At 57.7% G+C, this 230686-nt stretch carries 165 protein-coding genes, 1 tRNA gene, 34 pseudogenes and 1 riboswitch (2 of these 201 only partly in view); of the genes and pseudogenes, 129 read left to right on the top strand and 71 right to left on the bottom strand.

Annotation, left to right across the window (positions count from 1 at the left end; all coding sequences use genetic code 11):
* The 12 genes and pseudogenes from AAHB66_RS16300 to hisP form a co-directional block, all read left to right on the top strand.
* Positions 1-74, top strand: partial view of a DedA family protein gene (locus AAHB66_RS16300; protein WP_347113612.1) — the 3' portion only. Its footprint begins 586 nt before the window's first position; 74 of the gene's 660 nt are visible here — the last part of the coding sequence; the start codon falls outside the window, past its left edge; the stop codon is at positions 72-74.
* A gap of 142 nt (positions 75-216) precedes the next feature.
* A complete protein-coding gene (gene accD / locus AAHB66_RS16295) occupies positions 217-1122 on the top strand; it encodes an acetyl-CoA carboxylase, carboxyltransferase subunit beta (protein ID WP_347113611.1) in 906 nt (301 codons plus the stop codon).
* A gap of 68 nt (positions 1123-1190) precedes the next feature.
* Positions 1191-2459: a bifunctional tetrahydrofolate synthase/dihydrofolate synthase gene (gene folC / locus AAHB66_RS16290; RefSeq protein ID WP_347113610.1), complete on the top strand. Its 1269-nt coding sequence runs from the start codon at positions 1191-1193 to the stop codon at positions 2457-2459.
* Entirely contained in the window at positions 2449-3150 is a 702-nt protein-coding gene (gene dedD, locus AAHB66_RS16285) for a cell division protein DedD (protein WP_347113609.1), read from the top strand. Before folC ends, dedD begins: the two co-directional genes overlap by 11 nt.
* A gap of 185 nt (positions 3151-3335) precedes the next feature.
* Positions 3336-3824 (top strand): colicin V production protein, encoded by a 489-nt coding sequence (cvpA, locus tag AAHB66_RS16280; RefSeq protein WP_333848754.1) that lies wholly within the window; start codon positions 3336-3338, stop codon positions 3822-3824.
* Between the two features lie 33 nt (positions 3825-3857).
* Positions 3858-5375 carry an amidophosphoribosyltransferase gene (purF, locus tag AAHB66_RS16275; protein ID WP_142486570.1) on the top strand — a complete coding sequence of 506 codons (1518 nt, stop codon included), beginning with the start codon at positions 3858-3860 and terminating at the stop codon, positions 5373-5375.
* A gap of 89 nt (positions 5376-5464) precedes the next feature.
* Complete coding sequence (locus AAHB66_RS16270) at positions 5465-6034, top strand: UbiX family flavin prenyltransferase (protein WP_347113608.1); 570 nt, start codon at positions 5465-5467, stop codon at positions 6032-6034.
* A gap of 297 nt (positions 6035-6331) precedes the next feature.
* Positions 6332-7114, top strand: a complete 783-nt coding sequence (gene argT, locus AAHB66_RS16265; RefSeq protein WP_347113607.1) for a lysine/arginine/ornithine ABC transporter substrate-binding protein ArgT — start codon at positions 6332-6334, stop codon at positions 7112-7114.
* A gap of 242 nt (positions 7115-7356) precedes the next feature.
* Positions 7357-8139 carry a histidine ABC transporter substrate-binding protein HisJ gene (hisJ, locus tag AAHB66_RS16260; RefSeq protein WP_142486567.1) on the top strand — a complete coding sequence of 261 codons (783 nt, stop codon included), beginning with the start codon at positions 7357-7359 and terminating at the stop codon, positions 8137-8139.
* Between the two features lie 88 nt (positions 8140-8227).
* Positions 8228-8914 (top strand): histidine ABC transporter permease HisQ, encoded by a 687-nt coding sequence (locus tag AAHB66_RS16255; RefSeq protein ID WP_333848759.1) that lies wholly within the window; start codon positions 8228-8230, stop codon positions 8912-8914.
* The gene (locus tag AAHB66_RS16250; protein WP_337014187.1) at positions 8911-9627 is read left to right on the top strand and encodes an ABC transporter permease; all 717 of its coding nucleotides are present in this window, start codon (positions 8911-8913) and stop codon (positions 9625-9627) included. Before AAHB66_RS16255 ends, AAHB66_RS16250 begins: the two co-directional genes overlap by 4 nt.
* 8 nt (positions 9628-9635) lie before the next feature.
* A pseudogene (hisP, locus tag AAHB66_RS16245) lies at positions 9636-10410 on the top strand (histidine ABC transporter ATP-binding protein HisP).
* A gap of 50 nt (positions 10411-10460) precedes the next feature.
* Here the strand turns inward: hisP and AAHB66_RS16240 are convergent.
* The 4 genes from AAHB66_RS16240 to yfcG are packed head-to-tail and all read right to left on the bottom strand — an operon-like array spanning position 10461 to position 12937.
* Positions 10461-10970: a GNAT family N-acetyltransferase gene (locus AAHB66_RS16240; RefSeq protein ID WP_347113606.1), complete on the bottom strand. Its 510-nt coding sequence runs from the start codon at positions 10968-10970 to the stop codon at positions 10461-10463.
* A 9-nt stretch (positions 10971-10979) separates the two neighbouring features.
* A complete protein-coding gene (locus AAHB66_RS16235) occupies positions 10980-11873 on the bottom strand; it encodes a TIGR01777 family oxidoreductase (RefSeq protein ID WP_347113605.1) in 894 nt (297 codons plus the stop codon).
* A gap of 20 nt (positions 11874-11893) precedes the next feature.
* Positions 11894-12256: a dihydroneopterin triphosphate 2'-epimerase gene (gene folX, locus AAHB66_RS16230; protein WP_142486563.1), complete on the bottom strand. Its 363-nt coding sequence runs from the start codon at positions 12254-12256 to the stop codon at positions 11894-11896.
* 51 nt (positions 12257-12307) lie between these two features.
* Complete coding sequence (yfcG, locus tag AAHB66_RS16225; RefSeq protein WP_347113604.1) at positions 12308-12937, bottom strand: GSH-dependent disulfide bond oxidoreductase; 630 nt, start codon at positions 12935-12937, stop codon at positions 12308-12310.
* Positions 12938-13081: 144 nt separating this feature from the next.
* Here yfcG and yfcF point away from each other — a divergent pair, with 144 nt between their 5' ends.
* The 3 genes from yfcF to yfcD are packed head-to-tail and all read left to right on the top strand — an operon-like array spanning position 13082 to position 14920.
* The gene (gene yfcF, locus AAHB66_RS16220; protein ID WP_347113603.1) at positions 13082-13726 is read left to right on the top strand and encodes a glutathione transferase; all 645 of its coding nucleotides are present in this window, start codon (positions 13082-13084) and stop codon (positions 13724-13726) included.
* A 44-nt stretch (positions 13727-13770) separates the two neighbouring features.
* Entirely contained in the window at positions 13771-14322 is a 552-nt protein-coding gene (gene yfcE, locus AAHB66_RS16215; RefSeq protein WP_347113602.1) for a phosphodiesterase, read from the top strand.
* A gap of 55 nt (positions 14323-14377) precedes the next feature.
* On the top strand, positions 14378-14920 hold the full coding sequence (gene yfcD / locus AAHB66_RS16210) for an NUDIX hydrolase YfcD (RefSeq protein WP_347113601.1): 543 nt from the start codon (positions 14378-14380) through the stop codon (positions 14918-14920).
* A 55-nt stretch (positions 14921-14975) separates the two neighbouring features.
* Here yfcD and pta read toward each other — a convergent pair whose 3' ends face one another.
* Positions 14976-17114: a phosphate acetyltransferase gene (gene pta / locus AAHB66_RS16205; RefSeq protein ID WP_347113600.1), complete on the bottom strand. Its 2139-nt coding sequence runs from the start codon at positions 17112-17114 to the stop codon at positions 14976-14978.
* 76 nt (positions 17115-17190) lie between these two features.
* A complete protein-coding gene (gene ackA / locus AAHB66_RS16200; RefSeq protein ID WP_312995273.1) occupies positions 17191-18393 on the bottom strand; it encodes an acetate kinase in 1203 nt (400 codons plus the stop codon).
* Positions 18394-18729: 336 nt separating this feature from the next.
* On the opposite strand from ackA, the gene yfbV reads away from it, so the two are divergent.
* The 4 genes from yfbV to AAHB66_RS16180 all read left to right on the top strand — a co-directional run bounded on the left by yfbV (position 18730) and on the right by AAHB66_RS16180 (position 22355).
* Positions 18730-19185 (top strand): terminus macrodomain insulation protein YfbV, encoded by a 456-nt coding sequence (gene yfbV, locus AAHB66_RS16195; RefSeq protein WP_032612804.1) that lies wholly within the window; start codon positions 18730-18732, stop codon positions 19183-19185.
* Between the two features lie 93 nt (positions 19186-19278).
* Positions 19279-19773, top strand: a complete 495-nt coding sequence (locus AAHB66_RS16190) for a YfbU family protein (protein WP_106996032.1) — start codon at positions 19279-19281, stop codon at positions 19771-19773.
* Positions 19774-19784: 11 nt separating this feature from the next.
* Positions 19785-20444 carry a sugar phosphatase gene (locus tag AAHB66_RS16185; protein ID WP_347113599.1) on the top strand — a complete coding sequence of 220 codons (660 nt, stop codon included), beginning with the start codon at positions 19785-19787 and terminating at the stop codon, positions 20442-20444.
* Between the two features lie 78 nt (positions 20445-20522).
* Positions 20523-22355, top strand: coding sequence for an SLC13 family permease (locus AAHB66_RS16180; protein WP_347113598.1), 1833 nt, complete (start codon positions 20523-20525; stop codon positions 22353-22355).
* Between the two features lie 57 nt (positions 22356-22412).
* On the opposite strand, the gene yfbR is transcribed toward AAHB66_RS16180, so the two are convergent.
* Both yfbR and AAHB66_RS16170 read right to left on the bottom strand, forming a co-directional pair.
* A complete protein-coding gene (gene yfbR, locus AAHB66_RS16175; RefSeq protein WP_347113597.1) occupies positions 22413-23012 on the bottom strand; it encodes a 5'-deoxynucleotidase in 600 nt (199 codons plus the stop codon).
* Positions 23013-23107: 95 nt separating this feature from the next.
* Positions 23108-24322, bottom strand: a complete 1215-nt coding sequence (locus tag AAHB66_RS16170) for a pyridoxal phosphate-dependent aminotransferase (protein WP_032612793.1) — start codon at positions 24320-24322, stop codon at positions 23108-23110.
* A gap of 948 nt (positions 24323-25270) precedes the next feature.
* Between AAHB66_RS16170 and lrhA the strand changes: the two genes are divergently transcribed.
* From lrhA to nuoN, 14 genes and pseudogenes are all read left to right on the top strand, one after another.
* Positions 25271-26209, top strand: a complete 939-nt coding sequence (lrhA, locus tag AAHB66_RS16165) for a transcriptional regulator LrhA (protein WP_347113596.1) — start codon at positions 25271-25273, stop codon at positions 26207-26209.
* A gap of 631 nt (positions 26210-26840) precedes the next feature.
* A complete protein-coding gene (gene nuoA, locus AAHB66_RS16160) occupies positions 26841-27281 on the top strand; it encodes an NADH-quinone oxidoreductase subunit NuoA (RefSeq protein ID WP_032612789.1) in 441 nt (146 codons plus the stop codon).
* A 15-nt stretch (positions 27282-27296) separates the two neighbouring features.
* Positions 27297-27972, top strand: a pseudogene (gene nuoB / locus AAHB66_RS16155) (NADH-quinone oxidoreductase subunit NuoB).
* A gap of 89 nt (positions 27973-28061) precedes the next feature.
* Complete coding sequence (gene nuoC / locus AAHB66_RS16150) at positions 28062-29864, top strand: NADH-quinone oxidoreductase subunit C/D (RefSeq protein WP_347113595.1); 1803 nt, start codon at positions 28062-28064, stop codon at positions 29862-29864.
* A 2-nt stretch (positions 29865-29866) separates the two neighbouring features.
* Positions 29867-30367, top strand: coding sequence for an NADH-quinone oxidoreductase subunit NuoE (nuoE, locus tag AAHB66_RS16145; protein ID WP_014071107.1), 501 nt, complete (start codon positions 29867-29869; stop codon positions 30365-30367).
* A complete protein-coding gene (gene nuoF, locus AAHB66_RS16140; RefSeq protein ID WP_014071106.1) occupies positions 30364-31701 on the top strand; it encodes an NADH-quinone oxidoreductase subunit NuoF in 1338 nt (445 codons plus the stop codon). Before nuoE ends, nuoF begins: the two co-directional genes overlap by 4 nt.
* Before the next feature lie 54 nt (positions 31702-31755).
* Positions 31756-34482, top strand: coding sequence for an NADH-quinone oxidoreductase subunit NuoG (nuoG, locus tag AAHB66_RS16135; RefSeq protein WP_347113594.1), 2727 nt, complete (start codon positions 31756-31758; stop codon positions 34480-34482).
* On the top strand, positions 34479-35456 hold the full coding sequence (nuoH, locus tag AAHB66_RS16130; protein ID WP_347113593.1) for an NADH-quinone oxidoreductase subunit NuoH: 978 nt from the start codon (positions 34479-34481) through the stop codon (positions 35454-35456). Before nuoG ends, nuoH begins: the two co-directional genes overlap by 4 nt.
* Before the next feature lie 13 nt (positions 35457-35469).
* Entirely contained in the window at positions 35470-36012 is a 543-nt protein-coding gene (nuoI, locus tag AAHB66_RS16125) for an NADH-quinone oxidoreductase subunit NuoI (RefSeq protein WP_003861491.1), read from the top strand.
* Between the two features lie 11 nt (positions 36013-36023).
* Complete coding sequence (gene nuoJ / locus AAHB66_RS16120; protein WP_347113592.1) at positions 36024-36578, top strand: NADH-quinone oxidoreductase subunit J; 555 nt, start codon at positions 36024-36026, stop codon at positions 36576-36578.
* Entirely contained in the window at positions 36575-36877 is a 303-nt protein-coding gene (gene nuoK / locus AAHB66_RS16115) for an NADH-quinone oxidoreductase subunit NuoK (protein ID WP_032612773.1), read from the top strand. Before nuoJ ends, nuoK begins: the two co-directional genes overlap by 4 nt.
* A complete protein-coding gene (gene nuoL / locus AAHB66_RS16110) occupies positions 36874-38715 on the top strand; it encodes an NADH-quinone oxidoreductase subunit L (RefSeq protein ID WP_347113591.1) in 1842 nt (613 codons plus the stop codon). The genes nuoK and nuoL overlap by 4 nt, the downstream gene beginning before the upstream one ends.
* A 76-nt stretch (positions 38716-38791) precedes the next feature.
* On the top strand, positions 38792-40321 hold the full coding sequence (gene nuoM, locus AAHB66_RS16105) for an NADH-quinone oxidoreductase subunit M (RefSeq protein ID WP_347113590.1): 1530 nt from the start codon (positions 38792-38794) through the stop codon (positions 40319-40321).
* Positions 40322-40327: 6 nt separating this feature from the next.
* Positions 40328-41785, top strand: coding sequence for an NADH-quinone oxidoreductase subunit NuoN (gene nuoN, locus AAHB66_RS16100; RefSeq protein WP_333848779.1), 1458 nt, complete (start codon positions 40328-40330; stop codon positions 41783-41785).
* Positions 41786-41901: 116 nt separating this feature from the next.
* Here nuoN and AAHB66_RS16095 read toward each other — a convergent pair whose 3' ends face one another.
* Entirely contained in the window at positions 41902-42906 is a 1005-nt protein-coding gene (locus AAHB66_RS16095; RefSeq protein WP_347113589.1) for a chemotaxis protein, read from the bottom strand.
* Positions 42907-42972: 66 nt separating this feature from the next.
* Positions 42973-43891, bottom strand: a pseudogene (rnz, locus tag AAHB66_RS16090) (ribonuclease Z).
* 73 nt (positions 43892-43964) lie between these two features.
* Between rnz and AAHB66_RS16085 the strand changes: the two are divergent.
* The 9 genes and pseudogenes from AAHB66_RS16085 (at position 43965) to AAHB66_RS16045 (ending at position 52301) form a co-directional block, all read left to right on the top strand.
* Positions 43965-44426, top strand: coding sequence for a GNAT family N-acetyltransferase (locus tag AAHB66_RS16085; protein ID WP_347113588.1), 462 nt, complete (start codon positions 43965-43967; stop codon positions 44424-44426).
* Positions 44427-44488: 62 nt separating this feature from the next.
* Positions 44489-44794, top strand: coding sequence for a stress response protein ElaB (elaB, locus tag AAHB66_RS16080; protein ID WP_142486542.1), 306 nt, complete (start codon positions 44489-44491; stop codon positions 44792-44794).
* A 99-nt stretch (positions 44795-44893) separates the two neighbouring features.
* The gene (menF, locus tag AAHB66_RS16075; RefSeq protein ID WP_347113587.1) at positions 44894-46189 is read left to right on the top strand and encodes an isochorismate synthase MenF; all 1296 of its coding nucleotides are present in this window, start codon (positions 44894-44896) and stop codon (positions 46187-46189) included.
* A gap of 88 nt (positions 46190-46277) precedes the next feature.
* Positions 46278-47949, top strand: a pseudogene (menD, locus tag AAHB66_RS16070) (2-succinyl-5-enolpyruvyl-6-hydroxy-3-cyclohexene-1-carboxylic-acid synthase).
* Positions 47946-48722 (top strand): 2-succinyl-6-hydroxy-2,4-cyclohexadiene-1-carboxylate synthase, encoded by a 777-nt coding sequence (gene menH, locus AAHB66_RS16065; RefSeq protein WP_347113586.1) that lies wholly within the window; start codon positions 47946-47948, stop codon positions 48720-48722. The pseudogene menD and the gene menH overlap by 4 nt, the downstream one beginning before the upstream one ends.
* A complete protein-coding gene (menB, locus tag AAHB66_RS16060; RefSeq protein WP_142486538.1) occupies positions 48719-49576 on the top strand; it encodes a 1,4-dihydroxy-2-naphthoyl-CoA synthase in 858 nt (285 codons plus the stop codon). Before menH ends, menB begins: the two co-directional genes overlap by 4 nt.
* Positions 49576-50542 (top strand): annotated as a pseudogene (gene menC / locus AAHB66_RS16055) (o-succinylbenzoate synthase). The gene menB and the pseudogene menC overlap by 1 nt, the downstream one beginning before the upstream one ends.
* Positions 50539-51906 carry an o-succinylbenzoate--CoA ligase gene (menE, locus tag AAHB66_RS16050; RefSeq protein ID WP_347113585.1) on the top strand — a complete coding sequence of 456 codons (1368 nt, stop codon included), beginning with the start codon at positions 50539-50541 and terminating at the stop codon, positions 51904-51906. The pseudogene menC and the gene menE overlap by 4 nt, the downstream one beginning before the upstream one ends.
* Before the next feature lie 23 nt (positions 51907-51929).
* A complete protein-coding gene (locus AAHB66_RS16045; protein WP_347113584.1) occupies positions 51930-52301 on the top strand; it encodes a hypothetical protein in 372 nt (123 codons plus the stop codon).
* Between the two features lie 43 nt (positions 52302-52344).
* Here AAHB66_RS16045 and AAHB66_RS16040 read toward each other — a convergent pair whose 3' ends face one another.
* Positions 52345-53793 (bottom strand): catalase, encoded by a 1449-nt coding sequence (locus AAHB66_RS16040; protein WP_347113583.1) that lies wholly within the window; start codon positions 53791-53793, stop codon positions 52345-52347.
* Positions 53794-54062: 269 nt separating this feature from the next.
* On the opposite strand from AAHB66_RS16040, the gene AAHB66_RS16035 reads away from it, so the two are divergent.
* Positions 54063-54605, top strand: coding sequence for a YfaZ family outer membrane protein (locus tag AAHB66_RS16035; RefSeq protein WP_347113582.1), 543 nt, complete (start codon positions 54063-54065; stop codon positions 54603-54605).
* A gap of 93 nt (positions 54606-54698) precedes the next feature.
* Positions 54699-55899 (top strand): annotated as a pseudogene (locus AAHB66_RS16030) (nicotinamide mononucleotide deamidase-related protein YfaY).
* Positions 55900-55930: 31 nt separating this feature from the next.
* Here AAHB66_RS16030 and glpC read toward each other — a convergent pair.
* The 3 genes from glpC to glpA are packed head-to-tail and all read right to left on the bottom strand — an operon-like array spanning position 55931 to position 59953.
* On the bottom strand, positions 55931-57121 hold the full coding sequence (glpC, locus tag AAHB66_RS16025; protein WP_347113581.1) for an anaerobic glycerol-3-phosphate dehydrogenase subunit GlpC: 1191 nt from the start codon (positions 57119-57121) through the stop codon (positions 55931-55933).
* Positions 57118-58335: a glycerol-3-phosphate dehydrogenase subunit GlpB gene (glpB, locus tag AAHB66_RS16020; RefSeq protein WP_347113580.1), complete on the bottom strand. Its 1218-nt coding sequence runs from the start codon at positions 58333-58335 to the stop codon at positions 57118-57120. Before glpB ends, glpC begins: the two co-directional genes overlap by 4 nt.
* Complete coding sequence (gene glpA / locus AAHB66_RS16015; protein ID WP_347116506.1) at positions 58325-59953, bottom strand: anaerobic glycerol-3-phosphate dehydrogenase subunit A; 1629 nt, start codon at positions 59951-59953, stop codon at positions 58325-58327. The genes glpB and glpA overlap by 11 nt, the downstream gene beginning before the upstream one ends.
* Positions 59954-60208: 255 nt before the next feature.
* On the opposite strand from glpA, the gene glpT reads away from it, so the two are divergent.
* Together glpT and glpQ are read left to right on the top strand one after the other, a co-directional pair.
* Positions 60209-61561 (top strand): glycerol-3-phosphate transporter, encoded by a 1353-nt coding sequence (glpT, locus tag AAHB66_RS16010; RefSeq protein WP_347113579.1) that lies wholly within the window; start codon positions 60209-60211, stop codon positions 61559-61561.
* Between the two features lie 11 nt (positions 61562-61572).
* Entirely contained in the window at positions 61573-62634 is a 1062-nt protein-coding gene (gene glpQ, locus AAHB66_RS16005) for a glycerophosphodiester phosphodiesterase (protein WP_347113578.1), read from the top strand.
* 82 nt (positions 62635-62716) lie between these two features.
* Here glpQ and yfaE read toward each other — a convergent pair whose 3' ends face one another.
* The 4 genes from yfaE to ubiG form a co-directional block, all read right to left on the bottom strand.
* The gene (gene yfaE / locus AAHB66_RS16000) at positions 62717-62971 is read right to left on the bottom strand and encodes a class I ribonucleotide reductase maintenance protein YfaE (RefSeq protein WP_347113577.1); all 255 of its coding nucleotides are present in this window, start codon (positions 62969-62971) and stop codon (positions 62717-62719) included.
* Positions 62971-64101 carry a class Ia ribonucleoside-diphosphate reductase subunit beta gene (gene nrdB, locus AAHB66_RS15995; RefSeq protein ID WP_347113576.1) on the bottom strand — a complete coding sequence of 377 codons (1131 nt, stop codon included), beginning with the start codon at positions 64099-64101 and terminating at the stop codon, positions 62971-62973. The genes yfaE and nrdB overlap by 1 nt, the downstream gene beginning before the upstream one ends.
* A gap of 81 nt (positions 64102-64182) precedes the next feature.
* Positions 64183-66468 carry a class 1a ribonucleoside-diphosphate reductase subunit alpha gene (gene nrdA, locus AAHB66_RS15990; protein WP_347113575.1) on the bottom strand — a complete coding sequence of 762 codons (2286 nt, stop codon included), beginning with the start codon at positions 66466-66468 and terminating at the stop codon, positions 64183-64185.
* Between the two features lie 333 nt (positions 66469-66801).
* On the bottom strand, positions 66802-67530 hold the full coding sequence (gene ubiG / locus AAHB66_RS15985) for a bifunctional 2-polyprenyl-6-hydroxyphenol methylase/3-demethylubiquinol 3-O-methyltransferase UbiG (protein ID WP_347113574.1): 729 nt from the start codon (positions 67528-67530) through the stop codon (positions 66802-66804).
* A 132-nt stretch (positions 67531-67662) separates the two neighbouring features.
* On the opposite strand from ubiG, the gene gyrA reads away from it, so the two are divergent.
* Together gyrA and rcsC are read left to right on the top strand one after the other, a co-directional pair.
* Positions 67663-70299: a DNA topoisomerase (ATP-hydrolyzing) subunit A gene (gene gyrA, locus AAHB66_RS15980; protein WP_337014279.1), complete on the top strand. Its 2637-nt coding sequence runs from the start codon at positions 67663-67665 to the stop codon at positions 70297-70299.
* Between the two features lie 143 nt (positions 70300-70442).
* Positions 70443-73289, top strand: a complete 2847-nt coding sequence (gene rcsC, locus AAHB66_RS15975) for a two-component system sensor histidine kinase RcsC (RefSeq protein WP_347113573.1) — start codon at positions 70443-70445, stop codon at positions 73287-73289.
* A gap of 117 nt (positions 73290-73406) precedes the next feature.
* Here rcsC and rcsB read toward each other — a convergent pair whose 3' ends face one another.
* Together rcsB and rcsD are read right to left on the bottom strand one after the other, a co-directional pair.
* On the bottom strand, positions 73407-74057 hold the full coding sequence (gene rcsB / locus AAHB66_RS15970; protein WP_106995396.1) for a response regulator transcription factor RcsB: 651 nt from the start codon (positions 74055-74057) through the stop codon (positions 73407-73409).
* Between the two features lie 16 nt (positions 74058-74073).
* Entirely contained in the window at positions 74074-76746 is a 2673-nt protein-coding gene (gene rcsD / locus AAHB66_RS15965; protein WP_347113572.1) for a phosphotransferase RcsD, read from the bottom strand.
* Between the two features lie 740 nt (positions 76747-77486).
* Here rcsD and AAHB66_RS15960 point away from each other — a divergent pair.
* The 6 genes and pseudogenes from AAHB66_RS15960 (at position 77487) to mgtE (ending at position 84867) form a co-directional block, all read left to right on the top strand.
* On the top strand, positions 77487-78602 hold the full coding sequence (locus AAHB66_RS15960) for a porin OmpC (protein ID WP_347113571.1): 1116 nt from the start codon (positions 77487-77489) through the stop codon (positions 78600-78602).
* A 120-nt stretch (positions 78603-78722) separates the two neighbouring features.
* The gene (apbE, locus tag AAHB66_RS15955) at positions 78723-79778 is read left to right on the top strand and encodes an FAD:protein FMN transferase ApbE (RefSeq protein ID WP_347113570.1); all 1056 of its coding nucleotides are present in this window, start codon (positions 78723-78725) and stop codon (positions 79776-79778) included.
* A 72-nt stretch (positions 79779-79850) separates the two neighbouring features.
* Positions 79851-80897, top strand: a pseudogene (gene ada, locus AAHB66_RS15950) (bifunctional DNA-binding transcriptional regulator/O6-methylguanine-DNA methyltransferase Ada); the annotation flags it as partial.
* A gap of 18 nt (positions 80898-80915) precedes the next feature.
* Positions 80916-81566 (top strand): DNA oxidative demethylase AlkB, encoded by a 651-nt coding sequence (gene alkB / locus AAHB66_RS15945; RefSeq protein ID WP_347116504.1) that lies wholly within the window; start codon positions 80916-80918, stop codon positions 81564-81566.
* A gap of 76 nt (positions 81567-81642) precedes the next feature.
* Positions 81643-83287, top strand: a pseudogene (locus tag AAHB66_RS15940) (multidrug ABC transporter permease/ATP-binding protein).
* 142 nt (positions 83288-83429) lie between these two features.
* Positions 83430-84867: pseudogene (gene mgtE, locus AAHB66_RS15935) on the top strand (magnesium transporter).
* Here mgtE and AAHB66_RS15930 read toward each other — a convergent pair.
* Positions 84830-86120: pseudogene (locus AAHB66_RS15930) on the bottom strand (SulP family inorganic anion transporter). The pseudogenes mgtE and AAHB66_RS15930 sit on opposite strands and share 38 nt — an antisense overlap.
* Positions 86121-86309: 189 nt before the next feature.
* Here AAHB66_RS15930 and mqo point away from each other — a divergent pair.
* The gene (gene mqo / locus AAHB66_RS15925; RefSeq protein ID WP_347113569.1) at positions 86310-87965 is read left to right on the top strand and encodes a malate dehydrogenase (quinone); all 1656 of its coding nucleotides are present in this window, start codon (positions 86310-86312) and stop codon (positions 87963-87965) included.
* A gap of 37 nt (positions 87966-88002) precedes the next feature.
* On the opposite strand, the gene eco is transcribed toward mqo, so the two are convergent.
* Positions 88003-88500, bottom strand: coding sequence for a serine protease inhibitor ecotin (eco, locus tag AAHB66_RS15920; protein WP_347113568.1), 498 nt, complete (start codon positions 88498-88500; stop codon positions 88003-88005).
* A 192-nt stretch (positions 88501-88692) separates the two neighbouring features.
* Between eco and AAHB66_RS15915 the strand changes: the two genes are divergently transcribed.
* The 3 genes and pseudogenes from AAHB66_RS15915 to AAHB66_RS15905 all read left to right on the top strand — a co-directional run bounded on the left by AAHB66_RS15915 (position 88693) and on the right by AAHB66_RS15905 (position 91728).
* Positions 88693-88953 (top strand): DUF2534 family protein, encoded by a 261-nt coding sequence (locus AAHB66_RS15915; RefSeq protein WP_347113567.1) that lies wholly within the window; start codon positions 88693-88695, stop codon positions 88951-88953.
* Positions 88954-89047: 94 nt separating this feature from the next.
* Complete coding sequence (locus tag AAHB66_RS15910; RefSeq protein ID WP_347113566.1) at positions 89048-90232, top strand: MFS transporter; 1185 nt, start codon at positions 89048-89050, stop codon at positions 90230-90232.
* Positions 90233-90323: 91 nt separating this feature from the next.
* Positions 90324-91728 (top strand): annotated as a pseudogene (locus AAHB66_RS15905) (DUF1996 domain-containing protein).
* 48 nt (positions 91729-91776) lie between these two features.
* Here AAHB66_RS15905 and AAHB66_RS15900 read toward each other — a convergent pair.
* The 3 genes from AAHB66_RS15900 to AAHB66_RS15890 form a co-directional block, all read right to left on the bottom strand.
* Positions 91777-91853 (bottom strand) — tRNA-Pro (locus AAHB66_RS15900).
* A 72-nt stretch (positions 91854-91925) separates the two neighbouring features.
* Positions 91926-93686, bottom strand: a complete 1761-nt coding sequence (yejM, locus tag AAHB66_RS15895) for an LPS biosynthesis-modulating metalloenzyme YejM (protein ID WP_347113565.1) — start codon at positions 93684-93686, stop codon at positions 91926-91928.
* 19 nt (positions 93687-93705) lie between these two features.
* Positions 93706-93933, bottom strand: coding sequence for a YejL family protein (locus AAHB66_RS15890; RefSeq protein ID WP_032612681.1), 228 nt, complete (start codon positions 93931-93933; stop codon positions 93706-93708).
* Between the two features lie 135 nt (positions 93934-94068).
* Here AAHB66_RS15890 and yejK point away from each other — a divergent pair, with 135 nt between their 5' ends.
* Positions 94069-95076 carry a nucleoid-associated protein YejK gene (gene yejK, locus AAHB66_RS15885; RefSeq protein WP_106995381.1) on the top strand — a complete coding sequence of 336 codons (1008 nt, stop codon included), beginning with the start codon at positions 94069-94071 and terminating at the stop codon, positions 95074-95076.
* Between the two features lie 51 nt (positions 95077-95127).
* On the opposite strand, the gene rplY is transcribed toward yejK, so the two are convergent.
* Positions 95128-95412 (bottom strand): 50S ribosomal protein L25, encoded by a 285-nt coding sequence (rplY, locus tag AAHB66_RS15880; protein ID WP_106995380.1) that lies wholly within the window; start codon positions 95410-95412, stop codon positions 95128-95130.
* Positions 95413-95538: 126 nt separating this feature from the next.
* A pseudogene (locus tag AAHB66_RS15875) lies at positions 95539-97300 on the bottom strand (DEAD/DEAH box helicase).
* Between the two features lie 151 nt (positions 97301-97451).
* Here AAHB66_RS15875 and rsuA point away from each other — a divergent pair.
* From rsuA to AAHB66_RS15860, 3 genes are all read left to right on the top strand, one after another.
* Positions 97452-98159: a 16S rRNA pseudouridine(516) synthase RsuA gene (rsuA, locus tag AAHB66_RS15870; protein WP_347113564.1), complete on the top strand. Its 708-nt coding sequence runs from the start codon at positions 97452-97454 to the stop codon at positions 98157-98159.
* 15 nt (positions 98160-98174) lie between these two features.
* The gene (locus AAHB66_RS15865) at positions 98175-99371 is read left to right on the top strand and encodes a Bcr/CflA family multidrug efflux MFS transporter (RefSeq protein ID WP_347113563.1); all 1197 of its coding nucleotides are present in this window, start codon (positions 98175-98177) and stop codon (positions 99369-99371) included.
* A 334-nt stretch (positions 99372-99705) separates the two neighbouring features.
* Positions 99706-100050, top strand: coding sequence for a YejG family protein (locus tag AAHB66_RS15860; RefSeq protein ID WP_347113562.1), 345 nt, complete (start codon positions 99706-99708; stop codon positions 100048-100050).
* 3 nt (positions 100051-100053) lie between these two features.
* On the opposite strand, the gene yejF is transcribed toward AAHB66_RS15860, so the two are convergent.
* From yejF to AAHB66_RS15815, 9 genes and pseudogenes are all read right to left on the bottom strand, one after another.
* Positions 100054-101643, bottom strand: a complete 1590-nt coding sequence (gene yejF / locus AAHB66_RS15855) for a microcin C ABC transporter ATP-binding protein YejF (RefSeq protein WP_347113561.1) — start codon at positions 101641-101643, stop codon at positions 100054-100056.
* Position 101644: 1 nt separating this feature from the next.
* Complete coding sequence (locus AAHB66_RS15850) at positions 101645-102670, bottom strand: ABC transporter permease (RefSeq protein WP_347113560.1); 1026 nt, start codon at positions 102668-102670, stop codon at positions 101645-101647.
* A pseudogene (locus AAHB66_RS15845) lies at positions 102670-103765 on the bottom strand (microcin C ABC transporter permease YejB). Before AAHB66_RS15845 ends, AAHB66_RS15850 begins: the two are co-directional and overlap by 1 nt.
* 9 nt (positions 103766-103774) lie before the next feature.
* Positions 103775-105583 (bottom strand): annotated as a pseudogene (locus tag AAHB66_RS15840) (extracellular solute-binding protein).
* A gap of 75 nt (positions 105584-105658) precedes the next feature.
* A pseudogene (locus AAHB66_RS15835) lies at positions 105659-107216 on the bottom strand (cyclic di-GMP phosphodiesterase).
* A 179-nt stretch (positions 107217-107395) separates the two neighbouring features.
* Positions 107396-107965, bottom strand: coding sequence for a bifunctional murein DD-endopeptidase/murein LD-carboxypeptidase (mepS, locus tag AAHB66_RS15830; RefSeq protein WP_077226278.1), 570 nt, complete (start codon positions 107963-107965; stop codon positions 107396-107398).
* Between the two features lie 426 nt (positions 107966-108391).
* Complete coding sequence (locus tag AAHB66_RS15825) at positions 108392-109102, bottom strand: phosphatase PAP2 family protein (protein ID WP_347113559.1); 711 nt, start codon at positions 109100-109102, stop codon at positions 108392-108394.
* 27 nt (positions 109103-109129) lie between these two features.
* Positions 109130-110117: pseudogene (locus tag AAHB66_RS15820) on the bottom strand (GTP-binding protein).
* Between the two features lie 121 nt (positions 110118-110238).
* Positions 110239-111705 (bottom strand): fructuronate reductase, encoded by a 1467-nt coding sequence (locus tag AAHB66_RS15815; RefSeq protein ID WP_347113558.1) that lies wholly within the window; start codon positions 111703-111705, stop codon positions 110239-110241.
* Between the two features lie 205 nt (positions 111706-111910).
* Here AAHB66_RS15815 and uxuA point away from each other — a divergent pair, with 205 nt between their 5' ends.
* Entirely contained in the window at positions 111911-113101 is a 1191-nt protein-coding gene (gene uxuA / locus AAHB66_RS15810; RefSeq protein WP_347113557.1) for a mannonate dehydratase, read from the top strand.
* A gap of 127 nt (positions 113102-113228) precedes the next feature.
* Here the strand turns inward: uxuA and yeiP are convergent, their stop codons facing one another.
* On the bottom strand, positions 113229-113801 hold the full coding sequence (gene yeiP / locus AAHB66_RS15805; RefSeq protein ID WP_014884579.1) for an elongation factor P-like protein YeiP: 573 nt from the start codon (positions 113799-113801) through the stop codon (positions 113229-113231).
* Between the two features lie 163 nt (positions 113802-113964).
* On the opposite strand from yeiP, the gene AAHB66_RS15800 reads away from it, so the two are divergent.
* Complete coding sequence (locus AAHB66_RS15800) at positions 113965-114219, top strand: YkgJ family cysteine cluster protein (protein WP_347113556.1); 255 nt, start codon at positions 113965-113967, stop codon at positions 114217-114219.
* Here AAHB66_RS15800 and setB read toward each other — a convergent pair.
* Positions 114216-115397, bottom strand: coding sequence for a sugar efflux transporter SetB (gene setB / locus AAHB66_RS15795; protein WP_347113555.1), 1182 nt, complete (start codon positions 115395-115397; stop codon positions 114216-114218). The genes AAHB66_RS15800 and setB overlap by 4 nt on opposite strands.
* A 358-nt stretch (positions 115398-115755) precedes the next feature.
* Here setB and fruB point away from each other — a divergent pair, with 358 nt between their 5' ends.
* The 6 genes from fruB to AAHB66_RS15765 all read left to right on the top strand — a co-directional run bounded on the left by fruB (position 115756) and on the right by AAHB66_RS15765 (position 123025).
* Complete coding sequence (gene fruB / locus AAHB66_RS15790; protein ID WP_347113554.1) at positions 115756-116886, top strand: fused PTS fructose transporter subunit IIA/HPr protein; 1131 nt, start codon at positions 115756-115758, stop codon at positions 116884-116886.
* A complete protein-coding gene (fruK, locus tag AAHB66_RS15785; RefSeq protein ID WP_347113553.1) occupies positions 116886-117824 on the top strand; it encodes a 1-phosphofructokinase in 939 nt (312 codons plus the stop codon). The genes fruB and fruK overlap by 1 nt, the downstream gene beginning before the upstream one ends.
* Positions 117825-117840: 16 nt before the next feature.
* Entirely contained in the window at positions 117841-119538 is a 1698-nt protein-coding gene (gene fruA, locus AAHB66_RS15780) for a PTS fructose transporter subunit IIBC (protein ID WP_347113552.1), read from the top strand.
* A 279-nt stretch (positions 119539-119817) separates the two neighbouring features.
* Positions 119818-120753 carry a pseudouridine kinase gene (locus tag AAHB66_RS15775; RefSeq protein ID WP_347113551.1) on the top strand — a complete coding sequence of 312 codons (936 nt, stop codon included), beginning with the start codon at positions 119818-119820 and terminating at the stop codon, positions 120751-120753.
* Positions 120746-121681, top strand: coding sequence for a pseudouridine-5'-phosphate glycosidase (locus tag AAHB66_RS15770; protein WP_347113550.1), 936 nt, complete (start codon positions 120746-120748; stop codon positions 121679-121681). The genes AAHB66_RS15775 and AAHB66_RS15770 overlap by 8 nt, the downstream gene beginning before the upstream one ends.
* A gap of 90 nt (positions 121682-121771) precedes the next feature.
* Complete coding sequence (locus tag AAHB66_RS15765; RefSeq protein ID WP_347113549.1) at positions 121772-123025, top strand: NupC/NupG family nucleoside CNT transporter; 1254 nt, start codon at positions 121772-121774, stop codon at positions 123023-123025.
* A gap of 35 nt (positions 123026-123060) precedes the next feature.
* On the opposite strand, the pseudogene AAHB66_RS15760 reads toward AAHB66_RS15765, so the two are convergent.
* From AAHB66_RS15760 to AAHB66_RS15750, 3 genes and pseudogenes are all read right to left on the bottom strand, one after another.
* Positions 123061-124138 (bottom strand): annotated as a pseudogene (locus AAHB66_RS15760) (sugar kinase).
* Between the two features lie 2 nt (positions 124139-124140).
* Positions 124141-124998, bottom strand: coding sequence for a deoxyribonuclease IV (nfo, locus tag AAHB66_RS15755; protein WP_347113548.1), 858 nt, complete (start codon positions 124996-124998; stop codon positions 124141-124143).
* 65 nt (positions 124999-125063) lie between these two features.
* Positions 125064-126111, bottom strand: a pseudogene (locus AAHB66_RS15750) (YeiH family protein).
* Between the two features lie 122 nt (positions 126112-126233).
* Between AAHB66_RS15750 and yieE the strand changes: the two are divergent.
* From yieE to cirA, 3 genes are all read left to right on the top strand, one after another.
* The gene (gene yieE, locus AAHB66_RS15745; RefSeq protein WP_106995356.1) at positions 126234-127103 is read left to right on the top strand and encodes a DNA-binding transcriptional regulator YeiE; all 870 of its coding nucleotides are present in this window, start codon (positions 126234-126236) and stop codon (positions 127101-127103) included.
* Positions 127104-127281: 178 nt separating this feature from the next.
* A complete protein-coding gene (locus AAHB66_RS15740; RefSeq protein ID WP_347113547.1) occupies positions 127282-128751 on the top strand; it encodes an amino acid permease in 1470 nt (489 codons plus the stop codon).
* Positions 128752-128943: 192 nt separating this feature from the next.
* On the top strand, positions 128944-130914 hold the full coding sequence (gene cirA, locus AAHB66_RS15735) for a catecholate siderophore receptor CirA (protein ID WP_347113546.1): 1971 nt from the start codon (positions 128944-128946) through the stop codon (positions 130912-130914).
* Between the two features lie 94 nt (positions 130915-131008).
* Here cirA and fghA read toward each other — a convergent pair whose 3' ends face one another.
* The gene (gene fghA / locus AAHB66_RS15730; protein WP_347113545.1) at positions 131009-131845 is read right to left on the bottom strand and encodes an S-formylglutathione hydrolase; all 837 of its coding nucleotides are present in this window, start codon (positions 131843-131845) and stop codon (positions 131009-131011) included.
* Positions 131846-131986: 141 nt separating this feature from the next.
* Between fghA and AAHB66_RS15725 the strand changes: the two genes are divergently transcribed.
* The 7 genes and pseudogenes from AAHB66_RS15725 to mglC all read left to right on the top strand — a co-directional run bounded on the left by AAHB66_RS15725 (position 131987) and on the right by mglC (position 140170).
* Positions 131987-133120 (top strand): YbfB/YjiJ family MFS transporter, encoded by a 1134-nt coding sequence (locus tag AAHB66_RS15725; protein ID WP_347113544.1) that lies wholly within the window; start codon positions 131987-131989, stop codon positions 133118-133120.
* 117 nt (positions 133121-133237) lie between these two features.
* Entirely contained in the window at positions 133238-133906 is a 669-nt protein-coding gene (folE, locus tag AAHB66_RS15720) for a GTP cyclohydrolase I FolE (protein WP_106995351.1), read from the top strand.
* A 17-nt stretch (positions 133907-133923) separates the two neighbouring features.
* Positions 133924-135081: a DUF418 domain-containing protein YeiB gene (gene yeiB, locus AAHB66_RS15715; protein WP_347113543.1), complete on the top strand. Its 1158-nt coding sequence runs from the start codon at positions 133924-133926 to the stop codon at positions 135079-135081.
* A 157-nt stretch (positions 135082-135238) separates the two neighbouring features.
* Positions 135239-136262, top strand: a pseudogene (gene galS, locus AAHB66_RS15710) (HTH-type transcriptional regulator GalS).
* Between the two features lie 291 nt (positions 136263-136553).
* Positions 136554-137552, top strand: coding sequence for a galactose/glucose ABC transporter substrate-binding protein MglB (mglB, locus tag AAHB66_RS15705; protein ID WP_142486480.1), 999 nt, complete (start codon positions 136554-136556; stop codon positions 137550-137552).
* 71 nt (positions 137553-137623) lie between these two features.
* Entirely contained in the window at positions 137624-139144 is a 1521-nt protein-coding gene (mglA, locus tag AAHB66_RS15700) for a galactose/methyl galactoside ABC transporter ATP-binding protein MglA (RefSeq protein ID WP_142486479.1), read from the top strand.
* A gap of 15 nt (positions 139145-139159) precedes the next feature.
* On the top strand, positions 139160-140170 hold the full coding sequence (gene mglC / locus AAHB66_RS15695) for a galactose/methyl galactoside ABC transporter permease MglC (protein WP_347113542.1): 1011 nt from the start codon (positions 139160-139162) through the stop codon (positions 140168-140170).
* Positions 140171-140799: 629 nt separating this feature from the next.
* Here mglC and sanA read toward each other — a convergent pair.
* From sanA to AAHB66_RS15675, 4 genes are all read right to left on the bottom strand, one after another.
* Positions 140800-141513 carry an outer membrane permeability protein SanA gene (gene sanA / locus AAHB66_RS15690; protein WP_142486477.1) on the bottom strand — a complete coding sequence of 238 codons (714 nt, stop codon included), beginning with the start codon at positions 141511-141513 and terminating at the stop codon, positions 140800-140802.
* A 129-nt stretch (positions 141514-141642) separates the two neighbouring features.
* Positions 141643-142527: a cytidine deaminase gene (cdd, locus tag AAHB66_RS15685; protein WP_347113541.1), complete on the bottom strand. Its 885-nt coding sequence runs from the start codon at positions 142525-142527 to the stop codon at positions 141643-141645.
* 128 nt (positions 142528-142655) lie between these two features.
* On the bottom strand, positions 142656-143351 hold the full coding sequence (locus AAHB66_RS15680; RefSeq protein ID WP_225758403.1) for a CidB/LrgB family autolysis modulator: 696 nt from the start codon (positions 143349-143351) through the stop codon (positions 142656-142658).
* Complete coding sequence (locus AAHB66_RS15675) at positions 143348-143746, bottom strand: CidA/LrgA family protein (protein ID WP_347113540.1); 399 nt, start codon at positions 143744-143746, stop codon at positions 143348-143350. Before AAHB66_RS15675 ends, AAHB66_RS15680 begins: the two co-directional genes overlap by 4 nt.
* Before the next feature lie 215 nt (positions 143747-143961).
* Here AAHB66_RS15675 and map point away from each other — a divergent pair, with 215 nt between their 5' ends.
* The 8 genes and pseudogenes from map to AAHB66_RS15635 all read left to right on the top strand — a co-directional run bounded on the left by map (position 143962) and on the right by AAHB66_RS15635 (position 152668).
* Positions 143962-144741, top strand: a complete 780-nt coding sequence (gene map, locus AAHB66_RS15670; RefSeq protein WP_347113539.1) for a type I methionyl aminopeptidase — start codon at positions 143962-143964, stop codon at positions 144739-144741.
* An 89-nt stretch (positions 144742-144830) separates the two neighbouring features.
* Positions 144831-145763: a tRNA dihydrouridine(16) synthase DusC gene (gene dusC / locus AAHB66_RS15665; RefSeq protein ID WP_347113538.1), complete on the top strand. Its 933-nt coding sequence runs from the start codon at positions 144831-144833 to the stop codon at positions 145761-145763.
* Positions 145764-145920: 157 nt separating this feature from the next.
* Positions 145921-146349: pseudogene (locus tag AAHB66_RS15660) on the top strand (CAT RNA binding domain-containing protein); the annotation flags it as partial.
* Positions 146350-146449: 100 nt separating this feature from the next.
* Positions 146450-146866 (top strand): annotated as a pseudogene (locus tag AAHB66_RS15655) (PRD domain-containing protein); the annotation flags it as partial.
* A gap of 137 nt (positions 146867-147003) precedes the next feature.
* Positions 147004-148869, top strand: a complete 1866-nt coding sequence (gene bglF / locus AAHB66_RS15650) for a PTS beta-glucoside transporter subunit IIABC (protein WP_347113537.1) — start codon at positions 147004-147006, stop codon at positions 148867-148869.
* 12 nt (positions 148870-148881) lie between these two features.
* Complete coding sequence (ascB, locus tag AAHB66_RS15645; RefSeq protein WP_347113536.1) at positions 148882-150276, top strand: 6-phospho-beta-glucosidase; 1395 nt, start codon at positions 148882-148884, stop codon at positions 150274-150276.
* A 142-nt stretch (positions 150277-150418) separates the two neighbouring features.
* Positions 150419-151837 carry a multidrug resistance outer membrane protein MdtQ gene (gene mdtQ / locus AAHB66_RS15640; protein WP_347113535.1) on the top strand — a complete coding sequence of 473 codons (1419 nt, stop codon included), beginning with the start codon at positions 150419-150421 and terminating at the stop codon, positions 151835-151837.
* 56 nt (positions 151838-151893) lie between these two features.
* Positions 151894-152668 (top strand): annotated as a pseudogene (locus tag AAHB66_RS15635) (SDR family oxidoreductase).
* A gap of 1 nt (position 152669) precedes the next feature.
* Here the strand turns inward: AAHB66_RS15635 and AAHB66_RS15630 are convergent.
* A complete protein-coding gene (locus AAHB66_RS15630) occupies positions 152670-153230 on the bottom strand; it encodes a DedA family protein (RefSeq protein ID WP_347113534.1) in 561 nt (186 codons plus the stop codon).
* Positions 153231-153254: 24 nt separating this feature from the next.
* Complete coding sequence (locus AAHB66_RS15625; protein WP_347113533.1) at positions 153255-153521, bottom strand: hypothetical protein; 267 nt, start codon at positions 153519-153521, stop codon at positions 153255-153257.
* Between the two features lie 151 nt (positions 153522-153672).
* Between AAHB66_RS15625 and AAHB66_RS15620 the strand changes: the two genes are divergently transcribed.
* Both AAHB66_RS15620 and pbpG read left to right on the top strand, forming a co-directional pair.
* Positions 153673-154260: a Yip1 family protein gene (locus tag AAHB66_RS15620; protein WP_347113532.1), complete on the top strand. Its 588-nt coding sequence runs from the start codon at positions 153673-153675 to the stop codon at positions 154258-154260.
* 167 nt (positions 154261-154427) lie between these two features.
* On the top strand, positions 154428-155348 hold the full coding sequence (gene pbpG / locus AAHB66_RS15615; protein ID WP_347113531.1) for a D-alanyl-D-alanine endopeptidase: 921 nt from the start codon (positions 154428-154430) through the stop codon (positions 155346-155348).
* A gap of 100 nt (positions 155349-155448) precedes the next feature.
* Here the strand turns inward: pbpG and AAHB66_RS15610 are convergent.
* Positions 155449-156004, bottom strand: a pseudogene (locus AAHB66_RS15610) (N-acetyltransferase family protein).
* Between the two features lie 105 nt (positions 156005-156109).
* Positions 156110-157867 carry a D-lactate dehydrogenase gene (dld, locus tag AAHB66_RS15605; RefSeq protein WP_347113530.1) on the bottom strand — a complete coding sequence of 586 codons (1758 nt, stop codon included), beginning with the start codon at positions 157865-157867 and terminating at the stop codon, positions 156110-156112.
* A gap of 189 nt (positions 157868-158056) precedes the next feature.
* Here dld and bglX point away from each other — a divergent pair, with 189 nt between their 5' ends.
* The 5 genes from bglX (at position 158057) to AAHB66_RS15580 (ending at position 164254) form a co-directional block, all read left to right on the top strand.
* Positions 158057-160354, top strand: coding sequence for a beta-glucosidase BglX (gene bglX, locus AAHB66_RS15600; RefSeq protein ID WP_347113529.1), 2298 nt, complete (start codon positions 158057-158059; stop codon positions 160352-160354).
* 147 nt (positions 160355-160501) lie between these two features.
* Positions 160502-161419: an ABC transporter substrate-binding protein gene (locus AAHB66_RS15595; protein ID WP_347113528.1), complete on the top strand. Its 918-nt coding sequence runs from the start codon at positions 160502-160504 to the stop codon at positions 161417-161419.
* A 15-nt stretch (positions 161420-161434) separates the two neighbouring features.
* Positions 161435-162592 carry an ABC transporter permease gene (locus AAHB66_RS15590; protein WP_347113527.1) on the top strand — a complete coding sequence of 386 codons (1158 nt, stop codon included), beginning with the start codon at positions 161435-161437 and terminating at the stop codon, positions 162590-162592.
* A complete protein-coding gene (locus AAHB66_RS15585) occupies positions 162585-163520 on the top strand; it encodes an ABC transporter ATP-binding protein (RefSeq protein ID WP_347113526.1) in 936 nt (311 codons plus the stop codon). Before AAHB66_RS15590 ends, AAHB66_RS15585 begins: the two co-directional genes overlap by 8 nt.
* On the top strand, positions 163517-164254 hold the full coding sequence (locus tag AAHB66_RS15580) for an ABC transporter permease (RefSeq protein WP_347113525.1): 738 nt from the start codon (positions 163517-163519) through the stop codon (positions 164252-164254). Before AAHB66_RS15585 ends, AAHB66_RS15580 begins: the two co-directional genes overlap by 4 nt.
* On the opposite strand, the gene AAHB66_RS15575 is transcribed toward AAHB66_RS15580, so the two are convergent.
* Together AAHB66_RS15575 and mlrA are read right to left on the bottom strand one after the other, a co-directional pair.
* The gene (locus AAHB66_RS15575) at positions 164229-164342 is read right to left on the bottom strand and encodes a protein YohO (protein WP_333848877.1); all 114 of its coding nucleotides are present in this window, start codon (positions 164340-164342) and stop codon (positions 164229-164231) included. The two genes, AAHB66_RS15580 and AAHB66_RS15575, sit on opposite strands and share 26 nt — an antisense overlap.
* A gap of 59 nt (positions 164343-164401) precedes the next feature.
* A complete protein-coding gene (gene mlrA, locus AAHB66_RS15570; RefSeq protein ID WP_347113524.1) occupies positions 164402-165136 on the bottom strand; it encodes an HTH-type transcriptional regulator MlrA in 735 nt (244 codons plus the stop codon).
* A 217-nt stretch (positions 165137-165353) separates the two neighbouring features.
* Between mlrA and AAHB66_RS15565 the strand changes: the two are divergent.
* From AAHB66_RS15565 to AAHB66_RS15555, 3 genes and pseudogenes are all read left to right on the top strand, one after another.
* Positions 165354-167040, top strand: a pseudogene (locus AAHB66_RS15565) (sensor histidine kinase).
* On the top strand, positions 167037-167756 hold the full coding sequence (btsR, locus tag AAHB66_RS15560) for a two-component system response regulator BtsR (RefSeq protein ID WP_106995315.1): 720 nt from the start codon (positions 167037-167039) through the stop codon (positions 167754-167756). The pseudogene AAHB66_RS15565 and the gene btsR overlap by 4 nt, the downstream one beginning before the upstream one ends.
* Positions 167757-167803: 47 nt before the next feature.
* Positions 167804-168274, top strand: coding sequence for a DUF1456 family protein (locus tag AAHB66_RS15555; protein WP_347113523.1), 471 nt, complete (start codon positions 167804-167806; stop codon positions 168272-168274).
* Positions 168275-168380: 106 nt separating this feature from the next.
* Here AAHB66_RS15555 and metG read toward each other — a convergent pair whose 3' ends face one another.
* Positions 168381-170414: a methionine--tRNA ligase gene (gene metG / locus AAHB66_RS15550; RefSeq protein ID WP_347113522.1), complete on the bottom strand. Its 2034-nt coding sequence runs from the start codon at positions 170412-170414 to the stop codon at positions 168381-168383.
* A gap of 136 nt (positions 170415-170550) precedes the next feature.
* Between metG and apbC the strand changes: the two are divergent.
* A pseudogene (gene apbC / locus AAHB66_RS15545) lies at positions 170551-171661 on the top strand (iron-sulfur cluster carrier protein ApbC).
* Positions 171662-171765: 104 nt separating this feature from the next.
* Here the strand turns inward: apbC and AAHB66_RS15540 are convergent.
* Positions 171766-172098: an RcnB family protein gene (locus AAHB66_RS15540; RefSeq protein WP_347113521.1), complete on the bottom strand. Its 333-nt coding sequence runs from the start codon at positions 172096-172098 to the stop codon at positions 171766-171768.
* A gap of 498 nt (positions 172099-172596) precedes the next feature.
* On the opposite strand from AAHB66_RS15540, the gene AAHB66_RS15535 reads away from it, so the two are divergent.
* Genes AAHB66_RS15535 through AAHB66_RS15525 form a run of 3 tightly spaced genes read left to right on the top strand, consistent with a single transcriptional unit; the run spans position 172597 to position 176377 of the window.
* Entirely contained in the window at positions 172597-173736 is a 1140-nt protein-coding gene (locus tag AAHB66_RS15535) for a polysaccharide export protein (protein WP_347113520.1), read from the top strand.
* Positions 173736-174200 carry a protein tyrosine phosphatase gene (locus AAHB66_RS15530; protein WP_347113519.1) on the top strand — a complete coding sequence of 155 codons (465 nt, stop codon included), beginning with the start codon at positions 173736-173738 and terminating at the stop codon, positions 174198-174200. The genes AAHB66_RS15535 and AAHB66_RS15530 overlap by 1 nt, the downstream gene beginning before the upstream one ends.
* On the top strand, positions 174182-176377 hold the full coding sequence (locus tag AAHB66_RS15525; RefSeq protein ID WP_347113518.1) for a polysaccharide biosynthesis tyrosine autokinase: 2196 nt from the start codon (positions 174182-174184) through the stop codon (positions 176375-176377). Before AAHB66_RS15530 ends, AAHB66_RS15525 begins: the two co-directional genes overlap by 19 nt.
* A gap of 45 nt (positions 176378-176422) precedes the next feature.
* Here AAHB66_RS15525 and AAHB66_RS15520 read toward each other — a convergent pair whose 3' ends face one another.
* From AAHB66_RS15520 to AAHB66_RS15510, 3 genes are all read right to left on the bottom strand, one after another.
* A complete protein-coding gene (locus AAHB66_RS15520; RefSeq protein ID WP_347113517.1) occupies positions 176423-177889 on the bottom strand; it encodes an aspartate aminotransferase family protein in 1467 nt (488 codons plus the stop codon).
* Positions 177890-177907: 18 nt separating this feature from the next.
* A complete protein-coding gene (locus tag AAHB66_RS15515) occupies positions 177908-179290 on the bottom strand; it encodes a diaminobutyrate--2-oxoglutarate transaminase (protein ID WP_347113516.1) in 1383 nt (460 codons plus the stop codon).
* A gap of 322 nt (positions 179291-179612) precedes the next feature.
* Entirely contained in the window at positions 179613-179996 is a 384-nt protein-coding gene (locus AAHB66_RS15510) for a hypothetical protein (RefSeq protein ID WP_347113515.1), read from the bottom strand.
* 264 nt (positions 179997-180260) lie between these two features.
* A riboswitch (TPP riboswitch) is annotated at positions 180261-180357 on the top strand.
* A 35-nt stretch (positions 180358-180392) separates the two neighbouring features.
* Between AAHB66_RS15510 and thiM the strand changes: the two are divergent.
* The 9 genes and pseudogenes from thiM to AAHB66_RS15465 form a co-directional block, all read left to right on the top strand.
* Positions 180393-181148: pseudogene (gene thiM, locus AAHB66_RS15505) on the top strand (hydroxyethylthiazole kinase); the annotation flags it as partial.
* Between the two features lie 12 nt (positions 181149-181160).
* Entirely contained in the window at positions 181161-181961 is an 801-nt protein-coding gene (thiD, locus tag AAHB66_RS15500) for a bifunctional hydroxymethylpyrimidine kinase/phosphomethylpyrimidine kinase (RefSeq protein ID WP_347116502.1), read from the top strand.
* A gap of 106 nt (positions 181962-182067) precedes the next feature.
* Positions 182068-183120 (top strand): class I fructose-bisphosphate aldolase, encoded by a 1053-nt coding sequence (fbaB, locus tag AAHB66_RS15495; RefSeq protein ID WP_333848908.1) that lies wholly within the window; start codon positions 182068-182070, stop codon positions 183118-183120.
* A gap of 285 nt (positions 183121-183405) precedes the next feature.
* The gene (locus AAHB66_RS15490) at positions 183406-184560 is read left to right on the top strand and encodes a mandelate racemase family protein (protein ID WP_347113514.1); all 1155 of its coding nucleotides are present in this window, start codon (positions 183406-183408) and stop codon (positions 184558-184560) included.
* Between the two features lie 33 nt (positions 184561-184593).
* The gene (locus AAHB66_RS15485; RefSeq protein WP_347113513.1) at positions 184594-186210 is read left to right on the top strand and encodes an ABC transporter substrate-binding protein; all 1617 of its coding nucleotides are present in this window, start codon (positions 184594-184596) and stop codon (positions 186208-186210) included.
* The gene (locus AAHB66_RS15480; protein WP_347113512.1) at positions 186207-187244 is read left to right on the top strand and encodes an ABC transporter permease; all 1038 of its coding nucleotides are present in this window, start codon (positions 186207-186209) and stop codon (positions 187242-187244) included. Before AAHB66_RS15485 ends, AAHB66_RS15480 begins: the two co-directional genes overlap by 4 nt.
* Positions 187241-188147 (top strand): annotated as a pseudogene (locus AAHB66_RS15475) (ABC transporter permease). Before AAHB66_RS15480 ends, AAHB66_RS15475 begins: the two are co-directional and overlap by 4 nt.
* A complete protein-coding gene (locus AAHB66_RS15470; protein WP_347116501.1) occupies positions 188119-188982 on the top strand; it encodes an ABC transporter ATP-binding protein in 864 nt (287 codons plus the stop codon). The pseudogene AAHB66_RS15475 and the gene AAHB66_RS15470 overlap by 29 nt, the downstream one beginning before the upstream one ends.
* A 10-nt stretch (positions 188983-188992) precedes the next feature.
* Complete coding sequence (locus AAHB66_RS15465; protein ID WP_347113511.1) at positions 188993-189766, top strand: ABC transporter ATP-binding protein; 774 nt, start codon at positions 188993-188995, stop codon at positions 189764-189766.
* Positions 189767-189881: 115 nt separating this feature from the next.
* On the opposite strand, the gene yegS is transcribed toward AAHB66_RS15465, so the two are convergent.
* The 5 genes from yegS to ycgZ form a co-directional block, all read right to left on the bottom strand.
* Positions 189882-190781, bottom strand: a complete 900-nt coding sequence (gene yegS / locus AAHB66_RS15460; RefSeq protein ID WP_347113510.1) for a lipid kinase YegS — start codon at positions 190779-190781, stop codon at positions 189882-189884.
* Positions 190782-191613: 832 nt separating this feature from the next.
* A complete protein-coding gene (gene yegQ / locus AAHB66_RS15455) occupies positions 191614-192975 on the bottom strand; it encodes a tRNA 5-hydroxyuridine modification protein YegQ (RefSeq protein WP_347113509.1) in 1362 nt (453 codons plus the stop codon).
* Between the two features lie 172 nt (positions 192976-193147).
* Positions 193148-193426, bottom strand: coding sequence for a biofilm development regulator YmgB/AriR family protein (locus tag AAHB66_RS15450; protein WP_347113508.1), 279 nt, complete (start codon positions 193424-193426; stop codon positions 193148-193150).
* A gap of 39 nt (positions 193427-193465) precedes the next feature.
* The gene (locus AAHB66_RS15445; RefSeq protein ID WP_347113507.1) at positions 193466-193780 is read right to left on the bottom strand and encodes a hypothetical protein; all 315 of its coding nucleotides are present in this window, start codon (positions 193778-193780) and stop codon (positions 193466-193468) included.
* Positions 193781-193915: 135 nt separating this feature from the next.
* On the bottom strand, positions 193916-194155 hold the full coding sequence (ycgZ, locus tag AAHB66_RS15440; protein WP_347113506.1) for a regulatory protein YcgZ: 240 nt from the start codon (positions 194153-194155) through the stop codon (positions 193916-193918).
* Between the two features lie 306 nt (positions 194156-194461).
* Here ycgZ and AAHB66_RS15435 point away from each other — a divergent pair, with 306 nt between their 5' ends.
* The gene (locus tag AAHB66_RS15435; RefSeq protein ID WP_347113505.1) at positions 194462-195682 is read left to right on the top strand and encodes a diguanylate phosphodiesterase; all 1221 of its coding nucleotides are present in this window, start codon (positions 194462-194464) and stop codon (positions 195680-195682) included.
* Positions 195683-195796: 114 nt separating this feature from the next.
* Positions 195797-196540, top strand: a complete 744-nt coding sequence (locus AAHB66_RS15430) for a MerR family transcriptional regulator (protein ID WP_347113504.1) — start codon at positions 195797-195799, stop codon at positions 196538-196540.
* A gap of 35 nt (positions 196541-196575) precedes the next feature.
* Here the strand turns inward: AAHB66_RS15430 and baeR are convergent, their stop codons facing one another.
* The 7 genes and pseudogenes from baeR to yegD all read right to left on the bottom strand — a co-directional run bounded on the left by baeR (position 196576) and on the right by yegD (position 209113).
* Positions 196576-197301 (bottom strand): two-component system response regulator BaeR, encoded by a 726-nt coding sequence (gene baeR / locus AAHB66_RS15425; RefSeq protein ID WP_347113503.1) that lies wholly within the window; start codon positions 197299-197301, stop codon positions 196576-196578.
* Positions 197298-198702 (bottom strand): annotated as a pseudogene (gene baeS, locus AAHB66_RS15420) (two-component system sensor histidine kinase BaeS). Before baeS ends, baeR begins: the two are co-directional and overlap by 4 nt.
* A pseudogene (locus AAHB66_RS15415) lies at positions 198699-200115 on the bottom strand (MFS transporter). The pseudogenes baeS and AAHB66_RS15415 overlap by 4 nt, the downstream one beginning before the upstream one ends.
* Positions 200115-203192 (bottom strand): multidrug efflux RND transporter permease subunit MdtC, encoded by a 3078-nt coding sequence (gene mdtC, locus AAHB66_RS15410; RefSeq protein WP_347113502.1) that lies wholly within the window; start codon positions 203190-203192, stop codon positions 200115-200117. Before mdtC ends, AAHB66_RS15415 begins: the two are co-directional and overlap by 1 nt.
* The gene (locus AAHB66_RS15405) at positions 203193-206318 is read right to left on the bottom strand and encodes an MdtB/MuxB family multidrug efflux RND transporter permease subunit (RefSeq protein WP_347113501.1); all 3126 of its coding nucleotides are present in this window, start codon (positions 206316-206318) and stop codon (positions 203193-203195) included.
* Positions 206318-207553 carry an MdtA/MuxA family multidrug efflux RND transporter periplasmic adaptor subunit gene (locus AAHB66_RS15400; protein ID WP_347113500.1) on the bottom strand — a complete coding sequence of 412 codons (1236 nt, stop codon included), beginning with the start codon at positions 207551-207553 and terminating at the stop codon, positions 206318-206320. The genes AAHB66_RS15405 and AAHB66_RS15400 overlap by 1 nt, the downstream gene beginning before the upstream one ends.
* A gap of 206 nt (positions 207554-207759) precedes the next feature.
* Positions 207760-209113, bottom strand: a pseudogene (yegD, locus tag AAHB66_RS15395) (molecular chaperone).
* 133 nt (positions 209114-209246) lie between these two features.
* Here yegD and alkA point away from each other — a divergent pair.
* Positions 209247-210111 (top strand): annotated as a pseudogene (gene alkA, locus AAHB66_RS15390) (DNA-3-methyladenine glycosylase 2).
* On the opposite strand, the pseudogene AAHB66_RS15385 reads toward alkA, so the two are convergent.
* Positions 210082-213412 (bottom strand): annotated as a pseudogene (locus tag AAHB66_RS15385) (diguanylate cyclase). The pseudogenes alkA and AAHB66_RS15385 overlap by 30 nt on opposite strands.
* A 342-nt stretch (positions 213413-213754) precedes the next feature.
* Between AAHB66_RS15385 and udk the strand changes: the two are divergent.
* The 3 genes from udk (at position 213755) to asmA (ending at position 216950) form a co-directional block, all read left to right on the top strand.
* Entirely contained in the window at positions 213755-214396 is a 642-nt protein-coding gene (gene udk / locus AAHB66_RS15380; RefSeq protein WP_032612454.1) for a uridine kinase, read from the top strand.
* A gap of 91 nt (positions 214397-214487) precedes the next feature.
* Positions 214488-215069, top strand: a complete 582-nt coding sequence (gene dcd / locus AAHB66_RS15375) for a dCTP deaminase (protein ID WP_106993508.1) — start codon at positions 214488-214490, stop codon at positions 215067-215069.
* Between the two features lie 27 nt (positions 215070-215096).
* The gene (asmA, locus tag AAHB66_RS15370) at positions 215097-216950 is read left to right on the top strand and encodes an outer membrane assembly protein AsmA (RefSeq protein ID WP_347113499.1); all 1854 of its coding nucleotides are present in this window, start codon (positions 215097-215099) and stop codon (positions 216948-216950) included.
* 94 nt (positions 216951-217044) lie between these two features.
* Here asmA and AAHB66_RS15365 read toward each other — a convergent pair whose 3' ends face one another.
* Positions 217045-218628 (bottom strand): TerC family protein, encoded by a 1584-nt coding sequence (locus AAHB66_RS15365; protein WP_347113498.1) that lies wholly within the window; start codon positions 218626-218628, stop codon positions 217045-217047.
* 692 nt (positions 218629-219320) lie between these two features.
* On the opposite strand from AAHB66_RS15365, the gene AAHB66_RS15360 reads away from it, so the two are divergent.
* From AAHB66_RS15360 to AAHB66_RS15305, 12 genes and pseudogenes are all read left to right on the top strand, one after another.
* Positions 219321-220457, top strand: a complete 1137-nt coding sequence (locus tag AAHB66_RS15360; protein ID WP_347113497.1) for a polysaccharide export protein — start codon at positions 219321-219323, stop codon at positions 220455-220457.
* A gap of 5 nt (positions 220458-220462) precedes the next feature.
* Positions 220463-220906, top strand: a complete 444-nt coding sequence (gene wzb / locus AAHB66_RS15355; RefSeq protein WP_142486387.1) for a low molecular weight protein-tyrosine-phosphatase Wzb — start codon at positions 220463-220465, stop codon at positions 220904-220906.
* A 2-nt stretch (positions 220907-220908) separates the two neighbouring features.
* Positions 220909-223071: a tyrosine-protein kinase Wzc gene (gene wzc / locus AAHB66_RS15350; protein WP_347113496.1), complete on the top strand. Its 2163-nt coding sequence runs from the start codon at positions 220909-220911 to the stop codon at positions 223069-223071.
* Positions 223072-223091: 20 nt separating this feature from the next.
* Positions 223092-223931: a colanic acid biosynthesis glycosyltransferase WcaA gene (gene wcaA / locus AAHB66_RS15345; protein ID WP_347113495.1), complete on the top strand. Its 840-nt coding sequence runs from the start codon at positions 223092-223094 to the stop codon at positions 223929-223931.
* Between the two features lie 2 nt (positions 223932-223933).
* On the top strand, positions 223934-224422 hold the full coding sequence (wcaB, locus tag AAHB66_RS15340) for a colanic acid biosynthesis acetyltransferase WcaB (protein ID WP_142490002.1): 489 nt from the start codon (positions 223934-223936) through the stop codon (positions 224420-224422).
* Positions 224419-225637, top strand: a pseudogene (wcaC, locus tag AAHB66_RS15335) (colanic acid biosynthesis glycosyltransferase WcaC). The gene wcaB and the pseudogene wcaC overlap by 4 nt, the downstream one beginning before the upstream one ends.
* Complete coding sequence (wcaD, locus tag AAHB66_RS15330; RefSeq protein WP_347116500.1) at positions 225612-226832, top strand: colanic acid polymerase WcaD; 1221 nt, start codon at positions 225612-225614, stop codon at positions 226830-226832. The pseudogene wcaC and the gene wcaD overlap by 26 nt, the downstream one beginning before the upstream one ends.
* Before the next feature lie 11 nt (positions 226833-226843).
* On the top strand, positions 226844-227590 hold the full coding sequence (wcaE, locus tag AAHB66_RS15325) for a colanic acid biosynthesis glycosyltransferase WcaE (RefSeq protein ID WP_347113494.1): 747 nt from the start codon (positions 226844-226846) through the stop codon (positions 227588-227590).
* Between the two features lie 15 nt (positions 227591-227605).
* Complete coding sequence (wcaF, locus tag AAHB66_RS15320) at positions 227606-228154, top strand: colanic acid biosynthesis acetyltransferase WcaF (RefSeq protein WP_347113493.1); 549 nt, start codon at positions 227606-227608, stop codon at positions 228152-228154.
* Positions 228155-228181: 27 nt separating this feature from the next.
* Entirely contained in the window at positions 228182-229303 is a 1122-nt protein-coding gene (gene gmd, locus AAHB66_RS15315; protein WP_106993498.1) for a GDP-mannose 4,6-dehydratase, read from the top strand.
* A gap of 2 nt (positions 229304-229305) precedes the next feature.
* Positions 229306-230268 (top strand): annotated as a pseudogene (locus AAHB66_RS15310) (GDP-L-fucose synthase); the annotation flags it as partial.
* Between the two features lie 6 nt (positions 230269-230274).
* On the top strand, positions 230275-230686 hold the 5' portion of the coding sequence (locus AAHB66_RS15305; RefSeq protein ID WP_347116499.1) for a GDP-mannose mannosyl hydrolase. Its footprint extends 62 nt past the window's final position; 412 of the gene's 474 nt are visible here — the first part of the coding sequence; the start codon lies at positions 230275-230277; its stop codon lies off the right edge, out of view.

The raw sequence follows: 230686 nt of genomic DNA, 5'->3' as shown, positions 1-230686 counted from the left end.
TTGTGGTCTCCATTCTGCCGGGTGTAATCGAAATTATTCGTCACCGGCGCGCGGCGGCAAAACAAGCAAAATAAAAGCACGACTGCGGTTCGACCACTTTTTTATCCAAAGTTTCGGGCTGTTATGTTTTAATGTGCAACATTCATGGTCTGTCGGGGGCAAAAATGGCATTATGCGCCCCTTGCAGCAAACCTGGTTCAGGCAGAAAGGTTATCAATGAGCTGGATTGAACGAATTAAAAGTAATATCACCCCAACCCGCAAAGCGAGTATTCCTGAAGGGGTGTGGACCAAATGTGACAGCTGTGGCCAGGTCCTGTACCGCGCCGAGCTGGAGCGTAATCTGGAAGTTTGTCCGAAGTGCGATCACCACATGCGTATGTCGGCGCGTAACCGCCTGCATAGCCTGCTGGATGAAGGTTCTCTGGTTGAACTGGGCAGCGAGCTTGAGCCGAAAGATGTGCTGAAGTTCCGCGACTCCAAGAAATACAAAGACCGTCTGGCCTCTGCACAGAAAGAGACCGGCGAGAAAGACGCCATGGTGGTGATGAAAGGCACCCTGCACGAGATGCCGGTTGTCGCAGCGGCGTTTGAGTTCTCCTTTATGGGCGGCTCAATGGGTTCCGTGGTTGGCGCGCGCTTTGTGCGTGCGGTTGAGCAGGCGCTGGAAGACAACTGTCCGCTGATCTGCTTCTCCGCCTCCGGTGGTGCCCGTATGCAGGAAGCGCTGATGTCGCTGATGCAGATGGCAAAAACCTCCGCAGCGTTGGCGAAAATGCAGGAGCGCGGTCTGCCGTACATCTCCGTACTGACCGACCCGACCATGGGCGGCGTATCGGCGAGCTTCGCGATGCTGGGCGATCTGAACATCGCTGAACCGAAAGCGCTGATCGGCTTTGCCGGCCCGCGCGTTATCGAACAAACGGTACGTGAGAAACTGCCGCCGGGCTTCCAGCGCAGTGAGTTCCTTATCGAGAAAGGCGCTATCGACATGATCGTTCGCCGTCCGGAGATGCGCCTGAAACTGGCCAGCATCCTGGCGAAGCTGATGAATCTGCCGTCGCCGAGCCCGGATGAGCCGCGCGAAGGCGTGGTGGTACCGGATCAGGAACCCGAGGCCTGATAACTGAAAAGGGCAGGGCCAATGGCGCTGCCCTTTTGCTTTCTAACCGTAACTGAAAAGCGCGCAACATGGAAAATATCACTCTTCCCCAAGCCACGTCGCCTCTGGCCGCGTGGCTTTCTTATCTGGAAAACCTGCACAGTAAAGCCATCGACATGGGACTTGAGCGCGTCAGCCAGGTAGCGGCGCGCCTTGACGTTCTGAAACCGGCTCCCTTTGTCTTCACCGTCGCGGGCACCAATGGCAAAGGCACCACCTGCCGCACGCTGGAGTCCATGCTGATGGCGGCGGGCTACAAAGTGGGCGTCTACAGCTCACCGCATCTGGTGCGCTACACCGAGCGCGTGCGGGTGCAAAACGCCGAGTTAGCCGAATCGGCACACACTGCCTCCTTCGCAGAAATCGAAGCCGCGCGCGGCGACACGTCGCTGACCTATTTTGAATATGGCACGCTGTCGGCGCTGTGGCTGTTTAAGCAGGCGCAGCTGGACGTGGTGATCCTCGAGGTCGGGTTAGGCGGGCGTCTGGACGCTACCAATATCGTGGATCCGGACGTGGCGGTGGTGACCAGCATCGCGCTGGATCATACCGACTGGCTGGGGCCCGATCGTGAAAGCATTGGCCGTGAAAAAGCCGGTATTTTCCGCGCGGGGAAACCGGCGATTGTCGGTGAGCCTGAGATGCCGCACACCATCGCTGACGTGGCCCAGGAGAAAGGGGCGCTGTTGCAGCGTCGCGACGTCGACTGGCGCTACAGCGTGACACAGAGCGACTGGCGTTTTGAAGATGCCAGAGGCGCGCTGGAAAACCTGCCGCTGCCGCAGGTGCCGCAGCCGAACGCCGCAACGGCATTGGCCGCACTGCGTGCCAGCGGTCTGGCGGTGAACGAGCAGGCCATCCGCGATGGCATTCAGCAGGCGATCCTCGCCGGGCGTTTCCAGATTGTGAGCGAATCGCCGCGTCTGATTCTGGATGTGGCGCACAACCCTCATGCCGCAGCCTGGCTCGCCGGACGTCTCAAAACATTGCCAAAAACCGGGCGCGTGCTGGCGGTTATCGGTATGCTTCATGATAAAGATATTGGCGGCACGCTGGCCTGCATGGAGAGTGTGGTCGATAGCTGGTATTGTGCACCTCTGGAAGGCCCGCGCGGGGCAACGGCCGAACAGCTGATGGAACACCTCGGGCAGGGCCAGACTTTTGCCAGCGTAGAGCAGGCGTGGCGCGCGGCAATGGCGGATGCCAGACCAGAAGATACCGTGCTGGTGTGTGGATCCTTCCACACGGTGGCACATGTCATGGACGTAATGGATGCGGGGAGAACCGGTGGCAAGTAAGTTTCAGAACCGTTTAGCAGGCACCATTGTGCTGGTGGCGCTGGGGGTGATTATCCTCCCCGGGCTGCTTGATGGACAGAAAAAGCATTATCAGGATGAGTTTGCGGCGATCCCGCTGGTACCGAAACCGGGCGACCGGGATGAGCCGGACATGCTGCCGGCGGCGACGCAGGCACTGCCTGCTCAACCGCCTGAAGGAGCGGCGGAAGAGGTGCGGGCGGGCGATGCCGCAGCACCATCCTTAGATCCGTCGCGTCTGGCGGCCGGTAACAATAACGAACTGGATTCGGCACCGGTCGAGCAGTATGCGCCGAAACCGGTGCAGAAACCGAAGCCGGTTGAGAAACCGCAGCCGAAACCGCAGCGCGATAACACCAGCCAGCAGCTGGCGGCGGCTACGGAAACCCCACCGGCCAAACCGGCAGCAGAAGAGAAACCGGTCCCGACCGGTAAAGCCTACGTTGTGCAGCTCGGCGCGTTGAAAAATGCCGACAAGGTCAACGAGGTGGTGGCCAAACTGCGGGGCGCGGGGTATCGCGTTTACACTTCACCTTCCACGCCAGTACAGGGTAAAATCACCCGTATTCTCGTCGGCCCGGATGCATCGAGAGATAAGCTGAAGGGGTCGCTTGGGGAGCTGAATCAACTCTCCGGTCTGAGCGGCGTGGTGATGAACTACAGCGTGAACTGAGTTTTTCTCTGATTAAAAAACAGGCGCAGCAGATTGCCTGAGAAGGTAACCCGCCTGGGGCGCTGAATATTTTTTCAGCGCTTTTTTTATTTACGCGCGGGAAGGAAATCCCTACGCAAACGTTTTCTTTTTCTGTTAGAATTCGCCCCGAACTGGATGACAGGGCGTTTAATCGTGGGACGTATATGGTCTGGATTGATTACGCCATCATTGCGGTGATAGGTTTTTCCTGTCTGGTTAGCCTGATCCGTGGCTTTGTTCGTGAAGCGTTATCGCTGGTAACCTGGGGCTGTGCCTTCTTTGTTGCCAGTCATTACTACACTTACCTGTCTGTCTGGTTCACGGGCTTTGAAGATGAACTGGTCCGAAACGGAATCGCCATCGCGGTGCTGTTTATCGCGACGCTGATAGTTGGCGCCATTGTTAACTTCGTGATTGGCCAGCTGGTTGAGAAAACCGGTTTGTCAGGAACGGACAGGGTGCTTGGGATCTGTTTCGGTGCCTTGCGAGGGGTATTGATTGTCGCCGCGATACTGTTCTTCCTTGATACCTTTACCGGGTTCTCAAAAAGTGAAGACTGGCAGAAATCGCAGCTGATCCCGCAGTTCAGCTTCATCATCAGATGGTTCTTTGACTATCTGCAAAGCTCGTCGAGTTTTTTGCCCAGGGCATAAACCCTGAGATGTGGCTTAACGAGGAAATGACGAATGTGCGGTATTGTCGGTATCGCCGGTTTCATGCCGGTAAACCAGTCTATTTATGACGCATTATCGGTGCTTCAGCACCGTGGGCAGGATGCTGCGGGTATCATCACCATTGATGCACACAACTGCTTCCGTTTACGTAAGGCCAACGGCCTGGTAAACGATGTGTTTGAAGCCCGCCATATGCAGCGTCTGCAGGGTAACATGGGTATTGGTCACGTTCGTTACCCTACCGCAGGCAGTTCCAGCGCCTCTGAAGCGCAGCCTTTCTACGTTAACTCCCCGTATGGCATCACGCTTGCCCACAACGGCAACCTGACCAACGCCCACGAGTTGCGTAAAAAGCTGTTTGAAGAGAAGCGTCGCCACATTAACACCACTTCAGACTCTGAAATTCTACTTAACATCTTTGCCAGCGAACTGGATAACTTCCGTCACTATCCGCTGGAAGCCGACAACATTTTTGCTGCCGTGGCGGCCACTAACCGTCTGATTCGCGGGGCTTATGCCTGCGTTGCGATGATTATCGGCCACGGTATGGTCGCGTTCCGCGATCCAAACGGGATCCGCCCGCTGGTGCTGGGTAAACGCGACATTGGCGATGGCCGCACCGAGTATATGGTGGCCTCCGAAAGCGTGGCTTTGGATACGCTGGGCTTTGAGTTCCTGCGTGACGTTGCCCCGGGCGAAGCGGTTTACATCACCGAAAAAGGCCAGCTGTTTACCCGTCAGTGTGCGGAAAACCCGGTCAGCAACCCGTGCCTGTTCGAATACGTCTACTTTGCCCGTCCGGACTCCTTCATCGACAAGATCTCCGTCTACAGCGCCCGTGTGAATATGGGCACCAAGCTCGGCGAGAAGATTGCCCGCGAGTGGGAAGATCTGGATATCGACGTGGTCATCCCGATCCCGGAAACCTCCTGCGATATCGCACTGGAGATGGCGCGCATCCTGGGTAAACCGTATCGCCAGGGCTTTGTGAAAAACCGCTACGTTGGCCGTACCTTTATCATGCCAGGCCAGCAGCTGCGCCGTAAATCGGTGCGCCGCAAGCTGAATGCCAACCGCGCTGAGTTCCGCGATAAGAACGTGCTGCTGGTGGATGACTCCATCGTGCGTGGCACCACTTCAGAGCAGATTATCGAGATGGCCCGTGAAGCGGGTGCGAAGAAGGTCTATCTGGCCTCTGCGGCACCGGAGATTCGCTTCCCGAACGTCTACGGTATCGACATGCCGACCGCCAACGAGCTGATCGCTCACGGTCGTGAAGTGGACGAGATCCGCCAGATCATCGGCGCCGACGGCCTGATTTTCCAGGATCTGAACGATCTGATCGACGCGGTGCGCGCTGAGAACCCGGATATCCAGCAGTTCGAGTGCTCGGTGTTCAACGGTATCTACGTCACCAAAGATGTGGACCAGAAGTATCTCGACTACCTCGACTCTCTGCGTAACGACGATGCGAAAGCCGTGCAGATGGCGAACGATCTCGAAAGCTTAGAGATGCACAACGAAGGTTAATCGTTATCACAGGCGAGGGCGTCCGCCCTCGCTTGCAACTCCCGCCAAAATCCTGCAAAGTCTGCCCAGTTACAGCAAGGGCGATAATCATGAAACGATTGATAGTAGGGATCTCAGGGGCCAGCGGCGCGATTTACGGTGTCCGTTTGCTGCAGGTATTACGCGACGTCGCTGACGTTGAAACCCATCTGGTGATGAGCCAGGCCGCGCGTCAGACCCTCTCTCTCGAAACCGATTACTCCTTGCGCGACGTTCAGGCGTTGGCCGATGTGGTGCATGATGCCCGCGATATCGCCGCCAGCATCTCCTCCGGGTCGTTTAAGACCGCGGGTATGGTGATCCTGCCCTGTTCCATCAAAACCCTCTCCGGCATCGTCAACAGCTATACCGATACCCTGGTGACCCGCGCCGCCGACGTGGTGCTGAAAGAGCGCCGCCCGCTGGTGCTTTGCGTGCGTGAAACTCCGCTCCATCTGGGCCACCTGCGGCTGATGACTCAGGCTGCGGAACTGGGGGCGGTGATCATGCCGCCGGTGCCGGCGTTTTATCACCGCCCGCAGAGTCTGGATGACGTCATAAATCAAACCGTGAACCGGGTTCTCGACCAGTTCGACATTGAACTGCCGGACGATCTCTTTGCCCGCTGGCAGGGCGTCTGACGGCAAAGGTGTCCTGCCCTGGGGCAGGTCAGCGCAACGTGCCCTGTTTCAGGGCAATTCTGCAACAGCGATCATATCCTCAACATTTAATTCCTTTTTTCCTTTCTTCCCACTGCGGTTCGTTTGGCAGACCTGCTATCTTTCACCATTAAGGCAATCTTGCAACCTTTCGTTAACATATTTAACGCCGTAATTTTGCACTAATCGCAAACTGGCATAAGACCTGCAAGGGATCGCCTGCAACAACACACAACACAACCTAATACATAATAAAATCACGACACTTGAGGGTAATGTATGAAGAAGACGGTTCTGGCTCTGTCTTTGCTGGTGGGATTAAGCGCAGCGGCAAGCAGCTATGCGGCGCTCCCACAGACCGTACGTATCGGTACCGACGCGACCTATGCGCCGTTCTCATCGAAAGATGCGAAGGGTGAATTTGTCGGGTTTGATATCGACCTGGGGAATGAGATGTGCAAACGCATGTCCGTGAAATGCACCTGGGTGGGCAGCGACTTTGATGCGCTGATCCCCTCCCTGAAAGCCAAGAAAATCGACGCGATTATCTCTTCGCTCTCGATCACCGAGAAACGCCAGCAGGAGATCGCCTTCTCTGAAAAACTGTACGCAGCGGACTCCCGCCTGATTGCGGCGAAAGGCTCGCCTGTGCAGCCGACCATTGACTCGCTGAAAGGCAAACACGTCGGCGTCCTGCAGGGCTCCACCCAGGAAGGCTTTGCCAATGCCAACTGGCGTGAGAAGGGCGTGGACGTGGTGGCTTACCAGAACCAGGATTTGATCTATTCCGATCTGGCTGCAGGGCGTCTGGATGCGGCTTTCCAGGATGAAGTCGCGGCAAGCGAAGGCTTCCTGAAGCAACCGGCAGGGAAAGAGTTTGCCTTTGCCGGCCCGTCTGTAAAAGACAAAAAGTACTTCGGTGACGGCACCGGTATCGGCCTGCGTAAGGACGATGCCGAGCTGAAAGCGGCGTTTGATAAAGCCTTTAACGAACTGCGTAAAGACGGCACCTACGACAAACTGGCGAAGAAATACTTCGACTTCAACGTGTACGGCGACTAACCGTTACTGACGGGTGCGCACCATAATGGTTCACTGTTATGGTGCGCCAGTGGTCATTGCGAACCATAACGGTGCAAATCCTGTGCCGGGTTGGTTATAAAGTGAATAGTTAAGCACTCGCAATGCACTTTTTCGCGCGTGCGGGGCATAATCTTTTGCCTTGCCGCGGCGATTAGTGGCACATTAAGAGCACCCCCGTCGGCGTTAAAATCCCGTAAGAAGACAGTCTGTTGAGGATAGATATGAAAAAACTGGTGTTGTCACTTTCTCTGGCTCTGGCATTTTCCAGCGCTACTGCGGCATTCGCAGCAATTCCGCAAAAAGTTCGTATTGGTACTGACCCGACTTATGCCCCCTTCGAATCGAAGAATGCGCAGGGTGAACTGGTAGGATTTGATATCGATTTGGCGAAAGAGCTGTGCAAACGTATCAAAACTGAGTGTACCTTCGTTGAAAACCCACTGGATGCGCTGATCCCATCGCTGAAAGCGAAAAAAATCGACGCCATCATGTCTTCTCTCTCCATCACTGAAAAACGCCAGCAGGAGATTGCCTTCACCGACAAACTTTATGCAGCGGATTCCCGTCTGGTGGTCGCAAAATCCTCTGATATCCAGCCAACCCTGGAGTCACTGAAAGGTAAACGCGTGGGCGTGCTGCAGGGTACTACCCAGGAGACCTTCGGTAACGAGCACTGGGCACCGAAAGGGATCGAGATCGTCTCTTATCAGGGCCAGGAGAATATCTACGCTGACCTGACCGCAGGCCGCATCGATGCCGCCTTCCAGGACGAAGTCGCTGCCAGCGAAGGCTTCCTGAAGCAGCCGGTAGGTAAAGATTACAAGTTCGGCGGTCCGTCCATCAAGGACGAGAAACTCTTCGGCGTGGGCACCGGTATGGGGCTGCGTAAAGAGGACAACGAACTGCGTGAAGCGCTGAACAAGGCCTTTGCCGAGATGCGCGCGGACGGTACTTACGAAAAAATGGCGAAGAAATACTTCGACTTTGATGTCTACGGTGGCTAAACGCCCCGCTGAATAACGTGCGGCCCCTCCCGCTGCGGGAGGGGAAAAGACACGGCGTCACCACTCACGACACGACAGGGCAGGCGGTATGCTGTACGGATTTTCTGGCGTAATTTTACAAGGCGCACTCGTCACCCTTGAACTGGCTCTCAGTTCGGTGGTGCTGGCGGTGTTAATAGGCCTGGCGGGCGCGGGCGCGAAGCTTTCGACCAACCGGGCCATGGTTCTGCTGTTTGAAGGCTATACCACCCTGATCCGTGGTGTGCCAGACCTGGTGCTGATGCTGCTGATTTTCTACGGTCTGCAAATCGCCCTTAACGGCATTACGGATGCCATTGGTATGGCGCAGATTGATATCGATCCTATGGTGGCCGGTATCATCACCCTGGGCTTTATCTACGGTGCCTACTTTACTGAAACCTTCCGCGGAGCCTATCTCGCCGTGCCGAAAGGGCATATCGAAGCGGCTACGGCGTTCGGTTTTACCTCCTCTCAAACCTTCCGCCGTATTATGTTTCCGGCCATGATGCGCTTTGCGCTGCCGGGCATCGGCAACAACTGGCAGGTTATCCTCAAAGCGACGGCGCTGGTCTCGTTACTGGGGCTGGAAGATGTGGTGAAAGCCACGCAGCTGGCGGGCAAAAGCACCTGGGAACCGTTCTACTTCGCCATCGTCTGCGGGGTGATTTATCTGGTGTTTACCACCGTCTCCAATGGTGTGCTGCTGCTGCTCGAGCGTCGCTACTCCGTGGGTGTGAAGAGGGCTGACCTGTGATCGAGATTATTCAGGAATACTGGAAATCGCTGCTATGGACCGACGGATACCGCTTTACCGGTGTGGCGATCACCCTCTGGCTGCTGATTTCTTCCGTGGTGATGGGCGGCATTCTGGCGATATTTCTCGCCATCGGCCGCGTGTCGAACAACAAATACATTCGCTTTCCCATCTGGCTGTTTACCTATATTTTCCGCGGTACACCGCTTTATGTGCAGCTGCTGGTCTTCTACTCCGGGATGTACACCCTCGAGATTGTGAAAGGCACCGAGATGCTGAACGCGTTCTTCCGTAGCGGGCTGAACTGTACCGTGCTGGCGTTGACGCTGAACACCTGCGCCTATACCACCGAGATTTTTGCCGGGGCGATTCGTTCCGTTCCCTATGGCGAGATTGAGGCGGCGCGGGCCTATGGCTTCTCCTCCGTGAAGCTCTACCGCTGCATTATTCTGCCGTCGGCGCTGCGCATTGCGCTGCCCGCCTACAGCAACGAAGTGATTTTAATGCTGCACTCCACCGCGCTGGCCTTTACCGCCACCGTGCCGGATCTGCTGAAGATTGCCCGCGACATTAACTCGGCAACCTATCAGCCGTTTACCGCCTTCGGGATCGCGGCGGTGCTCTATTTAATCATTTCTTACGTCCTGATTAGCCTGTTCCGCAAAGCGGAAAAACGCTGGTTGCAGCACATAAAACCTTCTTCGACGCACTGAGAATTAAGATGGCTGAGAACAAATTAAACGTTATCGATTTGCACAAACGCTACGGCGAACATGAAGTGCTGAAAGGGGTGTCGCTGCAGGCAAATGCGGGCGATGTGATCAGTATTATCGGCTCCTCAGGGTCGGGTAAGAGTACCTTCCTGCGCTGCATCAACTTCCTCGAAAAGCCGAGCGCCGGCAAGATTGTGGTCAGCGGTGAGAACATCAATCTGGTGCAGGATAAAGACGGTCAGCTGAAGGTGGCGGATAAGCACCAGCTGCGGATGTTGCGTACCCGTCTGACGATGGTGTTCCAGCACTTCAACCTCTGGAGCCACATGACGGTGCTGGAGAACGTGATGGAAGCGCCGGTGCAGGTGCTGGGCTTAAGCAAGCAGGAAGCCCGTGCCCGTGCGGAGAAATACCTGGCGAAAGTGGGTATCGACGAGCGCCAGCAGATTAAATATCCGGTGCATCTCTCCGGGGGGGCAGCAGCAGCGTGTCTCTATCGCCCGTGCATTGGCGATGGAGCCGGAAGTGCTGCTGTTTGACGAACCGACCTCTGCGCTCGATCCCGAGCTGGTGGGCGAAGTGCTGCGTATCATGCAGCAGCTGGCCGAAGAGGGGAAAACCATGGTGGTGGTGACCCACGAGATGGGCTTCGCCCGTAACGTCTCCAACCACGTCATTTTCCTGCATCAGGGCAAGATCGAAGAGCAGGGGCACCCGGATGAGGTGCTGGCGAATCCGAAGAGCCCGCGTTTACAGCAGTTCCTGAAAGGGTCGTTGAAGTAGTTTTTTATGTTTGTTCCCTCTCCCTTCGGGAGAGGGTCAGGGTGAGGGGATCAGGCCGCACCATTCTCCAGCCGGTATACCCAGTCGTCATACCGCACGCCGTTAATCTCATACGCCTGTTCCAGCACCTGGGTCCGCACAAAGCCCGCTTTTTCTAACACCCGCACCGAACCGCCGTTATCCGCCAGCACGTACGCGTTAACCGCCTTTACCCCTACCCGAATAAATGCATATTCACAGACGGCACGCAGCGCCTCGCTGGCAATGCCCCGGCCCTGCGCGGAAGGGATCACCGTATAGCCAATGTCGGCCTCGTCAGGATACTTAGCGCTGATTTGCAGCCCAATATCCCCCAGCGGGGTGTCATTATCGTGAGTGCGAATGACGAAGATGTGCGGGGTCGTCAGGCGGGCGGCAAACAGGCGTCGGGTCTCTTTCTCTGGAGCGATAGCGGCCATATAGCGCATGATCTCCGGAGATTCGCGCAGGGTATGGAAAAAGGGCCAGTCGGAGGGCTCAAAAGGGGAGAGCGTCAGCCGGGGAGTGGTAATTGTGGTCATCATTACGCCTTAACCTACCACATCTCCCAGGGCCTCTTCTAAATCGTACCACCGGAAGGCAAATCCGGAGGCCTCCAGACGTTTTGGCAGCGCGCGCTGACCGCCCAGCACCAGCACGGAGGATTCTCCCATCAGCAGGCGGATAGCGGTGGCCGGGGCGCGAACCACGGCAGGGCGATGCACCGCATGCCCCAGGGCATGGGCGAACTGTTCGTTGCGAACCGGGTAGGGGGAGACCATATTGAACGGACCGCGCCGATCGTTATCCAGCAGCCAGAGAATGCCATTCACCATATCGTCGATATGGATCCATGCCAGATACTGACGGCCATTGCCGACCGGACCGCCGAGACCCAGCTTAAACATCGGCAGCATCTTCGCCAGAATCCCGCCTTTCGGTGCCAGCACTACGCCGGTGCGCAGCAGGCAAACGCGGGTCTGCTCGCTCTGCGCCCCGCAGGCGATCTGCTCCCAGCGTGCGCACAGCTTATGGGTAAATTCGTTGTGCGGCGGCTCCTCTTCGGTGACCACCACTTCGCCTAAATCGCCGTAATAGCCCGATGCTGAACCGGAGATAAACACCGACGGCGGCGTGTCGCTGGCCTTGAACATATCAACCAGCCGCTGGGTGATAGTCCAGCGGCTGTTGCACAGCCGCTGCTTATGTTCTTCGGTCCAGCGCTTGTCAGCGATGGGTTCCCCCGCCAGATTGATGACGGCGTCAAAGCCGTTGAGATCCTGATGCTCGGTGAGCCCTTTCCAGATATCGATGCCCGAGCCGAGTGCCTGACGCGCCTTTTCGGGACTGCGCGTTACCACCGTAAGCTCATGGCCCAACGTCTGTAAGCGGGGGATCAGATGCCGGCCAATCAGGCCGGTACCGCCGGTTACCAGGATCTTCATACAACCTCCAGGGGTTGCGCTTAGCGTTGCCAGCTTAACGTCATTGAGACGGAGTCGGCATAGCGCAGCGCGTGAAGTTTATCGATCTCTACTTCAGCATAGGTGACCCAGTGATGTTCGCGTGCGATATCCAGCACATCCTGAGTTAATTTTTCCAGCAAAGAGAAGCGGTTACTCTCGACATGTTGAATGATGCTTTTGGTGACGGTGCGGTAGTTCAGGGCGTCATTGATATCCTCACTGTCCCGGGCCTTGTCGGCCGGGTAGTGGATCACCACATTAACCACGATATCCTGACGGTTAGCGCGCTCCTCCTCTTTGATGCCGATGTAGGTGCGCAGGCGTAAATTTTTAATACGAATAATCGCGTCTTGCTGGGACATTGCAGGCTTCCTCCGTGTCATTATCGCCACCATAATACATGAGGAAACCGTTTATATCTGCTGTGCTTTTTGCATTGCGCGTTCGGTTGCCGGACGGGTACGAATGCGCTCAAACCAGTTATTCACCGCAGGCCACGACGCCAGGTCGACGCGATGGTTTTCATGGGTATTGACCCACGGCCAGCAGGCGATATCCGCGATGCTGTAGCGATCGCCTCCCAGCCACGGCGATTTTTCCAGCCGCTTATTCAGCACGTTATAGAGCCGCTGCGTCTCAACCTGGAAGCGTTCGATGGCGTAGGGGATGGGTTGCGGCGCAAAGTGGTTAAAGTGGGTGTTCTGGCCGATCATCGGCCCCAGCCCGCCCACCTGCCAGAAGAGCCACTGCAGGGTAACGTGGCGTTCCCGTAACTCCCCGCTCATCATCTTGCCGGTTTTTTCCGCCAGATAGAGCAGGATCTCGCCGGACTCAAACAGGCTCAGCGGCTCACCACCGTCTTCCGGCTCATGATCAACAATGGCCGGGATTTTATTGTTGGGCGAAATGGCGAGAAACTCAGGGCGAAACTGTTCGCCTTTACTGATATCCACCGGCAGGATGCGGTAATCCAGCTGGGCCTCCTCCAGAAAAAGCGTGATCTTATGCCCGTTGGGGGTAGGGGCGTAGTAAAGGTCAATCATCGCAACTCCTGTCATAACGATTATCGCGGCATAGGATCGAGTATAGGTGGTGGTGATAAATCGTGAGTTTTCATCAAGTGACAGCCGGGGCAGGAGGTTATATTTTGGATAGATACCCATCACCCGACGCGTTACGAGGACTTTATGAGCCAACCTGCGATTACCCTGTGGTCAGATGCCGATTATTACTCCCCTTACGTCATGAGCGTGTATGTCGCGCTGGCCGAGAAAGGCCTGCCTTTTACCCTGAAGACCGTTGACCTCAGCCGGGGCGAGAACCGGCAGCCGCAGTGGCGAGGCTATGCCCTGACCCGACGCGTGCCGGTGCTGGAGATTGACGGCTTCGAACTCAGCGAGTCTTCTGCCATTACGGAATACCTGGAGGAGCATTTTGCGCCGCCGGAGTGGGAGCGGATCTACCCCCTCGATCTGCAAAAACGCGCCCGCGCGCGCCAGATCCAGGCGTGGCTGCGCAGCGACCTGGTGCCAATCCGCACGGAGCGTTCTACCGACGTGGTGTTTGCCGGGGTGAAAAAACCGGCCCTGAGCGAAACCGCGCAGCGGGCGGCACATCAGCTCTACGATACTGCCTCGTCACTGCTTGCCCACGGCCAGCAAAACCTGTTCGGGGAGTGGTGTATTGCCGATGCGGATCTGGCCCTGATGCTTAACCGTCTGGTGCTCAATGGCGATGACGTGCCGCAGCAGCTGGTGGATTACGCAAACTTCCAGTGGCAGCGTGCCTCCGTGCAGCGCTACGTGGCGCTGTCCGCGAAGCGGGCGGGCTGATATTCCGGTATGATGGGGCAGCTTTTCGACACAAGGAGTCTCTGATGAAGTTAATGTTTGCATCGGACATCCACGGCTCGCTGCCGGCGACCGAACGGGTGCTTTCGCTATTTGACCAGAGCGGGGCGCAATGGCTGGTGATCCTCGGGGATGTGCTGAACCATGGCCCGCGCAACCCGCTGCCCGAAGGCTATGCGCCTGCTGAGGTCGCCGATCGGCTCAACGCTTACGCGTCACGGATTATCGCCGTGCGCGGCAATTGCGACAGCGAAGTTGACCAGATGCTGCTGCATTTTCCCATTACCGCCCCCTGGCAGCAGATCCTGCTGGAGAACAGCCGCCTGTTTGTGACCCACGGTCATCTGTTTGGTCCGGATAACCTGCCCGCGCTGAATGCTGGCGATGTGCTGGTTTACGGTCATACTCATATTCCGGTAGCCGGTAAACAGGGCGACCTTATACATTTCAATCCTGGCTCGGTCAGCCTGCCCAAAGGCGGATTTTCCCCCAGTTACGGCATGCTGGAAGGAAACCATTTGTGCGTTATGACGCTGAATGACGGCCAGGTTATTGCGCAGTCAGAGATTAATCCGTAATTTACTCCTCAACAGTAAACGCGCCGCGAGAGCGCTTTAAAGAGAAGGTTTCCCGATGGTGGAGCACAGTCATTTGGCAAGTACGGAATGGGTGGATATTGTCAACGAAGACAATGAGGTAATCGCACAGGCGAGCCGCGAACAGATGCGGGCGCAGCGCCTTCGTCATCGCGCGACCTATATCGTGGTGCATGATGGGATGGGCAATATTCTGGTTCAGCGCCGTACCGAAACGAAAGACTTCATGCCCGGGATGCTTGATGCTACCGCCGGTGGCGTGGTACAGGCCGATGAGCTGTTACTTGATTCCGCCCGCCGCGAAGCGGAAGAGGAGCTGGGGATCGCCGGCGTGCCGTTCGCCGAGCATGGCCAGTTCTATTTCGAAGATCCGCACTGCCGCGTCTGGGGAGGCCTTTTCAGCTGCGTCTCTCACGGCCCGTTTGCGCTGCAGGAGGAAGAGGTGAGTGAAGTCTGCTGGATGACCCCGGCTGAGATCACCGCCCGCTGTGACGACTTCACGCCAGATTCGCTGAAAGCGCTGGCTCTGTGGATGAGCCGCAATGCCAGCAACGAGCCGGTGAAGCACGAAGAAGCGTAACGATGCGAATAAAAAAAGGCGGCCCTCGGGTCGCCTTTTTACGTTGGGATACTGCTTACTGCTGGGAAGACTGAATCGCGGTCAGCGCGATGGTGTAGACGATATCGTCTACCAGCGCGCCACGAGACAGGTCGTTCACCGGCTTGCGCATACCCTGCAGCATCGGCCCGATGGAGATCAGGTCGGCTGAACGCTGTACCGCTTTGTAGGTGGTGTTACCGGTGTTCAGATCCGGGAAGATGAACACGGTAGCGCGACCGGCAACCGGCGAGTTCGGCGCTTTAGATTTGGCAACGTCTGCCATCACTGCGGCGTCATACTGCAGCGGGCCATCGATAACCAGATCCGGGCGTTTCTCCTGCGCAATACGGGTCGCTTCACGCACTTTCTCTACGTCGCTACCTGCACCTGAGGTACCGGTGGAGTAGGAGAGCATCGCTACGCGCGGTTCGATACCGAAGGCAATCGCGGAGTCAGCGGACTGGATCGCAATCTCGGCCAGCTGTTCAGCGGTTGGATCCGGGTTGATCGCACAGTCACCGTAAACGTAAACCTGTTCCGGCAGCAGCATGAAGAACACGGAAGAGACCAGAGAGCTGCCTGGCGCGGTTTTGATCAGCTGCAGCGGCGGACGGATGGTGTTCGCGGTGGTGTGAACAGCACCGGAAACCAGACCGTCAACTTCGTCCTGCTCCAGCATCAGGGTACCGAGAACCACGTTGTCTTCCAGCTGTTCGCGGGCAACGGCTTCAGTCATACCCTTGCTCTTACGCAGCTCAACCAGACGGGCAACGTAGCTTTCACGCACCACTTCCGGGTCAACGATTTCGATACCAGAACCCAGCTCAACGCCCTGAGAGGCAGCAACGCGGGTGATCTCATCCGGGTTACCCAGCAGCACACAGGTGGCGATACCGCGCTCGGCACAGATAGCTGCGGCTTTAACGGTACGCGGTTCGTCGCCTTCTGGCAGCACAACGCGTTTGCCCGCTTTACGTGCCAGCTCGGTGAGCTGATAACGGAAGGCTGGTGGAGAGAGACGACGGCTGCGCTCGGAGGTCGCGGTCAGGGATTCAATCCACTCGGGATTGATGCAACCGGCAACGTATTCCTGCACTTTCTCGATACGCTGATGGTCGTCAACCGGCACTTCCAGGTTGAAGCTCTGCAGGCTCAGAGAGGTCTGCCAGGTGTTGGTGTTCACCATGAAGACCGGCAGGCCGGTCGCAAACGCACGTTCGCACAGCTTGCTGACGCGTGGGTCCATTTCATAGGCACCGGTCAGCAGGATCGCACCGATTTCCACGCCGTTCATCGCTGCCAGGCAGGCTGCAACCAGCACGTCTGGACGGTCGGCAGAGGTCACCAGCAGGGAACCTGCACGGAAGTGCTCCAGCATGTGCGGAATGCTACGCGCACAGAAGGTCACAGACTTCACGCGACGGGTGTTGATATCGCCTTCGTTGACGATGGTGGCGTTCAGGTGACGCGCCATATCGATCGCACGGGTCGCGATCAGGTCGAAGCTCCAGGTTACCGCGCCCAGCACTGGCAGAGAGCTGTATTCCTGCAGTTTAGCCGGATCGATTTTTACGACTTTCGCTTTGGAAGAGTCGTCGAATATTTCAGACAGGTCAGGACGGGTGCGGCCTTGCTCATCAACCGGGGCGTTCAGTTTGTTGACGATAACGCCGGTGATGTTGCTGTTTTTCGCGCCGCCGAAGCTGCTGCGGGTCAGCTCAATACGCTCTTTCAGCTGTTCCGGGGTATCGGTACCCTGGGACATCACGAACACGATTTCCGCGTTCAGCGTTTTGGCGATTTCGAAGTTCAGGGACTGGGCAAACTGATGCTTGCGCGTCGGAACCAGGCCTTCAACCAGCACCACTTCCGCATCCTGTGCGTTAGCGTGATAGTTAGCGATGATCTCTTCCATCAGCACGTCTTTCTGGTTGCTGGAGAGCAGAGACTCAACGTGGCTCATCTTCAGCGGTTCAGCGGCTGGCAGGTTTGAGTTTGCACGAACAATAGTGGTGGTCTGGTCTGGGGCATCGCCACCAGCACGTGGTTGAGCGATTGGCTTAAACACGCTCAGACGAACGCCTTTGCGTTCCATCGCACGGATCACACCGAGGCTGACGCTGGTCAGGCCTACGCTGGTTCCGGTCGGGATCAGCATAATAGTACGGGACACGATTTATCCTCTTTCGTTACCGCCGAAATCAGGCGGGCTACAAAACAGCACCGCCAGCATTGCTGGCGGTGTGGAATCAGGCAGTCAGACGGCTCGCGTCTTGCGCGATAACCAGCTCTTCGTTGGTTGGGATAACCATTGCCAGAGTGGTGCCTTCTTTGTTGATGAAGCCAGACTTACCGAAGCGCGCAGCCAGGTTACGTTCATGGTCAACGTCAAAGCCCAGCACGCCCAGTTTGCCCAGGGACAGCTCGCGTACCATTGCCGCGTTCTCACCGATACCACCGGTGAAGACCACGCCGTCCAGACGACCGTCCATCAGCGCAGTGTAAGAACCGATGTACTTCGCCAGACGGTGGCAGTAAACGTCCATTGCACGTTTAGCGTCTTCTTTCTCGGCGTAGTTGTCTTCAACGTAACGGCAGTCGCTGGTGACTTCGGTCAGACCCAGCAGGCCAGACTCTTTGGTCAGCATTTTGTTGATATCTTCAACGCTCATGCCCAGGGTATCGTGCAGGTGGAAGATGATCGCCGGGTCGATATCACCGGAGCGAGTACCCATCACCAGACCTTCCAGCGGGGTCAGACCCATGGAGGTATCAACGCATTTGCCGTTACGGATAGCAGAAACGGAACCGCCGTTGCCCAGGTGGCAAGTGATGATGTTCACTTCTTCAACCGGCTTGTTCAGCATTTTCGCCGCTTCTTGCGTCACGTAGAAGTGGCTGGTGCCGTGCGCGCCGTAGCGGCGAACGCCGTGTTCTTTGTACAGTTTGTACGGCAGGGCGTAGAGGTAAGACTCTTCCGGCATGGTCTGGTGGAACGCGGTATCAAACACGGCCACGTTTTTGTCTTTCAGATGCGGGAAGGATTTCAGCGCTTCAGCGATGCCGATCAGGTGAGCCGGGTTATGCAGCGGTGCAAAAGAAGCGGAGTCTTTAATGCCCTGAATAACAGAGTCATCGATGATCACAGACTTGGTGTACTTCTCGCCACCATGAACGATACGGTGACCGATAGCGGTCAGCTGAGCGGACAGTTCTGGTTTTTGTGCCAGAATAGTGTTAACGATAAAGTTCAGCGCTTCGCTGTGAGCGGCGCCTGCACCTAAAGCCGCTTCCTGTTTGCTGCCGTCCATTTTCCACTTAAGACGTGCTTCAGGAAGATGGAAACATTCGGCCAAACCAGAAAGGTACTCTTCACCGTTGATCGCATCGATGATAGCGAATTTAAGTGAGGAGCTACCGCAGTTCAGAACCAGTACTAACTTACTCGACATGGAAGTACCTATTATTGATACGTGGCTAAAAAAACGTCAGTGAGTCAAGGATCGTAGCGCAAGATATCGCTGACATTTATGATTAACATCATGCCCGAAGTACATTTCGGCATGACGAAAGGAATACATATGATTTTATGCCATTTTGCGCATTTTTCCGGCAATGGCATAATGTGCGATAATTTGACGAGTGAACATTCCTCGTCTAAGGCCTTTGCAGGCCGGCACAGGATACCTGATACTGGGTAGTGCTGACAAAAGTTTTTGAACGTTGTCATGACCAGTTGTGGTTTTGCACGAATTTTTTAATCTTTATATGTGAAGTTGAGGTAAGCCATGTCGACACCCGTGAACCCTTCCGTGAGCTTTTTTAGCCTGTTTCGCCGGGGACAGCATTATTCGAAGACGTGGCCACTGGAAAAGCGCCTGGCGCCCGTCTTTATTGAAAACCGCGTGATCCGCGCTACCCGGCACGCTATCCGCCTGATGCCGCCCATCGCGGTCTTCACCCTCTGCTGGCAGATTGCGCTGGGCGGACAACTCGGGCCCGCGGTGGCTACCGCGCTCTTTGCCCTGAGCCTGCCGATGCAGGGACTGTGGTGGCTGGGCAAACGCTCGGTCACGCCGCTGCCGCCGTCGGTGTTGTCCTGGTTCTATGAAGTTCGCGGCAAGCTGCAGGATGCCGGGCAGGCGCTGGCCCCGGTCGAGGGCAAACCCGACTACCAGGCGCTGGCAGATACCCTGAAGCGGGCATTCAAGCAACTTGATAAAACATTCCTCGATGACTTGTGATTGATCATCGAAACGATCTCTAAAAGAAGGCACAGTAACACCCCGTTACCGTGTCTTTTTTTTAATGCTGCCATGCGCAACAGGAGTCGAAAGATGGAAATGACCCACGCTCAACGTCTGATTTTGTCTAATCAGTACAAAATGATGACGATGCTTGATCCCGACAACGCCGAGCGCTATCGCCGCTTGCAGACTATCGTCGAACGTGGTTTCGGTTTACAGATGCGCGAGCTGGATCGCGAGTTTGGCGAACTTAAGGAAGAGACCTGTCGTACCGTTATCGACATCATGGAGATGTATCACGCCCTGCATGTCTCCTGGACCAACCTGAAAGATGCCCAGACCATCGACGAACGTCGTGTCACTTTCCTGGGCTTCGATGCGGCCACCGAATCCCGTTACCTGAGCTATGTCCGCTTTATGGTCAATGTGGAAGGGCGTTATACCCATTTCGATGCCGGTACCCACGGCTTTAACGCCCAGACCCCGATGTGGGAAAAGTATCAGCGCATGCTCAGCGTGTGGCACGCCTGCCCGCGTCAGTACCATCTGAGCAGCAATGAGATCCAACAAATTATTAACGCCTGACGGAGGTTGATGTGCAGTGTAAAGGTTTTCTGTTTGATCTGGACGGTACGCTGGTTGATTCGTTACCAATGGTGGAGCGCTCCTGGTGTCGCTGGGCCGACCGGCATGGCATCGACCATCAGGAGGTGCTTAATTTTATCCATGGCAAACAGGCCATAACCTCTTTACGGCACTTTCTCCAGGGAAGAAGCGAAGCAGATATCCAGGCGGAGTTTACCTGGCTTGAGCAGGTCGAAGCCACCGATACCGAGGGCATCACCGCGCTGCCGGGGGCACTAGAGCTGCTCAGGCACCTGAATGAAGCGGAGATCCCGTGGGCTATTGTTACCTCCGGCTCGGTTCCTGTGGCCCATGCGCGCCATAAAGCGGCAGGGTTACCGGTGCCGGAAGTGTTTATCACCGCCGAGCGGGTAACGCGCGGCAAGCCGGAGCCCGATGCCTTTTTACTGGGCGCGAAGCTGCTGGGGCTGGCACCGGAAGAATGCGTGGTGGTGGAAGATGCCGCCGCTGGCGTGCTGGCGGGCCTCAACGCGGGCTGCCACGTCATTGCCGTCAATGTTCCTGCCAACTCGCCGCGTCTGGACGAGGCGGACCTGGTGCTTAATACGCTGGAGGCGGTCGTTGTCAGCCGCACCGCCGACGGGAATGTAACAGTCTCACGAAAAATGTAATCCCATGATATAGCCCCACATTGTTGGGGCTTTTTTTATGGCACTATCGGCTTCACTCTCTTCTGACAAGGATCTGTTTTGAACGGTGAACTTATTTGGGTTTTAAGCCTGCTCCTTATCGCGATTATTCTGTTTGCGACCGGCAAAGTCCGCATGGATGCCGTGGCCCTGCTGGTGATTGTGGCTTTTGTCCTCAGCGGCACCTTAACCCTTCCGGAAGCCTTTTCAGGCTTTAGCGATCCCAACGTTATCCTGATTGCCGCCCTGTTTATCATCGGCGATGGCCTGGTGCGTACCGGTGTTGCGACCAGCATGGGCTCCTGGCTGGTCAGCGTGGCGGGTAACAGCGAAACCAAAATGCTGATCTTTCTGATGCTGACCGTCGCCGGGCTGGGAGCGTTTATGAGCTCCACCGGCGTGGTGGCAATCTTTATTCCGGTGGTCCTGAGCGTCTCCATGCGTATGCAGATCTCACCGTCGCGCCTGATGATGCCGCTCAGCTTCGCCGGGCTTATCAGCGGCATGATGACGCTGGTGGCCACGCCGCCGAACCTGGTGGTCAACAGTGAACTGCTGCGTGAAGGCCTGGAAGGTTTTAGCTTCTTTAGCGTCACGCCGCTGGGGCTGGTGATCCTGGTGCTGGGTATTATCTATATGCTGCTGACCCGCTTTGCCCTGAAGAGCGATAAGCAGGATAAGCCCCGGGACGGCTGGAAGCGCCGCACCTTCCGCGATCTGATCAAAGAGTATCGCCTCACCGGCAGGGCCCGCCGCCTGGCGATCCGCCCCGGCTCGCCGCTGATTGGTCAGCGCCTGGACGATCTGAAACTCCGCGAACGCTACGGAGCCAACGTCATTGGTGTGGAACGCTGGCGTCGTTTTCGCCGGGTCATCGTCAACGTTAACGGCGTATCGGAGTTTCGTGCCCGGGACGTGCTGCTGATTGATATGTCCTCGGCAGATGTCGACCTGCGCGACTTTTGCAGCGAGCAGCTGCTGGAGCCGATGGTCCTGCGCGGCGAGTACTTCTCCGATCAGGCGCTGGACGTGGGGATGGCGGAAGTGTCGCTGATACCCGAGTCGGAGCTGCTCGGAAAAACCATCCGCGAAATAGGTTTTCGTACCCGTTACGGTCTGAACGTGGTGGGGTTAAAACGCGACGGCGTGGCGATGGATGGCTCGGTAGTGGATGAGCCCCTGGAGCTGGGGGATATTTTCCTGGTGGTGGGCAACTGGAAGTTGATCACCCAGCTGGGCCAGCGAGGCCGTGACTTTGTGGTGCTGAACCTACCTATTGAGGTCAGCGATGCGTCACCCGCCCACAGCCAGGCACCGCACGCCATTTTCTGTCTGGTGCTGATGGTCGCCCTGATGCTGACCGACGAAATCCCGAACCCGGTGGCGGCGATCGTGGCCTGCCTGCTGATGGGCAAATTCCGCTGCATCGACGCTGAAAGCGCTTACAAGGCGATCCACTGGCCGAGCATCATTTTGATTGTCGGCATGATGCCTTTCGCGCTGGCGCTGCAAAAAACCGGTGGGGTCGATTTGGTGGTGAAAGGGCTGATGGAGCTGGGGGGCGGCTATGGCCCTTATATGATGCTGATGTGCCTGTTTATCATGTGCGCCACCATCGGGCTGTTTATCTCCAACACCGCGACCGCCGTGTTAATGGCACCCATTGCGCTGGCGATGGCGAAATCGATGGGGGTATCGCCTTATCCGTTTGCGATGATGGTGGCGATGGCTGCCTCTGCCGCCTTTATGACGCCGGTCTCGTCACCGGTGAATACCCTGGTGCTGGGGCCGGGCAAATATACCTTTAGCGACTTCGTGAAGCTTGGCGTGCCCTTCACGATCCTCGTGATGGTGGTGTGCGTGGTGATGATCCCGGTCTTGTTCCCGTTTTAATGAGTGGGATACGGTTTTGTAGGCCGGGTAAGGCGCAGCCGCCACCCGGCAATAAAACTACAACGGTGAATCCTGACTGATCTCATCCAGCGACAGCTGGAAGCTCGGGACAAACACCTCCATAAAATAGTCCATCTCCTCGCTGCGGCGCGCCTCGAGCGTTTTTTCCAGGCGGGTTTTCGCCAGTAAAAACTCGTGATTGCCGGCAGAGAGCTCCTCCAGACATTTCAGGTAGGCGCAGAGCGCGTCGGCCTGTTTGACGATCAAGCGATCCTCTTCGCTGTAGCTCTGCTCGTCAATCAGCGGCTCGAAGATATCCCGCAGCTCATCCGGCACCATATCGACCAGCTTTTGCTGGGCGATTTTCTCAATCGCTTTATACTCCTGGGCGATTTGCGAATTGAAGTACTTCACCGGGGTCGGCAGATCGCCCGTCAGCACCTCAGAGGCATCGTGGTACATCGCCAGCAGGGCGATACGTTCGGCATTGACCTGGCCGTTGAACTTGCGATTCTTGATGGCGGCCAGCGCGTGGGCGACCATGGCAACCTGCAGGCTGTGCTCGGAGACGTTCTCGGTACGCACGTTGCGCATCAGCGGCCAGCGGTTAATCAGTTTCAGACGGGAAAGATGGGCGAAGAAATGACTCTGACTCATAAGTTACCTTTTGTCTTGCACAGCGACAGGTTTCATTGTGAGGGGAGGGGCGGCGAGATGCAAATCGGGCTGCCAGTGGCAGCCCGAGGGGGGGATTACTGATGATATCCACCGAGGAAACGACCGAAGCGGCTGATGGCCATCTCCAGCTCATCCTCACGCGGCAGCGTAACGATGCGCACATGGTCCGGCCACGGCCAGTTAAATGCGGTACCCTGCACCAGCAGCACTTTTTCCTGCAGCAGGAAGTCGAGCACCATCTTCTGATCGTCGAAGATATTGAAGCGCTTGATATCGATTTTCGGGAACATATAGAGCGCACCGTTTGGCTTCACGCAGGAGACGCCCGGAATATCGTTAATCAGCTCCCATGCGCGTTGACGCTGCTCATACAGACGCCCGCCAGGCACGATAAATTCACTGATGCTCTGATAGCCGCCCAGTGCCGTCTGGATCGCGTGCTGGGCCGGTACGTTGGCGCACAGGCGCATCGAAGCCAGCATCTCCAGACCTTCGATATAGCCTTTGGCGTGTTTCTTCGGCCCGTTCAGCACCATCCAGCCCTGACGGAAGCCGGCGACACGGTAGGTTTTCGACAGGCCGTTAAAGGTGACGGTGAGCAGATCCGGTGCCAGTGCGGCAATGGAGTGGTGCTGCGCCGCGTCGTACAGAATTTTGTCGTAGATCTCGTCCGCGAAGATGATCAGGTTATGCTGGCGGGCCAGCTCAACAATCTCCAGCAGGAGCTCTTTGGAATAGACGGCGCCGGTCGGGTTGTTCGGGTTGATGATGACGATCCCGCGGGTGCGCGGCGTAATTTTGGCGCGAATATCATCCAGATCCGGGAACCAGTCAGCCGATTCATCACACAGGTAATGCACCGCTTTACCGCTGGAGAGCGATACCGCAGCGGTCCAGAGTGGGTAATCCGGGGCCGGAACCAGCATTTCGTCGCCGCTGTTCAACAGGGCCTGCATCGCCTGGACGATCAGCTCGGAAACACCGTTACCAATATAGATATCTTCCACAGTCACATCGCGCATGCCCTGCGCCTGATAGTGCTGCATGATGGCTTTACGGGCAGAGTAGAGACCTTTGGAGTCGCTGTAGCCTTGCGCCGTCGGCAGGTTGCGGATCACATCAACCAGAATTTCATCCGGTGCATCAAAACCAAATGGCGCCGGGTTGCCGATATTGAGCTTAAGTACTTTATTACCTTCTTCTTCGAGACGTTTTGCCTCTTTAAGAACCGGGCCACGAATGTCGTAACAAACGTTATCTAACTTGCTGGATTTTTCGATGGGTGACATGAATCTTTAACCTTTTCGCTGTTATTGCTACTTCCTGCCGTGGAAGTCAGCACGAAACAATGTACTCCTCGCTTGGCCGATTTTGAAGCGTCGACAGAAGAAGATTTCGTACACTGCCAGAAAACGAGATTGAAGTTTTTAACTGTTTTTTTAAGTTTGGTTACATTTTATAGGCCATATTTTTGTTGTTATTTGGTGATTTATTTTGGTTGTTGCGTATTAAAATGGATTTTACGCTGTAAAAAAGCCGCGTATTGAGCAACTTACGGTAGCAATGCTACTGTTTCCTTCAGGAACCTTTCGTAAAAGCTGAATGAAATGCAGTAGCGTTTACTTGCCTGCCTCTTTAAATAAAGGTTGCCCGTGTGAAATTACTGTTAAGTATAATTAATCATTAAGGTCTGGTTGAATTATTAGTTATTTCCAAATAAAGGCGAAATCGCAACTTTCGTTAATATAAATAAAATTAGTTTAGCGAGTTATCACTCAGGTTAAATCACTGAAAACGCAATAAGGCTTATAAATAAAAAGGTTTTAGGGTAAGATGTGTCCGGGTTTAGCGATGATAGAGACCAGGCCACTTAGGGCCTTGATACCTGGACCTTTAATAGTTTATTGTTATTGCTAGAATTATCTCTGCCTTGAGAAGTTAAGCGACACCATTGCTGCTTAACCTGTACTGCGATAAAGTTGACGTTGGGGATGCATCTTCTTTAATGGAATTTACATCATCCGGCAAACATCTATATATCTTGATCGCTTTTGAGAATAAAAATATCGTCAGATAAGCTGTTTCTGACCCCTGATATACCCAGCACAATTACATTATGCAGGCACACTGCCAGACCGGGACGTCAGAAGATTTTGTTCAGAAGGAACTGTATTACTTTTACGCACACAGCTTAAACCTGGGGCAGCTCCGTACGAGCAACCTGTAAGTGAAAAGATATGATTAATGCAAATCGTCCGATACTGAATCTCGACCTCGATCTGCTGAGAACCTTTGTGGCGGTCGCCGATCTGAACACCTTTGCTGCTGCCGCGGCCGCCGTTTGCCGTACCCAATCTGCGGTCAGTCAACAAATGCAACGACTGGAGCAACTGGTGGGTAAAGAGCTTTTTGCCCGTCATGGTCGCAATAAGCTGTTAACGGAACACGGTATTCAGCTGCTGGGTTACGCCAGAAAAATCCTGCGCTTCAATGATGAAGCATGTACATCTTTAATGTTTAGTAATCTGCAGGGTGTCTTAACCTTAGGCGCATCTGATGAGTCGGCCGATACCATTCTGCCGTTCCTGCTCAACCGTATCAGTTCGGTTTATCCGAAGCTTGCGCTGGACGTGCGGGTAAAACGCAATGCCTTTATGGTCGATATGCTGCAGGAGCAGGAGGTCGATCTGGTGGTCACTACCCATCGCACCGGCCAGTTTGAGAGCCTGACGCTGCGTACCTCTCCGACGCACTGGTACTGTGCCGCAGAATTTTCACTGCAGCGCGGCGAGCCGGTTCCGCTGGTGCTGCTGGACGATCCCAGCCCGTTCCGCGACATCGTGCTGGCCACGCTTAACGCTGCCAACGTGCCATGGCGACTCGCCTATGTAGCCTCAACGCTGCCTGCGGTTCGCGCAGCGGTGAAAGCGGGGCTTGGCGTCACGGCTCGCCCGGTGGAGATGATGAGCCCGGATCTACGGGTGCTGGGTAAAGCGGATGGTTTGCCTGCGCTGCCGGATACGGAATATATGCTGTGCCACAACCCGCTCAGCAACAACGAACTGGCGAAGACCATTTTTAACGCCATGGAAAACTACGACAACCCCTGGCAGTATAATAATGTTACCCCGGAAGGGGGGGACAACTCCCTGGTGATTGAGCGCGATTTCGAGTAAACGAATCCCTAATAATCTGATAACAATTATCCCAACGAAAAAGAACCACTGTGGCTGATGACCAGCAAAGTGGTTCTTTTTTTTGCATCTACAGCCATGTAGTTTACCTTAGGTGTTCAACAATCTTGTTGCTTATCAATTTGATACTGCTCAACTCCGTCTTGTATTTCCGTTCTCCCGCTTCTGTCCAATGTCAATGGGCATGTTAAAAAAGCAGCAAAGATGTTGCCGTTTTTTTGATTGAATTAACAAAAGCGTGTCACAGATCAAGAAAATACTCCTCTTTGGGGGGAGGAATCGGTGGCAAATCCTGTCAAAATAGGCGGGTAATCTTTGTGTTAGATCACTACGGACTCGATTCAACACCCATACGCCGGAACGCGCCTCACAGTTTTTGAGGGTAAAGGGCATTAAATGTTAATGAAGTTCGAACAATGTAATCTAATGTGAAGAAACTTTTGTTAAAGTTGACAAAAGGTTATAGAAAGGAGTAAAAAACCACATCATTTTGCTGTCTATGTCTCATTTTTCGACAGTTAGTGTACGGTTATTTGTTCCTCCCCATGAATCGATGTGATGCCCATCTGCCAGAAAGAGCAGGATTTTAGGTATCACTTTTGATGAGTAAGCAATGAGTATGTCAACATCCACAGAAGTCATCGCTCATCACTGGGCATTCGCAATCTTTCTTATCGTTGCCATTGGCCTGTGCTGCCTGATGCTTGTCGGCGGCTGGTTCCTCGGCGGTCGCGCCCGGGCAAGGCACAAAAACACGCCATTTGAATCGGGTATCGATTCGGTAGGGACCGCGCGTTTACGCCTGTCCGCCAAGTTCTATCTGGTGGCCATGTTCTTCGTCATCTTTGACGTGGAAGCGCTTTACCTGTTCGCATGGTCGACCTCCATTCGTGAGAGTGGCTGGGTAGGCTTTGTCGAGGCCGCAATTTTCATTTTAGTGTTACTGGCCGGTCTGGTTTATCTGGTGCGTATTGGCGCGCTGGACTGGACACCTGCACGTTCACGTCGTGAACGTATCAACCCGGAAAACAGTATCTCTAATCGTCAGCAGTAACAGCGAGGCAATAAGATGGATTATACGCTCACCCGCATAGATCCTAACGGTGAGAATGACCGTTACCCCCTGCAAAAGCAGGAGATCGTAACCGACCCCCCTGGAGCAAGAAGTCAATAAAAGCGTGTACATGGGCAAGCTCGAAAATGCCATGCACGATATGGTCAACTGGGGTCGTAAGAACTCCATCTGGCCATACAACTTTGGCCTTTCTTGCTGCTACGTTGAAATGGTGACGTCATTCACTGCGGTGCATGACGTTGCGCGTTTTGGTGCAGAAGTACTGCGTGCCTCTCCGCGTCAGGCTGACCTGATGGTGGTAGCGGGTACCTGCTTTACCAAAATGGCGCCGGTCATTCAGCGTCTGTACGACCAGATGCTCGAGCCAAAATGGGTTATCTCCATGGGTGCTTGTGCAAACTCTGGCGGCATGTACGACATTTATTCTGTCGTGCAAGGTGTAGATAAGTTCATCCCGGTGGACGTTTACATCCCGGGCTGCCCACCGCGTCCAGAAGCCTATATGCAGGCTCTGATGCTGTTGCAGGAGTCGATTGGCAAAGAACGCCGTCCGCTCTCCTGGGTCGTGGGCGACCAGGGCGTGTATCGCGCTAACATGCAGTCCGAGCGCGAGCGTAAACGCGGCGAACGTATTGCAGTGACCAATCTGCGTACACCAGACGAAATTTAATTTGCGCCTGTGGGCATGGAGATAACCTTCGCATATCACTATTCAAATAGCGCGAAGCCACGCCCGACAGTCACCACGGACCTTTTGCAATGGTGAACACTATGACCGACTTAACCGCGCAAGACGCCGCCTGGCAAACACGGGATCATCTGGATGACCCGGTCATTGGCGAACTGCGCAACCGTTTTGGGCCGGATGCCTTTACTGTTCAGGCCACCCGCACCGGGGTACCCGTTGTTTGGGTGAAGCGTGAGCAGTTACTGGAAGTGGTTGATTTCCTCAAGAAACTGCCTAAACCTTATGTCATGCTGTTTGACTTACACGGCATGGACGAACGTCTGCGAACTCACCGCCAGGGTCTCCCTGCTGCGGATTTTTCCGTTTTCTACCACCTGATCTCAATAGACCGCAACACGGATATCATGCTCAAGGTGGCATTGTCTGAAAACGACATGCATCTGCCAACGATCACCAAACTTTTCCCGAACGCCAACTGGTATGAGCGTGAGACCTGGGAAATGTTTGGCATGACCTTCGACGGCCACCCGCACCTGACGCGCATCATGATGCCGCCAACCTGGACCGGTCACCCGCTGCGTAAAGACTACCCGGCGCGCGCCACCGAATTCGACCCGTTTGAGCTGACCAAAGCCAAACAGGATCTGGAGATGGAAGCGCTGACCTTCAAGCCGGAAGACTGGGGCATGAAGCGCGGTACCGACAACGAGGACTTCATGTTCCTCAACCTCGGTCCGAACCACCCATCGGCGCACGGTGCATTCCGTATTATTCTTCAGCTTGATGGCGAAGAGATTGTCGACTGCGTTCCGGATATCGGTTACCACCACCGTGGTGCTGAGAAGATGGGCGAGCGTCAGTCCTGGCACAGCTACATTCCGTATACCGACCGTATCGAGTACCTCGGCGGCTGCGTAAACGAAATGCCATACGTGCTGGCCGTTGAGAAACTGGCGGGTATCACCACCCCGGATCGCGTTAATGTGATTCGCGTGATGCTGTCAGAACTGTTCCGTATTAACAGCCACCTGCTGTACATCTCCACCTTCATTCAGGACGTCGGCGCGATGACTCCGGTCTTCTTCGCCTTTACCGATCGTCAGAAAATCTACGATCTGGTGGAAGCGATTACCGGTTTCCGTATGCACCCGGCCTGGTTCCGTATCGGCGGTGTGGCACACGATCTGCCGCGCGGTTGGGACCGTCTGCTGCGTGAATTCCTCGACTGGATGCCGAAACGTCTGGCCTCCTACGAGAAAGCCGCACTGCGTAATACCATCCTGATTGGTCGTTCTAAAGGCGTTGCCGCCTATGGCGCGAAAGAAGCGCTGGAGTGGGGTACAACAGGTGCAGGTCTGCGTGCCACCGGTATTGATTTCGACGTGCGTAAAGCCCGTCCTTACTCTGGCTACGAGAACTTCGACTTTGAAGTCCCGGTGGGCGGCGGTGTTTCCGACTGCTACACCCGCGTGATGCTGAAAGTGGAAGAGCTGCGCCAGAGCCTGCGCATCCTTGAGCAGTGCCTCAACAACATGCCGGAAGGCCCGTTCAAGGCGGATCATCCGCTGACCACGCCGCCACCGAAAGAGCGCACGCTGCAGCATATCGAAACCCTGATCACGCACTTCCTGCAGGTTTCCTGGGGCCCGGTGATGCCGGCGCAAGAATCCTTCCAGATGATCGAAGCGACCAAGGGTATCAACAGTTACTACCTGACCAGCGACGGCAGCACCATGAGCTATCGTACCCGTGTACGTACGCCAAGCTTCCCGCACCTGCAGCAGATCCCGTCCGCCATTCGCGGCAGTCTGGTCTCCGACCTGATTGTGTATCTGGGTAGTATCGATTTTGTTATGTCAGATGTGGACCGCTAATTATGCACGAGAATCAACAACCACAAACCGAGGCTTTTGAGCTGAGTGAAGCAGAGCGTGCCGCCATTGAGCACGAGATGCACCACTACGAAGACCCGCGTGCGGCGTCCATTGAAGCGCTGAAAATCGTACAGAAACAGCGTGGTTGGGTGCCGGATGGGGCGATCTATGAGATCGCAAAAGTGCTGGGTATCCCGGCAAGTGACGTAGAAGGCGTAGCCACGTTCTACAGCCAGATCTTCCGTCAGCCGGTCGGCCGCCATGTGATCCGCTACTGTGACAGCGTTGTTTGTCACATCACCGGTTATCAGGGCATTCAGGCCGCTATCGAGAAAAAGCTCGATATCAAGCCAGGGCAGACCACCTTTGATGGTCGCTTTACCCTGCTGCCAACCTGCTGCCTGGGCAACTGCGACAAGGGGCCGACCATGATGATTGATGAGGACACTCACAGCCATCTGACGCCGGAAGCCATTCCTGACCTGCTGGAGCAGTACAAATGAAAACTGTAATTCGTACTGCTGAGACTCATCCGCTGACCTGGCGTCTGCGCGATGATAAACAGCCGGTATGGCTTGAAGAATACGAAAGCAAAAACGGCTATGCCGGTGCGCGTAAGGCACTGGGCGGTATGGCGCCGGATGAAATCGTTAATGCGGTTAAAGACGCTGGCCTGAAAGGGCGCGGCGGCGCGGGCTTTTCCACCGGTCTGAAGTGGAGCCTGATGCCGAAAGACGAATCCATGAACATCCGTTACCTGCTGTGTAACGCCGATGAAATGGAGCCGGGCACCTATAAAGACCGCCTGCTGATGGAGCAGCTGCCGCACCTGCTGGTGGAAGGCATGCTGATCTCCGCGTTTGCGCTGAAAGCCTACCGCGGCTACATCTTCCTGCGTGGCGAGTACATCGAAGCGGCAGAGAACCTGCGTCGCGCGATTGCCGAAGCCACCGAAGCGGGCCTGCTGGGCAAAAACATCCTCGGCACCGGTTTCGACTTCGAACTGTTCGTCCACACCGGGGCAGGGCGTTATATCTGTGGTGAAGAGACCGCACTGATTAACTCCCTCGAAGGCCGCCGTGCTAACCCGCGTTCCAAGCCACCGTTCCCGGCAAGCTCCGGCGTATGGGGTAAACCGACCTGCGTTAACAACGTCGAAACCCTGTGTAACGTCCCGGCGATCCTCGCTAACGGCGTGGAGTGGTATCAGGGCATCTCTTCAAGCAAAGATGCCGGTACCAAGCTGATGGGCTTCTCCGGTCGCGTGAAGAACCCGGGCGTCTGGGAACTGCCGTTTGGCACCACCGCACGTGAGATTCTTGAAGACTACGCCGGCGGTATGCGCGATGGTCTGAAATTCAAAGCCTGGCAGCCGGGTGGGGCAGGGACTGACTTCCTGACCGAAGCCCACCTTGACCTGCCAATGGAATTCGAAAGCATTGGTAAAGCAGGCAGCCGTCTGGGTACGGCGCTGGCGATGGCCGTCGACCACGAGATCGGCATGGTATCGCTGGTGCGTAACCTGGAAGAGTTCTTCGCCCGCGAGTCCTGCGGCTGGTGTACACCGTGCCGTGACGGTCTGCCGTGGAGCGTGAAGATCCTGCGTGCTATAGAGCGTGGTGAAGGCCAGCCTGGCGATATCGAGACACTTGAGCAACTGTGTCGATTCCTGGGCCCGGGTAAAACCTTCTGTGCGCATGCGCCAGGCGCGGTTGAGCCACTGCAGAGCGCGATTAAATATTTCCGCGACGAATTCGAAGCAGGCATCAAGCAGCCGTTCAGCAATACCCATTCAATCAATGGTATTCAGCCGAACCTGTTGAAAGCGCGCTGGTAAAAACAGAATTTTGATTAACGCTCGGTTTCGACCGAGCCAACTGGAAGCATGCTAATGGCTACGATTCATGTAGACGGCAAAGAATACGAGGTCAACGGTGCGGACAACCTGCTGGAAGCTTGTCTGTCCCTCGGCCTTGATATTCCGTATTTTTGCTGGCATCCGGCGCTGGGGAGCGTCGGTGCTTGCCGCCAGTGTGCGGTGAAGCAATATCAAAACGCGGAAGACACGCGTGGTCGCCTGGTGATGTCCTGTATGACGCCAGCCACCGAAGGTACCTTTATTTCTATCGACGACGCGGAAGCCAAACAGTTCCGCGAAAGCGTGGTGGAGTGGTTGATGACCAACCACCCGCACGATTGTCCGGTCTGTGAAGAGGGCGGTAACTGCCACCTTCAGGATATGACCGTGATGACCGGGCACAGCTTCCGTCGTTACCGTTTCACCAAACGTACCCACCGTAACCAGGATCTGGGGCCGTTCATCTCTCACGAAATGAACCGCTGCATCGCCTGCTACCGCTGCGTGCGTTACTACAAAGACTACGCCGATGGCGAAGATCTGGGCGTCTATGGCGCACATGACAACGTCTACTTCGGTCGTCCGGAAGATGGCACCCTGGAGAGCGAATTCTCCGGTAACCTGGTCGAAATCTGTCCGACCGGCGTCTTCACCGATAAAACGCACTCCGAGCGTTACAACCGTAAGTGGGACATGCAGTTTGCGCCAAGCATCTGCCAGCAGTGCTCCCTCGGCTGTAACACCAGCCCGGGTGAACGCTATGGCGAGCTGCGTCGTATCGAAAACCGTTACAACGGTACCGTTAACCACTACTTCCTCTGCGACCGTGGTCGTTTCGGCTATGGCTATGTGAACCTGAAAGACCGTCCGCGTCAGCCGGTTCAACGTCGTGGCGATGACCTGATCACTCTGAACGCTGAACAGGCGATGCAGGGCGCGGCAGATATTCTGCGCCAGTCGAAGAAAGTGATCGGTATCGGCTCTCCGCGCGCCAGCATCGAAAGCAACTTCGCGCTGCGTGAGCTGGTGGGTGCGGATAACTTCTACACCGGTATCGCTCAGGGCGAGCAGGAACGTCTGCAGCTGGTGCTGAAAGTGCTGCGCGAAGGCGGAGTCCATACTCCGGCGCTGCGCGAAATCGAATCTTACGATGCGGTGCTGATCCTGGGTGAAGATTTAACCCAGACCGGCGCTCGCGCTGCCCTGGCGGTTCGTCAGGCGGTGAAAGGTAAAGCACGTGAAATGGCAGCGGCGCAGAAAGTGGCTGACTGGCAGATCGCGGCGATCCTGAACATCGGTCAGCGCGCCAAGCATCCGCTGTTTGTCACTAACGTCGACAATACCCGTCTGGACGACATCGCGGCCTGGACCTACCGCGCCCCGGTTGAAGATCAGGCGCGCCTTGGCTTTGCTATCGCTCACGCGCTGGACAGCAGCTCCCCGGCCGTTGAAGGCCTGGATCGCGACCTGCAGAATAAGGTTGACGTGATCGTGCAGGCGCTGGCCGGTGCGAAGAAACCTCTAATCATTTCCGGGACTAACGCCGGTAGCGCTGAGATCATTGAAGCCGCAGCCAACGTGGCTAAAGCGCTGAAAGGTCGCGGTGCTGACGTTGGCGTGACCATGATTGCCCGTGCGGTAAACAGCATCGGTCTGGGCATGATTGGCGGCGGCTCTCTGGAAGCCGCGTTAAGCGAACTGGAATCCGGTGCTGCTGACGCCGTGGTGGTGCTGGAAAACGACCTGCATCGTCATGCTTCCGCTGCCCGCGTTGACGCAGCCCTGTCTAAAGCGCCGCTGGTGATGGTTATCGACCATCAGCGTACGGCGATCATGGACAAGGCGCATCTGGTGCTCTCTGCGGCAAGCTTCGCCGAAAGCGACGGTACCGTTGTTAACAACGAAGGCCGCGCCCAGCGCTTCTTCCAGGTTTATGACCCGGCCTACTACGACAACAGCATCGTGATGCTGGAAAGCTGGCGCTGGCTGCACTCCCTGCACAGCACCGTGCTGAGCCGTGAAGTGGACTGGACCCAGCTCGACCACGTCATCGACGCAGCCGTGGCACAACTGCCGCAGCTGGCAGGCATTAAAGATGCGGCGCCGGAAGCGAGCTTCCGTATTCGCGGCCAGAAACTGGCCCGTGAACCGCACCGCTACAGCGGCCGTACCGCAATGCGTGCCAACATCAGCGTGCATGAACCGCGTCAGCCGCAGGACAAAGACACCATGTTCGCCTTCTCAATGGAAGGGAACAACCAGCCGTCTGCGCCACGTTCGCAGATCCCGTTCGCATGGGCACCAGGCTGGAACTCCCCGCAGGCATGGAACAAGTTCCAGGCGGAAGTGGGCGGTTCCCTGCGCCACGGCGATCCGGGCGTGCGTCTGATTGAAGCAAGCGTTAACGGTCTGGAGTTCTTCTCCACCGTTCCGGCACGCTTCCAGGCGGAAGAGGGCAACTGGCGTATTGCGCCGTACTACCATCTGTTTGGTAGCGACGAAATGTCCCAGCGTTCCCCGGTCTTCCAGACCCGTATGCCGCAGCCGTACATCAAGCTCAACCCGGCGGATGCCGCGAAGCTTGGCGTGAACGCAGGCGCGCACATCAGCTTTAGCTACGAAGGCCAGACAATCAGCCTGCCGCTGATTATCTCTGAAGGTCTGACAGCAGGGCAGGTGGGTCTGCCGATGGGGCTGCCTGGCATCGCGCCAGTGCTGGCGGGTGCGCGTCTTGATAACCTGCAGGAGGCAAAAGCATGAGTTGGTTTACGCCCGATCTTATCGACATCCTGCTGAGCATCCTGAAAGCGGTTGTTATTCTGCTGGTGGTAGTCACCTGCGGCGCGTTCATGAGCTTCGGTGAACGTCGTCTGCTCGGTCTGTTCCAGAACCGTTACGGACCGAACCGCGTGGGCTGGGGTGGTTCACTCCAGCTGGTCGCGGACATGATCAAGATGTTCTTTAAAGAGGACTGGATCCCGCGCTTCTCGGATCGCGTGATCTTTACTCTGGCACCGATGATCGCCTTCACCTCGCTGCTGCTGGCGTTTGCTATCGTTCCGGTCAGCCCGACCTGGGTTGTGGCGGATCTGAATATCGGGATCCTGTTCTTCCTGATGATGGCAGGCCTCGCGGTTTACGCGGTGCTGTTCGCCGGCTGGTCCAGTAACAACAAATACTCCCTGCTGGGTGCGATGCGTGCGTCTGCGCAGACCCTGAGCTACGAAGTGTTCCTGGGTCTCTCCCTGATGGGTGTGGTGGCGCAGGCCGGTTCATTCAACATGACCGACATCGTCAACAACCAGGCCGACATCTGGAACGTGATCCCGCAGTTCTTCGGTTTTGTTACCTTTGCTATCGCGGGCGTGGCGGTGTGTCACCGTCACCCGTTTGACCAGCCAGAAGCCGAACAGGAACTGGCCGACGGTTACCACATTGAATATTCCGGTATGAAGTTCGGTCTGTTCTTCGTGGGCGAGTACATCGGTATCGTCACCATTTCCGCGTTGATGGTAACGCTGTTCTTTGGTGGCTGGCATGGCCCGTTCTTACCGCCGTTCATCTGGTTCGCGCTGAAAACCGCGTTCTTCATGATGATGTTCATTTTGATTCGCGCAGCGTTACCGCGTCCGCGTTATGACCAGGTAATGTCCTTCGGCTGGAAAGTGTGCCTGCCGCTGACGCTCGTCAACTTGTTGGTAACGGCGGCTGTCATTCTCTGGCAGCAGCCATAAGGGGCTTTAGACCATGACCTTGAAAGAATTATTGGTAGGTTTCGGCACCCAGGTACGCAGTATCTGGATGATCGGCCTGCACGCGTTTGCCAAACGCGAAACCCGGATGTACCCGGAAGAGCCGGTATATCTGCCGCCGCGCTACCGTGGCCGTATCGTGCTGACGCGCGATCCGGACGGTTCGGAGCGCTGCGTTGCCTGTAACCTGTGTGCGGTAGCCTGTCCGGTAGGCTGTATCTCTCTGCAGAAAGCCGAGACGGTAGACGGTCGCTGGTACCCGGAGTTCTTCCGCATCAACTTCTCACGCTGCATCTTCTGCGGTCTGTGTGAAGAAGCGTGCCCGACCACGGCGATTCAGTTGACCCCGGACTTCGAGCTGGGCGAATACAAGCGTCAGGACCTGGTGTACGAAAAAGAGGATCTGCTGATTTCCGGTCCGGGCAAATACCCGGAATATAACTTCTACCGGATGGCGGGTATGGCAATCGACGGCAAAGATAAGGGCGAAGCAGAGAACGAAGCCAAGCCTATCGACGTCAAGAGCCTGTTACCGTAAGGAGAGGGGCAATGGAATTCGCTTTTTATATCTGTGGCCTGATCGCCATCCTGGCTACGCTGCGAGTGATTACGCACACCAACCCGGTGCATGCGCTGCTCTATTTAATCATTTCGCTGCTGGCCATTTCCGGGGTGTTCTTTGCGCTGGGCGCACACTTTGCGGGTGCGCTTGAAATCATCGTCTACGCCGGGGCCATCATGGTTCTGTTCGTCTTCGTGGTGATGATGCTGAACCTGGGCGGCTCTGAAATTGAACAGGAACGTCAGTGGCTGAAGCCGCAGGTGTGGATTGGTCCGGCAATTTTGTCGGCCATCATGCTGGCGGTGATCGTTTACGCCATTCTGGGTGTGAACGACCAGGGTATCAACGGTACGCCAATCAGCGCCAAAGCGGTGGGTATCACCCTGTTCGGGCCATACGTACTGGCGGTTGAACTGGCCTCGATGCTGCTGCTGGCAGGCCTGGTGGTGGCATTCCACGTTGGTCGCGAAGAGCGTGCTGGCGAGGTGCTGAGCAACCGCAAGGACGACAGCGCGAAAAGAAAAACGGAGGAACGCGCATGATCCCTTTACAACACGGACTGATCCTCGCAGCGATTTTATTCGTGCTGGGCTTAACCGGTCTGGTTATCCGCCGCAATCTGCTGTTTATGCTGATTGGCCTGGAGATCATGATCAACGCTGCCGCGCTGGCCTTTGTGGTCGCCGGTAGCTACTGGGGCCAGACCGATGGTCAGGTGATGTACATTCTCGCCATCAGCCTTGCGGCTGCCGAAGCGAGTATTGGCCTGGCGCTGTTACTGCAGCTCCACCGTCGCCGCCAGAACCTGAACATCGATTCAGTAAGTGAGTTGCGTGGATGAACATGCTTGCCTTAACCATTATTTTTCCGCTGATTGGCTTCCTGCTGCTGGCATTTTCTCGCGGCCGCTGGTCTGAGAATCTGTCTGCCACCGTTGGCATCGGCTCTATTGGTCTGGCTGCGCTGGTCACAGCGTATGCGGGTATCGACTTCTTCAGTAATGGACGTCAGCCTCACAGCGTGCCGCTGTGGACCTGGATGTCGGTCGGTGATTTCAACATCGGTTTCAACCTGGTGCTGGATGGTCTGTCTCTGACCATGCTCTCCGTGGTGACCGGCGTGGGCTTCCTGATCCACATGTTCGCCTCCTGGTATATGCGCGGTGAAGAGGGTTACTCCCGCTTCTTCGCCTACACCAACCTGTTTATCGCCAGCATGGTGGTTCTGGTGCTGGCCGATAACCTGCTGCTGATGTATCTCGGCTGGGAAGGCGTGGGTCTCTGCTCTTACCTGCTGATCGGTTTCTACTACACCGATCCGAAGAATGGCGCAGCGGCCATGAAAGCGTTCGTCGTGACCCGTGTGGGTGACGTCTTCCTCGCCTTTGCGCTGTTCATTCTTTACAACGAACTGGGCACGCTGAACTTCCGCGAAATGGTAGAACTGGCGCCGGCGCACTTCGAAGCAGGGAACAACATGCTGTGGTGGGCAACCCTGATGCTGCTGGGTGGTGCTGTGGGTAAATCCGCACAGCTGCCGTTGCAGACCTGGCTTGCTGACGCGATGGCGGGTCCAACCCCTGTCTCCGCGCTGATCCACGCCGCGACCATGGTTACCGCCGGTGTTTACCTGATTGCGCGTACCCACGGTCTGTTCCTGATGACCCCGGAAATCCTGCACCTGGTCGGTATCGTTGGTGCGGTAACGCTGGTGCTGGCAGGCTTTGCCGCGCTGGTGCAAACCGACATCAAACGCGTTCTCGCTTACTCCACCATGAGCCAGATTGGCTACATGTTCCTGGCGCTGGGCGTACAGGCGTGGGACGCGGCGATTTTCCATCTGATGACGCATGCGTTCTTTAAAGCGCTGCTGTTCCTCTCGTCCGGTTCGGTGATCCTCGCCTGCCACCACGAGCAGAACATCTTCAAGATGGGCGGTCTGCGCAAATCCATTCCGCTGGTTTACGTCTGCTTCCTGGTGGGCGGCGCGGCGCTGGCGGCACTGCCGCTGATCACCGCGGGCTTCTTCAGTAAGGACGAAATCCTTGCGGGCGCCATGGCGAATGGTCATATCAATCTGATGGTTGCGGGTCTGGTCGGTGCATTCATGACCTCCCTGTATACCTTCCGTATGATTTTCATCGTCTTCCACGGTAAAGAACAAATTCACGCTCACGCAGGGAAGGGGATTACCCACCACCTGCCGCTGATTGTGCTGCTGGTACTCTCCACCTTCGTTGGCGCAATGATTGTGCCACCGCTGCAGGGCGTACTGCCGGCGACAACCGAGCTTGAGCACGGTCGCGTTCTGACGCTTGAAATCACCTCGGGTGTGGTCGCCATTGCGGGCATCCTGATCGCTGCCTGGCTGTGGCTCGGTAAACGTACGCTGGTCACTGCGGTGGCCAACAGTGCGCCGGGCCGTCTGCTGGGTACCTGGTGGTACAACGCCTGGGGCTTCGACTGGCTGTACGACATGATCTTCGTGAAACCCTTCCTCGGCATAGCGTGGCTGATTAAACGCGATCCGCTGAACTCACTGATGAACACCCCGGCAATCCTCTCCCGCTTTGCAGGTAAAGGCCTGCTGTTCAGCGAGAACGGGTATCTGCGCTGGTACGTGGCGTCCATGAGCATCGGTGCGGTTGTGGTGCTGGCGCTGCTGATGGTGTTGCGTTGATCGTTAAGTGAATTTAATTCGAATTCGTTGAAAATCAGGCCCCTGCTGGGGGCCTTAAAAAGGAATGCAAATCGCCATGTTACTACCCTGGCTAATATTAATTCCCTTTATCGGTGGGTTCCTGTGCTGGCAGACCGAACGCTTTGGCGTGAAGATGCCGCGCTGGATTGCGCTGATCACCATGGGATTGACGCTTGCGCTTGGCCTGCAACTCTGGTTGCAGGGCGGCTATTCTCTGACCCAGTCCGCGGGCATTCCGCAGTGGCAGTCTGAATTCATTCTGCCGTGGATCCCGCGTTTCGGTATCACTATTCACCTGGCGATTGATGGTCTGTCGCTACTGATGGTGGTGCTGACCGGTCTGCTCGGCGTTCTGGCGGTACTGTGCTCCTGGCGAGAAATCGAAAAATACCAGGGCTTCTTCCACCTGAACCTGATGTGGATCCTGGGCGGCGTTATCGGCGTGTTCCTTGCCATCGACATGTTCCTGTTCTTCTTCTTCTGGGAGATGATGCTGGTGCCGATGTACTTCCTGATCGCGCTGTGGGGCCATAAGGCGTCCGACGGTAAAACGCGTATCACGGCGGCAACCAAGTTCTTCATCTATACCCAGGCGAGTGGTCTGGTGATGTTGATTGCCATCCTGGCGCTGGTATTCGTGCACTACAACGCGACCGGTGTCTGGACCTTCAACTATCAGGATCTGCTGAAGACCCCGATGTCTCACGGTGTTGAATACCTGCTGATGCTGGGCTTCTTCATTGCGTTTGCGGTGAAAATGCCGGTGGTGCCACTGCACGGCTGGCTGCCGGATGCACACTCCCAGGCACCAACGGCGGGTTCCGTTGACCTGGCGGGCATCCTGCTGAAAACCGCAGCCTACGGTCTGCTGCGTTTTGCACTGCCGCTGTTCCCGAATGCCTCCGCAGAGTTCGCACCAATTGCCATGTGGCTGGGTGTGATCGGTATCTTCTACGGTGCCTGGATGGCCTTCACGCAGTACGACATCAAACGTCTGATTGCTTACACCTCCGTCTCCCACATGGGCTTCGTGCTGATTGCGATCTACACCGGCAGCCAGCTGGCGTACCAGGGCGCGGTAATCCAGATGATTGCGCACGGTCTGTCCGCAGCCGGCCTCTTCATTCTGTGTGGTCAGCTGTATGAACGTCTGCACACCCGCGACATGCGTCAGATGGGCGGTTTGTGGGGCAAAATGAAATGGCTGCCAGCGATGTCGATGTTCTTCGCGGTTGCCACCCTGGGGATGCCAGGCACCGGTAACTTCGTCGGCGAATTCATGATCCTGTTCGGCAGCTTCAAAGTGGTGCCGGTCATTACCGTGATCTCCACCTTTGGTCTGGTGTTCGCTTCCGTGTACTCGCTGGCGATGCTGCACCGCGCTTACTTCGGTAAAGCGAAGAGTGAAATCGCTGCCAAAGAGCTGCCGGGGATGTCGCTGCGCGAGCTGTTCATCATCCTGCTGCTGGTCGTACTGCTGGTGCTGCTGGGCTTCTATCCGCAGCCGATTCTGGATACCTCGCACTCCGCGATGGGTAACATCCAGCAGTGGTTTGTTAATTCTGCTTCTACTACAAGGCCGTAAATCGCCATGACAATAACTCCACAACAACTGATTGCGCTGCTACCGCTGCTGATCGTCGGATTGACGGTGGTGGTTGTGATGCTCTCCATTGCGTGGCGACGCAATCACTTCCTGAATGCCACGCTGGCGGTGCTGGGTCTGAACGCTGCGTTAGTCTCCCTCTGGTTTGTTGGCCAGGCGGGCGCGATGGATGTCACTCCGCTGATGCGCGTTGACGGCTTCGCCATGCTGTACACCGGGCTGGTGCTGTTAGCCAGCCTGGCGACCTGTACCTTTGCTTACCCGTGGCTGGAAGGCTACAACGACAACAGAGAAGAGTTTTACCTGCTGGTTCTGATTGCCGCCCTCGGTGGTATTCTGCTGGCGAATGCGAACCATCTGGCGGCGCTGTTCCTCGGTATTGAGCTGATCTCTCTGCCGCTGTTCGGCCTGATTGGTTATGCCTTCCGTCAGAAGCGCTCTCTGGAAGCGAGTATCAAGTATACGATCCTGTCTGCTGCTGCTTCGTCCTTCCTGCTGTTTGGTATTGCGCTGATCTACGCCCAGTCCGGTAACCTCTCCTTCATGGCGCTCGGCAAGAGCCTCGGCGACGGCATGCTGCACGAGCCGCTGCTGCTGGCGGGTCTGGGCATGATGATTGTTGGCCTTGGCTTTAAACTCTCTCTGGTGCCGTTCCACCTGTGGACGCCAGACGTTTACCAGGGTGCTCCGGCACCGGTCTCCACCTTCCTGGCGACGGCGAGCAAAATCGCTATCTTCGGCGTGGTGATGCGTCTGTTCCTGTACGCACCGGTAGGCGAGAGCGAAGCGGTTCGTGTAGTGCTGGGTATTATTGCCTTCGTCTCCATCATCTTCGGTAACCTGATGGCGCTGAGCCAGACCAACATCAAGCGTCTGCTCGGTTACTCCTCCATCTCGCACCTTGGCTACCTGATGGTGGCGCTGATTGCGCTGCAGAGCGGTCAGATGTCCATGGAGACCGTGGGTGTCTACCTGGCCGGTTACCTGTTCAGCAGCCTCGGCGCGTTCGGCGTGGTGAGCCTGATGTCCAGCCCGTACCGTGGCCCGGATGCCGATTCACTGTTCTCCTACCGTGGTCTGTTCTGGCACCGTCCGATCCTCTCCGCGGTCATGACCGTAATGATGCTGTCGCTGGCGGGTATCCCGATGACGCTTGGCTTTATCGGTAAGTTCTACGTGCTGGCTGTCGGTGTGCAGGCGGGTCTGTGGTGGCTGACGGCGGGTGTCGTTATCGGCTCCGCGATTGGTCTCTACTACTATCTGCGCGTTGCCGTGAGCCTGTACCTGAGCGCGCCTCAGCAGCTCAACCGCGATGCACCGACCAACTGGCAGTACAGCGCCGGTGGTATTGTGGTGCTGATCTCCGCGCTGCTGGTACTGATCTTCGGTATCTATCCGCAGCCGCTGATTACCATCGTGCAGCACGCGATGCCGCTGATGTAAACAAACAAAAAACCCGCCTCGGCGGGTTTTTTTATTGCCCAGCGGCGCTGCGCTTGCAGGGCCTACGGGTATTGTAGGCCGGGTAAGCGCAGCGCCACCCGGCAAAAGAGCGCAAATCAGGCCAACTGCTTACGGCTAATCAACGGCCCGTCAATCTTCTTCGTTGAGCGCTCCAGCACCTCTTCAATCACCGATGACAGCTCGTTCAGCTCGAACTTCGCCACGTAGCCATCGGCTTTCACCTTGCGGATATGATCTTCGTTGGCGTTGCCAGACAGGGAAGAGTGGATCACCACCGGAATGTCTTTCAGGATCGCGTCGGTTTTGATTTTGCGGGTCAGGGTAAAGCCGTCCATCTCCGGCATCTCAAGGTCGGTCAGCACCATGGCGATCTTATCGGTGATCGGCACGCCTTCCGCCTGTGCCTGTGCCGCCAGGACGCCAATTTTCTCCCACGCCTCTTTGCCGGTGATATGCATCAGCGCCGGGATCTGCATCGCCTGCAGCCCTTTCTCCAGCATCGAACGCGCCACTTTGGAGTCTTCTGCCACAATCGCCACGGCACCCGGCTTGATATTGAATTTGGTGGTCTTCAAATCGGTAGCATGCAGATCGTGGTTGGCCGGAGTGATGTCATACAGGATCTGCTCCACGTCCAGCACCATCGCCAGATCGTTGGTATCGGTCTTCTCGTCCAGGCAGGCAATACTGGTGATATAGCGTCCGCTGACGGCGGTTTCCGCCGCGTGCACCTGCTTCCAGTCCAGTCGCATAATGTTTTCGACCGACTCGACGGCAAAGGCCTGTACGCTGCGGGCATACTCGGTGATCAGCAAGATATTCAGCCCCGTCGTCGGCTTGCAGCCCGCCACGGCGGCGAGATCGATAACCGGGATCACCTGGTCACGAATATTGACCATCCCCATCAGGGGTGACTTCATCCCCGCGGGTTTGGTGAACGCTGGCATGGGCACAATCTCGCGAAGCTTAAAGACGTTGATGCCGAACAGCTCAGATTTGTTTTCATTCATTGATGTGCCGAGACGAAACAGCAGCAGCTCAAAACGGTTCGACAGGGTCAGATTTGCCCTGTCATCAATGTCTTTCTGGAAATTATCCATTCTACCCTCGAGTGAAAAATACCTGCCTGTTAGGGGTTATCGGCAGTCCCGGGGAAAAATAGAGCGTTAAACACGCATCGTGGCAAAATCTTCTGCCAGCTGGCTGTCGGCAAAGAGGGCACGGCACTCGGCCAGCAGCATGGCGCAGCCTTCGGCGTCATAGCGGGAGCTGACGTGGGTGACGATCAGCTTTTTCACCTGCGCGTCGCAGGCAAGCCTGGCCGCCTGATGCGTTGAGCTGTGGCCGCGGCTGTTGGCTTTCTCCTCCATCGCCGCCTCAAGCGTCGCCTCATGTACCAGTAGATCGACGCCCCGGGCCAGCGCGAGGGCGTTCTCGCAGGGGGGCGGTATCCCCGAAGATGGCCAGCTTCTTACCGGGACGGGGTGGGGAGAGATAGTCTGCGCCGTCGATCGTCCGGCCATCGTCCAGAGTAACGCGCTCCCCGCGCTTGAGCTGCTGGAACAGCGGGCCGAAGGGCACACCGGCGGCCACGAGCGCCGCACCGTCCAGAGCGCCGGGTTTATCCTGCTCCTCAATGCGATAGCCGTAACACTCCACGGGGTGATTCAGCGCGGCCGCGGTCACGGTATACGCATCATCGCTGAACACCACGCCGGCGCTAATCTCGACAATCTCAAGGGGATAGTCGGTCCAGGAGCCGCTGATGCGCAGGCTGGTTTCGACAAACTCACGGATCCCGGGCGGGCCGTAAATGGTCAGCGGGTGCATATTGCCCGCCATCGAGCGACTGCACAGCAGCCCCGGCAGGCCAAAAAGATGATCGCCGTGCAGATGGGTAATGAAAATTTTATCCAGTTTGCCGGGATGGCTGGCGGTGCGCAGCAGCTGGTGCTGCGTCCCTTCGCCGCAGTCAAACATCCACAAACCGCCGCGGGTCGGGTGCTGTAAATCCAGCAGAATTGAGGTGACGTTGCGCGTACGGGTCGGCACGCCAGCAGATGTTCCTAAAAAAAGCAGCTCCATAATGCACTCAGCCTCTGTGCCGGGGATGAAAAGTCATTAGTATAAGGGCTACCTACACGATAAGGAGACCCCAATGATCCAGTGGCAAGATCTGCACCATAGCGAACTGACCGTTCCCGCGCTTTATGCCTTACTTCAGCTGCGCTGCGAGGTCTTTGTCGTCGAACAAACCTGCCCTTACCAGGACATCGACGGCGACGACCTGGTGGGGGAGAACCGCCATATCCTCGGCTGGAAAGATAACCAGCTGGTGGCTTATGCGAGGATTCTGAAAAGCGACGACGATTTTTCCCCCGTTGTGATTGGTCGGGTCATTGTCAGCGGCCAGGCGCGGGGCGAAAAGCTCGGATACGCCCTGATGGAAAAAACGCTGCACGCCTGTGAAAAACAGTGGTCGAACAAAGCGTTATACCTGGGCGCGCAGGCGCATTTGCAGGCATTTTACGCCCATTTTGGCTTTGTGCCGGTGACCGACGTCTACGATGAAGATGGCATCCCGCATATCGGCATGGCGAAAGAGATACAACAAGCGTAGCAGGCAGAATCGGCAGGGATTGTCTATAGTTAGCGAACTGATGCAACCACAAGGAGAAAACTATGTCCTTCCAATCTTCGGAAACGCATGTTGATGACGATCTGACGCTGTTGAGTGAAACGCTGGAAGAGGTCCTCCGTTCTTCAGGCGATCCGGCCGATCAAAAATACATTGAGCTGAAGGCGCGCGCCGAACAGGCACTGCACGACGTGAAAACACGCGTCAGCCAGGCGTCGGACACTTACTATTATCGGGCTAAAAAAGCGGTCTATCGTGCAGACGATTATGTCCGTGAAAAACCCTGGCAGGGTATTGGGGTAGGTGCCGCCGCCGGTCTGGTGCTCGGTATTCTTCTCGCCCGCCGTTAACGCTACACACGCACGCTTCTCCCTGCTAAATAGGGGGGTACTGCTTTTTCAGGCAACTACCCCGTATAATGTGAGGTTTTTGAGCTGGGAGAAGTTCGCGTGCACTCGATTTCCACCGCGCTGGCAGGCCTTTGCCACCAGTTAGCCGCCGATTTTCCTGATGCACCTGGCCTGCATCACCTCGATGTCTCTTTTGCGCTCAACGATGCGTTTGACCCACTCGCCTGGCTGAATGCCCAGCAATGTTTTCCCCAGTTCTACTGGCAACAGCGGAACGGCGATGAAGAGTACGCCGCGCTGGGGGCAACCCAACACTTCGCCTCTCTCTCAACCGCCCGTCATTTTTTACAGCGTTATCCGCAATGTCCTGACCTTAAGGTCGTTGGCGTGAATGCGTTTGATCCGCAGCAGGGCGACCTGTTCCTGCCGCGTCTGCTGTGGCAACGCAACGGCGGAACCGCGACGCTGCGGCTGGTACTTTGCAGCGCTACCTCGCTGAAAAACGATGCGCAGCACGCGCGCGAATTTATCCGCTCCCTTGAAGAGAGCCAGCCTGTCGAGGCTGTTGTCCAGCCGGTGGTGAGCGAGACCCACCGGCCGGAGAAATCCGGCTGGCTGGCGTTAGTCCGCCGTGCAACCGACGCCATTGCTCAGGGGGCGTTCGATAAAGTAGTGCTGGCCCGGGCAACGGATCTGCAGTTCAGCCTGCCGGTTAACCCTGCCGCCCTGATGGCGGCCAGCCGTCGGGTGAATTTCCAGTGCTACCACTTTTTGATGCGTCCCGATGCGACTCATGCGTTTCTCGGTTCGTCGCCGGAGCGGCTGTGGCGGCGGCGCGGAACCCTGCTGCGCACCGAGGCGCTGGCCGGTACGGTCGCCAGCCATCCGGATGAGGTGCAGGCCGCTCACCTGGGCGACTGGCTGATGAATGATGATAAAAACCAGCGCGAAAATATGCTGGTGGTCGAGGATATCTGTCAGCGCCTGCAGCGCGAGGGTGGGGTGCTTGACGTCCTGCCGCCGCAAATCGTGCGCCTGCGTAAGGTCCAGCATTTACGCCGCTGCATCTGGACCGCGCTACAACAGCCGAACGATGAACAGTGCCAGATGCTGCTCCAGCCCACCGCGGCGGTCGCCGGTCTGCCGCGCCAGGCGGCATGGGAGTTTATCGCCCGCAATGAACCCTTCGACCGCGAGGGGTATGCCGGTTCTGCGGGCTATCTGTCGTTAGCGCAAAGCGAGTTCTGTGTAGCGTTGCGCTCGGCCAGAGTGCAGGGATCCTGCGTGCGCCTGTACGCCGGGGCGGGGATAGTCAGCGGTTCCGACCCGGAACAGGAGTGGCAGGAGATCGAAAATAAAGCCGCCGGGCTGCGCTCTCTCCTCCTAAAGGATTAATACTGAGTCGTACATACCCGATTCATATCAAAATTACATCTTTTCCTATTATTTATACTAAGTCGCAATATTGATACCGGACAATTCCATGTCAGTGAGTTCTTTTAACCGGCGCTGGGCGGCGGTGATCCTTGAAGCCCTGACCCGCCATGGCGTCAGGCACGTTTGCATCGCACCCGGCTCGCGTTCGACGCCGCTGACGCTGGCCGCTGCGGAAAACCGCGCCTTTATTCATCACACCCATTTTGATGAGCGCGGGCTCGGGCATCTGGCGCTGGGGCTGGCGAAAGCCAGTAACGCCCCGGTGGCGGTAATTGTCACCTCCGGTACCGCGGTGGCGAACCTCTATCCGGCGTTGATTGAAGCCGGGCTGACCGGCGAAAAACTGGTCCTGCTGACGGCGGATCGCCCCCCCGGAGCTGATCGACTGTGGCGCAAACCAGGCCATTCGCCAGCCGGGACTCTTTGCCTCTCACCCTACCGAAACGCTGTCGCTGCCGCGTCCGACCCGGGATATTCCCGCACGTTGGCTGGTCTCAACGGTGGATAACGCCCTGGGCGCGTTGCGCGCGGGCGCGCTGCATATTAATTGTCCGTTTGCCGAGCCGCTGTATGGCGAAATGGACGAGACCGATCTTGCCTGGCAGCAGGCGCTGGGTGACTGGTGGCAGAGCGATAAACCCTGGCTGAGCGCCCCGGCAGAGCTTGCCAGCCCCAAACAGCGCGACTGGTTCTTCTGGCGGCAAAAACGCGGCGTGGTGCTTGCGGGCAGAATGAGCGCTGCGGAAGGCAAAAAGGTGGCAGAGTGGGCGCAAACCTTAGGCTGGCCGTTGATTGGCGACGTGCTCTCCCAGACCGGGCAGCCGCTGCCGTGTGCCGATCTGTGGCTGGGCAATGCCAAAGCCGTCACCGAGCTGGAGCAGGCGCAGATTGTGGTCCAGCTGGGCGGCAGTCTGACGGGGAAACGGCTGCTGCAGTGGCAGGCTACCTGCACGCCGGAGGAGTACTGGCTGGTGGATCCGCGGGAAGGACGGCTGGATCCGGCGCACCATCGCGGTCGTCGGCTGGTCTCGAGCGTGGCCGACTGGCTGGAACTGCATCCGGCGGAAAAACGCGCCCCCTGGGCCGCGGCGATCCCGGAACTCTCCCGCCAGGCCTGGCAGCTGACGGCGCAACACAGCGAAGAATTTGGCGAGGCCCAGCTGGCGCACCGCATTCGTCACTATCTGCCCGAGCAGGGGCAGCTGTTTGTCGGCAACAGTCTGGTGGTGCGTCTGATTGATGCCTTTTCCCGCCTGCCGGCAGGCTATCCGGTGTTCAGCAACCGCGGCGCCAGCGGCATTGACGGGCTGATCTCCACCGCAGCCGGGGTCCAGCGCGCCAGCGCCCGCTCGACGCTGGCGATCGTGGGCGATCTCTCGGCGCTGTACGATCTCAACGCGCTGGCGCTGTTACGCCAGGCCTCTGCCCCCTTTGTGCTGCTGGTGATTAACAATAACGGCGGGCAGATTTTCTCCCTCCTGCCGACGCCGCAAAGCGAGCGCGAGCGCTTCTATCTGATGCCGCAAAACGTACAGTTTGAACATGCCGCGGCGATGTTCAGCCTCCGCTATCAGCGCCCGACCAACTGGGCCGAACTGGAGAGCGCCCTGAATACGGCGTGGAGTAAACCCCGCGCAACGCTGATCGAAGTGGTAGTTAACGACAGCGACGGCGCGCAGATGTTGCAGAACCTGCTGGCGCAGGTAAGCCATCTATGATCCTGCAGGGGACGCACTACGCCGGCGCGGCAGGAAAACCCTGGCTGGTTTTCCTGCACGGCTTTTCCGGCGATCGCCGTGAATGGCAGCTGCCCGAGGCGTGTCTGGACGATTATCCTCGGCTGTATCTCGATCTGCCTGGACACGGCGCATCAGCGTCCATTGCGGTGAATGATTTCAGCGATGTGAGTCGTCTGCTGAATCGCACCCTAATTAGTTACAACATACTCAATTACTGGCTGGTGGGGTACTCCCTCGGCGGCCGCATTGCGATGTATCACGCCTGCCAGCGTCCGGATGGGCTGCAGGGGCTGATCGTCGAGGGGGCGCATCCAGGGTTGCGTGACGATCAGGAACGCGCAAGCCGCCGCGCCTCCGATGCGCACTGGGCCGCACGTTTTCGCCATGAACCCTTAGAAGCGGTATTTGCAGACTGGTATCAACAGCCGGTATTTGCCTCGTTAACCGCCGCACAGCGTCAGGAGCTGGTAGCTCTGCGCAGCCGCAACAACGGCACATCCCTGGCCGCGATGTTGCAGGCAACGTCCCTGGCCGAACAACCCGATTTACGGGCCGCGCTCGCTGAGTGCGTGGTCCCTTTTTTCTACCTGTATGGCGAGCGGGATGAGAAGTTCAGGGCGATAGCCCGGGAACTTCCCGCGATCGGCCATGAAATTCCCTTTGCCGGACATAACGCCCATCGGGAAAACCCCGATGCGGTGGCTGAGCGTCTGGCTCAGATACTCCGTCTACCCATAAAGGACACTCTATGATCTACCCTGATGAAAACATGCTCTACGCACCGGTGGAATGGCAGGACTGCTCCGAAGGTTACACCGACATCCGTTACCACAAATCGGCGGACGGCATCGCTAAAATCACCATCAACCGTCCCGAAGTGCGTAACGCGTTTCGTCCGGTCACCGTCAAGGAGATGATCAATGCCCTGGCGGATGCCCGTTATGACGACAACATCGGCGTGATTGTCCTGACCGGGGAAGGCGAAAAAGCCTTCTGCGCCGGTGGCGATCAGAAAGTGCGCGGCGACTACGGTGGATACCAGGATGACTCTGGCGTGCACCACCTGAACGTGCTCGACTTCCAGCGCCAGATCCGCACCTGTCCAAAACCGGTGGTAGCGATGGTTGCTGGCTACTCCATCGGCGGGGGCCACGTGCTGCACATGATGTGCGACCTGACGATTGCCGCAGAGAATGCCATTTTCGGCCAGACCGGCCCGAAAGTCGGCTCCTTCGACGGCGGTTGGGGGGCGTCCTACATGGCCCGCATCGTCGGCCAGAAAAAAGCGCGTGAGATCTGGTTCCTGTGCCGTCAGTACAACGCCCAGGAAGCGCTGGATATGGGCCTGGTCAACACCGTGGTACCCATTGCCGATCTGGAAAAAGAGACAGTGCGCTGGTGTCGTGAAATGCTGCAAAACAGCCCGATGGCGCTGCGCTGCCTGAAGGCGGCGCTGAATGCCGACTGCGATGGTCAGGCTGGGCTGCAGGAGTTGGCGGGCAACGCCACCATGCTGTTCTACATGACCGAAGAGGGTCAGGAAGGACGTAACGCCTTCAACGAGAAGCGCCAGCCGGACTTCAGTAAATACAAACGGAATCCGTAATGCGCAGCGTACAGATCTACCGCTGGCAGGTACCGATGGACGCGGGTGTGGTACTGCGCGAACGGCGGTTAAAAACTCGCGACGGTCTGTTCGTTCATCTGCAGCAGGGCGATCGGCACGGGTGGGGAGAAATTTCCCCCCCTGCCGGGCTTCAGCCTCGAATCGCTGGAGGAGGCCGACGCTTCGCTGCGGGCGTGGAGTAACGCCTGGCGCGACGGCGAAGCGCCTCTGTTGCCCGGTCTGCCGTCGGTGGATTTTGGCATCAGCTGCGCGCTGGCGGAGCTGGACGGCTCCCTGCCGGAAGAGGCTGACTATCGCGCGGCGCCGCTCTGTACCGGCGATCCTGACGAACTTTTTGCCGTACTGGCCGCCATGCCGGGCGAGAAGGTGGCGAAGATCAAGGTGGGTCTGTATGAAGCGGTGCGCGACGGCATGGTAGCGAACCTGCTGCTGGAGGCTATTCCGGATCTGCGTCTGCGCCTTGATGCCAACCGAGCCTGGACCCCGCTGAAAGCGCAGCAGTTTGCGAAGTACGTTAACCCGGCGTACCGGGATCGTATTGCCTTCCTGGAAGAACCCTGTAAAACGCGCGCGGACTCGCTGGCGTTTGCCCGGGAGACGGGGATCGCCATCGCCTGGGATGAAAGCCTGCGCGAGGATGATTTCGAATGGACTGCCGAGCCGGGCGTCAGGGCGGTGGTGATCAAACCTACGCTCACCGGCAGCATCGCGAAGGTGCGCGAGCAGGTGGAAGCGGCCCACGCCCTCGGGCTGACGGCGGTGATCAGCTCGTCGATTGAGTCGAGCCTTGGCCTGACCCAGCTGGCGCGGATTGCCGCGCAGTTCACGCCGGACACCGTTCCCGGTCTGGATACTCTGAACCTGATGCAGGCGCAACTGCTGCGGCCCTGGCCGGGCAACGCCTTGCCCTGTCTGGATCGCGAGGCGCTGGAGCCGCTGCTATGACCTTTTCCGACTGGCCGTGGCGACACTGGTGTGCGCGTAAGGCTCAACAAACGGCGCTGCGGCTTAACGGCGAATGTCTGACCTGGCGCGAGCTCTGTCAGCGTACCGATGCGCTGGCGAGCGGCTTTGTGCAGCAGGGGGTAAGGGAAGGCGATGGGGTGATGCTGCAGGCGCATAATCACCCCGACACGCTGCTGGCATGGCTGGCGCTGTTGCAATGCGGGGCGCGGATCCTGCCGGTGAACCCGCAACTGCCGCGTTCCGTGCTGGAGATCCTGCTCCCGCCCCTGACGCTGCGCTTTGCGCTGGTACTCAACGGTGAGGGCGGCTATTCCGGCCTGTCTGCTCTTACGCTGGATTGGCAGAAGGGGAGTGCGGGTGCGGTCTGGCAGCCTGAGCGGCTGGCGACCATGACTTTAACCTCGGGCTCGACAGGCCTGCCGAAAGCGGCGGTGCACACCTGTGCCGCCCATCTGGCCAGCGCCGAAGGCGTACTGGCGCTTCTGCCCTATGCCGGTGAAGACGACTGGCTGCTCTCTCTGCCGCTGTTCCATGTCTCCGGACAGGGGATCCTGTGGCGCTGGTTGCTGGCGGGTGCCCGCCTGACCGTCTGTGAAAAACAGCCTCTGGAGCAGATGCTGCAGGGCTGTACCCACGCTTCGCTGGTGCCAACGCAGCTCTGGCGGCTGCTCAACGGCGAGGAAGAGGTGGCGCTAAAAGCGGTGCTGCTGGGCGGCGCGGCGATCCCCGGGGAATTAACCCTGAGGGCTGCCAGCCGGGGCATTCGTAGCTGGTGCGGCTACGGCCTGACGGAGTTCGCCTCCACGGTCTGCGCTAAAGAGGCGGATGGCCTGGCGGATGTCGGCTATCCGCTGCCGGGTCGGGAAGTGAAGCTGGTGGAGGGGGAAGTGTGGTTAAAGGCTGCCAGCATGGCCAGCGGCTACTGGTGTGATGGCCAGCTTGTGTCCGTCGCCAACGCGCAGGGCTGGTTCGCCACCCGCGATCGCGGTGAGATTGTGGACGGACGCCTGACGATCCTCGGCCGTATGGATAACCTCTTTTTCAGCGGCGGGGAGGGGATCCAGCCGGAAGAGCTGGAGCGGGTGATTGGCACCCATCCTCAGGTAAGCCAGGTGTACGTGGTTCCCCTCGATGACGTCGAGTTTGGTCAGCGGCCGGTGGCGGTCGTCGAGTGCGAAGCCGGAGCGGATATCGCCCAGCTGCCGCACTGGCTCAGCGATAAGCTGGCGCGTTTTCAGCAGCCGGTGCACTGGCTGGTCCTCCCGGCTGAACTGAAAAATGGCGGGATTAAGATCTCCCGTCGTGCCCTGCAACAGTGGGTTCATCAGTCGTTAAGAGGCTGATTTGCGAGCCTCGGCAGCGGGACATGCTGGAACTCCATGAGCAACTGGTCAGGCTACTTGCGCTGGGATACACTGGCAATGCCCAGCTAAAAACGTTGCTCAACTATCTCCTTCAGGCCGGTCATACCGCCGATCCCGCAGCGTTTTTGCAGGCATTAGCACACAGGACGAAGGATCATCAGCATAAGGAGACGTTAATGAATATTGCGCAATATCTCCGGGAAGAGGGCATGGCTCAGGGATTAAATCAGGGGCTAAGTCAGGGCAGAGCGGAAGGCATCGAACAGGAGGCGCTTCGCATTGCGAAGGCCATGCTGGAAAAGGGCCTGCCGCCTGAGACCGTCACCCAACTGACCGGGCTGGCGCCCGAGATTGTCGAGCAGGCCAGACATTAATCATGCAATAAAAAACGGGAGCCTGGGCTCCCGTTCTGTTTTTTTACTTCTCTTCTGCTAAGCGCATCAGCGCCGCCTGGACACCCGCCCCGTAGTGCGGATGGACTTCACTGAACAGGGCAATCTGGCGCGCCTGAATAAACGCCGGCACGTCCCGCATATCCCCGGCGATACGGTCAAACATCCGCTGATGTTCTTCCGGGCTCAGCAGTTCAAACAGCTTGCGCGGCTGGCTGAAGTAGTCGGTATCCTCACGATGATTCCAGTGATCGGCTGCACCTTCCAGCGACAACGGCGGCTCGCTGTAGTCCGGCTGTTCCTGGAAGACGCCAAAGCTGTTTGGCTCATAGGTGGCACCATTACCGCTGTTGCCATCCACACGCATTGCGCCGTCACGATGGTAGTTATGGAACGGACAGCGCGGGGCGTTCACCGGGATCTGATGATGGTTGACGCCTAAACGGTAGCGGTGAGCATCACCGTAGGAGAACAGGCGCCCCTGCAGCATGCGATCCGGCGAGAAGCCAATTCCCGGGACCACGTTAGCTGGCGACATCGCCACCTGCTCGACTTCTGCAAAGTAATTATCCGGGTTGCGGTTGAGCTCCAGCACACCCACTTCCTGCAGCGGATAGTCGCCGTGCGGCCAGACTTTGGTCAGATCGAAGGGATTGTAAGGCACCTTCGCGGCATCGCTCTCCGGCATGATCTGCACGTAAAACGTCCAGCGCGGGAAATCGCCTTTTTCGATGGAGTTAAACAGATCCCGCTGTGAGCTCTCGCGGTCTTCCGCGACCAGGCGTTTGGCTTCATCGTCCATCAGGTTATCAATACCCTGCTGGGATTTGAGGTGGAATTTCACCCAGAAGCGTTCATTGTTATGGTTAATAAAGCTGAATGCATGACTGCCAAAGCCGTGCATGGTGCGATAGGAGCGCGGCAGACCGCGATCGCTGAAGTCAATGGTGAGCTGGTGCAGGGTTTCCGGCAGCAGAGAGAAGAAATCCCATTTGTACGTCGGATTACGCAGGTTGGTACGCGGATCGCGTTTTACCACGTGGTTGAGATCCGGGAACTTCAGCGGATCGCGCAGGTAGAAGATAGGGGTGTTGTTGCCGACCAGGTCCCAGTTGCCTTCCTCGGTGTAGAACTTGATGGAGAAGCCACGGATATCGCGTTCCGCATCGGCGGCACCGCGTTCACCGGCTACGGTGGAGAAGCGCACAAAGAGATCGGTTTTTTTACCGACAGCGGAGAACAGCTTTGCACGGGTAAAGGCGGTGATGTCCTGGGTCACGGTAAAGGTACCGTAGGCGCCTGAGCCTTTGGCGTGCATCCGACGCTCCGGTATCACTTCCCTGTCGAAATGCGCCAGTTTTTCCAGGAACCAGACATCCTGCAGCAGCATCGGTCCGCGTGGGCCCGCCGTAGCAACATTATTGTTATGGACGACGGGGCAGCCGGATGACGTGGTTAAACCTTTCTTGCTCATATTTTCTCCCTGATGTGTGAGTATTAATCGGTAATTTCCGTTTTGAGCGAAAGTTAATCTAAATAAATTAGTCAGTGTCGTTATTGATCGGACGCAATTTAACCGGGCGTAATCTGTTTCTCCGGATTTAACATTGTTAAAACCTGTAAGTATCAACTCGTTACAATCTAATTTTTTTATTACATCACCTCAGCGTTGATCCCAGGCCGACTCACGTTAAAATCACGCGTTTTGGGAATTTATCTAAATAATTGTGCGGGATCACGACAATGAAAAAAGTGGCATTACTGGGCCTTGGCGGCCTGATGTTTGTTTCTGCGGCAGCTAACGCCATTACCATCAGCGGCCAGGCCGGTGAGGACTACACCAACGTTGGCGTCGGTTTTGGCACGGAAACGTCGGGCCTGGCGGCGACCGGCAACTGGACCAATAACGACGATGAGGGTGACGTCGCCAGCATCGGTCTGGGCCTGAACGTGCCTCTCGGTCCGTTCCTTGCTACCGTGGGCGGTAAAGGCATCTACACCCACCCGAAAGACAGCGATGAAGGCTATGCGGCAGCGGTAGGCGGTGGCCTGCAGTGGAAAATTGGCAACAGCTTTGGTCTGTTTGGCGAGTACTACTACTCTCCGGACTCCCTCTCCAGCGGTATCGATAGCTACGAAGAGGCCAACGCGGGTGCGCGCTGGACCATCATGCGCCCAATCACCATTGAGGCGGGCTACCGTTACCTGAACCTGGCGGGCAAAGACGGTAACCGTGACAACGCCATTGCCGATGGCCCGTACGTGGGCGTGAGCGCCGGCTTCTGATCCCCCGGCGCGGCGTTCTGCCGCGCCTGTTTCTCTCTTCCCCCCACAGCCGATTGCGCTATAGTGTTTTCACCACAAATGCGGGAGAACACAATGATAAACGTGGAGATGCTGTCCACTGGCGATGAAGTGCTGCATGGACAAATCACTGATACCAATGCGGCCTGGCTGGCAGATATTTTCTTTGAGCAGGGATTACCGTTAACGCGGCGTAACACGGTGGGCGACTCGCTGGAGTCGCTGGTCAACGTCCTGCGTGAACGTAGCGAACAGGCGGATGTGCTGATTGTGAACGGTGGCCTCGGCCCCACCAGCGATGACCTGAGCGCGCTGGCCGCTGCCACGGCGAAAGGCGAAGAGCTGGTGCTGCATACCGAATGGCTCAGTCATATGGAGCGTTTCTTCAGCGATCGCGGCAAGGTGATGGCCCCAAGCAACCGCAAGCAGGCAGAAATCCCGGCCAGCGCGGAGCTGGTCGATAACCCGGTCGGCACCGCCTGCGGCTTTGCCGTTCAGCTTAATCGCTGCCTGATGTTCTTCACCCCCGGCGTTCCGTCTGAATTTAAGGTGATGGTGGAAAAAGAGATCCTGCCGCGTCTGCGTCAGCGTTTTACCTTACCGGAACCCCCCTATCTGTTTACGTCTCACCACCTTTGGCCGCTCGGAGAGCGACCTGGCCCAGAGCCTCGATCACCTGAGCTTACCGCCAGGCGTGACCATGGGCTACCGCTCCTCGATGCCGATTATCGAACTGAAATTAACCGGCCCGGCGACCGAGAAGGCCGCAATGCTGGCCCTGTGGCCTGAAGTGCAGCGCGTGGCGGGTGAGAACCTGATCTTCGAAGGCACCGAAGGACTCCCGGCGCAAATCGCCCGCGATCTACAGGCCCGCCAGCTGAGCCTGACCCTGAGCGAGCAATTTACCGGTGGCCTGCTGGCGTTACAGCTCTCGCGGGTAAGCGCTCCACTGCTGGCAAGCGAGGTGGTGCCTTCCCAGGAGGAGACCCTGGCGCAAACAGCCCACTGGGTGGCCGAGCGGCGCGTGAAACATTTTGCCGGTCTGGCACTGGCGGTGTCGGGCGCGGAAGAGGATCATCTCAACTTTGCCCTGGCTACCCCGGAAGGCACCCACGCCCTGCGGGTGAAAATGAGCACAACGCGCTACAGCCTGGCAGTCCGTCAGGAGGTCTGCGCGATGATGGCGTTAAACATGCTGCGCCGCTGGTTGAATGGCAAAGAGGTTGCCAGCGAGCACGGCTGGATCAACGTCGTCGAATCGCTGTTCGTTGAGTAAAGCCTGTGCCGGGGCCTTTCCCCGGCACTGTTCAGCCCAGCGCCTTCGCCAGCAGGGTAATCGGATGTTCACAGCGCTTGCTGGTGGACATCTCAATCTGCCACTTGCAGGTTTCGCAGTCGGTCACCACGATATCCGCGCCGCTCTCTTCAATCTGGCGGAACAGCGGGGCGCCAATTGCCTGTGACGTTGCGTAGTTCTCACGTTTAAAGCCGTAGGTTCCCGCAATCCCGCAGCAGCGCGAATCCAGCACCGTTAGCTCAAGGCCCGGAATCAACCGCAGCAGTTCAAGCGTATAGAGCGACCAGCCCATTTTCTCCATATGACACGGCGTGTGGTACACCACTTTCAGGGGTAATTTCCCCAGCGGCAACGTCTGCCCGCTATCCAGTTTGCGCCACAGGAAACGCGTCGCCAGCTCGATATGCTCGCGCAACCCACTATTATCCACGTCCAGCAGATGCGGGTACTCGTCGCGCAGAGTGAAGGTGCAGGTGGACGAGGTCGCCAGCACCGGAATACCCTTGTCGACAATGGCTTCGCGCAGGGAGGTGACATTGCTTTTTGCCTGCCTGCGCGCTTTATCGGTAAAACCGTTGGCAATCAGCGGTACGCCGCAGCACTTCTCCTTGTGCAGTAACTGAACGCCGGTTCCCATGGCATTCAGCACCTTCAGCAGATCTTTACCCAGCTGCGGGTGGTTGTAATTCACATAGCAGCCGTGGAAAAAGGCCACCTGGTCGGTAAACTTCGCCTGCTCCGCCGCGACGGACTTGTACCAGCGGCGGAAAGTGCCGTGAGAATATTTTGGCAGGCTGCGGTGATGATCTATCTTCAGCGTGGCATCCAGCAGCTGGCGCACCGGTTTGAGAGAGGTCGCGGCATTCACCAGCGGGGCAAAGGGCGTCGACAGGCTGCCCATCAGATCGGTGTGGCTCAGAATGGCGTCCCGCAATGACGGCGTTTGCGTGCTGTAGCGCGCCCGGGCGCGCTGGATGATATCGCCGATTTTAACATCCGATGGACAGGCCACCTCGCAGCGTTTGCAGTTGATGCAGTATTTCAGCGCCTCGTCGTACAGCTTGCCGTCCTTCAGACGCAGACGCTCGCCGTCCGGCCCGGCCTGTTTCGGACCTGGATAGCGTGGATTTACGCCGCTGACCGGGCAAACGGTGGTACACACCGTACATTTGATGCAGCTTTCAAAACGGGTATCGTTCATCGTTCAGCCTCCGTGCGCTGGCTAATCTGCTCTGCCACATACAGCGCCGTGACGGCGCAGACGCCGCCCCCGCATCCCTGGGCGATAGGATCGTATCCGCCCAGCAGCGAGCCGATGGCAAAGAGATTACTGACGGGCTTACCGGAAATCTGCGGGTGTAGCTGGTTATCGACAATCACGCCGAACTGTTGCCAGGGCTGCGGCGAGAAGAAATCACTCTGATACCAGTCCGCGCGGGAGGCGCTTTGCCGGACATCCAGCCCCATAATGGCTTCCCGGATGCCCTCCCGGCTGCTCAGCAGTCCGTTACTGAAGAAACTGCCGCTTGCCAGCACGGTATAGCGGGCACGAAGTGGAATATCATCGTGGTTGCGTGTCCAGACTTCGCTCACCGCGCCGTCCGTCAGGGTAATTTTCTTCACCTCATCCCCCGCCATCCAGACGCCACCCTGGGCAACAAACTGGCGCTGGAGCTGGGTATGCAGGCGAATGCCGGGTACGGAAGGCGGCAGGGTTGGCAGCAGGCCGAGCGTGCAGGGCAGGCGATCCGAGAGCCAGCGCCAGAGTCGGTTGTCGCGTAAGCCAAAGCAGGCGGGCATCAACAGCACGTCGCAGGTTTCGCCGAGCGGCCTGAGCGCGTCATACAGCAGCGACCATTTCTCTTCGTTATCCAGGAAACGGGCGATATTCACCGCGCGAAACTCGCTCGGGTTGTCGCGCAGGACATCCAGCTCGGGCAGCTCTATTTCTGCCGTTTCGGCATTAACCCCCTGGCGACAGAGCGAGGCTGCCGCGAGATGAGGCTGAAAATCAAGAAAACCGCTAATACCCACTACCCGCACGCGCTCGGTACTGAACGGGGCAACGGGCACCTCCTCCGGACTGAGCCAGGCGGAACGCAGGGTGCCGAGCGGCGTGACGCGCTGATGATTTTGCCTGGCGCTCCCCTTAAGACGTGCACCGCAGTCCGCCAGTAGCGCTTCGGTTTCCAGTGCAAAGCGGTCAATATGATGCGCGCCGATCAGGTGATACGGATGCTCGGGCGGCAGTTTATCGCGGTACGTATCGTCCACCAGATCCAGCGATCCTGACGAGAAGTGCAGGGCACTCTGACCCCGGGTGATAATGGCGCAGCGCAGCCCCTTTTTTATGAGTTTGATGCCACAGAGCAGGCCCGCCAGCCCGCCGCCGACTATCACGGTATCAAATTTCATCCTGTTGCTCCTTCTCAAGACCACAAAGCCCCTGGTAGACCCAGCGGGTAAACTCGCTTTCACGCAGGGCATCACCCCAGGCGACAGGCTGAATACCTTTCCAGCGCTCGTTTAAAAAAGCGCTGAGCTGATCGAGCGACTGGGTGGCGGTGGTGGTATGGAATCGTTGCAACAGCCCGGCGGCACGGCAGGCGCACAGCTCGCCCTGGCAGGTCCCCATTCCGACGCGGGTGCGGCGGCGGAGATCGAGCAGGCTCTTGACCGTCAGGTTCTCCACCGCGTACTGCACTTCACCGGCGGTCACGGCTTCGCATTCGCATACCAGGCTGCGGCTCAGCCGGCCTTCGCCCAGCCAGGCCGGCGTCCTGTCGCCATGGCGATAGATGGCCGATCCGCGCAGAGGGGCGGGCAGGGAGATTATTTTTTGTAGCGTCTTCCCGGTGGACTGCCGCGATCCGGGCAGAGGTTGCTCTGCCGTTACGCACGGCTGGGTATTGCCCAGCTTGCGGCAGACGGCATCCGTTGCCCACTCCGCCATCAGACGATAGGTCATCAGCTTGCCGCCGGTGATGGTGATAAACCCGTCCAGACCGTCACGCGCGGTATGGTCGAGCAGCACAATGCCCCGGCTGACGCTACGCCCGCTCGGGTCGTTATCGCTGGCGACCAGCGGACGTACGCCCGCATAGGCGCGCAGGATCCGGGTCTGTGCCATCACCGGGGCCAGTTTTTCCCCTTCGCGCAGCAGGATATCCACCTCTTCGGCGGTCACGCGGTTGTAATCAATCTGGCTGTAGTCCACCTGCGTTGAGGTTGTACCGATTAACGAAATGGTATCGCCGGGGACGAGAATATCGGCATCGGACGGTTTGCGGCAGCGGTTGATCACGTGGTTATTAATGCGGTGGTCGAGGATCAGCAGGGAGCCTTTCGCCGGGAACATGCGAAGCGACAGATCGGCGTATTCCGCAATGCGCTGTCCCCAGATCCCTGCGGCATTGACGACGACGGAGGCAAACAGCTCGCTGTGTTCATTGTATTGCGTGTCAAACACCCGCACGCCGCAGATGCGATGGCCCTCGCGGATGAGTCCGGTTACCTCATGTCCGGTCAGAATGCGCGCCCCATGCTCGCGAGCGTCCAGCATGTTGGCGGCCGTCAGGCGAAAAGGATCAACCGTACCGTCAGGCACTTTTACCGCGCCCGTCAGGGCCGGGTTGACGGAGGGCTCAATGCGACGTGCGAGGGCCGGGTCGATAGCCTCGGCCTGAATCCCCGCCGCACGGCAGGCGGTAATAAAGGTTGACTGAAAGGCGAGATCGTCTTCGGGAAGCGTAATAAACAGACCGTCGGTCGGTTCAATGCAGTGGCGGGCAATACGTCGCAGGATCTGATTTTCGGCGATACATTCGCGCGCGGATTCGCCGTCAGTTACGGCGTAGCGGGCGCCACTGTGAAGCAATCCATGATTGCGGCCGGTAGCGCCTGTCGCGATGTCATGGCGCTCCAGAAGCGTGACGCTTAATCCCCGCAGGGCGCAATCGCGTGCGATGCCGGCACCGGTCGCGCCACCGCCAATGATTATCACATCGCTGTAACGAGGATCGTGAATTGCCATTGTCATCCCTCTGTGTTCGTTTTTTATCATTTAGCCATATAAAAACTGTGGTTTGTTTGATTTCGAACACAAACGAGCGAAATTCGAAAGTGAAACGTGATTTCATGCGCTTTTTTGCGCATTCTGTCATATTTCTGTAACAATCTGTGCGTTGATTCACAGTAACAATCACTGTGATTTCTTAACATCGCGGCCTCTCTGGAGTAGGGGGCAGTTAAACCCCTGTAAATTCAATACCTGGCCACGGAGGCTGTCATGCTCAGTATCTTCAAACCTGCGCCGCATCGGGCGCGTCTGCCAGAGGCAGAAATTGATCCGCTATACCGCCGTCTGCGTTGGCAAATTTTCCTGGGGATCTTCTTCGGGTACGCGGCGTACTACCTTGTGCGTAAAAACTTCGCGCTCGCCATGCCGTATCTGGTGGAGCAGGGCTTTTCGCGTGGCGATCTGGGGTTCGCGCTGTCGGGGATCTCCATCGCCTACGGTTTTTCCAAATTCATTATGGGTTCAGTCTCCGATCGCTCGAATCCGCGCGTGTTCCTGCCGGCCGGTCTGATCCTGGCGGCAGCGGTCATGCTGTTTATGGGCTTTGTACCCTGGGCAACCTCCAGCATTGCCGTCATGTTCGTGCTGCTGTTCCTCTGCGGCTGGTTCCAGGGAATGGGATGGCCGCCGTGCGGACGTACCATGGTGCACTGGTGGTCGCAGAAAGAGCGTGGCGGTATCGTGTCGGTGTGGAACTGCGCGCATAACGTGGGCGGCGGTATTCCGCCTCTGCTGTTCCTGCTGGGGATGGCCTGGTTCAACGACTGGCATGCGGCGCTCTATATGCCTGCCTTTGGTGCCATTGTGGTGGCGATTATTGCCTTCGCCCTGATGCGTGACACACCGCAATCCTGCGGCCTGCCGCCGATTGAAGAGTACAAAAACGACTATCCGGATGATTACAGTGAGAAGCACGAAGAAGAATTGACGGCAAAGCAGATCTTCATGAAGTACGTGCTGCCCAACAAACTGCTGTGGTACATCGCGGTGGCCAACGTGTTCGTGTATCTGCTGCGCTACGGCATTCTTGACTGGTCCCCGACTTACCTGAAAGAGGTGAAGCACTTCGCGCTGGATAAATCTTCCTGGGCCTACTTCCTGTATGAATACGCCGGGATCCCGGGCACCCTGATTTGCGGCTGGATGTCGGACAAGGTGTTTAAAGGTAACCGCGGTGCGACGGGCGTCTTCTTTATGACCCTGGTGACCATCGCGACCGTGGTGTACTGGCTCAACCCGCCGGGCAACCCGGGCGTGGATATGGCCTGCATGATCGTCATCGGCTTCCTGATTTATGGTCCGGTTATGCTGATCGGTCTGCATGCGCTGGAACTGGCACCGAAGAAAGCGGCAGGCACGGCGGCAGGCTTTACCGGTCTGTTCGGCTACCTGGGCGGTTCGGTCGCGGCAAGCGCCATCGTGGGCTATACCGTTGACTTCTTCGGCTGGGACGGCGGCTTTATGGTGATGATCGGCGGTAGCGTGCTGGCGGTACTGCTGCTGATTGTTGTGATGATTGGTGAGAAACGTCACCACGCGGAAGTGCTCGCACGTCGTCAATAAGGAGCATTGCCATGAAATTATCTGCCTTAACAACCGGCCTGCTGCTGGCAGGCCTGATGACCGGTTCCGCGCTGGCGGCCGATAAAATCGTCATCGCCCATCGCGGCGCGAGCGGCTATCTGCCGGAGCATACGCTGCCGGCGAAAGCGATGGCCTATGCGCAGGGTGCCGATTACCTGGAGCAGGATCTGGTAATGACCAGGGACGACCAGCTGGTGGTCCTGCATGACCATTATCTTGACCGCGTGACGGACGTGGCGGAGCGTTTCCCGGACCGCGCCCGCAAAGATGGCCGTTTCTACGCCATTGATTTTACCCTGGCGGAGATCCGCTCCCTGAAGTTTACCGAAGGCTTCGAGATTGAAAACGGCAAGAAGGTGCAGGTCTATCCGGGACGTTTCCCGATGGGCAAATCTGACTTCCGGATCCATACCTTCCAGGAAGAGATTGAGTTTGTTCAGGGGCTGAACCACTCAACCGGTAAAAATATCGGTATCTACCCGGAAATCAAAGCGCCGTGGTTCCACCACCAGGAAGGGAAAGACATTGCCGCGAAGACGCTGGAGGTGCTGAAGCAGTACGGCTACACCAGCAAGAAGGACAAGGTTTATCTGCAGTGTTTTGACGCCGCTGAGCTGAAGCGCATCAAAACCGAGCTGGAGCCGAAGATGGGGATGGATCTCAATCTGGTGCAGCTGATTGCCTTGACAGACTGGAATGAAACCCAGGAGAAGCAGCCGGACGGCAAGTGGGTGAACTACAGCTACGACTGGATGTTTAAGCCGGGTGCGATGAAGCAGATTGCACAGTATGCCGACGGCATCGGGCCGGATTACCACATGCTGGTGGCGGAGGGCTCCACGCCGGGCCACGTGAAGCTGACGGCGATGGTGAAAGAGGCGCATGCCAGCAAGATGCAGGTCCATCCTTATACGGTGCGTGCGGACCAGCTGCCGGAATATGCGACGGATGTGAATCAGCTTTATGAGGTGTTGTACAACCAGGCGGGCGTGGACGGGTTGTTTACCGATTTCCCGGATAAAGCGGTGAGCTTTTTGAAGGATAAACGCTGAAATTGCCGGGTGGCGGCTGCGCCTTACCCGGCCTACGGACTGCGGTTTTGTAGGCCGGTAAGCGAAGCGCCACCCGGCACAATCACATCTCGATCTCTATATCACCATTTGCCCGACAGCAGCAGGGCAAAATTTCCCCTTCGTTGATGAAGGCCAGCGGTTCGGTGATCCAGTCAACCTGGCCGGTCACCAGACGACAGCGGCAGGAACCGCAGTAGCCTTCACGGCACTGGTATTCAACTTCAATCTGGTGGGATTCGAGCGCGATGAGCAGGGAAGGGTGTTCTTCCTGGCACAGGAGTTCTGTGCCAGTAAGACGAAGCGTCACGCGGCTCATCAGAGCTGGAAGTCGCTCAGATCGTCGGTGTTGACTTCGGCGTCAATCTGACCGACCAGGTAGGAGCTCACTTCCACTTCCTGCGGCGCAACCTGCACGTTATCGGACACCAGCCAGGTGTTGATCCACGGGATCGGGTTGGAGCGGGTCTGGAACGGCAGATCCAGGCCAACCGCCTGCATGCGGATGTTGGTGATGTACTCCACGTACTGGCAGAGAATATCTTTGTTCAGGCCGATCATCGAGCCGCCCTGGAACAGGTATTCTGCCCACTCTTTCTCCTGCTGTGCCGCCTGGACAAACAGGTCATAGCTCTCCTGCTTGCACTCTTCAGCAATCTCAGCCATCTCCGGATCGTCCACGCCGCTGCGCAGCAGGTTCAGCATATGCTGGGTGCCGGTCAGGTGCAGCGCTTCATCACGGGCGATCAGACGGATGATTTTGGCGTTGCCTTCCATCAGCTCGCGTTCTGCGAAGGCGAAGGAGCAGGCAAAGCTGACGTAGAAGCGGATCGCTTCCAGGGCGTTGACGCTCATCAGGCACAGGTAGAGCTTCTTCTTCAGCTCACGCAGGTTCACGGTGACGGTTTTGCCGTTCACGCTGTGGGTGCCTTCACCCAGCAGATGCCAGTAGCTGGTCATCTCGATCAGATCGTCGTAGAAGTGGGCAATGCCCTGCGCGCGCTTCAGGATCTGATCGTTGGTGACGATATCATCGAACACAATCGCCGGATCGTTGACGATGTTACGAATGATATGGGTGTAAGAGCGGGAGTGGATCGTCTCAGAGAACGCCCATGTCTCGACCCAGGTTTCTAGCTCCGGAATGGAGATCAGCGGCAGCAGCGCCACGTTCGGGCTACGACCCTGGATAGAGTCCAGCAGCGTCTGGTACTTCAGGTTGCTGAGGAAGATGTGCTTTTCATGATCCGGCAGAGCCTGAAAGTCGATGCGGTCGCGGGAAACGTCAACTTCTTCCGGACGCCAGAAGAAGGAGAGTTGCTTTTCAATCAGCTTTTCGAAGATGTCATATTTTTGCTGATCGTAGCGTGCCACGTTGACCGGCTGGCCGAAGAACATCGGCTCTTTGAGCTGGTCGTTTTTCGTCTGTGAAAAGGTGGTGTATGCCATGAATGTGTCCTGTGAGAGATTTTGTAGATCGGGCAAACAAAATCGTAGGCCGGGTAAGCGTAGCGCCACCCGGCATTTACATTAAATCTTACAAGCGCCGCTTTCGCAGCCATCATCCTGAATGGACGGGGCCAGATCGTCCTGCGCATCTTCCGCACCGTCACGGGTGTTTTGATAGTACAGGGTCTTCACGCCAAATTTGTACGCGGTAAGCAGGTCTTTCAGCAGCTGCTGCATCGGCACTTTCCCGGACGGGAAGCGTGACGGATCGTAGTTGGTGTTCGCAGAGATCGACTGGTCGATAAACTTCTGCATGATGCCCACCAGCTGGAGGTAGCCGTCGTTATTTGGCATCTCCCACAGCAGCTCGTAGTTGTTTTTCAGCAGCTCGTAGTCCGGCACGACCTGACGCAGGATCCCGTCTTTCGACGCTTTGATGCTGACGTGGCCGCGCGGCGGCTCGATGCCGTTGGTGGCGTTAGAGATCTGCGAGGAGGTCTCGGACGGCATCAGGGCAGAGAGCGTGGAGTTACGCAGGCCGTGAGTCTTGATGGATTCACGCAAAGCTTCCCAGTCAAGATGCAGCGGCTCGTTGGCGATCGCGTCCAGGTCTTTCTTGTAGGTGTCGATCGGCAGAATGCCTTTGGCGTAGGTGGTTTCGTTGAACCACGGGCAGGCACCCTGTTCGATGGCCAGATCGTTAGAGGCTTTCAGCAGGTAATACTGAATGGCTTCGAAGGTCTGGTGCGTCAGGTTGTTGGCGCTGCCGTCGGAGTAACGCTTGCCGTTTTTCGCCAGCCAGTAGGCATAGTTGATCACGCCAATGCCGAGGGTACGACGACCCATTGCACCGCGTTTTGCCGCCGGGATTGGGTAATCCTGATAATCGAGCAGCGCATCCAGGGCACGTACCGCCAGCACCGCCAGCTCTTCCAGCTCGTCGAGGCTGTTAATCGCACCCAGGTTGAACGCGGAGAGCGTACAGAGGGCGATTTCGCCGTTTTCGTCGTTCACATCTTCCAGCGGTTTGGTCGGCAGGGCGATCTCCAGACACAGGTTGGACTGGCGCACTGGAGCAACGACCGGATCGAACGGGCTGTGGGTGTTGCAGTGGTCGACGTTCTGGATGTAGATACGGCCAGTAGAGGCGCGCTCCTGCATCATCAGGGAGAACAGTTCAACCGCCTTCACGCGCTGCTTACGGATGCTGTCGTCCTGCTCGTACTGAACGTACAGGCGCTCGAACTCATCCTGATCGGCAAAGAAGGCGTCGTACAGGCCCGGGACGTCGGACGGGCTGAACAGGGTGATGTCGCCGCCTTTCAGCAGACGGGTGTACATCAGCTTGTTAATCTGCACGCCGTAGTCCATGTGACGCACGCGGTTACCTTCCACGCCACGGTTGTTCTTCAGGACCAGCAGGCTTTCGACTTCCAGATGCCACATCGGGTAGAACAGGGTCGCTGCACCACCGCGCACGCCGCCCTGAGAGCAGGATTTCACTGCGGTCTGGAAGTGTTTGTAGAACGGAATACAGCCGGTATGGAATGCTTCACCGCCGCGGATCGGGCTGCCCAGCGCACGAATGCGACCGGCGTTGATGCCGATACCGGCGCGCTGGGAAACGTATTTCACAATGGCGCTGGAGGTGGCGTTAATGGAGTCCAGGCTGTCGCCGCACTCGATCAGCACGCAGGAGCTGAACTGGCGGGTTGGGGTGCGCACGCCGGACATGATCGGCGTTGGCAGAGAAATTTTGAACGTCGAAACCGCATCGTAGAAACGCTTCACGTATTCCAGACGGGTAGCACGCGGGTAGCCAGAGAACAGGCAGGCGGCGACCAGAATGTAGAGGAACTGGGCGCTCTCGTAGATTTCGCCGGTCACGCGGTTCTGAACCAGGTATTTACCTTCCAGCTGCTTCACCGCAGCGTAGGAGAAGTTCATATCACGCCAGTGATCGATAAACCCGTCCATCTGCTTGAACTCTTCTTCCGTGTAGTCTTCCAGCAGATGCGTGTCGTATTTGCCCAACTCAACCATCTTCACCACATGATCGAACAGCGCTGGCGGCTCAAACTGGCCGTAGGCTTTTTTACGCAGGTGGAAAATGGCCAGACGTGCAGCGAGGTACTGATAATCCGGTGCTTCGCGGGAGATCAGATCCGCCGCGGCTTTGATAATGGTTTCGTGGATATCAGAGGTTTTGATGCCGTCATAGAACTGGATGTGGGAGCGCAGTTCCACCTGAGAAATGGATACGTTGTTCAGTCCTTCTGCTGCCCAGTCGAGAACACGATGGATTTTGTCCAGATTGATACGCTCGGTAGCACCGTCGCGCTTTGTCACCAGCAGACTCTGATTCATGTGGGTTTTTACCTGTCCGTGAAAAAAGAAAATATCCCCCGCTTATCCACAGACCTCTGTGGATAAATACTACATGTAGGGGTTTTACGATAAGGATAACGCAAGATGGTGAGTATTCTAGTAAGGATTCTTTTCAGTACAAGAGTTGATTTTGAGGTTAAATTGAGGTTGTCAAAGAGTAAAAAAGCGTAAGTCCTCGTACCGTAAGGCCTGGACGTCATGTCAATAATCTAGAAAAAAAATGAAAATTTGATCGACTGCTGATTTCTTCAACGGGTGGTCAAAAATGCGCAACGGGGGGTTGCGCATTCGTTAGAAAAAGAGTGGATATTCTTAGTCTTTTTTTGCGGTGGTGTGGAGCATGTAGTTCACGTCCACCCCCGGCGCCAGTTTGAACTTGTCGGTCAGGGGATTGTAATGCAGGCCGGTTATGTGCTGCTCTTTCAGCCATGTGCCGTCCACCCAGCCAAGTAATTCGGCCGGTTTGATGAATTTTTTCACGTCGTGGGTGCCTTTTGGCACCATCCGCAGCACGTACTCCGCGCCGACCACCGCCATCAGCCACGCTTTGCCGTTGCGGTTAATGGTGGAGAAGAACACCTGGCCGCCCGGTTTTACCAGTGCCGCACAGGCTTTTACCACCGATTGCGGGTCGGGAACGTGCTCCAGCATCTCCATGCAGGTGACGACGTCATACTGATGGGCATGCTTTGCGGCGTGTTCCTCAACCGTTTCCTGCACGTACTCTACCTGCACGCCAGACTCCAGCGCATGAAGGCGGGCGACCTGCAGAGGTTCAAATCCCATATCCAGGCCCGTAACGGTTGCCCCTTCGCGCGCCATGCTCTCAGCGAGGATGCCACCGCCGCAGCCAACGTCCAGCACCTTCTTACCGAACAGACCGCCGGAGCGCTCTGCGATATAGCCCAGACGCAGGGGGTTAATGCGGTGCAGAGGTTTAAACTCACCTTCGAGATCCCACCATCGGGACGCCACCGCTTCAAATTTGGCGATCTCTTCATGGTCAACGTTGTGAGCCACCGGGGATTTTTCCGCATTCATGGACGCTTTTACTCCGTAATTTAAAGACGAGGAAGTATATCAGGATAACAAAGCAAATTAGTTTAAACCTAAGCGGGTGTGTTATAATTTCCGACCTTTGAATCCGGGATACAGTAGAGGGATAGCGGTTAGATGAGCGACCTTGCGAGAGAAATTACACCGGTTAACATCGAGGAAGAGCTGAAGAGCTCCTATCTGGATTATGCGATGTCGGTCATTGTTGGCCGTGCGCTGCCGGATGTCCGCGATGGACTTAAGCCGGTACACCGTCGCGTACTATACGCCATGAACGTATTGGGCAATGACTGGAATAAAGCCTACAAAAAATCTGCCCGTGTCGTTGGTGACGTAATCGGTAAATATCACCCGCATGGTGATACAGCAGTTTATGACACCATCGTCCGTATGGCGCAGCCATTCTCACTGCGTTACATGCTGGTTGATGGTCAGGGTAACTTCGGTTCAGTCGACGGCGACTCCGCCGCGGCGATGCGTTATACGGAAATCCGTATGTCGAAAATCGCCCATGAACTGATGGCCGATCTGGAAAAAGAGACCGTTGATTTCGTCGATAACTACGACGGCACCGAGCGCATTCCGGATGTGATGCCAACCAAGATCCCTAACCTGCTGGTAAACGGTGCATCCGGTATCGCCGTAGGTATGGCGACCAACATTCCGCCGCACAACATCACGGAAGTGATCAACGGCTGCCTGGCCTATATCGACGATGAAGAGATCAGCATTGAAGGGCTGATGGAACACATCCCGGGCCCGGACTTCCCGACCGCCGCCATCATTAATGGCCGTCGCGGTATTGAAGAAGCCTACCGTACCGGTCGCGGCAAGATCTATATTCGTGCCCGCGCTGAAGTGGAAGCCGACGCCAAAACCGGCCGTGAGACCATTATCGTCCACGAAATTCCGTATCAGGTGAACAAAGCGCGCCTGATCGAGAAGATTGCCGAGCTGGTTAAAGAGAAACGTATTGAAGGTATCAGCGCGCTGCGTGATGAGTCTGATAAAGACGGCATGCGCGTCGTGATTGAGATCAAACGTGACGCGGTAGGGGAAGTGGTTCTTAACAACCTGTACTCCCTGACGCAGCTTCAGGTCTCCTTCGGGATCAATATGGTTGCGCTGCACCATGGTCAGCCGAAGATCATGAACCTGAAAGACATCCTGAGCGCGTTCGTGCGTCACCGCCGCGAAGTGGTGACCCGTCGTACCATTTTCGAACTGCGTAAAGCCCGCGATCGTGCGCACATCCTTGAAGCCCTGGCGGTTGCGCTGGCGAACATCGATCCAATCATCGAGCTGATTCGTCGTGCACCAACCCCTGCTGAAGCGAAAGCGGCGTTAGTGGCTCAGCCATGGGCGCTGGGCAATGTCTCTGCGATGCTGGAGCGTGCGGGCGATGATGCTGCGCGTCCGGAGTGGCTGGAGCCCGAGTTCGGCGTGCGTGATGGTCAGTATTACCTGACCGAGCAGCAGGCCCAGGCGATTCTGGATCTGCGTCTGCAGAAACTGACCGGCCTTGAGCACGAAAAACTGCTCGACGAGTACAAAGAGCTGCTGGAACAGATTGCCGAGCTGCTGCATATCCTCGGCAGCGCCGATCGTCTGATGGAAGTGATCCGCGAAGAGCTGGAGCTGGTCCGCGATCAGTTCGGCGATGAGCGTCGCACCGAAATCACGGCGAACACCGCTGATATCAACATCGAAGACCTGATCAACCAGGAAGACGTTGTTGTGACCCTGTCTCACCAGGGCTACGTGAAGTACCAGCCGTTAACCGACTACGAAGCACAGCGTCGTGGCGGCAAAGGCAAGTCAGCGGCACGTATCAAAGAAGAAGACTTTATTGACCGCCTGCTGGTGGCCAACACCCACGACACTATCCTCTGCTTCTCCAGCCGGGGCCGTCTGTACTGGATGAAGGTTTATCAGCTGCCGGAAGCGAGCCGTGGCGCGCGTGGACGTCCAATCGTCAACCTGCTGCCGCTGGAGCAGAACGAGCGTATCACCGCTATCCTGCCGGTTCGCGAGTACGCAGAAGGCGTGAACGTCTTTATGGCGACCGCCAGCGGTACGGTGAAGAAGACCGCTCTGACCGAGTTCAGCCGTCCACGTTCTGCCGGCATTATCGCCGTCAATCTGAACGAAGGCGACGAACTGATTGGTGTGGATCTGACCTCCGGTTCCGACGAAGTGATGCTGTTCTCTGCCGCCGGTAAAGTGGTGCGCTTCAAAGAGAGCGCAGTGCGCGCCATGGGTCGTACCGCGACCGGCGTACGTGGCATCAAACTGGCGGGCGAAGACAGCGTCGTTTCCCTGATTGTTCCGCGCGGCGAGGGAGCGATCCTGACCGTCACGCAGAACGGCTACGGTAAACGTACCGCCCAGGACGAGTATCCAACCAAGTCCCGCGGCACGCAGGGCGTTATCTCGATCAAAGTGACCGAGCGCAACGGCTCCGTTGTTGGCGCGGTCCAGGTTGATGATGCCGACCAGATCATGATGATCACCGATGCCGGTACGCTGGTGCGTACTCGCGTGTCGGAAATCAGCGTGGTGGGCCGTAATACCCAGGGCGTGATCCTCATCCGTACCGCGGAAGATGAAAACGTGGTGGGTCTGCAGCGTGTTGCTGAGCCAGTGGATGACGAAGAGCTCGACTCTATCGACGGCAGCGTCGCAGAAGGTGACGATGAGATCGCACCGGAAGCGGACACCGACGACGATGCAGCAGATGATGCTGAAGAGTAACGTCTCCTGACGATAAAGGGCCGGTCTCCGGCCCTTTTCTTTTGCAGGTACACGCAATTGCAGACAACCGAACATTGCGACCGCGTGCGTTTACCGCTACCTTAAGCCATTCCTTTTGACCCTGATGGCGGAGCCTCGCCCCCTTGAAATACCTCGTCTCCTTTCGAACCACGCTGAAAGTTTCTCGCTATCTATTTCGGGCGCTGGCGCTCCTGATCTGGGTGTTAATCGCACTGTTTTCGGTGTTTTACATCGTTAACGCGCTGCACCAGAAGGAGTCGGAGATCCGTCAGGAGTTTAATCTCAGCTACGATCAGTCCCAGCGCTACATTCAGCGCACCGCCGACGTCATGAAGGAGCTCAAGTACATCGCGGAAAACCGTCTGACGGCAGAAAACGGCGTGCTGGCTACCCGCGGGCGCGACAGTAAAACTGAGATCCCCAACTTTGAGCCGCTGTTCCCCGATTCCGACTGCTCGGCGATGGGCCCGGCATGGCGGAGCTCGCTGGAGTCGCTGGCCTGGTTTATGCGCTACTGGCGCGATAACTTCTCGGCAGCCTACGATCTGAACCGGGTCTTTCTGATTGGCAGCGAAAACCTCTGTATGGCCAACTTTGGCCTGCGTGACGTGCCGGTAGATCGTGACAATGCCCTGAAAAGCCTGCACGAGCGGATCATGAAATACCGCAATGCGCCGCAGGATGAGCGCGGCAATAATCTGTTCTGGATCGGCCAGGGCCCGCGTCCCGGGGTAGGGTACTTCTACGCCATGACACCGGTCTATCTGGCTAACCGCCTGCAGGCGATGCTCGGCACCGAGCAGACTATCCGCATGGAGAACTTCTTCACCCCCGGTAACCTGCCGATGGGCGTGACCATTCTCGATGAAAATGGCCACTCTCTTATCTCGCTGGTGGGGCCGGAAACCCGCCTCAAGGTCGACCCCCGCTGGATGCAGGAGCGGTCGTGGTTTGGTTATACCTCCGGTTTCCGCGAGCTGGTGCTGAAAAAGAGCCTGCCGCCATCGTCCCTGAGCATCGTCTATTCCGTGCCGGTGGACATGGTGCTGGAGCGTATCCGCATGTTGATCCTCAACTCGGTGCTGCTCAACGTGCTGGTGGGGATTGCGCTCTTTACCCTTGCGCGAATGTACGAGCGCAAAATCTTTATCCCGGCGGAGATCGACGCCCAGCGCCTCGAAGAGCATGAGCAGTTCAACCGCAAGATTGTCGCCTCTGCGCCGGTGGGGATCTGTATTCTGCGCACCCTGGATGGCACCAACATCCTCAGTAACGAGCTGGCGCATAACTATCTGAATATGCTGACTCACGAGGACCGCCAGAGGCTGACGCAGATCATCTGCGGACAGCAGGTCAACTTCGTCGACGTGCTGACCAGCAACAACACCAACCTGCAGATCAGTTTTGTGCACTCGCGCTATCGCAATGAGAACGTCGCCATCTGCGTGCTGGTAGATGTCTCCGCGCGCGTCAAAATGGAAGAGTCGTTGCAGGATATGGCCCAGTCGGCCGAACAGGCCAGCCAGTCGAAATCGATGTTCCTCGCCACCGTCAGCCACGAGCTGCGCACCCCGCTGTACGGGATTATCGGTAACCTCGATCTGCTGCAGACCAAAGAGCTGCCCCGGGGTGTTGACCGTCTGGTGACGGCGATGAACAACTCCTCCAGCCTGCTGTTGAAAATCATCAGCGATATTCTCGACTTCTCCAAAATTGAGTCCGAGCAGCTGAAAATTGAACCGCGCGAATTCTCCCCGCGCGAGGTAATGAACCATATCAGCGCCAACTATCTGCCGCTGGTGGTGCGTAAACAGCTGGGGCTGTACTGCTTTATTGAGCCGGACGTGCCGGTCTCGCTGCAGGGCGATCCGATGCGCCTGCAGCAGGTGATCTCCAACCTGCTTAGCAACGCCATTAAGTTTACCGACATGGGCTGCATCGTGATGCATGTCGCCAAAGCAGGGGACTACCTGAGCATTCGCGTGCGCGACACCGGGGTGGGTATTCCGGCCAAAGAGGTGGTCAAACTTTTCGATCCGTTCTTCCAGGTGGGTACGGGGGTTCAGCGTAACTTCCAGGGGACCGGGCTGGGGCTGGCGATTTGTGAAAAACTGATCAGCATGATGGATGGCGATATCTCCGTGGATACCGAGCCGGGCATGGGCAGCCAGTTCACCATCCGCATTCCGCTCTATGCAGCGCAGTCTCCGGCCAACGGGCTGATAGAGGGATTAAGTGATAAACGCTGCTGGCTGGCGGTCAATAACGCCTCGCTGTATGCCTACCTGGAATCCCTGCTGACGCCGCACGGCATTCGCGTGGCGCGCTATGCCGGGCAAACGCCGGACGCGGAAGATATCCTCATCACCGACGATGAGCTGACGCATCCGTGGCAGGGCAAAGCGGCGGTGATCTTCTGCCGTCGCCATATCGGCATCGCCCAGGAGCGCGCCCATGGCGAGTGGGTGAACAGCGTGGCCGCGCCGCACGAGCTGATTGCGCTGCTGGCGCGGATCTACCGTATCGAGTTGGATGCAGGCGACGGCTCGGCGGCGCTGCCGTCACCGGAATCGGCGCAGTCCCTGAATGAAGACATGATGATCCTGGTGGTGGATGACCATCCGATTAACCGCCGTCTGCTGGCCGACCAGCTGGGCTCGCTGGGCTATCAGTGCAAAACCGCTAACGATGGCGTGGACGCGCTGAACGTGCTGAGTAAAAACCATATCGACATCGTCCTGAGCGACGTGAACATGCCGAACATGGACGGCTATCGCCTGACCCAGCGTATTCGCCAGCTGGGCCTGACGCTGCCGGTTGTGGGCGTCACCGCCAACGCGCTGGCAGAAGAGAAGCAGCGTTGTCTGGAGTCGGGGATGGACAGCTGTCTTTCCAAGCCGGTAACGCTGGACGTGCTGAAGCAGACGCTATCGGTGTACGCGGATCGGGTGAGGAAGACGAGAGGATAAGAGTGCGGCCTGCCGCCCTCACCCCAACCCTCTCCCGCAGGGAGAGGGCGCAAACATAAAAAAAGGCAACTTACGTTGCCTTTTTACATTTACCTTGCCACCCGGCGTTTCGCACAATCAATCTTTATCTGCCGGACTCAGCGTCACGGAAGAGAGATAGTTCAGCAGGGCGATATCGTTTTCCACGCCCAGTTTCATCATCGCCGATTTTTTCTGGCTACTGATGGTCTTGATGCTGCGGTTCAGCTTCTTGGCAATCTCGGTCACCAGGAAACCTTCTGCGAACAGACGCAACACTTCGCTCTCTTTCGGTGACAGACGCTTGTCGCCGTAACCGCCAGCGCTGATTTTTTCCAGCAGGCGGGAGACGCTTTCCGGGGTAAATTTCTTCCCTTTCTGCAGCGCGGCCAGCGCTTTAGGCAGATCGGTTGGTGCGCCCTGTTTCAGGACGATCCCTTCGATATCGAGATCCAGAACGGCGCTTAAAATGGCCGGGTTGTTGTTCATGGTCAGCACGATGATCGAAATGCTCGGGAAGTGACGCTTGATGTATTTGATCAGCGTAATCCCGTCACCGTATTTATCTCCAGGCATGGAAAGGTCGGTGATGAGCACGTGCGCATCAAGCTTTGGCAGGTTATTAATCAGTGCTGTGGAATCTTCAAATTCGCCGACTACATTCACCCACTCGATCTGTTCAAGTGATTTGCGAATACCGAACAGTACAATCGGATGGTCATCGGCAATAATTACGTTCATATTGTTCATGTATAGGGCTACCTTGCTACAGCAAGCTTTTGACATAGTCGTCAATGTCGCTGATGTATTTTTCTATGCTGGCGGCATCTTTCTCACGAATAAGATGTTCCAGCGTTTCACATAATTGCTTGCCTGGAACCAGATTAAGCATGGCAAACACCCCTTTGAGCCGGTGTGCTGTCTGAGCCAGCGCTGCGAAGTCGTTCGCGGCGGCTTCAGTATACAACCTCTTAACATCATCTGGTACTGTGTCTACGAAGAGAGAATAATAGCCGCTGGCCTGCAGTTCGGCATTTTCATTGCCGCCCAGTGGGGATTCCGGGATCGTTTCCTGCGCCAGTTGCTCCTCTATTAGTTGTAGTACAGCTTCCTGCATCGCATTGCTCATATTAAAGTTGACGCGCACCTGGCCGGGGCCAATTTTTCGCACGCCAGGCTCATCATCGCTTAAAAGCAAGCCCGAGGCAGTAAGATTAGACGGATTATCCGTTAAAAAGAGATCATATTCTTGACTTGCCAGCCTTTCGTCCGGGGAAATACAGGTCGCTCCCCAGTTTTCCAGCTGACGCACCACAATGCTGCGGATCTCATTCGACGTCACATCCACCATGATCACTACCTCATCCAGCAGGCCTTCATCGTCCTCGGTTTCCTGCGGGGTGGCCGGCATTTTGACGTGCAGGGAATAACGGGTACCCAGCGATTCGCGGGCTTTAATATTCAGGTGACCGCCAAGCTTACGCGCCAGCTGATCGCAGAGCCAGAAGGTGAGGGCGTTGGCTTTGCCGTAATTGTCCCCCTGGGTGTCATTCAGGAACGGGAAGTGCAGATTGTCGATTTCACTGGCCGTGACCCCTTCACCGGTATCGAGAATACGGAAGGTGAGACGATCCTCAGCCGATTCATCGCTGCTCACTTCAAGCGTAATTTTGCCGATCTGGGTGGTGGTCACCGCGTACTGGATCAGCATCAGCAGAATGCGACGCAGCGCGTCACGGTCGCCGTGACGCTCATCGTTGGCCCGCAGCGGGTTGTTAATCAGCAGCTGCAGCCCTTTACGCTTGATCACCGGCAGCACTTCCGGCACCACTTCATCGATCAGATCCTGAATCGAGAACAGCGTGGCGGTGCTCTTCCAGCTGTCGTTCTCCAGCATATTGGCGAGCTGGATCTCGTCCACCAGCCTCACCAGCGTATCGGCATGACCCGACAGCTGCAGGCTTTCCGGGCTGGTTAAGTGGGCCGCTTCGCTGGCCAGCGCCTTCAGCGGCAGTTTGAAGGCATCGCCGATATTCTGCATAAAGGCCGCGCGGCCCTGCTGGTTCTTCTCGTACAGTCTTTGCGCCTGTTTGAGCTTTTTATTCACCAGCACCTCGCGATCCTGATCGCGAATGATAAAGATCTGCGTGCGCGACGCTACCTGGCTGCGGAACTGGCGGATCTCGTACAGCTCATTATTAATGGTGGCCTGAATCACGCCCTGATGCTGATCGGCCATGCTGGTGATGTTCTGGAGATTGAGGTGCGGCAGCAGGTGATCGGCGATTTTGTTGCTGATCACCGTGCGGTTGGCCTCCTGATCGTGTACCAGCAGGCCGAGCGGCAGCACCGAGACAATCTCTTCATTGAGGGCGCGCAGGACGCGCAGCTCGTTGCTGGTACCGGCGGCAACCGGAACATCGCTCTGGCGGCCCGGCTGTGAGCGGAAGGTGCTGTAGCCAAACAGCGCCAGCGCCAGCAGGCCGATATTGAGCAGCAGCGGCAACAGGATATTTTGCAGGGTATCCAGCAGCAGCGTACCGAAAGGCACCTGCCAGACCAGACGCATGCCGGTCGTGTTCAGCGAGGAGGCAATCTCGATTTTAGAGCCGTTAAAGGAGATAGAGACGCTATCGGGGCTCTCTTTATCCGTCGGCGCGCGCAGGCTTTGCGCTGAAGTGTCCTGCTCCAGACGGAAGCTGTCGAGCGGCATATCCGGCGGGATCAGATCGTTAATCGGCAGATCGAAGGCTACCACCGTTGCCAGATGGCCTGGCTGATTGAAGGTGGTGCGCAGGGTAAAGTAGTGGCCATTTTGCCAGGCCAGTCGGCGCAGGGAAGAGAAGCTTTCGCGCTCGTCCAGAGCATTGGCCTGCTGCAGCATCTCCGCGCGGCGGGAATCGACAATCGTGCCGACCGAGGACTCTTTAAAACCGGAGGAGAGATCTTTCAGCGGCAGGGTGGAGATCAGGATCATGCTGTTGTCCTGACCGTTGAGATAGTACATCGACCAGGGAACGGTCTCCGCACCCCACAGCGTATCGAGATAGGTCGACATGCGCTGGGTCATCTCCAGCGTGGCGCTGTCGTGCGAACCGAAAATCAGGGCTTCGGTTTTGCGCCGCGTTTTCTCCAGATAGTAGACATCCTGCTTCAGGCGCGTCTCCTGCAACCCTTCGGCAGAAGCGGTGGTCGGCGTTGCCGCGATGTTGTCGTAAATCTGCCAGGTGGCGTAGCGCCAGGTGTCGATACGTTTATGCAGGGCGTGGCTGATATCGACAATCTGATAGCTTCTGTCTTTTAACCAGGTGTTCACCGCGCTCTGCACCATCACGCCCATGGTCACTAACAGCACAACGATCAATAGAAGAAAGAAACGGGTAATGCTGCCCGGAAGCAGAGAGAATTTGTTCGCGGCTGTGGTTTCAGACTGACTCATTGATGTGGTTAACCCGTTATGGCTGCGCTTCAGGCGAATAGGGCAGTATAAAGCGTAATAATCGAATTTCCAGCCTCACGCCACTTCCGGGGCTGACTTTTTCGTCCCGTTGCGCAAGTCGAAAAGGATTGTCTTAAATCTGTACGGTTAAACGGTTATTGTACAAATAACTTACAATATTACGAAAAAATAGCACGAATAAACAAGAAATTGAATTACCCATTCAATTTTCGTCACTAAAAATAGCACGCTAAGATTTAATTAATAGTCGTTATAGTTTCGGATGGGTAGCACAAATATTTCAAATTTGCGTAAAGAAGAGTAAAAAAAAACCGAATGCATTGCATTCGGTTCAATTCGGGATAAACAGACATTCAAATTTGAATGACGGTAATAAATAAAGTTAATGATGATAGCGAGAGATATTTTAGTAGCCGGACGCCTTTTTGTTTTGGCAATCAGTGCTATAATTATTTTTTTCTTAACTTATTGATTTATATAGTAAATTTTAAGTTTTTTATTTTTGGTGCTTTATTTTTTAACTTATTGTGCGGCAAAAAAAGTTCCCTCAAATTTACAAATTGAAACATCTATACGGCAATATGAAACATCTTAAAAGTTTTCGTATCATATTCTTGTTGGATTATTCTGTATTTTTGCGGAGAATGAACTTGCCGACTGGTTAAGAGGGTTAATCAGTAAGCAGTGGTAAAAAAAACATATAACAGAGGGTTAAAACAATGAAAGTCAAAGTACTGTCCCTCCTGGTACCAGCACTGCTGGTAGCAGGCGCAGCAAATGCGGCTGAAATTTACAACAAAGACGGCAACAAATTAGATCTCTACGGCAAAGTAGACGGTCTGCACTATTTCTCTGATGACGATGGCGCTGATGGCGATCAGACCTACATGCGTATCGGCTTCAAAGGCGAAACTCAGGTTAACGATCAGATCACTGGCTACGGTCAGTGGGAATACAACGTTCAGGCTAATGACACAGAAAGCAGCAGCAACCAGTCCTGGACGCGTGTGGCCTTCGCGGGTCTGAAATTCGCTGACGCAGGTTCTTTCGACTACGGTCGTAACTACGGCGTGATTTACGACGTAACTTCCTGGACCGACGTTCTGCCAGAATTCGGCGGCGACACCTACGGTTCTGACAACTTCCTGCAATCCCGTGGTAACGGCGTTGCGACCTACCGTAACCAGGACTTCTTCGGTCTGGTTGATGGCCTGAACTTTGCTCTGCAGTATCAGGGTAAAAACGGCAGCGTCAGCGGTGAAAACGTCGGCGGCCGTAGCCTGCTGAAACAGAACGGTGACGGCTTCGGCGGCTCCCTGACCTATGATCTGGGCGAAGGCTTCAGCGTAGGTGCGGCAGCATCCTCTTCCAAACGTACCGCAGACCAGAACGGCCCAGGCGTTTACGGCCGTGGCGACCACGCTGAAGTATACAGCGGTGGCCTGAAATACGACGCGAACAATATCTATCTGGCAGCGCAGTACACCCAGACTTACAACGCGACCCGTTTCGGTGATTCCAAGTCCACCGATACCAACGCGGTTTATGGCTTTGCTAACAAAGCACAGAACTTCGAAGTGGTTGCACAGTACCAGTTCGACTTCGGTCTGCGTCCATCCGTGGCTTACCTGCAGTCTAAAGGTAAGGACATCGAAGGTAACGGCGACCAGGATCTGCTGAAATATGTTGATGTTGGCGCGACTTACTACTTCAACAAAAACATGTCCACCTATGTTGATTACAAAATCAACCTGCTGGATGAAAACGCCTTCACCGACCGTGCAGGCATCAGCACTGACGACATCGTAGCCCTGGGTCTGGTTTACCAGTTCTAAGTCTTACGCAGTATTGCAAAAGGGGCCAACTGGCCCCTTTTTTTGGCCATCCTGTCAGCCCCTTACAAAGCCTGCTTTTTAGTGTACTCTTGCCGGTCTCAGGCTTGAGGATAATAACGAATGGAAATTACTTTTCTGCGCGCCGGCTTTCTGGCGACACTGTTTATGCTGTCTGCGTGCGATGCACCCACCCCTCCGGTAAAGAGCGAAACCGCCGCCGCGACGGTGCTGGAAGGCAAAACTATGGGTACCTTCTGGCGCGTCAGCGTCATCGATCTCTCGGCTGCCAGGGCTGAAGAGCTGCGCGGAAAGATCCAGTCCCAGCTGGATGGCGACGACCAGCTGATGTCCACCTATAAAAACGACTCGGCCCTGATGCGCTTTAACCAGTCCCAGAGCACCTCACCCTGGCCGGTGAGCGAAGCGATGGCGGACATTGTCACCGAGGCGCTGCGGGTGGGCTATAAAACCAACGGCGCGATGGACATCACCGTCGGCCCGCTGGTTAACCTGTGGGGCTTTGGCCCGAACAAGCAGCCGGTAAAAACTCCCGATCAGGTACAGATTGACGATGCCCGGGCGCAAACGGGCCTGCAGCATCTGACGGTCATCAATCAGTCCGGCAAGCAATACCTCGAAAAAGACATCCCCGATCTGTTTGTCGATCTCTCGACGGTCGGGGAGGGCTATGCCGCCGATCACCTGGCCCAGTTGATGGCCGAAGAGGGGATCTCGCGCTACCTGGTGTCGGTGGGCGGGGCACTGGTCAGCCGCGGCATGAACGCCAGCGATAAGCCCTGGCGCGTGGCGATCCAGAAACCTACCGATCGGCAAAACGCTGTCCAGGCCATTGTTGATATTAACGGCCACGGCATCAGCACCTCCGGCAGCTACCGTAACTATTATGAGCTGGACGGAAAACGTATCTCCCATGTGATCGATCCCCAGACCGGTCGCCCGATTACGCACAATCTGGTGTCGGTGACGGTCATCGCCCCTACGGCGCTGGAAGCCGATGCCTGGGATACCGGCCTGATGGTGCTGGGGGAGGAGAAAGCGAAAGAGATCGTGCGTCAGCAGGGTCTGGCGGTCTATATGATCGTCCGCGAAGGGGAGGGCTTTAAAACCTGGATGTCCCCGCAGTTCTCCAGCTTCCTCGTCAACGGGGCGAATTAAAAAGCAAGGTTGCAGGTTTTTGTCGGGTGGCGTTCGGGCAGGCTAGGCGTATGCTTAGATAAGGAGCCGATCATGAAAAAGCCGAACCTGATGAATGACGATCAACGCTGGCTGGCGGTGCTGGCCCGCGATGACCATGCCGATGGTCAGTTTGTGTTTGCCGTACAGACCACCGGCATCTTCTGCCGCCCTTCCTGCCGGGCGCGCCACGCCCTGCGTGAAAATGTTCGCTTTTACCCCGATGCCCGCCAGGCTGCACAGGCGGGTTTTCGTCCCTGCAAACGCTGTCGTCCGGACCAACAGGATCCCCAGGCGCAGCGCATCGCCACCATCGAAAAAGCCTGCCGGTTACTGGAGCAGGAGCAGCCTCTGACCCTGGAGAAGCTGGCGCAAGCGGTGGCGATGAGCCCGTATCACCTCCATCGCCTCTTTAAATCTTCTACCGGCATGACGCCGAAAGCCTGGCAGCAGGCAGCCCGGGCGAAACGTCTGCGCCACGCCCTGACGCAGGGGGAAAGCATTACCGACTCCGTGCTGGCGGCGGGTTTCCCCGACAGCAGCAGCTATTACCGCCACGCCGACGCTACGCTTGGGATGACCGCGAAGCAGTATCGCAGCGGCGGGGAGGAAACCACCGTGCGCTATGCCCTCAGCGACTGTGCGCTGGGGCGTTGCCTGGTGGCGGAGAGTGCGCGGGGCGTCTGCGCAATTTTGCCCGGGGATGACGATAGCGCCCTGATTGCCGAACTGGAAACGCTCTTTCCCCACGCCCGGCGAGAACAGGCGGACGCCGCCTTCGCCGCCCGCGTCGCCCAGGTCATTGCCAGCGTGGATAACCACGCCGTGGCGCTGGCCCTGCCGCTGGATATTCGCGGTACCGCCTTTCAGCGCCAGGTCTGGCAGGCTCTGCGCGCCATTCCAGGCGGCGAGACCGCCAGCTATCAGCAGGTGGCCAACACCATTGGTCAGCCCGGTGCGGTGCGGGCGGTAGCCCGGGCCTGTGCCGCCAACAAACTGGCGATTATTATCCCCTGTCATCGGGTGGTACGTAGCGACGGCGGGCTCTCTGGCTACCGCTGGGGCACGGCCCGCAAAGCGGCGCTCCTGCGTCGTGAAGCCAAAAAAAGAGGAGGTGTGATGCTCGATTTGTTTGCGGACGCTGAGCCCTGGCAGGAGCCGCTGGCACCGGGGGCGGTGATCCTGCGCCGCTTTGCGCTGGCGCGGGCCGCCGCCTTAATGCAGGGCATCGAACAGGTCGCCAGCGCCTCGCCGTTCCGCCAGATGGTCACCCCCGGGGGCTATACCATGTCGGTGGCGATGACCAACTGCGGCGGCCTTGGCTGGACCACCAATCAGCGCGGCTATCTCTATTCCCCGGTCGATCCCCTTACCAGCGCGCACTGGCCGCCGATGCCGGACGCTTTCGCTGCCCTGTGCCACGATGCCGCCTGCGAGGCCGGTTATCCCGATTTTCAGCCGGATGCCTGTCTGATCAACCGTTACGCCGTCGGGGCTAAACTGTCCCTGCATCAGGATAAGGATGAGGCAGACCTGCGGGCGCCCATTGTCTCAGTATCGCTCGGCCTGCCCGCCGTGTTCCAGTTCGGTGGATTACGGCGCAACGATCCGCTGCAACGCCTGCTGCTGGAGCACGGCGACGTAGTGGTGTGGGGCGGGCCATCCCGGCTGTTTTATCATGGTATTCAGCCGCTTAAGCCTGGAGAGCACCCCCTGGCCGGGGAGTATCGCTACAATCTGACCTTCCGCCAGGCGGCGAACAACGAATAAAAATAAGAATTATTCTTGATGTAAGTGGCGGGCAGTTTACACTGCTCGCTGATTTTTCTTGTCTGGATTGCTGTGTATGGAACTCCTGTTACTGGTCTGGCGCCAATACCGCTGGCCGTTTATCGCGGTGATGGCATTAAGCCTGCTTAGCGCCGCGCTGGGTATTGGGCTTATCGCCTTTATTAACCTGCGTTTAATTGAAACGGTCGACACGACTCTGATGGTGCTGCCGGAATTTCTCGGCCTGCTGGTGCTGCTGATGGCCGTTACCCTGGGTTCGCAGCTGGCGCTCACCACCCTCGGCCACCACTTCGTCTACCGTCTGCGCAGCGAGTTCATCAAGCGTATTCTGGATACCCAGGTTGAGCGCGTCGAGCAGCTGGGCAGCGCCTCGCTGCTGGCCGGATTGACCAGCGACGTCCGCTCCATCACCATCGCCTTTGTGCGTCTGCCGGAGCTGGTGCAGGGGATTATCCTGACCTTCGGTTCGGCCGCCTATCTGGCCTGGCTCTCCACCAAAATGCTGGCGATCACCGCCCTGTGGATTGCCATCACCATCTGGGGGGGGTTACATGCTGGTGTCGCGGGTATACAAGCACATGGCGGTGCTGCGCGAAACCGAAGACAAGCTCTATAACGACTATCAGACGGTGCTGGAAGGGCGCAAAGAGCTGACCCTTAACCGCGAGCGCGCCGAGCACATCTTCAATAACCTCTATATCCCGGATGCCCGCGAATACCGCCACCACATTGTGCGTGCCGATACCTTCCACCTGAGCGCGGTCAACTGGTCAAATATCATGATGCTGGGGGCGATTGGCCTGGTCTTCTGGATGGCGAACAGCCTTGGCTGGGCGGATACTAACGTCGCCGCTACCTACTCGCTGACCCTGCTGTTCCTGCGCACGCCGCTGCTCTCCGCCGTAGGCGCGCTGCCGACCCTGCTCAGCGCCCAGGTAGCCTTTAACAAGCTGCGCAAGTTTGCCCTCGCGCCCTACAAAGCCGAATTCCCGCGCCCACAGGCCTTCCCGGACTGGCAGACGCTGGAGCTGCGCAACGTTACCTTTAAGTATCAGGACAACGATTTCTCCGTCGGGCCGGTGAACTTAACCCTGAACCGCGGCGAGCTGCTGTTCCTGATTGGCGGCAACGGCAGCGGTAAATCGACGCTGGCGATGCTGCTCACCGGCCTCTATCAGCCTCAGTCGGGCGAGATCCTGCTGGACGGCAAACCGCTGAGTGCCGAAAAACCGGAAGATTACCGCAAGCTGTTCTCCGCGGTATTCACCGACGTCTGGCTGTTCGATCAGCTGCTGGGCCCGGAAGGCAAGCAGGCCGACCCGGCGCTGGTGGAGAAATGGCTGGCGCATCTGCAAATGTCGCACAAGCTTGAGCTGCAGGATGGCAAGATCCTCAACCTCAAGCTGTCGAAAGGACAGAAGAAGCGCGTGGCGCTGCTGCTGGCGCTGGCGGAAGAGCGCGACATCATTCTGCTGGATGAGTGGGCCGCCGATCAGGACCCGCATTTCCGCCGTGAGTTCTACCAGGTGCTGCTGCCGCTGATGCAGCAGATGGGCAAAACCATCTTCGCCATCAGCCATGACGATCACTACTTCATCCATGCCGACCGCCTGCTGGAGATGCGCAGCGGCCAGCTGACCGAGCTGACCGGTGCCGAGCGCGATGCCGCGTCGCGTGATGCGGTGGCGCGTACCGCCTGAGTGTCAATGTGCCGGGTGGCGGCTTTGTCGCCCCCCCGGTCTGCAACTGCCGCTTTTTTGCTCTTCCCGCCGATTCGTTTATTAAAATTTACACAACCCCGCGCTATGCTTAATGCCAACTCATTTAATGGATTTATGATTAATGTCTGCATTAAGCAAAAACAGCGCACGGCTGCGCGATGAAGAGCGTGCGCGCCTGATCTGGCTGATGACCACCGACAAAGCGCTCACCTCCACCCTGCTGGGTAAACTGACCCTGGCTGAGCAATATGATGTCGGGACCTTAGCCGACGATATTGCTGAGGTAGGGGCGCTGGTAGCCCATTTGCCACCGCCGGATCTGGCCGACACCCTCGAAGCCTTACCCTCGGAAGAGCGCCATGCCCTGTGGCGGCTGGTGCAGGATCACGAGCGCGGTCAGGTGCTGGTGGAGGCGTCCGAGAACGTCTGGGAAGATCTTATCGATGAGATGAGTGACGACGCGATCCTCGATGCGCTGCGTACCCTGGATATCGACGATCAGATCTACCTCGTACAGCACCTGCCGCGCAACCTGACCGGACGCCTGCTGGCGTCGTTGCCGCCGCAGGAACGCGCCCGCGTCCACCAGGTCATGCACTACGAGCAGGACCGCGTCGGGGCGATCATGGAGTTCAGCGTGATCACCGTGCGCCCGGACGTGACCCTGGGCACGGTACAGCGCTACCTGCGTCGGCTCGGTAAAATGCCGCAAAACACCGATAAGCTGTTTGTGACTTCCCGGGATAAAACCCTGCTTGGCGAGCTGGAGCTGCAGACCATTCTGCTTAACAGCGCCCAGAGCAAGGTCAGCGAGGTGATGGACTCCCAGCCGATGCTCTTCTCCCCTGAAGATGATGCTGAAAAAAGCCGCCCGTACCTTTGAGCGTGACAACCTGCTCAGCGCCGCGGTAGTGGACGCAGTGGGCAAGCTGTTAGGGCGACTGACCATCGATGAGATCGTCGACGTGGTCTATAAAGAGACCGACAACGATATGCGCGCCCTCGGGGGCCTCAGTGCGGAAGAGGATGTTTATGCCCCGGTGAGCAAGGCGGTGAAAACCCGCTGGGCGTGGCTGGCGATCAACCTCTGCACCGCCTTTATCGCCTCCAGGGTGATTGACGGGTTTGAACACACCATCTCCCAGCTGGTGGCGCTGGCCTCGCTGATGCCCATCGTGGCGGGCATCGGCGGCAATACCGGCAACCAGACCATCACCATGATTGTGCGCGCCCTGGCGCTGCAGCACATTCAGCCGGGCAACTTTACCTTCCTGATTTTGCGTGAGCTTGGCGTGGCGCTGATCAACGGCCTGGTGTGGGGCGGGATTATGGGCGGTGTTACCTGGTGGCTGTACGACGATATGGCGCTGGGCGGGGTGATGACCCTTGCGATGGTGCTGAATCTGCTGGTGGCGGCGATGATGGGGGTGATCATTCCGATGGTGATGACCCGCCTCGGGCGCGACCCCGCAGTGGGGTCGAGCGTGATGATCACCGCCATCACCGATACCGGCGGTTTCTTTATTTTTCTTGGCCTGGCGACGCTGTTTCTGCTGTAGCGGCGCTATGGCGTCGCAGGCGGGCAGGGAGGATCGCCATGACGACAATCCCGCCCAGTACGCCAATGGCCAGATTGCCGGTTGAAACGGTGGCCGCCACGGTCACCAGCATCACCAGCGTTTCCGCGACAGGTACGCCTTTCACCGCGGCAGGGCGGATGCTCTGCCAGTTGAAGGTTTTAATGGCGACAATCGCCATGACCCCCGCCAGCACCGCCATCGGAATTTTGGCCATCACCTCGCTCAGGGCGGTGACCAGCAACAGCAGCACCAGCCCGGCGGCGAAGGTAGAGACGCGGCTGCGCCCTTTACCCATTTCGACGTTAACGATGGTCTGACCGATCATCGCGCACCCGGCGATCCCGCCAAAGAAGCCCGCCATGATATTGGCTACGCCGAGCCCCATGCTCTCGCGGCGTTTGCTGGACGGGGTGGCCGTCAGCTCATCCACCAGTTTTGCCGTCAGCAGCGACTCCATCAGGCCGACGAAGGCAATGCTCAGCGCGCAGGGCCAGATAATGCTCAGGGTGTGCAGGTTAAGGGGGACCAGCATCTGGGTGATCCCCGGCAGGCCACCGCCGATAGCGCCTTCGTCGCCGACGGTCGGCAGCAGCTGGCCGCTGGTGACGGTAAACAGGGTCAGAACCACAATCGCAATCAGCGGGGAAGGAATACTTTTAATATAGCGGGGCGCCCAGAGCACAATCAGCAGGGTCAGCACAAACAGGCCGACAATCAGCGGGCTTTTGCTCCAGAAATGCGGTACCTGGGCAAAGAAAATCAAAATCCCCAGCGCGTTAACAAACCCGGTCATCACCGCCTGGGGAATGAAGCGCATCAGGCGCGCCATCCCCAGCGCGCCGAACAGGATCTGGATCAGCCCCGCCAGCAGCACCGCTGGCAGAATATACTGCGCGCCATGCTGATGCACCATCGGCCCAATCACTAACGCCACCGAGCCCGCAGCGGCGGTCACCATCGCCGGACGGCCACCCATTACCGACAGCGCCAGACACAGCACCACCGACGCGAACAGGCTCACTTTCGGATCGACCCCCGCCACCACCGAGAAGGAGATCACCTCCGGAATAAGCGCCAGGGCGGTGATCACACCGGCCAGGATTTCACGCGTCAACAGCGACGGAGAGCGCAGAACGGCAAGAGTATGGGGAGAAGCGTGTGTTGGAGACATAATTCTTCGCAGGTTAGTGGCGGTGGGCAGGATCTGTGCGGCCGATCACAAAGGGCAGCATAGTAGCGGGAAAACGCGCGCGTTTCCAGCGCAGCAGATGCCATATCCCTACAAACACCGCGACATTAATTATCATAATTACAATAATTATTTAACCTTTAAACAATATTTAAATATTGCTACCGTGGCGCCGCACTCGACTTCATCTGCATAAATAGCGAACAACACGCTTATTACGAAGGCATTAATTATGAAAAAAATGACTGCCCTGTTGCTGGCTGCGGCGGCAAGCCTTAGTGCTGCCCCGATGGCGGCGAAGGCTCAGGCATCGCAGGATCAGGAAACGGACGTTCTGTTAATTGGCGGCGGGATCATGAGCGCCACGCTCGGAACCTATCTGCAGGAGCTTCAGCCGGACTGGTCTATGACCATGGTGGAACGCCTTGACGGCGTGGCGCAGGAGAGCTCCAACGGCTGGAACAACGCCGGGACCGGCCACTCGGCCTTAATGGAGCTGAACTACACCCCGCAGAAGAAAGACGGCTCTATCAGCATTGAGAAAGCCGTGGAGATCAACGAAGCGTTCCAGATCTCCCGTCAGTTCTGGTCTCACCAGGTGAACAGCGGCGTGATGCACGATCCGCACAGCTTTATTAACACCGTGCCGCACATGAGCTTCGTCTGGGGCGACGACAACGTTAACTTCCTGCGCGGTCGTTATGCTGCCCTGCAGCAAAGCTCGCTGTTCCGCGGTATGAAGTACTCCGAAGATCACGCTCAGATCAAAGCGTGGGCGCCGCTGGTGATGGAAGGGCGTGACCCGAACCAGAAAGTGGCCGCAACCCGTACTGAAATTGGTACCGACGTTAACTACGGCGAAATTACCCGTCAGCTGGTGGGCTCTCTGCAGAAAAAAGAGAACTTCACGCTGTCGCTGAACAGCGAAGTGCGCGGCTTTAAGCGTAACGCGGACAACTCCTGGAGCGTGACCGTTGCCGATCTGAAGCACAATGAAGAAGAGCACGTCATCAAGGCGAAGTTCGTCTTTATTGGTGCGGGCGGCGCGGCGCTGAAGCTGCTGCAGGAGACCGGTATCCCGGAAGCGGATAACTATGCGGGCTTCCCGGTTGGCGGCCAGTTCCTGGTGTCGGAAAACCCGGAAGTGGTAAACCGTCATCTGGCGAAGGTGTATGGCCAGGCGTCCGTGGGCGCACCGCCGATGTCGGTGCCGCACATCGACACCCGTATCCTCGACGGCAAGCGCGTGGTGCTGTTCGGGCCGTTCGCAACTTTCTCAACCAAGTTCCTGAAGAACGGTTCGCTGTGGGATCTGCTGAGCGCCACCACCACCTCGAACGTAGGACCAATGATGAACGTTGGTCTTGATAACTTCGACCTGGTGAAATACCTGATTAGCCAGGTGCTGCTCTCCGATGACGATCGCTTTGAGGCGCTGAAAGAGTACTATCCGGAAGCGAAGAAAGCGGACTGGCGTCTGTGGCAGGCGGGTCAGCGCGTGCAGATCATCAAGCGTGATGAAGACAAAGGCGGCGTGCTGCGTCTGGGCACCGAAGTGGTCAGCGATAAAGAGGGCACCGTGGCTGCACTGCTGGGGGCATCCCCTGGCGCATCCACTGCGGCACCGATCATGCTGCACCTGATGGAAAAAGTGTTCAAAGATAAAGTCGCCAGCCCGGAATGGCAGGCGAAGCTGAAGACCATCATCCCGTCCTACGGTACGGCGCTGAACGGCAACGTTGACGCCACCGAGCAGGAGCTGGAGTACACCAGCCGCGTGCTGCAGCTGAAGTATGAAAAGCCGCAGGCACCGGATGCCGCGCCTCAGGCGCAGCCGCAGGCGACATCCCAGCCGGAAAGCAAACCGGTCGCGGATATCGCGCTCTGATACAAAAAAAGCCGGGTTATTTAACCCGGCTTTTTTATTAACGCGCGACGGCGTTTTCGATTTTCTCGTCTGCCTGCCAGACGCGGTATTTCACCTCAATGTTGTCCGGCGTATAGACCACAATCGGCAGCTTGCTGTTGTAGCGCAGCAGACTGTGCTCACCCAGACTGGCGGTGACAAATTTGGCGGTCTTTTTGCCTTCCGGGCAGGCCATCATGGTGGAGACCGGCGAGGTGACCTTATCAAAGACGTAATAGTCATAGCCCCAGCCTTCCAGCGTCTTGCTGGTTAACTGTCCGCCGAGGCGGTGCACGTTGCAGTCCACTTCCAGCGTCTGGCCGATCAGCAGCTCAACTTTATAATTCGCTTCATCTTTCTGCGCCGGCAGGTCGATAACCTGGCGCTTCATCCCGTGCTCCGCCTGCGGATACGGGGCCGTTTTCTCAAGCGGTTGAGCGGCAGGGGCGGCATAAGCGCTGGCGCAGGCCAACGCCAGCAGGGCGACGATGCTTTTAGGTGCGTTTTTCACAGTCATTCCTTTTTATGTCAAACGGTTCATGCCCAGACTATCATATCTGGTGTTTTTTGCCTTTATTTTATTTTTATCTGGTGTATATCACTGACAATTTGCCTTTGTTGTGGTTTTAAATTCTGAGTTGGTGCAAGGGTGGCGTTCGTGATAGGGTGAGCGGCAATCATTGTTATTCATCTGTGAAGGAATAAATGCATGGTACGCCAAAAACTTAACACCCCGGCGGGGAAAAAATTTCTGCTGGCACTGCTGACGGTGTTTCTGATCGCGGTGATTGGGGTGGGGCGTGTGACGATCGTCGGCGTGGTCGAACAGTACAACATTCCGCTGACGGAGTGGACCACCAGCATGTTCGTTCTGCAATCCGCGATGGTGTTGGTCTACAGCACGGTCTTTACCGTTCTGCTGGCCATTCCGCTGGGGATCTTTTTCCTCGGGGACAGCGATAAGCACTGAGTTTTCCCGCTTCGATATTAACGATATTTATTCGCATTCCCTCCTGCGCCGTTTTCGGGTTAAATAGCTGTTTTCCCGATAGCAGGAGTGGAACATGGCCTCCCGGTTTTCCACGCTGAGCCGGATCCCAAAAGGGGTCTGGGTGGTTGGCGGCGTCAGCATGTTGATGGATATCTCCTCGGAGATCATTCATAGCTTATTACCGCTGTTTATGGTGACCACGCTGGGTGCCAGCGTCATCTTTATTGGCCTGATTGAAGGGCTGGCGGAAGCCACGGCGCTGATTATCAAGGTCTTCTCTGGCGCCATCAGCGACTATCTGGGCAAACGCAAAGGGCTGGCGCTGCTGGGCTACGGGCTGGGTGCCGCCAGCAAGCCGCTGTTTGCCCTCGCCTCGTCGTCGGGGATGATCCTCGGGGCACGCTTAATTGACCGGGTAGGGAAGGGGATCCGCGGCGCACCCCGTGACGCACTGGTGGCCGACGTTACGCCGCCTGAACTGCGCGGGGCGGCATACGGGCTGCGGCAGTCGATGGATACCATCGGCGCGTTTCTTGGCCCGCTGCTGGCGGTCGGCATGATGCTGCTGTGGAACGACGATTTCCGCACCATCTTCTGGATCGCCGTCATCCCCGGCGTACTTGCCGTCGCGCTGCTCTTTTTTGGCCTGCATGAACCCGCCTCTCCCGTCACCCATAAACGCACCAATCCGATTAAAAAAGAGAACCTCAAACGTCTCGGTGCCAGCTGCTGGTGGGTGATTGGCCTGGGGGCGGTCTTTACCCTGGCCCGCTTCAGTGAAGCCTTTCTGGTGCTGCGGGCCCAGCAGTCCGGTATACCGCTGGCGCTGATCCCGCTGGTGATGGTCGCCATGAACCTGCTCTACGCCTTTTCCGCCTATCCGTTCGGCAAACTCTCTGATGCCATGAGCCATACCCGCCTGCTGCAGTGGGGGCTGGCGGTATTGATCGCGGCGGATATCGTGCTGGCCCTGACGACCCACTGGGCGGGGATCATCCTCGGCGTGGCGCTGTGGGGCATTCATATGGGGATGACCCAGGGGCTGCTGACCGCGATGATTGCGAAAACGGCACCCGCCGACCTGCGCGGTACCGCCTTTGGTCTGTTCAGTATGGTGAGCGGCGTGGCGCTGCTGATCGCCAGCCTGGGGGCGGGCATTATCTGGGAGACGTGGGGCGCGGAGTATACCTTCTATGCCGGGGCGGCGATCTGCCTCGTAACGCTGGCTTACCTGTTGAAGCGACCGGCGGCGTTGTAAAGCGCATGACAGCGGAAAAGTATTCAGTAAAAAATTCGGAGAGTTAGCGCCGTTTTGTTACCAATGTGGTCCTTTCTATCAGGAGATATTTATGAAAAGGACCACACTCTATACCGCGCTGGCGTCAGCTTTGTTGCTGCCGTCACTGTATGCCCATGCCGGCCCACAGGCGCACGTCGTCTGCGCTTACAACCACACCCTGGGCGATGACGCCGTGATGATGTTCGGCAAAGTCAATCAGGCGATGTGGCACGACTTTTTTGGCAATACCCGCACCGACGCTTACTCATCCTATGCCTCGCTGCGCAAGCAGGCAGAAACCACCTGCGATAACAAAGCCGACAGTTCGGCCTACTGGGCTCCTTCCCTGCGTCTGCCGGACGGCACGGTGGTGAAGCCTGCCTATCAGAAAACCTATTATCAGGCTTCAAACGTCGATCAGTACCCGCTCAGCCCGTTCCCGGCCGGGCTGGCGATGGTGGCGGGCGATCACCACGGTTCGAAACCCAACTCGCGGATCACCTTTTTATGCGCCAACGGCAAAGGCTACAGCAATAAAATCGGTGAAGTGTGCGGCCTGAGAAAGGCCAAAGATGCGGTGCAGTTTAATATCGGCATCCAGTTCCCCAACTGCTGGGACGGCATCAACCTGAAGCCGCACCACGGGATGGCTAACGCGGCCTACGATGTGAAAGGGCAGTGTCCTTCCGGCTTCCCGGTGAAGATCCCGACGGTGAACATGAACGTGGCTTACGTGCTGCACGGCATAAGCTCCCTGGATACCGCCAAAGCGCAGCTGTCGCTCGATCCCACCATGAATGGCGACGCGCGCGAGGAGCACTGGGGGGAGTCTGTACACCGCCCACGCCGACTTTATGAACGGCTGGACCGAAGAGGGCGCCCGCTTTATGACCGAGATGTGCATGAACCAGGGCATGGATTGCGGCACCAACGTGCCTTACGGCTATACGAAGGCGCTGGCCAACGTCTGGGTAAGCAGCGAAACGCCGACTACCCCGGTTCCGACAGCGCAGACCCTGCTAATCCAGGATAACTGGAAAAACGGCGGCCGTACCCGTAACGTCGAGACCATGAGCCTGGTGAAATTTAAAATCCCGGCGCTGCCGACCGGCCAGGATCCGTCCCTGTTCAAGTACAAGATCCGCATCTATGGCGGAAAAGTCGAAGCCAACGGCGCGGATCAGATCTTCTTCTACCCGGCCAGCAACGACTGGGATCCGGCTACCGTCACATGGAAAAAACGACCTTCCTGCAACTACAGCTCGGATGCTGTCCTGTATCTCAACAACAAGCGTGAATACCGGATGGTGGATGTCGACAAGGCGGTGCGTAAAGCGCTGGCCGCAGGGAAAACGGAAATCTCGTGGTACATCGGTGGCGACCGTCAGGGTAACCATTATCAGTTCAGCCCGGCGGACTCCAAAGAGAGCCTGATGCTGATGCTGAGCGGATATAAACATACCCCGGAAATCTGACTGGCATAAAAAAACCAACCGCTTGCGGTTGGTTTTATTGGGAATTTTTGGTCGGCACGGAGAGATTTGAACTCTCGACCCTCGCCACCCCATGACGATGCGCTACCAGGCTGCGCTACGTGCCGACACAGAAAATTTATACTACCCATTTCCGCGTTTAATGCAAGGCCAGTTCAGGCTAACTGATTAATTTTAAATCAGTTAGCAATGAACCGTTTTTCATCCGTCAACACCTGCAACAGCAGGCTGAGCTGTGGCGTCTGGTCGTTGAGCTTCTCGCCCTGCGGATTATAGGTTTTGTAGCTGCCGTTGCTGTTCAGGACCAGCGTCAGGGTTGGGGTCGTGACGGCCAGCGTATTATTGCTGGCGGCGGTCACCCAGTTATGACGACGTGTGGCGCTGAACAGATCCTGACCCTGGGAATACTCATTCGCTGGCGTGCTGACGTGAAGCAGACGCTGCATCAGGGTGGTCATTACATCTTTATGATCGGTCAGCATGTTGATGCGCTGCGATGGCGTGCCCGGCCAGTGGATCACCAGCGGAACGTGCAGGCGAGGGCGCGACCAGTCAACATCCTTGCTCTCGTTGTCCAGCGGTACGCCGTGACCGGCGGTGATCACCACTACCGTGTTCTCCAGCTTGCCGGATTCACGCAGGGCATTCAGCACCCGGGCGATCTGCGCATCCACATCACCTGCCGCCTTAGCGTAGCGGCGGGCAAAGGTTTTCTGGTTACTGTCATCCAGCGTGGTGCCGTTGAGGGCAATCCACGAGAACCAGCGGTTATCGTCCTGCGCATAGCGGTTCAGCCAGCTGATCCACTGTCCGGCGGTCTGTGCGTCGGACTGGCTCTGGGTGGCCGGCAGCGAGAAGTCGGACAACAAGGCCTGGCGATACAGCGGACTGCTGAAGCCATCAGACGAGAACAGTCCCAGCTGGTAACCCTGCTGGTTCAGGCCGGTGATCAGCGCTGCAGGGATACGCGACGACAGTACGCCGTCCATATAGCCCGGCGAAATGCCGTAGAACAGACCGAAGAGCCCGGTATCGGTGGCGTTACCGGAACTCATATGTTGGGTAAAGTTGATGTTCTTATCGGCAAACTCCGCCAGAGCCGGCATCTGCTTCTCAAAGCGGGAGTAGTTCAGCCCGTCCACGGTGATCAGCAGGACGTTCTGCCCCTGGCCCATGTCACGGTAGCGCAGATCGCTGAGCGGATACTGCACCGATACCGCTTCAGGATTACCTTGTTCGATCAGGCGACGCTGATACTCCTGCGCATCCAGCAGGCCGTGTTTCTCGAGGAAACGACGGGCGGTCATTGGATAGGAGAGTGGCAGGTTCGCGCGCTGCATGGTGATCGGCCGATAGAAGTTGGCGTCAGCCCAGATATACATGAAGTGCGAGCCGATAAAGGCCACAAAAAACAGGGCCGCGACCGGTTTAGCGTAGCGACGACGGCGCGTCAGGCTGCGCAGCTTTTGCCAGCTCCAGGTGGCAAACAGCATCTCAATCAGCAGGATAATCGGCACGCTGATAAACATCAGCTGCCAGTCACGTGCCGTTTCGTTCTGGTCGGGGTTAATCACCAGTTCCCAGACGACAGGATTAAGATGCAGGTGGAAACGGGTAAAGACTTCGCTGTCGATGAGCAGAAGCGTCATGCCGACGGTAGCGAGGATAGCGGAGACAAACCGCATCAGCCGCTGGGACATGACGACAAACGTCAGCGGGAACAGGATCAGGAGATAGGTCGAGAACACCAGAAAGCTGAAATGGCCAATGACGCTCATCCAGGAGTAGATACGCCCGGCAAGCGTTGTCGGCCAGTCGGCGACAAACAGATAACGACTGCCAAGCACCATCGCCAACAGAATGTTGAACAGGGCAAACCAGTGCCCCCAGCTAACCATCTGGGAGACTTTTTCACGGTAGCGCTGACGATTCGTCACCATAAACTGTCGTTCGTTTCCCTTAGTGCGCCTGGTCGTCGTTAACCGAGGACTGTAAGGCCTGAGCGAAAGATTTCGCGATCGCCTGGCGCTGGGCCGGCGCAACGCTGGTATTGATAAGGTTAGTCACCATATTTCCCAGAACCATCAGGGAAAGGTCGGTTGGCGCCTTATGTTTTTCCAGTACGTTGAGCAGCTCACTGAGCATTTGTTCAACGTGTTCATCACTATAGCGGGAGAGTTGTGGCATAAATCGAAATCTGTTTGTGGAGGAAAGGGCAACATATTACCGTAGCAACAGCTTTTTTTCCCCCTTTTTTATCTTCGGTTGCATACATGACTGGCGGGTGGTTGAATACGGCCCGGTCTAAAAGGAGAGTTTATCATGAGTCTGGATATCAACCAGATTGCCCTGCACCAGCTTATCAAGCGTGATGAGCAAACCCTTGAGCTGGTGCTGCGCGATTCGTTACTGGAACCTACACCTACCGCGGTCGACATGATCGCGGAGCTGCACCGGGTTTACAGCGCTAAAAACAAAGCCTATGGCCTGTTCAGCGAAGAGAGTGAACTGGCGCAGACGCTGCGCCTGCAGCGTCAGGGCGAAGAGGATTTCCTCGCCTTCAGCCGGGCCGCTACCGGTCGCCTGCGCGATGAGCTGGCGAAGTACCCATTTGCCGATGGCGGGATTGTCCTGTTCTGCCATTATCGTTACCTGGCGGTGGAGTATCTGCTGGTGGCGGTGCTGAACAACTTAAGCAGCATGCGCGTCAATGAGCAGTTGGATATCAGCTCCACTCACTATCTGGACATCAACCACGCGGATATCGTGGCGCGTATCGATTTAACCGAATGGGAAACCAATCCGGAATCGACCCGCTATCTGACCTTCCTGAAAGGGCGGGTAGGGCGCAAGGTTGCGGACTTCTTTATGGACTTCCTCGGCGCCAGCGAAGGGCTGAACGCCAAAGCGCAGAATAAAGGCCTGCTGCAGGCGGTGGATGACTTCACTGCGGAAGCCGAGCTCGACAAATCCGAGCGGCAGAACGTGCGTCAGCAGGTGTACGCCTACTGCAACGAGCAGCTGCAGGCGGGGGAAGAGATCGAGCTGGAGTCGCTGTCAAAAGAGCTGGCCGGCGTTAGCGAGGTGAGCTTCCAGGACTTTACGGCGGAGAAAGGCTACGAGCTGGAAGAGAGCTTTCCGGCGGATCGCAGCACCCTGCGTCAGCTCACCAAATTTGCCGGCAGCGGCGGCGGGTTAACCATTAACTTTGATGCCATGCTGCTGGGCGAGCGCATTTTCTGGGATCCGGCGACCGACACCCTGACCATTAAAGGTACTCCGCCGAACCTGCGCGATCAGCTGCAGCGTCGCACCTCCGGCGGTAAATAGCGGCCATAAAAAAACCCCGCAATGCGGGGTTTTTTCTCAACCTGTCAGCGATTACGCGCGAACGAAGTCGATGTGAGACAGTTTTGGCTTGAACGGGTGACGCTGAACAGCCTGAACCTTCACTTTTTCTTCTTTACCGTCAACAACCAGGGTCAGAACTTCGCCGTAAAAACCAGGCTTGTCCTGCAGGTTCCACACTTTGTCGTGGTCCAGTTCGATTGCGATCGGAGCAGCTTCGCCGCCATAGATGATGGCAGGGAATTTGTTTGCTACGCGCAGGCGGCGGCTCGCACCCTTGCCCTGCTCTTTACGTGCTTCTACATTGATAGTTAACATTGATTTCTCTCTGTACATATTATTCCTGCTACAGGCGACCCAGCAGCAGGTAAGTGTTCTGCCTCACGGATGTGAAGCGGGCGGCATTTTATACTCAAATGGCCCACACATCAATGAAAAGTCCCTTTATCCCCGTAATTCATTGGCCCGGCGATAGCGGCCCTCATAATCGAAAACCTTCTCGCGCACCTGCCAGAACTGCCCTTTTTTGCGCGCCACCACAAAGTCAGGGTGGCGCAGCAGCGGCTGCTGATGAACGATGTCCGCCGCATTGATCCAGCGCAGCGGCACCCCTGGCGTGCGGGTATGCGGGCGGATAAACAGCTGCTCAAAGGCGGTACGCTGGGCGGGCGTCTGCAGGCGGAAGCGCTCACTTACATCGGCACCGTCTTCGTCGTAATAGGTGATTTTCAGCCATTCGCCTTTCTCATCCGCGCCGTGGGCCAGCACCATTCCGCTGCAGCGCAGCACCAGCGCGTCTTTTAGCTTCAGGGCCGCTTTCAGCATATCGTCAGGATCCACCAGCACCGTATCGCAGACGCGGCAGCGGCGGGCGGCAATGTCGTTTTCGGCGTTACACTGCGGGCAGTTTTTAAAGCGGAAGCGGTAGTCGCACTGCTCGCGATGGCCCTCGTCATCTTCAAACCAGCCCTGACAGCGGCGGCCAAAGTGCTCAATCAGGGTGCCGTCGGCGGTGGTTTTGCCCCAGAAGGTGTTGGCAAACCCGCAGTCGGGGCAAAACACCTGCACGGGGACGTTGTCACTTTTTCCTTTTGGTGCCCCCACTTCCGGGGCGTACAGGTCGTGCGGGTTCCCGGCGTAATCCAGAATCAGGCAGTCGGTTTTGCCGGGGGCCAGGCGCAGGCCGCGGCCGACAATCTGCTGATAGAGGCTGACGGATTCGGTCGGGCGCAGAATGGCGATCAGGTCGACGTGCGGGGCGTCAAAGCCGGTAGTAAGCACTGACACATTGACCAGGTAGCGGAAATGCTGCGCCTTAAAATCTTCAATCAGCCGGTCGCGCTCGCTGCCCGGCGTTTCGCCGGTGATAAGCCGCGCTTCGCTGGGGGGGCAGCAGGCCGGTGATCTCCCGGGCGTGCTCCACGGTAGCGGCAAAAATCATCACCCCTTTGCGGTCAGCGGCAAATTCCATAATCTGGCTGATGATGTGCGGGGTAATACGATCCTGCTTTTTCAGCTCGCGGTTGAGATCCGCCTCGCTGAACAGGCCGTTGCTCTGCACCTGCAAACGGCTGAAATCGTACTGTACCACCGGCATATCCAGCCGCTCCGGCGGCGTCAGGTAGCCGTGTTTGATCATGTAGCGCAGCGGCAGCTCGTAAATGCAGTCGCGGAACAGCGCCTTCTCATTGCCGCGCACCATCCCGTGATAGTGAAAGCGGTAGATCCAGCCTTTGCCGAGGCGGAACGGGGTGGCGGTAAGCCCCAGCAGCCGGATCTGTGGGTTGACGCTCTTCAGGTGGGTCAGGATCTGCTGGTACTGGCTGTCATCGTCATCGCTGATGCGGTGGCACTCGTCCACGATCAGCAGCGAGAACTCGCTCTGAAACTTATCCAGATTGCGCGCCACCGACTGCACGCTGCCGAACACCACCTTGCCGTGGCTCTCCTTACGCTGTAAACCGGCGGCAAAAATATCGGCCTCCAGGCCCAGCGCCAGATACTTGGCATGGTTCTGCGCCACCAGCTCTTTGACGTGCGCCAGCACCAGCACGCGACCGCGCGCCAGGCGTGCCAGCTCAGCGATCACCAGGCTTTTGCCCGCGCCCGTAGGCAGGACGATGGCGGCCGGTTCTTTATGCTGACGAAAGTGGGCGAGGGTGGCGTCCACGGCTTCCTGTTGATAGGGGCGAAGTGTAAAGGTCATGGTTACTCAGCTTGGTTATCCCGCATATAGTATGCCACGAAACTTTTTCCCTTGAGTGGCGCACAGAGCCCGTTATACTGAGCTGTTGTTAACTGCTTCTTTTCCGGGCGCCCCGTCCGGCTCCTGGCACCTTTAAGGCTAAAATTATTTCATGCGACTTGATAAGTTTATCGCTCAGCAACTCGGCGTAAGCCGCGCTATTGCTGCGCGTCTGATTCGCGGCAGCCACGTTACCGTGGATGACGATATTGTGCGAGACAGCGCGTTCAAACTCCAGCCTGAGCATCAGGTGGAATATGAAGGCAATTCGCTGACCCAGCAGAACGGCCCGCGTTACTTCATGCTCAATAAGCCGCAAGGCTATGTCTGCTCGACCGACGACCCCGATCATCCGACCGTGCTCTATTTCCTGGATGAACCCGTGGCGCACAAGCTGCACGCCGCCGGTCGTCTGGATATCGACACCACCGGTCTGGTGCTGATGACCGACGACGGTCAGTGGTCGCATCGTATTACCTCCCCGCGTCACCATTGTGAGAAGACCTACCTGGTGACCCTGGAATCGCCGGTGAGCGACAGCACGGCAGAGCAATTCGCCCATGGCGTCCAGCTGCATAATGAAAAAGATCTGACCAAACCCGCCGTGCTGGAAGTGATCACCCCTACCGAAGTGCGTCTGACCATCAGCGAAGGGCGCTACCATCAGGTAAAACGCATGTTTGCGGCCGTGGGTAACCACGTTGTCGGTCTGCATCGCGAACGGATCGGAGAAATTGCTCTCGACCCGGAACTTGCGCCAGGCGAATACCGCCCGTTGACGGAAGAAGAAATTGCCAGCGTTGGCCTCTCTTCACGCTAATTTCAGGAGATCACTGTGACCACCAGGCCACACTCGTCGTTCAGCATTGTCTTTATTCTTGGCCTGCTGGCCATGCTGATGCCGCTGTCCATCGACATGTATCTGCCCGCGCTGCCGGTGATCGCTGAGCAATTTGGCGTACCTGCGGGTAGCGCACAAATGACCCTCAGCACCTATATCCTCGGCTTTGCCCTCGGCCAGCTGCTGTACGGACCGATGGCCGACAGCCTGGGCCGCAAACCGGTGATCCTGGGCGGGACGCTGGTGTTTGCGGCGGCAGCAGCGGCCTGCGCGATGTCGCAGTCCATCGATCACCTGATCGTGATGCGTTTCTTCCACGGCCTGGCGGCAGCGGCGGCCAGCGTGGTCATCAACGCCCTGATGCGTGATATCTACCCGAAAGAAGAGTTCTCCCGCATGATGTCCTTCGTCATGCTGGTCACCACCGTTGCGCCGCTGGTGGCACCGATGGTCGGGGGCGCGGTGCTGGTGTGGTTCAGCTGGCACGCGATTTTCTGGATCCTGGCACTGGCGGCCCTGCTGGCCTCGGCGATGATCTTCTTCTTTATTAAGGAAACCCTGCCCGCTGAGCATCGGCATAAGTTTCATATCCGTACTACCCTCGGTAACTTTGCCTCGCTGTTTCGTCATAAACGCGTGCTGAGCTATATGCTGGCCAGCGGCTTCAGCTTTGCCGGGATGTTCTCCTTCCTCAGCGCCGGGCCTTTTGTCTACATTGAGCTTAACCACGTCTCTCCGCAGCATTTTGGCTACTACTTTGCGCTGAACGTGGTGTTCATCTTTGTGCTGACGATGATCAACAGCCGCTTCGTCCGTCGGGTGGGGGCGCTGAACATGTTCCGCATCGGGCTGTGGATCCAGTTCGTGATGGCGATGTGGATGGTGGTGACTGCCTTCTTCGACGTCGGCTTCTGGACCCTGGTGGTGGGTATCGCGGCCTTTGTCGGCTGTATCTCGATGGTGTCGTCCAACGCGATGGCGGTGATCCTCGATGAGTTCCCGCATATGGCCGGAACGGCCTCCTCCCTGGCGGGGACCTTCCGCTTCGGGATTGGCGCCATTGTCGGGGCGCTGCTGTCGCTGGCGACCTTTACCAGCGCCTGGCCGATGCTCTGGTCCATTGCCCTGTGCGCCACCGGCTCCATTCTGTTCTGTCTTTACGCCAGTCGACCCCGAAAAGCGGTGAAATAAAGCACAAAAAAAGGGTCCCGACGGGGCCCTTTTTTGATGCCGGTCAATCAAAACAGGTTTCCCTGAGGTCATGTTTGTTTCTTTTATGTAAAATATATTTGTGTAAATAGTCACAGCTTTGTACCTAAAAAGGTTGTGTTAGATCACAGAAACGGGTACATATAGCGCCGCCATCGATCTGAAACACTGACTAAAAGCCCTGATAAATAAGACGCCAGAGCCCGTGGAGACTGGGTGTAAGCGTTTTCTTACTCAAAACAGAGCAAGTGTTTAATGATGTGTTACTATAAATGTAAATAGATTGTGAAGTATATTTTGCTTTCGGGGAACAAACGTGAATACATTACAGCTCTCCATTATCCATCGCTTGCCGCAGAGCTATCGCTGGTCGGCGGGTTTTGCAGGCTCGAAGGTTGAACCGATTCCGCAAAATGCCGCGAACGGTGATAACTGTCTGGTGGCGCTCAAGCTGCTGGGCCCGGAAGAGGGCAACTCATGGCCGGTGATGGAAAAGTTGAGCCAGGCGCTGACCGATATTGAGCTCTACAGCTCGGTCCTGGAGTGTGAGGGCGAGCCGTGCCTGTTCGTGAAAAGCCAGGACGAGTTCGCGGCGACTTGCCGCCTGAAAAACTTCGGTGTGGCGATTGCTGAATCCGTAGCAGGTCAGGATCCTTTCTGAGCGTCAGCGTAACGCCAGGAGCTGACGCGTATACTCCTGCGTCGGCGCGGCAAACACGCGCTGACACTCCCCTTGCTCGACCACCTCTCCCTGCCGTAGCACAATCACCTGGTGACACAGCGCCCTGACCACCTGTAAATCGTGGCTGATAAAGATATAGGCCAGCCGGTGTTTTTCCTGTAGGTCCTTCAGCAGCGCCAGAATCTGCGCCTGAACGGTTTTATCCAGCGATGAGGTCGGTTCATCCAGAATGATCAGCTCCGGGCGCAGGATCAGCGCACGGGCAATGGCGATGCGCTGGCGCTGGCCGCCGGAAAAGGCGGCGGGATAGCGATGCCGGGTCTGCGGATCCAGCCCCACTTCGCCCATCACCCGAATCACCTCCTCTTCGCGTGCCTGCAGGCTGAGACCGGGCTGGTGCACCCGCAACCCCTCCTCAATAATTTGCTGCACGTTGAGACGCGGATTCAGGGAGGAGTTGGGATCCTGAAACACCACCTGCATCCGGTGGCGGACGGGCAACATCTGTCGGCGATCCCAGCGGTGCAGCGGCTGGCCGTCAAACTCAATTTCCCCTTTCGAGGCGATCAGGCGCAGCAGCGCCAGCCCGGTGGTACTCTTCCCGGAGCCCGACTCGCCCACCAGCCCGAGGGTTTCACCCGGACTCAGCGTGAAGCTGACGTTGTTCAGCACCTGCTTGTTGTCCACCACCCGGCGCAGGAGACCTTTGCGCACCGGAAACGCCACGGACAGATCTTTCACACTCAGCAGCGGTTGTGCCGCCTCAGGCAGCGGAACGGGATCCCCGGCGGGCTCGCTGTCGAGCAACCGCTGGGTGTAAGGGTGCTGTGGGGAGGCGAGTAGCGTCGCGGCCCGGTTCTGTTCCACGCAGCGGCCGTTCTGCATCACCGCCACCCGGTCGGCCAGCTTTTTCACGATGCTGAGGTTGTGGGTGATAAACAGCAGGCTCATGTTCAGTTCGTCACGCAGCTCGCGTAACAGCTGCAGGATCTGCGCCTGCACCGTGACGTCCAGCGCGGTGGTTGGCTCATCGGCGATCAACAATTCCGGACGGGTCAGCAGCGCCATGGCGATCATTACCCGCTGGCGTTCACCGCCGGAGAGCTGATGGGGAAAATCGGCCAGCCGTTTTGCGGCGTTACGGATCCCGGTGCGCTCGAGGCAGTCGAGCATCTCCCCGCGCGCCGCCTCTTTACGCATCCCGCGGTGCAGGGAGAGCACCTCATAAAGCTGTTTTTCGAGGGTGTGTAGCGGGTTAAGCGACACCATCGGCTCCTGAAAAATCATGGCGATCTTGTTGCCCCGCACCCCGCGCAGGGTGCGCTCGTCGGCATGCAGCAGCGACTGGCCGTGAAACAGGATATCGCCCTGCGGGTAGACTACCGGCGGGGCAGGAAGCAGGCGCAGGACCGAGAGGGCGGTGACGCTCTTTCCGGAGCCCGATTCTCCCACCAGCGCCAGCGTCTCGCCGGCGTCAATCTGCAGAGAGATCTCGTTGACCACGGTGCGCAGCTCGCCCTGCTGGCGAAAAGCGATGGAGAGCGCGTCGATATGAAGCAGAGGCTGGGTCATCTTACACCGCCTTATTCGGGTCAAAGGCATCGCGCACCGCTTCGCCAATAAAAATCAGCAGCGAGAGCAGCACGGCGACGGAGAGAAAACCGGCAATCCCGAGCCACGGCGCCTGCAGATTGTTTTTGCCCTGCAACAGCAGCTCACCCAGGGATGGCGACCCCAGCGGCAGGCCGAAGCCGAGGAAATCGAGCGAGGTGAGGGTGGTAATGGAGCTGCACAGAATAAACGGCAGAAAGGTCAGGGTTGCCACCATGGCGTTCGGCAGCATGTGGCGGAATATGATCCCGCGATCGCTCACCCCCAGCGCCTGGGCGGCGCGAATGTAGTCAAAGTTGCGGGTGCGCAGGAATTCGGCCCGCACGACGCCCACCAGCGCCATCCAGCCAAAGAGCACCGTTATCGCCAGCAGCCACCAGAAGTTGGGCTGAACCACGCTGGAGAGCAGAATGATCAGGAACAGCGTCGGCATCCCGGACCAGACTTCAATAAAGCGCTGCCCCCAGAGGTCAATTTTGCCGCCGTAATAACCCTGAATCGCCCCGGCCAGCACGCCCATCACGCTGGAAAAGAGGGTCAGCATCAGGCCAAACAGAATGGAGATCCGCGTCCCGTACAGAATGCGCGCCAGCACATCTCCACCGTTGGCATCGGTGCCGAGCCAGTTTTGTGCCGAAGGGTGGGACGGGAACGGCGTGGTGGTGGCAAAGTTAATGCTGGTGGCACCGAAGCGGACCGGGGTCCAGAGCACCCAGCCGTGCTTGTCTAACTGGGTCTGTAACCACGGGTCCTGATAATCCGCTGCGGTGGCGAAGGGGCCGCCAAAATCGCTCTCGCTGTACTCTTTCACCACCGGGACGTACCAGCGATCGTTAAAGTGCACCAGCAGCGGCTTGTCGTTGGCAATCAGCTCCGAGCACAGGCTGAGGGCAAAAAACAGGGCGAAAATCCACAGCGACCAGTAGCCGCGGCGATTGTGACGAAAGCGAGCCCAACGGGCCTGATTGATAGGGCTTAAGCGCGGCATCAGCGACCCTCAAAATCAATGCGCGGATCGACCAGCGTATAGCAGATATCGCTGAGGATATTCAGCAGCAGGCCAATCAGGGTGAAAATATAGAGCGTGCCAAACATCACCGGATAATCCCGCGAGACGGTGGCCTCGTAGCCGAGCAGCCCCAGGCCGTTGAGAGAGAACATCACCTCAATGAGCAGGGAGCCGGTAAAGAACATGCTGATAAAGGTGGCGGGAAAACCGGCGATCACCAGCAGCATGGCGTTGCGAAAAATGTGTTTCCACAGGATGCGCCGCTCGCTCACCCCTTTGGCGCGGGCGGTGACCACGTACTGCTTGCGGATCTCGTCGAGGAAGGCGTTTTTGGTCAGCATGGTCAGGGCCGCAAAGCCGCCGATCACCGTCGCCAGCACCGGCAGGGTGATGTGCCACAGATAGTCGGTGATCTTCTTATACCACGGCAGGCTGCTGAAATCGGTCGACACCAGACCGCGCAGCGGGAAGAGGTCGAAGTAGCTCCCCCCCGGCAAAAAAGACGATCAGCAGCACCGCAAACAGAAACGCCGGGATCGCATAGCCAATAATAATGAAGGTGCTGCTCCAGATGTCGAACCGGCTGCCGTTATCCATCGCTTTGCGGATGCCGAGCGGGATCGAGACCAGATAGATAATCAGGGTCCCCCACAGCCCCAGAGTGATGGACACCGGCAGGCTCTCTTTGATCAGATGCAGCACCGAGGCGCTACGGAACAGGCTGTCGCCAAAATCAAAACGCAGATAGTCCCCCAGCATTTTGAAGTAGCGTTCGTGGATCGGCTTATCAAAACCGTAGCGTTGGGTGATCTCGGCGATCACCTCCGGATCCAGGCCGCGCCCGCCGCGATAGTGGCTCTCATTGATGTTGCCCACCCCGGTGCGGGCGTGGCTGGCGCGCATCCCTTCATCGCCCCCGCCGGGCATCGCCCCGCTGTTACCGAACTCAATGGCGGCAATCGCCTGATCCACCGGGCCACCCGGGGCGATCTGCACGATAAAAAAGTTGATGGTGATGATCGCCCACAGGGTGGGGATTATCAGCAGTAAACGACGAAGTAAATAAGCGCCCATTGCGTATCCTTAACGCCGCTCGGCGGGTAATTTCGCCGCTCTGTTAACGTCATACCACCAGTTTTCGAACCCGAGAGTGTAGACCGGGCGCTGGGCAGGAAGGGCGAACTTATCCCAACGGGCCACCCGGTCCTGGGCCATAAACCACATCGGCAGCATGTAATAGTTCCAGGTCAGGACCCGATCCAGCGCCCGCCCGAGGGGCAGCAGTTTCTCTTTGTCACCCTGGGCGGCAACGATCTGCGCGATCAGGGCGTCGATAGCCGGGTTTTTCACCCCCCGGTGCATTATAGGTAGAGTCAATGTACTGGGAGGCCCAGGAGATCTGCAGGTCAGTGCCGGGCCAGGGCATCGCCCGCCACAGGCGCGGCATCATATCGTAATCGCGGTTGCGCATTCGGTTGGTGGCTTGCGAATTATCCACCTGGCGGATGTTCATGGTAATGCCCAGCCGTTCAAGGTTGTGCTGGAAAGGCAGCACCCACTGGTTATTACCGCCCGAGGGCAGCAGCAGCTCAAAGCTGAGCGGTTTCCCGGTTTGCTTGCTGACCCGCTGCCTGTTTTTGATTTCCCACCCGGCCTCGTCCAGCAGCTGGCCGGCTTTCAGCAGGTTGTTACGATCGTAGCCGTCGCCTTTGGAGGCCGGCGGCTGGAAGACGCTGGTAAAGACGTCCGGGGGGAATATCGCTTTTCAGCGGCCCGAGGAGCGTCAGTTCCGCGGCGTCCGGGTAGCCTTTCGCCGCATACTCCGTGTTCTGGAAATAGCTGTTAACCCGGCTGTAGGCGCCGTAGAACAGCGCCTTGTTCATCCACTCAAAATCAAAGGCCAGGGTAATGGCCTGACGCACGCGGCGATCGCTGAATACCGGGCGCTGAATATTAAACGCCAGCCAGCGCGTATCCTGAGCGGAGTCGTTTTTCAGCGCCTCTTTCACGATAAAGCCGCGGTCAAAGTTTTTCCCGGTGTAGCGCGTGGCCCAGTTTTTGGCGCTGCTCTCCACCCGCATATCAAAGGCACCCGCTTTAAAGGCCTCGAAGGCCACGTTATCGTCCAGATAGTAGTCGTAGCGCAGGGTGTCAAAATTCCAGCGTCCCCGGTTCACCGGCAGGTTGGCCGCCCAGTAATCTTTCACCCGGGAGTAGATAAGATACTGTCCCATCCGCCAGCGGGTGATGCGATACGGCCCGCCGGCCAGCGGTGGGGTGGAGAGCGGATCGCTGAGCTTGTGATCTTTCCAGAACTTTTCGGGCATCACTGGCAGGGTCAGCAGGCTCAGCATGTCCTCTTTATTGGGATTAGCAAGCGTGATGCGCACCGTCAGCGGGGCGATGGCCGTTACCGTTGCCCCTTTATAGACCAGCCGGAACTGCGGTACCCCTTCGGTCATAAACTTATGGAAGGTGAAGGCCACGTCGCTGGCCTTCACCGGCGTGCCGTCATGAAAGCGCGCCTGCGGGTTGAGGGTCAGCTCCATCCACGAAAAATCGTCGGCGTAGCGCGCCATCTCGGCCACCAGCGGATAGTAGCTGCCCGGCTCATCGTCAGAGGTGGTAAAGAGGGTATCGTAGAGGGCGTCGGTGCGCTCGGCCGCGACGCCGCGCAGGGCGTAGCGGTTAAAGTTGTCGAAGGTGCCGTTGGCCGCAAGGGTGATGCTACCCCCCCTTTGGCGCGGCAGGATTCACGTAATCATAATGATCGAAATTGATGGCATATTTCGGCTCGCCAATCACCGCGAACGCGTAGCTCTCTTTGATGGTTTGCGCCTGGCTGAGTCCACTCATCATCGCCATCAGCAGCACTATCATGCGCACAATCATTCCGCTACGTTTTCCTCTTACAGTCTGGCCGGGCCGAATACCTGAATAATAAGTGACGTAGCGGTGGTTGGGAAATTATTCGCGGTCCTGGTGAACATCCGGTTTCCAGGTCATTAGCTGCTCCAGGCGCATCGGGCGGCTGATCCAGTAGCCCTGCAGCAGATTGACGCCGTGATCGCGCAGCCATTTCGCCTGCTCGGGGGTCTCGACGCCTTCGGCTATGGTCACCATATTGAGCCGTCGGGCGAGAGTCAGCACCGCGTCCAGCACCGGGGAGGTGACGGTCTCCATGCCGATGGCGTTGACGAAGCCCCGGTCGATTTTAAGATAGTCCATGGTAAAACGCTCAAGGTAGATCAGCGCGCTATGTCCGGTACCAAAATCATCCACCGCGATTTCAAATCCTTCCAGGTGCAGCCACTCAAACAGCTTTGTCGCTTCCCGTTGGTTCAGCATGTCGCGCTCGGTAATTTCGAGCACAATCTGGAAATGATCCGGCGGCAGCGAGGCGGCGAATTTGCGCATATCGTCCTTGAAGCTGTCGGCGTGCAGATGGCCCGGAGAGATGTTAATCCCCAGCTTGGAACCTGGCGGAAGGCATTTTTTCAACGCCGGGGCGTCGCGCAGGATCAGGTCGAAGAGGTGCAGCGTCAGCGGCACAATTAATTTCTGCGCTTCTGCGAAGCTAATAAAGGCATCCGGCGGGATCTCGCCTGCGCCGGGATGCTGCCAGCGCATCAGCACCTCAACACCGCCTGGCTGCAGAGTAGCCGCGTCCACGACCGGCTGATAGACCACGTGAAACTGATTCTGCTTAATACCGGTGAGGATCTCTTTACGCGGATTGGCGCGGGTCATCAGCCAGTAGAAGCAGAGCACACCGATGCTGGAGCCACACATCAGACCAAACAGCAGCGCAAATTGCAGATCTTCCAGGGTCCAGGTTTCGGCATACAGATGAATGGTCAGCGGCAGCCCTTCAATCTGGCTTGAGCGCGCAGGGTGTTGATCCAGATCCGAAACGTGAATTAAACGATTTGAATAGGTCGAAAAAGAGGTGTCACCGATGATAAGGGCAATACCGGCAAATTCATCCTGGCGGGCGGTATATAACAGATAGGGGGGTCAGGTTGAGATTAATTGAGGTAAATACCCCGCCGTTATTCATGAGCGGATTTCGGTGCCATAACACAATAGCCGGTTTTTGCGGCATCATCGGCGTACCGGGCAGCAGGGCCATATCGACCTCTTTATTGACGTCGATATCCGGCACCAGTTCGCTAAGCGGGACATTCATCGGCCCGGTTGCGGACGAGCAGAAGGCAATTTTATCTTTCACCAGCAGGAAGGCACGGACGTTAAGACTGAATGCGGCGCGGGAGGTCAATTCGGAACTGACCTCGTGGCACTGGCTTAAGGTCAGGGGCTGCAGTTCATCAATAGAGACGCGCAGCTCTTTGAAATAATCCGCCATGTAGTCATGAAGGTCGGTAATCAGGTTATCGTATTTCACTTCCCGTTTGTGATAACTGAAAAAAAACTGCATACCGCCGCAGAGCAGGGCGACAAGAAGACCAGCAAGCACGCTGAGCATCAGCACTCTTCGACGGGTTGATAAATGGCGGGTAAACATAAATGTTATCGGATCCTGATTTGCCGCCCGCGTTATCATGACGGCTAAACTCACGCAACTATCAGACTATAGCCTGGAACGGCCTGACCTGATTTCCATGTCGAGGTATAAAAAAAAGCACTGCCGTAGCAGTGCTTTTTACCATGCTGTCAGCCAAGGGAAACGGACAGCACAGGCGGTTAACTGCGAGTCAGTACACGACGCGCTTCATTGTAGCGCTTCTTCCAGTAGGGCTCGTTCATACTGGAGATCGTCACACCACTGCTGGTGGACGCGTGGACAAACTGGTCGTTACCAATATAGATGCCGACATGTCGGCCGGTAGAACCCGCACGGAACAGGACTAAATCGCCGGTGCGTAAGCTGCTACGCGAGATCGATTTGCCCATTTCCTGTTGTTCATAGGTTGAACGCGGAAGTTCTAAACCAAACTGTTCGCGGAAAGTACGTTGTACGAAACCGGAACAATCAATCCCTTTACGTGTGTCGCCGCCGAGGCGATAGCGCACGCCTTTCCAGCTAGCATACTGGTCCATTAATCGGGATTTAATATCCAGATTGCTGACCATCTTTTCAAATTCATCCTGAGAAGCTTGCAGTGAAGAGGCGTCTTCTGACCCCACAACACGCGTCTCAGGATGCATATTCTTTGCGGTATTCGATGCGCTACAAGCTGAAAGCAGAACCGCTACTGCAATCGCCGGGATCACCCGTGAGAAGTATCTCAAGATCGGTTGAGATTTGACCATGTTGTTTATTATCCCTTGAAGTCCTTAACGACAAATATCGTTATAAAAAATGCCAAGCGAGACGAGACTAAATACCTGCGCACTATCAGACAATTCTTTATGGTCAAATCTGTGGCGAATCGCACAAATTTATTTACAACGATAATAATTGCAGCGCTGAGGTAAAACGAGTCTGAGAGTACCCGATCGGGGCGGTCATTGCGAGCAAAAATATCCTTTTTTTTATAAGAAAATGTGATACCGAAAGTGAGCAACCGGCAAAGCAATATGGCGGCTTAATTTAGGTTAAGTATTGAACAACGCGTTAATTTCTAACGTTATTATTATTACAGGAAGATGACAGCGGGGAGGGATGCAGGAAGATAATCAATCAGGGATCGGTGATAATCCCCGACTGAAACTATTAATTTTCGTTAGTAATTTGTTTTAAGATTGTTGAATTACCCGGGGCAGGTAGCGATCGAAAAAGCCTATTAATCGCTCACTCAATGGGGTCATCAGACACCAGGGAAGCCCAATCAACGCCACTGAAAGGGATCCGACAGCAATATCGCTGAACCAGTGCGCGCCAATCATTACCCGTGGGAAAGAGAAAACCATAAAAATAATCAGGGCTAATGCGAAAGTCTTATGACCAAAATAGCGCCACATAAACGCGGTGAAAATAAGCAGCATCATCCCATGATCGCCCGGGAAACTGTCCTTTGAGGCGTCTTTGGTTGAAATATGCAGTAGTTCACTGACGCGGTAGATATCCGGGAAAAATAGCGTCGGACTGGCGCGTTTCACCGGAATAAGGGCCTGCGCCAGCTGGTTCAGCACCACGGCGGTCAGCAGCATCACCAGGCCGATCATCAGAATGCGACGCCGTCCGGCAGCACTCTCGTTGCGCCAGAAGGTCAGCATCAGATAGCCCATCGCCAGCAGGGAGCAGACGTCAAAGGCGCGGTTGTTGGTGATCGCCACTAGCCAGAGGAAGGCGCGGCTCTCAACCAGCTGGTGGTTGAAGAAGTGAAATATCCCGCTGTCCAGCGGGAACCAGAAACCGTGGTTGGCCGGCAGATACCAGGATAAAAACAGGGCCAGGCCAGCGAGGTTGAGCAATAAAATCGGTAATAGTCGGGTTTTCATCATCATGCCGTAAGCTGTTAAAACAGGGCAACGTTAGTTGCCCGAACTTAAACGAAGCTTCAACAAGCTGGACTGTAAGGCGTTCCAGTCGGTGTTAACCGCACTAATTAACTCTATTCGGCTATCCGGCGGCGTCACGCCCTGCGTCTCGATGTGAAAATCGGCCCCCTGGCGATTAACCTGCAGCAGCCCCTCGGGAATACGCATTACCCCTTTCACGCGGTCAACCGGTGCCAGCCGCACCCACTCCAGCAAACCGATGGTGTCGAAGCAGGTATCGGCGTCGAACACCCAGCCGCAGGCCTGATGTCCCTGGCCGCTGTTCAGGTTGCGACGCCAGCGCTGGTGAGCAGGCAGGCTCAGCGCAGCCAGACCCTGTTTTTCGCCGTGGCTGTGGGCGTGAGCGGCGCTGGCGGGCAGTTCAGCAACATTGCGACGCGGCAGGTCGAGCAGGGCATTATCTATATTTCCCTGCGTGGTGTAGGAGAGCTGACGTTCGCCGCCAAAGTGCTGCCACCAGATATCCAGCGCGGCGCGGCTTTCTGCGGTGGCGCGATCCTCTTTATTGGCAATAATGATGTCGGCGGCGGCGAGCTGATCGCGGAAATTCTCGTTCTGGACATATTTTTCGTCCAGAAGCTGGCGTGGATCGAGCAGGCACAGGGTGGCACGCAAATCGATCCACGGCTCATAGACCGGGGCGGTCAGCAGGTCGAGGATCTGCTTCGGATGGCCCAGTCCGGTGGGTTCAATCAGCAGCCGGTCGGGCTTGCCCTGACGCAGCAGAGTGTTCAGCCCCACCTGCATCGGCAGGCCGTTCACGCAGCACATGCAGCCCCCCCGGGATCTCCTTCACCAGCGCCCCGTTATCGGCCAGCAGCGCGCCATCAATGCCGATCTCGCCAAATTCATTGACCAGTACGGCCCATTTTTCAGCAGGATCTTTATTCGCCAGCAGGTGCAGTATCGACGTGGTTTTCCCGCTGCCGAGAAAGCCAGTAATGAGATTGGTTTTAGTCACAGGTGCTCCAGGGGTGATAAATGTAATGCTATAACAATTATCAGTAATCCTGCCGCAAAAGAACAGATCTGGAAAGGGGGAGGGCGAACGGGAGGCTTCCCGCTCGCCTGAAACGCACCGGTTAAAACTGGAGCGTATCGATAATGGCCTGGCGCGCGCCCGACTGGCGGATGCGCTGGTAAGCTGCGCTCACAGCCTCCACGAACTGCGGATCCTGCGGCAGGTCGGTGCCGAAAATTTCAGTGAGCGCCAGCAGGGCGACGACGCGCTCCTCTTCGCTGCTGGTTTCGACGATGGCGCGGATCTTATCACTCAGCGGATCGCGAACGTCGATGGCATGGCCCGCATCGTCCACGCCGCTGACGTAGCGCATCCAGCCCGCAACCCCGAGGGCCAGCAGCGGCCAGGCGGTGTCGCGCTGGCAGTGAAGACGAATACTCTCCAGCATCCGCTGAGGCAGCTTCTGGCTGCCGTCCATCGCAATCTGCCAGGTGCGGTGCTGCAGCGCCGGATTGGCGAAGCGGTCAATCAGGCTGTCGGCGTAGGCGGTGAGATCCACCCCGGTGATGCGCAGCGTCGGAGCCTGTTCTTCAAGCATCAGGCGACGTGCAGCGTCACGCAGGGCGCTGTCCGCCATGCAGTCGTTAATATGGGCAAAACCGGCCAGATAGCCGAGATATGCCAGGAATGAATGGCTGCCGTTGAGCATGCGCAGCTTCATCTGCTCCCACGGCAGGACGTCCTGCACCATCTGCACCCCGGCCACTTCCCACTCCGGGCGGCCGGCAACGAAGTTGTCCTCGATCACCCACTGGATAAAGGGTTCGCAGCTGATGGCGCACGGATCCTCAACCCCAACTTCACGGGCGATTTCCGCCAGGGAGTCCTCGGTGGCGGCGGGCACGATCCGGTCCACCATGGTGCCCGGGAAGCTGACGTTGGCGGCAATCCACTCCGCCAGCTCTGGCGAACGCGTGTGGGCCATCCCCAGCACCGCGTTTTTCACCACGTGGCCGTTATCGGGGATGTTATCGCAGGAGAGCACGCTGAACGGGGCCAGACCCCGCTCGCGGCGGCGATGCAGGGCTTCGACGAGGATCCCCGGCGCGGAGTGCGGCGTATCCGGATTTTCCAGATCGTGAATAATGCGTTCATTGCGGGTATCCAGCTTGCCGGTGGCCGGATCGATGCAGTAGCCCTTTTCGGTAATGGTCAGGGAGACGATGGCCACCTGCGGCTCGCAAAATTTTTCAATAATGGCCGCCAGCGAATCAAGCTTAGCGTTCAGGCATTCATGGACCGCGCCCACGATAATCGGCTGATTACCTTCGGCACCTTTTTCCAGCACCGTAAACAGATGATCCTGCGCGCGCAGCTGGCTCATCAGCGTATCGCCGCTAAACAGGCTAATCTCACATATCCCCCAGTCGCCGCCTTTGGCGTTCAACACCCGATCGGTCAGGAGCGCCTGATGCGCGCGATGAAAGGCACCAAAGCCGAAATGGACGATACGGGAGCGTAACGCCTGACGATCGTACTGCGGCTGTAACACATTAGCGGGTAGCGCGGTGGAGGCAATTGTCTTCATGAAATACACACCTGATTAACCATTAATTAACAATGCCAGTGTAAAGTTATATGACAACAAATTGAATTGGTGAGCCGTAAATATCCGGGATCTGTGAGATGGATCAATCAATATAGCGAGACACATTGACCTCTCTGGTCAGGCATGTATGGTAGTCGTCATCTCGATAGATAATATTGGTATAACAACTTAAGAGGGTGAATCAATGGAACAAACCTGGCGTTGGTACGGGCCGAAAGACCCGGTTTCTCTTGATGATGTGCGTCAGGCTGGCGCAACGGGCGTCGTCACCGCACTGCACCATATTCCTAACGGCCAGGTGTGGCCGTTAGAAGAGATCAAAGCGCGTCAGGCGCTGCTGGCCGAGAAAGGGCTGACCTGGTCGGTGGTCGAAAGTATTCCGGTTCACGAAGAGATCAAAACGCACTCCGGCGACTACCAGACCTGGATTGCTAACTACCAACAGAGCATCCGCAACCTGGCGGCCTGCGGCATTGATACCGTGTGCTACAACTTTATGCCGATCCTCGACTGGACGCGTACCGACCTGGAATACGAAATGCCGGACGGCTCTAAAGCGCTGCGCTTTGACCAGATCGCCTTTGCCGCCTTCGAGCTGCACATCCTGAAGCGCGACGGCGCGGCGGCAGACTACACCGCACAAGAGCAGCAGCAGGCCCAGGAATGGTTCAACAACGCCAGCGATGCCGAGATTGAAAAACTGACCCGCAACATTATTGCCGGCCTGCCGGGTGCGGAAGAGGGCTATACCCTTGACCAGTTCCGCGCGCGTCTGGCGGAGTATGGCAACATCGACAAAGCCCAGCTGCGGGAAAACATGGCCGTGTTCCTTCGCGCCATCGTGCCGGTGGCGGAAGAAGTGGGCGTGCGCCTGGCGGTTCATCCGGACGATCCACCGCGTCCTATCCTCGGTCTGCCGCGTATCGTCTCCACCATTGAAGATATGCAGTGGCTGAAAGAGACGGTCGACAGCATCAACAACGGCTTCACCATGTGTACCGGCTCTTATGGCGTGCGTGCTGATAACGATCTGGTGCAGATGATTGAAACCTTTGGCGACCGGATCCACTTTACCCACCTGCGGGCCACCTGCCGGGAAGATAACCCGAAAACCTTTCACGAAGCGGCGCATCTCGGCGGCGACGTGAACATGGTGGCGGTGGTTGATGCGATTCTGGGTGAAGAGCAGCGCCGCAAGCGGGCAGGCGATCTGCGTCCGATTCCGTTCCGTCCGGATCACGGGCACCAGATGCTGGACGATCTGCGTAAGAAAACCAACCCGGGTTATTCCGCGATTGGGCGTCTGAAAGGGATGGCGGAAGTGCGCGGCGTGGAGCTGGCGCTGAAGATGACCAAATATCCTGAGCTGCTGTAAGAGGTATTGCCGGGTAGCGCTGCGCTTACCCGGCCTACAAAAAAACCGGCCAATGAGCCGGTTTTTTTATGCGTGCTTTTGTAGGCCGGGTAAGGCGAAGCCGCCACCCGGCGCAAACAGCGCTCTATCAGTCAGCACGACCCATATAGCGTTTTTCTTCAATATGGATGCGGATCTTCTCACCAGCAGAGAGGTATTCCGGCACCTGCACCACCAGACCGGTGGTCAGGGTCGCAGGTTTGTTACGTGCGGAAGCGGAAGCACCTTTAATGCCCGGTGCCGTTTCCACGATCTCCAGATCAACGGTCTGCGGCAGCTCCAGCGCCAGCAGCACGCCATCCCAGGTCAGGACCTGCATATCCGGCATCCCGCCTTCCGGAATAAACAGCAGCTCTTCTTCAATCTGATCTTTGGTGAAGATGTACGGGGTGTAGTCTTCTTTATCCATAAACACGTATTCGTTGCCGTCAACGTAGGAGAAGTCGACATAGCGACGGGTCAGGGTAACGGTATCCACGATATCGTCGCCTTTGAAACGCTCTTCAACTTTCAGACCGGTACGCACATCAGCGAAACGCATTTTATACAGCGTTGCTGCGCCACGGGCGCTCGGTGCCTGAATATCGATGTCTTTCACAATCAGCAGCTTGCCGTTGTAATTCAGCACCATACCTTTCTTAATTTCGTTCGCTCTTGGCATTGCAGTAATCCTGTTCACGGGAAGGTCAAAAATATCGCGTCAAAGTACTCGCGCGCGGCATTTCAGGCAAGTGGATTTCGCGGCTTTTGCTATCAATACGCAAAAGGTGTTACTGTGCGCGTCACGCCCGCGGGAGCGGCTTTCTTTCAGGTAAAGTACGAATATGGATTGCCGTCCGGACTGCGGAGCATGTTGCACCGCGCCCTCCATCTCCAGCCCCATTCCCGGGATGCCCAACGGCAAGCCTGCCAATACGCCCTGCGTCCAGCTGGACGCACAGCAGCGCTGCAAAATCTTCGGCTCGCCTTTGCGGCCTAAAGTCTGTGCCGGTCTCCAGCCGTCGCCCGAGATGTGCAGCACCTCGCGCGGGCAGGCCATGACCTGGCTGCTCGAACTCGAGGCGCTCACCGCGCCCTAAATATCCTTGATGCGCGTCAGGCAGAGCGTGGTGAGGATGCACATCCCCAGCGCAATCCAGAATACCGCGTGATAGCTCCAGATCTCGGCCACAACCCCGGCCACTGAACCGGCGATAATCCAGCCCACGCGGGTCGTATTGGTGTACAGCGTCGTGGCGGCCCCCGCCTGGCCCGGCATCAGATCCTGGAAGTAGAGCATGCCGATCCCGGCGAGAATGCCATTATAGATGGCGTTCAGCAGCTGTAATCCTAACAGCAGCACCGGCGAATGGGCGGTGAGCATCCCGACATAAAACAGCAGGCCCGCAACGGCGGCAACGCGCATCAGGAAGCGTTTACCGAAGCGTTTTGCGTAGTAGCCTGCAATCAGCATCGTCGGGATCTCCAGCCCGGCGGCCGTCCCCATCATCACCCCCGCCAGCTTCTCGGACAGATGCAGCTCATTAATGATAAACAGCGGCATATTGATGATGTACAGACTATTGGTGCCCCACATTAAGGTGCAAACCGTAAACAGCAGCAGGGCGTCGCGCCGGTTGCGGCGGGGGGATTCCAGCACCCCGGTTGCCAGCTTCGGCTCTTTGCGCATCGTCGGCAGGAAAAACCACACCATCGCGCCACAGACCACAAACGCCACGGCGGCGCTGATATACATCGCCGTAAAGCCAAACCCCATTGCCAGGGCGTAGGCCAGCGGCGGCCCGACGACCCATGCCAGAGAGACCTGGGCGCGCAGGATCGAGCTGAACATTACCGCCTCGCGGCCGGTGTGATCGGCATGCTCACGGGCTAAGGCGAACAGCTGCGGGTTGGCGGTAGAGCCAAAGCTGCTGAGAAACACGCCGACAAACAGCAACACGAAATAGTTACGGTTCCAGGCGAACAGCAGGCAGGCAAAAACGCCCATCAGGCAGCAAAAGACGATCAGCGATTTGCGGTCGCCTTTCTTGTCCGAGCGCCCGGCCAGAAACTGGCTGGCCAGGATGCCGATGATGGCGCTACCGGTAAAGAAAAAGCCGACCATGGCCGGACGGACATGCACCTCATTGGTGAGGAACAGGCTCAGGGTAGGGGTTTGTAACGCCCCGGCAATCCCGGTGAGGAAAGCAACAATTAAAAACGCCGATGAGGTCAAATCAAATGACTTGGGGGAAGCGGCGGCGGGGGTCGTGTGCATGTTTCTGTATCAGTGATATGAAGAGAGGCGGAGTTTACGCCGCTTGTCAGAAAATAGACAGATATCCACACGCGTAATCCCACAAAAAATCAAAATGGCATTTCACCCTGTCGCTGCGCTTGCTGAAGTTGCTGAAGCCGAGCGGCTATACCTCTACCAGAAGCCTCTGCCTGAGGCAAAAATGTGCTGTAACTCTAAATTCTGCAAGCTGAAATGACGCATTACTTGCAAGCTGGTGCATAAAGCGCAAGACTTCTTGAAACGTTTCAGCGCTAATTGGTTTACCTAACCCAAACGGATTGGCGCCTTTTTTCACATTTAAGCTGAAACGATTCAATTTCAGCAGGAGTGGAGAACCATGTTCCAGTTATCCGTGCAGGACATTCATCCCGGCGAACAGGCCGGTACTAAAGAAGAGGCTATCCGGCAGATCGCCGCCGCGCTGGTACAGGCGGGCAACGTCGCCAACGGCTACGTTGACGGCATGCTGGCGCGCGAGCTGCAGACCTCAACCTTCCTTGGCAATGGCATTGCTATTCCGCATGGCACCACCGATACCCGCGATCAGGTGCTGAAAACCGGCGTTCAGGTCTATCAGTTCCCGCAGGGCGTGCTCTGGGGTGAAGGCCAGGTGGCCTATGTCGCCATCGGGATTGCCGCCAGCAGCGACGAACACCTCGGCCTGCTGCGTCAGCTGACGCACGTCCTGAGCGACGACGCCGTGGCTGAACAGCTGAAATCCGCCACCACCGCTGAAGAGCTGCGCGCACTGCTGATGGGTGAAAAGCAGAGCGAAGCCCTGAAGCTGGATAACGACACGCTAACCCTCGACGTAGTGGCTTCCGACCTGGTGACCCTGCAGGCGCTCAACGCTGGTCGCCTGAAAGAGGCCGGTGCAGTGGATACCGCCTTCGTGGCTCACGCCGTGAACGACAAACCGCTGAACCTTGGTCAGGGCGTCTGGCTGAACGACTGTGCTGAAGGCAACCTGCGCAGCGCTATCGCCGTCAGCCGTGCGGCCACCGCTTTTGACACCGCCGGGGAAACTACAGCCCTGCTGGTTACCGTCGCCATGGCGGATGAGCAACCGGTGGAGGTGCTGAAGCGCCTGAGCAACCTGCTGCTGAACAAAAAAGCTGAACAACTGCTGAAAGCCGATGCCGCAACCCTGCTGGCGCTGCTGACCAGCGATGATGTGAATACCGATGAACTGCTGAGCGCCGAGTTTGTGGTACGTAACGAACATGGCCTGCACGCCCGTCCGGGCACCATGCTGGTCAATACCATTAAGCAGTTCAACAGCGACGTGACCGTCACCAACCTCGACGGCAGCGGGAAACCGGCCAACGGTCGCAGCCTGATGAAGGTTGTGGCGCTGGGCGTGAAGAAAGGCCATCGCCTGCGGTTCACCGCGCAGGGTGCGGATGCTGAACAGGCGCTGCAAGCGATTGGCGAGGCCATCGCGGCCGGTCTGGGGGAGGGCGCATAATGAGCAGACGTGTTGCCACTATTACGCTGAACCCGGCTTACGACCTCGTGGGCTTTTGCCCGGAAATTGAACGCGGCGAAGTGAACCTCGTGCGTACCACTGGCCTGCACGCAGCAGGTAAAGGGATTAACGTTGCGAAAGTGCTGAAGGATCTTGGGATCGACGTCACCGTCGGCGGCTTCCTCGGCAAAGATAACCAGGATGGTTTCCAGCAGCTGTTCAGCGAGCTGGGGATCGCCAACCGTTTTCAGGTGGTGCAGGGCCGTACCCGCATCAACGTGAAAATGACCGAAAAAGATGGCGAAGTGACCGACCTGAACTTCTCCGGTTTTGAAGTCACCCAGGCCGACTGGGAGCGTTTCGTGAACGACTCCCTGACCTGGCTGGGTCAGTTCGACATGGTCTGCGTCAGCGGCAGCCTGCCGTCCGGCGTCAGTCCGGAAGCCTTTACCGACTGGATGACGCGCCTGCGCAGCCAGTGCCCTTGCATCATCTTTGACAGCAGCCGCGATGCGCTGGTGGCCGGTCTGAAAGCCGCGCCGTGGCTGGTGAAACCGAATCGTCGCGAACTTGAGATCTGGGCTGGCCGTAAGCTGCCAGAATTAAAGGATGTGATTGATGCTGCCCATGCCTTACGCGAGCAGGGTATCGCTCATGTGGTGATCTCCCTGGGGGCAGAGGGCGCGCTGTGGGTTAACGCGTCCGGCGAATGGATCGCCAAACCGCCGTCGATGGAAGTGGTCAGCACCGTGGGTGCCGGCGATTCGATGGTGGGCGGGCTGATTTACGGCCTGCTGATGCGTGAATCCAGTGAACACACTTTACGTCTTGCTACCGCCGTTGCTGCCCTGGCCGTCAGCCAGAGCAATGTCGGGATTACCGATCGTACCCAGTTAGCCGCGATGATGGCGCGCGTTGACTTGAAACCTTTTAACTGACAGCAGGAGAGGCATAATGAAAACGCTGCTGATTATTGACTCTGCACTCGGACAGGCGCGCGCCTATATGGCGAAAACCTTGCTGGGTTCGGCGGGACATAAAGCACACCTTGATTTCATCGACAACCCTGGCGATGCCGAACTGGTTATCGTCCTGGGCGACAAGATCCCGGCCGACAGCTCGCTGAACGGCAAAAAAGTGTGGCTGGGCGATATCAATCGCGCGGTCGCCCACCCGGAACTGTTCCTGAGCGAAGCGAAAGGCCATGCGGCGCTGTATACCGCGCCTGTTGCGGCAGCTGCGGCACCGGCGGTGACCAGCGGGCCGAAACGTGTGGTCGCCGTAACGGCCTGCCCGACCGGCGTAGCGCATACCTTTATGGCGGCAGAAGCCATTGAAACCGAAGCCAAAAAACGCGGCTGGTGGGTGAAGGTTGAAACCCGCGGCTCCGTGGGCGCAGGCAATGCCATCACCCCGGAAGAGGTGGCGGCAGCGGATCTGGTGATCGTGGCGGCGGATATCGAAGTGGATCTGGCGAAGTTTGCCGGTAAGCCGATGTACCGCACCTCAACCGGTCTGGCGCTGAAGAAAACGGCCCAGGAGCTGGATAAAGCCCAGGTCGAAGCGAAACCCTTCCAGCCTGCGGGCAACTCCGCGTCTGCGGCTTCCGAAGGCAAGAAAGAGTCTGCCGGGGCTTACCGTCACCTGCTGACGGGCGTCTCCTACATGCTGCCGATGGTGGTGGCGGGAGGTCTGTGTATCGCGCTCTCCTTCGCCTTTGGTATCGAGGCCTTTAAAGAGCCGGGCACCCTGGCGGCGGCGCTGATGCAGATTGGTGGCGGCTCGGCGTTCGCGCTGATGGTGCCGGTGCTGGCCGGTTACATTGCCTTCTCCATCGCTGACCGTCCGGGTCTGACCCCGGGTCTGATCGGCGGTATGCTGGCCGTGAGCACCGGCTCGGGCTTTATCGGCGGGATCATCGCCGGCTTCCTCGCCGGTTACGTGGCGAAGCTGATCAGCTCGAAGCTGAAACTGCCGCAGAGTATGGAAGCGCTGAAACCGATCCTGATCATTCCGCTGTTCTCCAGCCTGATTGTTGGCCTGGCCATGATCTACCTGATCGGTAAACCGGTTGCGGGTATCCTCGAAGGCCTGACCCACTGGCTGCAGACCATGGGCACCGCCAACGCGGTCCTGCTGGGTGCAATCCTCGGCGCGATGATGTGTACCGATATGGGTGGCCCGGTGAACAAAGCGGCATACGCGTTCGGCGTTGGCCTGCTGAGTACCCAGACCTACGCCCCAATGGCGGCCATCATGGCTGCGGGTATGGTGCCACCGCTGGCGCTGGGCCTGGCGACTATCGTTGCCCGTCGTAAGTTCGACAAGGCGCAGCAGGAAGGCGGTAAAGCGGCGCTGGTTCTGGGCCTGTGCTTTATCACCGAAGGGGCTATCCCGTTTGCCGCTCGTGACCCAATGCGCGTTCTGCCATGCTGTATCGTTGGCGGCGCGGTGACCGGTGCCATCTCCATGGCGATTGGCGCAAAACTGATGGCGCCGCACGGCGGTCTGTTTGTTCTGCTGATCCCGGGTGCGATTACCCCGGTGCTGGGTTACCTGTTCGCGATTATCGCCGGTACGCTGGTGGCAGGTCTCTCTTACGCGGTGGTGAAACGCCCGGAAGCTGAAGTGGTCGCCGCGAAAGCAGCATAATCTTTCTTCATCCGAAAAGGGCAGAGGCGACTCTGCCCTTTTTTTTTGCGTTTAAACGTGCTACGGGTCGCATTGTTTTGTAGAGCTGAAAACTGTCTCTACAAATAATTGTGAGTCTGTTCATATTCATTTGACGATCCTCTCTCCGCTCGCTTTACTTTCCCCTTCTTACGCATACTATGAACACGTGTTTAAACATAAACATGTGCTCTAATAACTTTAAATGTTACCACCTCGCTTAATTATCATTGCGATGGCCTGCGCGCCAGAGGATGTTCTATGCGTGAAAAGGATTATATTGTTGTTATTGGTTCTGCAAATATGGACGTGGCGGGATATTCACATGCTTCGCTCAATTATGCCGACTCTAATCCAGGGAAAATAAAATTCACCCCCGGCGGCGTAGGCCGCAATATTGCGCAAAATCTGGCGCTATTGGGTAAAAATGTCTGGCTGCTTTCTGCGGTAGGCGATGATTTTTACGGTCAGTCGCTGCTGTCTCAAACCCAGGCCGCCGGTGTGCAGGTTGATAAGTGTCAGGTTATTCCCGGAGAGGGAACATCCAGCTATCTATCGTTGCTCGACAATACCGGGGAGATGCTGGTTGCCATCAACGATATGGCGATTTCTGACCACATTAATCCGCACTATCTGGCCCATAACCTGGCTTTTATCCGCGCGGCAAAAGCGGTGGTGGTGGACTGCAACCTCAGTGAATCCGCTCTCGGCTGGATCTTTGAAAACGCAGGCCAGACGCCGGTTTTCGTTGATCCGGTTTCGGCCTGGAAATGCAGCAAGATTAGCGACTGGCTGGGCCGTATCCACACCCTGAAGCCCAACCGGCTGGAGGCCGAAACCCTGAGCGGCATCCCGCTCTCCTGCGCGGCGGATACGCCGAAAGTGGCGGCCTGGTTTCACCAGCATGGCCTGTTCCGGCTGGTGCTGAGCATGGGCGGCGACGGCGTTTATTACAGCGAAAACGCGGGAGAAAGCGGCTGGTCAGCGCCGTTTAAAACCCAGGTGGTCAACGTCACCGGCGCGGGGGACGCAATGATGGCGGGGCTCGCTTTCTGCTGGCTGGCAGGCGCCGCATTTAAAGATTCCGTTCGTTTTGCCCAGGGCTGTTCTTCGCTGGCGCTGGCTTCAGTATTTACCAATAACCCTGATTTATCGTCTGAAAACGTTAATGCATTAATGGAGAGAGAACATGTCTGAATTAAAATTGTCTGCTGAGTTCCTGCAAATTTCTCCTGAGGTTCAGGACGCTTTAAATAATAACAAACCGATTGTGGCGCTTGAGTCCACTATTATTTCTCACGGCATGCCTTTCCCGCAAAATGCCCAGACGGCGCTGGAAGTTGAAGATGCGATCCGCCAGCAGGGCGTTATTCCGGCCACCATTGCGATTATTCGCGGCGTAATGAAAGTCGGGCTCAGTAAAGAAGAGATTGAATTATTAGGCCGCGAAGGTCATGCGGTGACCAAAGTCAGCCGCCGGGATTTGCCTTTCGTGGTGGCGGCAGGCATCAACGGCGCAACGACGGTTGCCTCAACCATGATCATTGCGGCGATGGCCGGGATTAAGGTCTTTGCTACCGGTGGGATTGGCGGCGTTCACCGTGGCGCAGAGCACACCTTTGATATTTCCGCCGATTTACAGGAGCTGGCAAAAACCAACGTCGCCGTGGTCTGCGCAGGGGCAAAATCGATTCTCGACCTCGGCTTAACCACCGAATATTTAGAAACTAACGGCGTGCCGCTGATTGGCTATCAGACCCAGTCCCTGCCGGCCTTTTTCTGCCGCACCAGCCCGTTTGAGGTCAGCATCCGTCTCGACAGCGCCGAGGCTATCGCCCGGGCGATGGCGGTGAAATGGCAGACCGGTCTCAACGGCGGCCTGGTGGTGGCGAATCCCATTCCGGAACAGTTTGCGATGGCGGAAGAGTCCATCAACGCGGCTATCGACCAGGCGGTAAGGGAAGCGGAAGAGCAGGGCGTTACCGGCAAAGCCAGCACCCCGTTCCTGCTGGCCCGCGTGGCGGAACTGACCGGCGGCGACAGCCTGAAATCAAATATCCAGCTGGTCTTTAACAATGCCCGCCTCGCCTGCGATATCGCGAAGGCTTATCAACGCATCGCGTAACCCTCTCACAGGCAGTTTGCCGTCGCCTGTCTTCGCAGTGGAATCACGGATACCCGGCCTGTCGCCGGGTTTTCAGGTAAGGAAATCATTATGGACGTAATGAGAAGTCTGCTGGGTATGGCGGTACTGTTGGCGATAGCCTTCCTCCTGTCGGTCAATAAACGCCGTATCAGCCTGCGCACCGTCGGCGCCGCATTCGTATTGCAGGTGGCGATCGGCGGCATCATGCTCTATTTCCCACCCGGCAAATGGCTGGTCGAGCAGGCCGCGATCGGGGTGAGTAAAGTCATGTCCTACAGCGATGCCGGCAGCGCCTTTATCTTTGGGGCGCTGGTCGGGCCGAAGATGGACACCCTGTTTGACGGGGCCGGGTTCGTGTTTGCCTTCCGGGTGCTGCCCGCCATCATCTTTGTCACCGCGCTGATCAGCCTGCTGTACTACATCGGAGTGATGGGGCTGCTGATCCGCGTGCTGGGCGGCATTTTTCAGAAAGCGCTGCGCATCAGCAAAATCGAATCCTTTGTGGCGGTGACCACCATCTTCCTCGGGCAGAACGAGATCCCGGCGATCGTGAAACCCTTTGTCGACAAGCTGAACCGCAACGAGCTGTTTACCGCCATTTGTAGCGGGATGGCGTCGATTGCCGGTTCGATGCTGATTGGCTACGCGGGAATGGGGGTGCCGATTGATTACCTGCTGGCCGCCTCGCTGATGGCGATCCCGGGCGGGATCCTGTTTGCCCGCCTGCTGAGCCCGGCCACCGAGGAATCGCAGGTCACCTTTGATAATCTCTCCTTCAGCGAGACGCCGCCAAAAAGCATTATCGAAGCCGCGGCGACCGGGGCGATGACCGGGCTAAAAATCGCTGCCGGGGTGGCAACCGTGGTGATGGCGTTTGTGGCCATTATTGCCCTGCTGAACGGCATGCTGGGCGGCATCGGCAGCTGGTTTGGCATTGAAAGCCTGAGCCTGGAGGGGCTGTTTGGCTACGCCCTCGCGCCGCTGGCGTGGATCATGGGCGTCGAATGGCAGGATGCGACCCTGGCGGGCAGCCTGATTGGTCAGAAGCTGGCGATTAACGAGTTCGTCGCCTATCTCAGCTTCTCGCCGTATCTGCAAACCGCCGGTCAGCTGGATGTGAAAACTATCGCCATTATCTCGTTTGCGTTGTGCGGTTTCGCCAACTTCGGCTCGATTGGGGTCGTGGTCGGGGCCTTTTGCGCGGTCTCGCCCCAGCGTGCCCCGGAGATTGCCCAGCTTGGCGTGCGGGCGCTGGTGGCGGCGACGCTCTCTAACCTGATGAGCGCCACTATTGCCGGGTTCTTTATCGGTTTAGCGGGATAGAGAGACAGGCCGGGTAGCGACACTACCCGGCTTTTTTACTGGGCGGTCTCCAGCAGAGACCAGGCGTTATCCACCGACAGGGACGGGTTATTAATGCTTTCGCTGGCGCGGGAGAGCGCCGCGCAGGAGAGGGCAAACCGGGCCGCGTCAGCAAAATCGCTCCCGTCGAGGAAGCCATAGACGAGGCCCGCCATAAAGGCATCGTCGGCACCAAAACGGTCAACAACCGGGTGCGCAGGAGGCGTCAGCAGGAACGGCTCCGCGCCATGTTCACTGCACAAGACCGTATCATCTTCCAGACACACCACAATCCTCTGCACCCCTTTCTCATGCAGGGCGGTCAGCGCGGCCTGACGATCGTCACACTCCGCCAGAATCTGCAGCTCTTTCAGGGTCGGCTTGAGGGTATGGATGCGCGACAGCCAGGGCTTGATTCTGTCGGCTTTAAACTCTGAAACCGTGTCGACAAACACAGGTACATCCCCGGCGAGGGTAAAGACCCACTCCAGGGACTCCGCCGTAAGGTTACAGTCGGCCAGCACCACCCCCGCATGGGCCAGCAGCTCGCGCGACTGGTTCAGCAGCTGCGGCGTCAGCCCCTGCAGGATATGGGTGTCGTTGATGGCCAGCACGGTGTCGTCCTGCGGGTTGGCAATCGACAGATAGGTTGCCGTGCTTTGCCCGTGCAGGCGGATCGTGCTCTGGACGTTAACGCCCGCCAGCCGGGTTTGCTCCAGCAGGGTCTCGCCATAAAAATCGCTGCCGACGGCGGAGATCAGGTGCACCTCGCGACCCAGCAGCGCCAGGTTATGGGCGATATTTCTTGCCACGCCGCCCGCCGCGCACTGAATCGCCCCCCGGGTGGGAGGAGGGTTCAGGGAAGCGAATGTCGGCCACGCCGCGAATATCCATATTGATGGCGCCGAGCGCCACGCAATAATCCTGTTCGGTGAGGATATAGCCCTTGCCCTTGATCGCCCCTTTACGCATTAAATCCATGATGTGCGCGGCCACGCGCGAACGGCTGATATCGAGGATCTGGGCGATTTCATGCTGCTGAATAAGAGGGTTACGCCGCAGGATCTTCAGGATCTGCTTTTCCCTTTCGTTCATCATTATGCGGTGGCCTCGGCGTACTGTTGTGCTTTCAGCCAGGCGATCTCTTCCGCCCAGATATCCGGGTTGATGGTTTCCAGCACCATCGGGATCCCATCGAAACGCGGGTCCTGCATGATAAAGCGGAACGCGTCGTGGCCGATGTTGCCTTCACCCAGGCTGTGGTGGCGGTCGACGCGGCTGCCAAAGGCGCTTTTCGCATCGTTGAGGTGCATGCCGCGCAGGTATTCGAAGCCCACGATGCGTTCGAAGTTCGCGAAGGTCTTGGCACACTCTTCAACGCTGCGCAGATCGTAACCGGCAGCAAAGGCGTGGCAGGTATCAATGCAGACGCCGACGCGGGATTTATCCTCTACGCCGTCGATAATGGCCGCCAGATGCTCAAAGCGGAAACCGAGGTTGCTGCCCTGTCCGGCGGTATTTTCAATCACCGCCGTCACCCCTTTGGTCTGATCCAGCACAATATTAATCGACTCGGCGATCCGCGCCAGGCAGGCGTCTTCATCGATCTGCGACAGATGGCTGCCAGGGTGGAAGTTCAGCAGCGTCAGGCCGAGCTGCTCGCAGCGCTGCATCTCATCGAGGAAGGCCTCGCGGGATTTCTCCAGCGCCTCCTGCACCGGGTGACCGAGGTTAATCAGGTAGCTGTCGTGGGGCAGGATCTGGCCGGGGGTGAAATGGTATTTTTCGCACGCCGCTTTGAACTCATCAATCACCTGGGTGGTTAACGGCGCGGCGCGCCACTGGCGCTGATTTTTGGTGAACAGGGCGAAGGCGGTCGCCTCGATTTCGGCGGCACGAATGGCGGCATTCGCCAGACCGCCAGCAGCGCTGACGTGCGCTCCAACATATTTCATAAAGGGACTCCTGTTAACCCGCAAACGCTTATGATAGCGGGTTAACAGGAGAAGGATGAAGCGGTTTATGCCAGCAGGCTATGAACCGCCAGGTTAATGGCACCCCCGCCCACAATCAGCCAGATGAACAGCACCAGCGCCATCAGCAGCGGTTTGGCCCCGGCTTTTTTCAGGGCGCTGACGTGGGTGGTTAAGCCCAGCGCCGCCATCGCCATCGCCAGCAGCACGGTATCCAGCGTCACCAGCATATCGACCACCGCTTTGGGCAGCAGATGGAACGAGTTAAACACCGCCACCACAATAAACAGGATCGCAAACCATGGAATGGTGATTTTGCTCTTCTCGCCGCTGCCCGCCGGGGCGAGCTGTTTCACCCGCGCCGCCAGGATCAGCAGGAAGGGGGGCCAGCATCATCACCCGCAGCATTTTGGCGATCACCGCCGCATTCTCTGCTTCCGGGCTGATGGCGTGACCCGCCGCGACTACCTGGGCCACCTCATGCATCGTTGAGCCGATGTAAATCCCGTAGGTTTCCGGGCTAAACCAGTGCGCCACCAGCGGATACATGGCCGGATAGAGGAAGATCGCCAGGGTACCGAAGATCACCACCGTCGCCACGGCAACCGTCACCTTGCTGGCTTCGGCCTTCACCACCGGCTCGGTCGCCAGCACCGCTGCGGCACCGCAAATGCTGCTGCCCGCACCAATCAGCCAGCTGGTCTGCTTGTCGAGTCCGAACACCTTCTGGCCGATAAAACAGGCCAGCAAGAAGGTGCTGGTCAGGGTTAACACGTCAATCGCGATGCCGCTGACGCCCACGTCAGCAATCTGCGCGAAGGTCAGGCGGAAGCCGTACAGGATGATCCCGAGGCGCAGCAGGTGCTGCTTGGCGAAGATCACGCCGCTGTCGCACGGCTTGTAGATGTGCGGATAGACCGTATTCCCGACGACCATCCCCAGCAGGATAGCCAGCGTCAGGGCGCTGAAGCCTGCTCCCGCTACTGCCGGAATACTGCCGCCCCATAACGCCACGCCGGTGACCAGCGCGCTCAGCGCCAGGCCCGGAATGTAGTGCCACACTGTACGGTGATGCTGCAAAGTGAGTGTTGTCATAACCTTCTCCTTTTCTCTGGCTAAAGGTTACGGCGCGCTGGCTTAAAAATAAAATTGATTATATATTTATAATCAATCTTTATAAGTGGTAAGCAGGGCGCTTACCGTACCGGATGGCAACTATGCACATTACGTTACGCCAGCTTGAGGTCTTCGCCGAAGTGCTGAAAAGCGGGTCAACCACCCAGGCTTCCCAGATGCTGGCTCTCTCCCAGTCTGCGGTCAGCGCCGCGCTGACCGATCTTGAAGGCCAGCTGGGGGTTCAGCTCTTTGACAGGGTAGGGAAGCGGCTGGTGGTGAACGAGCACGGGCGCTTGCTCTATCCCCGCGCGCTGGCGCTGCTGGAGCAGACCGTCGAGATCGAACAGCTGTTTCGCGAGGATAACGGCGCCATTCGCGTCTATGCCAGCAGCACCATCGGCAACTACATCCTGCCGGAGGTGATTGCCCGCTACCGCCGCGATTTCCCCGGTTTGCCGTTGGAGATGAGCGTCGGCAACAGTCAGGATGTGATTAACGCGGTGATCGATTTTCGGGTCGATATCGGCCTTATCGAAGGACCGTGCCACAACGCTGATATCATTGCCGACCCCTGGCTGGAGGATGAGCTGGTGGTCTTCGCCTCGCCGGCCTCTTCGTTATTACAGCAGGAGGTAACTCTGGAGCGGCTGGCGCAGGCCCCGTGGATTTTGCGCGAGCAGGGGTCAGGCACCCGTGAGATCGTCGATTATCTGCTGCTTTCGCATCTGCCGCAGTTCCATATGGGCATGGAGCTGGGCAATTCAGAAGCTATTAAACATGCGGTGCGCCACGGTCTCGGCATCAGCTGCCTGTCGCGCCGGGTGATTGCCGAACAGCTGGAGAGCGGTACGCTGGTGGAGATCCCCGTTCCGCTGCCGAATAAGCTGGTGCGTACCCTGTGGCGCATCCATCATCGTCAGAAGCACCTCTCCAACTCCCTGCAGCGTTTCCTGCGTTATTGCGAAATGTAAGCCCGCCCGGCGGCGTTTTGTCCGCCGGGATCTATTCCGCGCACCAATATCATTCTCTGCTTTACTTATAATCCTGGTCCGGTCATGAAGCTCTCTTATAACAGGGCATTTGTGCCGGAAGAGCTGGCGATCGTCTGCTACAATCGCGCCTCATTTTTTGAATGGACAGCATTTTCATATGGTTTCCGAAACTAAAACCACAGAAGCGCCCGCGCTACGTCGCGAACTCAAGGCGCGTCACCTGACGATGATTGCCATTGGCGGTTCTATTGGTACAGGTCTTTTTGTCGCCTCTGGGGCGACCATTTCTGCAGCGGGCCCTGGCGGCGCGCTCTTTTCCTATATCCTGATCGGTTTGATGGTCTATTTCCTGATGACCAGCCTGGGCGAACTGGCGGCGTACATGCCGGTATCCGGTTCTTTCTCCACCTACGGTCAGAAATACGTGGAAGAAGGCTTCGGCTTCGCGCTGGGCTGGAACTACTGGTACAACTGGGCGGTCACCATCGCCGTGGATCTGGTAGCCTCGCAGCTGGTGATGACCTGGTGGTTCCCGGATACGCCGGGCTGGATCTGGAGCGCGCTCTTCCTGGGAGTGATCTTCCTGCTCAACTACATCTCCGTGCGCGGTTTTGGCGAAGCGGAATACTGGTTCTCGCTGATCAAAGTCGCGACGGTGATCATCTTTATTGCCGTCGGCGTGGCGATGATTGTCGGCATCTTCAAAGGCACTGAGCCTGCGGGCTGGAGCAACTGGGCCATTGGCGACGCGCCTTTTGCCGGGGGCTTCTCGGCGATGATTGGCGTGGCGATGATCGTTGGCTTCTCCTTCCAGGGAACGGAGCTTATCGGCATTGCCGCCGGTGAATCCGAAAACCCGGAGAAGAACATTCCGCGCGCGGTGCGGCAGGTCTTCTGGCGTATCCTGCTGTTCTATGTGTTCGCGATCCTGATTATCAGCCTGATCATTCCGTATACCGATCCAAGCCTGCTGCGTAACGATGTAAAAGACATCAGCGTCAGCCCGTTCACCCTGGTGTTCCAGCATGCTGGTCTGCTCTCTGCGGCGGCGGTGATGAACGCGGTGATCCTGACGGCGGTGCTGTCGGCGGGTAACTCCGGGATGTATGCCTCTACCCGTATGCTCTACTCCCTGGCCTGCGACGGTAAAGCGCCGCGTATTTTCGCTAAGCTGTCCCGTGGCGGCGTGCCGCGTAACGCGCTCTATGCCACCACCGTGATTGCCTGCCTGTGCTTCCTGACCTCGATGTTCGGCAACCAGACGGTCTACCTGTGGCTGCTGAATACCTCCGGCATGACGGGCTTTATCGCCTGGCTGGGTATCGCCATCAGCCACTACCGTTTCCGTCGCGGCTATGTGAAGCAGGGTTACGACATTAACAACCTGCCGTACCGCTCCGGGTTCTTCCCGCTGGGGCCGATCTTCGCCTTTGTGCTGTGTCTGATCATCACTCTGGGTCAGAACTACGAAGCCTTCCTGGCCGACACCATTGACTGGGGCGGCGTGGCAGCGACCTATATCGGTATCCCGCTGTTCCTGATCATCTGGTTTGGCTACAAGCTGGCGAAGGGAACAAAGTTTGTCAGCTATAGCGAAATGGAATTCCCGAATAGCTTTAAAAAATAACCGCAACGCCTCTCTTTAGACCCGCTCATTCGAGCGGGTTTTTTTTGTTTCCACAATCTGCACAATTGACATAACTTTTAACAATTGAATTGATAATGGTTATCGTTTGCTTTATCATTAGCACGTTAATCAAAAAGCAATAGTGAGCAGTACCTCTTTGATTTTGTAGTGTTTACCTCATGGAGATAGGAAATGTTTAGGTTGAATCCCTTCGTTCGGGGAGGGCTGTGTGCGTCTGCTCTGTCCCTGGCCCTGCCGGTTGTGGCGACGGAATCTGGCGACACCATGGTGGTGACCGCCTCGGCCAACGAGCAAAACCTGAAGGATGCCCCGGCCAGTATCAGCGTCATCACCCAGCAGGATCTGCAGCGCAAGCCGGTGCAAAACCTGAAAGATGTGTTAAAAGACGTTCCGGGCGTCCAGTTAACTGACGAAGGGGACAACCGTAAGGGCGTCAGTATTCGCGGTCTGGACAGCAGCTACACGCTGATCCTGGTTGACGGGAAACGCGTCAACTCCCGCAACGCCGTTTTCCGCCATAACGACTTCGATCTCAACTGGGTGCCGGTTGACGCCATCGAACGTATCGAAGTGGTGCGCGGGCCGATGTCCTCCCTCTACGGCTCGGATGCCCTGGGCGGCGTGGTCAACATCATCACCAAAAAGATCGGCCAGAAATGGACCGGCACCCTCACCGCTGACACCACCATTCAGGAGCACCGCGATCGCGGCGACACCTACGGCGGCCAGTTCTATACCAGCGGCCCGCTGGTGGATGGCGTTCTCGGCCTGAAGGCCTTTGGCAGCCTGTCGAAACGCGATAAAGACGATCCGCAGGATTCAACAACCAGCGCCACCGGGGAAACTCCGCGCATCGAAGGCTTCACCAGCCGCGATGCCAACGTGGAATTTGCCTGGACCCCGAACGAGAACCACGACTTCACCGCGGGCTACGGCTTTGACCGTCAGGATCGTGATTCCGACTCGCTGGATCAGAACCGCCTTGAGCGCCAGAATTACTCCCTGAGCCACAACGGCCGCTGGGGCGTGGGCAACAGCGAACTGAAATTCTACGGCGAGAAGGTCGATAACAAGAATCCGGGCAACAGCAACCCGATCACCTCCGAAAGTAACTCCATTGACGGCAAATACGTTCTGCCGCTGGGCGAAATTAACCAGCTCCTGACCTTTGGCGGGGAATGGCGCCACGACAAGCTGAAGGATCCGGTGAACATCACCGGCGGCAGCAGCAGTAATACCTCGGCCAGCCAGTATGCGCTGTTCCTGGAAGATGAATGGCGGATCTTCGAGCCGCTGGCGCTGACCACCGGCGTGCGTATGGATGACCACGAAACCTACGGCGACCACTGGAGCCCGCGTGCGTATCTGGTCTATAACGCGACCGATACCCTGACGGTAAAAGGCGGCTGGGCGACGGCATTCAAAGCGCCATCCCTGCTACAGCTCAGCCCGGACTGGACCACCGGCTCCTGCCGTGGTGCCTGTGAAATCGTCGGTAGCCCGGATCTGAAGCCGGAAACCAGCGAAAGCATCGAGCTGGGTCTCTACTACAACGGAGAAGAGGGCTGGTTAGAGGGCGTGCAGGGCAGCATTACCGCCTTCCAGAACGACGTTGATGACCGTATCAGTATTCTGCGCACGGCGAACGTTAATCAGGCGCAGGGCTACCCGAACTACGTCGGGCTGAATGCCGACGGCGAACCGGTGTTCCGTTACTACAACGTCAATAAGGCGCGTATCCGCGGCCTGGAGACGGAGGTGAAATTCCCGATTGCCGAAGACTGGCGCATGACGCTGAATTACACCTATAACGACGGGCGTGATATCAGCAACGGCGAGAACAAGCCGCTCTCCGAGCTGCCGTTCCACACCGCGAACGGCACGCTGGACTGGCAGGCAAGCCAGGCGTGGTCCTTCTATGTGCAGGGTAATTACACGGGTGAGAAACGCACCGTTACCGATGGCGCCGCAACGCCGGGCGGTTACGTGGTGTGGAACACCGGTGGCGCCTGGCAGGCAACCAAAAACGTCAAGCTGCGTGCGGGCGTCATGAACCTGCTGGATAAAGATCTCAGCCGCGACGACTACAGCTATACCGAAGAAGGACGCCGTTACTTTATGGCGGTGGATTACCAGTTCTGATGGCTGAAACGCCGGGCGGCGCGTTGCTTGCCCGGCCTACGGTTTACTCCCTCTCCCTGTGGGAGAGGGTTGGGGTGAGGGCATCAGGCCGCACTTACTTCAACAACTGCTGCGCATGGAAGCGCAGATGGTCTTCAATAAACGACGCAATAAAGTAATAGCTGTGATCGTAGCCTGGCTGGATGCGTAACGTCAGCGGCCAGTCTTTCTGGCGCGCGGCTTCCGCCAGCACCGCCGGCTGTAACTGGCTCGCCAGGAACTGATCGGCATCCCCCTGATCGATAAGCGTCGGGATCGCCTGTTCCGGCTGGCTGGCCAACATCAGCGCGCAGCTGTCCCATTCCTGCCAGGTCGCTGTATCCTCACCCAGGTAATTCGTGAACGCTTTCTGCCCCCAGGGAACCTGAGCCGGATTCACGATCGGTGCAAAGGCCGACACGCTGACGTATTTACCCGGATTTTTCAGCGCCATCACCAGCGCACCGTGGCCGCCCATCGAGTGGCCGCTGATTGCACAGCGATCGGCTACCGCGAACTCCGCCTGGATCAGCGCCGGCAGCTCGTCGCGCAGGTAGTCGTACATCCGGTAATGATTCGCCCAGGGCGCCTGAGTGGCATTCAGGTAGAACCCGGCGCCTTTGCCCAGGTCATAACCGGCATCGTCCGCGACCTCATCGCCGCGCGGGCTGGTGTCGGGCATCACCAGAGCGATCCCCAGCTCCGCCGCAACCCGCTGGGCACCCGCTTTGGTCGTGAAGTTTTCATCGTTGCAGGTCAGGCCGGAGAGCCAGTACAGCACCGGCGGTTTTGCCGCACCGGTAACCGGCGGCAGAAAAATGCTGAACGTCATCGCGCAGTTCAGCACCGCAGAGTCATGACGCCAGCGCTGCTGTCGACCTTCAAAACAGTGGTGCTCTTCGAGCAGTTCCATGCGGGGCTCCTTCAGGAAGGTTGTATAAAGAGATGAAGGTCATAATACAGATAATTCAATAACGAGTGAGTAACTTTCACTTCCGCATTAACGACATATCCTGCATCATGAATTTACGAAACTTTAACAACTGGAGTGGTCATGGCGCTGCGTATCGCGCTCAGCGGATTTGTGGTTCTGGTGGTGGCGATGGGAATAGGGCGCTTTGCCTTTACCCCGCAGGTGCCGCTGATGATTGCGGCAGGCCAGCTGACCCTGACCAGCGCCGGGCTGGTAGCGGCGATGAACTACCTCGGCTATCTGGTGGGGGCATGGGATGCCATGCGCGCGCACCGTTTTGTCGAGGGCCGTCTGTGGCTGGGGATTATTGGCGCGGTGGCACTAACCCTGCTCTCAGCCGTCGCGGATAACGCCGTGGTCCACGGGCTGCTGCGGTTTGTGATTGGCTGCATGAGCGGCTGGTCGATGGTGCTGGTTGCCGCCTGGACCAACGAGCGGCTGGCCCATTTCGGCAAGCCGGGCCTGAGTGCCGCGGTTTTCGCCGGGCCGGGGGCAGGTATTACCCTCAGCGGTTTGCTGGCGGTATGGATCCAGGCGCACGGGTTGTCGGCCAGCGCCGCATGGCAAATCTACGGCGTGCTGGCGCTGGTGCTGGTCGCGCTGGTGGCCCGCTACCTGCCGCGGGCCGGGCAGCTGCATCGTCCGGGCACCACGCCGGAGCCGCTGACGCTGACCCGCGATCTGCGTCGTCTGGTCTGGAGCTACAGCCTCGCCGGGTTTGGCTACATCCTCCCGGCGACCTTTTTGTCGCAGATGGCGGCGCTGCGCTTTCCTGGCAGCGCGTTTGCCCAGTTTGTCTGGCCGGTTTTCGGCGTGGCCTCGGTGCTGGGCATTGCCCTGAGTATCGCTCTGCGCCATGTTTCCACTACTAACCGCAGGCTGGCGCTGGTGCTCTGGCTGCAGGCGGTGGGGGTGATTGCCGCCTGGCTGATGCCGGGGATGGCCGGTCTGGTGACCGGTGCGCTGCTGGTCGGCGGAGGATTTTTATGTGCGGTGCAGCTCTCGTTGCTCTACGGGCGTGAACTGGCACCGAATCACACGCGGTACATGGCCGGGTTATTGACTACCGGCTATGCGGTCGGGCAGTTGATTGGCCCGATGACCTCGGCGCTGTCGAGCTGGCTCACCCATCAGCTGGAGCCCGCTCTGGGCCTTGCTGGTATCGCTCTCTTCGTGGCGGGCGGGCTGGTCTGGCAGCGTCAGGTTGAAAGGTAACGGCAATTGGAATAATTATCGCGGTGAATACTGGATTATGGTCGCCGCCTCGCGCACAATGAGTGCACATTTTGCCCCACGGAGGGCAGAAGAGCACCGCACCTGCAGGAGAAAAGAATGTCATCAATGAGTAAAGAAGCAGCTCTCGTCCACGAAGCGCTGGTCGCACACGGTCTCGAAACCCCGCTGCGCCCACCGGTTCAGGATCTGGACAACGAAACGCGTAAACGTCTTATTTCCGGGCATATGACCGAAATCATGCAGCTGCTGAATCTCGATTTGAGCGATGACAGTCTGATGGAGACCCCACGTCGCATCGCCAAAATGTATGTCGATGAGATTTTCTCCGGCCTGGATTACGCTAATTTCCCGAAAATCACCGTCATTGAAAACAAAATGAAGGTGGATGAGATGGTGACGGTGCGTGATATCACCCTGACCAGCACCTGTGAACACCACTTTGTGACCATCGACGGTAAAGCGACCGTGGCCTATATTCCGAAAGACGCGGTCATTGGCCTGTCGAAGATTAACCGCATCGTGCAGTTCTTTGCCCAGCGTCCGCAGGTGCAGGAGCGTTTAACCCAGCAGATCCTCATCGCGCTGCAAACGCTGCTTGGTACCAACAACGTGGCGGTTTCCATTGACGCGGTGCATTATTGCGTGAAAGCGCGCGGCATTCGCGATGCAACCAGCGCCACCACGACCACCTCGCTGGGCGGCCTGTTTAAATCAAGCCAGAACACCCGTCAGGAGTTCCTGCGCGCCGTGCGTCACCACGACTGATCGTCAGGGCTGAATACATGGAAAGAAATGTCACGCTGGATTTCGTTCGTGGCGTCGCTATTCTGGGTATTCTGCTGCTCAATATTAGCGGCTTCGGTCTGCCGAAAGCCGCTTATCTCAATCCCGCCTGGTATGGCGATATTACCCTCAGCGACGCCTGGACATGGGCGGTGCTGGATCTTTTCGCCCAGGTGAAATTCCTCACCCTGTTTGCCCTGCTGTTCGGGGCCGGACTGCAGCTGCTGCTGAAACGCGGTAAACGCTGGATCCAGGCCCGCCTTTCGCTGCTGGTGCTGCTCGGGTTTATTCATGGCTTGCTGTTCTGGGACGGCGACATTTTGCTGGCCTACGGGCTGGTGGGGCTGATCTGCTGGCGTATCATCCGCGATGCGCAGGATATTAAAAATCTCTTTAATACCGGGGTGGTGCTGTTTGTCATTGGCGTTGCCATCCTGCTGCTGCTGGGAGCGATCTCCGGCGGCTCTACCAATCGCTCCTGGGTGCCGGATGCGGCCAACCTGCAGTACGAGCAGTACTGGAAGCTGGGCGGCGGGGCGGAGGCCATCAGCAACCGGGCCGATATGATTGGCAACAGCCTGCTGGCGCTCGGCGCACAGTACGGCTGGCAGCTGGCAGGGATGATGCTGATCGGCGCTGCGCTGATGCGTACCGGCTGGCTGAAAGGCGAGTTTAGCCTGCGTCATTACCGGCGTACCGGGCTGTGGCTGGTGCTGCTCGGTCTGGCAATCAATCTCCCGGCGGTGATCGCCCAGTGGTATGTGAACTGGGATTACCGCTGGTGTGCGTTTCTGTTACAGGCACCGCGCGAGCTGAGCGCACCCTTTCAGACCATAGGCTATGCCGCGCTGATGTATGGCTTCTGGCCGCAGCTCTGCCGTTTCCGGCTGGTCATGGCGATTGCCTGCGTGGGGCGCATGGCGCTGAGCAACTACCTGCTACAGACGCTGATCTGCACTACCCTGTTTTATCACCTCGGCCTGTTTATGCATTTTGATCGCCTGCAGCTGCTGGGCTTCGTCCTGCCCATCTGGCTGGTGAATATTCTGTTCTCCGTCCTCTGGCTGCGTCATTTCCGTCAGGGACCGCTGGAATGGCTGTGGCGACAATTGACCGCACGTGCTGCAGGGGTTTCATTAAGTAATACATCCGGATAACGATCTGGATCACAATCATTAACAAAACGGATGTAACCGTTTTCATCCTTGTGAGCTTCTTCACGTAGTCCTCCCTTTCTCGCTGCCAGAATAGTCACCTTGCTAAACACAGGGGGGGTGTCTGTGAGTTGCTGCAATCTAAATAAGGATGGTGAATATGATCACCATTCGTGACGTCGCGCGTCAGGCGGGCGTTTCTGTCGCCACCGTGTCCCGGGTCCTCAACAACAGCGCGCTGGTCAGTCCGGAGACCCGCGAGAGCGTGATGAAAGCCGTCACCGCGCTGGGCTACCGGCCGAACGCTAACGCCCAGGCGCTGGCGACCCAGGTCAGCGATACCATTGGCGTGGTGGTGATGGACGTGTCGGATGCCTTCTTTGGCGCTCTGGTGAAAGCCGTGGACATGGTCGCCCAGGAGCACCAGAAATACGTCCTGATCGGCAACAGTTATCACGAGGCGGAAAAGGAGCGTAACGCCATTGAGGTGTTGATTCGCCAGCGTTGTAACGCCCTGATCGTTCACTCAAAAGCGTTAAGCGACGAGGAGCTGTCTGCTCTGATGGAGCAGATCCCCGGCATGGTGCTGATCAACCGCATCGTGCCTGGCTATGCCCACCGCTGCGTCTGCCTTGACAACGTCAGCGGAGCGATGATGGCGACGCGGATGCTGGTGAATAATGGCCATCAGCGCATCGGCTATCTTGCATCAAGCCACCGCATTGAGGATGACGAAATGCGGCGTGAAGGCTGGCAGAAAGCCTTGCTGGAGCAGGGTATTACCGCATCGGACAGCTGGATCGGCACCGGCGCGCCGGACATGCAGGGCGGGGAAGCGGCCATGGTGGAGCTGCTCGGGCGCAACCTGCAGCTGACCGCGGTCTTTGCCTACAACGACAGCATGGCCGCAGGTGCGCTGACGGCGCTGAAAGATAACGGCATTGCGGTGCCACAGCATCTGTCATTGATTGGTTTCGATGATATCCCGATTGCCCGTTACACGGACCCGCAGCTGACGACGGTGCGCTACCCGATCGCCTCTATGGCCCGTCTGGCCACGGAGCTGGCGTTACAGGGGGGCCGCAGGGAAGCTGGATATCAACGCAACACACTGTTTCATGCCGACTTTAGTGCGTCGCCACTCGGTTGCCATTCGGCAAATTGTGGCACCGATCACTAACTAATAATTCGCCGTGATGTAACCGTTTTCAATTTGTGAGTAAATTCACAGTAAGTTAACAATGCGCTGTCTATGATGTCAGCGTTTTAGTGACTGAAACGCTATGTAACGGTGAATAATCACTTTCACTATAGCCAGGGCACGTTAAACATCCAAAAAAACGCATTCTGGAGCGTTACCGACCAAGGAAGATAGAAATTTTATAAGTGGACTTCGGCCGGCATTAACGTTTCATTAACATTTGCCCGCCGATCGTTATTCACACGAACTACCCTGCATAAAAACCGGAGATATCATGAATAAGAAGGTGTTGACTCTGTCTGCTGTTATGGCAAGCATGCTTTTTGGTGCAACCGCGCACGCTGCAGATAGCCGTATTGGTGTGACTATCTATAAATACGACGACAACTTTATGTCTGTTGTGCGTAAAGCCATTGAAAAAGAGGGCAAATCAGCGCCAGAAGTGCAGCTGCTGATGAATGACTCCCAGAATGACCAGTCAAAACAGAACGACCAGATTGACGTACTGCTGGCAAAAGGCGTGAAAGCACTGGCAATCAACCTGGTTGACCCGGCGGCTGCAGGCACCGTTATTGAGAAAGCACGTGGCCAGAATGTGCCAGTGGTGTTCTTCAACAAAGAACCTTCCCGTAAGGCGCTGGATAGCTACGATAAAGCCTTCTACGTGGGCACCGACTCCAAAGAATCCGGCATCATTCAGGGCGACCTGATTGCTAAACACTGGGCTGCTAACCCGAACTGGGATCTGAACAAAGACGGTCAGGTTCAGTTCGTTCTGCTGAAAGGCGAGCCAGGCCACCCGGATGCTGAAGCACGTACCACTTACGTGATCAAAGAGCTAAACGACAAGGGCCTGAAAACCCAGCAGCTGGCATTAGATACCGCAATGTGGGATACCGCACAGGCGAAAGACAAGATGGACGCATGGCTGTCCGGCCCGAACGCTAACAAAATCGAAGTGGTTATCGCCAACAACGATGCGATGGCAATGGGTGCAGTTGAAGCCCTGAAAGCACACAACAAATCCTCTATTCCGGTATTTGGCGTGGATGCCCTGCCAGAAGCGCTGGCACTGGTTAAATCTGGCGCAATGGCCGGCACCGTGCTGAACGATGCTAACAACCAGGCGAAAGCCACCTTCGACCTGGCGAAAAACCTGGCAGAAGGCAAAGGCGCAGCTGACGGCACCAACTGGAAAATCGACAACAAAGTTGTTCGCGTACCGTACGTTGGCGTAGATCAGGAAAACCTGGCGCAGTTCACCGGTAAATAAGTTTTAGCATTCCACTGGGCGCAGTTTCTGCGCCCTTTTATCACGCGACGCGAGGCCGAGAAGGTATAATTATGGTCAGCACAACGACTCAGTCGTCCGGTGAATACTTGTTGGAAATGAGCGGTATCAACAAGTCTTTTCCCGGTGTTAAAGCACTGGATAATGTTAATTTAAAAGTACGGCCTCACTCCATTCACGCATTAATGGGGGAGAACGGTGCGGGTAAATCAACGTTATTGAAATGCTTATTTGGGATCTATCAAAAAGATTCTGGCAGCATTCTTTTTCAGGGGAAAGAGATCGATTTCCATTCTGCCAAAGAGGCACTGGAAAACGGTATTTCGATGGTTCACCAGGAGCTGAACCTGGTCCTTCAGCGTTCTGTTATGGACAATATGTGGCTGGGTCGTTATCCGACCAAAGGCGTATTTGTCGATCAGGACAAAATGTATCGCGATACTAAAGCCATTTTTGATGAACTGGATATTGATATCGATCCGCGTGCGCGCGTGGGTACGTTATCGGTTTCACAGATGCAGATGATTGAGATCGCCAAGGCCTTCTCCTATAACGCGAAAATCGTGATTATGGATGAGCCTACCTCTTCGTTAACGGAGAAAGAGGTGAACCACCTGTTCACCATTATCCGTAAGCTGAAGGATCGCGGCTGCGGCATCGTGTATATCTCGCACAAAATGGAAGAGATCTTCCAGCTGTGTGATGAGATTACGGTCCTGCGCGACGGCCAGTGGATCGCCACCCAGCCGCTGGAAGGGCTGGACATGGACAAGATCATCGCCATGATGGTGGGTCGTTCCCTGAACCAGCGTTTCCCGAACAAAGAGAACAAGCCGGGCGAAGTGATTCTTGAGGTGCGCAACCTGACGTCGCTGCGCCAGCCTTCCATCCGTGACATCTCCTTCGATCTACACAAAGGGGAGATCCTCGGGATTGCCGGTCTGGTGGGTGCCAAGCGTACCGATATCGTGGAGACCCTGTTCGGTATTCGCGAGAAATCCGGTGGAACCATCACCCTGCACGGTAAAAAGATTAATAACCATAACGCCAACGAAGCCATTAACCACGGCTTTGCACTGGTGACGGAAGAGCGTCGCTCAACCGGTATTTACGCCTATCTGGATATTAACTTTAACTCCTTAATTTCTAATATTCATAATTACAAAAACAAAATCGGTCTGTTGGATAATTCCCGCATGAAGAGCGATACCCAGTGGGTAATTGACTCAATGCGCGTAAAAACCCCAGGACATCGCACGCAAATTGGTTCGCTCTCCGGTGGTAACCAGCAAAAGGTGATTATTGGACGCTGGTTGTTAACCCAGCCTGAAATTTTGATGCTGGATGAACCCACCCGTGGTATCGACGTAGGTGCAAAATTTGAAATTTATCAGCTGATTGCTGAATTAGCCAAGAAAGATAAAGGGATTATTATTATTTCGTCCGAAATGCCGGAATTGTTAGGGATCACAGATCGTATTCTGGTCATGAGCAATGGTCTCGTTGCCGGAATTGTTGAAACCAAAACGACAACGCAAAACGAAATTTTGCGTCTTGCGTCTTTGCACCTTTAAGATTAGGGGCTCCTCATGAGTGCGTTAAATAAGAAAAGTTTTCTTACTTATCTGAAAGAAGGCGGTATTTACGTTGTTCTTTTAGTCTTGCTGGCCATTATTATTTTCCAGGATCCAACATTCTTAAGTCTGTTGAACTTAAGTAACATTCTGACTCAGTCTTCGGTACGTATTATTATCGCGCTGGGCGTGGCGGGTCTGATCGTCACCCAGGGTACTGACCTGTCAGCCGGTCGTCAGGTCGGTCTGGCGGCGGTTGTCGCGGCAACGCTTCTGCAGTCGATGGAAAACGCCAACAAGGTGTTCCCGGAAATGGCGACCATGCCCATTATCCTGGTGGTCCTGATTGTCTGCGTTATCGGTGCAATCATTGGTCTGATTAACGGCATCATCATCGCGTACCTGAACGTAACACCGTTCATCACCACTCTGGGTACGATGATCATCGTTTACGGTATCAACTCCCTGTACTACGACTTCGTGGGTGCATCGCCGATCTCCGGTTTCGACAGCGGCTTCTCCACCTTTGCGCAGGGCTTTATCGCGCTGGGCAGCTTCCGCCTCTCTTACATCACCTTCTACGCCCTGATTGCGGTGGCCTTTGTCTGGGTGCTGTGGAACAAAACCCGCTTCGGCAAGAACATCTTCGCTATCGGCGGTAACCCGGAAGCAGCGAAAGTCTCCGGTGTTAACGTGGCGCTGAACCTGCTGGTGATCTATGCCCTGTCCGGCGTGTTCTACGCGTTCGGTGGTTTGCTGGAAGCAGGCCGTATCGGCTCTGCCACTAACAACCTCGGCTTTATGTACGAACTGGATGCGATTGCCGCGTGCGTCGTGGGTGGTGTCTCCTTCAGCGGTGGTGTAGGTACCGTTCTGGGCGTGGTAACCGGTGTGATCATCTTCACCGTTATCAACTACGGTCTGACCTATATCGGCGTGAACCCGTACTGGCAGTACATCATCAAGGGCGCGATCATTATCTTCGCCGTTGCGCTGGACTCCCTGAAGTACGCGCGTAAGAAATAAGATTTGTGATAACGAAAAAACCCGCGTAATGCGGGTTTTTTTATGCCCGGCGGCGCTGCGCTTGCACGGGCCTACGGTATTGCGGGTTTTTGTAGGCCGGGTAAGGCGAAGCCGCCACCCGGCGAATTGCCCGGCGGCGCTGCGTTTGCACGGGCCTACGGTATTGCGGGTTTTGTAGGCCGGGTAAGGCGAAGCCGCCACCCGGCGAATTGCCCGGCGGCGCTGCGCTTGCACGGGCCTACGGTATTGCGGGTTTTTGTAGGCCGGGTAAGGCGAAGCCGCCACCCGGCGAATTGCCCGGCGGCGCCGTGCTTGCACGTGCCTACGGTATTGCGGGTTTTGTAGGCCGGGTAAGGCGAAGCCGCCACCCGGCGAATTGCCCGGCGGCGCTGCGCTTGCACGGGCCTACGGTATTGCGGGTTTTTGTAGGCAGGGTAAGGGGAAGCCGCCACCCGGCGAATTGCCCGGCGGCGCTGCGTTTGCACGGGCCTACGGTATTGCGGGTTTTTGTAGGCCGGGTAAGGCGAAGCCGCCACCCGGCGAATTGCCCGGCGGCGCTGCGCTTGCACGGGCTTACGGTATTGCGGGTTTTGTAGGCCGGGTAAGGCGAAGCCGCCACCCGGCGGGGGTTATTTCTTCTTCTGCATCTCCAGCAGCTGCTCTGGCGTCACGGCCGGATATCCCTGGGCATCTTCCGGCACCTCCAGCATCGCCGGGATGGGCACCAGCGGGCCTAAGAAGCGCGGTTCGCGTTTAAAGACATAGAGATCGGCCAGCGCCCCCAGACGGGCACCAAACTCGCGCACCCGCACGGTGAGCATGTCTTTTGGTGACGGGACGGCATAACACTGCGCCTGAATGCCCATATGCAGGGCGATAAACAGCGCGCGCTCGCAGTGGAAGCGCTGGGTGATGATGATGAAATCGTTGGTATCAAACACCTTACGGGTGCGCACAATCGAATCGAGGGTTCGGAACCCGGCGTAGTCGAGCACAATATCCGCCGGGTCCACGCCTGCGGCAATCAGGTCTTTGCGCATGGTGACCGGCTCGTTATAGCTCTGCAGGGCGTTGTCGCCGCTCAGCAGCAGGTAGTTGACCTTGCCGCTGTTGTAGGCGTTGAGCGCCCCCTGAATGCGGTAACGGTAATACTGGTTGATCACCCCGGTGCGGTAATACTTGGCGGTGCCGAGCACCACGCCAACCTGGCGGTAGGGCAGATCCTGAAGGTCATCAAAGATATAGGGGGCTGTTTTCCAGCTCATCCAGCGGTCAAGGCCCAGCGCAGTCAGCAGCACGATGGCGATCAGGGCAACCAGGCTGTAAAACACGCGCTTTAACATACAGATGACTCGTACCGAAGGTGAAATTTCACTCAGGCTACTTTACCCGTCTGGTAAGCGCAAGAAACGGCGGTTTAATTGGGGGGGATTTTCATCAATTGTGCGGGCATTGCTGCCCGCATCAGAGACTTACGCCAGCAGCACGCGGTCGATGCCGGTGCAACCCAGCGCGCGCAGCGTGGCCGCGGTAGCATCCCACTGGATCAGCGAAGCATCGGCTTTTTCCGCCAGAATGGCGCGTTGAATATCCGGATAGTCGTAACCGTTGAGGCTGAGCAGGTTCAGTGCGCCCTGTAGCGGCGGCAGCGTCGGGTTAAAGGCGGCGTTTTCGGCATAGCTGCCGGTGAAGATGCGGCCATCGCGGCACTCCAGCGCCACCCCGCTCGGGGAGTTGCTGTACGGCGCGTGTGATTTGTTGGCGGCGAGGATAGCGGCCTGGGCCAGCTCGTCACCGCTCACTGCGTAGCCATGATCCTGCTCATCCATCAGCAGGGATTTAATCTCCAGATCCTTCGGTCCGAAGGCGTCCGGCAGGTAATCTGCCAGAGTGTGCGGATCGCGGCCCGGCAGGTTGATGCGCAGCTGCAACCCGCTGTTCAGCTCGTTCATAAACTGACGGCAGTGGCCGCACGGGGTGTAGTTCACGGTGATGGCCTGCAGGGATTTCTCACCGCGCAGCCAGGCGTGGCTGATGGCGCTCTGTTCCGCATGCACGGTCTGCTGCATGGTCGCCCCGAGAAACTCCATATTGCCGCCGAAGTACCAGGTGCCGCTGACGCCGCGCGCAATGGCGCCCACGTTGAAATGGGAGAGGTCGGCACGGGCACAGGCCGCCGCCAGCGGCAGAAGCGCAAAGGCCAGCGCGTCATCATCCAGATCGGTGGCACGTTTCAGTGCGGTGACCTGTTCAGCCGTCAGCAGGGCGGGGAAGTGTGCATCCGCCAGAACCGGGGCCAGGGCTGACTGCAAATTCTCTGCAAGCTGAGCGAAAGCTGATTGAAAACGTGGATGCATGGCGTTGCCTCATAAAGGTTAATGGATCGGTAGTGTACGGAGCCGTTGAGGCTTTATATGTGACTCAGATCTCATTATGTGTGCAACTTATGAAACTCAAATGAAAAATGCGCGACGCGTCGCAAATTTTAGCCCATTACCGCCAGAATAATCGGGAACAGGAACGGTGCAATCAGCGAGGTCATGATCCCGCAGATCACCAGCGCCAGGGAGCTAAAGGCCCCTTCCTGATAATCCAGCTCCGCGCAGCGGGCGGTACCGAGGGCGTGGGATGCGGTGCCCATCGCCAGACCACGTGCCGATTTGGTGCGGATGCGCATGGCGTTCAGCAGCGTATGGCCTAATACCGCCCCGAGAATACCGACATAAATGACGCATACGGCGCTGATCGCCGGGATGCCGCCGAGGCTGCCGCCCACCGCCATGGCGATCGGGGTAGTTACCGATTTAGGTAAAATAGAGGCCGCAATTTCCGGGGTCGCCCCCATCAGCAGCGCCACCGAGGTGCCGGTGATCATCGCCACCACGCTACCGATCAGGCAGATGGTAATGATGGATTTCCAGCGGGCGCGGATCTGGTGCAGCTGCTCATACAGCGGAAACGCCAGCGCGACCACCGCAGGCTGGAGCAGATCGTTGAGGACCTTGCTGCCCTGGAAATATTTTGCGTAGGGAATGCCGGTCAACAGCAGGAACGGAATAATCACCACCATCGCTACCAGCAGGGGATTAAGCAGCGGGAACTTCAGGCGCACTGCCAGCTTGCGGGCGGCGAAGAATACTGCCACGGTAAGCGGCAGCGACCACCAGATATTGGCCATCATTTTTTCTGTCCTTTTTGCCCAACCACGTTACGTTCCCCATGCGCCAGATGTGTGCTCCAGCTCACCACTAAAAACACCACCAGCGTACTGATAGTGCAGGAAACAAATATCGGGCCAAACTGCGCGCTCAGCAGGTCGTAATACTGCATCACCCCCACGCCAATCGGCACAAACAGCAGCGCCATATAGCGGATCAGCACCGAGCAGCCGGGCTTAACCCATTTTGCCGGAAGGATTTGCAGCGCGAGCAGGACAAACAGGATCAGCATGCCAATAATGCTGCCGGGGATGGTGATGGGCAGCAGGGAGGCGAGAAAAATCCCTGCATACAGGCAGGCATAAATCAGGATGAAGGCGCGCAGGTACTGCCAGACAACGATCAGTGATTTCTTCATGGTGAAAGTCCTTAATGGAACGCATTCATCATACAATTAAAACCGGAAACGTGCTACGGATCACATCATGACTTTTGAGCATACCAGACATTACTTTCTGGAACCTTGGGCATTTCCCCAAACCGCAGGAGACAACGCGGCGCTGACACTATACGATCCACAGACAAAGATAATGATGCTGAAATCAGGCTCCGACCCTTTACTGGAGGTAAACAATGCCATCAATTCTCATTAAAACCGCCGATGAGCTGGCCCGCCAGCGTCACGCGGGCGAACTGCTGGCCTCCGTGTTCACCATGCTGGACGAGTTTATTAAGCCTGGCGTATCAACCATGGAGATCAACAACCGCGCAGAGGCGTTTATCGTCGAGCAGCTTCACTCCCGTCCGGCCAGCAAAGGGCAGTATGACTACCCTTACGTGCTGAACACCTCGGTGAACGACGTGGTCTGCCACGGGATCCCGAAGGAGTCAGAGCATCTCAAGTCGGGCACCATCGTGAACGTCGACATCACTCTCGAAAACGCGGGCATGATCGCCGACTCCAGTAAAATGTATCTTATTGGCGACGTTTCGCCCCTGGCCCGCCGGCTGGTGAAAGCGACCTACGAGGGGATGTGGAAGGGGATTAAGGCCGTCAAACCGGGTGCCACGCTGGGCGATATTGGCCACGCCATTCAGTCCTACGTCGAGAGCCAGGGTTACAGCGTGGTGCGCGAATATTGCGGCCACGGCATTGGCAAGGAGATGCACGAAGAGCCGCAGATCCTGCATTACGGCAAACCCGGCGAAGGCCCGGTGTTGCAGGAAGGGATGGTCTTTACCATCGAACCGATGATCAATCAGGGTGACAGCCGCATCAAAACCAAGAAGGACGGCTGGACGGTAGTGACCCGTGACAAAAAGCTCTCGGCACAATGGGAACACACCATCGCCGTGACGGCGGACGGGTTTGAGGTGCTGACCCTGCGCCCCGAAGAGACGATCCCCGAATAAAATCGTCACCCACACGCATATCCTCCCTGACGCTTTCCACCTTTGGCGGGAGCGGCTACTATAGCGCGTCTTTTTTTACGGGTACTGATATGCGTGTATTACTGGCACCGATGGAAGGCGTGCTCGATTCGCTGGTGCGTGAGCTGCTGACCGACGTTAACGATTATGACCACTGCATCACTGAGTTCCTGCGGGTGGTGGATATGTTGTTGCCGGTAAAATCGTTTTACAGACTCTGTCCGGAGCTGCATCACCAGAGTCGTACGCCTTCTGGCACCCTGGTGCGGGTGCAACTGCTCGGGCAATATCCCGAGTGGCTGGCGGAAAACGCCGCCCGCGCCGTTGAGCTGGGCTCCTGGGGCGTAGATTTAAACTGCGGCTGTCCGTCGAAAATGGTTAACGGCAGCGGCGGCGGGGCCACGCTGCTGAAGGATCCGGAGCTGATCTACCGCGGCGCGAAAGCGATGCGCGAGGCGGTGCCCTCCCATCTGCCGGTCACGGTAAAGGTGCGTCTGGGCTGGGACAGCGGCGACAGGCAGTTTGAAATTGCCGATGCGGTCCAGCAGGCGGGGGCCAGCGAGCTGGTGGTTCATGGCCGCACCAAAGAGGACGGCTACAAAGCCGAGCGCATTAACTGGCAGGCCATCGGCCAGATCCGTCAGCGGCTGACGATTCCGGTGGTGGCTAACGGCGAGATCTGGGATCGCGAAAGCGCGCTGGCCTGTATGGCGGAGACCGGCTGCGATTCAATCATGATCGGGCGCGGGGCGCTGAACGTGCCAAACCTCAGTCGGGTGATCAAATACAACGAGCCGCGTATGCCCTGGCCGGAGGTAGTGACCCTGCTGAAGAAGTACACCCGCCTCGAAAAGCAGGGCGACACCGGTCTGTACCACGTGGCGCGCATCAAGCAGTGGCTGAGCTACCTGCGTAAAGAGTACGACGACGCCCTGGAGTTGTTTCAGGAGATCCGCGCCCTGCAATCCTCGGCGGAGATCGCCCGGGTCATTCAGGCAAAATAGGCCAGGGTCGATCTGCGTCACGTTTTTCAGCGGGGCGCATTGTGGCATCGAACGAAACTGGTAAAGTGCGCTAACTGGATTGTTACTGCTGCGGCAGGCAAAACCTGATTTTCTGGCATCTGCCGGAGGTCAGGTTTTTTTGTTTCTGGGGCATGGAATGAAAATCGCCAAAATACTGAATAACAATGTGGTGGTTGTTCTGGATGAGCAGGGGCGCGAACAGGTGGTGATGGGCCGTGGGCTGGCCTTTCAAAAGCACCCCGGCGACCTTGTCCCGAAAGAGAACATCGAGAAAGTGTTTGCCCTGCAAAGCGACGAGCTGGTGCAGCGGCTGGGAGAGTTACTCAGCCAGATCCCGCTGGAAGTGATGACCACCTGCGACCGTATTATCGGGCTGGCGGCGCAGCGGCTGGGGAAACTGCAGGAGAGTTTGTACATCACCTTAACCGACCACTGCTACTTTGCGATTGAGCGGCAGAAGAAGGGGCTGGCGATCAAAAACGTGCTGCTGTGGGATATTAAGCGGCTCTACCCGAAAGAGTTTGAGCTGGGCCAGCAGGCGCGGGCTATCATCGCTAAACGGCTAAACGGCTAAACGGCTAAACGGCTAAACGGCTAAACGGCTAAACGGCTAAACGGCTAAACGGCTAAACGGCTAAACGGCTAAACGGCTAAACGGCTAAACGGCTAAACGGCTGGACGTGGAGCTGGGCGAAGATGAAGCCGGGTTTATCGCGCTGCATCTGGTCACTGCCCAGCTGCACAGCGAGATGCCGGAGGTCATGCATGTCACCCGCGTGATGCAGGAGATCCTGCAGCTGGTGAAATACAGTTTGCAGCTGGAGTATGACGAGGAGTCGCTAAGCTATCAGCGCTTCGTCACCCATCTGAAGTTTTTCGCCCAGCGGATGCTGACTCGTACCGTGGTCGAGGATGACGATGCCACGCTGCACTCGGCGGTAAAAGAGAACTACGGTAAAGCCTGGGTGTGCGCCGAGAAGATCGCCCGGCATCTGCAAAAGAGTTATCAGCGCGAGCTGACTACTGAAGAGATTATGTTTCTCACCATTCATATTGAGCGTGTGAGAAAAGAGGGGCGCTAAGTCCCCAAAAAACGGATTGTTACTGCACTGTGCAGGCAAAACCTGAGCGCGGCTCCCGAAAGGGCGTCGTCCTCGGGTTTTTTTGTTTTTACGACTCAGTCAAACCCTGCCTGCGGGCAGTGAAGAAGGAAACAGAGATGGAATATCAAGCACTGGCGAAGGATATTCTCGGCCACGTTGGCGGCAAAGAGAACATTGTCAGCCTGGTTCACTGCGCGACCCGGCTGCGTTTCAAGCTGAAAGATGCGCAGCGTGCGGATGCCGAGGGGCTGAAGAAAAATCCCGGCGTGATCATGGTGGTCGAAAGCGGCGGCCAGTTCCAGGTGGTGATTGGCAACCACGTCCACGACGTCTGGCAGGCGGTGAATCAGGAGGCGGGGCTGGGTGACGACGCGCCTGCCGCCGCAGAAGATAAAGGCGAAAAAACCAGCCTCGGCGGCCAGCTGATCGACATTGTCTCCGGCATCTTTACCCCCTTTATCGGCGTCCTCGCCGCCTCGGGGATCCTGAAGGGGATGCTGGCGCTGGCGGTGGTGTGCGGCTGGCTCACCACCGACAGCGGCACCTACAAAATCTGGTTTGCCACCAGTGACGCGCTGTTCTTCTTCTTCCCGCTGGTGCTGGGCTACACCGCCGGGAAAAAGTTTGGCGGCAACCCGTTTATCACCATGGTGATTGGCGGGGCGCTGGTGCATCCGACCATGATTCAGGCCTTCGAGGCCAGCCAGCAGGCGGGCGCGGCGGCCAATGCCTTCCTCGCCATTCCGGTGACCTGGTTTAACTACAGCTCGTCGGTCATTCCGATCATCCTCGCCGCCTGGGTGAGCTGCTGGCTGGAGAAGCAGGGCAGCAAACGCCTGCCGTCGGCGATGAAAAATTTCTTCACCCCGCTGATCTGCCTCGGCGTCACGGTGCCGCTGACCTTCCTGGCGATCGGCCCGGTAGCCACCTGGCTCAGCCAGATGCTGGCGAACGGCTATCAGTGGATCTACGTGCTGGCGCCGTGGCTGGCGGGCGCGGCGATGGGGGCGGTGTGGCAGGTGTGCGTCATCTTCGGCCTGCACTGGGGGCTGGTACCGCTGATGATCAATAACCTCGCCGTGCTGGGCCATGACTCCATGCTGCCGATGCTGCTCCCGGCGGTGATGGGCCAGGTGGGAGCTGCGTTCGGCGTGTTCCTGCGCACCCGGGATACACGGCTGAAAATGCTGGCGGGCTCCTCGGTCACGGCCGGGATATTCGGGATCACCGAACCGGCGGTCTATGGCGTGAACCTGCCCCTGCGTCGTCCCTTTATCTTTGGCTGCGTGGCCGGGGCGGTCGGCGGCGCGATTGTCGGTTTCTTCGACACCCACGTTTACTCCTTTGGCTTCGGCAATATCTTTACCATCGCGCAGATGATCCCGCCGGGCGGGGTGGACGCCACGCTGTGGGGCGGGATCGCGGGTATGGTGGTGGCGCTGGTGCTGAGCTGCGCGCTGACCCTGATTGTCGGCATGCCCGCCAGTCCGGCCCCGGCCATTGCCACGGTGGCGGCTAACGTCGATGAAGCTACGGTGCTCTCTCCGATGCGCGGTACGGTGCTGGCCCTGGACCAGGTGCCGGATGCTACTTTCGCCAGCGGCCTGCTCGGCCAGGGGGCGGCGATCATTCCTGCCGACAACAAAGTGATAGCCCCCTTTGCCGGGGAAGTGGCCTCGATATTTGCCACGAAACATGCCATCGGCCTGCTGAGCGACAGCGGCATCGAGGTGCTGATCCACGTCGGAATCGACACCGTGAAGCTCGACGGCAAGCCGTTTACCGCCCACGTGAAGGTGGGTGACAAAGTACAGCCGGGCGATCTGCTGCTGGAGTTCGACCGCCAGGCGATTCTTGATGCCGGATACGATCTGGCGACCCCGATTATTATCAGCAATAGCGACGACTATCGTGATGTGGCGACCGTGGCGGCGACCGCCGTCCAGGCCGGCGCGCCGTTGCTTTGCGTCAGCCATCAATAACAGGAGAACCGAATGAAAACTTTCCCGGACGATTTCTTATGGGGCGGCGCGGTTGCCGCGAATCAGGTAGAAGGGGCTTACCTGGACGATGGCAAAGGACTGTCTACCTCTGACGTGCAGCCGCAGGGGGTGTTTGGCCCGGTGGTGGAGCGCGTGGCGGGCGACAGCGGCATCAAGGACGTGGCGATCGACTTCTATCATCGCTACCCGGAGGACATCACACTCTTCGCCGAGATGGGCTTCAGCTGCCTGCGCGTCTCCATTGCCTGGACGCGTATCTTCCCGAACGGTGACGAGCAGGAGCCGAACGAGGCCGGACTGGCCTTCTACGACAGGCTGTTTGACGAGCTGGCGGCGCACAACATCACCCCGCTGGTGACCCTCTCGCACTACGAGATGCCGTGGGGGCTGGTGAAGCAGTATGGCGGCTGGGGCAGCCGTCAGGTGATTGGCTTCTTCGAACGCTACGCCCGCACCGTCTTTGCCCGCTATCAGCACAAGGTGAAGCTGTGGCTCACCTTTAACGAAATCAACATGTCCCTGCACGCGCCGATGACCGGCGTTGGCCTGCCGGAAACCAGCAGCAAGGCGGAAGTCTATCAGGCGATCCACCATCAGCTGGTGGCGAGCGCCCTGGCGGTGAAAGCCTGCCATGAGATCGTCCCGGACGCCAAAATCGGCAACATGCTGCTGGGCGGCCTGGTCTATCCGCTGACCTGCAAGCCGGACGACGTGCTGGAAGCCCTGCAGGAGAACCGCGCCTGGCAGTTCTTCGGCGACGTGCAGTGCCGCGGGGCCTACCCGGGCTATATGCTGCGCTTCTTCCGCGATAACGGCATTCAGCTTGAAATCACCGACGCGGATCGCGAAGCGCTGAAGTCGACCATCGACTTTATCTCCTTCAGCTACTACATGACCGGCTGCGTGACTACCGACGAAGCGCTGAACCAGCAGGCGCGCGGCAACATCCTCAGCATGGTGCCGAACCCGCATCTGGCCAGTTCAGAGTGGGGCTGGCAGATCGACCCGGTTGGCCTGCGCACTCTGCTGAACGTGCTCTGGGATCGCTATCAGAAGCCGCTGTTTATTGTGGAGAACGGTCTGGGGGCGAAGGACAAGCCGGACGCCGACGGCGTGGTGCAGGATGATTACCGCATCAGCTACCTCAACGACCATCTGGTGCAGGTACGCGAGGCGATTGACGACGGCGTGGAGGTGATGGGCTATACCAGCTGGGGGCCGATCGATCTGGTGAGCGCCTCCAAAGCCGAGCTCTCGAAACGCTACGGTTTTATCTATGTCGATCGTGACGACAGCGGGGCCGGTACCCTGGCGCGCAGCCGCAAGAAAAGTTTTTACTGGTATCAGGAGGTGATTGCGACCAAAGGCGCTTCGCTGAAAGCCTGATGACCGCATGGGCGCCCGGCAACCCCGGGTGCCTTTTCTGTCTGTGTAAAGGTATGACAAAGTGTGGATTGCCATCGATTCCTAAAAAATTGAAGCGCAGCGGGCGTATTTTGCAGCCTTCTTTTTTTATGTGAATAACCCAATGAAACCTTCACGTTTTTACTGCCTCTGCCTGCCTGTTTCCCTTTTTCTGGTTGCCTGTGCACCTCATCACGATCCGGCGGCATCGCTGAATCAACAGATCCCCGCCGCAAGAATAGAGACCGGGCTCGCAACCGGGCAATGGCCAAAAAATACGTGGTGGGAGGATTTCCACGATCCGCAGCTGACGGCCCTGATCGTCAAAGCCCAGGCCGACGCCCCGGATATGCAAATTGCCCGGCAGCGCATTGCCCTTGCCGAAGCCCAGGCCAAAATGGCGAGCGCCAACGGCGGGCCGGAAATGCATTTTTCTGCCGATGCTGAACGGCAAAAAATGTCCGCCGAAGGGCTGATGGGGCCCTTTGCAATCACCGATCCGGCGGCCGGCACCACCGGCCCCTGGTACACCAACGGCACCTTTGGCCTGACCGCCGGCTGGGATCTCGATTTGTGGGGCAAAAATCGCGCCCAGGTTGAAGCCCGCATCGGTAAGGTCAACGCCCAACAGGCGGAGCTGCAGCAGACCCGCCAGCTGCTGGCCACCAGCGTGGCGCGTCTCTACTGGGAGTGGCAGACCCAGGCTGCGGCCGGGAAGGTATTAACCGCCATCAAGCAGGAGCAGGAGAATATTATTCGCACCGACCGGGAGCTGTACCAGCATGGGATCACCTCCTCAGTGGAAGGGGTCGAAACCGATATCAATGCCAGTAAAACCGAGGAGCGGCTGGCGGAGGTGAACGGCAACATGAAAGCCATTGCCGCGCGTCTGGAAGCCCTTACCAATACCCCGTCGATCACCCTCATCCCGCACGCCTTACCCACCGTCGAAACCAGGCTGCCTTCCTCGCTGGGCTATCAACTGCTGGCCCGACGCCCCGATCTGCAGGAGGCCCACTGGTATATCGAGGCCTCCCTGCATGAGGTAGATGCGGCGAAAGCAGCGTTTTATCCCGACGTGAACCTGATGGCGTTTCTGCAGCAGGATGCGCTGCATCTGAGCGATCTGTTCCGCTCCTCGGCGCAGCAGATGGGCGTCACCGCCGGCCTGACCCTGCCGATTTTTGACAGCGGACGCCTGAATGCGAATCTCGATATCGCCCAGGCCCAGAGCAATCTGTCGGTTGCCAACTACAACAAAGCGGTAGTGGAGGCGGTGAATCAGGTAACCCGCACCGCCAGTGAAGTCGAAACGTTAATGGCGAAAAACCAGCACCAGCAGAGTATTGAGGCCGATGCCGCGCGGGTGGTGGCGCTGGCGCAGGCGCGTTACCGGGCCGGGATTATTGCCGGGACCCGCGTCAGCGAGGCCAGAATCCCCGCCCTGCAGGAACACCTCGCCGGACTCACGCTGCAGGGGCAGTACATCGATGCCACCCTGCAGCTCACCTCCGCGCTGGGTGGCGGCTATCAGCACGGGTAGAAAGTGAGAAGTATCTATACTTATCTCTTTGTCTTCTATTTATTCCGGAGGTGAGTATGGGTTCAACCAATCGTGTGGCTATTGTGACGGCATCGGATTCGGGGATCGGCAAAACCACGGCGCTGATGCTGGCGGAGCGTGGGTTTGATATTGGCGTCACCTGGCACTCGGATGAAGAAGGGGCGATGAAAACCTGTCGTGAGATCGAGGCGCGGGGGCAGCGGGCAGAGGCCATCCAGCTGGATCTCAGCCAGCTGCCGGAAGGGGCGTCGGCGATCGAGAGGCTGATTGAGCGCTTCGGACGTATCGACGTGCTGGTCAACAACGCCGGGGCGATGGTCAAAGCGTCGTTTCTGGAGATGGAGTATGACCAGTGGCGATCCATTTTTAGCGTCGATGTCGATGGCGCGTTTCTCTGCTCGCAGATTGCCGCCCGGCAGATGGTGAAGCAGGGGGGAGGGCGGTCGGATCGTCAACATCACCTCGGTGCATGAGCATACCCCGCTGCCGGATGCCAGCGCCTACACCTCGGCCAAGCACGCCCTCGGCGGCCTGACCAAGTCGATGGCGATGGAGCTGGTGCATCACAATATTCTGGTCAACGCCGTCGCGCCCGGGGCCATCGCTACGCCGATGAACGACATGGACGACAGCGAAGTGAAGCCGGGCTCGATGCCGAATATCCCGCTGGCAAGGCCGGGGCACACCAAAGAGATCGCCAGCCTGGTGGCCTGGCTGTGTGACAGCGACGCCAGCTACGCCACCGGACAATCCTTTATCGTCGATGGCGGCTTTATGCTGGGCAATCCGCAGTTTAAACCGGCGGAGTAAGCTAGCGCCGATCCCGGCGTTTCAGCCACCAGCGTATCGCAACGACCAGCACCACCACCAGGATCAGCCAGATCCAGTGGCGCAGGTGCTGGTTGAGCGAGTGCAGCCACGGCTCCAGCACTTCACCGCCGACGTAGCCTAAGGTGGTGAAGATCAGCGCCCAGGCGATAGCGCCAACAATGTTCAGCGGCAGGAAAATTTTCGGCGGCAGGCGACTGGCGCCGATCAGCAGCGGGCCGATGATACGGAAACCGTACATAAAGCGGGTGCCAATGACAAACAGGTAAGGGTGACGCTGGATCAGCTGTTGGGCGCGGTCGATTTTCTTCTGATGGCGGGAAAAACGGCGCAGGATCGTCGGACCAAACCGTACTCCGATTAAGTAGAGCAACTGATCGCCGATCATCCCGCCCAGCGCCACGGCGGCCACCACCAGCGGAAAACGGAGTAATCCCTGATGCGCCGCCACGCCACCCAGCAGGGTGATGGTTTCGCCTTCCGCTATGCTGCCAATAACCAATGCGGCATAGCCATACTGTGCAATAAGAGTATTGATATCCATAGGGTAAGCGTAGCGCAGGATACGCTAGTTGCCGAACAGGTATGCCACGACCGCCATAATGACAAAGAGCAGCCCACAAAAGATAGCGCCTGTCGCCCAGGCAAACGGGGCGATCTCTTCTTCTTTTTTGATATCGGCTAAACGGGCCAGCGCACGCTGGCTGTCTGCGGCAAGCACCTCTTCAAACAGCTTTTCATACCCCTGTCCGAGCAACAGCGCGGCACCCTGCGCGTCGGACTTCTCAAGCGCAGTGGTTTTATTGCCTTTTTTGAAAAATACGAATTCCGGCATCAGAAACTCCTTTCTGTAAGACCCTGTTTAACAGGGATTAACATACCAGAACTCCGGCCTCTCAGCGGCATTTTTATACTGTACAAAAAATAATCTCAGGCCTGCATTATACTTGAGTTATCGCTAGCGGGCCGACAACAAGGGGGGCGTTATGAACCATGTCTGGGGACTCTTTTCCCATCCCGATCGTGAAATGCACGTGATCAGAGGCGAAAACGAAACGGTCAGCCATCACTATACGCACCACGTGTTGCTGATGGCCGCCGTGCCGGTCATTTGCGCGTTTATTGGTACTACGCAAATTGGCTGGGATTTCGACGATGGCAACGTGGTAAAACTCTCGTGGATGACCGGCCTGGCGCTGGCCGTGGTGTTTTACGCGTTAATGCTGGCGGGCGTAGCGGCAATGGGGCGGGTGATTTACTGGATGGCACGCCGCTATCCGCAGCGGCCTTCGCTGACACACTGCATGGTGTTCGCCGGTTACGTGGCGACCCCGCTGTTTCTGAGCGGGATTGTGGCGCTCTATCCAATCGTCTGGCTGTGCGCGCTGGTGGGCACCCTGGCGCTCTGTTACACCGGCTATCTGCTCTATATCGGCATTCCTACCTTCCTGAGTATCAACAAAGAAGAGGGCCGTAGCTTCTCCGGTTCAACGCTCGCCATCGGCGTGCTGTTGCTGGAGGTCCTGCTGGCGCTGACGGTTATTCTTTGGGGTTATGGATACCGTCTCTTCTGAGGTCACGGCATTGCTGGCGTAATTGCCAGCAATGCAGCATCTGTTCACGATTAACTACTGGCAGCAGGGCATCCGGACGGCTATGATGCCTTAGCCAGCCCGCGTTTGCGCCATGACCCGGGCGGTGTACGTTATTACGTGCATGAATAATTATCAGAAATCTCACCATGCTGAAATTCCGCGTTTCTTTACTGAGTCTTGCGCTGTTGCTGGCTGTGCCAGCGGCGACCCCGGCGATCGCCAAACCTGCCGCTGTGGCTACGGCTGCCCAGCCGGAGATTGCCTCCGGTAGCGCCATGATCGTCGATCTGAATACCAACAAAGTGATCTACTCCAGCCACCCCAATCTGGTGCGGCCGATCGCTTCGATTACTAAATTAATGACTGCGATGGTGGTGCTGGATGCACGACTGCCGCTGGATGAAAAACTGCGCGTTGATATCAGCCATACGCCGGAGATGAAAGGGATCTACTCCCGCGTGCGCCTGAACAGTGAAATCAGCCGCAAAAACATGCTGCTGCTGGCCCTGATGTCCTCGGAAAACCGCGCCGCGGCAAGCCTGGCGCACCACTATCCGGGCGGCTATGACGCGTTTATCCGGGCGATGAATGCGAAAGCGAAGGCATTGGGAATGGTCCAGACGCGCTTTGTGGAGCCAACCGGCCTGTCGATTCATAACGTCTCGACGGCGCAGGATCTGACGAGACTGCTGATTGCCACTAAGCAGTATCCGCTGCTCGGCCAGCTCAGCACTACGCGTGAAGAGATGGCGACCTTCTCGAACCCGGCCTATACCCTGCCGTTTCGTAACACCAACCACCTGGTCTACCGCGACAACTGGAATATCCAGCTGACCAAAACCGGCTTTACCAACGCCGCGGGCCACTGCCTGGTGATGCGTACGGTCTTTAATGGCAAGCCGGTGGCGCTGGTGGTGATGGATGCCTTCGGCAAATATACCCACTTTGCCGACGCCAGCCGTCTGCGGACCTGGATTGAAACCGGGAAGGCGCAGCCGGTGCCGGCCGCGGCGCTGAGTTATAAAAAGCAGAAGGCCGCACAGATGGCGACCGCGCAAAACGATTGAGTCGTCTGTAATCGCCCGGCGGCGCTTCGCTTGCACGGGCCTACGGTTTTGTAGGCCGGGTAAGCGCAGCGCCACCCGGCAATACCGGGCACAATGCCTGTTACTCCGGCAGCGTCCAGTCACCGTCGTTGAGGGGACGCTGCAAAATCAGCGTATCGCGCCAGTCCCCTTTTTTGTATCCCACGCTTCTCAGCTGTCCCGCCACTTCGAATCCGTGCTTTTTATGCAGGCGTAACGAACCAGCATTGTTTGGCCCATCCCCGACGATAGCGATCATCTGCCGCCACGGCCCCTCTTCGCTGCGGGCAATCAGGGCGCTCAGCAGCGCGCTGCCAAAGCCGCGTCCGGGCGTGCTGGCCTCAACGTAAATCGACTCTTCAATGGTGTAACGGTATCCAGGGCGTGGGCGATAGTGGGTGGCATAACAGTAGCCCACCACAATCCCCCGATAGAGTGCCACCAGCCACGGCAAACCCTGGCTGGTCACCGCGTTCATACGCTGGCGCATTTCGTCTACGGTAGGGGGGAACCTCTTCAAAGGATGCGCGCCCGTTAAGGACGTGCCAGGCGTAGATGCCGGCAATGGCATGCGCGTCCTCCGCCTCAGCATCGCGAACCTGTACGTCAGTTTCGGAGAAAGTTTCAACAGCCGACATAATATGTCCGCTCCTCATCAAAAAAAAGCCAGAGAAAAAGTTTCTCTGGCGACCCGTGGCTACTCTAGTACGATTTGTATGGGCTTAACAGCGGGCCCAATCTGGCTAACTGGTTTGATCAGTAGCTTGCAGGTCATTACTCACTGTTTCAGGTTCCCCTTCCCAGTTTTTATGCTTGGTTGTTTTGCCAATGCCCGGGTTCATGCTGTTTGTTGGGTCGTTGGCGCGATAAAACTGCTTTAATGCGGGCGGGGCTTCGTAAATGTGACCGACATTATGTTCCGCCGGATATTGCGCGCCGCGCGCCTGCAGCAGCGTTAGCATCTGCGCCTTCAGAGCGTGAGCATCGACCCCTTTTTTGACGATGTAATCCTGATGGAAGACGTAACACATAAAGTGGCCGTAATAGAGCTTATGCACCAGCTGGCTGTCGATCTCCGGCGGCAGCTTCTCGAACCAGTCGGTGTCGTTGCGGCGCAGGGCAATGTCCAGCGCCAGAATGTCTTCCACCTCGTCGGCATGCACCGCCTGATAGCGGATCGCGGCCCCGGCGGCGGCAAAACGGTGTAAAAAGGCCTTGCTGCCCTCTTCAGGCGTACAGGCGAAGAAATCGCCCTCGGCGCTTTTAAAGAATTCGCTCAGCCAGGTCTGCGCTTCGGCAATACCGTCGCCCGCCATCTTCAACAGCAGGTGGTGCTCGTACTTATCGCGCCAGCTTTTCATCCGCGGCGGCAGGTGCGCCGGGAAGGCGTTGCCCAGCTTTTGCATAAAGCGGTCGGTAAAGTGCGGCTTAAACAGCGACACTTTCTCCAGCATCGCATCGGTGCGCCCCTTCATGGTGAAGAAGAAGGGCATCTTGTCGGTGCCGAGCTTGTCGATCATCAGGAAGGTATCTTTGCCGTAGCGTTCGGCAATGTCGTAGATATCCCGGTGCATATACTCACCGGCGACCGGCAGGTGGGTGAACTCCCCGAGAATATGGCGGCGGATGGTGGTCAGCACCTCAGGCTGGTTGGTGCCGATGTAAAACACCTGCTGGCGTTTCTCGGCCGGGAAGGTGTCGAGACGCACGGCGAAGACCGCCAGCTTGCCCGCGCAGCCGGAGGATTCAAACAGGCGATCCGGGTCGGCGTTATAGCGCGCCGGGGTGTCGGCGTCGATCTCGCGCACCCGGCTGATGTAGTCATGATCGTGGGCGTGACGTCCGTCGTGCAGCACATCGCTGTCCTTGACGCGATCGTCATCCAGCTTGCTGAGGATCTGCTCTGGCGTAACGCCCAGATCGATGCCCAGATGGTTCACCAGGGTTAGCTTACCCTGCTCATCAATGCGGGCGAACAGCGACATTTCGGTGTAGGCCGGGCCGCGCTGCACCAGCGAGCCGCCGGAGTTGTTGCAGATCCCGCCGATCACCGAGGCGCCGATACAGGATGAGCCAATCACCGAGTGCGGCTCCCGGCCCAGCGGCTTCAGCGCCTTTTCCAGTGAGTAGAGCGTGGTGCCCGGGAAGGCCAGCACCTGCTCGCCCTTGTCCAGCAGATGCAGCTTGTCGAGGCGCAGGGTGCTGATAATCACAATGTCGCGGTCGTAATCGTTGCCGTTCGGCGTGGAGCCTTCGGTCAGGCCGGTATTTGCCGCCTGCATCAGAATAATTTTGTCTGCCGCCACGCAGGCGCTGAGCACCCGCCACAGCTCCAGCAGGGTGCCAGGGAACACCACCGCCAGCGCGTCTCCTTGTCCGGAGCGAAAGCCCTTGCGGTAGCGGGCGGTTTTCGCGGCGTCGGTCAGCAGGTGGGCAGGTCCCACCAGTCGCGTCAGGTCATTAATAAAGTCGGTGTTATTATGCGGTTGTTCAAAAGACATCATCCACCCCTTGTGGTCAGTCGAATACGTCGTCCAAAATCATAGCGCGATTAATGTTTAAGCGAACCAGTATTCACCAGAAAAATCAGAGAATAAACCCTGCAAGGTTCACAGGGTTTATGGCACACTGCGCTTTTCGTACGGTCTGGCCGCGACTATCCGGCGGTTATTGATGAGAGAGTAAACGAGATGAAATGGCTTTGTTCTGTAGGGGTAGCTGTAAGTCTGGCGCTGCAGCCCGCGCTGGCTGACGACCTGTTTGGCAATCATCCGCTGACGCCGGAAGCCCGCGACGCATTTGTCACCGATCTGCTCACAAAGATGTCGGTCGACGAGAAAATCGGCCAGCTGCGTCTGATCAGCGTCGGGCCGGACAATCCGAAAGAAGCCATCCGCGAGATGATTAAAAACGGGCAGGTGGGGGCGATCTTCAACACCGTCACCCGTCAGGATATCCGCAAAATGCAGGATCAGGTGATGGAACTCAGCCACCTGAAAATCCCGTTATTCTTCGCCTATGACGTGGTCCACGGTCAGCGTACCGTCTTCCCGATTAGCCTCGGCCTGGCCTCCTCCTTTAACCTCGATGCGGTGAAAACCGTCGGTCGCGTGTCCGCTTATGAAGCGGCGGACGACGGTCTGAACATGACCTGGGCGCCAATGGTCGACGTTTCCCGCGATCCGCGTTGGGGCCGTGGCTCGGAAGGCTTCGGGGAAGATACTTATCTGACCGCAACCATGGGCAAAACCATGGTTGAAGCAATGCAGGGTAAAAGCCCGGCCGATCGCTACTCGGTGATGACCAGCGTCAAGCACTTCGCCGCCTATGGCGCCGTAGAGGGCGGTAAAGAGTACAACACCGTCGACATGAGCCCGCAGCGCCTGTTTAACGACTACATGCCGCCGTACAAAGCCGGTCTTGATGCCGGTAGCGGCGCGGTGATGGTGGCCCTGAACTCGCTCAACGGCACGCCGGCGACCTCTGATTCCTGGCTGCTGAAAGACGTGCTGCGCGACCAGTGGGGCTTTAAAGGCATCACCGTTTCTGACCACGGGGCGATTAAAGAGCTGATCAAGCACGGCACGGCATCCGATCCGGAAGACGCGGTGCGGGTGGCGCTGAAGTCCGGCATCAACATGAGCATGAGCGACGAGTACTACAGCAAGTACCTGCCGGGTCTGGTGAAGAGCGGCAAAGTCACTATGGCGGAGCTGGACGACGCCACGCGCCACGTGCTGAACGTGAAGTATGACATGGGGCTGTTTAACGATCCGTACAGCCACCTGGGGCCAAAAGAGTCCGACCCGGCGGACACCAACGCCGAAAGCCGTTTGCATCGTAAAGAAGCCCGCGACGTGGCGCGCGAAAGCCTGGTGCTGCTGAAAAACCGTCTGGACACGCTGCCGCTGGCGAAATCCGGTACCGTGGCAGTGGTTGGCCCGCTGGCTGACAGCAAGCGCGACGTGATGGGCAGCTGGTCTGCGGCAGGCGTGGCCGATCAGTCCGTGACCGTGTTGACCGGCATTAAAGACGCGCTGGGCGACAAGGGCAAAGTGATTTATGCCAAAGGCGCTAACGTCACCAGCGACAACGATATCGTCACCTTCCTCAACCAGTATGAAGAGGCGGTGAAGGTCGATCCGCGCCCGGCGCAGGAGATGATCGACGAGGCGGTAAACGCCGCGAAGCAGTCTGACGTGGTGGTTGCCGTAGTGGGTGAAGCCCAGGGCATGGCCCATGAAGCGTCAAGCCGTACCGATATCACCCTGCCGCAGAGCCAGAAGGCGCTGATTACTGCGCTGAAAGCCACCGGCAAACCGCTGGTGCTGGTGCTGATGAACGGTCGTCCGCTGGCGCTGGTTGACGAGAACCAGCAGGCCGACGCGATTCTGGAAACCTGGTTCGCCGGTACCGAGGGCGGTAACGCCATCGCCGACGTGCTGTTTGGCGATTACAACCCGTCGGGCAAACTGCCGATGTCCTTCCCGCGCTCCGTCGGGCAGATCCCGGTGTACTACAGCCACCTCAACACCGGCCGTCCGTACAACGCGGATAAACCGAACAAGTACACCTCGCGCTATTTCGACGAAGCCAATGGCCCGCTCTATCCGTTTGGCTATGGCCTGAGCTACACCACCTTCACCGTTTCCGACGTGAAAATGTCGTCTCCGACGATGAAAGCGGACGGTAGCGTTACCGCCAGCGTCGAGGTGACCAACAGCGGCAAACGTGAAGGGGATACGGTGATCCAGATGTACGTCCAGGATGTGACCGCCTCCATGAGCCGTCCGGTGAAACAGCTGCGTGGCTTCGAGAAGGTGCACCTGAAGCCAGGCGAAACCAAAACCGTCAGCTTCCCGATTGACGTGGATGCGCTCAAGTTCTGGAATCAGCAGATGAAATATGCCGCTGAGCCGGGCAAGTTCAACGTCTTTATTGGCGTCGATTCCGCCCGTGTGAACAAGGGTGAGTTCGAGCTGCTGTAATCTTCCTTCCTTTGCATCCCCCCCGTCTCGCGGGGGATGCGTCTTACCTTATGCTAAAAAGGCATTTTGACGGTTAATTCCGCCGTTTTAAGCTACGCTTTTCTCTCAAGCCTCTGAAAAAGGCAGCAAAAAAATGAGGATAGCAGAATGACGATGGCAAAGGGGATGTTGGGATCTGCGGTGTTGCTGGCGGCGATGAGTCTGCCGTTGCAGGCAGCAGAGCCGGTAAAGGTGGGATCAAAAATTGATACCGAAGGCGCGCTGCTCGGCAATATTATTTTGCAGGTGCTGGAGAGTCACGGCGTCAAAACCGTCAATAAAGTGCAGCTGGGTACCACCCCGGTGGTGCGCGGGGCCATCACCTCCGGCGAGCTGGATATCTACCCGGAATACACCGGCAACGGGGCGTTCTTCTTCAAAGATGAAAACGACCCGGCGTGGAAAAATGCCAGCGCCGGATATGAGAAAGTCAAAAAGCTCGATGCTGAGCAGAATAAGCTGATATGGCTCACCCCGGCTCCGGCCAACAACACCTGGACCATCGCGGTCCGTAAAGACGTCGCCGAGAAAGGCAAACTTACCTCCCTTGAGGATCTCAGCCGCTATCTGAAAGAGAAGGGCGATTTCAAACTCGCCGCCTCGGCGGAGTTTATCGAGCGCCCGGATGCGCTGCCGGCGTTTGAAAAAGCCTACGACTTCAAGCTGGACCAAAGCCAGCTGCTCTCCCTGGCGGGCGGCGATACCGCGGTCACCATCAAAGCGGCAGCCCAGCAAACCTCGGGCGTGAACGCGGCGATGGCCTACGGCACCGACGGTCCGGTGGCGGCGCTGGGTCTGCAAACCCTGACCGATCCGAAAGGCGTTCAGCCGATCTATGCCCCGACGCCGGTGGTGCGTGAAGCGGTGCTGAAGGCCTACCCGGAGCTGGACGCGTGGCTGAAGCCGGTATTTGACAGTCTGGATGAGAAAACCCTGCAACAGCTGAATGCCAGCATTGCGGTGGAGGGGCTGGATGCCAAAAAAGTGGCGGCAGATTACCTGAAGCAGAAAGGGCTGGTGAAGTAGCCCCAGGACAGTTCAGTGCCGATAAGATGTCATAACCGCGTCCTGCTGCTGCTGGCGATCATCGCCCTGGCTGCAGGCGCGTTACCTTTCGTCAATTTCGCCCCTAACCGGCTGGTGTCCGGGGAAGGGCGCGCCCTCTGGCAGGTGTGGTCGTTTTCCCCTGCGCTACTGTTACTCCCGCTGTGCCTGCTGCTGGGGCTAACCCTCGCCCGCGGGCGCTGGGCGCTGGCGGCGACGCTGGTGGTGTGCGAACTGCTGTTCGCCGGGCTGGTCTGGAGTGCCGGGCTGGCAGCATCCCACCTCGCCACCAGCGAAAGCCCGCTGGCGCGTACCGCGGTGGGCAGCGGCCTGTGGCTGTGGCTGGCGCTCTGTCTGCTGGCCTGCAGCGATGCCATTCGTCGGCTCAGCCCGCAGCCGATCTGGCGCTGGCTGCTGCAGGCGCAAATCTGGATCCTGCCGCTGCTGCTGCTATTCAGCGGCGAACTCAATTCCTTGTCCCTGCTGAAAGAGTATGCCAACCGCGAGGATGTCTTTAATGCGGCCCTCGCGCAGCATCTGACCCTGCTGGTGGGAACCCTGGTACCGGCGCTGCTGATCGGTGTGCCGCTGGGGATCCTCTGTTATCGCCGCAAGACGACGCAGGGACCGGTGTTTGCGGCGCTCAACGTGATTCAGACCGTGCCTTCCGTGGCGCTGTTTGGCCTGCTGATTGCCCCGCTCGCCGGGCTGACCCGCGCGTGGCCGTGGCTGTCGTCCCTGGGGATTGCCGGGACCGGCATGACCCCGGCGCTGATCGCTCTGGTGCTCTATGCCCTGCTGCCGCTGGCGCGCGGGGTGCTGGCGGGGCTTAGCCAGGTACCGGCCGAGGTGCTGGAGAGCGCCGACGCGATGGGGATGAACGCCCGCCAGCGGTTCTGGCAGATCCAGCTCCCGCTGGCGCTGCCGGTGCTGCTGCGCGGCCTGCGGGTAGTGGCGGTACAGACGGTGGGGATGGCGGTCATTGCGGCGTTGATCGGTGCCGGAGGATTCGGGGCGCTGGTGTTCCAGGGGCTGCTGAGCAGCGCGCTGGATCTGGTGCTGCTGGGCGTGATCCCGACCATCGTGCTGGCGGTGGTGGTGGATGCGCTTTTTGCCCTGTGGATCGCCCTGCTGCGAAGGAGAACCCATGATTGAATTCCATGATGTAAATAAAACCTTTGTCGGCGAGCCCGCGGTCAGCGATTTGAACCTGACCTTTGCCGAAGGGGCTTTTTCGGTGCTGATTGGCACCTCGGGGTCCGGTAAATCGACCACCCTGAAGATGATCAACCGGCTGGTGGAACACGACAGCGGCCTGATCCGCTTTGCCGGAGAAGAGATCCGCAGCCTGCCGGTGCTGGAGCTGCGTCGGCGGATGGGCTATGCCATTCAGTCCATCGGGCTGTTTCCACACTGGACGGTGGCGCGCAATATCGCCACCGTGCCGCAGCTGCAAAAATGGCCCCAGCAAAAAATCAACGATCGGGTGGATGAGCTGATGGCCCTGCTGGGGCTGGAGCCGGTCCTGCGCGAGCGTTTTCCGCATCAGCTCTCCGGCGGGCAGCAGCAGCGGGTAGGGGTGGCACGTGCCCTGGCCGCTAACCCGGAGGTGCTGCTGATGGATGAACCCTTTGGCGCCCTCGATCCGGTGACCCGCAGCGCGCTGCAGCTGGAGATGACCCGCATCCACCGCATTCTGGGCCGCACCATTATTCTGGTGACCCACGATATCGACGAGGCCCTGCGGCTGGCGGACCATCTGGTATTGATGGATCACGGCAGGGTGGTGCAGCAGGGGACGCCGCTGACGCTGCTGACCCAGCCCGCGAATGCCTTCGTGCGCGAGTTCTTTGGCCGCAGCGAGCTGGGCGTGCGCCTGCTGTCGCTGCGTACGGTGGGTGAGTCGATGCGACGGGAGGTCGCCGCCAGTGGAGAGAGCCCGCTGCGGGCGTCCATGAGCCTGCGGGATGCGCTCTCGGCCTTTGTCAGCGGCGGCAGTGAAAGCCTGCCGGTGGTGGATGACCAGGATCGGCCCTGCGGCACGCTCTATTTTCGCGATCTGCTGGCCCGGGAGGCGTCATGAGTCGATTACGCGATCCGCTTCTGTGGCTGGTGGCGCTGTTTGTCGCGCTGCTGCTGGTGATGCCCTACAGCGCGCCGCTGTTCAGCGCGCTCTTTCCCGAACTGCCGCGTCCGGTCTATCAGCAGGAGAGTTTTGTCAGCCTGACCCTGTCTCACTTCTGGCTGGTGGGGATCTCAAGTTTGATTGCCATCGTGCTGGGGGCGGGTGCCGGGATTGCGGTCACGCGCCCGGCTGGCCGTGAGTTTCGCCCGCTGGTCGAGACCATTGCCGCGGTCGGCCAGACCTTTCCGCCGGTGGCGGTGCTGGCGATTGCGGTGCCGGTGATGGGGTTTGGACAGCAGCCCGCGATTATCGCGCTGATCCTCTACGGGGTACTGCCGATTCTGCAGGCGACGCTGGCGGGGCTGGCGTCAGTGCCGGCAGCAGCCATCAGCGTGGCGGAAGGGATGGGGATGAGCGGCTGGCAGCGTCTGCGCAACGTTGAGCTGCCGCTCGCCGCGCCGGTCATGCTGGCCGGGATCCGCACCTCGGTGATTATCAATATCGGTACGGCGGCCATTGCCTCAACGGTAGGGGCCAACACGCTGGGGACGCCGATCATTATCGGCTTAAGCGGGTTTAATACGGCCTATATCATCCAGGGTGCGCTGCTGGTGGCGCTGGCGGCGATTGTGGTGGATCGTGCGTTTGAGCGGCTGGCGCAGAGCCTCAGCCGACACCGCCACGGACAATAAACGAATACCCTGCCAGCATCACGCCGCCAATACCGCTGACGGCCATGAGTAAGAACAGGGTGATAACCGCGACTTTGGTTGCCTTCATAATGTGCTCCTGATGTTAACAGGACAATTATACGGTGAAGCGCGGCTGTTAATGAACCATTAATTGCCTTTCAGCGGGAACACGGGATAGCCATGCGCCTGCCACTGGGTGAGCTGCTGCTTCTGCGCCGCCGTCGGGGATTCGCCGCACCAGACCAGCAGCGTCTGCCCGTCGAACAGCTCCGGGCGCAGCTGCACCAGCGAGTGCGCCAGCACGTCGACGCGCCAGCCATCCTGCGCGGCAATCCACGCCTCCAGCCACAGCCGGGTGGTGTCCTGCACGTTCCAGCCTACTACCAGCGCATCCTTGCTGTTCTTCTTTCGCGCGGTGGCCAGACAGATGCAGATATAGTTAATCAGTACCCCGTCGAGGGCACTCAACAGCGCCTGCAGGGTCGGCTGCTGGGACTGCAGCCTTCGGCGTAACGGAATAAACAGGTGCGTAATTAGGGTTTGCGCAGGGTATTCGCTGCCGCGATCCTTGAGCCACACCCGCAGGCGATGCAGATGGCCGGACTGCAGATAACGCAGCAGCACCTCCTGCTGTTCGCGCCAGATGTCCTGTTCCTCCTGACCCTCAGGGCTGAGTAGCGTTTTGACTTTGCCGACCTGAACGCCGTTATCGATCCAGCCCTTGATCTCACGGATGCGGTCGATATCCGCATCGGTAAACAGCCGGTGTCCGCCGTCGGTTCGCTGTGGTTTAAGTAATCCGTAACGTCGTTGCCATGCGCGTAACGTCACAGGATTGATATCACACAGGAGTGCCACTTCCCCAATCGTGTAGAGCGCCATGTTATCCCCCGGCTTGCACATACCCAGATTAACTGTAGACGCAGAATGGCGAACCAGGAAGGATCCCTCTTTTTTTGCCCTGTGAATGTGAATTTCAGATTACATTGGGCGAAAGGTGTGATGCCTGGCACGAAAACACATTTTTATCCTCAGGCTGCCAGGAAAGTTAATGCGCTTCGGTGTATGTTACGCGGTTTTATAGCTGTGGTTTGTGGGCATGTACGAATTTAATCTGGTGTTGCTGCTGCTTCAGCAGATGTGTGTGTTTCTGGTCATCGCGTGGCTGATGAGTAAAACACGCCTGTTCATTCCCCTGATGCAGGTCACCGTTCGCCTGCCGCACAAGCTGCTCTGCTACGTGACCTTCTCTATCTTCTGCATTCTCGGCACCTATCTCGGCCTGCACATTGAAGACTCGATAGCCAACACCCGGGCGATTGGCGCGGTGATGGGCGGTCTGCTCGGCGGCCCGGTGGTCGGCGGGCTGGTAGGCCTGACCGGGGGGGCTGCACCGCTACTCGATGGGCGGGATGACGGCGCTGAGCTGTATGATCTCGACCATCGTCGAAGGGCTGCTCGGCGGCCTGATCCACAGCGTGATGGTCCGGCGCGGTCGCCCGGATAAAGTCTTCAGCCCGCTCACCGCAGGCATGGTCACCCTGGTGGCCGAGCTGGTGCAGATGCTGATCATTTTGCTGATTGCCCGGCCGTTCGAAGATGCCCTCCATCTGGTCAGCAGCATTGCCGCGCCGATGATGGTCACTAACACCGTCGGCGCCGCGCTGTTTATGCGTATTCTGCTCGACAAGCGGGCGATGTTTGAAAAGTACACCTCCGCCTTTTCGGCCACCGCGCTGAAGGTGGCGGCCTCGACCGAGGGGATCCTGCGCCAGGGCTTTAACGAAGAGAACAGCATGAAGGTGGCTCAGGTGCTGCATCAGGAGCTGGATATCAGCGCCGTTGCCATCACCGATCGCGAAAAGCTGCTGGCCTTTACCGGCACCGGCGACGATCACCATCTGCCCGGCAGACCGATTTCGTCCACCTATACGCTTCGCGCCATTGAGACCGGTGAGGTAGTCTACGCCGACGGTAACGAAGTGCCGTACCGCTGCTCGCTGCATCCGCAGTGCAAGCTGGGTTCGACGCTGGTGATCCCCCTGCGCGGCGAGAATCAGCGCGTGATGGGTACCATCAAACTGTACGAAGCGAAAAACCGCCTGTTCAGCTCTATCAACCGTACCCTCGGGGAGGGGATTGCCCAACTGCTCTCCGCCCAGATCCTTGCCGGGCAGTACGAGCGGCAGAAGGCGCTGCTGACCCAGTCGGAGATCAAGCTATTGCACGCTCAGGTTAACCCGCATTTTCTGTTTAACGCGCTTAATACGCTGAAAGCGGTGATCCGCCGTGACAGCGAGCAGGCGACGCAGCTGGTGCAGTTTCTCTCGACCTTTTTCCGCAAGAACCTGAAGCGGCCGTCGGAAATCGTCACTCTGGCCGATGAGATCGAACACGTAAACGCCTATCTGCAGATTGAGCAGGCCCGGTTCCAGTCGCGTCTGCAGGTGACGCTCTCGGTGCCGGACGAACTGGCCTGGCAGCAGCTGCCGGCCTTTACTCTGCAGCCGATCGTGGAGAATGCGATTAAGCACGGCACTTCGCAGCTGCTGGGCACCGGCGAAATTGCCATTACCGCCAGCCGCTTTAACCGCTATCTGGTGCTGGATATTGAAGACAACGCCGGGCTCTATACCTCCGCCAGAGAGGGCGGCGGCCTGGGGATGGGGCTGGTGGATAAACGCCTGCGCGCCCATTTTGGTGAGGATTGCGGCATTACCGTCGTCTGCGAGCCCGACTGCTTTACTCGCATAACCTTAAGACTGCCTCTGGAGGAACACGCATGATGAACGTGCTGATTGTCGATGATGAGCCTCTGGCGCGTGAAAACCTGCGGTTTTTGCTGCAGGAGCAGAGCGATATCGAGATTGTGGGCGAGTGCGCCAACGCCATCGAAGCCATCGGGGCGGTGCACAAGCTGCGCCCCGACGTGCTGTTTCTGGATATCCAGATGCCGCGCATCAGCGGTCTGGAGATGGTGGGGATGCTCGACCCGGAGCATCGGCCCTATATCGTGTTTCTTACCGCCTTTGACGAGTACGCGGTTAAAGCCTTTGAAGAGCACGCCTTTGACTATCTGCTGAAACCTATCGAAGAGCAGCGGCTGGAAAAGACCCTCAACCGCCTGCGCCAGGAGCGAAACGTCCAGGATGTGTCCCTGCTGGCGGAGCATCAGCAGCCGCTGAAGTTTATCCCCTGTACCGGCCACAGCCGGATTTATCTCCTGCAGATGGACGACGTGGCCTTTGTCAGCAGCCGGATGAGCGGGGTGTTTGTCACCAGCGGCGAAGGCAAAGAGGGCTTTACCGAGCTGACGCTGCGCACCCTGGAGAGCCGTACGCCGCTGCTGCGCTGCCACCGTCAGTATCTGGTGAACATGGCGCACCTGAAGGAGATCCGCCTCGAGGAGAACGGTCAGGCGGAGCTGGTGCTGCGGGCCGGGCAGACGGTACCGGTCAGCCGTCGCTACCTGAAGAGTTTGAAAGAGGCGATAGGGCTGTAAAACTGCTACACTGCGCGGCATTGCACCATCGACAGTTAAAGGCACTCATGATTAGTAACGACATTCTTCGTAGCCTGCGCTACACCCTGAAAGCAAACAATAACGACATGGTGCGCATTCTTGCGCTTGCCGAGATGGAAGCCACGTCGGCAGGTTTCGACACCTGGATGACCAAAGAAGATGAGGACGGTTTTGTTCGCTGCCCGGACATCATCCTGTCTGGTTTCCTGAACGGCCTGATTTATGACAAGCGCGGTAAAGATGAGTCCGCGCCTGAGCTGGCGCTGGAGCGTCGGGTGAACAACAACACGGTGCTGAAAAAGCTGCGTATCGCCTTTTCCCTCAAGACCGACGATATCGTGGCGATCATGACGGAGCAAAAATACCGCGTATCCGTGCCGGAAGTGACCGCCATGATGCGTGCGCCGGACCATAAAAACTACCGCGAGTGCGGGGACCAGTTCCTGCGTAACTTCCTGCGCGGGCTGACCCATCGGGTGCATCATCCTAAGGCGTGATGCGGCAGGGTGCGGCCTGATGCCCTCACCCCGACCCTCTCCCACGGGGAGAGGGAGAAAACAAAATGCCATAAAAAAAGCCGGAGATTATCTCCGGCTTTTTTTGTTATTTCACCTGCTGACCAGGTTTCGCGCCTTCGTCAGGGCTTAACAGGAAGATATCCTTCCCGCCAGGGCCTGCGGCCATCACCATCCCTTCCGAGATGCCGAAGCGCATTTTGCGCGGTGCCAGGTTAGCTACCATCACCGTCTGACGACCAATCAGCACCTGCGGGTCAGGGTATGCGGAACGAATGCCGGAGAAGACGTTGCGCTTCTCGCCGCCCAGATCCAGCGTCAGACGCAGCAGTTTGTCAGAGCCTTCGACAAATTCCGCGTTCTCAATCAGCGCCACGCGCAGGTCAACTTTCGCGAAATCATCAAAAGTGATGGTCTCCTGAATCGGATCGTCCGCCAGCGGGCCGGTTACCGGCGCGGCTGCGGCTTTCACTTCTTCTTTAGAGGCGTCAACCAGGGCTTCAACCTGCTTCATCTCGATGCGGTTGTACAGCGCCTTGAAGGCGTTCAGCTTATGGCCGAGCAGCGGCTGGTTAATGCTGTCCCAGCTCAGTTCGGTGTTCAGGAACGCTTCGGTACGCGCGGCCAGCTGTGGCAGAACCGGCTTCAGATAAGACATCAGCACGCGGAACAGGTTGATACCCATGGAGCAGATCGCCTGCAGGTCGGCGTCGCGGCCTTCCTGTTTCGCGACAACCCACGGCGCCTGCTCGTCAACGTAGCGGTTAGCCAGATCGGCCAGGGCCATGATCTCACGTACCGCTTTGCCGAACTCGCGGCTTTCCCAGGCTTCGCCAATCACGGTAGCTGCGTCGGTGAAGGTTTTGTACAGCGCGGGATCTGCCAGTTCAGCTGCCATTACGCCGTCAAAACGTTTGGCGATAAAGCCGGCGTTACGGGAGGCCAGGTTCACCACTTTGTTGACGATGTCGGCATTCACGCGCTGGACGAAGTCTTCCAGGTTCAGGTCGATGTCGTCGATACGGGAAGAGAGTTTCGCCGCGTAGTAGTAGCGCAGGCTGTCGGCATCAAAGTGGTTCAGCCAGGTGCTGGCCTTGATAAAGGTGCCGCGCGATTTGGACATCTTCGCGCCGTTTACCGTCACATAGCCGTGTACGAACAGGTTGGTTGGCTTGCGGAAACCGCTGCCTTCCAGCATGGCTGGCCAGAACAGGCTGTGGAAGTAAACGATGTCTTTACCGATGAAGTGATACAGCTCGGCGTCGGAATCTTTTTTCCAGTATTCGTCGAAGCTGGTGGTGTCGCCGCGCTTGTCGCACAGGTTCTTGAAGGAGCCCATGTAGCCGATTGGCGCATCCAGCCAGACGTAGAAGTATTTACCCGGTGCGTTCGGGATTTCGAAGCCGAAGTACGGCGCATCGCGGGAGATATCCCACTGCTGCAGACCGGACTCAAACCACTCCTGCATCTTGTTCGCCACCTGCTCCTGCAGCGCGCCGCTGCGGGTCCACGCCTGCAGCATTTCGCTGAACGACGGCAGGTCGAAGAAGAAGTGCTCGGAATCACGCATCTCAGGGGTTGCGCCGGATACCACGGATTTTGGTTCAATCAGCTCGGTCGGGCTGTAGGTCGCGCCGCATACTTCGCAGTTATCGCCATACTGATCCGGGGATTTACATTTCGGGCAGGTGCCTTTTACAAAACGGTCCGGCAGGAACATGCCTTTTTCCGGATCGTAAAGCTGAGAGATGGTGCGGTTTTTAATAAAACCGTTCTCTTTCAGACGGGTGTAGATCAGCTCCGACAGCTCGCGGTTCTCGTCGCTGTGCGTGGAGTGATAGTTGTCGTAGCTGATGTCGAAGCCAGCAAAGTCCGTCTGATGCTCCTGACTCATATCAGCAATCATCTGTTCCGGGCTGATACCGAGCTGCTGTGCTTTCAGCATGATCGGCGTGCCGTGTGCGTCGTCTGCACAGATGAAGTTTACCTGATGGCCGCGCATTCGCTGGTAACGGACCCAGACATCAGCCTGGATATGCTCCAGCATGTGGCCGAGGTGGATTGAGCCGTTAGCGTACGGCAGAGCGCACGTCACCAGAATTTTTTTCGCGACTTGAGTCATAGTGGACATTACTTCTTTTGTAGTGAAAAGGGTTTTGATAGTACCAAAAGGGGCATTATTAAGTAAGCACAAACCATGGCCTTTCAGGTAAACTTGTTCAACAAAGCTCTTATCCACAATAACAAAAGGAGTCGGGATGAGTTCTCAATCCCAGGCCAAATCACCGGAAGCCTTGCGCGCAATGGTCGCCGGGACGCTGGCTAATTTTCAGCACCCCACCCTGAAGCACAATCTCACTGCTCTCAAGGCGTTACATCACGTGGCGTGGCTGGATGATACCCTGCATGTTGAGCTGCAGATGCCGTTCGTCTGGAACAATGCGTTTGAGACCCTGAAAGAGGAAACCAGCGCTGAGTTGCTGCGCATCACCGGGGCGAAGGCGATTGACTGGAAATTGTCCCACGCCATCGCCACCCTGAAGCGGGTGAAAAACCAGCCGGGCATCAACGGCGTGAAGAACATTATCGCCATCAGCTCCGGCAAGGGTGGGGTGGGTAAATCCTCCACCGCCGTAAACCTGGCCCTGGCGCTGGCCGCCGAAGGGGCGAAGGTCGGTATTCTCGATGCCGATATCTATGGTCCGTCTATCCCGAACATGCTGGGCGCGGAAAATCAGCGTCCGACCTCACCGGACGGCACCCATATGGCGCCGATTATGGCTTACGGTCTGGCCACCAACTCGATTGGTTATCTGGTGACTGACGACAACGCCATGGTGTGGCGCGGGCCGATGGCCAGCAAAGCGCTGCTGCAGATGTTGCAGGAGACGATGTGGCCGGATCTCGATTATCTGGTGCTGGATATGCCGCCGGGTACCGGTGACATTCAGCTGACGCTGGCGCAGAACATCCCGGTGACCGGGGCGGTGGTGGTCACCACGCCGCAGGACATCGCGCTGATCGACGCCAAAAAAGGCATCGTGATGTTCGAGAAGGTTGAGGTGCCGGTGCTGGGCGTGGTCGAAAACATGAGCATGCACATCTGCAGCAACTGCGGTCATCATGAAGCGATCTTTGGTACCGGCGGGGCAGAGAAGCTGGCGGCGCAGTATCATACCCAGCTGCTGGGCCAGATGCCGCTGCACATTACGCTGCGTGAAGATCTCGACAGCGGGAAGCCGACCGTGGTCAATCGTCCTGAAAGTGAATTTGCTGAGATGTATCGCCAGCTGGCGGATCGTGTCGCAGCCCAGCTTTACTGGCAGGGGGGAAGTGATCCCGGGCGATATCGCGTTCCGCGCGGTGTAACACTTTGCCCGGCGGCGCTACGCTTGCACGGGCCTACAGGTTTGGTAGGCCGGGTAAGCGCAGCGCCACCCGGCATAATGCACAATCATAAAACCTAATAAGCATTAACGGTGGTAGAAGATATCGCCGTTATACGCTTTGTAGATCTTGCCGTCAGTATCACCGACCAGCACGTAGTTCTCACCCATATAGGTCCAGTGCGTGCCAGCCTGCGGTTCAGGCAGGTTGCGCAGCTTATACTGCTTAATGGTGTACTCAGGTGTCAGGTACTGCGCCGGGGCGAAATCACCCATCTTGTATTTCGTAAAATCGGCTACAAACTCCTGTTCCTCATAGGCCTGGATGCCAGAGGGTGCCGCTGCGGCTTGCGGTGCAGCAAAGGTCGCGCTCGCCAGTGACATCAGTACGCCCAGAAGTAGAATTTTACCTTTAGTCATTTTTTCTCCAGATTAACCGTGGCCATTACTCGTGGTCTGCTGATCCATGGCCGAGCAACAGATACCCTATTTTATGTTTTGCCGGCTGGCTGGGTTAGTAAAAAATGTAACAAATCAACACATCCCTGCACATACCGGTGCGGCTTTAATTATTTTTACCATGAATATATCGTTATTTAAACGTTCTATTATTTATCGTTCCTTTTATAAAATCCGAAAGCAGACCCTAATGCCAATATAGTCGCATCCGGACTATGTTATTTCTTTCTCGGAATGATTATGCTAGGGCTTAATTCATTGATACTGCTTTTGCTTTCTCCTGGCGAAAGAAATTGCCAGACAATCCTCAGCCCGGCTGGTACGTTTCTTTTGTCAGGTTATTTTAATGTAACCCTCTAATATTAATTAATATTTTTATATTAATTATGTGTGGATATTATTGGGAGTCATCCGGAAATTAAAGGGCTATTAACGTATTTCATAGAGTATTATTTATTAATGACAATACCACTCCGCAACGGTGCGGTTTTTTTTGCCGCCCTGTTATTAGCAGGCTGCACAATTACGCCCGGCCAACATATAAATACTTCTGGAAAAAATATCGTTGCTGTCGCCGACCATCCCCTCGATTTGGATAAAAAAGTGGATGTGTGGCCGTTAACGCCCTCCGTAATTGAACAGCTCCGTGGCGAGCGTGTGAAATCTCAGGCAAATCCGAATCTGGACGAGGAATTAAAGAACTGGGAATACCGGATTGGTCCAGGGGATGTGCTGATGATCACCGTCTGGGATCACCCGGAACTGACCACCCCAGCCGGGCAGTACCGCAGCGCCAGCGACACCGGTAACTGGGTCGGTGCCGACGGCACGCTCTTTTATCCCTATGTCGGCAAACTCCAGGTTGCGGGTAAAACCCTTGCTCAGGTGCGCAAAGAGATCACCGCCCGGCTGGACAGGGTGATTGAAAGCCCGCAGGTCGATGTCAGCATCGCGGCGTTTCGGTCGCAGAAAGCCTATGTTACCGGCGAGGTGGTTAAATCTGGCCAACAGCCGATTACCAATATTCCGCTGACTATTATGGATGCAGTTAACGCGGCAGGCGGTCTGTCGGCGGATGCCGACTGGCGCAACGTGGTGCTCACCCATGACGGCAAGGATACGCGGATTTCGCTCTATGCCCTGATGCAGCACGGCGACCTGACGCAAAACCGGCTGCTGTGGCCGGGGGATATTCTGTTTATCCCGCGCAATGATGCCCTGAAAGTCTTTGTGATGGGTGAGGTGGTGAAGCAGAGCACCCTGAAGATGGACCGCAGCGGCATGACGCTGGCAGAAGCGTTAGCCAGCGCCGGCGGCCTGAATCAGTCCATGGCCGATGCGACCGGCATCTTCGTGATTCGATCCACCACCGGGAAAAGCCAGGACGGCAAAATTGCCCGCATCTGGCAGCTGAATGCCCGCGACGCGTCTGCCATGGTGCTCGGCACGGAATTTCAGCTCCAGCCCTACGATATCGTCTACGTGACCACGGCGCCGATCTCTCGCTGGAACCGGGTTGTGGCGCAGCTGGTGCCTACCATCAGCGGGATACACGATCTGACGGAAACCGTGCGCTTTATTAAGTCGTGGCCCGAATAATGATCCAATCCATTCTGGTGGTGTGTACAGGAAATATTTGCCGCTCCCCGCTCGGGGAACGGCTCTTACAGCAAAAGTTACCCACATTGTCTATCGCTTCGGCAGGTATCTGCGGCCTGGCCGGTCATCCGGCAGATCGCCATGCCCAGCACATCGCGGCCAGGCATGGCCTGTCGCTGGTCGATCACGTTGCCCGCCCGCTGACGGCGGCAATGATGCGGGAATACGATCTGATCCTCGCCATGGAGTCAGGACAGATAAACTGGATCTCGCTCATCGCACCGGAGGTGCGCGGCAAAGCCTTGCTGTTTGGGCAATGGCTGAGGGAACAGGAAATTCCCGATCCGTACGGTAAAAGCATGGAAGCTTTTGAATATGTTTTTCGCCTGCTTGGCGAAGCAAGTCAGGAATGGACCAACCGACTTACAGTTAAGGGATTACGTACATGTCGTCGAAAAGCGTAAATGCACAGGGTTATGCTGTTGATAACCATGAGCTGGATCTGGCGCGTCTTCTGGGAGAATTAATTGATCATCGCGTGTGTATTCTTAGCGTCACGCTATTTTTTGCGCTCTGCGGGACGTTGTATGCGTTATTTGCATCGCCGGTCTACGTCGCAGATGCCATGGTGCAAATAGAAAATAAGCAGCAGAACAGCATTCTCAAAACCTTAAACCAGCTGACTCCCGAACTATCCTCCGATTCCGGCGCGGAAATTCAGCTGCTGAAATCGCGGATGATCCTCGGCGAAACCGTGGAGGCGTTGCGTTTACGCGATGAGATCACCCAGCTTCGTCTGCCGGTTATCGGCAAAGGGTGGGCGCGGCTTACCGGACAACCCGACGCCACGCTGATCCTCGACAAACTCGCCCTTCCCGCCGAGCAGGGCAGCGGAAGGGGGCTGACTCTTACCGCCGAAGAGAACGGGCATTACCTGCTGGAAGGGGAGGGGTTTAGCGCGCGCGGCACCGTGGGTATACCGCTGCAGCATGCCGGGGTGACGATCGCCGTGCGCAAATTGTCTGCGCCGCCGGGCACGCGCTTCAGGGTGCGGCAGCACGCGCAGCTGGAAGCAATAAACGCCCTGAGCCGCCAGTTTAGCGTGGCGGAGCAGGGTAAAGAGAGCGGGATCCTCTCGCTGAGCCTGACGGGCCAGGATCCCGTGCGCATTGCCACCGTGCTGAATCACATTGCCCAGAGCTATCTGCAACAGAACATTGCCCGCCAGGCCGCGCAGGACTCACAAAGCCTCAACTTCCTGCAGCGTCAGATGCCGCAGGTACGCAGTGAGCTGGAGCTGGCCGAAGAACGTCTGAACACCTACCGTAAGCAGCGCGACTCGGTGGATTTAAGTCTGGAAGCCAAATCGGTGCTGGAGCAGATCGTTAACGTCGATAACCAGCTCAATGAGCTGACCTTCCGCGAAGCGGAGATCTCCCAGCACTTTAAAAAAGACCACCCGACCTATCGGGCGCTGCGTGAAAAACGCCAGACCTTAGAGAGCGAACGGGAGCGGCTGAACAAACGGGTGGGGACGATGCCGTCCACACAGCAGGAGATCCTGCGTCTCAGCCGCGATGTGGATTCTGGCCGGGCGGTTTATCTGCAGCTTCTGACCCGACAGCAGGAGCTGAATATCTCCCGCTCCAGCGCAATTGGCAACGTGCGCATTATCGATTCGGCGGTAACGCAGCCTGCGCCGATCAAGCCGCGTAAGGCGTTGATCCTGGCCATCACGACCCTGTTTGGCCTCTTCGTCGCGACAGGCGGGGTGCTGGCAAGTTCAGCGCTGCGGCGCGGCATCAATGCCCCGGAACAGTTGGAAAAAGAAGGAATTAGCGTCTATGCCACCTTGCCCCATTCGGCCTGGCTGCACGGTAAAACCCGGGTGGGCAACCGCTATTTCTTCCACTACTGCAAACGGCATAAAATCACCGACGTGCCCTTTTTACCGATAGACAGGCCGCTGGATAATTTTGTCGAAGCGGTGCGCGGGTTACGTACCAGCCTACACTTCGCCATGATGGATGCCGAAAATAACATTCTGATGTTCAGTGGTCCGTCTCAGGACTGCGGCAAAACGCTGGTCAGCACCTCGCTGGCGGCGCTGGTGACCCAGGTCGATCGGCGGGTGCTGTTTATTGATGCCGATATGCGTAAGGGCTACGTGCACAATATTTTTGGTCTGCGCAATGATGCCGGTCTGTCGGATGTGCTGTCAGGAAAAGTGGCCTTTAGTGAGGCGGTTCAGACGTACGCCAGCGGCCAGTTTGATGTGGTGACCTGCGGGCACTATCCGCCTAACCCGTCCGAGCTGCTGATGCATGACCGTTTTCGCGCGTTTATGGCCTGGGCCAGCGAGCAGTACGACATGGTGATTGTCGATACCCCGCCGATCCTGGCGGTCACGGATGCCGCGCTGGTGGGCCGGGTCGCGGCCTCTACGCTGCTGGTCGCACGCTTTAACGTCACCAGCGTCCGGGAGATGGAGGTCAGCCAGCGCCGCCTGCAGCAGATGGGGGTCAACATTAAAGGGGCAATCCTGAACGACGTCATAAAATCGGCGGCCAGCTATTATGCTTCCGGTTACGATGCGTATGGTTATTCCGCGGAGCAGAGCCCGAACGCGAAGAAAAAATAACAAGGGAATAAAGACCCGGCAGCGAACGCTGCCGGGTTGAACAACTTACTTCGCCAGCAGCTCGTGCGCCGTGCGTTCCACCAGTGACAGCAGAACTTTGACATCCTCAAGCGTCACGATTGGGTTCAGCAGGGTCAGCTTCAGGCAGGTGATCCCGTTATGCTCGGTCACACCGACGTTGGCACGGCCCGATTCCAGCAGCGCATCACCGATCTTCTGGTTAAGCAGCGCAATGGCCGCATCGTCCAGATTCAGTTCAGGGCGGAAGCGGAACAGTACGCTCGCCAGCTGCGGTGGCATTACCAGCTCCAGCTGTGGCTGTTCGGTCACGTACGCGGCAACCTGCTGCGCCATGGTCACACCGTGATCGATGATCTCAGCGTATTTCTTCTGGCCCAGCGCTTCCAGGCTCATCCACAGCTTCAGCGCGTCAAAGCGACGGGTGGTCTGCAGGGATTTGGACACCAGGTTCGGTACGCCAGCCTCTTCGTCAAACTCAGAGTTCAGGTACGCCGCCTGATAGCGCATCAGCTCATAGTGACGCGCCTCTTTCAGCAGGAACGCGCCGCAGCTGATGGTCTGGAAGAACTGCTTGTGGAAGTCCAGGGTAACGGAATCCACCAGCTCGATACCGTCGAGGTAATCGCGATACTTCTCGGACATCAGCAGTGCGCCGCCCCAGGCCGCATCCACGTGAACCCAGATATTCTGCTTCGCCGCCAGCTCTGCAATCGCACGCAGCGGATCGATAGCACCCGCGTCGGTAGTGCCTGCGGTGGCAACAATCGCCAGAATCTGCTCGCCGTTGGCATTGCACTGCTCGATTTTCGCAGCCAGATCGGTCAGATCCATACGCGAACATTCGTCAGTTTTCACCTGGATAACGGACTGGTAGCCCAGACCCATCAGCGCCATGTTCTTCTGCACGGAGAAGTGCGCGCTGTCGGAGCACAGCACCCGGATCTTACGCAGATCGCCCACCAGACCATCCTGCTGGACGGAGTGGCCCTGACGCGCGAAGAACGCATCGCGCGCCAGCATCAGACCCATCATGTTGCTCTGGGTGCCGCCGCTGGTGAAGACACCTGCGTCGCCTGGCTGGTAACCCAGACGGGTACGCAGCCACTCGATCAGTTTTATCTCGATAATGGTCGCAGACGGGCTCTGATCCCAGGAATCCATGCTCTGGTTAGTGGCGTTGATCATGACTTCCGCCGCCTGGCTTACCACCAGGCTCGGGCAGTGGAGATGCGCCACGCACTGCGGATGGTGCACCGCCAGGCTGTCTTTCAGGAAATATTCAACGGCACGCTCAATGGCGGTCTCGTTGCCCAGCCCTTCCGGGCTGAACTCCAGGTTGATACGATCGCGCAGCTCGGCGACCGTTTTACCCTGGTACATTTCCGGCTGTTTCAGCCACTGCATCACCGCCTGGGTGCTCTGCTCGATGGCCTGCTGATAGGCTTCGATGCTTTGCGCCGACGACGACAAAATCGGGTTTAAATCTGACATTGTATCCATTGTCTCCGGTTAGACTGGGCGAACGCCCGCAGCAAGCAGCGCCTGCTCAAATTTGTCCAGGAACACGTTCAGCTCCCGATCGCTGATCAGCAGGGAAGGCAGCAGACGCACAACGTTACCGTTACGGCCGCCACGCTCCAGAATCAGACCGGCTTCGAAGCATTTCTTCTGGATCAGCGCAGACAGCTCGCCGTCGCCCGGGAAGCAGCCCATGTGGTCGGCAGCTTCGTGCGGTTTAACGATCTCAATACCAATCATCATGCCCAGACCGCGCACGTGACCGATAACCGGATAGCGTTTCTGCAGCTCAACCAGCTTCGCTTTCAGCCACTCGCCCTGGGCGGCAACTTTATCAGCGATGTTCTGCTCTTTGAGGATCTGCAGGGTGGTGAGGCCGGTTGCCATCGCCAGCTGGTTGCCACGGAAGGTACCGGTATGGTGACCCGGAGACCAGGCATCGAACTGCTTTTTGATACCGAGCACGGCCAGCGGCAGACCGCCGCCAACAGCTTTGGACATAACGATGATGTCAGGCTGGATACCCGCGTGTTCGAAGGCGAAGAATTTACCGGTACGGGCAAAGCCCGCCTGGACTTCGTCGAGGATCAGCAGAATGCCGTGCTCTTCGGTCACTTTACGGATGCGCTGCAGCCACTCAACCGGAGCCGGGTTCACGCCGCCTTCGCCCTGGACTGCTTCCAGGATCACGGCAGCAGGTTTACGCACGCCGCTCTCGACGTCGTTGATCAGGTTTTCGAAGTAGTAAGTCAGGGCTTTCACGCCCGCTTCACCACCGATACCCAGCGGGCAGCGGTACTGGTGCGGGTAAGGCATGAACTGCACTTCCGGCATCATGCCGTCAACCGCTTCTTTCGGAGACAGGTTGCCGGTCACGGACAGTGCGCCGTGGGTCATGCCGTGATAGGCACCGGAGAAGCTGATAATGCCGCTGCGGCCGGTCACTTTTTTCGCCAGCTTCAGCGCGGCTTCAACGGCGTCCGCACCGGATGGACCGGTAAACTGCAGGCAGTACTCTTTGCCCTGACCTGGCAGCATGGAGAGCAGGTATTCTGAGAACGCGTCTTTTAACGGCGTAGTCAGATCCAGGGTATGTAACGGCAAGCCGCTGGTAATGACACTTTGGATGCTTTTCAGCACATCAGGATGGTTATGACCCAGCGCCAGCGTTCCCGCACCGGCCAGGCAATCAAGATACTCTTTGTTATCCGCATCGGTGATCCACACCCCATCCGCCTTCGTAATGGCTAAAGGCAGCTTGCGCGGATAACTCCTGACATTGGATTCCATTTCGGCCTGACGGGCCAGATAGGTTTCGTTGGTTTTGAAAGAAGAGGCATTCAAAGTATCAATACGGACTTTATCCGTCATCATATCACTCCTACAACCGCAGCTCAGCACGTGGCCACGATTGAATAATTAATTAAGAAAATGAGAAGGGCATCAAAAATCGCGGCCAATATAGAGCCTTTTTGCGCGGGGCTCAATGGTTAATTGTTTATCGTTTTGTTACGCGCGTTAAAACAACGCGCGTAAGCCGTAACCCCGCATGGCAACTGAGGTTTCCTGGGGGGGCACTCCGCAGAAAAAAAGTGGGGTATTTTAGAATGCTTTAGGAGTATTTTGAACGACGTTCAGAATCCCATGATCGCGACCATGGGTTTTATTCCATGACGCATCGGTAACGCCGTCCGCATCAAGGGAGATCGACAGGATATAACCCGCGCCTTTTATCTCGTAGAAGTTCGCATTTGAACGCTTCACCGTGGCTTTTTTTGCCGTTGATGGTGGCCTGGGTAAAACCATTGTTGACGGTGGCTTTGATGCCGTTTGCGCTAAAAGAGGCTTCACGCAGCGGGTCAGCAACGTGGCCCGCCTGCGCATGCTGAACGGCGGCATGGGCATTCTCTAAAGCCTGTTTTTCGGCCGCGGCATTGATCGTGGCCTGACGGTTCTGGTCGGCAACATAGCAGGCATCGCGGCTGACGCCTTTTGCCTCACACTGCGCTAACCGCTGTTCTTCAGAGACGCAGCCCGCAAGAAGTGCAGCCACCACACCCACCAACAGAATCTTTTTCATACATTAACCTTTAGTAAATTAATAGATTATTTATTAATCAATAACATAGTTACTTTTATGTGTGCAGCTATTATCACATCGTTTCTATAAAAGTAACGAGGTGCTGACTATCGCGGAAGGAAGGGTGTTACTACTTGATGAAGATCACATTTAGCACGAATAGCTAAAATGATGGGAGTAATCCTGGCAAGCAGCAGCGGCAGCAGAAGGGTCTTGCTATTGCCAGACGCATCCTCTACGCTTCCGGGATTACATCATCTTATGTAATTTGACTCGGGGTGCCCTTCCTTGTGAAGGCTGAGAAATACCCGTACCACCTGATCTGGATAATGCCAGCGTAGGGAAGTCAGATGCCCTCCGGGCAATCGCTTCTTCGCGCAAGGCAGGAGCGATACCATGCAGCCTGACCTGCTCAATTTACACGCCTTACTCCACTTCCGAACCCGTTCTCCACTGACTCACTGCATGACTAACGACGTGGTGCATACCTTTACCGCCAACGTCCTGCTGGCCCTCGGCGCATCTCCGGCGATGGTGATCGAAGCCGAAGAGGCTGAACAGTTTTCCACTATTGCCGATGCGCTCCTGATTAACGTCGGTACCCTCACCGCACCGCGCGCCCAGGCGATGCGCCGGGCGATCGAAAGCGCGGTGGCGGCGGGTAAGCCCTGGACGCTCGATCCGGTGGCCGTTGGTGCGCTGGCGTACCGGACCCGTTTTTGCCAGCAAATCCTCGCTCTGAAACCGGCGGCTATTCGCGGCAATGCCTCTGAAATCCTCGCTCTTGCCGGGATGAGCGCTGGCGGGCGCGGCGTGGACACCACCGATACCGCCGCCAGCGCCCTGCCTGCGGCGCAAGCCCTGGCGCGGCAGACCAATGCCGTGGTGGCGGTGACAGGGGAGGTGGATTACGTCACTGACGGGCTGCGTACCCAGACCCTCACCGGGGGCGATCCGCTGATGACCCGGGTGGTGGGCACCGGCTGCGCCCTGTCAGCGGTGGTGGCAGCCAGCTGTTCGCTGCCGGGCGACCGGCTGGATAACATTGCCGCGGCCTGCGGCTGGATGAAACGGGCCGGGACGCTGGCGGCAGCGCAAAGTCGTGGCCCGGGCAGTTTTGCCGCGGCGTTTCTTGATGCCCTGTGGGAACTGGGGGGCACAACGATGAAACGGATTAATGCGCTTACCATCGCCGGCACCGACCCAAGCGGCGGAGCCGGGATCCAGGCTGACCTGAAAACCTTCTCCGCGCTGGGCGTATACGGCTGCTCGGTGATCACCGCCCTGGTGGCACAGAACACTCGCGGGGTGCAGTCGGTCTATCGCATCGAACCCGACTTCGTGGCGGCGCAGCTGGAGTCGGTATTCAGCGATGTGCGCATCGACACCACCAAGATCGGCATGCTGGCCGAAACCGATATCGTCGAGGCTGTGGCGGAGCAGCTCCTGCGTCATCAGGTGAAAAACGTGGTGCTGGACACGGTGATGCTGGCGAAAAGCGGCGACCCGCTGCTGTCGACCGCCGCCGTCGACACGCTGCGTAAAAAACTGCTGCCGCAGGTGGCGCTCATCACCCCCAATCTACCCGAAGCGGCGGCCTTGCTGGATGCGCCCCATGCCCGCAGCGAGCAGGAGATGAAAGCGCAGGGCCAGGCATTGCTGGCGATGGGCTGCGAGGCGGTGCTGATGAAGGGCGGCCATCTGGACGATCCCGAAAGCCCCGACTGGCTGTTCACCCGCGACGGGGCCACGCGCTTTACCGCCCCGCGGGTGAATACCAAAAACACCCATGGCACCGGCTGCACCCTATCTGCGGCGCTGGCCGCGCTGCGTCCGCGGCACGATAGCTGGGCGGATACGGTCCGCGAGGCCAAAGCCTGGCTCTCCTGTGCGCTCGCACAGGCGGACACGCTGGAAGTGGGGCAGGGCATAGGTCCGGTGCATCATTTTCATGCATGGTGGTAGACGGCTGGCAATTTGACGTCCCGCAGACCAGGCTTAGGGGGGCTTACAATCCTGTGAGCCTGGATAAAAATGCCGACACCCTGTCGGCACTGACGGGAGGAAAACCATGACTGATATTACGCAATTGCTTGGCAAAGACGCCGACAGCCTGTTACAGCATCGTTGTATGACCATTCCAGCCGACCAGCTTTACCTGCCTGGCCATGACTACGTCGACCGCGTGATGGTGGACAACAACCGTCCGCCGGCGGTGCTGCGCAATATGCAGACGCTGTATAACACCGGGCGTCTGGGCGGGACCGGCTATCTGTCGATCCTGCCGGTGGACCAGGGCGTAGAGCACTCTGCGGGCGCGTCCTTTGCTGCCAACCCGCTCTATTTTGATCCGAAAAATATCGTCGAACTGGCGATTGAGGCGGGCTGTAACTGCGTAGCCTCCACCTATGGCGTGCTGGCGTCCGTCTCACGCCGTTACGCGCACCGCATTCCGTTCCTGGTTAAGCTCAACCACAACGAAACCCTGAGCTACCCCACCGAATATGACCAGACGCTCTATGCCAGCGTTGAGCAGGCCTTCAACCTCGGCGCGGTCGCGGTAGGGGCGACCATCTATTTCGGCTCGGAGCAGTCGCGTCGTCAGATCGAAGAGATCTCCGCCGCCTTCGAGCGTGCACACGAGCTGGGGCTGGTGACCGTGCTGTGGGCCTACCTGCGTAACCCGGCCTTCAGCAAAGACGGCACCGATTACCATGTTTCCGCCGATTTAACCGGCCAGGCCAACCATCTGGCGGCGACCATCGGGGCGGATATCGTCAAGCAGAAAATGGCCGAAAACAACGGCGGCTACAAGGCGGTGAAATTCGGCTATACCGACGATCGGGTCTACAGCAAACTGACCAGCGATAACCCAATTGACCTGGTGCGCTACCAGCTGGCGAACTGCTACATGGGTCGCGCCGGGTTGATCAACTCCGGCGGGGCGGCAGGCGGGGAAACCGATCTCACCGATGCGGTGCGCACGGCAGTGATCAACAAACGCGCGGGCGGTATGGGGCTGATCCTCGGTCGCAAGGCGTTTAAAAAATCGATGGCCGACGGCGTGAAGCTGATTAACGCCGTGCAGGATGTGTACTTGGATAAGAAAGTGACGATCGCATAACCCCTCACCCTAACCCTCTCCCCAAAGGGGAGAGGGGATTTAACCGCACCCATCAATATTTGAAATCCCATTTCATTTCATTCAAAGATCTCTCCCGATCCACTTCACACTTCCCCAGGCTTTTGTGAAAAGTGTCACTCCCTCCCGTGCAGATGCACAAAAAATGGTCAGCGCTTAGCGGAATTTGTCTAAGGCAGTGGATGAATTATGCGCTTACAGTTAGTTTCGAAACAGCTTTTCAAAATGACAGAACATGCTGAACCTACGTTGTTTTAAGGACTGAAAATGAAAATCGAATCTGTAAACGTCACCGTCTTTCAGTATCCCACGCGCCGGGTCTCCGACACCGCCGGACATTCCCATCCGGGGCCGGGGAGCCTGGCAAAAATGGCGATGCTGACCATTACCGCAGACGATGGCACCAAAGGGTACTCATTTGCACCGCCGGAAGTGGTGCGCCCTTTTGTGGTCAACACCTTCTTTCGCAAAGTGATGGTCGGCCAGGACGCGTTCAATCGCGAGAAGATCTGGCAGGAGCTGGCCCACTGGCAGCGCGGTAGCGCCCACCAGTTGACCGAACGCGCGCTGGGGTTTGTTGAGCAGGCGCTGTGGGATCTGATTGGCCGCAAACTGAATATGCCGGTGTGGAAACTGCTCGGCGGCTACCGCGACAAAGTGCCGGCCTACGGCAGCACCATGTGCGGCGATGACCTGCCCGGCGGCCTGTCGACGCCGGAAGAGTACGCCAGCTTTGCCGAGACGCTGGTCGCCCGCGGATACAAAGCGATTAAGCTGCACACCTGGATGCCGCCGGTCTCCTTCGCCCCCAATCCAAAGATGGACGTCAAAGCCTGCGCCGCGGTGCGTGAAGCGGTCGGCCCGGACATCGACCTGATGATCGACGGCTACCACTGGTACAGCCGCACCGAAGCGCTGTACATCGGCAAAGAGCTGGAGAAGCTCAACTTCGCGTGGTTTGAAGAGCCGATGGAAGAGGAGAGCATGTCCTCCTACGCCTGGCTGGCAGAAAACCTCTCTATTCCGATCATCGGGCCAGAAAGCCTCGGCGGGAAGCACCACAGCCGCGCCGACTGGATCAAGGCAGGGGCCTGCGACATCCTGCGCGCCGGTTCGAACGGCGTTGGCGGCATCTCGCCAACCCTGAAGGTGGCGAACCTTGCGGAGTCGTTCGGCATGGACTGTGAAGTACACGGCAACGGCGCGGCGAGCCTGGCGGTGATTGGCGCCATCAAGAACTGCCGCTGGTATGAGCGCGGCCTGCTGCACCCGTTCCTCGATTACGACGAACCGGCAGCCTATCTGCACAGCCTGATCGACCCGATGGATGATGAAGGCATGGTCAGCCTGCCGACGCGTCCGGGACTCGGCGAAGACATTAATTTTGCGTATATCGAAGCCAATACCGTCAGCCACGACTGACAGATAAAAACGTACCCTACAGGCGATATATACATGAAACGAACCTCTCTGGCTGGAGCGTGTTTACTCGCGCTCTCGCTGATGATGGGGAGCGGTGCGGCTTACGCAAAAACGCCGCCCGATCAGCTCATCATCGGTATGAACATGAACAACCTGCTGACCCTCGATCCGGCCGCGATGACCGGTAACGAAGTGGTCGGCATTGTGGTCAATCTCTACGATTCGCTGGTGGAGCTGGATCCTAATACCCTCACCAACGTCAAACCGGCGCTGGCGAAATCCTGGGATATTTCCCCGGACGGCAAAACCCTGACCTTCCACCTGCGCGACAACGTGACCTTCCACTCCGGCAATCCGCTCACCGCCGAGGACGTGGTGTGGTCGATGCGCCGCCTGCTGCACCTCAACCTCGCCCAGGCCTCGGTGTGGAAATCCTACGGGTTCTCTAAGAAGAATATTGACCAGCAGATTAAAGCCCTCGATGACCACACCGTGCAGCTCACTCTGCCGAAGGCCAACGATCCGCAGCTGGTGATCTACTCCCTCGGCGCGCTGGGCAACCTCGGCGTGCTGGATCGCAAAACGGTGCTCAGCCACGAGGTCAATAGCGACTGGGGCAACCGCTGGCTGACAACCAACGAAGCCGGTTCCGGGCCCTTTATGCTGGAGACCTGGCAGGCAAAAGACGTGCTGCGCATGCAGCGCAACCCGAAATACTGGCGCGAAGAGCCGAAGATGAACCGCGTCGTCCTGCGCCATTTCCAGGAGTCGCAAACCCTGCGCCTGATGGTGGAGAAGGGCGATCTGGATATCGCCAGCAACATGGCGGTGGCGGACATCAACGCCCTGCGTAAGGATCCGCAGCTGACGGTGGAAGCCGTGCAGAAAGGCACGGTTTACTACGTGGCGATGAGCATGAAAGAGGCGCACTTCGCCAATCCGAAAGTGCGCGAAGCCGTGCGCTACCTGATTGACTATCAGGGCATCAACAAGGCGCTGATGCCGGGCTACGGCGTGCTGCACCAGCGGCCGATCAAGGCGGGGATGCCGTCCACATTACCGGACCCGGGCTATAAGCTCGACATCGCCCGCGCCAAAAAGCTGCTGGCGGAAGCGGGCTATCCGGACGGTTTCGACACCACCCTGCGGGTGCTGGCGGATCAGCCGTTCCTCAATATCGCCATCGCGGTGCAGTCCACCCTGATGCAGGCGGGCATCAACACCAAAATCATCACCGGCACCGGGAACCAGATCTACGGCGCGATGCGCGAGCGTAAGTTCGACATGCTGGTCGGGCGCGGCGGCAGCGGCGTGGAGCCCCATCCGCACTCCAGCCTGCGCGCGCTGGTCTACAACCCGGACAACAGCGACGAAGCCCGGCTGACCAACTTCCAGGGCTGGCGCACCGGTTTTTACGACAAGCCGCTGAACGAGATGATCGACAAGGCCCTGCTGGAGCGCGATCCGCAGAAACAGATCGCCGACTACCAGCAGATCCAGGTGCGTTACGACCAGCTGATCCCGGCTCTGATCCCGCTGTCGCAGATGGTCGATTCGGTGGTGGTGCGTAACGAAGTCAAAAACTTCCAGTCGCATCCGTCGGCCACCACCTTCCTGCGGGAAGTGTACAAAACCGGAGGTGAAAAATGAGCGTTGCGATCCTCGCCCCGGGCTCCCGCACCCGGCGTTTCTCTAAACGCCTGACCCAGGTGCTGGTGACCCTGTTCGGCCTGCTGGTGCTGACCTTCTTTATTGGCCGGGTGATGCCGGTAGATCCGGTGCTGGCGATTGTCGGCCCGGATGCTGACCACAGCACCTATCAGCAGGTTTATCACCAGTTGGGCTTTGATAAATCCCTGCTGACCCAGTTCGGCATCTACCTCAACAACCTGCTGCACGGCGATCTGGGCAATGCCCTGCTGACCGGCAAGCCGGTGCTGGATGACATTCTGCGCGTCTTCCCGGCGACCCTGGAGCTGGCGACGATGGCGATTATCGTCGGGGCCGGTTTAGGCGTTCCGCTGGGGGTGCTGGCCGCCGCGCGCCGTAACAGCGTTTCGGATTACGTGGTGCGCATCATCAGCCTCGCCGGTTACTCCACGCCGATCTTCTGGGTCGGGATGATGGGGCTACTGCTGTTCTATGCCTGGCTTGGCTGGGTAGGCGGCGCCGGACGGCTGGATCTGGGCCTGGATGGCCTGGTACCGCGCCGTACCGGACTGATGACCGTCGATGCCCTGCTGGCAGGCAACAGCGCGGTGTTCTGGAACGCCATTAACCACCTGGTGCTGCCGGCCTCACTGCTGGGCTTCCACTCCCTGGCCTACATCAGCCGCATGACCCGCAGCTTTATGCTGGCCCAGCTGTCCCAGGAGTTCATCATCACCGCTCGCGTAAAAGGTTTAACCGAGCGCCAGGTGATCTGGAACCACGCGTTCCGCAACATCCTCGTGCAGCTGCTGACGGTGGTGGCCCTGGCCTACGGATCGCTGCTGGAAGGGGCGGTGCTGATTGAAACCGTCTTCTCCTGGCCGGGTTTTGGCTCCTATCTCACCGGCAGCCTGCTGCTGGGGGACATGAACGCGGTGATGGGCTGCGTCCTGCTGGTGGGGATCATCTTCGTGATGCTCAACCTGCTCTCCGACATGCTGTATCAACTCTTTGACCCGAGGACGAAATCATGACCGTTTCTCTGGATACACCGCTGCAATCCGTTCGCAGCGAAGGACGCCAGCGCCTGGCGCGGATGGCCCGTCGCAGCGTCGGGTTTGTCGGGCAGATGGCGCGCAACCCGCTGACGGCCATTGGCGGCGGCATTATTCTGCTGCTGCTGATCGTCGCGGCCTTTGCGCCCTGGATCGCGCCCTACAACCCGCTGGTGCAGGATCTGAATAACGCCCTGGTGGCCCCGAACGCCCAACACTGGTTCGGCACCGACGAATTTGGCCGGGATATCTTCAGCCGTCTGGTCTACGGCTCGCGCATCACGCTCTATATCGTGCTGCTGGTGTCGGTCACGGTCGGCCCGCTGGGGCTGCTGCTGGGCGTCACCGCCGGGTACTTTGGCAGTAAGGTCGATGCGGTGCTGATGCGCGTTACCGATATCTTTATCTCCTTCCCGAGCCTGGTGCTGGCGCTGGCGTTCGTCGCGGCCCTCGGCCCGGGGCTGGAGCACGTGGTGATTGCGATTACGATCACCGCCTGGCCGCCGATTGCCCGTCTGGCCCGCGCTGAAACCCTGTCGCTGCGCCAGGCCGACTTTATCTCCGCCGTGCGTCTGCAGGGGGGCCTCCCCGGTGCGGGTGCTGTGGCGGCACATTGTTCCGCTGTGCCTGCCGTCGGTAATTATCCGTATCACCATGAACATGGCCGGGATCATCCTGACCGCCGCCGGTCTCGGCTTCCTCGGCCTCGGCGCGCAGCCACCGGAGCCGGAGTGGGGGGCGATGATCTCCAGCGGCCGCACCTACATGATGGAGTGCTGGTGGGTGGTGACTATTCCGGGGCTGGCGATCCTGATTAACAGCCTGGCGTTCAACTTCTTAGGAGATGGCTTACGTGACATCCTCGATCCTCGCAGCAACTAATGAGCCGCTGCTCGACGTGCGCGATCTGCACGTCGACTTTATCAACGGACGCGCGGTGACTAACGCGGTGCGCGGCGTCTCCTTTCAGCTCGGGCGCGAGAAGCTGGCGATTGTCGGTGAGTCGGGCTCGGGGAAATCCACCGTCGGGCGGGCGCTGCTGCGCCTGCACCCGGCAAAGGCGCAGATCACCGCCACCCGGATGCAGTTTGGCGATGTCGATCTCCGCAGCGTCAGCGAGGCGCAGATGCGCGGCATTCGCGGCAAGCGCATCTCAATGATCATGCAGGACCCGAAGTACTCCCTGAACCCGGTGGTCTGCGTCGGGGATCAGATCGCCGAGGCCTGGCTGACCCACCATCCGGGGCGCAAGGCGGAGGCGAAAGCCAAAGTGCTGGAGATGCTCGACGTGGTGCGCATTCGCCAGCCGGAGCGGGTGTATCAGCTCTATCCGCACGAGATCTCCGGCGGGCAGGGGCAGCGCATCATGATCGCCATGATGCTGATCACCGACCCGGAGCTGGTGATCGCCGACGAACCCACCTCGGCGCTGGACGTCTCGGTGCGCCTGCAGGTGCTGGGATTGCTGGACGACTTAGTCCAGTCCCGCGGGCTGGGGCTGATCTTTATCAGCCACGACATCAACCTGGTGCGCAGCTTCTGCGACCGGGTGCTGGTGATGTACGCCGGGCGGGTGGTGGAATCCATCGCCGCCTGCGACCTGCACAACGCGAAGCACCCCTACACGCAGGGGCTGATCAATGCCCTGCCGGAGATGAATCACCGCCGCCCGGTGCTGCCGGTGTTGCAGCGTCAGGCCAGCTGGCTGACCGAATAAGGAGCGAAAGATGATCGAGGTAAAAAACCTGAATCTGGCATTCGGCGAAGGCGAGAAACGCAGCCAGGTGCTGTATGACGTCAATATTAACGTCCAGCCGGGAGAGATTTATGGCCTGGTGGGGGAGTCGGGCTCCGGCAAAACCACGGTGCTGAAGTGCCTGGCCGGGCTGTTCACCCACTGGGACGGGGCGCTGGCGATCAACGGCCAGCCGCTGGAGCGGCGCATCAGCCCCCAGCGCTGTCGCCTGGTGCAGATGGTGTTTCAGGATCCCTACGGTTCGCTGCACCCGCGCCACACAATCGGCGATATTCTGGAAGAGCCGCTGCAGATCCACGGCATTAACGACCGGGATCGCCGCATTCATGCCCTGCTGGATAAAGTCGGCCTCAACCGCGCCTTCCGCGACCGCTATCCGCATCAGCTCTCCGGCGGCCAGCGTCAGCGCGTGGCCATCGCCCGGGCGCTGATCCTTGAGCCGCAGGTGCTGCTGCTCGACGAGCCGACCTCGGCGCTGGACGTTTCGGTGCAGGCGGAGATCTTAAACCTGCTGGCGGAGCTGCAGCGCGAGTCGAAGCTCACCTACCTGATGGTGACCCATGATCTCGGAGTGATCGCCCATCTGTGCCAGAAGGTGGCGGTGATGCAGTACGGGAAAATTCTCGAAACGCTGACGGTGGATGAGCTGGTAGCAGGGCAGGCGCAAACCGATTACACCCGGATGCTGGTCAACGCCAGCCAGCAGTATTCCCGCGAGATGGCCCGGGAGGTGGCGGTGTATTAGTGATATTGCCCGGCGGCGGAGGTAAAAGCAAAACGGTAACGCATGTTACCGTTTTTAGTGTTTGCACCCTCTCCCAGTGGGAGAGGGTCGGGGTGAGGGCATCAGGCCGCACTTATCAGCGCAGAAGCGGGCAATCCGGCGGCAGCCGGCACTGGAGCGCGCCGGGCAACAGCGCTATACGGAAATGGTTACCGCTCAGCGGTTCACCATCCAGATTAAAGGTCATGCCGTGTGGGGCAACGACCTCAAACCAGGCTGACTGACCGTCAATGACGTTCGGGCTCTCTTCCGGCCTGGTCAGCGTCGTCAGCAGCGCCGGAAGCAGTTCGTTGGCGGAAAAAATACGCAGCTGGAGCTGCCCGTCGTTAATCAACGCATCCGGGCAGAGCTGCTGCCCGCCTCCTGCCTGACGGCCATTGCCGATACCGATTACCAGCGCATCGCCCTCCCAGCGAAAGTTCTCGCCGCGAATTTCACAGGTGTCGGGTTTGAGTAAATCCATTCTCGCCAGACCGTGGATCAGATACGAAACGCCGCCCAGCGCGGCTTTCAGTTTTTCCGGGGTTTCGCTGGTAATACGTGTCCCAAACCCGCCGGTCGCCATATTAATAAAACAGGTTTCGTCGTTGACCCGGGCAATATCCACCGCCGTGGCTTTACCGGCAATCGCCAGCTGCAGGGCTTTGTCGAGGCTTTCAGGGATCCCGGCGCTGGTGGCGAAATCGTTGGCGGTGCCGAGCGGCAAAATGCCCAGTGCCGGACGCTGCGTCTCTGGCAGGTCAATCAGCGCCGTCGCCACTTCATTTATGGTGCCATCGCCGCCGCCCGCAATGACGGTCTCCACCCCGAGGTCGCAGGCTTCCTGAATATAACGGGCTGCATCACCTTTCTCCCACGTCACGCGGACATGGATCACCACCCCTTCTTCACGAAGAAGCGTCACGGCTTCGCGCAACAGATCGTTGCCTGTTCCTTTGCCGTTCAGAATTAATAAACTTGCCGGATAGGTCGCCATCCACATTGCTCCTGTGCTGATCTTTCAAAAGTGTATCGCAGCGCGGGGAAAAGCGGGTAAGAAGAGGATGAAAGGCGAAAATTAAATGAGTGGCGAGCCAAAACGTGCGCCACTCGGATTCATAACTTTATGACGCAATGGCGCCATACGGGCATAGCGCGAAAACACAATCGGGATGATGTTTGCAGCGGGTTACCAGGGTGCCATCGTTACCAGGGCATCCCGATTTCGCGACAAATGATGACCAAAAGGTGGGGTTATAGGGAAAGGTTCGCAGAATGTGGAACTTTCTGAGGGTGCCGTCAACGGCAATTCCGAAGGGACCGGTAATGAGAACTGAACCCGTGCTGATAAAGTAATCGCCTTTATACCAGATTATCAATCTAAGATTTTTAACAGTCAGAACGTGAATGAATATTGTTCCGGTACGAGGGCACACCATCCTGTTTTCAACCACCCAGTACATAGATTTCTCCTTCTCCTTAAGTGAAATTTCATTCATAAGAAGAATAGCATTCTGGATGTCTATGAATACCCTACCTTTAATAAATTGATGATTTCAGTTACTTCTCGTTGTAAATAAAGAAAAATTTACGTTAGGGACGCTAATGGTTGTGTTGCGACAGCAGGCAGGGAGATGGGGGTGAGAGGAATTTCAGGCAAAAAAATTAGCCTGCGTAAGGGAGATTACACAGGCTAAGGAGGTGGTTCCTGGTACAGCTAGCATTTATGGGTTATGTTTTTCAGCGTTATAGATAATACCCGTATCAAACGCAGCGGTATGTGATCGAATTCTAAGAATCATCTCATACCAAAAAATAACCCTTTAATCTTACCCAACGTGCGGATTACGGGTATTTTCCCCGATGAAATTACGCATCAGCAGGGCATAGTCCAGCGAGATATCTTCCGGTACCGGCAGCCAGACGGTATGTCCGTCTCCCGGCGCGACTGCGACCGCTCCCCCTTTACCGTTCTCCATATGTTCGAGGGTAAAGTTGACGTTGCCCTGCGGGGTCATCAACTCCAGGCTGTTGCCGACGAGGAATTTGTTTTTCACCGCCACCGCTGCCAGAGGCCCCTTGCGCTCGCCGGTGAACTCACCGACAAACTGCTGGCGCTCGGAAAGCGAGTGGCCGTAGTCGTAGTTCTGGTAATCGTCATGGGTATGACGACGCAGGAAGCCTTCGGTATAGCCGCGGTGCGCCAGCCCTTCCAGGGTTTCCAGCAGGGTCGCGTCGAACGGTTTACCCGCCGCCGCGTCGTCAATCGCCTTGCGATAAACCTGAGCGGTACGCGCGCAGTAGTAATAGGATTTGGTGCGGCCTTCAATCTTCAGGGAGTGGACGCCCATCTGTGTCAGGCGCTCAACGTGAGCGATGGCGCGCAGATCCTTGGAGTTCATGATGTAGGTGCCGTGCTCATCTTCGAACGCGGTCATGTACTCGCCCGGGCGCTGGGCCTCTTCAATCATAAACACGCTGTCGGTCGGCGCACCGATGCCCAGCGTCGGCTCAATGGTCTGCACCGGGATCGGCTCATGCTTATGCACGATGTTGCCCACCTCATCCTGCTTACCTTCCTGGACCTTATACTCCCAGCGGCAGGCGTTGGTGCAGGTGCCCTGGTTCGGGTCACGCTTGTTGATGTAGCCAGAGAGCAGGCAGCGGCCGGAGTAGGCCATGCACAGCGCGCCGTGGACGAAAATCTCCAGCTCCATTTCCGGCACCTGGCTGCGGATCTCTTCGATCTCTTCCAGCGACAGTTCGCGGGACAGAATTACGCGGGTCAGCCCCATCTGCTGCCAGAATTTCACCGTTGCCCAGTTAACGGCATTGGCCTGCACCGATAGGTGAATGTCCATCTCCGGGAAGTTCTCCCGCACCAGCATGATTAAACCGGGATCCGACATAATCAACGCATCCGGCCCCATCTCTACCACCGGTTTCAGGTCGCGAATGAAGGTTTTCAGCTTGGCGTTATGCGGCGCAATGTTGACCACCACGTAGAATTTTTTCCCCTGCGCGTGGGCTTCGTTGATGCCGAGCTGCAGATTCTCGTGGTTGAATTCGTTATTACGCACGCGCAGCGAGTAGCGCGGCTGGCCCGCATAGACGGCATCGGCGCCATAGGCGAAGGCGTAACGCATATTTTTCAGCGTTCCCGCCGGGGAGAGGAGTTCCGGTTTAAACATGTTTGTTCTCGTTCTGATGACAGGTCAGATGCGCACACGGGTGGGCGCCGGGAGGAGATCCCATACTTTAAGGGCGGGCATTGTAACGCTGCGGGACAGGGAGGTAAACCATTCAGATAACGAAACGCCGACGGCAGGACAGTACCGTCGGCGTTTAATTCAGCGGGGGGGCTCAGAGGTCATCCTGGGTGTGATCGACAATAATTTCCAGCGTTTTACGAATGATATCGGCTTTGACGACGTCGCGCGTGGACTCAATCTGCTTAATCAGTCGTACAATAATCGCTTTGTTGGTCAGCGGTTCCTTCGCATCCAGAATTGCGCTCACGACTGATTCCAGCAGGGCCCACTCTTCGGCTAACAAACCGCCGGCGCTGCGAAAATAGTTGGACAACGCATCGTTTGGCAGTTCGTCATAAAAGTCTGATTTCTGGAGCATCGCCTGGCTCATAGGTGTCACACCGGTTTAGTTAATGAATTAATAATACAGTTAGTGTTTTTTGCTGTTGGCTTGCTGGCTATTGCCAAACAGGGGATACACATTGCTGTTGTTTCGACCATCCGTGTCCCAATCCTGCTGTTCACTTTTAGGTTCACGTCGGGTGTTCCCCTTACCGTCGCTGGAAATTTCCAGAATAATTTGGGAAAGCACATTCCGACGCTGGCCGTCTCGCTCTGCCGATAACATCTGTTGCAGCCTTTGCAGCAAGAGCTTCATGCTGATAGGGCCGTTTTCCTTAAGCAGAGAAAGGGTGGCTTCGCCAATAAGTTCATCAGTTAATCGTTCATGGTCACTTCTGTTCATAACTACGTCTCTGTTGCCCTCTCCACCTGATGGGGGATTCAAGGCATTAAGTCAGTCTGTGGCGACAGTATAAAGCTGTCCGAAGAAAAAACTGACTTGAAAACAATTCAATTAGCAGCTGTGGGCGTACGTCTCTTATCGATCAAACAGCAGGCCAATCAGCGTTTGATAGCGGCTCTCCTCTTCCCGATCCGATGCCTGTTCCATCCGGTATAGCAGTCGGGTGCAGATCGCTTTTCGGTTGAGGATTTTTCCTTCCCGCAGGATCTCTACCACAATTTGTCCCAGCGTCTCCTGCTGAGAAGGCTGGTTTGCTTTATTAAAATATTGGGCAATGGCATTGGCTGTAGTCGGTGCAAACCCGTTTTGGCGCATATGTCACTCCTGAAATCCGCGGTGCTAAAATATGGTTAATGTCTTGTTAACTGGTAAATACTGTACATACTAATTGTACAACTTAACAAATATATTTTGATCAATACGTGCTAACTCAGAGTAATCAAGACGTTAACAGTAAAAAATTTGCTAAAAAAGAAAGAAAATATTGTACATTTCCTGGGATTTTAACCGTTATTGCCGAAACAGGATTAGGGCATGGTAGCCCCCCGGATGGGTTAATAAGACGTAGCGCCAACCATCTGATACTGTGGACTTTCATTCATCTCCTCTATTGGAAACCCTATGCTCACTACCATCATTTACCGTAGTCACTTTCGTGACCACGTACCGGTTACTGTGCTGGAAGACATGGTTGTTGCAGCAAACAAAAAGAACAGGGAAGCCGAAGTCAGCGGCATTCTTCTGTTTAACGGCAAGCTCTTTTTTCAGCTGCTTGAAGGGCCTGAGGAAAACGTAAGAGCCATTTACCGTGCGATATGTGAAGACCCGCGCCATCACAACGTAGTAGAGCTGCTGTGTGATTACTCTCCTGCGCGTCGCTTCGGCAAGTGCGGTATGGAACTCTTTGATTTACGTAAATATATTCGCCATGAGGTGCTACAAAACGTGCTGGATAAAGGCACGTCCAGGTACCAGCTGACCTATAACGACAGGGCGCTGCAGTTCTTCAGAACCTTCGTTGAAGAGAGCGAAAAAGAGAACTATTTTGAGCTGCCGTCAGGGGATCACTGGGAGTTTATTGCCGATACTGATGCTCCCAGCGTTCGTTCCCTGTCGCAGCGCTACAGCGAGGTGTGCAACTTCGCCTTCCAGCCGATTATCGATCCGCTGGCGCGGGAAATAGTCTCCCTGGAAGCCCTGATCCGCACCCCGGAAGGAGGGGTCTCCCGGCACTGGTTCGAGGGATTAGTTGGGAATGAACTCTACGAAGCCGACCTCAAAAGCAAGAGCGTGGCTTTTGCGATGGCCCGCGCGCTAGGGCTTGGAGAGCAGAGCCTGTCTATAAACCTGCTCCCAATGACGCTGGTTAACGTGCCTGATGCGGTTAGCTATCTGATTCAGGAGATAGAGGCTAACGGGCTGGTGGCCGAACAGATCGTGGTTGAGTTTACCGAGAACGAAGTCATCTCCCGTCTCGACGAATTCACCGGCGCGGTGCGTGAGTTAAAGGCGGCAGGCATCGGCGTGGCCATTGACCACTTCGGCGGTGGTTTTGCCGGGCTGCTGCTGCTGGCGCAGTTCCAGCCGGACCGGATTAAGATCAACCGCGACCTGATTCGCGACGTGCACAAGAGCGGCCCACGCCAGGCAATAGTGCTGGCCATCATCAAATGTTGTACAGCTTTGGAAATTCTGATCTCAGCGGTGGGTATTGAGCAGCCGGAAGAGTGGATGTGGCTGGAATCAGCCGGAGTTTCGCATTTCCAGGGGCACCTGTTTGCCCACCCGGAACTGGCTGGCATCCCGCCTGTATGCTGGCCTGAGCCGCGCGATACATTCTGAAAGTGATACACACCAGGCAGTGATACAATTCTGTTGTACAATATAACGGGTTGTACAGCCCGATGAGATTCGTTACTTTGTTTACAGAATATATCGATCAGGCATGGGGTATCGATGGCCTTTTACAGTATTGGCGATGTCGCAGAACGCTGCGGCATCAACCCCGTCACATTACGCGCATGGCAGCGCCGGTATGGTCTGCTCAAACCACAGCGCAGTGAAGGCGGGCATCGACAATTTGACGACGAAGATATCCAGCGCATTGAGGAGATCAAGCGCTGGATTGAGCGTGGCGTGCCGGTGGGTAAGGTTAAAGCCCTTCTCGATCAGGATAAAGCGCCCGAGCCGGGAGACTGGCGCACGCTGCAGGAAGAGATGATGGGCACGTTGCGTCAGGTCAGCCCGGGAAAATGCCGGGCCCAGATCGTGGCGTTTTGCCAGCACCATCCCGTAGATGCGCTTATCGACCAGGTGTTTATTCCCGTGCGGGAAACCCTCAGCCTCGATCAAAATACCGCGGGCATCATGTGCAGCATGCTGGACGGCATTCTGATTGAGCAGGCGGTTACCAGCCTGAGCGACTCACGCGCCAAAGCGGGCAGGGATGCATTGCTGATTGGCTGGAGTATTGAGGATCGTACCCGCCTGTGGCTGGAGGCGTGGCGTCTTTCGCAGCGCGGCTGGCGCGTCAACGTGTTTGCGGAACCGCTGGAGTTACCCCATCCGGAGTTCTTCCCCGGGCAGCATATCCTCGTCTGGGCCGGTCAGACGTTATCGCCGCAGCAGCGCATGCAGCTGGAGCACTGGCAAAAGCAGGGATACAGCATTACCGCCCACGGGGCAGCCGAAGCTGCCTGATGAGATTACCCGCCGCAGCGGGTCATTTTCACCTTTCACGCGCCGATCCGGCACGCATCCGCTTCCCAGCGATAACCCACACCATATACCGCACGAATAAACGACTGATCCGCGTCGAGGGATTCCAGCTTACGTCGCAGGTTTTTGATATGGCTGTCGATGGTACGGTCGGTCACCACCCGGTAGTCATCATACAGATGGTTCAGCAGCTGCTCGCGGGAGAAGACCTTGCCCGGCTCGTGCGACAGGGTTTTCAGCAGGCGGAACTCGGCAGGCGTCAGATCCAGCAGCTTGCTGCGCCAGCTGGCCTGGAAACGGCTTTCGTCGATAATCAACGGGCTTTCAGCATCCAGCGCCTGCAGCTCGCGCTGCGGTTTGCAGCGGCGCAGAATGGTTTTCACCCGTGCCACCACTTCCCGCGGGCTGTAGGGCTTGCAGATGTAGTCATCCGCGCCGATCTCCAGCCCCAGCAGGCGGTCGATCTCTTCGATTTTGGCGGTCACCATCACAATCGGCACTTCAGAGAAGCGGCGGATCTCGCGGCACAGGGTCAGGCCGTCTGTGCCGGGCAGCATCAGATCGAGCAGGATCAGATCCGGAGGGGTGTGGCGCACATAGGGCAGGACCTGATCGCCGTGGCTGATAAGCGACGGGGCATAACTCGCCGCCCGCAGATAGTCGATTAATAACTGCCCAAGCTTAGGCTCATCCTCCACGATCAGGATGCGGGGTGTGTTTTCGTCAATGGGTAACTCAGTCATACTTCTCTCGATAAATCGCGTTCCAGCGGTAGCTCTACTGTAATGCTAACCCCGCCAAAAGGCGAATGGGCGGCGCGGATGGTGCCCCCGTGGGCCTCGACGATGTTGACGCAGATCGCCAGCCCCAGCCCGGATCCACCGCTGGCACGGTTGCGGGAACCTTCGGTACGGTAAAAACGCTCAAATAACTTGCTGAGCTGCTCGTCAGAGACGCCGGGGGCGGTATCGGCAAAGGTCAGCGCAAAGCGGTGATCTTCGCATTTGCCGGAAATACGCAGCATGCCGCCCGCATCGGTATAGCGCAGGCAGTTTTCCAGCAGATTGTTGAAGAGCTGCATCAGCCGGTCGCGATCGCCAAACACCACCGCGTTCTCCGGCAGAGACAGTTCAATGCGCAGGTCGCGGCTGGCAAAGCGTTCGCGGAAAACGCCGCTGGCCATTTCCAGAATGTTAATCACATCCACCGGCGCTTTCTGATAGGCCAGCGCCCCCCTCGTCGGACATCGACAGCTGATGCAAATCATCCACCAGCTTGGTAAGCGTGCCGACTTCTGCCTGCAATGAGGTGACGGACTCGGGAGTGAACTTGCGCACGCCGTCCTGGATCGCCTCCAGCTCGCCGCGCAGCACCGCCAGCGGGGTGCGCAGCTCGTGGGAGATATCGGCCATAAAATCCCGGCGCATCTGCTGGTTCTTCTCGAGGGTGCTGGCGAGCTGGTTAAAGTCCTGCGCCAGCTTGCCCAGCTCGTCCTGGCTGCGGGTATCCACCCGGGTGGTAAAATCGCCCGCCGCCAGCTGGTGCGTCCCCTCCACCAGCCGTTTTACCGGGGCTAAGAGTCCACGCGCCAGCGGGAAGGTCGCCAGCGCGGCCAGCAGGGTGGAGAGGGCGACAATCAGCCAGCTGGTCTGGCGCTGCTGCCGGTCAAAGTTGATGTCGGTATTGCGCGTCAGCCGTTCAACCGGGGAGGCGATCACCCAGCCGACGGCCGCCCCGTTGACGGTGATAGCCCGCTTCGTGCCGTCCGGCGGCACCGGGGCGCGCGGGCCGACCAGCACCCGCATCTCCTGGTCGATCACCCAGAACTGGGTGCGCCAGCCGTGGGGCGGCATGCCGGGGCCGGGACGATCGTCGTCGGTATCATGCTCCAGCGAGCGCAGGATCTGGAAGATAAAACGGTCGTTGTTGCGTAAAAAACGCCAGTTGCCGTGCAGGGCGTACTGCTCGGCGAGGGCATCGCTCAGGCCCTGTAAGCGCTGCTCGTTACCGTGTTTGATGTAGTCGATAAAACCGCGCTCAAAGCTGACCCGCACCGCCCAGTGCATGGTGATCAGCAGCACGATGCAGGTGGCAAAGATGGCCAGAAACAGCTTGCCGGTAATGCCGGGCCGCCAGAACTTCATGGTTCACTCCTTTTGCGCCGCCTGATGACGACATTCTTGCTGGTATCATCCGGGACCCGGGCAAAAACAATGGCCGGCAGGGCGATAATCACCGCCATGCTCAGGTAGGTGTAGAGGAACACCTGATGGACGACCGGGCTGTCGGCGGTCAGGTGGTGCTGGCCGTATATGCCCAGCAGCAGCCCGGCGATGGTGACGCCGACGCTCATCGACAGCTGCATGATCATCGACAGCAGGCTGTTGCCGCTGCTGGCCAGCTCGTCGGGCAGATCCTTCAGGGTCAGGGTGTTCATGGAGGAGAAGCGGATGGAGTTGATCATCCCCTGGCAGAACAGCACCAGCGGCAGGACGTAGTACCAGCCGAGCAGCGCCACGGCCATAAACAGCAGGCTCACCAGCGCCAGCCCGAGGGTGGAGGCCACCAGCACCCGGCGATAGCCCACAGCATTCACCACCTGGACCACAATGCGCTTCATGCCCATGCTGCCGAGCACCATCGGGATCATCATCAGACCGGCGTGGAACGGCGAAAAGCCGAGGCCAATCTGCAAAAAGACCGGGGTCATAAACGGCAGCATCCCGCTGCCGATGCGTCCGACAAAGCTGCCGAGCAGCCCCAGCCGGTAGGTGGTATTGCGAAACAGAGACAGGCTGAACAGGGCGCGATCGTTACCCCTGGCGTGCCACAGATACCAGAGAATAGACATCACGCCGATAGCGACCAGCCCGGCCATAGCCAGCGAGGAGATCCCCAGCCCTTTTTGCCCGTCCAGCGCCAGGGTCAGGGTCGCCATACCCGCCGCCAGCAGGAAAAAGCCCCCCCAGATCGAAGCGCCGGGTCTGCATTTTGTAGTTCGGCATCAGCCAGAGGGTAGCTATCGCCCCGATAATGCCCACCGGCAGGTTGATCAGGAAGATCCAGTGCCAGGAGGCATACTCCACCAGCATCCCGCCGAGAGCCGGGCCAAGCAGCGGCCCCACCTGGCCGGGCAGGGTAACGAAGGTCATCGCCGCCATATACTGCGCGCGCGGGACGATCTTCATCACCGTCAGCCTGCCGACCGGGACCATCATCGCCCCGCCGACGCCCTGCAACACCCGGGACATCACCAGCTCGTTGAGGGTCTCCGCCCGGGCGCAGAACAGCGACCCGGCGGTAAACAGCACGATGGCGGTAAAGAAGATATTGCGCACCCCGACCTTGTCTGCCAGCCAGCCGCTGGCGGGCAGCATCACCGCCACCGTCAGCACATAGGCGACGATCACCATATGCATATGCAGCGGGCTCTCCCCCAGGCTTTGCGCCATCGAGGGGAGGGCGGTGTTAACGATGGTCGTATCCAGGGCCTGCATAAAAAAGCCGAAGGCGACAATCCACAACTGCCAGCGAACGTTAGCGGGGAGATCCGTCATTAGCCGTTTACCGTCTCTTTCTGTTTACGTGAAAAACGCACCCGTAAGCGGTCAAAGAACAGATAGACCACCGGGGTGGTGTACAGCGTCAGCAGCTGGCTCATCACCAGCCCGCCGACAATGGTGATCCCAAGGGGCTGACGCAGCTCCGCGCCATCACCGCTGGAGATCACCAACGGCAGGGCGCCGAACAGCGCCGCCAGGGTAGTCATCATGATCGGACGAAAACGCAGCAGGCAGGCCTGGAAGATCGCCTCCTGCGGGGTCATGTTGCCGTTGCGCTGGGCCTCCAGCGCAAAGTCGACCATCATGATGGCGTTTTTCTTCACGATCCCGATTAACAGCATAATGCCAATCAGCGCAATCAGGCTGAAGGGCGCGCCAAACAGCTCCAGCGCCAGCAGCGCCCCCACGCCCGCCGAGGGCAGGGTGGAGAGAATGGTCAACGGATGAACGTAGCTCTCGTACAGCACCCCGAGCACGATATAGACCGTGGCGATCGCCGCCAGAATCAGGATCACCTGCGAGTTCATGGTCTCCTGGAACACCTGGGCGGTACCGGCGAAGCTGCCGCGCACCGTTGACGGCACCCCAAGCTGGGTCATGGCGCGGTTGATGGCATCGCTGGCTTCCGACAGGGATTTACCGGTCGGCAGGTTAAACGACACCGTCGAGGCCGCCGACAGCCCTTGGTGGTTCACCGACAGCGGCGCGTTCGAAGGCTGCCAGCGGGCAAAGTACGACAGCGGGATCGCCTTGCCGTCGTTATTAATCACGAACATCTTATCCAGGGCGCTGATATCCTGGGTATAGCGCGGATCGACCTCCATCACCACCTTGTACTGGTTCATCGGCTGATAGATGGTCGAGATCTGCCGCTGGCCGAAGGCGTTATTCAGCAGGCTGTTGGCGGCGTTGACATCGATGCCCAGCCGCGACATGGTTTCGCGATCGTAGGTCAGGGCCATCTCCGCGCCGTTATCCTGCTGGTCGGAGTTAACGTCCGCCAGCTCCGGCAGGGCCGCCAGCGCTTTGCGGATCTTCGGCTCCCACTCCCTGAGTGCCGCCAGATCGTCCGACAGCAGGGTGTACTGGTAGCTGGCGTTCGACTGACGCCCGCCGACGCGAATATCCTGCACCGCCACCAGGAACATGTTTGCCCCCGGCTCTTTGGCGAGCTTAACCCTGAGGCGGTCGATCACCTGCTGGGCGGTTTCGTTACGCACATCGCGCGCCTTGAGGGTGATAAACATCATCCCGCTGTTGACCCGCGAGCCGCCGGTAAAGCCGGTGACGTTATCCACGGCCGGGTCTTCGCGGATGATCTTCATGAAATCCTGCAGCTTGCCGCGCATCGCCTGGAAGGAGATGCTCTGGTCGGCCTGAATGCCGCCCATCAGCACCCCGGTGTCCTGCTCCGGGAAGAAGGTTTTCGGGATGGTGATGTACATCCAGACGTTAAGCGCGATGGTGCCGACCAGCACCAGGCCGACGATCCGGGTGTGGTTCAGCACCCATTTCAGCGATTTGCCGTAGCCTGCCTGCAGCGCCATCAGCATCCGGCCAAAGCCTTTCTTGCGCGGCTGCGACTGAGGCGGGCTGCGCTTGAGCATCCAGCCGCACATCATCGGCGTCAGGGTTAAGGAGACTAACAGCGAAATTCCGATCGCTACCGAGAGGGTAACGGCGAACTCCCTGAGCAGACGCCCCGGCAGGCCGTCCATCAGCAGCAGCGGCAGGAACACCGCCACCAGCGACAGGCTCATGGAGAGCACCGTAAAGCCTACCTCCCGGCTGCCCTGCAACGCCGCCTGGAGCGGTTTCATCCCCGCTTCGAGGTGGCGGGAGATGTTCTCCAGCACCACGATGGCGTCGTCCACCACAAAGCCGGTGGCGATGGTCAGGGCCATCAGCGACAGGTTGTTGAGGCTAAAGCCGCACAGGTACATGGCGGCGAAGGTGCCGATCAGCGACACCGGGACCGCCACCGCCGGGATCAGCGTCGCGCGCCCGGAGCGCAGGAACAGGAACACCACCAGGATCACCAGCGCCACCGAGATGATCAGCGACTGCTCCACCTCCTCCAGCGAGGCGCGGATGGTGGGAGAGCGATCCTGGGCGATCTGCAGATCGATGGCCGCCGGAATAGTCTCCTGCAGCTCCGGCAGACGGGCGCGGATGCTGTTCACCGTCTCAATAATGTTGGCTTCCGGCAGCTTGCGGATCATCAGCAAAATGGCCGGTTTGGCGTTGGTCATCCCGGCGTTACGCACGTCCTGCACCGAATCGGTGACGCTCGCCACCTCGCTCAGGCGCACCGCCGCGCCGTTGTTGTAGTGGATGATTAAGGGCTGATATTCCGCCGCGGTTTTCAGCTCGTCGTTGGTCTGGATCTGCCAGCGGTGGCTGCCGTCCTCCACCGACCCCTGGGGTTTACGCACGTTGGCGTTGCTGATGGCGCTGCGCACGTCATCCAGCGAGACGCCCTGATTAAACAGCGCCTGCGGGTTCAGCCCCACGCGCACTGCGGGCAGGGAGCTGCCGCCGACGTCGACATCGCCCACGCCGTCGATCTGGGCGATGGTTTGCGCCAGCTGGGTGGAGGCGAAGTCGTACAGCAGCCCCTGGGAGTAGGTGTCCGAGGTGAGCGTCAGGATCATGATCGGCGCATCGGACGGGTTGGCTTTGCGGTAGGTCGGCCGGCTCGGCATTCCGCTCGGAAGCAGGCTTTGCGCGGCGTTGATCGCCGCCTGCACGTCGCGCGCCGCGCCGTTGATGTCGCGGTTAAAGTTAAATTCCAGAATGATGCGCGTGCTGCCAAGCGAGCTGCTGGAGGTCATCTCGTTGACCCCGGCAATGCGCCCCAGCGAGCGCTCCAGCGGCGTTGCCACCGACGAAGCCATGGTCTCCGGCGAGGCCCCGGGCAGCGAGGCGCTGACCATGATCACCGGGAAATCCACCTGCGGCAGCGGGGCCACCGGCAGCAGCCGGAAGCCGAGCACGCCGCAGAGGGTGATGGCCAGCGAAATCAAAATCGTCGCCACCGGGCGGTAAATGAAGAGGGCAAAAAACTTCACTTACGCCTCCTCTTCTTCACGTTTCGGGAAGCGGCTTTTGCTCCACAGCGCCAGGCGATCAAACAGCAGATAGATCACCGGGGTGGTGAACAGGGTTAAGACCTGGCTCACCAGCAAACCGCCGACCATGCCGATCCCTAACGGACGACGTAGTTCGGCCCCGACTCCGGTGCTGAGCATCAGCGGCAGGGCACCGAGCAGGGCGGCGAGGGTGGTCATCAGGATCGGACGGAAACGCAGCAGGCAGGCCTGATAGATCGCCTCCCGCGGCGCCATGCCCTGCTCGCGCTCGGCGGCGAGGGCAAAGTCGATCATCATGATGGCGTTCTTCTTGACGATACCGATCAGCAGGATGATGCCGATGATCGCAATCACGTCCAGCTCGCTGCCCGCCAGCATCAGCGCCAGCAGGGCCCCCACGCCCGCCGTCGGCAGGGTCGACAGAATGGTGATCGGGTGGATAAAGCTCTCGTACAGCACCCCCAGCACGATGTACATCGCTACCACCGCGGCGACAATCAGCCAGATAGTGCTCCCGAGCGCCGCCTGGAAGGCGAGCGTACTGCCCTGGAATTTGGTCTGGATGTCGGTCGGGAAGCTGAGGTTTTTCTCCGCGTCGGTGATCGCCTGCACCGCTTCGCCCAGCGAGTATTCATCCGGGACGTTAAACGAGATAGTGGTGGACGGGAACTGATCCAGATGGTTCACCGCCAGCGGGGTGTAGCGCTCCTCCACTTTGGCAATCGCGCTCAGGGGAACAATGCCGCCGCTGCTGCTGGTCAGGCGCACCGAATCGAGCGCCACCAGCCCCGGCGTCTGCCGGGTGTCGTGCTCCAGCACCACCCGGTACTGGTTGGCCTGGGTGTAGATGGTGGAGATCAGGCGCTGGCCGAAAGCGTTGTACAGGGCGTTATCGACATCCGCCATGGAGATCCCCAGACGGCTGGCGCTGTCGCGGTCAACGTTGATGTACGCCGCCAGCCCTTTGTCCTGCCAGTCGCTGCTGACGTCGGAGAGCTGCGGCAGCTGCTGTAGTTCATCCACCAGCTGCGGTACCCAGGTGCTGAGGGCGTCGAGGCTGGTGGCCTGCAGAGTGAACTGATACTGGGTGCGGCTCACCGTGGTGTCGATGGTCAGATCCTGGGTCGGCTGCAGGTACAGCTCCACGCCCGGCACCTTCGCCACCGCGCTCTGCAGGCGTTCGATCACCGTGTTAACCCGGTCGTCGCGATCGTCCAGCGGCTTGAGGTTGATCTGCAGGCGGGCGCTGTTGAGCGACGGGTTGGTGCCATCGACGCCGACGAATGACGTGAGGCTCTCCACCGCCGGATCTTTCATGATCGCTTCCGAAACCGCCTGCTGGCGCTGGGCCATGCTGGCGAAGGAGACCGACTGCGGGGCCTGCAGGGTGCCCTGAATAATGCCGTTATCCTGGATCGGGAAGAAGCCTTTCGGGATCATCACCCACAGCAGCACGCTCAGGGCCAGGGTGCCCAGCGCCACGCCGAGAGTCGCCCACGGGTGGTTGAGCACTTTCGCCAGCATACGGCCGTAGGCGGCAATAATGCGCTCAAACATCCGCTCTGAGGCGCGGGAGAAGCGGTTCTGCTTGCGTAAAGACTCGTGGCTTAGCATGCGGGCGCACATCATCGGCGTCAGGGTCAGGGAGACCACCGCCGAGATGAGGATCGCCACCGCCAGGGTCACGGCAAACTCGCGGAACAGGCGTCCGACGATATCGCCCATAAACAGCAGCGGGATCAGCACCGCAATAAGCGAGAAGGTGAGGGAGATAATGGTGAAGCCGATCTCGCCCGCCCCTTTCAGCGCCGCCGCCAGCGGCTTTTCGCCTTTTTCGATATAGCGGGAGATGTTCTCGATCACCACGATGGCGTCATCCACCACAAAGCCGGTGGCGATGGTGAGGGCCATCAGCGTCAGGTTGTTGATCGAGAAGTCGAGGAACACCATCACCGCGAAGGTGCCGACCAGCGACAGCGGCACCGCCACGGCGGGAATAATGGTCGCCGGAACGTTGCGCAGGAACAGGTAGATGATCATCACCACCAGCGCAATCGCCAGCATCAGCTCAAACTGGGTGTCGCTGACCGAGGCGCGAATGTTGGTGGTACGGTCCGACAGCACCTTGACGCTCACCGACTTCGGCAGGCTGTCGATAAGCGTTGGCAGCATGGTGCGAATGCTGTCGGCGGTATCGATGATGTTCGCCCCCGGCTGGCGCTGGACGTTCATCACGATCGCCTGCTGCTTGTTGGCCCACGCCCCGAGCCAGCTGTTTTCAGCGCCTTGCTCGACGGTCGCCACATCCCCTAAGCGGATCGCCGCCCCGTTCTGGTAGGCGACAATCAGCTGACGATACTCATCGGCGGACTGCATCTGGTCATTGGCGGAAAGCGTCACCGCCCGGGTCGGGCCATCGAGGGAGCCTTTCGCCGAGTTGACGTTGGCGTTGCTGATGGCGGTGCGGATGGTTTCGCTGGTCAGCCCGAGAGAGGCGATCGCCTGGGCGTTCAGCTTCACGCGAACCGCCGGGCGCTGGCCGCCGGAGAGGGTTACCAGCCCGACGCCGGAGACCTGGGAAATCTTCTGCGCCACCCGGGTTTCTACCATGTCTTCGACCTGGGTCATCGGCATGGCGGAGGAGGTGACGGCGAGCGTCATGATCGGCGGATCCGCCGGGTTGACCTTGCTGTAGACCGGCGGGTTAGGCAGATCGGACGGCAGCAGGTTGGTGGCGGCGTTAATGGCGGCCTGCACCTCCTGCTCGGCGACGTCCAGCGACAGGCTGAGCTGGAACTGCAGCGTCACCACCGACGCGCCGCCGGAACTCTGGGAGGACATCTGCTTCAGGCCCGACATCTGGCCAAACTGACGCTCCAGCGGGGCGGTGATCGCGGAAGTGACGACATCCGGGCTGGCGCCAGGATAGAGCGTCACCACCTGAATGGTGGGGTAATCCACTTCCGGCAGGGCAGAGACCGGCAGGAAGCGGTAGCCGATGATCCCCGCCAGCAGGATCGCCACCATCAGCAGGGTGGTGGCGACAGGGCGCAGGATAAACAGACGTGACGGCCCGCCTGTAGAGCTCGGGGGCATCACCTGCATCAGGCGTTCTCTCCCTGTTTTTTATGTTCGCGTTTTGCCGGTTGTGCAGAGGTGTCGGCGTGGGCTTCCACCACTTCCACTTTTGCCCCTTCGGTCAGACGGTCGATGCCGTCGGTCACCACGCGGTCGCCTGCCGACAGCCCGGCGGCAATCACCACGCTCTGGCTGTCCTGAATACCCGGTTTCACCAGGTGTTTGCTGACTTTGTTGTCGCTGTTCAGCACCCAGACGAAGTTGCCTTCGTTACCCATCTGCAGGGCCGCGGTCGGGATCACCACCGCGTTCTCTTCGGTGGCCACCAGCATCCGGGCGTTAACAAACTGGTTCGGGAACAGGGCATCGTCCTGATTGTTGAAGCGCGCTTTCAGCTTGATGGTGCCGGTGGTGGTGTCGATCTGGTTGTCGAGGCTCAGCAGGGTGCCGTCGCTCAGCTTCTGCTTGTTGGCCCGATCCCAGGCCTCCACCGTTAAGCTCTGCCCGGCTTTCTGTGCCTGGATAACGGTGGCGATATCGCTCTCCGGCAGGGTAAACACCAGATCGATAGGGTGGGTCTGGGTAAGCACCACGATCCCGGTGGTATCGCCGCTGGAGATCTGGTTACCGATATCCACCTGTTTTAAACCCACGCGCCCGTCGATAGGGGCGGTGATGCGGCTCCAGTCGAGCTGGAGCTGCGCGCTGGCCACGGCGGCCTGATCCGCTTTGATGGTGCCGAGGCTTTCGCTGACCAGCGCCTGCTGGGCGTCAAGCTCCTGGCGGGAGACGAGGTTGGTTTTCACCAGCTGTTGATAACGGGCCAGATCGCGGCGGGCGTTGGCGAGGGTAGCAGTGTCTTTCGCCAGCTGCCCTTGTGCCTGGGCCAACGCGACCTTGAACTGGCTGGGATCGACTTCGGCCAGCAGATCGCCGGCTTTCACCTGTTGCCCTTCCTGGAAGTGCAGGGCGATCAGCTGCCCGTCGACGCGGCTGCGCACGGTGACGGTGTTGGCGGCGGTAATGGTACCGAGCCCGGAGAGATAGCGCGGCACGGATTTACTGACCGCAGTCGCGGCCTGCACCGGGGCCAGTGGGCCGCTGCGCATTCCGTGGCGTCCACCACCGCCCGCCGGGCGCTGCGCCTGGCTGGTTGCACCGGCTGGAGCAGAAGCGTGTTGATGCCAGTACCACGCGGCGGCAAGGGCCACCACAATGATGCCAGCGGCGATTACCCAGCGGGATTTATTGCGGCCTTTCATCGTTATACGTACTCATCCTGAAACTGTGCGGAAAATAATACTAGTTTAGTGAGGTAATGGAGCAGAAAAATGGAGGAAATATGGAAGACTGTCTGGAATTGTCTGGATTATGGACGGCATTGCCGGGTGGCGGCTGCGCCTTACCCGGCCTACGGTCTTGATTATTCCCTCTCCCCTTTGGGGAGAGGGTTAGGGTGAGGGGGTGTTTAACTAAACACCACCTGCGCCCAACGGGCCAGCCCGGCGGTGACGGAGCCGAAATCATCGCCCCCGGCAATCGGGATGCCCGGCAGCTGCTGCGCCAGCGCTTTTTTGATCAGCGGTGAACGGGCGCTACCGCCGGTCAAATAGATCACGTCCGGCTTTTCGTTGCCGTTATCCAGCGCCAGCTGCACCTGTTCCAGAATGCGCTGTAACGGCTGAGCAAGCGCCGCTTCCAGACCCTGCTGGCTGATGGCCGTCGCCAGCTCATCGCTGATAAAAGGCAGCGTCACGGCGTGCTCTGCGGCCTCGGAGAGTGCAATTTTGCTCTCTTCGGCGCTGCGCACCATCCGGTAGCTCAGACGCTGACGCCACACTTTATGCAGCAGCGCCACTTTGTCGCCGTCCTGGGCGTCGCGCACCAGGTCGTTAAGGAAACGGCCGTTGGCAACGCTGTAGAAATCGCTTTGCGCCGGCACGTCGTTGATCGCCACGGCGTTCCACCACGGCAGGATCGGCAGGGCGGTGCCTTTTTCGGTCTGGCCGCCCATGCCGAGCATCGGCATCAGGCTCCGGAAGGCCAGGGCAATATCCAGATCGTTACCGCCGATACGACAGCCGCTGTGTCCCAGCAGGCTGGTTTCGCGATCCCGGCGCTGGTGCCACTGCGGGCCCATCAGCAGCAGCGAGCAGTCGGTGGTCCCGCCGCCGATATCGACGACCAGCACCCGTTTTTCACTACTCAGGGTCGCTTCGAAGTCCAGACCGGCGGCAACCGGCTCATACTGGAACACCACGTCGCGGAATCCGGCGCGCTGTGCGGCACGCTCGAGGATCCCCTGCGCCTGCTGGTTGGCCTCATCGCCCCCCCAGCCCCTGGAAGTTGATCGGACGGCCAATCACCGCCTGGGTGATGTCGTCCGTCAACTGGGACTGCGCCTGCTGGCGAATGTGCAGCATCATGGCGCAGACCAGATCTTCAAACAGCGCCACCTGCTGCGGCTTCAGACCCGTGGCACCGAGGAAGGATTTCGGTGACTTAACGAAGTACACCTCCTCCGGATCCTCAATGTACTGACCCAGCGACGACAGGCCAAACTGCACGCTGCCGGGGGTCACGTCGATATCTTCGTCGCGGTTAAAGTTGACCGCGCGGCGCAGCAGCGCCTGGGTTTCCGTGCCGGTGGCCGGAACCTGGTGATGGCGGTACAGCCACTCGCTCACCGCCTCGCGGGTCGGTGCGCAGAGCATCGACGGCAGCAGCGTGCTGTTATTTTCCATTTTCAGCAGCTGCGGCTGCCCGTTTTGCATTACCGCTACCGAGCAGTTGGCGGTGCCATAGTCAAATCCGATAAACACGTCAGCGTCCCCATGCCATTGAGAAGGGGCGAGACTTTAGCGAAATGTCAGGCTGGCGACAACTGGAATATGAAAGCAAGGCGTAACCCGCCATCTCCGTTTATGCTGAGACAGAACAAAAAAAGGAGAGACGATGTTTACCCTGACCTGGCAGCCGCCCTATGACTGGCAATGGATGTTGAAATTTCTTGGCGATCGTGCGGTCGCCGGGATTGAAATCGTGACCCCCACCGATTACACCCGCAGCTTTGCCTGGCAGGGCCATCGGGGGGCTGATCCACGTCACGCCACATCCCGGGGGCACGCTGGAGGTGTCGCTCAGCGACGGGCTGTTGCCGATTGCCGATCTCTGCCTGGCGCGGATCACCCGCCTGTTCGATCTGCACTGCGATCCGCAGCAGATTGCCGCTGCGCTCGGCACCCTCGGGGCCGCGCGGCCTGGCCTGCGCCTGCCGGGTTCGGTTGATACCTGGGAGCAGGGCGTGCGGGCGATCCTCGGCCAGCTGGTCAGCGTGGCGATGGCCGCGAAGCTGACCGCTAAGCTGGTGGCGCTCTGCGGCGAACCGCTGCCCGAAGCGCCGGGCTATCGCTGTTTCCCGGAGCCTGCCGCGGTGGCGGGAGCCGATCCGCTGGCGCTGAAGGCGCTGGGTATGCCGCTTAAGCGCGCCGAATCGCTGATTCATCTCGCGCAGTCGGTGGTGGCGGGGGATTTCCCGTCGGAGGCCCCGGAGGATATCGACAGTGCGATAAAAGCCCTCCAGACCCGGCCGGGGATCGGCCGCTGGACGGCAAACTACTTTGCCCTGCGCGGCTGGCAGGCCAAAGATGTCTTTCTGGCGGATGATTATCTGATCAAGCAGCGCTTTGCCGGGATGACGCCGGCACAGATACGTCGCTATGCCGAACGCTGGCAGCCGTGGCGCTCGTACGCCCTGCTGCATATCTGGTATACCGACGGCTGGTCGCCGTCAGTTGATGCCGAAATAACTGGTGTTTAGCAGGAGTTCCAGCGGCTGCGGCTCGCCGATGGTGTTGCCGAAGATGTAGTCGATACCAATGCCGGAGAGGGTGTCCATCATGATTGGCTGATTGCTCGGCCCGGCAATGGTCTTGATCCCCAGACGGCGGGCATGGCCCTGAATAATGGTCACCAGCATCTCATCCATCAGATTACCGTGAACGTTAATCACCAGCTCTGGATCGAGGAGCAGGTAATCGGCCATCTGCGCGCTCAGGTGGTTGAACACCTCCATATCGCGGCCCACGTGGCTCAGGATAATCTGGCATCCGGCCTGGCGCAGTTTATACAGGTTGTTGTGGGTATGCTCATCCTCCAGCGTCAGCACGCTGACGTGCACCACCAGGTGCAGCAGACGCGGCTGCAGCGGGCTGGCGCGTAGCATCTCCAGCAGTTCATCCACCAGCGTGGCGCTGGCAAGACCGGCCATCGACAGCGGCAGGGCGACCCCGGTGCCTTTGCTGGTCAGTGGCGTGGCGAAATTGCGGAAAAACTCCTGCAGAATACGCCGGTCCAGGGCGTGAACCAGCTCAGGCTCTGCCAGTCCAGCGCGGAAGGCCTGCTCTTCCAGCATCTCGCCGTCGTTGGTCCACAGGCGCAGGGCCAGCATCCAGAAAGCGCTGCTCTCAGGGATCCGCGGTGAGGCGACGCTGCGGGCAATCATCAACAGATGATTGTCCTTGATCATGTGCCACTGCTCGTCCAGAGAGATAGTGCCAGGCGCGTTGTGCATCCGTTCCTGCTGCGGTTCATACACCGTCACCACGCCGCGACCGTTGTTTTTCGAGGAGTAGCAGGCGATGTCGGCCTGAGACATCACCTCTGAAGCCTGATTGTTGCGCTCGTCAATCTGGGTGATCCCGGCGCTGGCGCCGATCCGGTGCAGGCGGCCCTCCCACATAAAGTGGTAGTCGTTGATGGCATCAATAATGCGACCGGCAATGTAGCGTGCGCTTTCGGTATTACAATCCGGCAGCAGCAGGCCGAACTCATCCCCGCCGAGGCGCGCCAGCATGTCGGTGGAGCGCAGCATGCTCAGCATCAGCGACGACAGCTCCCGCAACAGGGCATCCCCCGCCGCGTGGCCCGCGGTGTCGTTGACCGCCTTAAAGCGGTCAAGATCGATAAACACCAGCGCATGACGCTGACGGGTCTCCTGCACGGTATGTAACATCCGTTTGAGATAGGCCTCAAAGCTGACGCGGTTCGCCAGGTGGGTGAGGGCATCGTGTGAGGCGTTATAGCTCAGTTCACGCAGCATTTTGCGCGACTCGGTGACGTCCTGAATGACCAGCACCGAGCCGATGTTTTGCCCGTCGAGGGTGCTGAGCGGGGTAATGCTGTAGTGGATGTCGTAGCTGCCGCCGTTACGGCTGTGCAGCACCACGTCCTGTTCGATGTCGGTCCGGGACATATCCCCACTATGAATATTCTCCATCAGCGGGCCGTTATCGCCGAAGGTGATATGCAGCACCGAGAGGATCGGTTGCCCCAGCGCATCCTGCTGCAGCCAGCCGCTCATCTTCTCCGCCACCGGGTTCATAAAGGTGACGTTCATATTCACATCGGTACAGAGCACCGCTTCACCGATGGAGTCGAGGGTAATATGCAGACGCTCTTTTTCCTGGAACAGCGCCTCGTTCAGCTCCTTAACCTCGGTCATGTCCATATTGATGCCGAGCACGCGTTCCACTTCCCCCCTGTTTATTCAGCACCCGGTTCGCCAGGGCGCGGATGTGGCGAATGCCATCATTGACCCGGATACGGAACTCCAGCTTGAACGGAATGCGCGCCGCCAGCGAATCGCGCACTATCTGTTCCGCCTGGGCGCGATCTTCCGGCAGCATGCACTCGTGCCACAGCTGCCAGGTGGGTTTGACGTGGGCGGGTACTTCGTACAGCTCGAACATACGTTTGTCCCAGCTGATGACGTTAGGTTTGACGTCCCACTCCCAGATGCCGATACCGCCCGCTTCGTTGGCCAGGGTAATACGCTCCATCAGGCGCTTATTGACCCATTCGGTATGCTTGAGATCGTTAATGTCTTCGATCTGGGCGATAAAGTAGAGCGGTGTACCGTCGGCATGGCGCACCAGCGACACCGCCAGCAGTGCCCAGACCACCTCACCGTTACGGGTGTAGTAGCGTTTCTCCAGTGAATAGCTGTTGATTTCGCCCTTTAACAGCTGGTCCAGCTGTTCCAGATCGCTTTCCAGATCTTCCGGCCAGGTTAACTGCTGGAAGTTAAGGGAACGCAGCTCTGACTGGCTGTAGCCGAGGAACTGACACAGCGCCTTGTTGGCCTGCAGCCACTGCCCGTCGGTGCTCACCAGCGCCATGCCGATGACGGAATACTCCATCGCATTACGGAAGCGCTCTTCGCTCTCGGTAATGTGCTTACGCTCGGCGCGAAACGCGTACATCACCATGGTCATAATGTTAGCGGGCAGGAGCATCATCAGGAACGGCAGCCAGGGGGCGTTGATCATCGCGCTGGCATATTGCGTCGCCAGCGGGGTGGGATTTTTGGCGATCATCAACGACACCATCATCACCGTGACAAGGAAGACCAGGAAGGCCTCCAGGCGCGGCAGACGCACGGCGCTCCACATCAACAGAACAATAATGGCCGTAAACGGCCACGGCAGAAACTGCAGGGAAATCCAGCTCAGAACCAGCGTTACCACCATGGTTAGCAGGGTTTCAAGCAGTAACCGGGGATTGCGATGACGCAGGAGATAGTGCGGTTTAAACAGCAGGCCTAAAGGCACCAGCGCCAGCGACCCGATAGACTCCGACAGCACCCAGATCATAAAACTGCGCAGCGGCTCGTCGCTCGGCACCAGCAGATACATCAGCACGCCGCCGAGCAGGGGAGGGAGCACGGCGCTACCGATCGCCAGACGGATCCAGTCGCCCAGATTTTGCAGTGGATTGTAGCTGGGGAGCAGTTTACGCAGCAGCAGGGCCCCGACGAAGGCCTCAGTGATGTTGATGCCGGCGAACCAGAGGTTGAGCGACTCCCAGGAGAAGATCAGCCCGGAGGCACAGATATTACCGAGGGTGCAGGCGAGGGCGATGCCGGGCCACATCTTCCCGGCGTGGCGGTAAAACGCCACCATCATAATGGAGGTCGGGAACCATAAAGGTGCCAGAAATGTTCCGAAACGCGTTAGTTCGAGCGAGAACAGAGTGAAGATGAAGGTAACCAGACCAAGACTGACAAGCCGTAGTAAAGGATGTGGCGTAGTTACCAAAACGCGCTGGTATTTTTTATTCATTACCGCTTTATCCGAAGACGCCATGCCGCCAGGAGCCAACTCCGGACGAGTTCATTTCTAATGTGAATCATGCTAGTACAAACAATTTACAATTAATATGGTATGCGCTCATAATTTGACATCACAGGGTTATTAAATACTTATCCTGCAGAAATTTCATCTTTGGCGCTGGAAAAGTAAGCGGGAAAATTTATATCAGGGACGATCCGCCCGGACTTTGAAGGCGTCTCGCATAACATTTCTATTCGACTGGTATCAGGCCCGTGAAATCCCTATAATTGCTGCGTTTGACGCTCAGGCGTCGTCCTTCCTTACATCCAGGTTACTCAGGTCGCAAAATTTATGACTGATAAGTCTCATCAGTGCGTCATTATAGGCATCGCCGGCGCATCGGCTTCAGGTAAAAGTCTCATTGCCAGTACGCTTTACCGTGAATTACGTGAACAGGTCGGTGATGAGCACATCGGTGTCATTCCAGAAGACAGCTACTACAAAGATCAAAGCCATCTGTCGATGGAAGAACGTGTTAAGACCAATTATGACCATCCCAGCGCGATGGATCACAGTCTGTTATTCCAGCACCTTCAGGCCCTGAAGAACGGCACCGCCATTGAGCTGCCGGTTTATAGCTATGTTGAACACACCCGTCTGCAGGAAACCGTTCGCATTGCGCCGAAAAAGGTCATTATCCTCGAAGGGATCCTGCTACTCACCGACGCCCGTCTGCGCGAGTCGATGAATTTCTCCATTTTTGTCGATACCCCGCTGGATATCTGCCTGATGCGCCGCATCAAACGTGACGTGAACGAACGCGGCCGCTCCATGGACTCGGTCATGGCACAGTACCAGAAAACGGTACGTCCAATGTTCCTGCAGTTCATCGAGCCTTCCAAGCAGTATGCCGATATCATCGTGCCGCGCGGGGGTAAAAACCGCATTGCCATTGATATTCTGAAAGCGAAAATCAGCCAGTTTTTTGAATAACACCCGCGAATTGTGTAACGTTCAAAGATAATCGGGTTCGCCCTCCGGCTTTGCTGGCCTGAGGGCGCGATGCACGAAAGGAGAAAGTGGCATGCGTCTTTGTGACCGAGATATTGAAGCCTGGCTGGACGAAGGCCGTCTGACCATCACCCCGCGCCCGCCGGTCGAGCGGATTAACGGCGTTACCGTCGATGTGCGTCTGGGGAATAAGTTTCGTACCTTCAGCGGTCATACCGCGCCCTTTATCGACCTCAGCGGGCCGAAAGATGAAGTCAGCGCGGCACTCGATCGGGTAATGAGCGATGAAATCGTGCTGGCCGACGGCGACGCCTTTTACCTGCACCCGGGTGAACTGGCGCTGGCGGTCACCTTTGAGTCAATCACCCTGCCGGCGGATCTGGTGGGCTGGCTCGACGGGCGCTCCTCTCTGGCGCGTCTGGGGCTGATGGTGCACGTCACCGCGCACCGTATCGATCCAGGCTGGTCCGGACGGATCGTGCTGGAGTTTTTCAACGCGGGTAAACTGCCGCTGGCGCTGCGCCCGGGCATGATGATCGGTGCGTTGAGCTTTGAGCCGTTAACCGGCCCGGCGGCACGTCCGTATAACGCCCGCCAGGATGCAAAATATCGCGACCAGCAGGGTGCGGTCGCCAGTCGTATTGATAAAGACTGAGCTTAAATCCGGTCCATTGAGGAAGCCATGAGAAGAGTTCTGACAACGCTGATGATTTTGCTGGTGGTGCTGGTTGCGGGCCTGTCAGCGTTGGTTCTGCTGGTCAATCCCAATGACTTTCGCGCCTACATGGTGCGTCAGGTCGAGGCCCGCAGCGGTTACGCTCTGAAGCTGGAGGGTCCGCTGCGCTGGCACGTCTGGCCGCAGCTCAGCATTCTGTCCGGGCGCATGTCGCTTACCGCTCCGGGGGCGTCTGTGCCGCTGGTAGCCGCCGACAATATGCGCCTCGACGTGGCGTTGATGCCGTTGTTTTCGCATCAGCTGCAGGTCAATCAGGTGATGCTCAAAGGGGCGGTGATCCAGCTGACCCCGCAGTCAGAAGCGGTACGTAACGCCGATGCGCCGGTGGCCCCGCGTGAAAACACACTCCCGGATAAAGCAGACGATACCGGCTGGTCATTCGATATTGGTCGCCTGAAGGTGGCAGACAGCCTGCTGGTATTCCAGCATGAGGGAGCCGAGCAGGTCACGGTGCGCAATATCAACCTGCAGATGGAGCAGGATGAACACCACAAAGGCAAGATCGACTTCAGCGGTCGCGTTAACCGCAACCAGCGCGATCTGACCCTCTCTCTCGCGGCAAATGTGAATGCCTCTGACTATCCGCACCTGCTCAGCGCCGATATCCAGCAGCTGAGCTGGCAACTGACCGGCGTCGATCTGCCTTCGCAGGGCATCAGCGGGCAGGGCACGTTGCAGGCATTGTGGCGTGAAGAGCAGAAGCAGCTCGAGCTCAACCAGCTCAAATTACAGGCTAATGACAGCGCCATGACCGGCCAGGCCAGCGTGATCCTTGGCACTGAACCGCAGTGGAACATGAACCTGCAGTTCGACACCCTCAATCTGGAAAACCTGCTCCCGGCGCAGGCCGCCGCAGCCGCCAACAGCGACGCGGTGCAGCAGGGGCAAACTCAGGCCAAACTGCAGCGCCCGGTGATCTCCTCTAATCTGGAGCAACCCGACTACAACGGCCTGCGCGGCTTTAGCGCCGATATTCTGCTGAAAGCCAACGCCGTCCACTGGCGGGGAATGGACTTCACCCAGGTCACCAGCCAGATGTCCAACAAAAACGGCCTTCTGACCATTGCTGAGCTGAACGGTAAGATGGGGGAGGGCAATATCTCCTTACCCGGCACGCTCGATGTGCGTAAAGCTATCGCCCGGTCATCTTTCCAGCCGCGTCTGGATAACATTGAGATCGGCACTATCCTGAAGGCCTTTAACTACCCGATTTCGCTGACCGGCCGCCTGACCATGGCGGGTGATTTCTCGGGCAGCAAGATTGACGCCGACGCCTTCCGTCACCACTGGCAGGGCCAGGCCCATCTGGAGATGCAGAATACCCGGATGGAAGGGCTGAACTTCCAGCAGCTGGTACAGCAGGCGGTGGAGCGCAGTAGCAATGTGAAGGTGAAAGAGAACGTTGATAACGCGACCCGGCTGGACAGCTTTGTCACCGATCTGAGCCTCGATGAGGGGCAGGTGACGCTGGACGATATGCAGGGCGAGTCGCCGATGCTGACGCTCGAAGGTAACGGCACCCTGGATCTGATCAAGGAGACGGCCGACACCCGCTTCAAAATCCGCGTGCTTGAAGGCTGGCTGGGTGAAAGTAAGCTGATCGATTTCCTGAAAACGACGCCGATCCCGCTGAACGTCTACGGCAACTGGCAGGCGCTGAACTACAGCCTGCAGGTGGATCAGCTGCTGCGTAAACATCTTCAGGATGAGGCGAAACGTCGCCTGAGCGGCTGGGCCGAGAAGAATAAAGATTCGCAGAACGGCAAAGACGTGAAGAAGTTACTGGAGAAGCTTCAGTAAGCGCTATTTCCCCTCACCCTAACCCTCTCCCACAGGGAGAGGGGGATAAGGTTCCCTCTCCCTGTGGGAGAGGGTTAGGGTGAGGGCAACAGCATCACACCTCGTAATCCACATCATCCTGCGATATCAGCGGGATCAGCTGCACCTTCTGCACCCGGTGGTTTTCCACCTCCAGGGTTTTCAGCGCATAATCCCCCACCTGAACCTCTTCACCCGGCTGCGGTATCCGCTGCAGATACTCCATCAACAGACCGGCAATGGTGTGGTATTCACGCTTATCGTCCAGCGGCAGCGGTACGTACTGCACCAGATCTTCCAGCGGCATATGGCCGTTGGCGGTCCAGCTGCCGTCGGCATTTTTCTGAATATCGTGCCGGGCGTCGATCTCTTCCACTTCGTTCGGCAGATTACCGGCGATGGTCTCCATCACGTCGCTGAGCGTCACAATCCCTTCTACGGAACCAAACTCGTCCACCACAAAGGCAAAGTGGGTGCGCGCATTGCGGAACTGCTCCAGCGCCTGCAGCAGCGGTAGCACTTCCGGGAACACCAGCGGCTGACGGATCAGCACCCGCAGGTTAAGCGGCTCGCCGCGCAGCTGCTGATTGAGCAGGTCGATGACATGCACTACCCCCAGCAGCTCCTCCTCCTGCTCGCCGCCGGTAACCACGATGCGGGTGTGCTGATTTTTATCCAGCAGCGCACGAATGCTGCTCTCCGGCGTGTTCAGGTCGATATGCTCGATATCATGGCGCGAGGTCATGATGCTGCTGACGGAACGCTGGTTAAGGTGCAGCACCCGCTCAATCATCCGCCTCTCCTGCGGGGCAAAGATCGGGCTGTCGTCGTGGTCGGCCAGCAGCGAGGCGGCCTGTGCATCCAGTTCGGCATCCTCTTTTTTACCGCTCAGCAGACGGATAACCGTGTCCGCGGTGCGCTGGCGCAGCGTCTGATTGGCAGAGAGGAAACGGCGGCGGTTGAAGATCGCCAGCTGGTTCAGGGCTTCGATAATCACCGAGAAACCGATCGCGGCATACAGATAGCCTTTCGGAATATGGAAGCCAAAACCGTCTGCCACCAGGCTAAAGCCGATCATCAGCAGGAAGCTCAGGCATAAAATCACAATCGTCGGATGATCGTTAACAAAGCGGGTGAGCGCCTTGCTGGCCATCACCATCAGCGCAATAGCGATAATCACTGCGGCCATCATCACCGCCAGGTGATCGACCATCCCCACGGCGGTGATCACCGAGTCCAGCGAGAATACGGCGTCCAGCACCACGATTTGCGCTACCACCGCCCAGAATTTTGCCCCTCGCCGCTGGGTGGGGTTTTCGTTGTCCTTGCCTTCCAGCCTTTCGTTGAGTTCGACGGTGGCTTTGAAAATCAGGAAAAAACCACCAAACAGCATGATCAGATCGCGGGCGCTAAAGCCAAAACCGTGGACGGTAAACAGCGGGCGGGTGAGCGTCACCAGCCAGGAGATAGAGGCCAACAGCAGCAGGCGCATCACCATCGCCATTAACAGGCCGGTGACGCGGGCGCGGTCGCGCTGAGCAGGGGGCAGTTTTTCGGCGAGAATAGCGATAAAGACCAGGTTATCGATACCGAGTACAAGTTCCAGTACCACCAGGGTGACCAGTCCGGCCCATATTGATGGATCTGCTATCCATTCCATAGTGTGAGTAATACCTTTCGTTATATGACAATTGTCACATTTCGATCATGGATACTGCGCCTCAAAAATGCAATGCCAGCCGGGCATTTATCTGCACAGATTTTCCTGAATCATGGGAAAATAAACCCTGCATACTGTGGGTTAATATTGTGAATAGTCTGTATTCTCGCAAAATAAGAAATATCGCAGGTAGAAGGGTTCTCTTTAATAAAGTCAATATAAAGCTATTCCTAAAAACGCAGAAATGTCGGCGTTAATACTAATCTTAAAAGCCACGCCTTTGCTGATGTTTCCTTGCCTGCTATTCCGTTAGCTGCAACAATTCTTTCAGCATTAAATGGCGCTGTCTTTTTGATGCTATTTCTGTATCGGTTTAATGACGTGAAAAACTTATATCGGGTTCGGAATTATCCTGCCTTTTATATTTTCCGTTATGCCATGTCAAAGAGGGTGTTTGCTCATAACTTACTGTTTAAACAGTAGATTGGTAACTGAAAGCCAAGGGCGGTAGCGTGCCTGAAAGCGTGTTAATCAGCCTCGATTATTCTGTCAATAGTCTGAATGCAAATAAGCCTCTTTTAGGACTGATGCCAGTTATATTTCACTTTTATTGACTGCATGCTAAAAGTAATACGCCTTCGCGCTTATTTAAATGCACAGGATAATTACTCTTCCATAGTGATAAATAATCAATGATGAAATCCAAAATGAAATTGATGCCATTATTGGTGTCTGTGACCTTGATGAGTGGTTGTACGGTCTTTCCCGGCAGCAATATGTCAGCATCGGGTAAGGATGTGATTAAACAGCAGGATGCTGATTTTGATATCAACCGCATGGTTAATGTTTATCCAATGACCCCGCAGCTGGTTGAACAATTACGCCCTCGCCCGGTTGTGGCGCGACCTAACGACAGCCTCGACCAGGAGATCGCCAACTACCAGTACCGCGTAGGGCCTGGGGATGTCATTAACGTCACCGTCTGGGATCACCCGGAGCTGACCACCCCCGCCGGGCAGTATCGTAGCTCAAGCGATGCCGGTAACTGGGTTCAGCCGGATGGCACCATGTTCTATCCCTATGTTGGCAAAATCCGTGTTGCCGGCAAAACGCTTTCCCAGATCCGTAGTGATATTACCGGCCGTTTAGCGCAGTACATCGCTGACCCGCAGGTGGACGTTAATATCGCCGCATTCCGTTCGCAAAAAGCCTATGTCTCCGGCCAGGTGAATAAATCTGGCCAGCAGCCGATCACCAACGTGCCGCTGACGGTGCTTGACGCCATCAACGCCGCGGGCGGGCTCACCGATGGCGCCGACTGGCGCAATGCGGTGCTGACCCATAAAGGCAAAGAGGAGCGTATCTCCCTGCAGGCGCTGATGCAGAACGGCGATCTGAGCCAGAACCGTCTGCTCTATCCGAGCGACATCCTGTTTGTGCCGCGCAATGACGACCTGAAAGTGTTCGTGATGGGTGAAGTGAAGAAACAGAGCACCCTCAAGATGGACTTCAGCGGTATGACCCTGACCGAAGCGCTGGGCACCGCGGAAGGGCTGGATATGAGCACCTCCGACGCCAGCGGTATCTTCGTGATCCGTCCGATTACAGGAAATGGTGGGAAGGGCAAGATTGCCAACGTCTACCAGCTGGATATGTCTGATGCCACCTCGCTGGTGATGGCAACCGGGTTCCGCCTCCAGCCGTATGACGTGGTTTACGTCACCACCGCGCCGATAACGCGCTGGAACCGTGTGATGAACCAGCTGATGCCGACCATCAACAATATCCATACCATGAGCGACACGGTACATCAGTACCACAACTGGTGATAACGATGTTTAACAAAATTCTGGTGGTTTGTGTGGGGAACATCTGCCGTTCCCCTACCGCTGAGCGGCTTTTGAAACAGTACCAGCCACAGCTGACCGTCGCGTCAGCCGGGCTGGGCGCGCTGGTCGGCAAAGGGGCCGATGAGCGTGCAAGTCAGGTCGCGGCAGAGCATCAGCTTTCGCTCGACGGGCATTGCGCCCGTCAGGTGTCAGCCAGCCTGTGCCGGGACTACGACCTGATCCTCGCCATGGAAAAACGCCACATCCACGCCCTGTGCGATATCGCACCGGAGATGCGCGGCAAGGTGATGCTCTTTGGTCACTGGGACAACGAGCGTGAGATCCCCGATCCGTATCGTAAAAGTCATGAAGCGTTTGAGGCGGTTTACACCTTACTCGACCAGTCTGCCCGCCAGTGGGCACAGGCACTGAACGTTCAGCAGGGATAATAATGACAGCAAACGTAAAACCTTCTGCCTCCGCGAGTGCGGGCAGTGATGAGATTGATCTTGGTCGCCTGATCGGCACCGTAGTAGAGGCGCGCTGGTGGGTGATAGGGATCACCGCGGTGTTTGCCGTGGCGGCGGTGATTTATACCTTCTTTGCCACCCCGATCTACAGCGCCGATGCGCTGGTGCAAATTGAGCAGAACAGCGGCAGTTCGCTGGTGCAGGACATTGGTTCGGCGCTGGCGAACAAGCCGCCCGCCTCGCAGGCGGAAATTGAGCTGATCCAGTCCCGCCTGGTGTTGGGTAAAACCGTGGACGATCTGGATCTCGATATCGGCGTCAGCAAAAACACCTTCCCGGTGTTTGGTGCAGGCTGGGATCGCCTGATGGGCCGTCAGAACGACACCGTCAAGGTGACCACCTTTACGCTGCCTGCCGGGGGGGCCAGCCAGGTCTTTACCCTCGAGGTGCTGGGTAAAGATCAGTATCAGCTCACCAGCGACGCCGGGTTCAGCGCCCGCGGCAAGGTGGGTGAGATGCTGACCAAAGACGGCGTGAGCATGATGGTGAGTGACATTCATGCCCAGAGCGGCAGCGAGTTCACCGTCAGCAAGTTCTCGATGCTGGGGATGATCAACAACCTGCAGGGCAACCTGACAGTCACCGAAACCGGGAAAGACACCGGGGTGCTGAGTCTGACCTTTACCGGGGAAGATAAGGACAAGATCCGCGACATTCTCAACAGCATCACCCGCAACTACCAGGCGCAGAACGTGAAGCGCAAGTCGGAAGAGGCGTCAAAAAGCCTCGACTTCCTTGCCAAACAGCTCCCGGAAGTGCGGGCTCATCTGGATGAAGCCGAGAACAAGCTCAACGCCTTCCGCCAGGATAAAGATTCCGTCGACCTGCCGCTGGAAGCGAAGTCGGTGCTGGATTCGATGGTCAACATCGACGCCCAGCTCAATGAGCTGACCTTTAAAGAGGCGGAAATTTCCAAGCTCTACACCAAACGTCACCCTGCCTACCGCACGCTGCTGGAAAAACGCCAGACCCTGGAAGAGGAAAAGGCGAAGCTCAATGGCCGCGTTACCGCGATGCCTAAAACCCAGCAGGAGATCCTGCGTCTGACCCGCGACGTGGAGTCCGGCCAGCAGGTCTATATGCAGCTGCTGAACAAACAGCAGGAGCTGAAGATCACCGAAGCGAGCACCGTCGGCGACGTGCGGATTGTCGATCCGGCTATCACCCAGCCCGGCGTGCTGAAGCCGAAGAAGGCGCTGATTATTCTCGGTAGCATCATTCTCGGCCTGATGCTCTCCATCGTTGGCGTGCTGCTGCGCTCCCTGTTTAACCGTGGGATCGAAAGCCCGCAGGTGCTGGAAGAGCACGGCATCAACGTCTATGCCAGCATCCCGCTGTCCGAGTGGCAGAAGTCCCGTGACAGCGTCAAAACCACCAACGGGGTTAAACGCTACAAACAGAGCCAGCTGCTGGCGGTGGGCAACCCAACGGATCTGGCCATCGAAGCCATTCGTAGCCTGCGCACCAGCCTGCACTTCGCCATGATGCAGGCCAGCAACAACGTGCTGATGCTCTCCGGGGTTAGCCCGTCCATCGGGAAAACCTTCGTCTGCGCCAACCTCGCAGCGGTGGTGAGCCAGACCAACAAGCGCGTGCTGCTGATCGACTGCGATATGCGTAAGGGCTACACCCATGAACTGCTGGGCACCAACAACGTCAACGGTCTGTCGGAGATCCTACTCGGCAAGGGCGATATCACCCAGTGCGCGAAACCGACCTCCATTCCTGGCTTTGACCTCGTTACTCGCGGGCAGGTGCCGCCGAACCCATCGGAACTGCTGATGAGCGAGCGCTTCACCCAGCTGGTGAAGTGGGCCAGCGAGAATTATGACCTGGTGATCATCGATACCCCGCCAATCCTCGCGGTCACCGATGCGGCCATTGTGGGTCGCCACGCGGGCACCACCCTGATGGTGGCGCGTTATGCGGTGAACACCCTGAAAGAGGTCGAGACCAGCCTCAGCCGCTTTGAGCAGAACGGCATTCCGGTGAAAGGGGTGATCCTCAACTCCATCTTCCGCCGCGCCACCGGGTATCAGGATTACGGGTATTACGAGTACGAATATAAGTCGGACAGCAAGTAATGAGCCATTCGGGGAATACCATGACAACACGCCCTTTGATTTCTATTTATATGCCTACATGGAACCGTCAGCAGCTGGCGATCCGTGCGATAAAGTCGGTATTGCGTCAGGATTATGACCACTGGGAGCTGATCATCGTCGATGACTGCTCCTCCTCCTGGGAACAGCTGCAGCAGTTTGTCACTGACCTCAACGATCCGCGCGTGGTCTATACCCACAACGCCATCAACTCCGGCGCCTGTGCGGTACGCAATCAGGCGATCCTGCAGGCTAACGGCCAGTACCTGACCGGTATTGACGACGACGACGAGTGGACGCCGAACCGGCTCTCGACCTTCCTGGCGCATCAGCATCATCTGGTGACCCATGCGTTCCTGTATGCCAACGACTATGTCTGCGAAGGGGAGGTCTACTCCCAGCCCGCCAGCCTGCCGCTCTATCCGAAATCGCCGTACTCGCGCCAGCTGTTCTACAAGCGCAACATTATCGGCAATCAGGTCTTTACCTGGGCGTGGCGCTTCAAGGAGTGCCTGTTCGATACCGAGCTGAAGGCCGCCCAGGATTACGACATCTTCCTGCGGATGGTGATGGAGTATGGCGAGCCGTGGAAGGTGGAGGAGGCAACGCAGATCCTGCACATCAATCACGGCGAGATGCAGATCACCTCCTCGCCGAAAAAGTTCTCCGGCTACTTCCACTTCTACCGTAAGCACCGGGACAAGTTCGATCGCGCCAGCCGTAAGTATCAGCTGTTTACCCTGTATCAGATCCGCAACAAGCGCATGAACTGGCGCACGCTGCTGACGCTGATCTCGGTGCGTAACGGCAAGCGTCTGGCAGACGGACTGCGGGGGAAATAATGGTGCTGGAAGATTGTCGCGCAAACAGCTGGAGCCTGCGCCCCTGCTGCATGGTGCTGGCCTACCGGGTGGCCCATTTCTGCTCCGTCTGGCGCAAAAAGAACGTCCTCAACAACCTGTGGGCGGCCCCGGTGCTGGTGCTCTACCGCATCATCACCGAGTGCTTCTTCGGCTATGAAATCCAGGCCGCAGCCACCATCGGCCGGCGCTTTACCATTCACCACGGCTATGCCGTGGTGATCAATAAGTTCGTGGTCGCCGGAGATGATTTTACCATCCGCCATGGCGTAACCCTCGGCAACCGCGGTCCGGACAGCCTGGCCTGCCCGGTGATTGGCAATAACGTTGAGCTGGGTGCCAACGTGGTGATGATCGGTGATATCACCGTGGGCAATAACGTCACCGTAGGAGCGGGGAGCGTGGTGCTCGACAGCATCCCGGACAACGCGCTGGTGGTGGGCGAGAAGGCCCGGGTGAAGGTGATCAAATGAATATTCTGCAATTTAACGTACGTCTCGCCGAGGGCGGGGCGGCAGGGGTGGCGCTGGATCTGCACCAGCGCGCACTGCAAAAAGGACTCCAGTCGCGCTTTATCTACGGTTACGGCAAGGGCGGCAAGAAGAGCGTCAGCCACGACCGCTACCCGCAGGTGGTGAAACACACCCCGCGCCTGACCTCGGTAGCGAATATTGCGCTGTTCCGCCTGTTTAACCGCGATCTGTTTGGCAACCTTAACAATCTGTACCGCACCGTGACCCGCACCGCGGGCCCGGTGGTGCTGCATTTCCACGTTCTGCACAGCTACTGGCTGAAGCTGGAGGAGGTGGTGGCCTTCTGTGAGAAGGTGCAGGCGCACAAGCCCGATACCACCTTCGTCTGGACCCTGCACGATCACTGGAGCGTTACCGGCCGCTGCGCCTTTACCGACGGCTGCGAAGGCTGGAAAGACAATTGCCAGAAGTGCCCGACGCTCGGTAACTATCCTCCGGTGAAGATAGATCGCGCCCATCAGCTGGTGGCGGGTAAACGTCAGCTGTTTCGCGACATGCTGGCGCTCGGCTGCCAGTTTATCTCTCCCAGCCAGCATGTGGCCGACGCCTTTAACAGCCTGTACGGGGCAGGGCGCTGCCGGATCATCAACAACGGTATCGACGTGGCGACCGAAGCCATTCTGGCGGAGCTGACGCCGGTGGCCGTCACGCCGGGTAAACCGAAAATCGCGGTGGTGGCTCACGACCTGCGCTACGACGGCAAAACCAACCAGCAGCTGGTGCGTCAGATCATGGCCCTCGGCGATAAGATCGAGCTGCACACCTTCGGTAAGTTTTCGCCCTTTGACGGCGCCAACGTGGTTAACCACGGCTTCGAAACCGACAAGCGCAAGCTGATGAGCGCCCTGAACGGCATGGATGCGCTGGTGTTCAGCTCAAGAGTTGATAACTACCCGCTGATCCTGTGCGAAGCGCTCTCCATCGGGGTGCCGGTGATCGCCACCCACAGCGACGCCGCCCGGGAAGTGCTGGAGAAATCGGGGGGGTAAAACCTTCACCGAAAACGAGGTGCTGCCGCTGGTGCAGCTGTCGAAGGCGGAGATCGCGCAGGCCGTTTTTGGCACTGACCTGGAATCGTTCCGCACCCGCAGCCGCCAGGCCTACAGTGGACAACAGATGCTGGAGGAGTATGTCTCGTTCTATCAGAATCTGTAGCTATCTGCTGCTGCCGCTGATCTACCTGCTGGTCAACGTCAAAATTGCCCAGCTGGGTGAGAGCTTCCCCATTACCATCGTGACCTTTTTACCGGTGCTGCTGTTGCTGTTCGTCGACAAGATCAGCGTGAAAAAGCTGATGATTGCGCTGGGGCTGGGGGTGGGGCTGACGGCCTTTAACTACATCTTTGGCCAGTCGCTGGACGCCAGTAAATATGTCACCTCCACCATGCTGTTTGTCTATATCGTGATCATTATCGGTATGGTGTGGAGTATTCGTTTTAAAACCATCTCGCCGCACAATTATCGGAAGATCCTCAGGTTCTTTTATCTGGTGATCGGCATCATTGTTATGATAGCGGCTCTGGAGATGGCGCAAATTATTTTGACAGGCGGCAGTAGCCTGATGGAAATAATTTCGAAATATCTTATTTACAGTAATAGCTATGTGCTGAATTTCATTAAATTTGGCGGCAAGCGTACCACGGCACTCTATTTCGAACCGGCATTCTTCGCTCTGGCGTTAATCTCAATTTGGCTCAGCATCAAACAGTTTGGTATCAAAACGCCCAAGAGCGATGCTATGATTCTTGCAGGAATAGTCCTGTCTGGATCGTTCTCCGGGGTAATGACCTTTATTCTGTTTTACCTTCTGGAGTGGGCGTTCCAGTATCTGAATAAAGAGGCGATCAAGAAAAAGTTACCTTTAGCGATCATTTCATTGTCCGTATTTTTAGTGGGGGTAGTATTTGCCTTCCCGTATATTTCGGAGCGTCTGGGTGATTTAGGGACTGAAGGGTCGTCATCCTATTACCGTATTATCGGTCCGCTGGTGATGGTGGGTTACTCTTTAACCCATATTGACGGCGTAGTCAGATTCGGCTCACTTTATGAATATGTCGCATCATTCGGAATCTTTAACGGTGCGGACGTCGGGAAAACCATAGACAATGGTTTGTATCTGCTGATTATTTATTTTTCGTGGTTCGCAGTGTTATTAACGGCGTGGTATCTGACCAAAGTTTTCAAAATGACGATCAGCGCTTTTGGTGATAATCAGAATTTTCGCGTACAGCTTTATCTTTTTACGCCGGTGTCGCTGTTCTTTACCGGGTCAATATTTAGCCCGGAGTACGCATTCTTAATTGTTTGCCCGTTTATTTTGCGCAAGGCGCTTAATATTACGCATTCATAACGAGGTGGTTTATGTTACTCAGCGTTATTACTGTTGCCTTCCGTAACCTTGACGGCATGGTAAAAACCTGGCGGTCGCTGCGCAATCTGGCCCGCGATCCCAGCCTCAGCTTTGAATGGATTGTGGTGGATGGCGGCTCGAACGACGGTACGGCAGAATTTCTCGAAAAACTGAATGGTGAGTTCAACTTACGCTACGTCAGCGAGAAGGACCGCGGCATTTACGATGCGATGAATAAAGGCATCGATATGGCGCAGGGGCGCTACGCCATTTTCCTGAACTCCGGCGATATTTTTCATGACGATGTAGCGCAGTTTGTGCGCCAGCTCGGCAAAGTGCAGGGTAACGCCATGGTCATGGGCGACGCCTTACTCGATTTTGGTGACGGCAATAAAGTGCGCCGGGCGGCGAAACCGGGTTGGTATATTTATCACAGCCTGCCGGCCAGCCATCAGGCGATCTTCTTTCCCTTAAGTGGATTAAAAACGTACCCGTACGATCTGCAGTATCGCGTTTCGTCGGATTACGCCCTGACCGCCAGAATGTATAAAGCCGGTTATCCGTTTAAACGCCTGCCAGGCCTGGTCTCTGAATTTTCGATGGGCGGGGTGTCAACCTCGAATAATCTTGAATTATGTCAGGACGCCAAAAAGGTGCAGCGCGAGATATTACGTATGCCGGGCGTGCTCGCAGAATTATCTTATTTATTACGTCTGAAAACGACGGGTAAAACCAAAGCCTTATATAACAAAGCCTGAATATAAGGAAACACGATGCAGGAATTAAGCGGCTTCTCTGTGCCAAAAGGGTTTCGTGGCGCAGGCGGAATTAAGGTGCAGTTGTGGTGGGCAGTACAGGCAACGTTATTCGCCTGGTCGCCACAAATAATGTACCGCTGGCGTGCCTTTTTATTACGCCTGTTTGGCGCAAAAATCGGAAAAAACGCAGTGATTCGACCATCGGTAAAAATTACCTACCCGTGGAAATTAACCTTAGGGGATAACGCCTGGGTGGGTGACGACGCGGTGTTATATACGCTGGGTGATATTTCGATTGGTGCCAATTCGGTGGTATCGCAGAAGTGTTATCTCTGCACCGGTAGTCACGATTATATGAGTCAACATTTTGATATTAATGCGCAGCCCATCACCCTGGGTGAGAAATGCTGGCTGGCGACCGATGTCTTTGTCGCGCCCGGCGTTTCCATTGGCGATGGCACCGTTGTTGGTGCGCGCAGCAGTGTTTTTAAATCGCTTCCGGCAAATAAGATTTGCCGTGGCAATCCCGCAGTGGTGATACGCGAACGCGTTGAAACTGAATAACTTCTGATAAGTCTGGAGAAAATAAACATGTCTAAAGTCGCTCTCATCACCGGCGTTACCGGACAGGATGGTTCTTATCTGGCGGAACTCCTGCTGGAAAAAGGCTACGAAGTGCACGGAATCAAACGTCGTGCCTCCTCTTTTAACACCGAGCGCGTGGATCATATCTACCAGGATCCACATGCAGCAAACCCGAAATTCCACCTGCACTACGGTGACCTGACCGATAGCTCCAACCTGACCCGTATTCTGCAGGAAGTGCAGCCGGATGAGGTCTACAACCTGGGCGCGATGAGCCACGTAGCGGTCTCCTTCGAATCCCCGGAATACACCGCCGACGTGGATGCCATGGGTACTCTGCGTCTGCTGGAAGCCATCCGCTTCCTCGGCCTTGAGAAGAAGACCCGTTTCTATCAGGCGTCTACCTCCGAGCTGTATGGCCTGGTGCAGGAGATCCCGCAGAAAGAGACCACTCCGTTCTACCCGCGCTCACCTTATGCCGTGGCTAAAATGTACGCCTACTGGATCACCGTGAACTACCGCGAATCCTACGGCATCTACGCCTGTAACGGTATTCTGTTCAACCACGAATCCCCGCGCCGCGGCGAAACCTTCGTGACCCGTAAGATCACCCGCGCTATCGCCAACATTGCCCAGGGTCTGGAATCCTGTCTGCACCTCGGCAACATGGACTCCCTGCGTGACTGGGGCCATGCCAAAGACTACGTGAAAATGCAGTGGATGATGCTGCAGCAGGAAAAACCCGAAGACTTCGTGATTGCCACCGGCGTTCAGTACTCCGTGCGTCAGTTCGTTGAGATGGCGGCGGCCCAGCTGGGTATCAAACTGCGCTTCGAAGGCACCGGCGTGGAAGAGAAGGGTATCGTGGTGTCCGTCACCGGTCATGATGCACCGGGCGTGAAGCCGGGCGATGTGATTGTTCAGGTTGACCCGCGCTACTTCCGTCCTGCTGAAGTGGAAACCCTGCTCGGCGACCCAAGCAAAGCGCACGAAAAACTGGGCTGGAAGCCGGAAATCACCCTGCAGGAGATGGTGTCCGAGATGGTTGCCCACGATCTTGAAGCGGCGAAGAAACACTCCCTGCTCAAGTCCCATGGCTACGAGGTTGCCATCGCGCTGGAGTCCTGAGTATGAGCAAACAACGAATTTTTGTTGCCGGTCATCGCGGGATGGTGGGTTCCGCGATTGTCCGCCAGCTGGAGCAGCGCGGCAACGTCGAACTGGTGCTGCGCAACCGTGATGAGCTGAACCTGCTGGATGCGGGCGCGGTACAGGCCTTCTTTGCCGAACAGCGCATCGATCAGGTCTATCTGGCGGCGGCAAAAGTGGGCGGTATTGTTGCAAACAATACCTACCCGGCGGATTTCATCTACGAAAACATGATGATCGAGAGCAACATCATTCACGCTGCGCATCTGCATAACGTGAACAAGCTGCTGTTCCTCGGATCCTCCTGTATCTATCCGAAGATGGCGAAACAGCCGATCGCCGAGAGCGAGCTGCTGCAGGGCACGCTGGAAGCCACCAACGAGCCGTACGCCATCGCCAAGATTGCCGGGATCAAGCTGTGCGAATCTTATAACCGCCAGTACGGTCGCGACTATCGCTCGGTGATGCCGACCAACCTGTACGGCCCGAACGATAACTTCCACCCGAGCAACTCGCACGTGATCCCGGCGCTGCTGCGTCGTTTTCACGAGGCGACCGTCAGCAACGCGCCGGAAGTGGTGGTGTGGGGCAGCGGCACGCCGATGCGCGAGTTCCTGCACGTGGATGACATGGCTGCCGCCAGCATTCACGTGATGGAGCTGGCCCGCGAAGTGTGGCAGGAGAACACCGAGCCGATGCTGTCGCACATTAACGTCGGCACCGGGGTGGACTGCACCATTCGCGAGCTGGCTGAGACCATCGCTCAGGTGGTGGGGTACAAGGGGCGCGTGGCCTTCGATGCCAGCAAACCCGACGGCACGCCGCGCAAGCTGCTGGATGTGACCCGTCTGCATCAGCTGGGCTGGTTCCACGAGGTGACGCTGGCCGCAGGGCTGGCCAGCACTTACCAGTGGTTCCTGGAAAATCAGCAGCGCTTCCGGGGGGTAGATATGTTTTTAAGTCAGGAAGATTTTGCCACTGTTGTGCGTTCCACTCCGCTGATCTCCATCGATCTGATTGTGGAGAACGAGCGGGGCGAGTTTCTGCTCGGGCAACGCACCAACCGTCCGGCGCAGGGCTTCTGGTTCGTGCCGGGCGGACGAGTGCAGAAAGACGAGACGCTGGAAAATGCCTTTGCGCGTCTTACTGAGGCGGAGCTGGGGCTGCGCCTGCCGATGACGGCGGGCCAGTTTTACGGGGTCTGGCAGCACTTCTATGACGATAACTTTTCCGGCACCGATTTCACCACCCACTACGTGGTGATCGGCTATCGCCTGCAGGTGAATCAGGCAGACCTGCGTCTGCCTGATTCTCAGCACGACGACTACCGCTGGCTAAAACCGGATGTCCTGCTGGCAAGCG

Source organism: Leclercia sp. S52, from assembly GCF_039727615.1.
Lineage (GTDB): Bacteria > Pseudomonadota > Gammaproteobacteria > Enterobacterales > Enterobacteriaceae > Enterobacter > Enterobacter adecarboxylatus_B.
This window is presented reverse-complemented; position numbering and strand designations above follow the sequence as displayed.

Coding starts and splice junctions, on each gene's coding strand:
- fruK (WP_347113553.1), top strand. CDS start 116,886: ATGAGCAGACGTGTTGCCACTATTACGCTGAACCCGGCTTACGACCTC.
- AAHB66_RS15815 (WP_347113558.1), bottom strand. CDS start 111,705: ATGAAGACAATTGCCTCCACCGCGCTACCCGCTAATGTGTTACAGCCG.
- AAHB66_RS15585 (WP_347113526.1), top strand. CDS start 162,585: ATGATTGAATTCCATGATGTAAATAAAACCTTTGTCGGCGAGCCCGCG.
- eco (WP_347113568.1), bottom strand. CDS start 88,500: ATGACTGTGAAAAACGCACCTAAAAGCATCGTCGCCCTGCTGGCGTTG.
- AAHB66_RS15775 (WP_347113551.1), top strand. CDS start 119,818: ATGCGTGAAAAGGATTATATTGTTGTTATTGGTTCTGCAAATATGGAC.
- glpB (WP_347113580.1), bottom strand. CDS start 58,335: ATGAAATTTGATACCGTGATAGTCGGCGGCGGGCTGGCGGGCCTGCTC.
- sanA (WP_142486477.1), bottom strand. CDS start 141,513: ATGTTAAAGCGCGTGTTTTACAGCCTGGTTGCCCTGATCGCCATCGTG.
- glpC (WP_347113581.1), bottom strand. CDS start 57,121: ATGAACGATACCCGTTTTGAAAGCTGCATCAAATGTACGGTGTGTACC.
- AAHB66_RS16235 (WP_347113605.1), bottom strand. CDS start 11,873: ATGAAGATCCTGGTAACCGGCGGTACCGGCCTGATTGGCCGGCATCTG.
- dcd (WP_106993508.1), top strand. CDS start 214,488: ATGCGTCTTTGTGACCGAGATATTGAAGCCTGGCTGGACGAAGGCCGT.
- lrhA (WP_347113596.1), top strand. CDS start 25,271: ATGATTAATGCAAATCGTCCGATACTGAATCTCGACCTCGATCTGCTG.
- cdd (WP_347113541.1), bottom strand. CDS start 142,527: ATGCATCCACGTTTTCAATCAGCTTTCGCTCAGCTTGCAGAGAATTTG.
- yfcD (WP_347113601.1), top strand. CDS start 14,378: ATGGTGGAGCACAGTCATTTGGCAAGTACGGAATGGGTGGATATTGTC.
- AAHB66_RS15435 (WP_347113505.1), top strand. CDS start 194,462: ATGCTCACTACCATCATTTACCGTAGTCACTTTCGTGACCACGTACCG.
- menH (WP_347113586.1), top strand. CDS start 47,946: ATGATCCTGCAGGGGACGCACTACGCCGGCGCGGCAGGAAAACCCTGG.
- nuoL (WP_347113591.1), top strand. CDS start 36,874: ATGAACATGCTTGCCTTAACCATTATTTTTCCGCTGATTGGCTTCCTG.
- AAHB66_RS15725 (WP_347113544.1), top strand. CDS start 131,987: ATGGCGCTGCGTATCGCGCTCAGCGGATTTGTGGTTCTGGTGGTGGCG.
- fghA (WP_347113545.1), bottom strand. CDS start 131,845: ATGGAACTGCTCGAAGAGCACCACTGTTTTGAAGGTCGACAGCAGCGC.
- btsR (WP_106995315.1), top strand. CDS start 167,037: ATGATGAACGTGCTGATTGTCGATGATGAGCCTCTGGCGCGTGAAAAC.
- mlrA (WP_347113524.1), bottom strand. CDS start 165,136: ATGGCGCTCTACACGATTGGGGAAGTGGCACTCCTGTGTGATATCAAT.
- yfaE (WP_347113577.1), bottom strand. CDS start 62,971: ATGAGCCGCGTGACGCTTCGTCTTACTGGCACAGAACTCCTGTGCCAG.
- yfcE (WP_347113602.1), top strand. CDS start 13,771: ATGAAGTTAATGTTTGCATCGGACATCCACGGCTCGCTGCCGGCGACC.
- gmd (WP_106993498.1), top strand. CDS start 228,182: ATGTCTAAAGTCGCTCTCATCACCGGCGTTACCGGACAGGATGGTTCT.
- AAHB66_RS15575 (WP_333848877.1), bottom strand. CDS start 164,342: ATGAAGGCAACCAAAGTCGCGGTTATCACCCTGTTCTTACTCATGGCC.
- yejF (WP_347113561.1), bottom strand. CDS start 101,643: ATGACCCAGCCTCTGCTTCATATCGACGCGCTCTCCATCGCTTTTCGC.
- AAHB66_RS15630 (WP_347113534.1), bottom strand. CDS start 153,230: ATGGATATCAATACTCTTATTGCACAGTATGGCTATGCCGCATTGGTT.
- nuoM (WP_347113590.1), top strand. CDS start 38,792: ATGTTACTACCCTGGCTAATATTAATTCCCTTTATCGGTGGGTTCCTG.
- fruA (WP_347113552.1), top strand. CDS start 117,841: ATGAAAACGCTGCTGATTATTGACTCTGCACTCGGACAGGCGCGCGCC.
- AAHB66_RS16045 (WP_347113584.1), top strand. CDS start 51,930: ATGCTGGAACTCCATGAGCAACTGGTCAGGCTACTTGCGCTGGGATAC.
- wzb (WP_142486387.1), top strand. CDS start 220,463: ATGTTTAACAAAATTCTGGTGGTTTGTGTGGGGAACATCTGCCGTTCC.
- AAHB66_RS15960 (WP_347113571.1), top strand. CDS start 77,487: ATGAAAGTCAAAGTACTGTCCCTCCTGGTACCAGCACTGCTGGTAGCA.
- alkB (WP_347116504.1), top strand. CDS start 80,916: ATGCTCGATTTGTTTGCGGACGCTGAGCCCTGGCAGGAGCCGCTGGCA.
- glpT (WP_347113579.1), top strand. CDS start 60,209: ATGCTCAGTATCTTCAAACCTGCGCCGCATCGGGCGCGTCTGCCAGAG.
- AAHB66_RS15890 (WP_032612681.1), bottom strand. CDS start 93,933: ATGCCACAACTCTCCCGCTATAGTGATGAACACGTTGAACAAATGCTC.
- AAHB66_RS15520 (WP_347113517.1), bottom strand. CDS start 177,889: ATGTCAGATTTAAACCCGATTTTGTCGTCGTCGGCGCAAAGCATCGAA.
- glpA (WP_347116506.1), bottom strand. CDS start 59,953: ATGGCAATTCACGATCCTCGTTACAGCGATGTGATAATCATTGGCGGT.
- AAHB66_RS15680 (WP_225758403.1), bottom strand. CDS start 143,351: ATGATGGCCAATATCTGGTGGTCGCTGCCGCTTACCGTGGCAGTATTC.
- AAHB66_RS15620 (WP_347113532.1), top strand. CDS start 153,673: ATGAACCATGTCTGGGGACTCTTTTCCCATCCCGATCGTGAAATGCAC.
- wcaE (WP_347113494.1), top strand. CDS start 226,844: ATGTTACTCAGCGTTATTACTGTTGCCTTCCGTAACCTTGACGGCATG.
- asmA (WP_347113499.1), top strand. CDS start 215,097: ATGAGAAGAGTTCTGACAACGCTGATGATTTTGCTGGTGGTGCTGGTT.
- AAHB66_RS15510 (WP_347113515.1), bottom strand. CDS start 179,996: ATGAAAAAGATTCTGTTGGTGGGTGTGGTGGCTGCACTTCTTGCGGGC.
- uxuA (WP_347113557.1), top strand. CDS start 111,911: ATGGAACAAACCTGGCGTTGGTACGGGCCGAAAGACCCGGTTTCTCTT.
- yeiB (WP_347113543.1), top strand. CDS start 133,924: ATGGAAAGAAATGTCACGCTGGATTTCGTTCGTGGCGTCGCTATTCTG.
- folX (WP_142486563.1), bottom strand. CDS start 12,256: ATGTCCCAGCAAGACGCGATTATTCGTATTAAAAATTTACGCCTGCGC.
- AAHB66_RS15910 (WP_347113566.1), top strand. CDS start 89,048: ATGGCCTCCCGGTTTTCCACGCTGAGCCGGATCCCAAAAGGGGTCTGG.
- folE (WP_106995351.1), top strand. CDS start 133,238: ATGTCATCAATGAGTAAAGAAGCAGCTCTCGTCCACGAAGCGCTGGTC.
- AAHB66_RS15485 (WP_347113513.1), top strand. CDS start 184,594: ATGAAACGAACCTCTCTGGCTGGAGCGTGTTTACTCGCGCTCTCGCTG.
- nuoN (WP_333848779.1), top strand. CDS start 40,328: ATGACAATAACTCCACAACAACTGATTGCGCTGCTACCGCTGCTGATC.
- AAHB66_RS15430 (WP_347113504.1), top strand. CDS start 195,797: ATGGCCTTTTACAGTATTGGCGATGTCGCAGAACGCTGCGGCATCAAC.
- ubiG (WP_347113574.1), bottom strand. CDS start 67,530: ATGAATGCGGAAAAATCCCCGGTGGCTCACAACGTTGACCATGAAGAG.
- AAHB66_RS16240 (WP_347113606.1), bottom strand. CDS start 10,970: ATGACCACAATTACCACTCCCCGGCTGACGCTCTCCCCTTTTGAGCCC.
- AAHB66_RS15515 (WP_347113516.1), bottom strand. CDS start 179,290: ATGATGACGGATAAAGTCCGTATTGATACTTTGAATGCCTCTTCTTTC.
- rcsB (WP_106995396.1), bottom strand. CDS start 74,057: ATGAACAATATGAACGTAATTATTGCCGATGACCATCCGATTGTACTG.
- nuoI (WP_003861491.1), top strand. CDS start 35,470: ATGACCTTGAAAGAATTATTGGTAGGTTTCGGCACCCAGGTACGCAGT.
- AAHB66_RS15465 (WP_347113511.1), top strand. CDS start 188,993: ATGATCGAGGTAAAAAACCTGAATCTGGCATTCGGCGAAGGCGAGAAA.
- cirA (WP_347113546.1), top strand. CDS start 128,944: ATGTTTAGGTTGAATCCCTTCGTTCGGGGAGGGCTGTGTGCGTCTGCT.
- bglF (WP_347113537.1), top strand. CDS start 147,004: ATGGAATATCAAGCACTGGCGAAGGATATTCTCGGCCACGTTGGCGGC.
- ackA (WP_312995273.1), bottom strand. CDS start 18,393: ATGTCGAGTAAGTTAGTACTGGTTCTGAACTGCGGTAGCTCCTCACTT.
- AAHB66_RS15625 (WP_347113533.1), bottom strand. CDS start 153,521: ATGCCGGAATTCGTATTTTTCAAAAAAGGCAATAAAACCACTGCGCTT.
- map (WP_347113539.1), top strand. CDS start 143,962: ATGCCATCAATTCTCATTAAAACCGCCGATGAGCTGGCCCGCCAGCGT.
- thiD (WP_347116502.1), top strand. CDS start 181,161: ATGAAACGGATTAATGCGCTTACCATCGCCGGCACCGACCCAAGCGGC.
- AAHB66_RS15400 (WP_347113500.1), bottom strand. CDS start 207,553: ATGAAAGGCCGCAATAAATCCCGCTGGGTAATCGCCGCTGGCATCATT.
- AAHB66_RS15825 (WP_347113559.1), bottom strand. CDS start 109,102: ATGATGATGAAAACCCGACTATTACCGATTTTATTGCTCAACCTCGCT.
- mdtQ (WP_347113535.1), top strand. CDS start 150,419: ATGAAACCTTCACGTTTTTACTGCCTCTGCCTGCCTGTTTCCCTTTTT.
- nuoA (WP_032612789.1), top strand. CDS start 26,841: ATGAGTATGTCAACATCCACAGAAGTCATCGCTCATCACTGGGCATTC.
- gyrA (WP_337014279.1), top strand. CDS start 67,663: ATGAGCGACCTTGCGAGAGAAATTACACCGGTTAACATCGAGGAAGAG.
- AAHB66_RS16095 (WP_347113589.1), bottom strand. CDS start 42,906: ATGGATAATTTCCAGAAAGACATTGATGACAGGGCAAATCTGACCCTG.
- nuoG (WP_347113594.1), top strand. CDS start 31,756: ATGGCTACGATTCATGTAGACGGCAAAGAATACGAGGTCAACGGTGCG.
- dld (WP_347113530.1), bottom strand. CDS start 157,867: ATGTCTTTTGAACAACCGCATAATAACACCGACTTTATTAATGACCTG.
- rplY (WP_106995380.1), bottom strand. CDS start 95,412: ATGTTAACTATCAATGTAGAAGCACGTAAAGAGCAGGGCAAGGGTGCG.
- AAHB66_RS15675 (WP_347113540.1), bottom strand. CDS start 143,746: ATGAAGAAATCACTGATCGTTGTCTGGCAGTACCTGCGCGCCTTCATC.
- mglA (WP_142486479.1), top strand. CDS start 137,624: ATGGTCAGCACAACGACTCAGTCGTCCGGTGAATACTTGTTGGAAATG.
- AAHB66_RS16170 (WP_032612793.1), bottom strand. CDS start 24,322: ATGTCACCCATCGAAAAATCCAGCAAGTTAGATAACGTTTGTTACGAC.
- fbaB (WP_333848908.1), top strand. CDS start 182,068: ATGACTGATATTACGCAATTGCTTGGCAAAGACGCCGACAGCCTGTTA.
- AAHB66_RS15405 (WP_347113501.1), bottom strand. CDS start 206,318: ATGCAGGTGATGCCCCCGAGCTCTACAGGCGGGCCGTCACGTCTGTTT.
- yejK (WP_106995381.1), top strand. CDS start 94,069: ATGAGTCTGGATATCAACCAGATTGCCCTGCACCAGCTTATCAAGCGT.
- AAHB66_RS15490 (WP_347113514.1), top strand. CDS start 183,406: ATGAAAATCGAATCTGTAAACGTCACCGTCTTTCAGTATCCCACGCGC.
- folC (WP_347113610.1), top strand. CDS start 1,191: ATGGAAAATATCACTCTTCCCCAAGCCACGTCGCCTCTGGCCGCGTGG.
- nuoH (WP_347113593.1), top strand. CDS start 34,479: ATGAGTTGGTTTACGCCCGATCTTATCGACATCCTGCTGAGCATCCTG.
- AAHB66_RS15525 (WP_347113518.1), top strand. CDS start 174,182: ATGTCGTCGAAAAGCGTAAATGCACAGGGTTATGCTGTTGATAACCAT.
- wcaF (WP_347113493.1), top strand. CDS start 227,606: ATGCAGGAATTAAGCGGCTTCTCTGTGCCAAAAGGGTTTCGTGGCGCA.
- AAHB66_RS16035 (WP_347113582.1), top strand. CDS start 54,063: ATGAAAAAAGTGGCATTACTGGGCCTTGGCGGCCTGATGTTTGTTTCT.
- AAHB66_RS16190 (WP_106996032.1), top strand. CDS start 19,279: ATGGAAATGACCCACGCTCAACGTCTGATTTTGTCTAATCAGTACAAA.
- yeiP (WP_014884579.1), bottom strand. CDS start 113,801: ATGCCAAGAGCGAACGAAATTAAGAAAGGTATGGTGCTGAATTACAAC.
- dusC (WP_347113538.1), top strand. CDS start 144,831: ATGCGTGTATTACTGGCACCGATGGAAGGCGTGCTCGATTCGCTGGTG.
- wzc (WP_347113496.1), top strand. CDS start 220,909: ATGACAGCAAACGTAAAACCTTCTGCCTCCGCGAGTGCGGGCAGTGAT.
- hisJ (WP_142486567.1), top strand. CDS start 7,357: ATGAAAAAACTGGTGTTGTCACTTTCTCTGGCTCTGGCATTTTCCAGC.
- rsuA (WP_347113564.1), top strand. CDS start 97,452: ATGCGACTTGATAAGTTTATCGCTCAGCAACTCGGCGTAAGCCGCGCT.
- accD (WP_347113611.1), top strand. CDS start 217: ATGAGCTGGATTGAACGAATTAAAAGTAATATCACCCCAACCCGCAAA.
- nrdB (WP_347113576.1), bottom strand. CDS start 64,101: ATGGCATACACCACCTTTTCACAGACGAAAAACGACCAGCTCAAAGAG.
- wcaD (WP_347116500.1), top strand. CDS start 225,612: ATGTCTCGTTCTATCAGAATCTGTAGCTATCTGCTGCTGCCGCTGATC.
- AAHB66_RS15540 (WP_347113521.1), bottom strand. CDS start 172,098: ATGACTAAAGGTAAAATTCTACTTCTGGGCGTACTGATGTCACTGGCG.
- AAHB66_RS15595 (WP_347113528.1), top strand. CDS start 160,502: ATGACGATGGCAAAGGGGATGTTGGGATCTGCGGTGTTGCTGGCGGCG.
- AAHB66_RS15555 (WP_347113523.1), top strand. CDS start 167,804: ATGATTAGTAACGACATTCTTCGTAGCCTGCGCTACACCCTGAAAGCA.
- mglC (WP_347113542.1), top strand. CDS start 139,160: ATGAGTGCGTTAAATAAGAAAAGTTTTCTTACTTATCTGAAAGAAGGC.
- AAHB66_RS15770 (WP_347113550.1), top strand. CDS start 120,746: ATGTCTGAATTAAAATTGTCTGCTGAGTTCCTGCAAATTTCTCCTGAG.
- AAHB66_RS15850 (WP_347113560.1), bottom strand. CDS start 102,670: ATGCCGCGCTTAAGCCCTATCAATCAGGCCCGTTGGGCTCGCTTTCGT.
- bglX (WP_347113529.1), top strand. CDS start 158,057: ATGAAATGGCTTTGTTCTGTAGGGGTAGCTGTAAGTCTGGCGCTGCAG.
- baeR (WP_347113503.1), bottom strand. CDS start 197,301: ATGACTGAGTTACCCATTGACGAAAACACACCCCGCATCCTGATCGTG.
- AAHB66_RS15915 (WP_347113567.1), top strand. CDS start 88,693: ATGGTACGCCAAAAACTTAACACCCCGGCGGGGAAAAAATTTCTGCTG.
- AAHB66_RS15740 (WP_347113547.1), top strand. CDS start 127,282: ATGGTTTCCGAAACTAAAACCACAGAAGCGCCCGCGCTACGTCGCGAA.
- cvpA (WP_333848754.1), top strand. CDS start 3,336: ATGGTCTGGATTGATTACGCCATCATTGCGGTGATAGGTTTTTCCTGT.
- udk (WP_032612454.1), top strand. CDS start 213,755: ATGACTGATAAGTCTCATCAGTGCGTCATTATAGGCATCGCCGGCGCA.
- yegQ (WP_347113509.1), bottom strand. CDS start 192,975: ATGTTTAAACCGGAACTCCTCTCCCCGGCGGGAACGCTGAAAAATATG.
- fruB (WP_347113554.1), top strand. CDS start 115,756: ATGTTCCAGTTATCCGTGCAGGACATTCATCCCGGCGAACAGGCCGGT.
- wcaA (WP_347113495.1), top strand. CDS start 223,092: ATGACAACACGCCCTTTGATTTCTATTTATATGCCTACATGGAACCGT.
- mepS (WP_077226278.1), bottom strand. CDS start 107,965: ATGGTCAAATCTCAACCGATCTTGAGATACTTCTCACGGGTGATCCCG.
- nfo (WP_347113548.1), bottom strand. CDS start 124,998: ATGAAATATGTTGGAGCGCACGTCAGCGCTGCTGGCGGTCTGGCGAAT.
- setB (WP_347113555.1), bottom strand. CDS start 115,397: ATGCACACGACCCCCGCCGCCGCTTCCCCCAAGTCATTTGATTTGACC.
- glpQ (WP_347113578.1), top strand. CDS start 61,573: ATGAAATTATCTGCCTTAACAACCGGCCTGCTGCTGGCAGGCCTGATG.
- AAHB66_RS16085 (WP_347113588.1), top strand. CDS start 43,965: ATGATCCAGTGGCAAGATCTGCACCATAGCGAACTGACCGTTCCCGCG.
- nuoE (WP_014071107.1), top strand. CDS start 29,867: ATGCACGAGAATCAACAACCACAAACCGAGGCTTTTGAGCTGAGTGAA.
- yfbV (WP_032612804.1), top strand. CDS start 18,730: ATGTCGACACCCGTGAACCCTTCCGTGAGCTTTTTTAGCCTGTTTCGC.
- nuoJ (WP_347113592.1), top strand. CDS start 36,024: ATGGAATTCGCTTTTTATATCTGTGGCCTGATCGCCATCCTGGCTACG.
- yegS (WP_347113510.1), bottom strand. CDS start 190,781: ATGGCGACCTATCCGGCAAGTTTATTAATTCTGAACGGCAAAGGAACA.
- mglB (WP_142486480.1), top strand. CDS start 136,554: ATGAATAAGAAGGTGTTGACTCTGTCTGCTGTTATGGCAAGCATGCTT.
- menE (WP_347113585.1), top strand. CDS start 50,539: ATGACCTTTTCCGACTGGCCGTGGCGACACTGGTGTGCGCGTAAGGCT.
- yfcF (WP_347113603.1), top strand. CDS start 13,082: ATGAGCCAACCTGCGATTACCCTGTGGTCAGATGCCGATTATTACTCC.
- yfcG (WP_347113604.1), bottom strand. CDS start 12,937: ATGATTGACCTTTACTACGCCCCTACCCCCAACGGGCATAAGATCACG.
- ascB (WP_347113536.1), top strand. CDS start 148,882: ATGAAAACTTTCCCGGACGATTTCTTATGGGGCGGCGCGGTTGCCGCG.
- nuoF (WP_014071106.1), top strand. CDS start 30,364: ATGAAAACTGTAATTCGTACTGCTGAGACTCATCCGCTGACCTGGCGT.
- rcsD (WP_347113572.1), bottom strand. CDS start 76,746: ATGAGTCAGTCTGAAACCACAGCCGCGAACAAATTCTCTCTGCTTCCG.
- AAHB66_RS16255 (WP_333848759.1), top strand. CDS start 8,228: ATGCTGTACGGATTTTCTGGCGTAATTTTACAAGGCGCACTCGTCACC.
- elaB (WP_142486542.1), top strand. CDS start 44,489: ATGTCCTTCCAATCTTCGGAAACGCATGTTGATGACGATCTGACGCTG.
- AAHB66_RS15445 (WP_347113507.1), bottom strand. CDS start 193,780: ATGAACAGAAGTGACCATGAACGATTAACTGATGAACTTATTGGCGAA.
- mqo (WP_347113569.1), top strand. CDS start 86,310: ATGAAAAAAATGACTGCCCTGTTGCTGGCTGCGGCGGCAAGCCTTAGT.
- AAHB66_RS15530 (WP_347113519.1), top strand. CDS start 173,736: ATGATCCAATCCATTCTGGTGGTGTGTACAGGAAATATTTGCCGCTCC.
- yfbR (WP_347113597.1), bottom strand. CDS start 23,012: ATGAGTCAGAGTCATTTCTTCGCCCATCTTTCCCGTCTGAAACTGATT.
- AAHB66_RS15765 (WP_347113549.1), top strand. CDS start 121,772: ATGGACGTAATGAGAAGTCTGCTGGGTATGGCGGTACTGTTGGCGATA.
- nuoC (WP_347113595.1), top strand. CDS start 28,062: ATGGTGAACACTATGACCGACTTAACCGCGCAAGACGCCGCCTGGCAA.
- AAHB66_RS15480 (WP_347113512.1), top strand. CDS start 186,207: ATGAGCGTTGCGATCCTCGCCCCGGGCTCCCGCACCCGGCGTTTCTCT.
- AAHB66_RS15535 (WP_347113520.1), top strand. CDS start 172,597: ATGACAATACCACTCCGCAACGGTGCGGTTTTTTTTGCCGCCCTGTTA.
- ycgZ (WP_347113506.1), bottom strand. CDS start 194,155: ATGCGCCAAAACGGGTTTGCACCGACTACAGCCAATGCCATTGCCCAA.
- metG (WP_347113522.1), bottom strand. CDS start 170,414: ATGACTCAAGTCGCGAAAAAAATTCTGGTGACGTGCGCTCTGCCGTAC.
- AAHB66_RS16040 (WP_347113583.1), bottom strand. CDS start 53,793: ATGAGCAAGAAAGGTTTAACCACGTCATCCGGCTGCCCCGTCGTCCAT.
- AAHB66_RS15800 (WP_347113556.1), top strand. CDS start 113,965: ATGGATTGCCGTCCGGACTGCGGAGCATGTTGCACCGCGCCCTCCATC.
- yejM (WP_347113565.1), bottom strand. CDS start 93,686: ATGGTGACGAATCGTCAGCGCTACCGTGAAAAAGTCTCCCAGATGGTT.
- AAHB66_RS15360 (WP_347113497.1), top strand. CDS start 219,321: ATGATGAAATCCAAAATGAAATTGATGCCATTATTGGTGTCTGTGACC.
- yieE (WP_106995356.1), top strand. CDS start 126,234: ATGCACATTACGTTACGCCAGCTTGAGGTCTTCGCCGAAGTGCTGAAA.
- argT (WP_347113607.1), top strand. CDS start 6,332: ATGAAGAAGACGGTTCTGGCTCTGTCTTTGCTGGTGGGATTAAGCGCA.
- nrdA (WP_347113575.1), bottom strand. CDS start 66,468: ATGAATCAGAGTCTGCTGGTGACAAAGCGCGACGGTGCTACCGAGCGT.
- AAHB66_RS15580 (WP_347113525.1), top strand. CDS start 163,517: ATGAGTCGATTACGCGATCCGCTTCTGTGGCTGGTGGCGCTGTTTGTC.
- AAHB66_RS16270 (WP_347113608.1), top strand. CDS start 5,465: ATGAAACGATTGATAGTAGGGATCTCAGGGGCCAGCGGCGCGATTTAC.
- pbpG (WP_347113531.1), top strand. CDS start 154,428: ATGCTGAAATTCCGCGTTTCTTTACTGAGTCTTGCGCTGTTGCTGGCT.
- AAHB66_RS15450 (WP_347113508.1), bottom strand. CDS start 193,426: ATGAGCCAGGCGATGCTCCAGAAATCAGACTTTTATGACGAACTGCCA.
- nuoK (WP_032612773.1), top strand. CDS start 36,575: ATGATCCCTTTACAACACGGACTGATCCTCGCAGCGATTTTATTCGTG.
- purF (WP_142486570.1), top strand. CDS start 3,858: ATGTGCGGTATTGTCGGTATCGCCGGTTTCATGCCGGTAAACCAGTCT.
- AAHB66_RS15365 (WP_347113498.1), bottom strand. CDS start 218,628: ATGGAATGGATAGCAGATCCATCAATATGGGCCGGACTGGTCACCCTG.
- menB (WP_142486538.1), top strand. CDS start 48,719: ATGATCTACCCTGATGAAAACATGCTCTACGCACCGGTGGAATGGCAG.
- apbE (WP_347113570.1), top strand. CDS start 78,723: ATGGAAATTACTTTTCTGCGCGCCGGCTTTCTGGCGACACTGTTTATG.